Below are 230,686 nucleotides of genomic sequence, written 5' to 3'. Positions count from 1 at the left end.
TGGCCTCCCGGTTCACCCGGACCGTCGAGTTCCCGAACTACTCGGTCGACGAGCTGGTCACGATCACGTCGAACCTGTGCGCCAAGCACTACTACGAGCTGACCGACGACGCCCACGACGCCGTGGCCCGCTACTTCGAGCGGGTGCCGAAGGGGCCGACGTTCGGCAACGGCCGGGTCGCCCGCAAGCTGTTCGAGGCGATGATCAACAACCAGGCGTCCCGGCTGGCGGCCCTGCCGCCGGGCCGGGACGTCGCCCTGAACCGCCTGACCGCTGCCGACCTGGGGCCGGAGCTGGCCCTGCTCGACGAGCTGCCGACACCGGCCGACGCCGCGCCCGACGCGGCGGCCGACCCGGCCGGCGCGGTCGACGCGACCCACGGCTGGCGGCGGATGGGCGAGCTGGTCGGCGGCGAGGCCGTGCGCGAGGCCGCCGCGGCGACCCTGGTGGAGCTCTGCCGGCTACGCGGCCGTCAACGGTCGATCGGCAGAGCCGGCAACGTCGTCATCACCGGCCGGCGGGGCGACGGCCGCACCGAGTACGCCCGGCACTACGCTGCGGCGCTGTCCGAGCTGGGCCTGGTGTCGACCGGCCAGCTGGTCCGGGTGTCGGTGGCCGGCGAGCTCGCGCCGCAGTGGCCCGGCCAGGCCCGCCACCTGGTCCGGGCGGCAGTCCGCGACGCGCGGGGCGGGGTGCTGGTCGTCGAGCACGCCCGCGCCGAGGGCGCCGCCGAGGTGTTGGAGGCGTTGGTCGACGAGATGCGCGACAACCCGGCCGACCCGCTGGTGGTCCTGATCGGCGAGGAACCGGTGACCGACGGGGTGCCGGGGCTGGCGGACGCCTTCGGCCGGCGCTGGCGGGTGCCGCCGCACTCGGCCGCCGAGCTGGGCGAGATCGCCGTACGGCAGCTGCTGCGCCGGGGACACGAGGTGCCCGACGACGTACGCGCGGCGATCGCGGAGCTGGCCGCGCGGCTGGCCGAGCCCACCGTACGCGGTGCGCACCTGCTCGCCGCCGGCCTGGCCCGCACCGCCGCGTCGCGTACCCTCGCCGTGGCCGACCTGGTCGGCGTGAGCTGGAGCCCGCAGCCGACGGGCGGCCTGGCCGCGGTCGGCTGAGGGCGGGCCCGTTGGACGCCGAGGACTTCGCCGGGGACCTGTTCCTCGCCCTGGCCACGCAGGGCCGCCTGGAGCTGGACGCGGCGGTGGCCGACGAGGCCGTCGCCGGGCTGCGGCGCACGCTGGACGTCGTCGTGGACCGGATGCGAATCCTGCGGGTGTGGGAGGGTGGGGCCCGCCCCGCCGTGTGCGACCTGCCGCCGGGGCTCGCCCAGGCCGTGGTGGACGTCGTCTTCGCCGAGCAGCTGACGCCCGGCCGGCTGGAGCACGCCGCCCGGGAGCTACCCAAGTACATCGAGGCCCTCCGGCTCGCCCGCCGGCCGCCGCGGTGAGCCGCCCGCCGGGATCGTGAAGGGTTCGTGAAGACGCCCTGCCGACACTTGGTCGCGTGCCGAGTCACCGGGAGGTTGTTGTGGAACAGGTCAGGGTCGCCGTGCACACGACGGATCCGCTGAGCCGGGCCGGCGTCGGCGACTACCTGCGGCATCGTACCGAGGTGACCCTGCTCGACGACGGGCGGCAGGGCGAGGCCGACGTGCTGCTCGTCGTCGCCGACCGGCTCACCACCGACGTCGTGGCGGTGCTGCGGCGCAACGCGGCCGCAACCGGCGCGCCCACCGTCCTGATCGCCAACGAGATCAGCCAGGCGGAGTTGATCACGGCGGTCGACTGCCGGGTGGTGGCGATCCAGCCCCGGGCGGCGATCACCACGGACCGGCTCGTCGACAGCCTGGTGGCGGCCCGCGACGGCGGCGGGGTGATGCCCCCGAACCTGGTCGGCGAGCTACTCAAGCACATCGAGCGGCTCCAGCGCGACGTGCTCACCCCGCACGGCCTGACCGCCTCGGGCCTGAACGCGCGGGAGATCGACGTGCTCCGGCTGATGGCCGAGGGCCTGGACACCAACGAGATCGCCAGCCGGCTCTGCTATTCCGAACGCACCGTCAAGAACGTCATCTACGGCTTCACGCACCGCCTCAAGCTGCGTAACCGCTCGCACGCCGTCGCGTACGCCCTCCGTGCCGGGATGATCTGACCGCTGCCGTCGGTTGCGGGTCGCCCCCGCGTCGCGGCTCGTGCGCAACGGCGCCGGGTCCCTGCTGCTCCCCGCACGAGCGGCGGGCCACCAGTGCCGGGTCAGAACCGTTCGAACCGGAACGCGGCCAGGGCGTCGTCCTGGTTCTCGCCGAGCGCCTCGGCGGCGACCAGGTCACCGGCGTGCACGCTCAGGGTCGCCCCGCTGTGTGAGACGGCGAAGTGGAAGTTGGGCAGGTCGACCACGCGGCCCAGCACCGGCAGGCCGTCACCGGGGATGGGGCGCTCGCCGACCCGCACGCTCTCCACGACCACGTCCCGCAGCCCCGGGTACAACGCGCGGCCGGCGGCGAGCACCCTGTCGACCGCCGGTTGGTCGACGCTGATCTCGCCACTGTCGTCGAGGTGCGCCGCGCCGTCGATCTCATGGGTGTGCAGCAGGAGCCGTCCGCCGCCGTCGGGGCGCAGGTGCACACCCGGTGCGTGGACGACGCGGGACACCGCGACCGCGGCCGGGGACGTGTAGACGAGCACGCCACGGGTGTTGCGCATCGGCAGCGTCAGCCCCGCCAGGCCGGCGATCCGGTCGGCCCCCGGCCCCGCGCAGTTCACGACCGCGTCCGTGACGATCTTCCGCCCCGAGGCGAGGTGCACGGACCGGACCAGGCCGTCCGCCACCTCGAGGCCGGTGACGGCGTCGTCGCGCACCAACTCCGCGCCGGCGACGACAGCGGTCGAGAGCAGGTGGCCGATCAGCCGGGTCGGCTCGATCCAGCCCTCCTGCGGGAAGTAGGCGATCCCGTCGTCGGGCAGCTCGGCGGGGTTCATGTCCGGTTCCAGGCGCAGCGCCTGCGCCCGGGTGAGCCAGCGCGCCTCGTACCCGTAGTCGAGGACGCCTTCGACCTTCCGGCGCAGTTTCGCGCGCCCGGCCTCGTCGTCGGCCCATTCCAGGTTGCCGCCCTCGTGGTACCAGTCGCTCAGTGGCACCTCGGCCGCCAGCCTGCGGTGTGCCGCCATGCCCGCGACGCTCAGGTCGTGGTACGGCCGGGGCTGCTTGCCGCAGGAGTTGGTCCAGGAGAACGTCGCGCCGGAGGTGCCGCCGGCCGGCGCCGCCGCGTCGACGACGGTGACGTGGGCACCGCGCCGGGTCAGCGCGGCGGTCACCGCCGCGCCATAGACGCCGGCGCCGATGACGACTACGTGCTCAGCCATGATGATCTGGGTTCCGTTTCTCTCCGGGGGCAGGTCGGGTCGCTGACGGGGTCAGCGAGACGGCGTGCACCTGTCGGGTCGTCCCGAACAGTCCGATGTAGAGCTCCGCCACGGACGCGTACGCCCGCCGGACCCGTTCCGTGTCCACCACCCCACCCTAAGGCGATTTGACACCCCCGATAGATAACAGTTATCTATTACCGGTCGACGGAGGGTGGGGCCGGGTGCAGGACGTGGTGCTGGCCATGCTGGCCAAGGAGCCGGCGTACGGCTACGACCTGCGCAGCCGGTTGCGGGCCGCGCTCGGCCCCCTCGGCGAGACGATGAACGCGGGGCAGATCTACGTGACGCTGACCCGGCTGGCCAAGGCGGGGCTGGTGACCTCGCAGCGCGTCGAGGGTCTGCCGGACCGGCCCGACCGCCGGGTCTACGCGTTGACCCCGGCCGGGCAGCAGCGGGTCGCCGCCTGGCTGGCCGAGGTGCACTGGCCGAGGCCCGACCTCACCGAGTTCCACCTCAAGCTGGTGGCCGCCGCTGCCGCCCGGCTCGCCGATCCGGTGGATCTGGTCGACGCGCAGCGGCGTGAGGTGCTGCGCCGCCTGCGCGACGCCCAGCGGGCCGCGTTGGACCGGGCGGTGGATCCCGTCGTCGGGTTGCTGTTGGAGGGGGTCGTGTTGCGGCTGCGGGCCGACCTGGAGTGGCTGGAAGCGTGCGAGCGGACCTGGACCGGGCATGACCAGGCCGGGCAGAAGGGAAAGCGATGACCGAGCGCAGCGGGGGCACGCCGGGTGGCGCCGCATGACCGGGCCGGCGCTGCTGCGGGCACGCGCGGTGAGCAGGTGGTACGGCCGCGACAGCGCCCTGGTGCGCGCGGTCGACGACGTCGACCTGGAGGTGCCGGCGGGGCAGACGCTTGCCATCATGGGTCCCAGCGGCTGCGGCAAGTCGACCCTGCTGCACCTGCTCGGCGGGCTGCAACGCCCCACCCACGGCGAGATCGTGCTGGCCGGGCACCGGATCGACGCCATGAGCGAACGCGCCCTCGCCCGGCTGCGGCGACAGCACATCGGCTTCGTCTTCCAGTCGTTCCACCTCATGGACGAGCTGACCGCCGTGGAGAACGTCGAGCTGGCCGCCTTGCTGGCCGGGCGGTCTCCCCGCCGGGCCCGGCAACGCGCCCTGCACCTGCTGGACCGGGTCGGGCTCGCCGACCGCGCCCGGCACCTGCCGTCGGCGTTGTCCGGCGGGCAGCGGCAGCGGGTCGCGATCGCCCGGGCGTTGAGCAACGAGCCGCTGGTCGTGCTGGCCGACGAGCCCACCGGAAACCTGGACAGCGCCGCCACCCTGGAGGTGCTGCGGCTGTTCGAGGAGCTGCGCGCGGCGGGGCAGACGCTGGTGGTGGTCACCCACGACGCGCGCATCGCCGCGGTCGCCGACCGGGTGATCTCGATGCGGGACGGGGCGTTCGCCGACGACAGCCGGTTCGCCGCCGGCACCGCCGGCCGCGCGGGCACCGGCACCGTCTACGGCGGGGGGCGCTGACATGACGGGGCGTCTGCTGCTCGTGTGTCGGCTGATGGCGCGGGACCTGCGCCGACGCCGCGTCGAGACCGCACTGCTGCTGCTCGCCATCAGCGCCGCGACCGCGACGCTGACCCTCGGCCTCACCCTGAACGACGCGCTCGCGAAGCCGTACGAGCGGACCCGGGCCGCCACCGCCGGCCCCGACGTGGTGGCGACGCCGGCCGCGTCGGGCCCGGCGGCCCTGGCCGCCCTCGCGCCGCTGGCCACCGCGCCCGGCGTCACCGCGCACAGCGGACCGTACCCGATCGGCTATCTGATGCTGACCGCCCGAGGACGGACCGTGCAGGCCGTCGTCCAGGGCCGCGACGACTCCCCGGCGGCCCTGGACCGGCCGGCGGTGACCGGCGGCACCTGGGTGCGCCCCGGCGGCGTGGTCGTCGAGCACGCCTTCGCCGCCGCCCTCGACATGCGCATCGGCGACACGGTCAGCATCGACCGCCACCCCCTGCGGGTGGTCGGGACCGCGGTGACCGCCGCCCGCGCCGTCTACCCGCGCGCCGACTGGCGCGCCGATGCGGGCAGCCCTCTGACGGAGAGCGCCGGCCTGGTCTGGGTCGATCGCGGCGAGATCGCGGCGCTGGCCGGCGCACGGCCGCTGTCGTACGCCCTGAACCTGAGATACGCGGACCCGCACGTCGGCACCTCCTTCACCCACAAGCGCGAAGACGGAATCGAGTACACGAGCTGGACAGGGATCGCCGAGGCGAACGGCAGGCTCGTCACGGGGGCGCGGCTGGCCCTGCTGGTCGGCAGCTGGCTGCTCACCGCCCTCGCGGTGGTCGGCGTCGCCAACATCGTCGCCGGCCGCATCGCCGACCAGCGTCGCCGGGTGGGGCTGCTCAAGGCCGTCGGCGCCGGACCGGCCATGGTCGCCGCCGTCCACCTCGCCGAACACCTCGTCGTCGGGCTCGCCGCCGCCGGCACCGGCATCGCCGCCGGCTGGCTCGCCGCGCCGGCGCTGACCGACCCCGGCGCCGGGCTCCTCGGCGCCACCGGCACCCCGCCACCCGGGCTGCGCGCCGTGGTCGCCGGCACCGCCCTCGCCCTCGCCATCGCCGCCGCGGCGACGCTGGCACCCGTGCTCCGCGCCGCCACCACCGACACCGTCCACGCGCTGGCCGACGCCGCCACGCCACCCCGGCGGCGCGGATGGCGCGTCTGGCTGTCCCGCCGGATGCCCACCGCCCTGCTGATCGGGGTACGCGTCAACGCCCGCCGCCCCCGCCGCGCCCGCCTCGTCATGGTGAACACCCTGATCACCACGACCGGCCTCGCCGCCCTGCTCATGGGCCTGCGGCAGGACCGGCAGGTCGGGCTCGGCGGGGCGGAGCTGGCCAACCCCCGCGACGCCCGGACCATCCAGGCCATGCTGCTCGTCATCGGCGTGCTGTGCGCCCTCGGGCTGGTCAACGCCATCGTGAGCACCTGGACCGCGGTCCTCGACGCCCGCCACCCCCTGGCCGTCGCCCGCACGCTCGGTGCCACGCCGGCGCAGGTGACCATGGGGATGGCGGTGGCGCAGCTCCTCCCCGCGACGCTCGGCGTCGCCGTCGGGGTCCCGGCCGGCATCGGCCTGTACCTGGTCGTCAGCGCGGGCGAGCAGCGGTACGCACCCGTCTCCTGGCTGCTCGCCATGGCCTGCGCGGTGCTGCTCGCCGTCGCCGCGCTCGCCGCCGTCCCCGCCCTGGCCGCCGCCCGGCGGCCCGTCGCCGACGTCCTGCGGTCCACCCCGGCCTGACCGGCCGTCGCGACCGCCCACCGCACCCGGTTGAGCTATAACGACCTGATGGGAACAAGGCCGACGCTCGTCGTCGTCAGCGGACCGTCGGGGGCGGGCAAGACGACACTCGCCCACCTGCTCGCCCGGCGGATCGGGTGCCCGGCGATCTGCCGGGACGAGATCAAGGAGGGCATGGTCCACGCGGCCGGCGACTTCGTCGCCGCACCGACCGACGAGCTGAGCCTCCGGACCCTGCCCACGTTCTTCGAGGTGCTGCGGCTGCTGTTGACCGCAGGCGTCACGACGGTCGCCGAGGCGGCCTTCCAGGACCGCCTCTGGCGCCCCGGCCTGCAGCCGTTGCTCGGGATCGCCGACGTCCGGGTGGTGCACTGCCAGGTCACCGCGCAGGCGGCCTTCGACCGCGTCCGGCGACGGCAGGACGAGAACGCGATCCGGCGGGCCCACGCCGACGCGTACCTCGGTGACCGGCAGACCCACGCCCTCGGCCACCGGGGCTTCCAACCCGTCCGGCTCGCCGTGCCCGAATTCGAGGTGGACACCAGCGACGGCTACCGCCCGGGGCTCGACGAGATCGCCGCCTTCGTGAACGCCGGCCGATGAGGCGCTGCCGCCCGCACGCCGCACGGAGGGGAGGTCACAGGTCGATGAGCCCCTCGGCCAGCAGATCGCCCCACAGGGCGTCGGGCACCGGCGTGGCGGCGAGCTGCACGTTGCGGTCGACCTGTTCGGCGTTGCCCGCGCCGAACAGCACGGAGACGACGGCGGGATGCCGCGCCACGAAGGCCATGGCCGCCTGCGGCAGGCTCACCCCGTGCGTGCGGCACACCTGCGCGATCCGCACCGCCCGGGCGTACGTCGCGTCCGGCACCGGCCCGTAGTCGTAGGTCCGGCCCGGTGGCTCGGTGGCGAGGATGCCGCTGTTGAAGACCCCGGCGACGAGCACACCCACCGCCCTTTCCCGGCACCGGGGAAGCAGCGTACGCGCCGCCGACTGGTCGAGCAGGGTGTAACGGCCGGCGAGCATCACGGCGTCGATGTCGGTGTCGGTGACGAACCGCTCCAGCATCTGCCACTGGTTCATCCCGACGCCGATCGCGCCCACCACGCCCTGGTCGCGCAGCTCGTGCAGGGCCGGGTACGCCTCGTCGACCGCCTGCCGCCAGTGCTCGTCCGGGTCGTGGATCAGCACGACGTCCACCCGGTCGAGGCCCAGCCGGGCGAGGCTGGACTCCAGCGACCGGCGTACCCCGTCGGCGCTGAAGTCCCAGCGACGCGCGTGGTCGGCGGGCACGTCGAACCCGCCGGCGTCGTCGCGCAGGTGCGCGGTCTGCGGCGACGGCACCAGGATCCGGCCGACCTTCGTGGAGACCGTGAACTCCGCGCGGGGCCGGCCCGCCAGCGCCGCGCCGAGCCGGCGCTCCGACAGGCCGAGGCCGTAGTGCGGGGCGGTGTCGTAGTAGCGGATGCCGGCCTGCCACGCGGCCTCGACCGCCCGGCGGGCCGTGTCGTCGTCGACCGCCCGGTACAGGTTGCCGATCCCGGCCGCGCCGAACCCCACTGCGGTGACCGGGGCCGACGAGCGCCCCAGGCGGGTGGTCCTCATGACGTCTCCTCGTTGCCGGGTCGGGGGTGGGTGCCCGGCGGGGGGCCTCCGGCGGCGGCCGGCCGGACGCGCAGACCGTGCACGCCGCCGTCGACGGCGAGCACGGTCCCGGTGGTGGAGGCGGCCAGCGGGCTGGCCAGGTAGGCGATCGCGGCGGCGACCTCGTCGGCGGCGACCAGCCGGCCCATGGGCTGGCGGGCCCGCAGGGCGGCGAGCTCGGCGGCCGGGTCGGCGGCGGAGTCGAGCAGCCGGCGCACCCAGGGGGTGTCGGCGGTGCCCGGGTTGACGCAGTTGACCCTGATCCCCTCCGCCACGTGGTCGGCGGCCATGGCGAGGGTCAACGCCTGCACGGCGCCCTTCGTGGCGCTGTAGAGCGCCCGGTCGGGCAGACCCACGGTCGCCGCGATGGAGCAGGTGTTGACGACGGCCGCGCAGGCGGAGGCCCGCAGGTGGGGCAGGGCCGCCCGGGTGACCCGGACGATGCCCACCACGTTGACGTCGAAGACCCGGTGCCACTCGTCGGACGGATTCGCCTCGACGGACCCCTGCGCGCCGACGCCGGCGTTGTTGACCAGGATGTCGATGCCGCCGAGGTGGTGGGCCGCGGCGGCGACGGCCCCGGTCACCGACGTGTCGCTCGTGACGTCGCAGCGCAGGCCGTGCAGCGGGGCCGGCACCCCGAACGGGTCCAGGTCGAGGCAGGCGACGGCCGCCCCCCGCCCCGCGAGCATGCGGGCGGTGGCCAGGCCGATGCCGGAGGCACCGCCGGTCACCACGGCGGTCAGTCCGGTGAACTCGCCGGTCATGACTCTCCCCACTCGGTCCGGACGCGGCCGTCCCGGCCGGCGTGGTCGCTCATCGTCTCCTGTCGAAGCATCGCACCGAAACCCCGGCGACGCAGTCACCACCGGTCGCCCATTTCCCATGCCCCAGGGGGGTTATCGTGGTGACGCCCTCCTCCCACCAGCGATGGAGACCCCGGTGTCCCTGCACAAGCTCGGCTTCCTCACGATCGGCCTCTTCGACGAGGCGGATCCCCTGGCGGGCCACGAGGCGACGCTGAGCCTCATCGAGCTCGGCGAGCAGCTCGGCTTCGACAGCGCCTGGGTGCGCCACCGCCACCTCCAGTTCGGCATCTCCTCGCCGGTGGCGGTGCTGGCGGCCGCCACGCAGCGCACCCGCCGCATCGAGCTCGGCACCGCGGTCATCCCGCTCGGCTGGGAGAACCCGCTCCGCCTCGCGGAGGACCTGGCCACGGTGGACGTCCTCTCCGGCGGCCGGTTGAACCCGGGGGTCAGCGTGGGCCCGCCGATGCACTACGACCGGGTGCGGCACGCACTGTATCCGGACACCGGCGACGCCGAGGACTTCGGCCACACCCGGGTCCGCCGGCTACTCGACCTCGTACGCGGGGAGCAGGCCAGCGACCTCGACGGCGTCGAGGGGTTCGAGGCGTACTCCCGCCGGGTGCAGCCGTACTCCCCCGGCCTGATCCACCGGATGTGGTACGGCGCCGGCAGCCTCCGGTCGGCGCGCTGGGCCGGCGAGCAGGGCATGAACCTGCTGACCAGCAGCGTGGTCAAGGCCGAGGAGGCCACCGACTTCGACGACATCCAGCTCGCGCACATCCGCGCGTACCGGGCCCACCACCCGGCCGGGCCCGCCGCCCGGGTGTCGCAGGGTCTGGTGGTCGTTCCCACCGACAGCGCCACCGCCGAGCAGCGCGCCCGCTACGAGGAGTACGTCCGCCGGCGCACCCCCCGGACGGCAGCGCCGCAGGGGCCGCAGCGGATGGTGTTCGCCCGCGACCTGATCGGGCCGTCCGACCGGATCGCCGAGGAACTGGCCTCCCTCGCCGCGTTCCGGGAGGTCGACGAGGTGGCCTTCGCCCTGCCCTTCACCTTCGACCACGCCGACTACGTGCAGCTGCTCACCGACATCGCGACCCGGCTGGGCCCCCTGCTCGGCTGGCACCCGGCGCGCTGACCGCCGCCCCCCGGGACAGGGCAGGCCCGTCGGGCGGCCTAGAGCGGGAAGCGGCCCTGGCGCCACTGCCAGTGGCGGCCGGCCGTCAGGTGGTCGACGACCGCGCGCTGGAGCGCGGTGCGGCGCGGCAGCCGGTCCAGCGGCGTGGTCAGGGTGCGGAACACGAACCGCAGCACCTCGACGTCGGCGTCGAGCCCTTCCGGCTCCTCGTAGGGCTCCAGCTCGAACCTCCGCTGGAACCGCACGATGTTGGAGCTCTCGGGCAGGTATTCCCGAAGCTGCGGGTCGAGCAGCCACGAGCCGCAGGCGAACGCCGTGTAGCGCTCGTCGGGGAAGTGGCGCGGGAAGAACGCGCGGGCCTCGTCGAGCGACACCGCGACCGCCTCCGGGGTCAACGGCCCCGAGTCGGGGATGTGCAGGCCGATCGCGCCGTCGCCCCGGTGGTGCTGCAACCGGCCCAGCTCGTAGAGGCCGCCGCGCACGTGCAGCGTCAGCCAGCTCTGCATCACCGGCCAGCCCTCGCCGCGCATCCGCCGGTCGACCGCGAGATTGCGGCCCAGGTCCGCGAGGGTCGTCCACGACACGGCGTCGGCGATGCCGTGGTCGCGGTGGTAGCCCCTGACGACGTCGACCAGCGCCAGGTAGGCGTAGCCGTAGAGGTGCCGCCAGGCGGGGCCCCGGTCGCGGGGCAGCGCCGGGCCGGGCGACAGCCAGCCGTGCCCCCCGAGGTCTGCGCGGACCAGGGCGGTCGAGCGGTCGAGCAGCCAGCGCAGCTCGGGTGTCCACAGCGGAGAGTCGGCGTCCGGCCAGCCGGCCATGATCTCGGCGGCGTCGTCCGGGGGCACCGCGAGCCGGTCGAGGATGGCGGGCGCGTCGGCCCTCGCGGGCAGCGGCGCCGACGGCCCGTCCCCGGCGAGCCGGTGCACGCGCTCGACGTCCTCGACGGGCACCCCGAGCCGGGCGGCGATGGCGGCGAAATCCACGCCGACGACGCTACCGGCCGCCGGACCGCCGCGACAGTCCGGCGACGACCGGCCCGCGCGACAGGTGGGGGCGTGGCCGCTCCGGCCGCCCCGGCGGGCCGCTACGGTGATCGCCGTGGCGGGCTGGGAGAGGACGGGACCGGGGGGCACGAGCCGGTCAGCGCCGGTGCTGCGCCGCCGGGTCGAAGCGGGCGACGAAACGCCGCTGCCACGGCGTCTCCACGGCCTGGGGCAGGTAGTGCGCGCGGACGTAGGCGACGGCCTGGGCCGGGGGCACGCCGTCGAGGATCGCCAGGCACGACAGCCCCGTCCCGGTGCGTCCGAAGCCGCCCCCGCAGGCCAGCTCGACCCGTTGCGTGCCGGCCCGGTCCAGCGCCTCGCGCAGGGCGGCCGCGAAGTCCGCGCGGTCGGCCGGCAGCCAGAAGTCGCGGCAGCGGACCCACCGGCTGTCCCACGGCACCGGCTCCGGCGGGGCACCCACCAGGTAGACCCCGAACTGCGGCTCGGGCCCGTCCGGCAGCGGGTTCCGCAGGCCACGGCCACGCACCAGCCGCCCGGACGGCAGTCGCATGACGCCCGGCGCGCTCGGCTGCCAACCGGCTTCGGTCATCGCCACACCTTCCCCACGGCCGGCGTCAGCGCCGGGCACCGCCCGGTCGACGCCGGTCGCCGCCGGCGGCCCGGTGGCCGACGCGGGGAGCCTGCACCACCGGGGAGTTGCCCCGCCCGGGGCGGGGGCTTCGCGCCGCGTCGGCGACCATCTCGTCGGGGTCGTCACGGAGCGCCTGCCGGATGTGCGGCGGGACCAGCTCCGACGTCGCCACCGCCATCCGCACCTGCACCGACCGGTCGTCGACCAGGTGCCGCAGGTCCGCCTCGGTCAGCTCGACCGCGAGCACCAACGCGACGCGCACGTCCGCCACGGGGTCCCGGGCGAGCGCGCCACGCTGGGCGGTGCTGGTCCGCGGGTTGCGGGCGAGCCCCCGGCGTACGCGCGCGGTGCGGTCGGCCAGCAGGGCGGTGATCACCTCGGGGTCGTGGGTGTGGGTGGCGAGACGTTCCCGCACCTCGGGGGAGACGTCGTCGACCAGCCGCGCGGCCAGGTCGGGCTCCAGTTCGCGCGACTCGGCGAGGAGACCGCGAAGCTCCTTGTCGTGGGCCTGCGCCATCACCCGGCGAACCGACTCGTCGCAGGCCGGATTGCCGGCGACCGCCCAGCGGACCCACCGGTCGGCGTCCTTGACCAGCCGCACCAGGTTGCCGACCGAGGCCGAGGGGTTCCTCGCCACGGCCTCCCTGACCTGACGGTCGTGGTCCCGGGCCAACGGCCGCAGCGCCTGGGCGGGCGCGTCGGTGCGGCCCGCGACCGCCCTGCGGACCAGGGGCGACGGGTCGGCCGCCAGGTCGATGAGGGTCAGCTGGGGCGTCTCGGGGTGCTGGGCGAGGGCGAGCCGCGCCTCGGCGCTGTCACCGTCCGCGCCGTCCGCGAGAGCGCCCGACCCACTGCGGCGGTGGGGCCCGCCGACGTCCCCCTGGTTTGCCATGGGCGCCATCATGTCACGGGCCCGTCCGGGTACGAAGTTCGTCGGCCGGGCGGCGGGCGGGCGCCTCAGAACCGGTCCCGGGTTCCCAGGAGGGCGTGGTGCGCGGCGCGACGCCAGGGCTTGAGTTCGGTGTCGATCGCGGCCCAGCGGGTGTCGTCGACGCGGAGGGTCCCGTCGACGTCGGGCAGGGCCTCGATCAGCCGCATCCGCAGGTCCTCGCTCGGGTGGGTGCTCCACAGGTCGGTGGCCCGCCGGCTGACCTGACGGGCCAGCGGCAGCTGGACGGCCAGGCGTTGCCGGGCCTCGGCCGCCAACTCCTCGAGCTGCTCACCGTCGATGCGGGGCGCCAGGTGCCACAGGTCCCGCCAGATCCGGTCGGCGAGCAGCACCGTCTCCGACGAGCGGAGGAAGGGCGCGGTGCCGGCGACCCGGCGGGCGACCAGATCGGCCCGGTACTCGGCGCGGCGGCTGTCGGGCATCGCGACGCTGTCGACGAGCAGCTGCATGGTCGCGCCGACGACGTTGACCAGGGCGATGGTCGCGTGGACGGCCATCCCGAGGAGGACCACCAGGCCGCTCTGCCGTTCGGCCAGCGAGTCCGCCGTGCCGAGGGCCCGCCGCCATGGGTTCCGCCCACCGGTGGCCGCCACCGCCCGGGCGCCGAACGTCCTCGCCGGCAGCGTCCACCGCACCCGCAACGGGTCGCCGTTGGCGAGGTGACCCAGCTCGTGGGCCAGGACCGAGACGCGGGCGGCCCGCGGCAGCATCACCCAGAGGGGGATGCCGATGACGAGCACCGACCGCTGGCGCCACCCCAGCTGGGCGACCCCGGCGTTGATGCTCAGGTCGGCGCAGATCACGTCAGGCACCGGCGTTCCGGCGGCGTCGGCGACCTCGCGCACCAGCCGGTGCAGCTCGGGGGCCGCGCGCTCGGTGATCAGGCCATGCCTGGGCACCCGCCCGAACGAGGGCTTGACCAGCAGCAGGACGAGCACGGCGGGGATCGCCAGGACCAGCCGGATCCCCGGCGACAGGTCGCTGGCGACCACGAGCCAGCCGAGGTGGCCCAGCGCGGCCACCCCGAGCAGGGCCAGCACCACGGAGACCGCCAACAGCCAGACCTCACCGGTCGACGCACCGGCTTCGCGCCCCTGCGGGTCGGCCAGCAGCTGCTCGTGCGTCGACCGGTCGAGCTTGAGCCCGCGCCGGAATCCCCATCGGCCGATCGCCCTGGTGCCGCGCCAGGGAGCCAGGGCGACGTCGTAGACCTCCAGGTTCCACCGGCAGGCGGGGCACCAGGAGACCGTGCCCACCTCCGGCGGAACCAGGTCGTGGGCACAGGACGGACACCTGCTCGGCGTCCCCGTCGTCGTCGGCACGACGCCGGAGTCTATAGCGCGGCGCCTGCGGATCCAGGCGTGGCGATCAGACGGGTCGCGTCGGGCGCGCCGAGGTAGCCGCCGGCACCGGCCGGCGGCTACCGTCCACTGCGGCGGGCCGGCGTCACGCCGGTTGGCCCCAGACGACGGCGACGCTGTTCGGGTCGGCCGGACTGTAGCGGACCGCCACCGTGCCGCCGGGCCGGAGTTGACCGAGGTACACCGGCGGCACGAGGCCGGTGTGCGTGGCGGGGAACGGCGGCCGGTCGGCGGGGGTGACCATGAGCCGGATCTCGACGAGGGGGGCGTGGTTGACGTACCCCCCGGTCTGGCGGAGCCCGACGATCGTGGCCGTCGCCGGCGTGCCGGTCGTGGCGAGGTGGGCGGTCGCCTGCTGGCCGGCCAGTTGCTGGCGCATCTGCTGCATGGCCGCCAGCCCCTGGCGCAGCTGGGCCCCCGGGTCGTAGGTGCGGTCGATCTCGTCGGCCTGGCGGCGCAGGTCCCGCAGCGAGCTGAGGAATCCCATGGTCAGAGCTGCGCTTCCTGGTAGAGCCGGCCGAAGTGGGTGGCGAGCTGCATGTCGCCCCGCATCCGGGCGTTCCACCCGGCGACGGCCGCCGGCCAGGTGGCCGGGTCGACGCCGAGGGTGGCCGCGTACCGGGCCATGCCGGCCTCGTCGAGGCCGCGGGTGGCGGCGGCCTTGGACGCCCGGGCGTACAGCTCCAGGCCGACCCCCTCGATCGGGGTGAGGCGCGGGTCGCCCGGCGGCACGTCGGCCGGCTGCGGCACCGCCACGTTGCCGTAGCCGGCGACGCCACCGCCGTAGCCGGGGCCGAAGCCGCCGGCGGCCTGGGCCTGGATGGCCTGCTGCTGCAGGGCGCGGGCCTCGGAGATCATCGCGGGAGCCGCCTCGACGACGTTCCGCATGTCCTTGAGCTGCTTGAACAGTCCCATTGCCGGGTTCCTTCCCTGTCGGCGCCGGCGCGGTGCCGGCGGTGCAACCAGTTCACGCCACGGCGCGGCCCGGCACCTGAGTAGCCGCTACTCATCCCCTGTCCAGGCCGTTGCTCAGCCGTCAGGCGGCACACACCCCCCAAAGCGTCCTAGGACAGATCCGGCGGCGGGTGGCCGGCCGATCACTGCGGCCCGCCCGCCTCGGTGAGCCGGCCGCCGGCCAGCCGGAGCCAGCGGTCCACCCCGATCGCGGCCAGGAAACGGTCGTCGTGGCTGACCACGACGAACGCCCCCCGGTACGCCAGGAGCGCGCTCTCCAGCTGGGCCACGCTGGCCAGGTCGAGGTTGTTGGTGGGCTCGTCGAGCAGCAGCAGCTGCGGTGCCGGCTCGGCGTTCAGGACGCACGCCAGCGTGGCGCGCAGCAGTTCGCCGCCGGACAGCACGCCGACCGGCAGGTGGGCGCGGGCGCCCCGGAACAGGAAGCGGGCCAGCAGGTTCATCCGGTCCGCCTCGCTGCGCGAGGGCGCGAAGACGGCGAGGTTGTCGGCGACCGTCCGGTCCGCGTCGAGCAGGTCGAGGCGCTGCGACAGGTACGCCACCCGGCCCTCCGCCCGCGTGACGGCGCCGGAGACCGGCTCCTGGTGGCCGCCGACCAACCGCAGCAGGGTGGACTTGCCCGCGCCGTTCGGCCCGACGAGGGCGACCCGTTCGGGGCCGCGGATGTCCAGGCCGACGCCGTCGCCGGCGAAGACCGGACGCCCGTCGTAGGCGGCCTGCAGGGCCTCGCCGTGGAAGACGGTGCGGCCGGCGGGCACCGTCGTCTCCGGCAGGTCGAGGGCGAGGTGGTCGTCCCGGCGGGCAGCCGCGCTCGCCTGGTCCAGCCGGGCCTGCGCCGCGCCGAGGCGCGCGGCGTGCACGTCGTTGGACCTGGCCGCCGACACCTGCGCGTCGCGCTTGAGGTTGCCGGCGACGATCCGGGCCAGCCCCGCGTCGGCCAGGTTGCGCGAGGCGGTGGACGCGCGGCGGGCGGCCCGCTCGCGGGCCTGCTGGAGCTCGCGCTTCTGCCGCTTGACGTCCTGCTCGGCCTGCCGTACCTGCCGCTCGGCGACCTCCCGTTCGGCCCGCACCGCCTGCTCGTACTCGGTGTGGTTGCCGCCGTACCAGCGGATCTCGCCGTGGTCGAGGGCGGCGATGCGGTCCATCTCGTCCAGCAGCGCCCGGTCGTGGCTGACCACGAGCAGGCAGCCGGTCCAGGAGCGGAGCACGGCGGTCAGCCGCGCCCGCGCCTCGCCGTCGAGGTTGTTGGTCGGCTCGTCCAGCAGGAGCACGTCGGGCCGCTTGAGCAGCTGGGCGGCGAGACCGAGGGACACCACCTCGCCGCCGCTGAGGGTGCCCAGCCGGCGGTCCAACGCGACGTCGGTCAACCCGAGGCGGTCGAGTTCGGCGCGGGCCCGTTCCTCGACGTCCCAGTCGTCGCCGACGGTGGTGAAGTGCTCCTCGGCGGCGTCGCCGGCCTCGATGGCGTGCAGCGCGGCGACGACGTGGTCGACCCCGAGCACCCGGGCGACCGTCTGATGCCGGGTGAAGGGCAGGTGCTGGGGCAGGTAGCCCAGCGTTCCCGCGACGGTGATGCTGCCGCCGGTGGGCCGGAGCTCGCCGGCGACGAGCCGCAACAGGGTCGACTTGCCGGCACCGTTGGGCGCGACCAGGCCGGTGCGGCCGCCGGGCACGGAGAACGACAGGTCCTGGAAGACGGGGGTGCCGTCCGGCCAGGAAAAGGACAGGGCGGAGCTGACGACATGACTGTCGGACATGGGGAACCTCAGCAGACAGGTGATCCGGGCGCGCACGCGCCGCCCGGCGTGAGCAGGGCATGACGACATGGGCGACGCGACGGCACGGGTCGTGCTCCGTCGGTCACCGCTGCGGGCTCTCACCCGGAGATGTCGTCGTCACCTGCCACGCTGCGCTCCTGTCCTGGCTACTCGCGCCAGGATAGCCCACCGGGCCGCCCCCGGGCCGCGCTCGACCCGCCGGGCCGGGTCGGTCAGGTCAGCTCGCCGGGGGCGCGGTGCTCTGCCGGACGGTGAGGGTCGTCGCCAACTCCAGTCGCACCTGGGCGCTGCGTTCCCCCCGCCCGAGGGCGAGCGCCAGCTCGGTGGCGGTGGCGGCCATCTCGACCAGCGGCTGGTGGACGGTGGTCAGCGGGGGGTCGGTCAGCGCCGCCAGCGGCAGGTCGTCGAAGCCCACCACGCTGAGGTCGGCGGGGATCCGCAGGCCGCGCTCCCGCGCGGCCTGGTAGACGCCGAGGGCCTGCTGGTCGTTGCAGGCGAAGATCGCCGTGGGCCGGTCGGGTCGGCCCAGCAAGTCGAGCGCGGCGGACCTGCCGTCGACGGGGTTCAGCCCGGTGTGGACGACCAGGCCGGGCTCCACCGACAGGCCCGACGCGTCGATGGCGGCCCGGTAGCCGTCCAGCCGGGCCCGGCAGCACAGGATGTGCTCCGGGCCCCCGATCATCGCGATGCGCCGGTGGCCCAGCTCGATCAGGTGGCGGGTGGCGGACCTTCCGCCGGCCCAGTTGGTCGCTCCGACGAACGGCACGTCGTCGGGCAGCTCGGTGGTGGGATCGAAGACCACGAAGGGGATCCCGCGGGCGCGTAGCTGGTCGTGCTGCTCCGCGCCGAGCTGGGCGACCACCACCAGGCAGTCCGGGCGGCGGGCGAGGGTGTCGTCGATCCAGTACCGGATCGCGTTGTGCTGCGGGCCGAACTCCGTCAGGACGACGCCGACCCGCTGCTTCCGGGCCGCCCGCTCGACGCCGCGGATGATCTGCAGGCCCCACATGTCCTCGATCTCGTCGAAGACGAGCTCCATCATGTTGCTGCGGGTGACGGGCGCCGACCGACGGTATCCGTGCTGGCTGAGGGCCGCCTCCACCCTGGCGCGGGTGTCGGCGGCGACGCCGGACCTCCCGTTGATCACCTTTGACACGGTCGGGATCGACACCCCGGCCGACCGGGCGATGACGGCGATCGTCACCGGCCTGGTCGAATCGGCGACCGAACCCGCCTCGTCGACCGGCTCGCCCGACTCGCCGTGCGTCAACCCGGCCTCCTCTGCAGCGCTCCCGCGACGGCCGCCTGCCACGCCAGTGCCGCGTGGCGGGCCACCAGCGTCGTTCCGCGCGCAAGGATAGCCGTTCGGCCGTCGCCCGACGGGCATCGATGGCTTTCCAGGCTCGATCTGAAAATTTCCAAAGTGGATCACCACGCGCTGGGGAGGCTTTCTCACCTGGCGAGGACCCGGCAACCCCGCCGCCCGCCGGCACCACACCCCGGGGGGAGCGAGCTTCATTGACGCACATCACCGGTTGACGTACCGTCGGGCCAGAAACTTTCGGCCTTGACGGACCGATCGTTTCCATTCGGGAGCCTCGAAGGCCGCGGCGGACGCCTGGGCAGCGTCCGCACACTCCGCATTCTCCGGTCGCGCGGGCGGGCAGCGCTGTTCGCCCGCGCGGCCCCGCGTACCCCCTCAACCGCCACCATGGCGAGGAGTCCCTGATGAGTTCGCAGTACCTCGGAAAGACGCGACGGCGGATCGGCCTGATCGCCGCCGCGGTCGCCACGCTGATGATGGCGGGCACGATGGTCGCCGGCAACGCCCAGGCGGCGGCCGGCTGCCGGGTGGCGTACGCGGTGCCGTCCCAGTGGCAGGGCGGCTTCACCGCCGACGTGTCGGTCACCAACCTCGGCGACGCGGTCAACGGGTGGACGCTGGGCTGGACGTTCCCGTCCGGCCAGCGGGTCACCCAGGCGTGGAACGCCACGGTCACCTCGTCGGGTGACCAGGTCACCGCGAAGAGCATGAGCTACAACGCGGCGATCGCCACGAACGGCTCGGTCTCCTTCGGCTTCAACGGCTCGTGGTCGGGCAGCAACACCGCACCGACCTCGTTCACCCTCAACGGTGTGGCCTGCACCGGGAGCGTGGGCGGCACGCCGACCCCGACCCCGACCAGCACCCCTCCCCCGTCCCCGACGCCCACCACCTCGCCGTCGCCGTCGCCGGGTGGGGACGCGATGGCCACGGTCGCGGCGATGCAGCCCGGGTGGAACCTGGGCAACACCTACGACGCCATCCCCGACGAGACCGCCTGGGGCAACCCGCCGGTGACCCAGGCGCTGCTGCAGAAGATCCGTTCGCAGGGCTACCGCAGCATCCGGATCCCGGTGACCTGGAGCAACCACCACGGGCCCGCGCCGACGTACACCCTCGACCCGGCCTGGCTGGCCAAGGTCCGGCAGGTCGTCGACTGGTCGCTGGCGGAGGGTCTCTACGTGTTGGTCAACCTGCACCACGACTCCTGGCAGTGGATCAACACCTATCCCGGTGACCGCACGAACGTGATGAACCGGTACACCGCGCTGTGGACCCAGCTCGCCACCACCTTCCGCGACTACTCGGCGAAGCTGACGTTCGAGAGCATCAACGAGCCGCAGTTCGCCGGCACGTCCGGGGACGCCGAGAGCGACGAGGTGCTGCGTGAGCTGAACGTCGCGTTCGTCCGCCTGATGCGCCAGTCCGGGGGCAACAACGCCACCCGGCTGCTCGTGCTGCCCACCCTCTACACCAACTCCAACCAGGAGCGGCTCGACGCGCTGACGGCCACGATCGACCAGCTCGGGGACCGCAACATCGCCGCGACCGTCCACTTCTACGGCTGGTGGCCGTTCAGCGTCAACATCGCCGGCGGCACCCGCTACGACAGCAACGTCGAGCAGGACATCGTCGACGGCTTCGACCGCGTCCAGCAGACGTTCGTCTCCCGGGGCATCCCGGTGATCGTCGGCGAGTGGGCGCTGCTCAGCTACGACTACACCCGGCCCGGGATCATCGAACGCGGCGAGCTGCTCAAGTTCTTCGAGGCCGTCGGCTACCACGCCCGGATCCGCAAGCTCACCACGATGCTCTGGGACGCGGGCTCGTTCCTCAACCGCAACACGCTGCAATGGCGGGACCAGGGCATCTACGACATGATGAAGGCGAGCCTGACCACCCGCTCCGCCACCGCCTCCTCGGACCAGGTCTACGTGCCCCGCACCGGCGCCATCACCAGCAAGTCGCTCACCCTGAACCTCAACGGGGCCACGTTCCAGGGCCTGCGGCAGGGCAGCACCAACCTGGTCTCCGGCACCGACTACACCGTCTCCGGCACCACCCTCACCCTGACCGCCTCGGCGCTGACCCGGCTGGTCGGCAGCCGCGCCTACGGCGTCAACGCCACCATCGAGGCCCGCTTCTCGCAGGGCGTGCCGTGGCAGATCAGCATCATCACCTACGACCCGCCGACCCAGGCGGCGGCCACCGGGACGACCAGCTCGTTCACCATCCCGACCCAGTTCCGCGGCGACCAGCTCGCCACCATGGAGGCCACGTACGCCGACGGCAGCCCGGCCGGCCCGGCGAACTGGACCCCCTACAAGGAGTTCTGGTCCAACTTCCAGCCCGACTACACGGCGAACACGATCATCATGAAGCCCGAGTTCTTCGCCGAGGTCAAGGACGGCCCGGTCACGCTGACGTTCCACTTCTGGAGCGGCACGAAGATCAAATACCAGGTGACCAAGTCCGGGACGTCGGTCACCGGCGCGCCCGCCTGACCCGCGCCCGGCAACAGGCGGGGCCCGCAGCCGGGCGGCTGCGGGCCCCGTCGCGTCGGGGAACAGCGGGGATACGGCCCGCCGGGGCGGGCGCGTCCGCCTCAGCGCAGCCCGGCGAACAGGTCGTCCTCGGGCGTCGGCGCGCCGGTGGTGTCGCGGACCCGGACGAAGGTCTCCACGCCCATCAGCTCGGTGAACCGCTCCTGGCCCAGTTGCAGGAAGAAGATGTTCTCGGCCTGGCTGGCGTGCGTGGCCAGCGACGCGAACTTCTGCGCGCCGTAGGCGCTCGTGTCCACCCAGGTGGTGATCTCCTCGTCGGGCAGGCCGAGCGGCGGCAGCTCCGCGGACCCGTCCGGCTCGGGGAACTCGGCGCCGATCTCCTTCATGACGCGGCCGAACTCCTGGAACGCGCTGCGCGGCACGGTGGTCCAGTAGACCTTCGCGGGGATGCCCGTCCGCTCGACGGCGGCCATGGTGATCCGGTGCGCCTGGATGTGGTCCGGGTGGCCGTAGAAGCCGTTCTCGTCGTAGGTGACGACGACGTCGGGCCGGTAGCGCCGCATCAACTCGGCCAGCCGGTCGGCCGCCTCCGCCACCGGTGTGTTCCAGAACGCGCCCGGCGCGTCGTTGGCCGCCCACCCCATCATGCCCGAGTCGGCGTAGTCGAGCGTCTCCAGGTGGGTGACCTTCAGCGCCTCGCAACTGGCCGCCAACTCGGCCCGGCGCATCGCCACCACGGCCTGCGGGTCGTGCGCCTCGTCGCCCGGCTTGACGCCGCCGGGGCCGTCGCCGCACCCGCCGTCCGTGCAGGTCACGAGCACCGTCGTGATGCCCTCCGCCGCATAGCGGGCGAGGACGCCGCCGGTGCTGGTCGCCTCGTCGTCGGGGTGCGCGTGCACCGCCATCAGGGTCAGATTTCGCTGGGCCACCCCACCACGATACGGGGCAAGCCCGGCCCACTAGCATTGCCGCGGTCCGCGACGTCTGCTGAATCGAGGCGAGATGCGTTGGCTGCGGCAGTTACTGGGTGGCAACCGGGTCCAGCTCGACCCGGAGCGGCAGCAGGCGCTGCTGCGCGACGTCCGGCACCGGTACGGCGCCCGCTCGCAGGCGCGGTTCCCGGAACAGGCCGAGGCCATCGCCCGGCTGCTGGACGACGACGACGGGCTGGTGGTGGCGGCCCGGATCCTCGGCGAGGCCGCCGACGAGGCCCACGCGGAGCTGCAGGCCCAGGTGCACGACGTGCACCGGCGCACGGGCCGGCGGCTGCTGCTGCACCGCCGCAACTACCGGCCGCTGTGGAAGGAGGCCGGCCCCTCGCTGCGCTGGCCGTTGTTCGCGCTGCCGTCCGGCCTGCACCCGTACGCGCAGGTGGCCGCCGCCGTCACGGTGGTCGGCAGCCGGGCGTCCCGGCTCGACCGGGTGACCGACCCGACCCCGCTGGTGACCCACGTGTTCGAGGTGCTCGACCTCACCACCGCCGGCTGGGAGTACGGCCGGGTGCGGGTGGACACCGACGCCGCCGCCCTGGCCGAGCGTCTGATCTCGACCGCCGGGCAGGTCCTCGCCACCATGGACGACCCGCCCCGGCTGCCGCCCGCGGTGCGCGAGCTGATGCGCCGCAACAACACCCTCGACGTGCACGACCCGGCCGGCCCCCGGGTGGTCGGCGGGTTTAACCCGGGCGCGCGGATGCGGGAGGTCCTGCTCGCCTGAGGCCGCGCGGGCCGGGGGCGGCGACGACCTGCGGCGGCGGCCCCGACCGGGCCGCGCGGCGGTCCATCGCGAGCGGGCGGGCCGCCGGGGAGCCTCAGTCGTCGCCGGGCGCCCGGGACAGGACGCGGGAGAGGGCGAGGCTGGCGGTACGCACCGCCGGGGCGAGCCGGGCCGGCGACAACCGGTGGGCGGGCACCGAGATGGACAGCGCGGCGACGATCCGGCCGTGCACCAGGACGGGCGACGCCACGCAGGAGAGCCCCACAGCCGCCTCCTGCCGGTCGTAGCCGACGCCGGCGTGGCGGATCCGGGCCAACTCGTCGGCGAGCCGCCCGGGGTCGGTGACCGAGTGCGGGGTCAGCCGGGGCAGCGGCTGCGCCAGCACCTCGTCGATGAGCTCCTGCCCGGACCAGGCGAGCAGCACCTTCCCGACGCCGGTGCAGGTCAGCGGCAGGCGACCGCCGACCCGCGACGGCGTGTCGACGCCCGCGTGTCCGCGGATCCGGTCGGCGTAGACGACGTCGAGGCCGTCGCGGACGCCGAGGTGGATGGTCTCGTGGGTGGCCTCGTAGAGGTCCTGCAGGAACGGCAGCGCGGCCTCGCGCAGGCGCAGCTTGACCGGCACGAGTTCGCCCAGTTCGAACAGCCCGATGCCGAGCCCGAAGCCCACCGGGGCGCGGCGCAGCAGCCCCAGCCCGACGAGTTGCTCGGCCAGCCGGTGCACGGTGGCCTTCGGCAGGCCCGTGCGCCGGGACAGCTCGGTCAGGCGCAGGGCCTCCTCCGCCGGGCGGAACGCGCGCAGCAGCCGTACCCCCCGGTCGAGCACGTTGCCCCGGGCGGGGCCCGCCGGGCCGGACGACGACGCGCCCGGGCCGCCGGGGTCGGCGAATCCCGCCGTGTTGTTCCGTGGCATGGAACACGAGGTTGCCAGCCGGTGGGCGCGGCGTCTACACCTGGAGGCCGGGATGCCGGGTGCGCCAGCGCCGGCATGGTCGTCCCGCCGGGCGGAACGGCCGGGGTGTCCGTTTCGTCCCAGGCCAAGGAGCAGGAGACATGCCCAAGACGAAGGTCGCCATCATCGGCTCCGGCAACATCGGCACCGACCTGATGATCAAAATCCTGCGGGGGTCGGAGACGATGGAGGTCGCCGCCCTCGTCGGCATCGACCCCCGCTCCGACGGGCTGGCACGGGCGGCCCGGCTCGGCGTGCCGGTCGTCCCGACCGGCGTGCGGGGGCTGCTCGACCATCCCGACTTCGGCGACGTCCGGATCGTGTTCGACGCCACGTCGGCACAGGCCCACATCGCCAACGACGCCGCCCTGCGGGGGGCCGACCTCACGCTCGTCGACCTGACGCCGGCGGCGATCGGCCCATACGTGGTGCCGCCGGTCAACCTCGACGAGCACCTCGGCGCCCGCAACCTGAACATGGTGACCTGCGGCGGGCAGGCGACCATCCCGATGGTCGCCGCGATCTCCTCGGCCGCCACCACGCACTACGCCGAGATCGTCGCCTCGATCTCGTCGCGCTCGGCCGGCCCCGGCACCCGGGCCAACATCGACGAGTTCACCGAGACCACCTCCCGGGCGATCGAGCAGGTGGGCGGGGTCCGGCGCGGCAAGGCGATCATCGTGCTGAACCCCGCCGAGCCGCCGCTGATCATGCGCGACACCGTCTTCTGCGTCGTCGACGACTGCGACCGCGACGCGGTCACGGCGGCGGTGCTGGCCATGGCCGAGAAGGTCCGGGCGTACGTGCCCGGGTACCGGCTCAAGCAGGACGTCCAGTTCCGCCGGATCACGGCGAGCAGCCCGGAAGCCGACCTCGTCCCGCACGCCCCACCCCGCGACCGCTGGGTGGTCAGCGTGTTCCTGGAGGTGGAGGGGGCGGGCCACTACCTGCCGACGTACGCGGGCAACCTGGACATCATGACCTCCGCCGCGCGGCAGGTCGGCGAGCGACTGGCGACGGCGGTGGCGGCCCGATGAGCACCCGGATCTACGTCCAGGACGTCACCCTCCGCGACGGCATGCACGCCATCCGGCACCGCTACACCCTCGACCAGGTCCGGGCCGTCGCCGCGGCCCTGGACGCCGCCGGCGTCGCCGCGATCGAGGTGTCGCACGGCGACGGGCTCGCCGGCAGCAGCATCAACTACGGCCCCGGGGCGCACACCGACTGGGAGTGGATCGAGGCCGCCGCCGAGGTGGTGCGCCGGGCGACCCTCACCGGCCTCCTGCTGCCCGGCATCGGCACCGTGCGCGAGCTGCGGAAGGCCTGGGACCACGGCGTCCGTTCGATCCGCATCGCCACCCACTGCACCGAGGCGGACATCGCCAACCAGCACATCGCCGCCGCGCGGGAGCTGGGCATGGACGTCTCGGGCTTCCTGATGATGTCGCACATGGCGCCGCCGAAGCTGCTCGCCGAGCAGGCGAGGATCATGGAGGCGGCGGGGGCGCACTGCGTCTACGTCACCGACTCCGGGGGCCGGCTGACGATGGACGGCGTCCGGGAGCGCGTGCGCGCGTACCGCGACGTGCTCGCGCCGGAGACCCAGATCGGCATCCACGCCCACCACAACCTCGGCCTCGGCGTGGCCAACTCGGTCGCCGCCGTCGAGGAGGGGGTGTACCGGGTCGACGCGTCCCTGGCGGGCCAGGGCGCCGGTGCCGGGAACTGCCCGATCGAGGCGTTCGTCGCCGTCGCCGACCTCACCGGCTGGGAGCACGGCTGCGACCTGTTCGCGCTCATGGACGCCGCCGACGACATCGTCCGCCCGCTCCAGGACCGTCCGGTGCGCGTCGACCGCGAGACGCTGACCCTCGGGTACGCCGGGGTCTACTCCAGCTTCCTGCGCCACGCCGAGGCCGCCGCCGCCGAGTACGGCCTCGACACCCGCAGCATCCTCGTCGAGGTGGGCCGGCGGCAGTTGGTCGGCGGCCAGGAGGACATGATCGTCGACATCGCGCTCGACCTGCGACGACAGCGGTCGTAGCGGCTGGCGCAGCCCCGCCCCGGCCGGTCAGCCCGGCGCGGAGCCGTTGTCGACCAGCCGGAACCGGGTGGTCACGGCCGCGTCGCCGGCCTCCTCCAGGATCAGCCCCCACGTCGGCGAGAACTGCAGGTACGCCGACTGGCTGCTGATCGCGTACGCCGAGCCGTCGCGGACGACCGTGAACCGCTGCCTCGGTTCGTCCCGCGCGCATCCGGCCGCCTCGACCCGCAGCGGCTCGCTGCCCGACGACCGGACCTCCCAGCAGGTGTCGGCCCCGTCGGGGCCGGGCTCTGCGGCGCGGATCTGGTAGGTGTTCCCCAGCGGCGCGAAGACGAACAGCTGGCGGCCCTCGTCGCCGTCGACCTCGGCCAGCCGGCCGCCGTCGAGCAGCGACACGCCGCCCGCCGAGGCGGCCACCCGGACGACGGTGACCTGACGCTGCCCGGACAGCACCGGGTCGCCGCCCGGGGGTCCGGCGGGCGGGCCGGACGATCCGGTGGGCGGGGCGGACGTGCCGCCGGTCGGCCCGGACGACGTGCGCTCCGGCCCGGACGACGTGCGCTCCGGCGCGGGCGAGGTGCGGTCCGGCCCCGGCGACGTGGGGTCCGGCCAGGGCGACGCGACCGGGGCGGAGGTGGGGCCCGCCGGCCCGATCGGGACGGGGTGCGGCCGGCCACCGGACCCGGCGAGGGCGACACCCGCGCCGAGCGCGGCGACGGCGAGGGCGGCGAGCGACACCGACGCGGCCCGTCGCCGCCGGCGGCGGGCGTCGCCGCGCCGCCGGACGTCGGCGGCGGCGGGGACCGTCCCCTGCCCGCCGTGGCCCGCCAGCGCCCGCAGGGCGTCGGCGAGCTGGTTGTCAGAACTCATGACCGCGCCCTTTCGTCCACGCCGTGGTGCTCCGGTTCGGTCAGGTGTGCGGCGAGGGCCCGACGGCCCCGGGCCAGCCGCGTCTTGACGGTGTTCTCGTTGGTGCCGACCTCCGCCGCGATCTCGGCCACGCTCAGCCCGACCAGGTGGTACAGCACCACGGCCCGGCGTTGCTCGGCGGGAATGTGCCGCAGCGCGGCCACGATCGCGACGTGGTCGACCGAGGCCGCGTCGACGCGTTGCTCGGTGGCCTCCCGGCGGTGGGCACGCATCCGGTTGACGGTCTTGCGCCAGGCGCTGACCGCCACCCGGTACGCCACCCGGCGTACCCACGCCTCCGGGCTGTCGCACCCGCGCACCGCGGCCCAGCGGTCCCAGGCCCGGGCGTACGCCTCGGCCACCGCGTCCTCGGCCTCGGCCCGGTTGCCGACCATCGCGTACAACTGTCCCAGCACCCGGTGGGCGGACGCGGAGTAGAAGGCGTCGAACTCCGCGGCGTCACGCATCGGTCAAAGTCTCCACCAGAGCTGGTCGGTTCCGGAAATGGGGTCCTCCCGGGTGACGTCGGCGGCCCGGCGGGGGAACGGCCGGCCGGGCCGCCGACGGGGGTCACCGGCGCGGGGCGGGCCCCGTGTCGTTGAACCGGAAGCTGCTGACCGGCGGGGCGTCGCCCAGCTCCTCCAGGATCAGCCCGGACCGCGCCGAGTCGCGCAGGTACGCCCACCGGTTGCTGACCAGGTACTCGCGCGCCCCGCCGCCGGGGGCGGGCGCGATGGCGAACCGCTGCGCCGGGTCGTCCGCCCGGCAGGTGGCGCCGGCGACGTACAGCGGCTGGCCGTTGTTCGGGTTGCGCGCCTGCCAGCAGACCGGCTTCCCGATGCCGCCGCCGTAGTACGCCTTGATCAGGTACTCCCCCGCGCCCAGCGGGGTCGGCACGAAGACCTGCCGGCCACGGTCGTCGTCCACCTCGGCCAGCCGCCCGCTGTCGAGCAGGGACAGCCCCGACTCGAACGACCCCACCCGGACGATGGTGACCCGGCGCTTGCCCGACAGGACCGGGTCCGTGCTCGCCCGCGCCGCCGGTGCCGCCGGGGCCGCGGCCCCGGGCGGTGCCACCCCCGCCGCCACCGGCGCCGGCGCCACCCCGGCCGGCGCGGTGTCGCCCGCGGACGCGGACAGCGCGCCGTAGAGCGTCGCGGCGGCACCGGTCAACACCGCCAGGCCCGCCCCGGCGAGCCACCTACGCACCAACACCGTTACCTCCCCACTGCCCCGGCTCCCCGAGGCCCCGGCCGAGACCGGCCAGCCCTGCCGGCTGCCGGTCCTCGCTCGACTCGATCTGATGACGCGCGAGGCGGGCCGCAGGTTTCAGCAGATCCCATCGAGGTGCGTCTGCGGCCGCGCGGTTGGCCGCCGGCCGGGCGCCGCCCCGGTCGGTCGGCGCCGGCCGCCGGGGTCAGGAACCGGACGGCCCGCCCAGCCGCAGGGCCAGGAAGAGGTCCACCCGGTCGGCGAACCGGTCGAGGTCGCGGCCGGTGAGCCGCTCGATCTGACCGATCCGGTACCGCAGGGTGTTGACGTGCACGTGCAGCGACTCGGCGCACCGCCGCCAGGCGCCGTTGGCGGACAGGAACGCGTTCAGGGTGTGCACCAGCTCCGTGCCGTGCTGCCGGTCGTAGCCGGTCAGCGGGTCCAGCAGCCGGGCCCGGAAGGCGCGCTGGGTGTCGGCCGGCACCCCGGCGAGCAGCATCAGGTGGGAGGCCACCTCGTCGGAGCGGACCACGGCCACCGGCCCGGGTCGGGCCGCCGCCGCGCGCAGGGCGTGGGTGGCCTCCTGCACGAGACCCGGCAGCGCCGTGGCGGCCCGGCCGGCGGTGCTGATCCCGACCGAGAGACGCCCGGTGCCCAGCCCGGCCGCCAGGACGTCGAGGGCGTCGCGGAACGCGCCGGCCACGCTCGCGGCGGTCGGCCCGGACGCGGCGTCGCCCACCACCGCCAGCAGGGTCCCGTCCGGCGCGTCACCGGGCAGCGCCGCCGTCACGGCCGCCGGCAGGCCCGTGGTGCGGATCGTCTCGCGCAGCACCGCCAGGGCCAGCGCCGGGGGCGTCCGCAGGCCGGTCAGGGTCGCGGCCAGCGCCACGAAGCCCCGGTCCGGCGCCAGCCCGCAGGCCCGCAGCCGGGCCCGCAGGTCGGCCTCGTCGCCGTCGCCGGCCAGCGCCCGCCCCACCTGGTCGGCCAGGCGCTGCTCGACCCGCTCGGCCTCGTCGGCCTGGGTCCGTTCCAGGGCGACCACGTCGACCAGCTCGGCCAGCACGTCGTCCCCGCCAGGCTCCGGCCCGGCCGGCGGGAGCGCCGCGGCCGGGCGGTGCGCCCCGTCCGGCACGTGCGCGCCGGCCGGGGCGCAGGCGAGCAGCCAGGACGCCATCCGGTGCTCCGGGGATCCGGTGATCGCGGTGACCGACACCCGGGCCCCGTCGACCCGGGTGGTCGTCGGCAGCCGGGTGGCTGTCAGGAAGGCGGTGCACAGCTCCCGGGCGGCCGGGGCCGGCAGCGGGGCGGTGCCGGCGATCAGCCGGCCGGCGGGCGAGAGCAACCAGCAGCGTACGCCCAGGTCGGCGGCGATGGCCGGGAGCAGGTCGGGCAGCCGGGCCCCCGCGGCCATCGCGGCGACCACCCCCCGCTGCCGGCCGAGCATGGTGGCCAGCCCGGTCGCCCGCTGCTTCCACACCGACGGCGCGAACGCCTCGATGACCTCGCGGAAGGACACCTCCACCGGAACCTCGAACAGGGGCACGTCGTGCCGGCGGCACGCCTCGACCAGGTCGGCCGGCACCCGGCCGAGAGCCGCGTGACCGGCGCCGATCGCGGTGACCCGGGCCGTGGCGCAGGACCGGACGAAGGTCTCGGCGTCCGTGGCCCCCCGCCGCCACATCAGGCCGGTGAGCACCACCTCCCCGCCGCGGAGGTAGCGGCGGGGGTCGGGCAGGTCGGTGACGAAGACCTGGGTCACCGGGCGGTCCAGCCCGTCGCCGCCGGTGAGCAGGGTCAGCCTGAGGGCCGGTAGGGCCAGCGCGTCGCGCAGCAGCATCGTCATCCCCGTCGTCGAGGAACCCGATCGGCACACGGTAGGACGGTGAGGTTTCGGTTACGTGTCCGATCCTCGCGGCTCACGGCGGAACGCGGCGGCCGTCCTGACCGGACAGACGGTGCCACACCCGGTCGCGGGTGAACGGCAGCTCGGTGAAGCGGACCCCGGTCGCGTCGCGCAGCGCGTTGGCCATGGCCGCGGCGACCGGGTTGAACGGGCTCTCGCTCATCGACTTCGCCCCGGCCGGCCCCACCGGGTCGGCGGTGCGCGCGAAGTGCACCTCCGTACGCGGCACGTCGGCGAAGGTCGGCAGGTGGTAGTCGCGGAAGCCGGTGGTGGTCACCCGGCCGCCGGCGTCGAGGCGGACGTGCTCGGCGAGGGTGGCGCCGAGGGCCTGCGCCACGCCCCCCTCGACCTGGGCGCGGCACTGCATCGGGTTCAGCACCGTGCCGGCGTCCGCGGCGTGCACGCTGCGCAGCACCCTGATCTCGCCGGTCTCGGGGTCGACGGCGACGCGGAACCAGTGGACGTTGAACGCCACCGACCGCTCGGCACCGTCGGCGTGCCCGGCGGCGGTCGGCGGGGTGCCCCGGGCGGCGGCCAGCCGGTGCAGGTCGGCCAGGGGCAGCGGCGCGCCGCCGCCGTGGACGGCGTCGGGGCCCAGCCGCAGGCCGGCGGGGTCGGCGCCGGGGCGGGCTCCGGCCGCGAGGTCGAGCAGCAGCGCGCGCAGCGCGGTGGCCGCCCGGAGCACGGCGGTGCCGGCCACCGTCGTGGCGGTGGAGGCGAACGCGCCGGTGTCGTGCCCGACCAGCGCCGTGTCCGACTGCCGGACCCGGATCCGGTCCACTGTGGCCCCCAGCACGTCGGCGGCGATCTGCCGGTGGACCGTGGTGGAGCCGTTGCCGAACTCGGCCGTCCCCACGTCGAGCTGGTAGCCGCCGGCCGGGGTGAGGCTCAGCCGGGCCCGGCCGTGGTGTCCCCCCGGTGGCCCGGTCGCGATCATGGCCACAGCGGATCCCTCGCCGACCAGCCATCCGGCCGGCGCGCCGGGCCCGGTGCCCGGCCGCGCCGCCGCCGCGCGGACGACGTCGAGGCACTGGTCCAGGCCGTAGCTGCGGATCGCGAGGTCGGCCGCGTGGCCGGCCGGGGTGACCAGGTCGTCGCCGTCGCGGACGACGTTGCGGGCGCGGAACTCCTCCGGCGCGACGCCCAGCCGGCGGGCAAGCTCGTCGACGGCGGACTCGACGGCGAAGGAGACCTGGCCGAGGCCGTACCCCCGGAAGGCCCCGGCCGGGACGGTGTTGGTGTAGACCGCGAAGGCGTCGATGCGCGTGGCGGGGCACCGGTAGACGGCCACCGACTCCGCGCAGCCGTGGAAGAGCACCCCCGGGCCGTGGTTGCCGTACGCGCCGGTGTCCGAGACCACCCGCAGCCGCAGCGCGGTCAGCGTCCCGTCGCGCCGGCCGCCGACGCGGACCCGGACGGTGAACGGGTGCCGGGTGGTGGCGGCCGTGAACTGCTCGGCCCGGGTGAACTCCAGCTTCACCGGCCGCCCGGTGCGCAGCGCGGCGAGCAGCGCCACGTCCTCGACCAGCATCTCCTGCTTGCCGCCGAAACCGCCGCCGACCCGGCCGGCGACCACCCGGATCCGCTCGGCCGGCAGGTCGAAGATGCGGGCGAGGGCCCGCCGGGTGAGGAACGGCGTCTGGGTGCTGCTGCGCACGACGATCCGCCCGTCCGGGTCGAACGACACGATGGCGCAGTGCGTCTCCAGGTGCGCGTGCTGCACCCGCTGGGTGCGGAACGTCTCCTCGTACACCACGTCGGCGGCGGCGAACCCGGCGGCGACGTCGCCGCACCCGCCGTGCAGCTCGGCGGCCACGTTGCCGGCCGGTCGGGCGATCCGGGACCGCGCGCCCTTGTCGCCGTGGATCGCCGGCGCGCCCGCCCGCATCGCCCGCTCGGGGTCGGTGACGGCGGGCAGCGGCCGGTAGTCGACGCGGACCAGGGCGCAGCCCTGCTCGGCGGCGGCCTCGGTCTCGGCGACCACGGCGGCGACCCGCTGCCCGACGTGCCGGACCACGTCGTCGAGGACCCGGGTGTCGGCCGGGTCGTCGTCGGGGTTCTCGTGCTGGGCGGTGGAGAAGAGCGTCGCCGGGGCGTCCCGGTGGGTGAGGACGGCGAGCACGCCGGGCACGGCCAGGGCCGCGCTCGCGTCGATGTCGACGATCCGGGCGTGCGGCAGCGGGGAGCGGACCAGCCGGACGTGGGCCAGGCCGGGCACCGAGACGTCGGCGGTGAACCGGGCCGCGCCGGTGACGATGTCGGGCCCGGCCGGGGCCGGCAGGTTACGGCCCACCGCCTCGCCCGGTGCCGCGTCCTCGGTGGTGCGGACGCCGTGCAGCGCGTCGGCGATCGACCGGTACCCGGTGCACCGGCACAGGTTGCCCTTCAGCGCGGCGGGCAGGTCGGCGCGCTGCGCCTCGTCGAGGGCGACGGCGGTCATGATGAACCCGGCGGTGCAGAAGCCGCACTGGAAGCCCTGGGCGTCGAGGAACCGCCGTTGCGTCTCGGCCCCGCCGGGCACCGCGGCGACGCCCTCGATGGTGGTCACCTCGCGGCCGACGGCCCGCACGGCGGGATAGAGGCAACTGTGCACCGGCACGCCGTCGACGTGCACCGTGCACGCCCCGCAGTCGCCGGTGTCGCAGCCCTTCTTCACCCCGAACCAGCCCTGTTCCCGCAGGTAGCCGCGCAGGCACTGGCCGCCGGTCGGCGCGACGGCGCACGGCTGGCCGTTCACCCGTACGCTCACCGCGCCGTCACCCGTGCCAGCTCGGCGCGGACCTGCTCGGCCAGTCGCAGGGTCATCCGCCGCCGCCACGCCGGCAGGCCGTGCACGTCGTCGTACCAGTCCGCGGCGGGGATCCGGGCGTCCAGCAACTCGGCCAGCTCACCCGGCCGGGGCGGGCCGGGCAGGGCGACGCCGACCGGCCGCCGGGTGGCGGCGGTCACGGTGAGGGTGAACGCCCCGGTGCCGGAGTCCCGGTGACCGACGACGAGCGCCGCCGAACGGCCGAGCGGGTGCAGCGACGCCCGCCGCAGCGCGAACCGGCCGCCCAGCACCCGCGCGGGCAGGCGGATCGTGTGCAGGTACTCGTCCGGGCGCAGCACCGTGACGCCCACGTCGCGGACCAGCCCGGTCGCCGGCACGCGCCGTTGCCGCCCGGCCAGGTCCCGGATCAGGCAGCTCCCCGCGGCGGCGGTGACCAGCGAGATCATCGGCCCGGCCGGCAGCGCCGCGCAGAGGTTCCCGCCGACCGTCGCGACGTTCCACACCTTGAACGAGGCGAGGAACGCGTCGCAGCAGCCCCGGATCAGCGGGCCCAGCGACGGCCAGCACGGCGGCGGCGCGTACCGGGACAGCTCGGCGACGGTGCAGGTCGCGGCGATGTCGAGGCCCGGCTCGTCCGGGTCGGGGCTGACCCGCAGCGGGGGCCAGCCCAGGGCGGTGAGGTCGCGCAGCCGGCGGACCTGCGGTTGCGGCTGCGCGAAGAGGTGGGTGCCGCCGCCGAGCCAGCGGTCGCCCTCCCGCCATGCGTCGGCGTCCGCGGCGATCACGTCCTGCACGGTGAACAGGTCCACAGGCATCGCGCTTTCGTTGGGGGCGGATGCCGCCGGCCGAGGCGCCCGGGGTACGGGGGCGGGCCGGCGGCGGTGGCCGTTCAGGGGAATCCAAGCAACCCGGCCGCCGGCCCGACAATGCGCGCCGGCGACAACGCGGCCGGGGGGCGGGACCGTCCCGGTTGGACGAAGCTCCAAACCGGGGCGGGCGGGGCCGGGCCGGGGGCGGACACCCTTGACAGCCTCCCGGCCCGCTCCGCATGGTGGGCCGGTCCGACGCCGTTCGGGCCGCGCCGCGCCGGGACCGCCCGTGGCCCGGCGCGGGCCATCGGCGGGCGTGGGCGCTCCACCCGGCGCGAGGGAGACGTCGTGCAGCTGTCCCGTACCCCCGGTTCGCCCCCCGCCGTCGCCGGGCTGGTGCTCGCCGCCGGCGCCGGCCGCCGCTACGGCAGGCCCAAGGCGCTCGTGCACCACCGCGGCTCGCTGCTGGTGGAACGCGCGGTGCGTACCCTCGTCGGGGCCGGCTGCTCACCGGCGCTGGTGGTGCTCGGCGCGGCGGCCGACCGGGTCCGCGCCGACGCCGACCTCTCCGCCGCCCGGGTGGTGGGCAACCCCCGGTGGGCCACCGGGCTGGGCTCCTCGCTGCGGGTGGGGCTGCGGGCGCTGGCCGGCACCGAGGCGGTGGCCGTGGTGGTGCTGCTGGTCGACATGCCGGGCGTCTCCGCCGAGGCGGTGCGGCGGGTCGCGGCCGGCGCCACCCCGGCGTGCCTGGCCACGGCCGGCTACGGGCCGGGCCGCCGGGGTCATCCGGTGCTGCTGGGCCGGGAGCACTGGGCCGGCGTGTGCGCCTGCGCCGTCGGTGACAGCGGCGCGGGCGGCTACCTGCGGCAACGGCTCGACCGGGTGCGGATCGTGCCGTGCGCCGACGTGGCCGACGACGCCGACCTCGACGTCCCGCCCGCCGCCCCCGCCGCCGCCACGCCGACCGCCGCCGACGGGCTCGCCCCCGCCGCCACGCCGACCTCCGCCACCGGGTCCGCCGCCGCCGACGGGCGGCCGGGCCGTGGATGAGGTGCTCGCCGAGCTGGTGCGCCGCTGCGCCGACGGCGACGCCGTCGGCCTGGCCACCGTCGTCGAGACCTGGCGCAGCGCGCCCCACCCGGCCGGCACCGCGATGCTGGTCGGCCCGGACGGCGCGGTCACCGGCAGCGTCTCCGGCGGCTGCGTCGAGGCCGCGCTGCACGAGTCCTGCCGCCAGGCCGTGCGCACCGGGCGGCCCGCGCTGCTGCGCTTCGGGGTGGCCGGCGCCGACGCGTTCGCGGCGGGCCTGACCTGCGGGGGAACCATCGAGGTGTACGTCGAGCGGGTCGACCGCGCCGGCTTCGCGGAGCTGCCGGTGCTGGCCGGTGCCGTCCGCGCGGGCACGGCGGTGGCGGTGCTGACCTGCGTGCAGGGGCCGCCGGGGCGGCTCGGCCGGCGGATCGTCGCCGGGCCGGACGGCCACCACGGCAGCCTCGGCGACCCCCGGCTGGACGAGGCGGCGCTGACCGCCGGCCGCCGGCTGCTGGCCGAGGGCCGCAGCGGGCCGGTGCGGCTGCCGCCCGCCGGTCCCGGCGCGGCGGGGCGGGTGCGGGTGCTGGTGCGCTCCTACCCCCCGCCGCCCCGGTTGATCGTGTGCGGCGCGATCGACGTGGCGGCCGAGCTGGCCCGCATCGGCGTCGTCCTCGGCTACCGGGTCACCGTCTGCGACGCCCGCCCGGTCTTCGCCACCGCGCGCCGCTTCCCGCAGGCGCGGGAGGTGGTGGTCGACTGGCCGCACCGCTACCTCGCGGCCGAGGCCGAGGCGGGTCGGCTGGACGGGCGCACCGCCGTGTGCGTGCTCACCCACGACCCCAGGTTCGACGTCCCGGTGCTGCGGCTGGCCCTCGACCTCCCGCTGGGCTTCGTCGGGGCGCTGGGCTCCCGGCGGACCCACCACGACCGGCTCGGCCGGCTCCGCGCGGCCGGCGTCACCGAGGCGGCGCTGGCCCGGCTCAGTTCCCCCGTGGGCCTGGACGTGGGGGGCCGCGACGCCGCCGAGGTCGCGGTCAGCATCGCCGCGGAACTCGTCGCGGTGCGGCACGGCCGCGCGGGCGGCCGGCTGCGCGACGCCACCGGCCGCATCCACGGCTGACGCGCCCGCTCGCCGCGGCAACAGCTGCGGCTGCGGGGCTGAGCGTGGTCGGGCCCGGTGGGCGCTGGACGAACGTACAACGGCGGGGCCGGCGAGCCCGGCGGTTTTGGTCGTCGCGGCGCTGTCGACCCCGCCGGCCGGCCTGTTTGACTGCTCCTGCGAGAGGCGGGCCAGGGGAGGCGACCGGTGACACGGATCGAGGAGTTCAACGCCCTCGCCCCGCAGCGGGCCGAGGACGATCTGCTGGCCTGCTGCGCCGTGCCCCGTTGGGCCCGCGAGGTCGCGGCCGGGCGGCCGTACCCGGACCTGGCCGCGCTGCTGGCCACGGCGCAGGCCGCCAGCGCGCGGCTGACCTGGCCGGAGGTCGCGCGGGCCCTCACCGCCCACCCGCGCATCGGCCAGCGCCCGGCCGGGCAGCGCCGGGAGGACGGCTGGTCGCGCGCCGAACAGTCCGGCCTCGACGCAGCGTCCGCCCGGACCCGGGCCGCCATCGCCGAGGCCAACGAGGCGTACGAGCGCCGCTTCGGGCACCTGTTCCTGGTCTGCGCCGCCGGCCGCAGCGACACGGAGCTGCTCGCCACCGCCCGGGACCGGCTGGCGCACGACGAGGCCACCGAACGGGAGGTGGTACGCGGGGAACTGGCGAAGATCGCCGCGCTGCGGATCAGGAAGCTGCTCGATGAGCCGGCCTGACGCGGGGGCGACCGCGCCGCTGTCCACGCACGTGCTGGACACGGTCGTCGGCGCGCCCGCGCCGGGCATCGGCGTCCGGCTCGACCGGCTCGACGGCACGCGGTGGCGGCAGGTCGCCGCCGGCCGCACCGACGCCGACGGCCGGCTGCGCGACTGGGTGCCGGCGGCACAGTGGAGGGTCGGCCGGTACCGGCTCGTCTTCGGCCTCGACGGGCACCTCGGGCCGGATCCCTTCTTCCCGGAGGTGGTGCTCACCTTCACCGTCGGCGACCCCACGGCGCACCTGCACCTGCCGCTGCTGCTCAGCCCGTTCGGCTACACCACCTACCGAGGGAGTTGACAGATGGGAATCGTGCTGGGGCCCAACCGGTACGGCAAGGCCCAGGTGCGCGTGGTCCACGTGGTCCGCGACGGCGACCGGCACACGCTGCGGGACCTCGACGTGCGCACCGCCCTCGCCGGCGACCTGGCCGCCACCCATCTCACCGGCGACAACAGCCAGGTGCTGCCGACCGACTCGCAGAAGAACACGGTGTACGCGTTCGCCCGCAAACACGGCGTCGCCTCCCCCGAGGCGTTCGCGCTCCTGCTGGCCCGGCACTTCGTGCACAGCCAACCGGCCGTCCGGCGCGCCGAGGTGGCGGTGCGGGAGTTCGGCTGGCAGCGGCTCGGGCAGCACTCCTTCCAGCGCGGCGGCGCGGAGACCCGCACCGCGACGGCCACCTACGACGGCGAGACCGTCCGGGTCGTGTCGGGGCTGACCGACCTGGTGCTGTTGAACACCACGAACTCCGAGTTCCACGGCTTCGTGCGCGACGAGTACACGACGCTGCCGGAGACCACCGACCGGATCCTGGCCACCGCCGTGGACGCCCGCTGGCGGCACCTCGACGCCGACGCCGACTGGGACGCCGCTTACCGGCAGGTGCGCGAGGCGCTGGTCGCCGCGTTCGTCGAGACGTACAGCAGGTCGTTGCAGCAGACCCTGTACGCGATGGGCCGCCGGGTGCTGGAGGCCAGGCCGGAGGTGGCGGAGATCAAGCTGTCGCTGCCCAACCGGCACCACATCCCGGTCGACCTGTCGCCGTTCGGGCTGGACAACCCCAACGCCGTCTTCGTCGCCACCGACCAGCCGTACGGGGTGATCGAGGGCACCGTCGGCCGCGACGGTGTCGCCCCGGCCGACGGCGACTGGTGACGCCGTGATCGTCATCGACAACTGCGCCGTCGCCACGGTCGACGCCGCCGGCACCGAGCACCGCGCCGGGCACGTGGTGATCGGCGACGACGGGCGGATCGCCGCCGTCGGGGCCGGGCCGGCCGGCCCGGTGGACCCGTCGGCCCGCCGGGTCGACGGCACCGGCTGCCTGGCCACCCCGGGCCTGGTCAACACCCACCACCACCTCTACCAGTGGGTGACCCGGGGGCTGGCCCAGCAGTCGGACCTGTTCGGCTGGCTCACCAGCCTCTACCCCGTCTGGGCGCACCTGGACGCCGACATCGTCCACGCGGCGGCGGCCGCCGGGCTGGGCTGGCTCGCCCTGTCCGGCTGCACCACCAGCACGGACCACCACTACGTGTTCCCCCCGGGCGGCGACGACCCGCTGGCCGCCGAGATCGAGGCCGCCCGGCTGGTCGGGCTGCGCTTCCAGCCGTGCCGGGGGTCGATGGACCTCGGCCGGTCGGCGGGCGGCCTGCCCCCGGACTCGCTCGTGGAGGGCACCGAGGCGGCGCTGCTGGCCACCGAGGCCGCCATCGACCGCCACCACGACCCGTCCCCCGGCTCGATGCTGCGCGTCTCCGTCGCCCCGTGCTCGCCGTTCTCGGTCACCGGCACCCTGATGCGGGAGTCCGCCGCGCTGGCCCGGAGGCGGGGGGTCCGGCTGCACACCCACCTCGCGGAGACCGTCGAGGAGGAGGAATACTGCCGCGCCACCCACGGCTGCACCCCGGTCGAGTACGCCGAACAGCTCGGCTGGCTCGGCGACGACGTGTGGCTGGCCCACGGCGTACACCTGGCCGACCCGGCGGTGGCGATGCTGGCCGCCACCGGCACGGCGGTGGCGCACTGCCCCAGCTCGAACGCCCGCCTCGGCGCCGGCATCGCCCGCGTGCCGGACCTGCTCGCCGCCGGGGTGCCGGTGGGCCTCGGCGTCGACGGCGCGGCCTCCCAGGAGGCCGGCCAGCTCGGCGCGGAGCTGCGCCAGGCGCTGTACGCGGCCCGCCTGCGCGGCGGCCCGGCGGCGCTGACCGCCCGGCAGGCCCTCGCCCTGGGCACCATGGGCGGGGCGCGGTGCCTCGGCCGCGCCGACGAGATCGGCTCGCTGGAGGTGGGCAAGCTCGCCGACGTCGCGCTCTGGCGGGTCGACGGGCTGGGCCACGCCGGCATCGACGACCCGGTGGCGGCGCTGGTGCTCGGCCCACCAGCGCCGCTGGCGCTGCTGCTGGTCGGCGGCCGGACCGTCGTCGAGGACGCGGAGCTGCGCACCGCCGACGCCGACGCCCTCGCCCGGGCGGCCACCGGCGCGCACCGCCGGCTGCTGGAGCGGGCCCGATGAGGTACGACCTGGTGGTTCGCTCCCGCCGGGCGGTGCTGCCGCACGGGCAGCGGCCGGCGGCGGTCGCCGTGGCAGACGGCCGGATCGCCGCGCTCGCCGGCTACGACGCGCCGCTCGACGCCGTCGTCGACGAGGACCTGGGCGACGTCGCCCTGCTGCCCGGCCTGGTGGACACGCACGTGCACGTCAACGAGCCCGGCCGCACCGAGTGGGAGGGTTTCGCCAGCGCCACCCGGGCCGCCGCGGCCGGCGGCGTCACCACCCTGGTCGACATGCCGCTCAACAGCGTCCCGCCGACGGTCACCGTGGCCGCGCTGGAGACGAAGCGCGCCGCCGCGCGGGGCCGCTGCCACGTCGACGTCGGGTTCTGGGGCGGCGTCGTGCCGGGCAACCTCGGCGACCTCGTGGCGCTGCGCCGGGCCGGGGTGTTCGGCTTCAAGGCGTTCCTCGTCGACTCCGGCGTGCCGGAGTTCCCGCCGGTCGACGCCGGCCTGCTGGAGCGGGCCCTGGCGACGGTCGACGCGCTCTTCGTCGTGCACGCCGAGGACCCGGGGTCGGTACGCGAGTCGCCCCCGTCGCCGCGCTACGCCGACTTCGTGGCGTCCCGGCCGCCGGAGGCCGAGCGGTCCGCCGTCGCCACGGTGGTGGCCGCGGCCCGCCGCGCCGGCGCCCGCGTACACGTGCTGCACCTGTCGTCGGTCGCGGCGTTGGCCGAGCTGGCCGCCGCGCGGGCCGACGGCGTGCGGCTGACCGTGGAGACGTGCCCGCACTACCTCGCGTTGACCGCCGAGCAGGTGCCCGACGGCGCGACGGAGTTCAAGTGCTGCCCGCCGATCCGGGACCGGGGCAACCAGGACCGGCTCTGGGCGGCGCTGGCCGACGGCACGGTGGACTGCGTGGTCAGCGACCACTCGCCCTGCCTGCCCGAGCTGAAGCGGGCCGACACCGGCGACTTCGCCGCCGCCTGGGGCGGCATCGCGTCGGTGCAGCTCAGCCTGCCGGTGGTGTGGACCCAGGCCCGTCGCCGGGGGCACGGCCTCGCCGACGTCGTCCGGTGGATGGCCACGGGCCCGGCCGACCTGGTCGGGCTGCGCGGCAAGGGGCGGATCGCGGTGGGCGCCGACGCGGACCTGGTGGCCTTCGACGCGGACGCCGCCTTCCGCGTCGAGCCGGGCCGGCTGCACCACCGGCACCCCGTGACGCCGTACGCCGGTCAGCGGCTGACCGGGGTGGTGCGGGCCACCTGGCTGCGCGGCGAACCGGTCACCGGCGACGCCCCGCGCGGCCGGCTGCTGCGGGCGGGTGCGGCATGAGCGGCCGTCCCGAACCGGCCGCCCGTCCCGACCCGGCTGACCTGGCCGACCTCGCCGCCCTGCCCGATCTGGCGTCGCGCGCCTTCGGCGGCGGCGTGGTCGCCGCCAACGACGAGTTCTTCGCCGCCGCGGACAACCTGGTCGACCCGCTGCCGCCGACGTTCTCCCCCCGCACGTTCGCCGCGAAGGGCCAGGTCTACGACGGCTGGGAGACCCGCCGCCGCCGCGAGCCCGGCTCCGACCACGCCATCGTCCGGCTCGGCCTGCCGGGCGTCGTGCGGCTGCTGGTCGTCGACACCAGCTTCTTCACCGGCAACTATCCGCCGTTCGCCGCCGTCGACGGGTGCGCCGTCGACGGCTACCCGGGGCCGGACGAGCTAGCCGGGGCGCGCTGGGTGCCGCTGCTCGACCGCTCGCCGCTGGCCGGCGACAGCCGCAACGTCTTCCCGGTCGACGTGCCCCACCACGTCACCCACGTGCGGCTCACCATCTTCCCCGACGGCGGCGTCGCCCGGCTGCGGGTGCACGGGGACGTGGTGCCCGACCCCCGGCTGCTGCCCGACGTCCTCGACCTGGCCGCGACGGAACACGGCGGCCGGGTGCAGGCGTGCAGCGACCGGTTCTACGGCGCCCCGCAGAACCTGCTCGCCCCCGGCCCCGCCCGGGTGATGGGCGAGGGCTGGGAGACCGCCCGCCGCCGCGACGACGGCAACGACTGGGTGCTGGTCCGGCTGGGCGTGCCGGGGGTCGCGCAGTTCGTGGACCTCGACACCAGCCACTTCAAGGGCAACGCCCCGGGCCGGGCCACGCTGCGCGCCGCCGACGAGCGCCACGGCGACCTCGACGACCCGGCGGCGTGGTTCCCCCTGCTGCCGGAGACCCGGCTGCGGCCGGACACCCGGCACCGCTTCCCGGTCGATGCGCCCCGGGCCGCCACCCACGTCCGGCTGGACATCTTCCCCGACGGCGGGATGGCCCGGCTGCGGGTGACCGGCCGGATCGACGCCGCCGGCCGGGACGCTCTGGTCGCCCGCTGGCGGCGCACCCGGCCGCCGACGGCCGGCCCCGGCGGCGGCTGAACCCGGCCGGTCGCGTCGGGCCGATCAGCGCCGGCCGGACGCGGCGGGCACACAGCTTCCTGACAGTTGGCGGCGATCCTGGGCACCGGCGCGACCGCGTCACGCCGAACGTCCGACAGGAAGGCGTCACGATGAGGAAGTACCCGATGGCCGCGCTCCTCCTGGCCGTCATGATCGGTGGCACGGGGTGCTCGAACACCGGATCCGACCAGACCGACACCGCCGAGCCGCCGGAGGTGGCCACGCTGCGCACCGAAACGCCCTCCGTCGCCCCGTCGGCGTCGGCGGCCGAGCGTCCCCGCGAGCGCCTCGACGACACCGAGGAGGACGCGAAGGCGCGCGCGCGGCCGTACGAGAAGTGCATGGCCGACCACGGCGTCGACATCCACCGGGAACGGGCCGGCGGCACCACGTCGGGCCGCATCGGGAAGGCGAACAAGGCGTGCGAGAACCTGCTGCCGCTGCCGCCGTGGGAGCTCGACCCGGCCAACCCGGAGGCGAGGGACTTCGCGCGGGACGTCGTGGCGTGCCTCAAGGAGAAGGGCGTGCGCTACGTCGAGGTCAACCCCGACGGCCCGGGCTGGTCGTTCGGCGGCGAACAGAACGACGCGGAGTCGATCTCGAAGGGCATGCGGTTCTCGCCGGAATGCGAGCGTGAGGTCGCCGCGAAGCGCAAGTGACCTCACGGACCGGAGGCGCCACCCGCGATCGGGTGGCGCCTCCGTCGTTCTCCCGTGCGGCGGCCGGAACGTTCTCTCCTCCCCCGCGTGCTCCTTCTTCCCCGCGACGGTCAGGTCGAGGCGAGCGCCTCGGTCGGCGTGAGCCGGGCGGCCCTGATCGACGGGTAGACCCCGGCGACGACGCCGACCACGACGGCGCCGCCGAGCCCCGCGAGCGTCGCCGGCAGCGGGACCACGACCGGCCAGCCCTGGTGGACCGCGTACGCGGCGGTGGCGGCCAGGCCGACCAGGGTCCCGGCGACACCGCCGAGGGCGGCCAGCGCGGCCGACTCGGTGAGGAACTGGGCGCGGATCTGGCCCCGGTGCGCGCCCAGCGCCCGACGCAGGCCGATCTCGGTGCGGCGTTCCCACACGGCGATCACCATCGTGTTCGCCACCCCGATGCCGCCGACGAGCAGCGCGACCGCGGCGAGGCCGAGGAGCAGGGCGGAGAAGGCGCCCTCGGTGGCCCGCTTCGCGGCGAGGGCGTCCGACGGGCGGGTCACCACGACCTGCCCGGGCTGCACCGGCGAGACGGTGGCGGGCAGGACCGCGCGGACGGTCTCGATCGCCGACTCCCGGCACTGGACGTAGATGACGGTGGGATGGCCGTCGAAGCGGAGTTGGCTGCGGGCCGCCTCCCAGCCGACCAGGACCGAGCGGTCGATGTCGGGGGAGAGCGGCGTGGCGGCGAGGATGCCGACGACGGTGAACCACCGGTCGCCGATGATCACCATCGGTGCCGGGCCGCCGGTGGCGGGCAGGTCCGCGAACCCGAGCCGGGTGGCGGCGACCGAGCCGAGCACCACGGTCGGGAACCGCTCGGTGACGGGGTCGAGCCAACGCCCGGAACGCACCGTGGCGTTGATGGCCCGCGGCAGGTCGAGGCGGGCGGCGAGCACGGTCAGGCCGGAGCCGTCGCGAGCGTCGGTGCGGTCGTTGCGGCGCACCAGCGCGTGGGTGTTGGCGACCGCGCTCGCGACCGTGACCGGGCCGATGCGCTGCACCATCGCCACGGACTCCTCGGGCAGCTGCGGTGGCGAGTCCGTGTTGGGCTGCGCCATGACCTGGAGGCTGTTGGTGCCCAGGGCGGACAGTTCGCGCAGCAGCGCCGCCTGACTGGCGGCGGGGACGCCGGTGACCAGGACCGTGGTGGCGATGCCGATCGCGATGCCCAGGGCCGAGAACGCGGCCCGCATCCTGCGGGTACGGATGCCGAGCAACCCGACGTCGAGCAGGTCGAGCGGGGAGAGGCGGACGGGGCGGATCATCGGACGGCCGCCGTGTCCCGCACGAGCCGGCCGTCGCGGATCTCGACGCGGCGGGGCAGGCTGGCGGCGATCTCGTTGTCGTGGGTGATGACGGCGATGGTGGTGCCCTCCTCGTTGAGTCTGCGCAGCAGGCGCAGGACGGCGTGCCCGGTGCCGGTGTCGAGGGCGCCGGTGGGCTCGTCGGCCAGCACCAGGGCGGGTCCGTTGACGATGGCCCGGGCGATGGCAACCCGCTGGCGTTCGCCACCGGAGAGCTGGGCCGGGCGGTGGCCCACCCGGTGGGCGAGGCCGACCCGGTCGAGGGCGTCGAGCGCGAGCGCCCGGCGACGCCTGCGCGGGACACCGGCGTACAGCAGGCCGGTGGCCACGTTCTCGGCGGCGGTGAGGCCCTCGGCGAGGTGGAACTGCTGGAAGACGAAGCCGAGCCAGCGGCCCCGCAGGGCGGAGAGCTGACGGTCGGAGAGCGCGGCGACGTCCTGTCCCGCGATCCGGATGGTGCCGGAGCTGGGCCGGTCGAGGGTGCCCATGAGGTGGAGCAGGGTCGACTTGCCGGAGCCGGAGGGCCCGACGATGGCGAGCAGCTCGCCCTCGGCGATGTCGAGGCAGATCCCGCGCAGCGCGTCGACCCCGCCCGGGTAGCGCCTGCTGACGTCGCGCGCGGACAGGACGGTGCTCACGAGGTGGTCACCACCCGCGTGCCCGGGGCGAGCCCGTCTCCGCTGATCTCGACGAGGCCCTTGGCGAACATGCCGGTCTCGACCGCGACCAGGCCGCCGCCCTCGACCTGGACGGCGTAGCCGCCCTCGGCGAGCGCCAGCAGCGCGCCGACCGGCGCGACGAGGACGTCCTCGTGGGTCTCGGCGACGAAGTCGACCTGCACGTCGGCAAAACTGATCTTGGCGACGGCAGCGGACTTGTCCAGGGTGACCGTCACGGTGACCCTGGCCGGGCCGCCGCCCGTCGGGTCGTCGCCCGCCGCGGCCTGCACGGCCTGGCCGACGGCGGCGACCTTGCCGCCGACCGCGCTCTCGTCGGGCAGCCGCACGTCGACCACGTCGCCCGGCTCGACCGAGGCGGCGTCACCGACGTCCATCTGCACGGTGACCACCTTCGCGGTCTGGGTGACCGACATCAGCGGGGAGTTCGCGCTGTCCCCGGGCTGGGCGGCGACCGAGTCGACCCGGACCGCGCCGACGAGCACCGCCACGTCCCCGGGCTCGACCGCGCCGGTCGCCGGGACCCCCAGGTCGTTCTGCCAGCGCTTGACGGCCGCGCGCAGCCCGGTGGTCAGGACGGCCTCGCCCCGGCCCACCGTCACCGCCGGCCGGGACGCGGCCGGCGACGGAGCCGGCGACGGGACCAGCCGGGTGCCGGGCCTCGGCTGGTCGCCGATCTCGTAGCCGAGGGCGTCGAGGTTGTCGGCGACGATCCGCACGTCCCGGCCGACCGTGCCGAGGTCACGCAGCGGGCGGTACAGCGGCATCCCGCCGTAGAACAACGGCACCGGCCGGTCGTCGACGCGGTAGAGCTGCTTTCCGCGCCGGACCGCCGCCCCCGGCGCGGGCAGCCACGTCACCGTGCCGTCCCTGCCGCCCTTGAGCACCCGGGCGGCGCCGTAGCCGAGGGTGCCCGGCAGCGACTGCGCCATCGACATGTCCTGCCGCGCCAGCGCGACGCTGCGCACCCCGGCGGGTTCGTCGACGGCCGGCGGTCGTCCGCTGTCCCGGCCGAACCAGACGACACCCGCCGTGACGGCCAGCACCGCGAGGACGACGGCGGGCACCACCAGCCTCGGCAGGCGTCGGCGGCGCGGCGTCGGTTCCGCGCCGACGACCGGGATGACCTGGGTTTCGGTGTCCGACGGTGGCACCGTCCGGGGCAGTGACATGGCGCGATCGTGGCCCGGGAATATCAGGATCCTGTCAGGCCCGGGCGTGACCTTTCCCGCACCGCCGACGCGCCGCGCGGCGCACCGCCCCTGGGCTGCCCGGGCGCGGCGCGACCCACATCGCGGCCGAGGTCGCAGCCGGTTCGGAGCCCGACGCCTGACCTATAGTCCCCACCATGTGCGCACAGGTGATGCTCGCGGAGGACGACCGGCGGCAGGCCGAGGCGCTGCGCCGCTACCTGGCCGCGGAGGGACACGAGGCGACGGTCGTGTACGACGGCGAGGCGGCGCTGCGGCAGGCCCGGCAGCAGCCGTTCGACCTGCTCGTGCTCGACGTGATGCTGCCGGGGCTGGACGGCATGCAGGTCTGCCGCATCCTCCGGCAGGAGTCGGACGTGCTGATGCTGATGCTGACCGCCCGGTCGAGCGAGGACGACCTCCTGCGCGGCCTGGACCTGGGCGCCGACGACTACATGACCAAGCCGTTCAGCCCCCGGGAACTGGTGGCCCGGATCCGGACGCTGCTGCGGCGCGTCCGGACGACGGGGCAGGACTCCCCCGTGCACCGGGTCGGGCGGCTCACCGTCGACGAACCACGGCACACCGTGACCGCCGGTGGCGTCCCGGTCGACTGCACCGCCGGCGAGTTCGCGATCCTGGCCGCGATGACCCGCCAGCCGGGGCGGGTGTTCACCCGCGGCCAACTGCTGGAACACACCCGGGGCGTCGAGCGGGAGTCGACCGAGCGCACCATCGACGTACACGTGATGAACCTGCGCCGCAAGATCGAGCTGAACCCCCGCCGCCCCCAGCAACTGCTGACCGTCTACGGCGTCGGCTACAAGCTCAGCCCCGGGGCGCCGTGAGGCGGCAGCGGGTGCCGCCGCACCGCAGTCTGGTGGTGCGGCTGCTGGCCACCTCCCTGCTGGTGGCGGTCTGCGCGATCCTGGCGACCACCTGGCTGGCCGTGCAGTCGACGACCCGGGCGATCCGGCAGGAGCAGGGCCGCTCGCTCGCCGACGACAAGAGCATCTACGACACGATGGTGGGCTACGCCGCCACCCACCGGGACTGGTCGCAGGTGGCCCCCGTGCTCGCCGAGCGGGCCGGCAAGCTCGAACGGCGGATCACCCTGATGACCCCCGACCGGCAGGTCATCGCCGACACCGCGCCGCAGGGCCCGTCGCTGCACGCGGCGCGGCCGTCGGCGACCGTCGACCCGTTGCAGGTGGACCTGGGCCTGACCGGCGGGACCGAGCGGATCGACCCGCGCGCGCTCGGGCCGTACGTGTTGACCGCGCAGGAGAGTGCCTTCAGCCGGGCGCTGGCCTCCCGGTGGCTCGGCTGCATCCGCGGCGAGTCCACGCTGGACGGCAAGGTCGTCGTCGGCCCGGGCGGGCGGGCGTCGGTGCAGGTGATCGGGCCGGACGTGCGCGACGTCGCCGGCTTCTGCCTGCCGACCGAGCTGGCCGAGCCGCTGCCGAGCGAGGCCAAGGGGATCGCGCAGCTGAGGACCGCGACGAAGACCTGCCTGCGCGAGGCGGGGCTGCCCGACCGGGTCGCGATCAGGGCGGACCGCACCGCGACCCCGAGCGGCGACGCCCGCGTCGACCGGCAGACCGACGCCTGCCTGCAGAAGGCGCGGCTCGCCCAGCTCAGGTCGTACGTGGCCCCGCCGGCCCTGCTCTTCGTGACCGACGAGGCCCAGGGCACCGCCGAACCGGTGTTCAACCTGTCCCGGGACAACGCGATCCGCATCGCCCAGGTGACGGGAACGGTGCTGGCCGCCACCGTGCTGATCACCGTCCTGGTCGGGCGGCGGCTGGTCCGGCCGCTGCGGGCGCTGACCGACGCCACCCGACGACCGATGGACGAACAGGCCCGGGTCCCCGTGACCACCCGCGACGAGATCGGCCTGCTCGCCACCGCCCTCAACGACCTCGCCGCCCGGCGGGAACAGACCGAGGCGCTGCGCAAGAGCATGGTCAGCGACGTGGCGCACGAGCTGCGTACGCCGCTGACCAACATCCGCAGCTGGCTGGAGGCCGCCCAGGACGGCCTCGCCCAGCCCGACGCGCAACTGCTCAGCCTGCTGCTCGACGAGGCGCTGCTGTTGCAGCACATCATCGACGACCTGCGGGACCTGGCCGCCGCCGACGCCGGTGACCTGCGCATCCACCGCGAGCCGCACTTCGTGGCGGACCTGCTGGAGCAGGTCGTCGAGGCGCACCGGGGCGCCGCCGAGGCCGCCGGGGTGCGGCTGGGCACCGAGCTGCTCGCCGACCCGGAGCTGCCGGTCGACGGCGCCCGGCTGCGGCAGCTCGTCGGCAACGTCGTCGCCAACGCGGTCCGGCACACCCCCGCCGGCGGCTCGGTCACCGTGCGCTGCGCGGTGCGCGACGACCAGGTCGCCATCGCCGTGTCCGACACCGGGACCGGCATCGCGCCCGCCGACCAGGCCAAGGTCTTCGACCGGTTCTGGCGGGCCGACGACTCGCGGGCCCGCAGCACCGGGGGCAGCGGGCTCGGCCTGTCGATCGCCCGCAAGCTCGCCGAGGCCCACGGCGGCACGATCGGCCTCGAGAGCGTCCTCGGCCGGGGCAGCACCTTCACCATCCGGCTGCCGATCGCCGAGCCGGCGGCCTCCGGTCACCGCCGTCCCGTCGCCGGGCGGTAGCGGAGCGGGGCGGCGCCTGTCGGGTCGCCGGGCCGGCCGCAGGGCGGGCGCGGTGCTCACCGCCCGCCGCGGCGCAGCACCAGCGTCACGAAACCCAGCACGTGGCGGTATCCGCGCAACCACTGGTCGCGGTGCTCCCGGGCGGCGGTGAGCGCCTCGGCCGCGTCCGGGTGGCCGGGGTTGTCCAGCGCCCACTCCGTGAGCGAGCCGATCCACGACCATTCGTAGTCGTCCCACTCGGCGGCGTCGCTGACGTGGGCGTACGTCGGCGTCCAGCCGGCCCGCTCGGCGGTGTCGACCAGGCCGGCGAGGTCGGTGAACTCCTCGGGCTTCACGCCGAGCGCCGCCAGCGCCTGCGGGGTCGGCGGGACCTGCCAGAACCCCTCGCCGACCAGGAGGACGCCGTCGGCGTTCACGTGCCGGCCGGCCAGCTCCAGCGTCCCGTCGAACCCGCCGAACGCGTGGGTCGAGCCGACGCACAGCACCAGGTCGTAGTCGCCGTCGGGCACGTACGTCCGGGCGTCGCGCCGGTGCAGGGTGAGCCGGTCCGCGAGGCCGCGCGCGTCGGCGGCGCCGGCGGCGCGTTCGAGGGCGTACGCGCTGACGTCCACGCCGTCCGCGTGCCCGTCCGGATAGTGGGCGAGGGCCTGCAGCGCCCAGGCCGCCTCGCCACAGCCGAGGTCGAGGACGCGGGCCGTCGGTTGCCGGCCCGCCCGGCGCAGGAGCCGGTTGACGTTGACCCCGAAGATCGGGGCCGCGATCGGGTGGCGCGAGTGCGCGATGCTGCTGAGCCGTTGACGATCCACCGCCCGAGTCAACACGACTCCGGCCGCCCACCGCACCCCGGTTGCCGGGCCGGGCGCGGCCCCGCCACGGGCGGACCGGTCACGGCGGATTCAGCGGCCTGGCCTTCTGCGGGTGGATCGTCTCGTGACGGGCCAGCATCGCGACGAACTCGGCGATCTTCCGCTCGCGGGTCTCTGCTCGCTTGACGGCGTTGAGGCGGTAGACGAGAGCGAACCGGTTGGTCCTGGTGAGCACGTCGAACATGGCCTGGGCGGCGGGGTCGGCGGCGATGGCGGCGAGGAGGTCGGCCGGCACCTCGGCCTCCGACGACGGGGCGTAGGCGGCCGTCCACCGCCCGTCGGCCTTGGCGGCCTCCACCGCCGCGCGGCCCGGGGGCAGCATCCGCCCGTCCGCCTCCAGCCGGGCCACGTGGGCGACGTTGCGCTGCGACCAGACGCTGCGGGGCCGGCGCGGCGTGAACCGGATCCAGGAGGTCTCCTCGTCCCGCTTGCGGGCCTGCCCGTCGATCCAGCCGAAGCACAGGGCCTCGTCGACCGCCTGCTGCCAGGTCAGCGTCGTGACGGTGCCGCCCTTGCGGGTCAGGGCGAGCCAGACGCCGGGCGACGTGGCGTGGTGGACCGACAGCCACGCGCGCAGCGCGTCCGCGTCCGCGACGATCAACTCGTCCAGTTCGGCAGTCGCCATGACCGGCAGGTTAGTCGCTGCCGCGGTGGCCGCGCCCTCCGCCCGTCGCCTCGCCCGGCCGGCCGAGCCGGCGGGTGGCTCGTCGCGCGCGGATCCGGTCACGAGGTGACGGCTCGGGAACCGTCGATCAGCGCGGTCATCGCGCGGCGGATGCGGCTCTCCGCCGCCGGGTCGGTTCCGTCGGTGAGGGCGACGTGGTGGAGGACGCCGACCACCGCCAGGGTCAGCGCCTCGGCGTCGGCACCCGCCGGTATCCGCCCGAGTCGTCGTTCGGCGGCCAGGTATTCGACGACCGCCCGGTGTAGTGGGCGCAGTGCGGCGGTGCCGGCGCCCAGCACCGCTTCGGTCCTCGCGGCCAGCGTCGGCCGACAGGCGATCAGGCGGGTGACGGCGAGGACGGTGAGCAACGGGGTCGCCAGGACCGTCTCGCTGAGGTTCCCGGCGACCGTGCTCGTGCCGGCGCGTCCGGTGAGGCCGGTGGCGGCGCCGGCGATCTGGAAGCTCCGGTCGACCGCGTAGCCGACCAGGAAGTCGTCGAAGTTCGCGAAGTGGGCGAACAGCAGCCCCGTGGCGACGCCGGCCTCGCGGGTGACGGCCCGGCTGGTGAGCTCGCCGGGGCCGCTGGCGGCGATCACGCGTTCCGCGGCGGCGAACAGGTGCTGCCGGGGTTCGACGATGGGGACTCCGCGTGGCATGCCCGAAGTCTACGCGTATTGCATCCGAATGAGCAGACGCTCATACTGTTTGAGCAGTTGCTCATTCCAACCTCGGGAGTGCGGATGAAACGAGCGGTGATCGTGGGCGCCGGCATCGCCGGTCTCGCCACGGCCCGACGGCTGGCACAGGACGGGTGGCACCCGCTCGTCGTGGAACGCGCCCCGGCCCGGCGCAGCGGTGGATACCTGGTGAACCTGCTCGGCGCGGGCTACGACGCCGCCGAGCGGCTCGGCCTGGTCCCGGCGCTGTCCGATCGCGCGCTGGGCCTGTTCACGACAGTGCTGGTCCGAGCGGACGGGCGGCCGAAGCTCACGGTGCCCTCGGCCGTCGCCGCGGCCGCGCTCGGCCCCCGGACCATGACGGTGTTCCGGGGCGACCTCGAGAATGCGCTGTACGAAGCGGTACGCGACCACGCCGAGATCCGCTTCGGCACCACGATCGCCACGATCAACCAGGACGCCGGCCGGGTGAAGATCAGCTTCAGCGACGGCACCACCGAGAACGCCGACCTGCTCGTCGGCGCCGACGGCGTGCACTCCGCGACCCGCACGGCGTTGTTCGGCCCGGATCACCGGGTCGACCTGCCGTACGTGGTGGCCGCGTTCCCGCTCCCCCAGCCGCCGGCGGAGGTGCCCGAGTCGTCCGCCACGACCTTCATCGGCCCCGGACGCACGGCGGCGATCGTCAACCTGGGCCCGCACCGCTCCTCGGCCTTCTTCACCTACCGCTGCGCCGACCCGGGCCGGGAGCTGACACGCGGACCGGTGGACGCGCTCCGCGCGGCATTCGGTGACCTGGCAGGGGGCGTACCCGAGGCGATCCGCCACGTGGAGACCGACCCGAGCAGCGCCTACTTCGACCGGGTCAGCCAGGTAGACGCGCCACGGTGGAGCATCGGCCGCGTCGCGCTCCTCGGCGACGCGGCCTGGTGCGTCACGCTCTTCGCCGGACACGGCGCGGCCCTGGCACTCGCCGGCGCCGACCAGCTCGGCGCCGCCCTGCGACGACACGGCCACGACGTCCCGTCCGCCCTCGCGGAATGGGAGACCGGCCTACGCCCCGAGATCGTCAAGCGGCAGGCGCTCGCCCGCCGCGGCATGTACCAGTACGCGCCACCGAGCCGGTTCCACGTCTGGATGAACGACGTCACGATCCGGGCGATCACCCTCCCCGGCATCCGCGGCCTCGTCCGGCGCGGCATCGAACGACAGAACCGCTGACAGCGCGTCCCGGCCTCGCCAGCGGCGTCACGCCCGGTATGCCCTCCACTGTTCGGCCGGGGTGAGCGGCACGAGCGGGGGCCGCTCCACGGCCGTGGTCAGCTCGATCCGCCGGCCCTCGGCCGCCGACCGCAGCAGGGCGGTCATCGTGTCGAGCACGTGCAGCGCCACGTCGCCGCCGGCCCGCGGCGGACGCCGGCCGCCGGCGGTGACGGCGTCGATCAGGCCGACGCCCCGGGAACCGTCGACGTAGCCGGCCCCCGGTGGCACGACCTGCCATTCGGCGCCGCCGAGCGCGAACAAACGGACCTCGCCGTCGAAGTAGTTCGGGTCGGGCACGGCGAGCGTGCCGGTCTCCCCGTGCACCTCGATCGGCGCGGCCGTCGTCGCGACGCCGTCGAAGCTCGTGGTGAGGGTGGACAGGGCGCCGTCGGCGTGTTCGAGCACGCCGGTGACGTGGGTGTCCACCAGCACCGGAACCCGCTGGCCGAGGCGCGGGCCCGAGCCGATGACGCGCTCGGGGCGCAGCCGGCTGGCGGCTCCGTGCACCGCGCGGACCGGCCCGAGCAGGTGGACGAGCGCCGAGATGTAGTACGGCCCCATGTCCAGCAGCGGCCCCCCGCCCGGGGCGTAGTAGAAGTCGGGGTGGGGATGCCAGCGCTCGTGCCCCGGGGTGACCATGACGGCCGACGCGGACAGGGGGCGGCCGATGAGCCCCCCGTCGATGGTGGCGCGCGCCGTCTGCGTGCCCGTGCCCAGGACGGTGTCCGGCGCGCACCCGACGCGGACGCCGGCCGCCGCGGCCCGCTCGACGGTCGCACGGCCGTCCGGCAGCGTGGCGGCGAGCGGCTTCTCGACGTACACGTGCTTGCCCGCGTCGATCGCGCCGAGCGAGATCTCGGCGTGCGCCGCGGGGATCGTGAGGTTGAGCACCGTCTGCACGTCGGGGCGGTCGAGCAGGCGCTCGACGCTCACCGCCTCGGCTCCGGGAAGCCCGGCAGCGGTCGCGGCGGACCGGGAGGCGTCGAGGTCGGCCACCGCCACGATGTCCACCGCCGGGTGGTTCGCGAGCGTGTCCAGGTAGGCGCGGGAGATGACCCCGAGCCCTACTACGCCGACGCGGTGCGGGTCGCCCACACCATCCCCCTCTCGATGACGGTACGGATGCTCGGGTGCTCCAGCACGTCGAGGCTGTGCCCCGGGGTCGTCACGACGACGCGCCCGGCGCCCCACTGCCGGGTCCAGATCGCCGGCGAGGTGACCGGCCGGTGCCACGGCTGCCACGGCTGCGCCGGGTGGGTGGTGGTGGCCAGCACCTCGATGAGGTCGTCGTGCAGCACCCAGTACTGCTCGGTGACCAGCTCGATGTCCGGAATCCCCGCGGTGATCGGATGCTGCCGCCCCAGGTCGGTGACGCGTACGGTGTGCGGCAGGAAGTTGTCCTCCGCCCCACCGCGGCGCTCGCACGGCTCCTTGCCCGGATGGGTCGCGAACTGGCCGCCGACCAGGTGCAGATAGTCGGACGACATCCGGAACGAGTCCACGATGCCGCCGTGCCAGCCGGTGAACCCGGTCCCGGCGACGACCGCCGCGCACAGGCCCGCCACCTGCTCCGGGGTGATCTGCGACATCGTCACGCACTGCACCACGAGGTCGGTGCCGGCCATCTCGGCGGCGTCGGCGTAGACGTCCGTCGACTCCTCGATCCGCACCGCGTAGCCGCTGCGCTCGAGGAACGGAAGGAACAACTCCGTCGCCCGGACCGGTTCGTGCCCCTCCCATCCGCCCCGAACCACCAGCGCTCTGCGCCGCGTCATCCTCGCTCCCTCCCCGGATCGCCGCCCCGCCGGCCGTTGCCGGCCCGGCGGGGCGCCCCGATGCCTGTGCCCGTCGCGCAACCGTACTCACTCGACGGTGGATGCGGCACCGGCCGGATTCGGGGCGCGGTCGGGATGACCTCGGCCGTCCGGGGCGCGCCCGAGGCCGGTCACCCCGTTCCACCAGCGCGGTTGCCGCGTACCGGCCCTGCGGGCAAACTCCTTCCTGATCTGACTGAACCGTCGACCGGTTCAGCCCGTTGAGGGGTCGAATCCGCAGCCTGCCGAGGAGCGCCACGGTGCCACTGACCTCCAAGCCCTACCGCCAGCGCCTGGGACGGCTCGTCGGTGCGTTGCGGCGACGGATGCCCCGGCTCCCCGGCCCGCCGCTGGTCACCCGGATCGCCGCCGGCGTCCTCGTGCTGGCCCTCGCCGTGCTGGCCGGCTTCGCGGCGAGCGCCGGCTTCGGCACGGCCACCGCCGAGACGGTGCGCGAGGGCAGGCCGGTCCCCGCCGACCAGGCGCAGATGATCGCCCAGGCCGCGCTCTCCTGCCCGACGCTCACCGCCCCGCGCCTGGCCGGTCAGCTCATGGCCGCGTCGGGCTTCGACCCCGACGCGCGCACCGACAACGGCGGCTCCGGGGTCGCCGGCCTGAGCGACGAGGTCTGGCAGCGCTGGCGTCCCTGGCCCGACGCGCCCCGGCTGGACGTCGCGGCGAACATCGTCGCGCTCGCCCACCACATGTGCGACCTCGTCGGGCAGCTCCGGCACGGCGACATCGACGGCGACGCGTGGGAGCTGGCGCTCGCCGCCCACCACTCGGGGTTCTCCGTCGTGCAGGCCGACCGGCGCATCCCCGACGCGGCGGCCCCGTACGTGCGCACCGTCGCCGGATACACGGCGTGGTATTCCCGGCAGCCCGACTTCGACCGCGACGCCGCCGCCGGCCCGCCGACCGCCGCCCAGCCGGCGCCGGCCGCCGGCAGCGCGCCGCGCGCCATCCCCCAGGAGCACCTGGAGCTGATCCTCGCCGCCGGCAAGGTCTGCCCGGCGGTGACGGCGGCGAAGATCGCCGGCCAGCTGATGGCGGCGTCGGGGTTCAACCCGCACCTGCTCGGCGCGAACGGGGCCCAGGGCATCGCCCAGTTCCTCCCCACGCTCTGGAGCCGGTACGCCACCGCCGGGCAGTCGCCGTGGGAGCCGGCGGCGGCGATCCCCACCCTCGCCCGGACGATGTGCGCCCTCACCACCGACCTCGCCGGGCTCGCCGCCGACCCGTACCCGATCGCGCTGGCCACCTTCCAGTGGGGCCCGGGGGTGCAGGCCGGCGGCGCACCCAACCTGTCCGCGGTGGAGCAGCACGCCGGCCGGGTGCTCGCCTACGCCGCCTTCTACGCCCAGGACCCGCGCCTGGGCGGCCGTCCGTCGCCGCGTCCCACCGTCGCGCCGGCCGCCCCCACCGGCCCGGCGCTGGCCCTGCCCACCCGCAGGCCCGCCGCGGGCGGCGACGCGTCCCGCCCGGCCGCCGCGACGACCAGGACCACGCCCGCGGCCCCCCGCCCCACCCCGACGACCCCCCGGGCGACCACCGCGGCGCCTGCGGCGACCAGCTACCAGATCAAGGGGTACGGCGGGAAGTGCGTGCACGCGCCCACGGCCGCCGACGGCCAGCAGCTCGTGCTCTGGGGCTGCGGCAGCTCGACCCGGCAGAAGTGGACGTTCGGCGGCGACGGGACCGTCCGGATGGGCAAGCTCTGCATGGACCTGGCGAACGCCGCCACGGCCGACGGCACCCGGGTCCAGCTCGCGACCTGCAACGGCGGCTGGGCCCAGAAGTTCTGGGTCAACCCCTCCGGTGACCTGGTCAACTCGGTCGTCGGCAGGTGCGTCGAGGTGCGGGACTGGTCCACCGCCAACGGCACCGGCCTGCAGCTGGCCACGTGCAGCGGCGGGGCCAACCAGAAGTGGACGAAGGTGCGCGGCTAGCGGGGGGCGCCGAGGCGCGCCGACACCACGGCCGTGCCGTCGGCGTCGGCGACGGCGAAGAACGCCAGGGTGTCGACGGGGACGGCGATCTCGCCGGTGACCTCCTGCGTCCCGGCCGTCGCCGTCCACCGCGCCACCTGGTGGGTCCGGGTGTCGGCGGCGACCGCGTAGAGGCGGTATTCGACCCCGGCGGTCAGGCCGACCACGGTGGCCCGCACGTCGGCAACCGCGCCGGGCCGGTCGGCGCGGGCCGAGACGGTGACGGAGAGCCGCGCGGTGGCGCCGACCCCCTCCACCGTCACGCCCGCGTTGACCGGGTTGACGGTGGCCGGGCCGGCCTCGGGCGCCCGCCCGGCGTAGCGCTGGCCGAGGGAGACGCCGAGGGACACCGCCGCGACCACGGCGAGCCCACCGGCGACGAACCACAGCCGGCGGCCACGCCGGGCCAGGTCGGGGGCGTGTCCGGCCGGGCCCCGCCCCGCCGGACCGGTGGCGCCCGCCGGGCGGCGGCCCGGCCGGCTCCGACCCGTGCCCCCGGCGGGATCCGGCTCGACGGTCGGCCCGGCGGGCGGGGTGGAGTCGGGGCCGGCGGCGCGGGCGGAAGCGGGGCCGGCGGCGGGCTCGCCGGCACGGGTGGGGTCGGGGCCGGCGGCGGGCTCCTGGTCGGCGCGGGCCACGGCGGGCGGGGCCGGCTCCTCGGCCGGGGCGGGCGCGGAACCGACCGCGAGCAGCTCGGCGGCCTCGTCGCTGGTGAGCCCGGAGAACGCGGTCACCAGCGGGCCCAGCCGGTCGCACTCGTCCAGGCAGAGGGAGCACGTCCCGAGGTGGCGTTCGAAGTCCTGTTCGCCCTGCGGGTCGAGGTCACCCCACAGGTAGGGGGCGCACAACTCCAGTGGGGCGTGGGCCACCGGACCGGGGGCGTCGCTGTCGCTTCGGAGGTCGGTCATGGTCCGTCAGCTCTGCTCGGGGAGGCAGCGCCTCGCGGTTCTGCCGCCGCAATCGTATGCCATCGCGGTGGCGGCGGACGCCTCACGCACCGTCGACCGTACCGATGACGGCGCGCAACGCGCGCAGGGCGTAGTAGGCGCGGGACTTGACCGTGCCCTCGGCGATGCCGAACGCGGCCGCGATCTCGGCGGTGGACAGCCCCCGGAAGTAGACGGCCTCCACGACCCGGCGGTGCTCGACGCTGATCTTCGGCAACGCGTCCCGGATGGTCTGGGTGGTCACCACGCCCTCGGCCACGTCGCCGGTCGCCGGCATCCGGTTGAGGTCCAGCGAGCCGACCTCGGCCGGGCGGGCCTGTCGGGCCCGCGCCACGTCGATGGCGACCCGGCGCGCCACGGTGAACAGCCAGCGCCGCTGCGTCTCCGGGTCGACGGCGAGGTTGTCGATGTTGCGCCAGGCCCGGACCATCGTCTCCTGGAGCAGGTCCTCGGCGAGTTGCCGCTCACCGAGGGCCAGCCGCAGCAGAAAGCGGAACAGCGGATCGGCGTGGGCGTCGTGCAGCGCCCGCAGCCGCGCGTCGGGCGGGAGGTGCGCCGCCGACGACGTGGCCTCGACGTCAGCCGGAGACGAAGCCCGGTCGTCGACCCGGGTGTCGCCTGCGACCACCTCGATGCCGGCCCCGCCCGGCGCTTCCGCGTCCGGCACGCGAGAAAGACCTGCCACCCGGCGCCTCCCCAGCACACTCACCGTCCGCGTGACCGGCTGCGCAGGCGCATTCGGACAATCGGTCACACGGCGACTCAGGAGAGCATACGGGTAGCCCGCCGACGGCCCTTCGCTGCTGTCGCCCGGTGGCGGGCGGCGGGGCCGGGTCCCGTGGGCGCGGCCGGACCGCCGCACCCGTGGCGCGGCGGTCACGGCGTCCGCCACCGGCTAGACATGGGCGGCCGTCGCGGGGGTGACGTCCTCGGCGCGCAGCGTACGCAGGTCCGCCACGGTCGGGCCGGTCAGGCCGCGCAGCCGGCCCGCCTGCCGGGTCACCGCCTCGTCGAGGACCTGGCGGGCGTACCGGCCGTTGCCGAAGGCCCGGCCGTGGGGCACCTGCTCGAAGTGCCGGCGCAGGGCCGTCAGGGTGTCCCCGGGGCAGTCGTAGCCGCCGGCCCGCGCGATGCCCTCGAAGATGGCGACCAGCTCGTCGGCCGTGTACGGGGCGAAGTGGATCCGCCGCGAGAAGCGGGACGCCAGGCCGGCGTTCGCGGCGAGGAACTGCTCGATCTCCGCCTCGTACCCGGCGACGATCACCACCACCTCGTCGCGGTGGTCCTCCATCAGCTTGACCAGCGTGTCGATCGCTTCCCGGCCAAAGTCGTTGCGGGCGTCCGGCGGGGCCAGCGTGTACGCCTCGTCGATGAACAGCACCCCGCCCCGGGCCCGCTCGAACGCCTCCCGGGTGCGCTGCGCGGTGTGCCCGACGTACTCGCCGACCAGGTCGGCGCGGGCCACCTCGACCAGTTGCCCGCCGCGCAGCACGCCCAGCGCGGTCAGCAGCTGCCCGTAGAGGCGGGCCACCGTGGTCTTGCCCGTGCCCGGCGGCCCGGAGAAGACCAGGTGCCGGGAGACCGACGGGGCCGGCAGGCCGGCCCGGACCCGGGTCCGGACGGCGGCCAGCAGGTCGATCAGCTCGGCCACCTCCTGCTTCACCGCGTCCAGGCCGACCATGGCGTGCAGCCTGGCCAGCAGGGCGTCCACGGCGGCGGCGGGCGGCTCGTCGTCCACCGGGCCGGCGCCCACCTCGCCGAGATCCTGCGGCAGCAGCTGCGCCAGCTCCACCCCGGACGCGGCGCCGCTGCCCGACAGCCGGAACGCCTGCCGGCTGACCATCTCCTCGAAGGTCTGCCGGGCCACCCGGGCGTTGCCGAACGAGCCGGTGCGCGGCATCGCCTCGAACAACGTCTCCAGGGCCAGGCGGGTGTCGTACTCCAGGGCGTAGTGGTGGCTGCTGCACAGCCGCTCGACGATCTGCACCAGCTCCGGGGTGCTGTAGCTCTCGAACTCGACGGTCTTGGAGAACCGGGAGGCCAGCCCCGGGTTCGCCGCCAGGAACGTGCGCATCTGCGCCGAGTACCCGGCGACGATCACCACCACCTCGTCGCGGTGGTCCTCCATCAGCTTGACCAGCGTGTCGATCGCCTCCCGGCCGAAGTCGTGCCCCGAGCCGCCGCCGTCGACCGGGGCCAGGGTGTACGCCTCGTCGACGAAGAGCACGCCGCCGATGGCCTCCCGGAACCGCTCGGTGGTCTTCACGGCCGTGCCGCCGATGTGTTCGGCGACCAGGTCGGCGCGGGCCACCTCGACGAGTTGCCCGCCGGGCAGCACGCCGAGGGCGGCCAGGATCTGGCCGTAGAGCCGGGCGACGGTCGTCTTCCCGGTGCCCGGCGCGCCCGCGAAGATCATGTGCCGGGACATCGGCGGCGCGGGCAGCCCGGCCGCCGCCCGGCGCTGGCTGATCCGGTGCAGCCCGACCAGCGTCGCCACCTCCCGTTTCACCCCGGCGAGGCCGACCAGCGCGTCCAGTTGGGCCAGCAGCGGCGCGACCGGGTCGTCGGCGGCGGGCGCCGACGGCGGGGCCGGTGCCGCCGCCGCGCCGGTGGACGCCGGTGCCGGCGGGTCGTCGCGTACCGGCGGCTGCGGCGAGCGTTCCCGGCCCGGCCCGGCCCCGTCGGCGGGCCCGGCCGGGTCGACCGGCGGCGTGCCGCCGTCGCCGCCGACGATTTCCACGGCGGCGTCGGCGACCGTGGTACGCACCGGCCCTCCCTCGTTGCCGCGCAGTTCCGTACGGACCAGCCGCACCGGCTGGCGCGTCTCGACCAGCACCCCGGCCCCGGCGTTGCCGAACACCTCGCACCCGGTCAGCTCGCCCTGCGAGTCCCCGGCGAACCGCACCCCCGGCCCGCCGCTGCCCCGCACCCGGCTGCGCCGCAGGTGCACGGCCGCCCCGCGCTGCGCGGTGAGCCCGGCACCCCGGCTGCCGAGCACGTCCATGCCGGCCGCCCGCAGCCGCCCGGCCGCCACGAGCAGCCCGCTCGCACAGTCGCGCAGCGTCACGCCGTCCAGGACCAGTTCGCCGCCGGTGACCGCCGCGCCGGCCGTGCCGGCCCCCGTCACCTCGCCCCGCCGGACGCTGACCCGGGCCTCCTCGGCGACCCGCAGCCCGTCCTCGGCCGGCCCGGTGACGGTGAGGTCCTCGACCTCGGGCCGGGAGTTGCCCCGGGCCAGGAGCCCGGAACGGGCCCCGGCGACCGTCACCCCGTGGACGCTGCCGGTCGCCGCCCCGGCGAAGACGAGACCCGCCCCGTCGGTGGCGGTCAACGTGCCGCCCTCGATCCGGGGAGCCGCCGTGCCGGTGGCCACCAGGGCCGCGCCGGTCGTCACCTCGACGCGGAGCCCGCGATAGGTGCCGGTGGCGGTGGCCTGGACGCTGATGCCGTGCCCGCTCCCGACGGCCACGACGCAGTCGCGCAGCGTCGGGTCGGCGTGCCCGTCGACCAGCACCGCCGGGCCGGTCGCCGCGTGGATCTCGCAGCCGGTCAGCTCCGGGCCGCCCCCGGTCACCAGCACCGGATGGCCGGCGGTGTCCGCGATCCGGGTGTCGACCAGTCGCACCGCGCCGTCCTCGACGACCAGCCCCGGGCCGTCGACGGCGCTGATCACGCACTGTTCCAGCAGCCCCCGTCCGCCGGCGGTGCACAGCACCCCGCTACCGCGGACGTCGGTGAGGGTGCACTCGCGCAGGACCGGGTCACCGCCGGTGATGGCGACGGCCACCGTGCCGATGCCGGCAATCGCGGTCCGGGTGACCTGTCCCGTGCCGGCACGTTCGAAGAGGAGACCGGCGCCGCCGGGGTTGCCGACCCGACCGTCCCGCATGGCCAGTTCGCCGCCGGGCACGTGCACCGCGACGATGCCGCCGGCCCGCACGGCGCACCGGGTGAGCTCCAGCCGCCCGCCGCGGACCTGGACCGTCGGGAGCTGCCCCGCGCCGCCGACCAGCTCGATGCCGTGCAGCGTCACCGATCCCCCGCCGACGAAGAGCGCGACGCCCTCGCCGCCGTCGATGGTCACCGTGCCCGGCCCCTCCTCGGCGATCAGCGTGACGTCGCCGCCGAGCTGGATCTGCTCGCGGTAGTGCCCCGGCTGCACGACGACGGTGGCGCCGGCCGGTGCGACGGCCAACGCGCCCGCGATCGTCGACTGGCAGCCCGGCTCCGTCTGGGAGACCGCCATCACCGTACCGTTCACCCCTCACCACCCTCTCGTCCTGTCGGTTGGGCCCGCCCCGGCGGTCCGTCGGGGGGCGCGACCACGCCCCGCCGGTCGTCCCGCCCGGCGTCGTCGGGGAGGGCGAACAGCCGCCCGGCCGCGTCGAAGCCGGGTGCCACGGCCAGCGGCGCCGTCGTGGCCGTCGCCCGGGCCCCGGCCCCGGCGGCCGCCCGCAGCCGGACCAGGGTCTGTTCGCCGCCGGAGGCCGCCCGGCCGGGCGGCAGTTCCCGGAGGAAGACCCGCTGGGAGTCCCGGACGCCGGACGGCTCCAGGGCGAGCACCTCGAAGCAGGTCCCGGCGGGGAAGACGGCGGGGCCGGACGCGCCGTCGGCGCGGGGGGCGGCCCGCGTGCCGGGCGGGCCGCCGCGCGGGGCGGGGCCGGCCACGGCGAGGCCGCCGAGCCGGCGGGCCCCGGTGGACCAGATCACCAGCTCGGCTCCGCCGTCGGGGACGACGGGGGGCACCGGGTCGACGTCGAGGAAGGCCGGCTCGACCAGGAGCGTGCCGGGCCGGTACCCGGGCTCGGGCAGTGCGGTCGCCGCGCGGAAGACCGGGCCGAAGACCGCTGGCAGGCGGCGCAGCCCGTAGGCGATCCAGCGGGCCAGCAGCGCCGGGTCGGCGGCCGGGTCGGGTCCGGTGCCGTCGCGCAGGGCCGCGTTCACCGTCTCCCGCTCGCCCGCGCAGTAGGCGCGGACGGCGACCAGGCCGGCCGGCAGGTCCGGGGCGCCCGTCGCCGCCACCCGCAGCCCCGGCTCCTCCGCCAGGGTCCGGGTCACCACCTGGGTGTGCGAGTCGTACCGGCCGGCGAGGATCCGGCGCAGCGCCGCCCGGTCTTCGGCGGCGAGCGTACGCCCGTCGGGCCGCCACGGCAGCGGAACCCGGGCCGGGCCGGTCGGCGGGGCGACCGGCCGCCCCGAGGCGGGCTCGCCGGCGCGGGCCGGCGGCGCGGTGGCGACTGCCGCACCGGACGGGGCCGGTGCCGCCGGTCCCGCCGCCGCGCCCGATCCCGACGCGGCCACCGCGCGGGGGGTACCCGACGCGCCCACCGCGCGGGGCGGCTCCGGCGGTCCCGCCGGCGGGCTCGGCGCCGGCGGTTCCGGCACGACGCCCGCCGGGGGCGGGTCCGCCGGCGGGGCCGACGCCGGCTCGGGCGGGCCGGCCGGTGCCGGGTCGATCCGCAGCAGGTCGAGGCCGGGGGCCCGGAGCCCTCGCCACCGTCGCGCGACGTCCGGCGGCACGAGCGCCGCATCGACGGCCGACGCGGACCGGCCGACCGCGAGCACCGACGCGACAGCGGTCGCCGCGGGTGGCGCGGGTGGCGCGGGGTCGGCCGGGCTCGGCGGCGACGGCGCGGGCTCCGGCGCAGGCGTGTCGGACGGCGCGGGTTCGGGCGGGGCCGGTGAGACGGACCGCGCGGTGCTGGCGCGCGGGGGCAGGACGGGACCGAGGTCGCTCACCAGCCGGGCGGCACCGGCGGGGCCCCGGGGATGCCACCGGCGGAAGGTGCCCGGGGTGGTGAGCAGGCCCGTCGCGGTGACCTCGACCCGGGCGTCGCTGGCGACCACCGGGCGGGCGAGTGCGTCGGCGAGGGCCCCGAACAGCATCCCGGCCACGGCGGGGTAGGGCATGCTGCCGCGAAGCGCCACGGGCCGCCCGTCGCGCCACACCGCGGCCAGGTGGCCGGCGAGCACCCCGGGCGGCACCGGACGCCCGCCGACGCGGAAACCGCCGGCCCCGATCGCCACCTCTAACAGGAACGCGTCGAGGGGCTCCGGGTCGGACCGGCGGGGCTCCTCGGCGTCCAGGAAGGACCAGCCGCCCGGGATCGCCCGGCCCGGCGGCGGCCCGGCGGCGGCCGGCGGGAGCGGTGGTCTGCCGGTCGCGGCGGTGGGCCGGGGCGGGCCGGGGCGGGCGGGTTCCGGGTCGGACGTCGGCAGGACCGGCAGCCAGGTGTACCCGTCGCCGGCCCGGGTCACCCGCCAGCCCTCGGGCATCCCCGGCGAGGCCAGGCCCGGGTCGTCGCCCGGCCGGGGCGGCGTGGGCTCGTCGACCGGCCGGGATGGACCAGGGTCGTCGACCGGCCTCGGCGGGTCCGGCAGCGGGGCGCGCCAGGCCGCGGGCGGGTTCTCCGGCCGGGCCGGCCCGCCGTCGGCGCGGATCCACCGCAGCGCCGCCGGGACGGCCCGGGTGGACACGGCCGGGGCGTCCAGCGGCACCGACCCGTCGATCCCGAGATCCGTGGCGAGCCCCGCCGCCAGGTCGGGCACCGCGCCGGGGTCGGCGTAGCGGCCGAGCGGGACCAGCCGGAAGCCGGAAGCCGAACCGCCGAGATGGCGGGGCAGCAGGTCGGCGAGGAGACCGAACAGGTCCGGCCGCTCCGAGACGGCCGACGAGCAGAGCACCGGGGTCCGGTCCGGGTCGGCCGGCAGGCGGGCGGCGACGCCGGTGAGGGCGGCGAACGGCTCGGCCTCGCCGTGGACGAGGAGCACGTCGCCGACGAGAACCGCGTGGACGGTCTCGGACGGGTCACTCATCGCCGGCCTCCCCGCCGCCCGCCCGCCGGGGGGACGCGGGGTCGCCCGGCCCTCCGACGGCCCCGGCCAGCGCCGCCCGCGCCCGGTGCACCGCCACCGCGTCCACGTCGGGCATGGTGTAGTCGGCCGCCCGGATCGCGGCCAGCAGCCCCGGGTCCGGGGCGACCCGGTACCGGGTCAGGTAGTGCCCGGCGGCGGCCGACCAGATCCACCGGCCGTCGCCGCGCAGGTCCGTCGGCACCTCCCGGGTCGGCTCGATGACGTCGGGCACCCGCACCGGGCTGGCGACCAGGCAGAACCCGGCGGCCAGGTACCCGGCGACCCGGTCGGCCTCGACCGCCGACAGCCGGGGCCGGTCAGCGCCGAACGTCGGGATCCCGGCGGCGTCGAGGGCGTCGAAGGTCGCCGCGATCCGCACCGGCTCGGCCGGTCGGGCGGCCCAGAGCAGGACGGCCCGCCTCAGCGCGTGGCGCTGGTAGGACGACAGGTCGGCGACGTCTGCGAAGACCTCGACCAGCGGGTCGTGCTCGCCGGCCGCCACCAGCGCGGCCTGGATACGCGCGGCGAGCGCGACCGCGCCGGCGCGGGCCTGCGCCAGGTAGACGCGCCTGGCCGGCGGGTACGCCGTCGCCGTGGCCGGGCGCCGCCAGACCCGCCACAGTCCGACGGGTTCGGCGCTGCCATCGACGGCGGCGACCGCAGCCCGGTCGACCGGGTCCGGTCCGGCTTCGCCGGCCGGCTCCGCGCTCCCGCCGGCGGGACGCGCCGGGGTCAGGGCGTAGGGCGGCGGGTCGTCCCGCTCGCACCGGGGCACGTCGGCGAGCAGGTCGTCCGGGAAACCGGTGGCGGTGAGCGCGCCGGTGAGCAGCCGCGCGTCGGCGTCGGTCAGGCGGACCTGCCGGGCCAGGGCGGCGAAGGCCAGCGCCCGGGCCACCTCGGTCACCTCGCCCGCGGCCAGCCACCGGCGGGCGGCGGCCAGCAGCGGCTCGGGGGCGTGCCCGGCGACCCGCAGCAGCACCCGGTGCAACGCCGACGGCACGGTCATGCCCCCACAACGGGGGGTCCACCCGGTTGGTTCAACCCGATCCGGTCCGCGTCGCACATCGCGGCGAACAGGAACGACAGCGAGCGGTGCACCGCCACCGCGTCGACCGGCGGCGCGGTGTAGCCGGCGGCCCGGATCTCCGCGAGCAGGCCCGGATCGGGGGCGAGGCCGTACTGGTCGGTGTAGTAGGTGACCGCCTCCGACCACAGCCACCGCCCGTCGCCCCGGAGCCCCGTCGGCACCCCGGCGTCGTCGGAGTCCGGGGCGAAGACGTCCGCCGACCGTTGCGGGCTGGTCAGCAGCGGCACGCCCGCCCCCAGGTACGCCGCGACCCGTTCCGCCTCGTCGTCGGTGAGCGCCTCGGGCGGGGCGGCGGGGTCGGGCGGCGCGGCCATCCGCAGCGGCTCTGCGGGGCGGGCCGCCCAGAGCAGGGCCGAGTAGGCCAGCGCCCGCCGCTGGTACGGCGGCAGCTCCGCCGGGTCGGCGAAGACCTCGACCAGCGGATGCTGCTCACCGGCGGCTTCCAAAGCGGAGCCGACCCGGGCCGCGAGGGCGACCGGCTCTGCGGCCTGCACGAGGTAGAGCCGCTTCGCAGGCGGATACCGCGCGTCGACGGCGGGGTAGCGCCAGGACCGCCACAGTCCCGCCGACCCCGGTTGCCCGGCCACGGCGGCCACGGCGGCCCGGTCGAGGTCGTCGGGCCCGCCGAACTCCTCCCCGCCTGCGGTCAGGTCCAGGCTGTACGGGACCCGGACCCCGGGCACGGCCAGCACCTGCGGGCCGACCGGGGCCATCCCGTACGCCACCTGCTGCTCCGGCTCACCCGGGAGCAGCCCGGCCTCGACGCCGCTGTCCTCGCCGAGGATCCCGGCGAGCAGTTCCGCCTCGGCCCCGGTGACCCGGACCCGCCCGGTCAGGCAGGTGAACGCCAGCGCCTGGGCCACCTCGGCGAGCTGGCCCGCCGCGAGCCACTGCCGGGCCGCGCTGACCAGGTCGTCCGGTGCCTGTCCGGCGAGACGCAACAGGAGCCGGTGCACGGCGGTGCCCCGGTCGGTGGCCGGATCGGTCGTCGCAGTCATGCCACCACAACGGGCACCGGGGCGGGCCGGTTCACCCCCGGTCCGGCACCGGGCGAGGGGTCCGGTTCCGGCGGCGGGGCGGGCTGCCGGGGCGGTCCGGTGCCGGATCGGGCGACGGGGCGGGTGTCGCCGGCTGCGCACCGGGCGGATAGACCGGCAGACCGGTGCCGCCGGCCGCCAGGACGTCACCGAGGCCCGGCACGACGACGGTGCCCGGCACGACCACACCCACCCATGCCGCACCCGGCGGAGCGGCACCGGTCGAACCGGCGTCCGGCCCGACGACGGGGTCGGGCACGGCATCCGGCGGGACGGCGGCGACGGCGACGGGTCGGTCACCGGCGGCGGACGGGGCCCGCTCGGGGCGCGGTCGGTGCCGGCCGTTCGGCTCGTCCGGCAGCATCCGGCTGGCCTCCTCGACGGCGACGACCGGGGTGCCGGCGACGGCGAGCACGTCCAGGTCACGCGCCCCACCGTCACCCGCCACCGCGTCCGGGTCGGTCGCGTAGCTGGCCAGCGAGCCGGGTTCGGCCCGGTCGACCAGGGCGGCGAAGTCGCGGGCCGGGAAGACGTACACCTGCGCGTCGCCCGGGGCGGTGAACGCGTCGGCGTCGACCACGAACTGACGTACCACCGGGCCGTCGCCGGGTGGCAGGCCGAGCTGCGCGACGTGGTCGGCCATCCCCCGGGCCACGCCGTACGCCGTCTCCGGCCGCGCGAACACGGCGACCGGGGCGTACGGGTCACCGCCCCGCACCCGGAGCTGGCCGGTGTCCGGGTCCTGGTGCAGGTCGGTCGACACGGCCCCCGCCGTGGCGTGGGTCGCTTCGGCGACGAGGTGCAGCCGGACCTGGCCCGGGCGGGGCCGCACCGGCTCGGGTCCGGCCGCCCCCGCAGCCGGTTGGGCCGGACCAGCCGGGACAGTCGGTCCAGCCGGCCGGTCGTCGAGGAGCCGGTTCGAGACGTCGCTCGGATCGCCGCCGGCATCGTCCCGGTTGACCAACCGGACGAGGTCGGCCCGACCGGCGGCGATGCCGTCGCGGACCTGTTGGGCGAGGCGGTGCATCGCGCGCAGGCGGGGCCGGTCCGGCTCTCCGCCGTCCCAGAGCACGGTCATCCGCTGAAGGGTGCGCACCAGCGTCATCCAGTCGGCGAGCGGACCCGGTGCGCCGGGGATCCCGGCGAGGCCGGCGCGACCGGGGTCGCGGCTGATCCGGAACGTGTCCAGGGCGGCGGTCGCCGTGCCGAGCAGGCCGTCGAGCATCGCCTCCCGGGTGTTCAACCGGAGGCGATCCAGCTGCAGGTCGGTGCGCAGACCCACCACGGCCAGCGCGTCGTCGAGCTTGGCGAGGGCGAGGTCGACCTCCGCCTGGTCGAGGGTGGGGAGCATGCCGCGGGCCAGTGCCTCGACGGCCCCGGCGGCCCGGTCGACCGCCGCGAGGTCCGGGTTGCCGTCGCCGAGCCCGCGAACCACCTCGTGGTACGCGTCGAGCGCCGCGGCGGCGGCCCCGAAGAGCCGTCCGCTGGCGATCGGGCCGGGGCCCTCCGGCTCGCCGAACCACAGCGCCCCGAGCGTCTGGGTCAGCAGTTGCCAGCCGTACACCTGAATGATCGGCTCGTCCAGCGCGACCTCGGTGGCGGCCCGCAGCCGGGTCAGCTCGGCGCGGAACCGGGCCAGCGCCGCGACGTGGTCGGTGTCGCCCGGTCGGTGGCCGTCGACCAGCGGCGTCAGGTCGAGGTCCCGCATGGCGGCCGGGGCCAGGTCGATCAGCGGCACCAGGTCGGCGATCGCGTCGAGCGTCCCGGTGGCGCGCGCGACGAGGGCTGCTGCGTCGACGTCCCCGGTACGCCAGTGTCGCGCCCACTGGCCCACCAGCCAGCGGAACTCGCCGAGCACGCCGTTCACCTGCTCGGCACGGGCCGTGAACGGGACGGCCAGGGTCGGCGTGGCGAGCACCGGCAGCAGCCGGACCAGGACGGCGGCGAGCTGGTAGACGACGACCGCCGCGGTCGTCTCGGTCGCACCGGCGGGCAGCGCGGCGACGGCCTGTCTCGCCTCGGCGATCCGCAGCAGCAGGTCGCCCCGCAGCTCCCGGCCGTCGTACACGCCCCCGACCGCACCCTGGGACGTCGGGTCGTCGGCGAACACCGGGCCGGGAAGCACCCGGCGCAGCGACAACCCGACCTGGATCTGGCCCTGCTCGCGGACCCCGTCGACGACCCCGTCGAAGACGGTGACCTCGGCACGTACCCGCGTCGGAAGGACCCCGACGGGAAGTCGGGCGTCGAGCTGGCCCCGGAGGAAGTCGGCGGCGGCGTCGGCGACGATGCGGGCCACGGCGCTGTCCCGGGAGTCGCCAAGCAGCTCCGGAGGCACCCCCAGCACCAGCCCGAACTCCAGCGCCGTGCCGTGCGCCACCGGTTGCGGCAAGCCGGCCAGCCAGGCGGTGACCAGCGCGGCCCGCATGGCGATCATCTCGCGGGTCTGTCCGGTCAGGACCGCCCAGTCGGTGACCGGTTCGGACGGGGTGAGCCGCTGGTGGTCCTCGGCGGTCGCTGGCGGCACGGTGTCGCCGAGCGACCTCAGGTCCCACGGTCGCCGGACCAACTCCACCCGGTCGAGGACCGTCCGGACGGCGTGGGCCGCCCTGACGCGGAACGGGTACTCGAACCCGGAGCGCTCCGGCAGGTCCTGCCACGCTCGGTTCAGCTCCGTCGCCGTGATCGACGGCATCGTCGGCGCTGCGGCCGTGGGCTGCTGCCCCGGCGGGTCCGTCGTGGTCTGCGGCGCGAGCGGCGCGACACCGATCCGTGGGATGACCGGGTCCACCCCACGGTACGCCCCGTCCGTGTCCGGCTCCCCGATCACCGCCGCCAGCAGGTGCAGGTGCCGTGGCCGCAGCCCACCCCACCCCATCCCCCGCAGCTGGGCGGCCTCCTCGTCGGACAGCGCCGCCCGCTCCTCGTCGGTCAGGGCATCACCGGGAACCCTCGTCAGGTCACCGAGCAGGCTGCCCGGCACGTCCGGCCGGTGCGACGCCGTGTCGTCGCGGTACTCGTCACGCAGGCCGAGCTGGTGAGCGAACTCGTGCACCAACTCCTCCTCCTCGGCGTCACGCCGCCAGTGGAACTGATCGGTCGGCCCCTCGTCGACCACCTCCACCCGCAGCTGGGCATCCTCCGGAGAAGCCGCCCGCGCCACCGTCACATGCAGGTGATCACCATGCCCGTTCGGCAAGACGTACGCCGCCTCGTCGGCGTAGCCGTCACCGTTGAACACCCGGCGCACCCCCCGCTGAAGAGCCGCCAACACCGCATCGTCGGGATCACCGTCCAGCCACACCCGCACCGTCAGATCCGTCACCGGCTGACCGTCGTACCAGAATCGCCGCACCTCGAACCGCGCCACCACCTCGTACCGGTCGTCCGACTCGGGGTCGGGCCGGCTCACCGGATCCGACCAGTGGTGCTCACGAACCGCCACCGACGCCATCGCCCGCCGCACCGTCCACTCCACCGGCTCGTCGGCCTCACGCAACACGGCCCCGGTATCGGTGACCAGCCGAACCCAATCGGCGTCGTCGGACCCCTGCTCCGCCGGGCCCGGTGCGCCGCCCGGCTGCTCCACCTCCACCGCTGGAGCGGTGATCGCCGCACGCAGGTCGTCGGGGACGGCGCTCGTGCGGCCCGCCCGCTCCGGCCGGAACACCCGCCAGCCACCCACCTCGTCATCGTCGGTCGTGGACACCGTCCTGACCGCGCCGGTGCGCAGCGAGACCTCGATGTCCGCCCCGTGGGTCAGGACCACCGGCGTGATGAGAAGTCCCGGCTGGTCGGCCACCGTACGGCCGAGCACGTCGACCAGGGCCTGCGCCGCCAGGTACGGCCACGGATGCCCGATCAGGAGGATTCCCTCGACCGGCACCGACTGGGCGGCGACCGCCAGGACGACGTCCGCCGCCCAGCGGGGGACGTCGGCCGGCGCGTCGAGGCCGGCGAAGACCACCTGGTAGCCCGGCGGCGCCTGGACCAGCCGCGCAAGGTCGAGCACGGCCGGATCCTCGGTGCCCATGACAGCGGGAAGGGTGTGCTCCACGTCCGGCGGCATGACGTTCAGGTGAACCGTCACCGGGAGCGCCACGTCGACGCCGTCACTCTGCGGCGTGAGCACACCCTCGGGGCCGGTCGCCCATCGCGGTGCCGTCTCGGTGCCGGCGTCGTACGCCGCCGGCAGGAACTCCAGCCAGGGCCGGAGATCGTCGGGCCAGTCGACCCGTACGTCCCCCAACGCCGGATCCCAGCTCGCCGTAGCCTCCTCCGCCAGCGCGTAGACGGGCCGACCGGTGAGATCCGCGAGGCGTTGCAGGACGACGAAGTACTCGGGCCGGCTCGCCCGCTGGACGACACGGATCGCCGTCACCTCGTCGGCGATCGGCCACAGCGGACGCAGCGACCAGTCCGACTCGTCCAGCGGCAGCTCGACGGTGAGCAGCCCCACCGGGCCCTCGTTACGCCACATCGGCCAGAGCCGCTGGTCGGACGGCAACGCCAACTGGACCCCACCCGGCCGGTGCACCGCCGTGCCGGTGACCCGCAGCGCCTCGTCGAAGGCCGCCCCGGCCGCCCGCCGCAACGCGTCGGCCTCGGCCTCGGCGGCCGCGCCGTCGACGTGCTGCGCACCGAAGTACCGGACCTCCAGCACCATCAGCGGCAGCGCGCCGTTGGAGTGGTCGAGGCCGCTGAGCACGGTCATCCCGCCGTATCCCGCATGCTGGCCCACGAATGCGCCGAGGTAGTCGATGATCGAGCGGCGCTTGGTCTTGCCCTTCCTCTTGTAGACGAGGTGGCGGTTGTCGAAGAAGTCGCCGGTCAGCTTGACGCCGGTCCTCAGCTCGTAGCGCTTCTCGAGGTCCGGAAACCGTGCCGTGAACACCGAGCGGAACAAGTTCTCGATCTCGGCGAAGTTCTCCCTGAAGAACGACGCCGCCGGATCCGACAACTCCCCGAGCAGCGCCCCCATGTCGTGCCGGGACAGCGCCGCCACGTTCTCCTTGACCAGACCCGGGTGCAGCCAGCGCCCGGTCACGCCTGCCGTGTTGGCGTAGAGCACGGTGGCGAAGCCGCGCAACTCCGCGACGTCCGCGGCGCTGCCCCCTTCGGCGGCGAAATGGGCGGCCACCACCTCGCCGAATCGCAGCGCGTCCTCCAGATGGGGACGGGCGTAGGAGGGCGCCACGCTCGTCGGGCTGCGCCAGGTGTGCTGGGCCACGTAGCGCAGGAACGAGTGCGCTCCGGCGAGCGGGACGCCGACGCTGTGGTGCACCCGGGCGCCGGGCTCGCTGTCCGACGGGCGCGGCCCGATCGACACCCGCTCCCCGAGCGGCGTCAGCACCACCTGGGAGAGGTGCCCGGCGGCCTGCACCTCGGCCAGCAGTTGCCCGAACGGGACGGGCCGGGTCAGCCCCGCCAGGGCGTGCCCCAACGCGGCCATCGACGGGAACAGCGACTCGTCGCCGCGATGCGCGTCCACCTCGGCGTCGGTGTCGGGCACGACACCGACGATGACCTCCAGGATGGCGACCTTCTCCGGGGTCCGCGCCGGCACCGGTGCACCGTCGACCTCCTCGTCCGTGCTGTCGATCGGCTCCGGCACCGGCTGGCGGTAGAGCCGACCGTCGCCGCTGTCGCGGTAGTAGGTCTTGGTCTCCACCTCGATGACGATCGTCTGCGCGGGATCTGCCGCGAGCGCGCTCGTGCGGGCCAGATCGGGGAGGGATTCGCCGCCGGTGTCGTCGAACAGGTCGGCGGCGGCGCTGAGGTCGAGGGTCTCGAAGAACTCGAACTCCCCGCCGTGCCCCAGAACGGTCCGGTTCACCGGCGCGTCCACCATGGCCCGCGCCACCGAGGACGAGGCGACCGGCACGGACGCCTCCGCGTCGACCAGCGCCGCGGGATCGACCGCACCGTGCGGATCGATCAGGACGGCGCGGGCGGCGACCTCGGGACCCAACGCGTTCAGCCGCGGCAACCCGTTGCGCGCCGCGGCCTGCGGCAACACCACCGCACCCCGGTCACCACCGAGCTGAACCCACCGCACCGGGTCGGTGTCACCTTCCAGCCGGTAACCCGCGAAGGCATGCCCGGGCGTGCCACCGGGACGCTCCAACAACACGAAAGCAGCGGTGCCCGGCGCGGCGCCCTCAAGCGCCCTCTCGACCTGCGCCCACGAGTCCACCACCGCCCAGTCGGACCGGTCACCGGCGAACCCGCCGGCGAAGCGGACACCGATCGTCGAATCGTCACGCGTCCGGCCGACCCGTAGCCCCGGCCGGGTCAACCCGTCGACACCCGGGTGCAGGACGGCGGCGAACCGCCGGGCCAGGGCCAGACACGACAACGGGTCCTCGGGCGGGTTCCAGTAGTCCGCCGTCGATACGGTCGGATCCGGTCGGACTGCGGCCTGCGCGTCGCGGGTATCCTGCACGGCCGTCTCCAGCCCGGCCAGGGTCAACGGGTGACGCCCCCGTCCGGCCGGCCGGGGCGGGGGCAGGGGGGCCGGATCGCTGGCGACGTCATCGGACCCGGCATCGCTCTCGGCAGCGGCCTCCTCCCGGAACCGGGCCAGGTCGAGCACCTCCGCCCCCGGCAGCCACGCCTGGTAGTGGGCGTCTGCCAGGACGAGCAGCACGGGTGCGTCGCCGAGCCGGGCCTCGGTGCCGTCGAACCTCGGGTGGTAGACCGTCCGGGTCGACCAGCTGAGGGTCGCCGTTCCGTCGGGACCGACCGTCGGGATCCCGGTGGCCACCACCACCGGTCGGTCCAGTGCCGCCCCGAGCAGCAGGACGAGCAGGTCGCCGCGGTCGCTCGCCCAATCCGACCGCCAGTTCTCGACCGTCCAGACGAGTTGCCGGCGCACCAGGGCTTCCGTGCGGACGCCGTCGCCCAGCAGACCGTGGTCGGCGATCACCCGTTCCAACGCGGCGAGGCGGCCGGAAACGAGCAGGGTGTGGATCCGGGCGCGGAGCCCCTCGGCGACCCGCACGACCGAGGCCTGCAGACGGGTGGGCAGGGTCACATCGACGGCCTGGCGGCTGTCGCGCCACGCCTGGATGTCGTCGAGGTCCGCACGGTGCGCGTCGGGCACCAGGTCCCGCACGTCGGACAGGGCGCTGAGGACCGCGGATTCGAGCAGGCAGAGGCCGTTGCGGTCGACGTCCACGATCTCCTGTGCGGCGGGCGGAGGAAGTGCGGTGAACCGGCTGCCGGCGACCACACCGGCCGGGGCCGGTGGCGACGTCGACCCGGCCGGCGTCGACGCGCGGTCCGGCGGGACGGTGGCCGGTTCGTCGGGCCGCGCGTCGGCAGCGACGGCCGCCGGGGTGGGCCGCGCGACCGCCGCCGGGGGCCTCGGGGCGGGGCGTCCGCCGGGTGGTGCCGGGTCGGTGCCGTCGACCGCCGGGAGGTGACGCGGCTCGGCGACCGGATCCGACGCGGAGCCTCGGCCCAGGTGGCCGACGGCCAGCGCCACCAGCCGTTCGACCTCGGCGCGCGCCTCCAGCCACCGTCGGCGGGCCGCGGCTTCCGCCTCGGCGCGTTCCGCCGCGTTCGCGGCGGCGGCCTTGGCGACCGTGTCGGCGGCGGTGCCGGCGTCCCCCGGGAACTCGGCGACCAGGGCGATCCGTTCCAGCTCCTGCCAGGTCTTCAGCGCCTTCCGCGCCTGCTTCGCGGCGTGGACCGCCTGCTCCAGGTACCCGGCCACGACCACCCGGTCGACGGGGGCACTCCCGGGCGCGTTGCCCGCCAGCAGGTGGTCGAGGGCGTCGGCCTGGTCGACCAGCACCGGCTGGGCGTCGGTCAGGCTCAGCTGCACGGCGGCACGGCGGGTGCCGGTGAGGTCGGTGTGCTCGGCGACGACGACAGTCTCGGTGGTCCACCACACCTTCGCCCGCGGGCCCTCGTCGTCCACTCCCATCCGCACCAGGTCGGTGCCGTGGCCGCTGGCCTCCTGCTGGCCGGAGTTGCCGGGCACGGAGACACCGAGGGCCGGCACGTATCCGGCCGACGTGCCCAGGGTGTCCGGCAGGGCGGCGTCGGCGCGGGCCGCCAGCCGGGCGTCGCCGTGCTGGCCGGCCCCGCCGACGCCGGAGGCTTCCTCGGCGGGCACGAGCACGGTGTCCAGCCGCACCGAGGTGACCCGGGTGTGCAGGACGAGGCGGTACCCCTCGGCGAGGGTGATCTCGTAGGGGCCGGCCATCCGGTGCGGGGTGGCGGCCCACAGGTGGGTCCGCGCCAGCAGGGTCATGAGCTGGTGGTTGATGGTCGACCCGGGTGCCCCGACCAGCGGATCGGCGCCGACGATCCGCAGCGCCCGCAGCGCGGCGGTCTGGAGGGCGGCGGCCCCGTTGAAGCCGAGCGCCGCGTAGCGGGCGGGCGGCGGGACGGCGGCGTCCCGCCAGGCAAGCCAGTTGTCGGCCGGGATCGTGACCAGCCGCAGCGGCCCGTCCGCGCCGTCCTCGGTCAGCGGGGCGTCGGTCACCTCGGCCGGGTCGGGCAGCACGGTGGCCGGGCCGGGCGGCTGGTAGGTGAGGTTCAGGTGTTCGGCGGCGGTCTCGGTGCGCAGCGGCACGGTGATCTCGTGCCGGCCGATCTCCTGCCGGCGGCGGTGGGCCGTGAAGACCAGGCGTTGCGGGCCGTAGTCGACCGGCAGCCACGGGCCGGGTGTCTCGACGGCGGTGACCGCGCTGTTGAAGGTGACGTCGCTGGAGCCGCCGGCGTCGGTGCGCCCCAGCGCCCCGAGCGCGTTGAGCGCCGTCCGCTCCCCGAGGTGCGCCACCGCAACCAGCTCGTCGGTGACGGCCTCGCTCGACTGGAGTCCGCCACCGATGCCGCTGACGGTGCTCAGCCCCAGGGTGCTGGTGCCCGCCCGCAGCTCACCCACCTGCGCCGGGCCGGTGGCGGGTACGGCCCGGACGACGATCTGCACCGCCGGGCGGCTGAGCAGCCTCGGATAGCGCAGCACGAAGCTCAGGCCGCCGTCGAAGAGGTCGCCCAGGTGCACGGCGAGGGTGACCGGGTCCGTGTGGTGCAGGACGGTGCCGATGTTCATGCTGGTGTTGCGGTCCTGGCCGACCAGTTCCATCCCCTCGTCTCCGCCGAGGCGCAGCGAACGCAGCCAGCCCAGCAGTGCCTGGCCGATGGCGGGAGTGTCCACCAGCCGGCTGGTCTGGTGCATCACCTGCACCGCCGGCGGGGTGACCTGACGCGGCAGCCGCCAGCCGTCCAGGGGAGTCCCGAGGGCCTGCCGGTACTCCTCGGCCGACATGTGGCCCAGCAGCGACACGTCGCCCACCTGCCGGTACCGGGTGAAGGTCCGGTCGGGCAGCACCCACTTGGGTTCGGTGAGCACCACGGCGAGGTGCACCCGCAGCCGGCCGTGCACGCCCAGCAGGACCGTCTGGGAGCCGGAGTGCTTGACGGTGCGTTCGACCTCGGCGGTGGCGAGGACCGCCTCGCCGGTGGTCCACTCGATCTGCCGCCGGCCGAACGCCCGCAGCGCCAGGGCCGCGGGTGGCTGCGTGGGGGTGCCGGCGGCCGGCTGGGTGGGGTTCGGCGCCGGCGGCTGCCCGCCCGGCGTCGTTTCGCCCGCGACCCCGTCCGGGCGGGTGGGCTCGGCGTGCGCGGCGTGCTCGGCGGCCCGCCACGCCACGCCGCCCCCGCCGACCTCCAGCCGGGCCTGCACGCCCCGTTCCGCGGTCGAACGGCGCACCGCGAAGCCGCCGACGGCGCTCTCGTACCCGTCGCCGGTGAGCGCGCCGGACGGCGTCTGGTCGTGCCCGATCACCTCGGCGAAGACGAACACCGTGACCGGCACGTCGTCGCCGAGGACCACGCTGGGGGCGTGCACCGGCTGGGGTTGCTGGGTCGCCGGTGCCAGCAGCGCCGCCAGGTGGCCCTGGTCGACGAAGGCGTTGAGCCACTGGTGCAGGGGGGTGCCGGGGATGTCGCCGCTGAACACCGTGCCCCGGCGGCGTCCGTCGGCGCCGGAGGGCAGGTGGCCGGCGTCCATGTAGTCGGCGGTGGCGCCCCGCAACGCGTCCAGCAGCTGGTTGCGCAGCTCGGGCATGCCGTGGACGTGGTGGGTGACGGTGTGCTGGGCCAGCGCCGCGCCGAGGCGGCGCAGCTGCTGCCGCTGTGGGGTGACGAGCGGGGGCAGCAACTCGCCGAGGGCCTCGCGTAGCACGATGCCCGCGCTGGGCCCGCCGGCCGGGGTGGGCAGCGCGACCGGCTGCGGCTGCCCGGCCGCGATGGTCTGGGTGAACGGCACCGAGAAGCCGAGTTGCAGGTCGATGGTGGCGGCTCCGGCGAAGCGCAGTGGTTGCGCCTGTGCGGGTTGGTCGGCCAGCCACCGCCAGGCGTCGGCGAGGTAGCCGCGGTGCTCGACGATGACCGACGCCGACAGCTCCAACTGGACGTCGTCGACGAAGACGGCGACCGCGCCGTCGCCGATGCCGACGACACCGGCCTGGTTGCCCTGGGTCACCTCGATGACGTCCCGCCAGATGCGCTGGAGCCGCAGCCCGATCCCGGCGGCCCTGCCGATCGCGTCGCTGCCGACCGTGGCACCCAGCTGGAAGCCGGGCGCGACGCTGCGGATGGCCCGGTTCGTCGCCGCCTGACCCCGGCCCTGGGTGGTGCGCAGCTTCACCGTCGGCTCGTCGTCCTCCGAGTCGCTCGACTCGCTGTCGCTGGGTTCGGGGACGTCGGCGGTGACCGGGTCGGGGTGGGTGCCCCGCCGGCCGAGGTAGCGTGGTGCGGTGTCCGGGTGGCGACGCCGCAACCCGATCCGCACCTGCAGGGCCCGGCCGGAGAAGATGTCGCGCACCCGCAGCTCGATCAGCAGTTCGCCGTCGGCCGTGCCCAACAGTCGGGCCGAGTAGCGGCTGGGGCTGTTCTGCGCCGACAGGCGTTCCTCGTTGCCCAGCCGGTCCAGGGCCTGCCGGATCCGGGCGGTCTGCACCCGCGGGTTGTCCCAGTCGGGCAGGTACCGCCGGTACACCGCGTTGCGGTCGTCGTCGAACAGCTGCCGCAGCCGGGCGGCGACCAGGCGGGCGACCAGTTCCCCGCCGTGCAGGAACCCGCGCCCGATCCGCAGCCGGTCGCCCCGCCACAGGTAGTCGGGCAGGGTGCGCGCGTCGGCCGGGTCGTCCTCGACGGTGGCCGCCAGCAGGGCGACGAGGTCGCGGTCGGGCCGGTTCGACGGCGTGGCCTCGGCGAGCGCGGTCACGTGCCGCTGCGGCACGACCAGCAGCGTCCGCACCGACACCGGTTGCGACCCGTGCCGCAGCCCTCGGTGGGCCAGCGACCGGCTGACCGAGCGGTGCATGCTCCACTGCAGCGTGCCGGTGTACTCGGCCAGGTAGAGCCCCAGGACGTGGTCGCCCGTCTCCGCCCCGGCGGCGGTCTCGAACTGCGGCGCGAGGACCTGCGCGCGCCGGTCGACGACCGAGATGCTCGGCCCGGCCGAGAGCCGGAACAGGCCGAACGCCCGGCCGATCAGCACGGCGAGGAATCCGCCCCGGTCCGACGCGGACTGCATCGACTGCCCCTCGGTGACCGAGGCCACCGAGCGCAGCACCGCCGACTCGGGCAACTCACCGATCGGGGTCAACCGGGTCAGCCGCAGCGCGGGCCGGACCCCCTGGGCGTAGCCGGGTCGCCGCAGCCACGACGAGCTGGTCGCGGTCAGACCGGTCGCGCCGGGCTGCACCGCGTTGAGGGCCCGCTGGCCGCCCCAGAGCCGCCACACCCTGATGTTGCTGCCGCGATGGACCACCTCGGGGATGCCGGCGAGCACAGCGGTGGTCAGGGCGCCGTCGTCGACGACGTGCGCCGGGTAGGCGGCGTCCCGGAGGAAGATCGCCCCGGCGGGACTCACCGCGAGCTGGTTGCCGTCGCTGATCGGCCGCATCGTGGCCAGCACCTCGGGGGTACGGAACCAGAAGTGGTCGCCGGCCTCGGGCACCCACGTCGCCGGGATGTCGTCCCAGGTCGGCGGCACGGGCCGCTCGGTGATCTCCACCTGGACGAACACGGCGCTGCGGGTGAGGAACGAGTCGGGCACCCCGATCAGCATCCCGTTGTCCCCGGTGGTGAGGGACTGCCCGATCGTGCGGACCGCCCGGCTGCTCATCACGCCGCCGACGACGGTCACCCCGACGGCGTCGGTGGGGATCGGCACCACGACCCGGGCGGTGGTGGCCTGCGGCTGCGCCCACGCCGACGCCGACACGGCGGTGGTCCGGCGGTCCTCGATGCTGGCCAGTCCGGGGGCGAGCCGCACGTCGTCGGTGTCGCTCGGGCGGGGCACGAGCCGCACCCAGGCGAACCGCCTGTTCCGGCCCACCCGGACCGGGTGGCCGGAGCCGTGGTGCAGGAACGCGGCGGGGTCGGTGGAAAGCTCGTGCAGCAGGGTGCGGGCGGTGGGCATGGTCACGCCCACCGCGCGCAACCGCCGGGCCACCTGGGTGCCGAGCACGGTGTGCCAGGCCGGGTGGTCGGTGTGCGGCGTCCCGATCAGCAGCGGCTGCGCGGTGATCGCGGTGCGGACCGCGGTGACCTGCTCCGAGGTGGGTTCCCGGCCCGGCACCCGGCGGGCCTCGCCGGTCGGGTCGAGCAGCAGCACCTGGGCCTTGCCGGTGGACAGCGCCTGGGTCAGGTCGGCGTCGCTGAGTTCGGCGGCGTCGACTCCGACGACCGTGAGCTGGGCCGGCACCGTCGCCAGCCCCGGCTCGACGACGAACATGAGCAGCCGCGCGGGTTCCTCGGCACGGGGCAGGTACGCCAGCGCCAGCGAGCCCGGCGACGCGCGGAGGGCGTCGATGGTGGCCGCGACGTCGTGCAGCGGTTCGAACTGCCCGCCCAGGGCGGCGGCCAGGGTGCCGGGGATCGTCTCCGGGGTGACCGTCAACTGCGCGCCGAGCGCGCGGGGGGCCCGCCCGAAGTAGCCGTCGACCAGCCGCACCATGGCCTGGAACAGGTCGGTGGCGTCGGCCACGGCCAGCGCCGGGTCGGCGACGGCCCGGATGAGCCCGGCCGGCGACGGGGCCAGGAAGTCGGCCAGGTCCATCGCGTCGCCGCGGGCGTCCACCGCCAGCACGGTGGTGCCGGCGCGGGTCAGCGCCGTGGCGGTGACCGGGTCGTCGGCGGCGGAGCCGGTGAACACCCCCGGCCGGCCGGGGTCGACCACCCGGGGCACCACGGCACCGCCCCGGTCGTCGGCGACCAGCCAGAACACCCGGGCGGGCGCGCCCAGCGGCCGGTCGTGGACCAGGACCATCGCGCCGGGTCGGCGGGTCAGCGCCTGGAGCAGCGAGCCCGGGTGGCCGGCGTCGAGTTCCACCGGCCGCCCGCCCAGTGCCCGGTGGAACCCGTCCAGGCTCAGCCCGGTCACCGCAGTGCCGGTCACCGGGCGGGCACCGATCCGCCCGTGCAGGACGAGGTACGCGCCGACCGCCCGGACCCGGGAGCTGGCCTCGCCGGCGGTGGCCTCGTCGGCCTGCACCACGTCGACCCAGTCGGCGAGCCGGGGCAGGGACGGCCGGCCCCGACGTACCTGCCCGCCTGCGGCCAGGCGGGCCGCCGGCAGCCGGCGCAGCGCCTCCCCGACGGCGGCCACCGCCGCCGGCGACGGCCCGGCCGGGACGGGGTTCGTCACCGCCGAGGAGTCGGCGGCGTCCGTGGCGTCCGGCGGGGTCGCCTGGTCCTCGGTCGCCGCCGAGCCCGAGCCCGGGTCCGGGTCCCGGCCCGGAGGCGGGTCCTCCCCCAGGTCCGAGCCTCGGTCCGGGGACGGCTCCCAGTACGAGTACGGGTACGGGTCCCGGGCCAGATCCGGGTCCTGATCCGGGTCCTGATCCTGATCCGGGTCCTGATCCTGATCCGGGTCCGGGCTCTGGTCCGGGGCGGACACGACCCGGCCGCCGAGGACGCGTCGTCCGGTGGCGACGCTGACGCCCACTGTCCGTCCCCCGAACAGCAGCATCGACAACGGGCCGGGCAGCTCGTCCGGGTCGAGCGCGGTCAGCCGGGCGCCTGGCTCGGCATCCGGGCGCACCAGCGTCAAGGCGCCGTCGGGGGCGCGGTGGACGAGGGCCACGGCGTCGTCGCGCCAGGCCGGGGCGACCGAGTTGGCCGGCAGCCGGCCCAGGGCCGCGGCCGTCACCCGGGTGACCGTCGCGGCGAGCCGCCGGGCCAGCACCGTCGGGTCCTGCCCGGCCGGGCCGGGCAGACCGAGCCGGGTGAGCACGTGCCCCACCGACTGCCCGCCGGGGTGCCCGTGGACGGCGGCGCGCAGCCGGTCCATCCCGAACAGGGCCGAGGCGAGCCGGTCGGCCCGCTCCGCCGGTTTGCCGATCGGCAGACCCGGCAGGCGGCGCAGCAGGCTGACGCCGTCGAGCCAGATCCGCGAGCCCAGCTCCCGAGTCCGTTCGTTGACCGCGCGGGCCAGCACTTCCAGGTCGGCGGCGACCGCCGCGACCGCGCGGTTGACCAGTCGGAACGCTATGAAGTCCGTCATCACGTCGGCGGCACCGGTGCTCGGCAGGGGACGGTAGGCCCGCCATTGCAGGTCGTCGGTCCGCACCAACACGACGGCCATGTGCGCGGCGAGCGCACGGGCGAAGGCCTCCGCTGCCCGGCTGTGGTCGAGCAGCACGACGACGGGGGGGCCGGCGGCGGTCTCCGGCAGGATCGCCCGGTACGCGCCGGCGGGCAGCGCGCCGCGCCCGTCGGGTCGCCCCGTGGTCACCCCGCCGCCGGTCACCACGCCGGGCTCGATGACGAGCCCCCGCTCGCCGAGCAGCGGGGCCAGCCCCAGGGACCACACCTCGTGGGGCAGGACCCGCAGCAGCGGCCCGTCCTGGTAGGGGATCGCCATCAACTCCGGCTGCAGCGACCCGTTGAACGCCTGCCCGGTGTCGTCAGCCGGTGGGGTGACCTCCCACGCGAGCACCCGCCTGGCGGTGATCCGGCCGGCGGCTGCCGAGGTGATCTCGACGGCCGACACGTGAGCGCCGAGCCACCAGGCCGGTCCGACCGGAGCACCGACCGGAGCCAGCCAGTCGGAAACCAAGGTGCGGTCGACCGGAGCGATCCCGTGCCGGCGCAGCGGATTGTCGGTGACCGGCTGCCCGACGCCGACGAGGCGGGCCAGTTCGAGCAGCGCCTCCCGCTCCGCAGGGGTCAGGTCCCTGGCGAACTCGGTCGGCAGGACCGCGCCGACCGGTCCTTCGTCGCTCACCAGGAGGTCGTGTCCGGCCTCGGCCAGCGCCTCTCCGTCGACGAGCCAGCCGCGCAGGACGGGCTCCCCGTCGGGGCCGGCTGTCGTGACCCGCTGCACCGAACCGGCCGGCAGGACGTACAGGTGGTCGTCGGCGGTGATCTCGTCGACGGCGACGAAGGCGACGTCGGTGACCCTGGACCCAGGGGTGCCGCCGTCCTCCCAGGCGGCCACCGTCTCGACCAGGAACCGCACGGCGGCCTGCGGCAACGGCAGCATCGGCGGCGCCGGCTCGTACACCTGCATGAGCTCCGGGTCCGTGACGGCCACACCGGCGACGACGAACGACAGGTCCGCGCCGGTCAGCACGCCGATCCGTTGGTCATCGTCGGACCGCGTGTACGCCGTCCAGGTCCCGGGGTCGCCGGACTCGGTGCGGGCCACCACCGCGTACACCGAGTCGAAGATCACCGGGATCTCCTCGATCGAGTCGACCTCGCCGGGCACCACGACGATCCGGGTCCCCCCGGGCAGCCGCCCCGTCAGGACCGCCACCGCTTCGGCCTGGTCGGCTCCCGCCTGGACGCTGTCGACGACGTCGTCCAGTTCGGACACCGGTGCCACGGCCACCCGGAACGCCGCACGCAGGGCGGCCGGCAGGCCGGAGCGGCCGGGTGACCAGAGCACCGCGCCGTCGCCGTAGCGGTCGACGGTGGGCACGGCGGACGCCGGCATGCCCACGGCGAGCACGGACCGCCCGTCGCCGGCCGGGAACTCCACGGCGGCCATCTCGGTGCCTAACCACACCAGCGCGCGGGCGTCGTCGTCCCCATCCGGGTCCACGTCCACCGTCCAGCCGAGGCTGCGCCACGACGGGTGCTCGCGGACCGTCCGGGCCAGCTCCTCGACGTGGTCGGGCGCGATCGGCAAACCACCCAGATCCCGGTGGTACGAGGCGGGGTGCCCCACGTCCGTCGCCCGCGCCGCACGGCCCAGGTCCGGCGTCCAGTGGACGATCGGGCCGGTCGCGATCCGGTCCCGGATGAAATCCGTCACCGGGGCGACGGTGGCCGAGTCCGTCACGACCAGGTGGAGCCGCTCGCCCGACCACCGGCGGAGCACCCGGACCTGGTCGACGGGCACCCGCACCGTCAGGCCGTCGTGGTGCCCGTCCTGGTCGCCGAGGAGCAGCAGCCCGTCGTGGCCGGCGTCTGCCAGGGACGGCTCCCGCCCGTCCAGGTGGAGGTGGATCTGGCCGTCGACCACCTCCTGCCCGTACGGCTGGCCGAGCATCTCGAAGACCGCGCGGACCAGCTCGGTCTGGGCCGCTGTCCGGCGGTGGGCCGTGGCCGCGCCGAGCACCACGGCGTCGAACTCCCGCCGGAGCTGGCGCAGCAGGCTGGCGCTGTCCGGGCCGGTCAGCTCCACCGCCCACCCGGGGAGCTGGTAGACGGCGGTCCAACCGGCCAGGTCGGCGTCAGGCGCGAGCACGCCGACGCCCTGCTCCAGCAGCCGCTGGACGAACGGGCTGCCCACCGGCGGCGACCGGTCGAGCAGGACGACCCGCGGATGCGCCCGCAGCGCGTCGTTCCCGAGCACCTCGTCGACGGTCACCTCCCAGCCGTCGCCGGTCAGCCGGTCGCCGTCGAGCTGCCCGACGGCGACGACCAACCCCCGACCGTCCAGGTCGTCGAGGCGGGGGATGGTCACCGCCGCCCGGGGCTGTGGGGGGCGGGGGACGAAGTAGACCACCGGGTAGTCGACGATCCCCCGGGCGGTGTCGTCGACCAGCAACATCGCGTCGGCCGGTGTGTCGACGGCGTGGGTCCAGATTACCCCCTCTTCGGTGGACCGGCCGGCGAGGACCTCCTGCGCCCGCGTCAGCGCGGCGGCCGGCACCGGCGCGAAGCGGTGACTGGCCCCCGGCCAGGGGCCCGGGTGCTCGTCGACGAGCAGCGCCACCTGGTCCTGGTGCGCCAGGGCCAGCAGGAACGGGTCCCACGGATAGGTGCGGTCCGGATCGAGGACCGCCAGCCAGGACCGGATGCTCGACCATGGCTCGCCCACCACCCGCCAGGTGTCGGGGTTGTCGGCGGCGTACCTGCCGTCGAGGAGGAACTGCCGCACCCGTATCCCGCCCCGGTCGACCTGGAAGGACTGCACCAGCTCCGGACGGGGGTCGGTGATCTCGATGACCACGCGGTGCCTCGGCAGCACGTGCGGGTCGATCAGCAGGACCCCGGCCTCCCGCAACCCCGCGTGAAGCTCCTCGGCGTCGATCGTCGCCTCCCGGTTGACCAGGAGTCGCACGGGTTCGGTCGGCGCGGCCAGCAGCCCGCTGTCGAAGATCTCGGTGAGCCAGTCGCCGTTGTCATAGACCTGCAGGTCGGGGTTGGCGAGCAGCGCCTCGGCCAGTTGGCGGCTCTCGGCGGGGCCGGCGGCGTGCATGGTCGCCCGGGCGAACGCCTCCTCGAGGGTGCCGACGAACAGGTCCACCTCGGCGCCGGTGACCGCGCTGGCGCCGAGCACGGTCCACTGGACGTCGACGGGCAGGAGCGCCGGCAGGACGACGATGGCGGAGGGCCGCACCGCCTGGACGAAGCCGGACCCGACCGCCGTGGCGCGGTCGAGGTCGGGGAGGAACAGCACCCGGGTGCCGCCGTCGACGACGGGCAGGCGGGCCAGGTAGTCGGCTGCGGTGTAGCGGACGCCGCCCGGCGTGACCAGGACGTCCGACGCATCGGCGTCCAGCACGCCGGGTTGCAGGACGATGCGGTCCGCGCCCCGCCAGCCGTACCGCTGCACGTAGGACCCGATGTCCCGGGACAGCAGCCGCCACGGGTACGCCATGATCAGCTCGCGGACCTGGTCGTGCAACCAGTAGTCGGCCGGCGGCGTGTCCGGAGGCATCCTGGTCAGCGCGGCCAACGCGGTGGCGTACGCGGGGCTCTCCCCGAAGGTCTCCCACAGGGTGTCGCGGATCGTGCCGACCACGCGCGAGCGCAGCAGCTCGCGTTCGGCCTCGTCGAGCGGTCCGGCGTCGTCCTGGTCGTCCCGCTCGGCCTGGATCCTGGCCGTCTCGGTCCGCTCCGTGTCGTCGATCCGGAACAGCCACGCCCGCCGGATCATCTCGGGCGGGTCCACGATCGGCTGGGCCACCGGCCCGTCGGTGAAGTCGTTGCGCCACGACGACAGCACGGTGACCAGGCCCGGGTCGACGTCGAGCGTCGAACCCGCCGGCAGCTCGACCAGCGCCTCCACCTCCAGCGCCGGCTGGTCCTCGACGGCGGGCAACGACACCCGGACCAGCCGGGCCGCGTCGTTCGGGGCAGCCACGGTCAGTTCCACCGAGCCCACCCCGGTGGCGTCGGAGGCCACCAGCGGCCATCCGCCGTGCAGCAGCCAGCCCCGGTGCCCGCCGAGGCCGTCGACCAGACCGGTGTCGGCGACGATCACCCGCCGCGCCGGGCCGGGCGGGGGGAACTCCGCGCCGAGCCGCTCGACCTGCCGCTGCGCCGCCGCCCGGAACTCCTCCTCCTGCCGCACCCGCTCCTCGTGCCGCCGGTCCTGCTGGAAGCGCGCGTACGTCGGGGGCTGGTCGTCGGGGGCTGGCCCGACCACCGGTTCCGGGGCCACCGACGGGGTGAAGTGGGGCAGCCCGTCGCGCCACGCCGCGTCACCGAGCAGCGTCCCCACGGTGTAGCCGGGCGGCGCGACGTACGCCTGCCGGACCCGGTCGGCGAGGCTGGCCAGGTGAGCCTGCGCAAGCTGCCCGGGAGGCGGCGCGGGGAGCCGGAACCGCAGCCGGGGAGTGCGTACCGGCTCGGTGGGCACCTGGTGCTGGCGCATGGTCACCACGCTCAGGTGGGTCGGCGCTGCCCACCCCCCGTCCAGCCGGCGTCGCAGCTCCCGCTCGACGGAGCGACCGAACGCCACCGCCTGGGCGTCGTCGTCACTGACCACGGTGAGCACCATCGGCGCACGGGGGTCGACGGCCACGGCCGGGGTCCACCGGATGCCGGAGGGACCGCCCGCGAACACGGCGTCCAGCACCGCCCCGGGTGGCACGCGCTCGCCGAACAGCAGGGCGTACTGCCCGTCGGCGAGCACGACGAGCAGGTGTTCGCCGGGCAGGTCGACCGCGTCGACCTGTCGGATGAGCGTGGTCACCGGCACGGGCTGGTCGTCGTCTTCCCCCGGCCACAGCACGCCCCGCTGCTTCGGGGTGCGCAGCACCCCCTGCCACCCGGGCCCCTTCTCGTTGTCGCCCGTCTCGACGGACCGGCCGCCGTCGTCCGGACCGGCCAGGGCGGTGGGAACCCACGCGTCGTAGTGGTCGCGTCCGTTGTAGAGCAGCTGCACCGGCTCCCCCGCGCCGTCCGGCCACAGCACCGTGGCCGACGGCGGGTCGAGCCGCCCCTGCCACACCGGCCGGCCGAGCGCCGCGCCGATCACCAGGGGCAGCACGTCGCCGGCCCGGCCACCGGCCGCCCCACCGTCCTCGACGGGCAGCGGTCGCCGCCAGTCCCAGGTGTCGACCACGTCGAGCAGGGTGGCCTGCACGTCGTGCCCCGCCGGGAAGAGCCAGGTCGTGGCCACGTGGTCGAACAACTCGGTCATCGTCGGTGAGGGGTCGGCCACCCGCCGCCGGACCTCCTCGCGCAACGCCGCGTCGATGTCGCTCAGATCGACGTCGTGGCGGCGCGAGCGGCGTACCCGCAGCAGCCGGTCCACCGCGTCCGCCGGCATGCCCGCGATGCCGGCCATCGCCTCGGGCACCGCGACGGCGACCGCGCTGAGCAGGCAGAGTCCGTCCCCGACGATGGGGACCCGGTCCCACCGGGTCGGCGGCAGCGGCGCGTTGGTCAGCCGTACGCCGGCCGGGTCGGCGGCGTCGGCCCGGCTGGCGTACCCGGCGAAGGGCACCGCGACCGTCGCGTCCGGCTGGTCCGGGTCGACGATCTCGTCGTTGACCACGTCCCACGCCCCGGTGCCGTCGGGCACGAACAGCGCCCACGGCCGGCCGTCGACCGACAGCGGCAGGTGTCCCGCCGGCCCGGCCTCCACGACCAGGTCACCTTCGGGGGCGAACACGTCGGTGTCGCGCAGGTCGGCCAGGCGCTGCACCGACCGTGCGCCGATCCGACCGGCCGCGCAGGAGAGCAGCGCCAGCCGCTGGCCGTCGCGCTCGGGCGAATCCAGCAGGGTGTGCAGGTCGTCGACGGTCAGCTTCGCCTCGCTCGTGCTGCCGTCCGGGTGGCGCAGCGGCACCCGGAACCGCTCGCCGGCCCCGTGCACCAGCACCGTCACGGCGTCGGTCACATCGGGCAGCCGCGGGTCCCCGGCCAGCCGGTTCCACTCCCGGTGCGACAGCAGGGCGATGCTCCCCGGTCGGCCGGGGACGTCGTGCGTCACCACCTGACCGTCGCCGATCCACCACGTCCCGTCCGGCTTGCGCCGCAGCCGGCCCGGGGTGGGCCGGCCGGACCGGCCGGCCGGGGCGGAGGCGCGCAGCCGACGCCGGTCCCGGCCGGTACGGTCGGCCCGCGCGGTGTCCCGGCGGGGGCTGCGGCTGGTGAACTCGGCCCCCGGCTCGGTCCAGAGCACCGCCCGGCGGCGCTGCTGGGCCGTCGTCGGGCGTCGCAGGCCGCCGGGGCTCTTGGACCGGCCGGCGCCCCGGCTGGTCTGTTCGATCCGCACCATCCCCGGAGGAATGCCCTCGGCCTTCAGTTGCGCCGCCACCTTTGTGGCGACCAGCTCCGCCAGCGAGGCGGCCCGCTTCCGGCCGGTCCGGCCGGCCCACAGCCGCAGCCGCCCCGTGCCGTTGCCGCCGCCCTCGATCCGGATCCGCACCACCCGGGGCCGGTCGGACTCCCACGCGCGGCGGACCTGCGCGACCGCCTGGTCGACGAACAGGTCCAGCTCGGCCCGCCGGCCGTTGCCGACCGCCCGCTCGCCCGGGGCGAAGTCCACCGTGACCGGGTCCGGCGGGCCGGCGTCCTCGTCGGGGGTGTGCCGGACCGGGACGACGGCCCGGTCGAACCGGCCGCCGACCGCCGTCGCGACGTTGCCCAACCAGCCCTGGACCTCGTCCGGGGTCGCCGCCGGACGGGCCGCGCCCATGAACTGCGCCGACCGGTCGGTGACCTGCCAGCGCCGCGCCGACTCGTTCCAGGTCAGTTCGCCGCCGACCCGCGCGTGCCGCTCGATGGCCCGGCCCCGCGCGTCGAAGCCGACCGCGAGGCCGGCGTGGCCCTGGCCGCCGAGCTGTTCGCGCAGCCGCTCGGCGGTCAGCTCCGGATCGTGCTGCCGCATGCCCGCCAGCAGGGCCCGGAAGTCCCGTTGCCGCATCGCCGCGGCGGCGTCGGCGGCGCCGAGGTAGACCTCGCCGTCCTCGGCCACCACGTAGAGCCAGGTGCGGGCCCGCGCCGGGTCGAGCAGGTGGGCCGGGAAGTCCGCCAGCCGGTACCAGAGCGGATTCAGCCGTACGTCACCGGCATCGTCGCGTTCGCCGGGCGTGATGCGGGCCGACCGCACCGCGGGCCCGAAGACGCCGTCGAGATCCGCGTCGGGAAGTACGGGGAGGTCGGGGACGTCCGTGACCGCCGGGTTGACCGACGAGGCGTCGTAGTGGCTGCCGTTGTGGTAGACGGTCACCGGGGCCTCGTCCAGTGGCCCGTACACCACGCGCTCACGGCCGTCGCTGCGGCCGCGCACGCTCAGCGGCAGGTCGAGGGCGTGCGCCAGCAGCGGCAGCATGGCCGTGCCGACCGGATCCACCCAGGAGTTCGACCAGTCGGCCACCGCTTCCTGCAACACGCCGAACTCGTCGTCGGTCAACGGCCCGGAATGGCCGGCATACCTGTCGAGGTACGTGGCGAACAGTTCGTCGTCGGCCACCTCGGTCAGGGCCGGGTCGTGCCGGCGAAGCTCGGCGAGCCGGGCCGCCCGGGAGACCGGGTCCGGGTTCTCCCGCTCCCGGTCGGCCAGCGCGAAGCGGACCGCCGGGATCAGGGCCGGCAGGGTGTCCCGGTGGGTGGTCAGATACTGGGCGACGAGCGTGGCCAGGGCGGCGGCCACGAGGTCCGGCGGGGAGCCCTCGGGCACCGGCGTGAGGTCGGTGGAGTACGCCTCGGCGTGCCGGCTCATCGCCGCCCGAACGTCGTCGGTGTCGGCCAGCCAGCTCCGCAGCTCAGGCGACAGCAGCCCGGCCCGGGCCAGCCGGTGCGCCACCAGCCCCGGGGACGAGGTGAGGACGGCGTAGAGCAGGCAGCGCCCGTCCGCCGGCACCCGCACCAGGTCGGCCGGCAGGTCCGATGAGGAGGCGGCGACCTGCTCGACCGGCGCGGCGACCACCGGGTCGACCGGCGCGGCGTTCGTGCGCTCCGCCACCGGCGGCACCGCCGCCTCGCGCGGGTCCGGCCGGGCCGGGTTTGGCGAAGCCGGACCGAGTGGAGGCGGGTCCAGCGGGGCCGGGTTCGCCACGGCGGGTGCCGGGGGCGCCGCCTCCGGGCGGGACCTGCCGTACCGGGCGCTGGTGGCCGGGTCCACCAGCGCCCGTACGGTCGCCGTGTCCTCCGGTGTCGCCGGCACGGGGGTGCCCTGCCCGTCCAGCACGATGACCTGGGCACCCACCGGCAGCTCCGGCGGCTTGCCGACCGGCCGGACCCGCCGCTCCGGCGGCGCCTGGGTCTCCACCCAGAACAGCTCGCCGCCGTCGTTGACCAGGGCGAAGGCGTGGCGGGGGGCGTTCGGCGGCTCCACCAGCACCGCCGCCACCGCGTTCGGTCCGGCCTCGCCGACCCGGCCGACGACCTGCGCCCAGTCGGCGACCGGCTGCCAGTCGACGCCGAGCCGCGCGGCGAGCTCCCGCTCCGGGCGCGCCGGGTCGAGCGTGGCGTCGTCCCGGGTCACCCGGGCCGCCCGGGGCGCCGCCGAGAACTCGTCGACCACGGCCGCCAGCCGGACCACGCAGTCCGCGGCCGTGCCGTCGTAGGGCGGCAGCACCCCGGTCAGGCGTTGTTCCAGGGCCGCCTGGCGGCCGACGACGGGGCCGCCGGTCGCGGTCACCTCGCCCACCGACACCGGCTGCGGCCCGGGTGCCGACGACGCACCGGACGCCGGGGCGGTCACCGGCTGCGGCCCGGGTGCCGACCCGCCGACCGGCTGCGGCCCGCCCGCCCAGGAGCCGGAAGCGGATCGGCCCGGCGCGGTGGGCTCGGCCCCGGACGTCCGCCCACCACCCGCCGGCCCGCCGGCTCCGGCCTCCGCCGCGCCGGCCGGGACCGGCCCGGGCCCGCCGGCTCGGGTGCCGGAGAGCGCGCCGCCGGCCGCGCCCGGCTGACCGGCGGCCGGGCCGGACGAGGCGGGCAGGCCGGGTGGGGACGCGGGCGGGCCCGCCGACGCAGCCATCCCGGGCGCGGTGGACAGGCCGGGCGGGGTCGACAGGCCGGCGGTGCCACCGGCGGCGAGGGCCGTCGGGTCCACCGGCTCCGGGCCGGTCTGCTCCCCGGGCGGCGTCGGCCCCCCGGCCCGCCCGGCCGCGTCGGCGTCGACCTCGACGGGGCCGCTTCCGGTGCCCGTCCGGGCCGCCGGCCCGGCCCCACCGCTCCCGCCGGCACCGGTGCCCGCCCCGCCCCGGCCGGCACCGCCCGGCGTCGTGCCGCCGGCGCCGTTGCCGCCCGCCCCGGTCAGGGCGGCGCCCACGCCGGGCACGGCGGCCACCGCGTCGCCGTACGACGGCGGGCCGTCGTAGGCCGGCAGGCGGACCGGGTCGTACGCCGGCGGCGGCTCCTCGACCGCACCGGGGGGCGTCGACGGCTTCTTCTCCGGAAGAGTCGGCGGCTTCTCCTCGGGGAACGCCGACGACTTCGCCGTCCGGTCCCGGTCGCCTCCGGTCGTCTTGCGCAGCTCGTGCCCGATGGCCGAGCCGGCGACGCTCGCCAGCCCCGACATCGCGCCCGCGACGACGGCCGCCCCGTCGGCGTCCCACTCGCCGGTCGTGATGCCGTTGTAGAGGAACTCGGTCAGCCACTCGCTGACGCCCTCGTTGAGGACCTCCTGGGCCGCCTCGCCGGGCCGGAACCCGTGCGGGTCCGGGGTGTTCGACGATGCCGACAGCCCGACCCGCCGGCCCACGTTCGTCGACCGGGCCAGCCGCTCCAGGCCCTGCATGAGCCCGCCCAGGCCGAGGCCGACCGCGCCGCCCAGCGAGCCGACCTCGGCGGCGGCGCGGGTCAGCTCGTCGTTCCAGCCGTCCCGGGTGTGGTTGCGGATCTGGTAGAGCTGCACCAGCCGGTCCATCACCGTCTGCAGACCGATCCCTACGGCCTGCGCCATGGCCACCTGGAACAGGACCCGGGTGGTGACGTTCTGGAAGATGATCCGCATGATCACCCGGCCGACCGCCAGCCGGGCCAGGGCGGCGGCCGGGTTGATCCAGGCGATCGCCAGGGCCGCCAGCAGCTCCAGCATCAGCGCGAGCAGCGAGGCGATGATCATCAGCTTGGCGTACTGCACCTCGGTCGCGGTGCCCCGGTAGCTGTCGCCCATCCGGTTGGTGTACTTCGACACCAGGCCGAGGTAGCCCGGGCTGTGCAGGACGTAGCGCTCCATCGTGTCGACGAAGGAGTCCTCGGCCTGCCCGTTGACCCCGGCCCGGTACGCCCGCACCCCGTCGCCGAACGTCTCGCTCGACGCGGCCACCTGCTCGGCGGCCCGGCGCAGCTCCTCGGCGGTGGCGAAGAGGTTGGTCTCGTCGGCCCTCGGGAACTTCTCCCCGATCAGGAAGCGCAGGAAGTTGGCCAGCTCGGCCGAAACCTCGATCGCCACCGGAGACCACCCCTCGTCGTCGTGCCGCTGTCAGGTGTCACGGAACCGCTGCCCGCCCGCGGCGGGAACCACTGCCGGCCGCTAGGAGTGCCGGCCGTTGTTGACCCCGCCGGCCATGTCGGCGTTGGTCGCCTCCACGTTGGCCAGGATCTGTCCCAGCTTCCGCAGGTCGTCCTGGTAGCCCTGCGGCACCGCGCCCAGGAGCTGGATGAGATCCGCGCCGAGCGACGCCTTCGGCAGGTTCGCCACGATCTCGTCGATGTCGGCGTACGGCTCGCCGACGAGTCCGGGATGGTCGGTGTCGCTGCGCCGCAACGCCCGCTGGACCCGGTCCAGCTCCTCGGTGAACGGGTCGAAGTTCGGGTTCGTCAGCCGGCCGGTGTCGGCGCCGATCGGCCCGGTCGCCGGGGCCATCAGCGGGCACCCGTCGCGGGCGGCGGCACCGGGGCGTCGTCCGGCTCGGCGACGCGGAACACCTCGGCGAGCAGCCGGTCCATCGGCAGCGGGCCGCGCTCGGGGTCGGCCTCGCCGGTCAACAGGTCGATCATGGGCAGCCCGGCGGGGAGCAGCGACTCGAACGCGGCGACGGTGCGGGCCAGCGCCTCGTCCCGGGCCGACCCGATCGTGTCGACCAGCAGCTCGCCCAGCTCCGGGCCGGCCATCGACCGGTACGCCGAGGTCGGGAACTTGATCGCCGTGACCGTTCCCCGGCTGTCCACGGTGACCGCGACCGCCCGGTTCTTCGCGGTCACCGTGCTGTACGCGCTGTGCAGGTCGCCCTGGATCTCGTCGATCGCGGCCTTCTGCCGTTCCAGTTCGGCGAGCGCCTGCTCGACCTGGTTGGACAACGGACTCGACATGTCCTCACCTCCTGGTTCACGTGGTTCGTCTCTGTCTCGTGGGGTCACCGGGCGGCGGTCGCCCGCCGCCCGGTGCCGCCGGGTGTCAGCCCTGGCCGCGCGCGTGCTCCCGGCCGTGGACCACCGGGCCGGCGGCCGGCGGCTGCGCCACGTCGACCGGTGCCGCCACCGGTTGCCGCCGCGGCGGATCGGTCCGGCCGACCACGGCCGCCGTGCACGCCGGGTCGGCCCCCCAGGCCTCGTCGTCCTCGGTCAACCGGGTGTTGCGCCGCGCGTCGTCGCCGCCCGCCCGGCTCACCGGCGCGCCGATCGCCGGCAGGAGCGGAGGCCCGGCGGGTCGGCCGGGACCCGGCGGTCCGGGTGCCCCGGCGCCGCCGCCCGCCGCGCCGGGCGACCCCGCGCCCCCGCCGCCGCCGGAGAACCCCGTACCACCGGGCGAACCCGCGCCGCCGACGCCGCCGGGCGGACCGGCGAGCAGGGCGGCGAGTTCCCGGCCCACGGCGGATCCGCCGACCGCCGCGCCGGCCGGACGCGTGAGCGGCGCGTCGGCCAGGTCGCCGATGTCGACGCCGCCGTCGGCCCAGTTCCCCAGCGCGCCGCCGGAGCGGCGGTCGGCGTCCGCAACGCCGCCGCCGGCCCGTCCGCCGATCACCGGGCCGACGCCGCCGGCCAGGCCCCCCACCCCGGCCAGCGCCCCGCCACCCCACCCGCCGGTGCCGGTACGCCCGACAGCACCGAACGCGCCGACGCCGTCGCCGGCCACGCCTGAGGTGTCGAGGCCGCCGGAGCCGCCGGCCAGGCTCGCCGCGCCGAGGGCAGACCCGATGCCCGCCCCGCCGAATCCGCCGCCGCCCAGCGCGCCGACCGCGCCGATGGCCGCCGGCCCACCGGCCAGGACGTTCCCCATCCCGCCGGCCCCCGAGGAGGAGAACGTCACGTCCGGCCCGCCGCCCCCGACGCCGCCCGGTCCGTCGAAGCCGGTGCCGCCGAACTGGGTGCTGGTGAACCGCACCTCGTCGCGGGGCGGGCCGTCGGTGGGGCCGTCCGAGGGACCCTCCGCGGGCGGCGGGGACTGCCCGCCGCCGGAGGGCCCGGTGAACCGGTTGACGATCCCGCTGGTCTGGCGCAACGCGGCGACGAGCTGGCCCAGCGCGGTCCGCATCGCCAGGTCGAGCTGGACGAGCTGCCGCAGCCAGGCGGTGCGGAGCAGCACGTCGAGACCGGTCCAGCCGGCTGCGGTGGTCAGGTCGAACGTGCCGCTGACCGGGCCGGTGCCGTAGGTGTCCGGGACGGTGACCAGCACCGCGTTCAGGCTGCCCCGGTCGACCTGTTCGAGGATGCTGCGGACCGTGCTGAACAACGCGGTCGGGTGGTACGTGTTGTACCACTCGTGGGTGTGGTCGCTGAAGACCCGCCAGGCGTCGTTGATCCGCTCGCGGAACATCAGCAGGTCGTTCGACTGCTCGAAGACCCGGTCCGACCAGGCGTTGGTGTCGTTCGTCGCGTTCATGTCCCGGGTGAGCCGGTCGATGTCCGCGTGCAGGGTGGTCAGGGCCGCCACGAAGACCGCCGAGGCCGACCCGGCGAACCCGGAACCGGCCCCGCTGATCCCGTCGCGCAGCACCCGCAGCTCGGCGGCGGTGGTGAGCAGCGTCTGCTCGACCCGCCAGAGCAGGTTGCCGGCGTCGGTGAAGCTGCGCTCGCTGAACCAGCCGTTGGTGCCGGCGTACAGCCGGGTGAGGGCGTTGACGCTGGCCCGGTAGAAGCTGTCGAACGCGGTGCTCGGCGGCGGTCCGCCGGCCCCCTCCCAGAAGGTGATGTGACCCCGCACGATCTCCCAGAGATCCCGCTGCGGGTCGTCCACCCCGGGACCGACCCGACGGTAGCCGATCAGCTCCCGGTCCCCCGGCTCCACGGTGGGGCGAGTGCCGCGGTCTAGCTCCTGGGTACGCCGTTCGACGAACCGGACCCAGGTGACCCCGTGGCCGGCGACGAGGTTGCGGTCGATCAGCGTGCCGCTGAACTGGTCGGCGCCGTCGCGGCCCTCGTTGAGGACGTCCCGCAGCATCCGTTCCCAGGTCCAGCCGGCGAACTCCTGGTTCGGGGCGGTCACCGCGCGGCCCGCCCGGGTCGACGGTCAGCCACGGCGACGTCCCGTCGCCCGGGTGGGACCGAGCGGCCCGCCGGTTCTGCGCGGCGCGGCCGGTGCCGTGGTGGCCGGCTCCTCGGACTGCTCGGCCCGGCCGATGACGGCCATCCCGCAGTCCGGGTCGGTGCCCCAGACGTCCTCGTCCTCCTCCAGCCAGGTCTTGCGCTCACGGTCCTTTTCCCCCTGTTGGCCGCCCGCGCCCATGCCGCCCATGCCGCCCATCGGCGGCATCATCGGGAACCCACCGGCGGCCGAGGTCGCGGAGTCCGCGCCGCGCGCCCCACTGCCGGCGGTCTGAAGGCCGGCCGGTTCGCCGAGCAACGCGGCCAGCTCGCTGCCGAGGGCCATCCCGCTGGTCGAGGACTCGCCCGGCGACCCGCCGCCCAGGTTGCCGACGTCGACGCCGTCCACGTCGGTCGGGAACTGCGCCGACGGGTTGGTCGTGTCGTCGCCGAGGCCGCCCGCCCCGCCGCCCTTGACACCGCCGAGACCGCCCGAGCCGCCCAGTCCCGGGGGCAGGCCGGGGACGACACCGCCGCCCAGGCCCCCACCGATCCCGCCACCGAGGCCGCCGCCGCCCGAGCCCGACCCGGTGCCGCCGCCGAGCAGGTCGTCCCAGTCGATGCCGCCGCCGACGCCGCCCAGCCCGCCGGTGCCGAGATCGCCGCCGCCACCGAGGCCCAGACCGCCCGATCCACTACCCCCGCCCAGCCCCAGACCGGAACCGCCACCCAGGCCCAGATCGCCGCCGCCCAGGCCGAGGCCCGAGCCGCCGCCCAGGCCGAGGTCCCCACCGCCGCCCAGACCGAGATCGCCGCCGCCACCGAGCCCGAGGTCACCGCCACCGCCCAGACCGAGATCGCCACCGCCACCCAGACCGAGGTCACCGCCGCCACCGAGGCCGAGATCGCCGCCGCCGTTCAGGTCGGGGCCACCGCCGCCGTTCAGGTCCGGCCCGCCGATGTCGGGGGTGCCCCCCGGCGGCGGGGTGGTGTCGGTGTTGCCGCGGGTCGGCGGCGGCGAGATGACGCTCACCAGGTGGGTGACGGCGCGCAGGCTGGTCGTCAGCCGCGCCAGCTCGGCACGCATCGTGGCGTCCAGCTCACGCAACTGGCCGAGCCAGGCCCCCTTGACCAGGTTGTCGACCGCCTGCCAGCCGGCCTCCGTCATCAGGTTGAAGGTGCCGGTGTTCACCGTGCCGTTGCCGTACGCGTCCGGGAGGGTGATCGTGACCTGGGTGAAGTTGCCCGTCCTGACCTCGGCGATGATCTTCTTCAGGGAATCGATCAGCGTGGTCGGGTTGTAGCCGTTGAACCACTGGAACGTGTGGTCGCTGAACTCCCGGAACGAGCTGGCGATCTTGTTGCGGAAGGTGGTCATGTCGTCGACCACGTCGTCGACCTGGTCGGACCAGGCGCGGTCCGCGCTGTTCGCGTTCATGTCGACGGCGAGCCGGTGGACGTCCCGGCGCAGGTTCGCCAGCAGCCCGATGAACACCCCGGAGGCGCTGCCCTGGAACCCGGACGCGTCGTCGCCGACCCGGTCCAGGATGGCCTTCAGCTCCCGCTCGGTGCTGACCAGGTTCTTCTCCACGTCGTTCAGCATCAGCGCGGCGTCGGTGAAGCTCTTCCAGCTGAACACGGGGTTGGTCCCGCTGGTCAGCCGCTGCAACGCCCCCTCGCTGGACTTGTAGAAGGTCTCGAAGGCACCACGCGGGGAGGGTGCCCCCTCGGTCTGCGACTCGCTGAAGACGATCTTCACCTGGATGTGCTGGCTCCGGATGGTGTAGTGCGGCTTCCCGTCCCGCAGCGAGCCGACCGTGCTGACCCGGAAGAGGAAGAACTCGTTGCCGTCGAGCGAGTCGGTCCGGTCGGTCCAGTCGCTGACGTCGGGCGGCTCCGAGGACTCGGTCACGGCGTCGGAATGGTCGACGAGGCGCAGCCACCGGACGTCCGGGCCGGCCACCAGCCTGCGGTCCAGCAGGGTGCCGCTGGTGCCGTCCGGGCCGTCCTTGCCCTCGCCCAGGACGTTCTGGAGCATGGATTCCCAGGTCCACTGGGACATGTCCTGGTACGGCGCGGTCACCGGGTCACGCCGTCGGGTTGGGGGTGCCGGTGGTGGGGGTACCGGTGCCGCCGGTGGTCGGGAGGTACTCCAGGAACCGCTCGGCGGTGATCGAGTTGAGCGACTCGACGTAGTCCGAGTTCGCGAGCAGCTCGGTCAGCCCGACCGCGAGGCTGTTCATCGTGGTCCGGTAGCCGGTCATCCGGGTCAGCAGCGTGTCGCCGGTCTTGTTGACCTGGTCGCGGATGGTCTTGCCCGGCTCGAAGTTGCTCGTGCCGGCCGAGACGGTCAGGTCGCGCAGCGTCTGCGACACGTACTGGCCCTGCCCGGAGGTGGCGGTGTCGACCGCGTCCCGCAGGCTGTTCAGCTTCGCGATGATCTGGTTGATGTACGGCTCGTCGATGACGATCGGCATCGGGTGCTCCTTTCCGCGAGGTGGGGGGCGGGCGGCCCCGTGCCGCCCGCCGCACCGAAGGTCAGACGTTGCCCTGGAACAGCGCGGCGCCCCGCGCGTCGCCCAGCCGGTAGTTGTCGTGGATCTGGTCGAGCCGGGACGACGCGGCGGCGAGCGCCTGGCGCATCTCGTTGATCCCGGTGTTCCACTTGGCCTGCGCGGCGGTGAACGCCTCCCGCGTGTCACCGGAGTTGGCGTTGACGTACGTCTGCACGACGGTGTTGAGCTCGTCGATCGCGTTCTGGATGCTGTTGGTGACGCCCTGCAGCTCGGCCGAGCTGTCCAGCAGCCCGTTGGGGTTGAGTCCGTACGACGGCATGGTCGCCCTCCCTGATGGGTCGGTCGGTGGTCAGGTCCAGCTCGCGGAGAGGGCGTTGTCCTGCTCCACCTGCGCGCTGGTCTGGTAGTGGCTGGTCATCGCGACGTTCAGGTCGAGCAGGCCCTGCTTCACCTTGCTCAGCCCCTCCAGCCACTGCTGGATGGAGTTGGTGAAGACGGTCTTCGCCTCCCCGCGCCACTGGGTGTCCAGGAAGCTCGCGGTGTTGTCGACGGCGCGCTGCGCCGCGTCGCACTGCGCGTCGGTCTGGTTCATCGCGGAGATGGTGCTGCGGATGGTCTGCTCGTCGACCTCGTTGCCGAGTGGCATGTGCGCTCCTTTCCGGTTCGGGCGCTCGCGGCGGATCCGCGACGCCGGTTTCCCTGCCCGGCCGGCCTCATCCGACGACCCCGCGCGGGTCGAGGGCGGGGCCGGTCGGCAGCAGGTCGATCAGGTCCGGCGAGACCACGGTCGCGTTCGCGGGTGGATAGCCCAGCCGCTCCGCCACCGCGCCGCCGGCGAGGGGGTACTTCACCCCGGCGTCGGTCACCAGGTAGTAGCCGGTGCCGGGCTCCCCGCCGCGGCCGGCGACCAGCAGCCCGCCGAGCCCGGGGGCGACCGCCACCGCGTCGGCGGTGCGCGCGGTCCGGGTCACCCCGACCCCGCCCCGGACGATCCCGGACGCCGCCACCGCCCGGGCCGCGACGACCCGGGGGCGGCCGTCGGCGCCGAACCGCAGGCACCAGGCGAGACCGGGGCCGCGGGACGCCGCCGCCGGCGCCACCTCCGGCAGCTCGTCGGCCAGCGGCGGCCGCGCCGCGACGGGCAGCCGGGCCAGCGCAGCCGGGCTGAGCGGGGTCGGGACCACCGCCCGGCCGTCGTAACCGGCGACGGTGGCGGGGTCGGCGGCCAGCAGCGCGTACGCCAGCGGGGTGAGCCGGACCAGCCCGTCGCGGCGCAGCAGGTAGTGGCGTTCCGAGCCCTCGGCGGTCCGGGCGGTGAAGAGCTGGCCGACGCGGGTCGGCTGCCCGTCCACCACCGGCCCGGCCTCGCCGCGCCCCGGCACGGCCACCGGCCCCAGGTCCGGCCCGGCCGGCAGCAGGTCCAGCCAGGCCGCCGGCACGGTGACCGCCGGCCCGTCGTGGCCGAGCACGGCCGGCAGCCACGGCGCGGTGAGGCGGAACCGGCGGCCGTTCCAGATCAGGTGGCCGGCGGCCGGGTCGCCAGCCGGCCGGGCCAGCAGCGCCCGGTCGGCCGGCAGCGCGGTCCCGTCCGCCGTCGCCGCGACGGCCAGGGTGAGCGCGGTCGTCTCGGTGCCGGCCAGGTCCGTGGCGGCGGGCGCGCAGGCGGTCCAGTGGGCACCGGCCAGCCCACCGGCCGGCAGCACGTCGGGGGCGCCCACGATGCCGACGGGCTGCCCGTGCGCCACCCCGCGCAGCGACTTCGCCGACACGGTGACGACGGCGAGGTCCTCGCCGAGCAGCAGCCGCGCCGAGGCGTAGTTGAGCACGGGACGCAGCCGGCCGTCCAGGAAGAGGTAACGCGACCCGGTCTCCTTCTCCACCACCAGCGCCCCGGCCCGCCGCCAGGCGGTGGCCCCGCCGGGGGCGAAGAAGCCGTACAGGGTGAAGCCCCCCGCGACCAGCGCGGCGACCAGGATCCCGGCGAGCAGGCCGACGGTGGTGCGCCGGTGCGGCGTCTCCAGACCGTCCGGATCGCCGGCCACCAGCGCGGCGCTGAGCCGGCCGAGCAGGTGGGACTGGGCCTGCACCTGGTCGCGTCGGGACTGCACGGCGTCAGCCCCCGATCGCCCGGAAGAAGCCGTACCCGCCGAGGACGGCGAGCAGGATCGGCAGCAGGGCCACGGCCGCCGCGGTCAACGTGAGGTCGCCGACCCGCCCCCAGTACGGCGTCACCCGCCGCTCGCTCAGGCTCCGCGCGGCCACCAGCAGGGCCGGCACGGCCACCGGCAGCGCACCGAGCGCCGCGATCCGGCCCACCGGCCCGAGGCCGGCCAGCGTGTCGACGGCCGCCGCGGTCAGCCCGAACAGCGCCGGCACGCCCTGCGCCAGCCGGTGCCAGGCGCTGGTCATCGGCCGGGCGTTCAGCGACCAGACGAGCGCGACCAGCACCACCAGGGTCAGCTCGGCCCAGCCCGCCCGGTGCGCCACCACCAGCAGCGCCACTGCGGTCGCGGCGGCCGCACCGGCGTACAGGGCGGTCATCAGCCGGTCGACGGCCCGTGCCCGGTCCATCAGCGGGCCGGCGGGTTCGGGGGCGATGTCCTCCTGGAGGTGCTCGGGCCGGGTCGGCAGCGGGGCCAGGCGCAGCCCGGCGAGGCGGAACGCGAGCAGCGGCACGGTCAGCACCAGGGCGGTCGCGGCCACCGCCACCACCGCGCCGGCCTGCGCCCCGGTGAGCCCGCCGGCGGTGGCGGCGGCCCCGCCCAGCACGCCCAGCAGCAGGGCGGTGGCCAGGGCGACAAAGACCGGGGTGGCCGCCCCGAGCAGCCCGGCGGCGAGCACGGCGACGGCCGCCGCGGTGGCGGTGCCGCCCAGCACCTGCGGCACGGCCAGCGGCCAGGCCGCGCCGGTGTCCCCGGGCAGCACGAGCCCGGCCGCCGCGGCGTAGCCGGTCGCGGCGACCGCGAGCAGCACCCCGAAGCCCCGCTCGCCGGCGGCCCGGACCAGGGCCGCCCCGCCGGCCAGCGCCAGCACCGCCACCGTCAGCGCCGCCACCGCCCGCAGCGGGACCGGGCCGGGCATGAGCAGGGCCAGCAGGCCGACCGCGAGCAGCGGACCGGCCACGGCCAGCGCCATCGGCCGGTTCAGCTCGGGGCGCCACCGGCCGGGCCGGTCCCGCACCCCGGTCGCCATCCCGTCGACGAGGTCGTCGAAGTCGACCTCGGGCAGCTGGTCGGCGCGCGGACGCAGGTAGACCAGGTCGCCGTCGTGCAGGTCGAGCGCGGCGACGCTGCTCTCCTCGTCGAGCGGGGCCGCGCCGGCCCGTTGCAGGACCCAGCCGCCGTGGCCGAGTCCGGTGTCGGCCAGCCCGTCGCCGAGGTGGTGCAGCAGCGCCGGCAGCAGGTCGGCGACGACGACCCCGGCCGGGACGGCGACCTCGATCTGCCGGCTGGGTCCACGCACGACCAGCCGGCACATCTGCTCGGTCACGGTGCCAGTCATGGCCCCTTCAACGGAGCCGTCGGCGGACGGTTCAACGGCGACCCGGTTTTTCTTTCCCGCCGGCTGCCGACCACGGCCCGCGCCGCCTCCGGACCGCTCCCGGGCGGACCGCCCGCGCCGGACCGACGAAAAGGAATCGACCCGAATGCGCCCCGGCTCCGTTGTGGGGTTCGGACCGAGGCCGGGTGTGGAGGGGGACGGGTATGGGGACGGTGCTGTTCCGGCGACCGGCGCGGCGCGGCGGGCCGGAGATGCCCACCGGCGAGTTGACCCTCCAGGAGCCGCCGGAGCTGAGTGAGCCGCAGCAGAACGGCGCCCGGCAGGCCATGATGGTGCTGCCGATGGCGCTCATGACCGGCGTGATGATGCTGATGTTCATGGGCCCGTCGCGCGGCCCGCTGACCTGGGTGATGGCCGGCATGATGGCGGTGGCCATGGGCGGGGTGATGATCGGCTCGGTCATCGCCAGCAGCGGGGAACGCAAGCAGCGGCACGGCGGCGACCGCCGCGACTACCTGCGCTACCTCGCCCAGCACCGGCGGCGGGTGCGCCGGTTCGCGGTCGAGCAGCGCGCGTCCAGCCTCTGGCGGCACCCCGACCCGGCGTCGCTGTGGTCGCTGGCGATGACCACCCGGCGCTGGGAGCGCCGCCCCACCCACCCGGACTTCCTGGAGGTCCGCGTCGGCACCGGCGAGCAGCGGCTGGCGGTGCGGATCGCCCCGATGCAGACCAAGCCCGTCGAGGACCTCGAACCGGTGGCGGCCAAGGCGCTGCGCCGGTTCATCAGGGCGTACAGCACCCTGCCGGACCAGCCGGTGGCGCTGTTCCTGCCGGGCTTCGCCGAGATCCGGGTCACCGGCGAGCGGGCGCTGGCCCGGGCCCTGCTGCGGTCGCTGCTCGCCCAGCTCGGCACGCTGCACGCGCCCGAGGAGGTCCGGGTGGCGTTCTGCGTCGGGCCGGACGGGCTCGCGGCGTGGGAGTGGGCCAAGTGGCTGCCGCACGCCCAGCATCCCGCCGAGCAGGACGCCGCGGGCGGTCTGCGGCTCGCCGCCGACGGGATAGAGCGGCTCGAACGGCTCCTCGGCGCGGAGTTCACCGGCCGCCCCCGGTACGAGCCGGGGGCCACCGCCGACCGGGACGAGCCGTACGTGGTGGTCGTCCGCGACGGCGGCCGGGTGCCGGCCGGGCACCGGCTCACCGCCGGCGGCTACCGCAACGCCGTCTTCGTCGACCTGGACGACCCGCCGGTCGCCACCGGGAAGGGGATCCTCAACCTGGAGGTCACCGCCGACGCGCTGACCATGCTCGGCCGGGACCGGGTCGGCCAGGAGACCCGGCAGGTGCTCGCCGCCCCCGACCTGCTCGGCCCGGCGCGGGCCCGGGCGGTCGCCCGGCTCCTGTCGCCCTACCGGCTGGCGGTCAGCACCGAGCTCGCCCCCGAGCCGATGAAGGCCGACTTCGACCTCGGCACGCTGCTCGGCATCCCCGACCTGGAACGGCTGGACCTGGCCGCGCTGCGCGGGCGGCGCGCCCCCGACGCGCGGCTGCGGGTGCCGATCGGGGTCGACGCCACGGGCGCCCCGGTGGAGCTGGACATCAAGGAGTCCGCGCTGGGCGGGATGGGGCCGCACGGCATGCTGATCGGCGCGACCGGCTCGGGCAAGAGCGAGCTGCTGCGCACCCTGGTCCTGGCGCTGGCCGTCACGCACTCCTCGGAGACGCTCAACCTCGTCCTGGTCGACTTCAAGGGCGGGGCCACGTTCCTCGGCCTGGACCGGTTGCCGCACACCTCCGCGGTGATCACCAACCTGGCCGACGAGGCGTCGCTGGTCGGCCGGATGCGCGACGCCCTGCACGGCGAACTGGTGCGCCGCCAGGAACTGCTGCGGGCGGCCGGCGGCTACAGCTCGGTGCTCGACTACGAGAAGGCCCGCGCCGGCGGCGCGCCGCTCGACCCGCTGCCCACCCTCTTCGTGGTCGTCGACGAGTTCTCCGAGCTGCTCGCCGCGCACCGCGACTTCATCGACCTGTTCGTCATGATCGGACGGCTCGGCCGGTCGCTCGCGGTGCACCTGCTGCTGGCCAGCCAGCGCGTCGACGACGGCCGGATCGGGCAGTTGGAGTCGCACCTGTCGTACCGGATCGGGTTGCGGACCTTCTCGGCGATGGAGTCGCGGTCGGTGATCGGGGTGCCCGACGCGTATGAGCTGCCGGCCGCACCGGGCAACGGGTACCTGCGGATGGACGTCTCCACCCTGATCAGGTTCAAGGCCGCCTACGTCTCGGGGGAGTACCGCCCGCGCCGCAGCCGGGCCCGGCAGGAGGTGGTCCAGCGGCAGGTGGTGCCCTACGGGCTGGAGCTCGTGCCGGTCGAGACGCCGGCACCGCCCCCGGACGAGCCGGAGACGCCGCAGGACGAACCGGCCCCGCCGCAGGACGAGCCGGAGACGCCCGCCGCGCGGGCCGTCTTCTCGATCGTCACCGACCAGCTCGTCGACTCCGGGCCGCCGGCCCACCAGGTCTGGCTGCCGCCGCTGGCCGACTCCCCCACCCTCGACAGTCTCCTGCCGGCCCTCGCGCCCGACCCCGACCTCGGGCTGGTCGCCACGGACTGGCCCGGCAACGGCCGGCTGGTCGTCCCGCTCGGCTTCATCGACAAGCCCTACGAGCAGCTGCGCGACCTGCTCACCGTGGACCTGTCCGGGGTGGGCGGACACATCGGGGTCGCCGGCGGCACCCGCAGCGGCAAGAGCACCCTGATCCGGACGCTGATCTGCGCGCTCGCGCTGACCCACCGCCCCACCGACGTGCAGTTCTACTGCCTGGACTTCGGCGGCGGCACCCTGGGCACCGTCGCCGGGCTGCCCCACGTGGGCAGCGTCGCCGGCCGGCTCGACACCGACCGGGTCGGCCGGACCGTCACCGAGGTCACCGGCCTCATCACCCGGCGGGAGCGGCGCTTCGCCGAGCAGGGCATCGACAGCATCCAGACCTACCGGCGGCTGCGGGCCGAGGGCCGGATCGCCGACGACCCGTACGGCGACGTGTTCCTGGTGGTCGACGGCTGGTTCACGCTGCGGCAGGAGTTCGAGCCGCTGGAGGTCTCGCTGCGCGAGATCGCAGCCCGGGGCCTCAACTTCGGGGTGCACCTGATCGTCAGCGCGGCCCGCTGGTCGGAGGTGCACCACAGCATGCGCGACCAGCTCGGCATCAAACTGGAGCTGCGCCTCGGCGACGCCGTCGACTCCGCCATCGACCTGCGGTTGGCCGCTACCGTGCCGCGCGCCCCGGGCCATGGGCTCACGCCGGAGAAGCTGCACTTCCTGGGGGCGTTGCCGCGCATCGACGGCAACCCGGACCCGGCGAGCTCGGCCGAGGGTGCGCGGGAACTGGCCGCCACGGTCGCCGAGTTCTGGCCCGGGCCGGAGGCACCGCCCGTGCGGACCCTGCCTGCGGTGCTGCCCGCCGCCGACCTCCCGCCCGCCGAGGGGGACCTGTGGGTGCCGCTCGGCCTGGACGAGACCGACCTGCAGCCGTACTGGCACGACTTCGCGGAGCTGCCGCACCTGACGGGGCTCGGCGACAGCCAGAGCGGCAAGACCAACCTGCTGCGGCACCTGGCCCGGATGATCGTCGGCCGGTTCACCCCGGCCGAGGCGCGGATCCTCGTCGTCGACTACCGGCGGCAGCTGTTCGACACGATCCCGGACGACTACCGCCTCGGCTACTCGGTCTCGGCCGATGCCACCCGGGAGACCATCGCCGACGCGGTGGCCGGTCTCAAGGGACGCCTGCCGGGCAAGGACATCAGCCCCGAGCAGCTGCGCCGCCGCGACTGGTGGACCGGGCCCCGGCTGTTCGTGCTGGTCGACGACTTCGAGATGCTCGCCGGGCAGGACAACCCCCTGCAACCGCTGATCCCGTACGTGCCGCACGGCACCGACATCGGCCTGCACATGGTGGTGGTGCGGGGCACCGCGAACCTCATGCGGATGTCGATGGATCCGCTGCTGCGCCGGCTCCAGGAGGCCAACAGCCCGGACCTCGCCCTGTCCTGCCCACCGACGGAGGGGCCGCTGCTCGGCGGGGTGAAGGGTCGACACCTGCCGCCCGGCCGGGCCATGGTGCTGACCCGGCGCGGGCACCGGATGATCCAGACCGCGTACGTCGAGCCCGCGCCCTGACCACTGGGCGCGGCATCCCCGCAGGGCGGAACGGCGCCGGGGCGGCGGCCAGGGACGGCGGCGGTGCGGCAGGGTGCGGCGGCGGTCAGGGGCGGCGGCGCAGGCGCAGGCCGACGGCGAGGGCGGCGAGCGCGAGGATCGCCACCAGCGCGGCGATCGCGCCGGCCGGGCTCCGCCGCTCGACGGTGGCGGTGACGCCGGCCGGCTTGGCGTTCACCGCCGCCGCAGGGTTGATCATGCCCCAGCCGTACTCCCGGTCGCGCTGGCTGCGGGCACCCGCCGCCGCCCCGTCGGCCGTGGCCGTGACCCGGGCCGCCGCCTCGGCCGCGCCGAGCCGTGGCTCGCTGGAGCGCACCAGCGCCACCAGCCCGGCGACGAACGGGACGGCGTAGTCGGTGCCGCTGCCCTCCACCTCGCCCGAGCCGATCCCGAGGCTCACCACGTCCACGCCGGGCGCCACCACGTCGACCTCGCCCGGCCGGTACACCTCGGTCAGCCGGTCGTCGGGGCCCACCGCGCCGACCCGCAGCACCCCCTCGGGCAGGGCCGCGCCCTTCGCCGCCGTCGCCGCCGGGGCGGCCACCACCACGGTGGTTCCCCGGTCGACCGCCGCGCGCAGGGCCGCCACCACCCGCTTGTCGGTCGTGTCCACCGACGCGCCGACCATGGCGACCCCGGCCCGCTGTGCCGTCGCCACCCGCAGCGCGGTCACCAGGTCCGCCGAGTCCGCCACCCCGCCGCTCACCCCGATCTTCACCGGCACGATGGTGGCCTCCGGGGCGACGCCGACGAAGTCGGTGCCCCGCTGCGCGGCGGCGGCGACGATGCCGGCCATCGCGGTGCCGTGTCCCGTGCAGTCCCGGTCCCCCCGCGATCCCTCGCCGGTGCCGGCGGCGGCGTCCACACCGGGGCGCACCCGGCCGCCCAGCGCCGGCAGCGTGCCGTCCACACCGGAGTCGATGACCGCGACCGAGACCCCCGCCCCCTTGCCGCGCGTCCACGCGACCTCCGGGGTCAACCGCAGCTGCGCCCACGGCACCCCGGTGACCCGCCGCTTCGACGCCACCGTGCAGACCACGTCGCTGTTCGGCGCGGCGGTCGGGCGGGACCCCTTCGACGGCGTCGGGCTCGCCGGGGTGAACGCCGGCAGCGGACCGTAACCCACCTCGGCGCCGACGGCGTCCCACGGCAGCACCAGGATCCACCCCGGGCGCAGCACGCCGGGGTCGGTGACGGGGATGCCGTCCGGTTGGACCCGTCCCTTGTTCAGGGCGAAGATCTCCAGGTAGCGCTGGGCGTCGCCGAGGACCCGCAGCGCGATCTCCCAGAGGTGGTCGACCCGCCCCTGCTCGGCGCGGACCACCACGTACTTCACGAACCCGCCGGGTGCGACGTCGCGGCCCGGCGGGGCCGGCGCGCTCGGCGCGGCGCTGCCGGCGCTGGACGCGGGCGCGGGCGTGGCCGCCGCCGGCACCGCCACGACCACGGTCGGTACGACGACGCCGAGACAGCACAGCAGGAGGCCGGGCAGGAGACGGGCCCGCCGGACCCGGCGGCGCCTCGTCACCGGAAGCGGGCGGGACAGCGCTACCTCCCAGGCGATGATCGCGATCCCGCCCAGGCTACGGCGTCCACCCGGGACGCCCGATGTCCCCCCGATTGCGATTCGGCAAACCGGCGGGCGGTTCGCGGCAGGCCGCGCTGAACGGATCGCCGGCCGCCGCCGTTGTAGGCCCGCAGGCCCACGACGGGCTCCGCTCGGCCCGGATGGAGGAAGGTGCGCGTGCTTTTCCCGACCGCTGCCGGCGGCAGCCGGCCACCGGAGGACTCAGCCAACCGGCGCGGTGCCGACGGCCCCCTGCGGCGCGGTGCCCTCGTCGCGGCGGTGGCGCTCCTGGCCGCGCTCGTGCCGCCGCCCGCCCCGGCCGGGGCCGCGCCGTCTCCCGGCGCGGCGGCGAGCGGAAGGTACTACGTGGTGGGCCCACCGGTGGCCGGTCAGCGGGAGTACCTCTACCAGATCGCGGCGCGCACCCTCGGCAGCGGCGACCGGTACCGGGAGATCTTCGATCTGAACCGGGACCGGCCCCAGCCCGACGGCGGACGCCTGACCGACCCCGCCGAGCTGCGTCCCGGCTGGGTGTTGGAGCTGCCGGCCGACGCCCGGGGGCCGGGCGTGCGCACCGGCGCGGTCCCGACCGTCGCCGCCACGGCCACCCCGGCACGACCGGACCCGGCCCCGCCGCGCCGGCCCGGCCACCTCGCCGGTGGCGCCGGACTCGCCGTCGTCGCCCTGCTCCTCGCGGCCCTGCTCCTCGCCGCCCGGGCCCGCCGAGCCACCCGGGTACGCCGACGGGCCCGACGCCGCCGCGCCCTGCCCGCCCGCCCGCCCCGGCTCGCGCTCACCGCGGTCCCGGCGGCGGACGACGCCGACACGGCCGAGCCGCCCACGGCGGACGACGCTGACACGGCCGAGCCGCCGACGGCGGAGGTCACCGCCGTTGCCGAGCCGCCGGCGGTGCCCCGACCCACCACGACAGAACCCCCGCCCGACACGGACGGCGACCTGCGCACCGAGGTGATCTCGGCCGCCGGCACCCTGACGGTCCGGGTCAGCGGCGCGGCACCGGGCGCCGGACAGACCCGCTACGCCTGGTACGCCCCGGAGCGCCCCCGGCCGGCGATGCGACTCCCGGTGCTGCTGGGCGACCGGCAGGGCTGGTCGCTCTGGGTCGACCTGGCCGGCGTCCCGGACGTGTTCACCGTGACCGGCCCGCCCGGCACCGCCAGCCGGCATGCCCGGGAGCTGGCCGAGCAGGTGCACGCCGCCGGGCACAGGGTCACCGTCGTCGGTGACCTGTTCGGCGCCGATCTGCCCGACGGCTGCGTACGCCGGCCGGACTTCCCCACCGACGAGGCGGGCCTGCCCGAGGGCGTCGGGGTGCTGCTCACCGGCGGCCTGTCCGGCCCCGAGCTGGCGTTCGCCCGCCAGGTCGCCGCCCTGACCGGGCACCGCCTGGTGCCGGTCGTCGTCGGCCGGGCGCTGCGGGCCCGTTGGTCGGTGACGCCCCGGGCCGCCGCCGGCGAGGTCGACGGCTCCCCCGGCCTGCCCGGCGGCGGGCCCGTCGGCGAACTTTCCGCCGCCGGCGGTGAACCGTGACCGGCGGCGGACCGTTGTCGGCCCGAGGCGCCCCGCCGGCCGGCGCCCGTCCGCGGTGAGGAGGCGGTGGATGATCCGGGTGCTGGTGTCCTGGGCAGGGTTCTCGTGGGCGCGCGCGCTGGGCTGTCTCGTGGCGGCCGGCGCGCTGGTCGTCGCCCCCGTCACCCCGGTAGCGGCGGCACCGCCCCCGGCGTACGTGAAGTACTACGCGGTGACCGCCGGGCCCCGGGGCACGGCGGAGGACCTGACCGGCCTCGCCACCCGGTTCCTGGCCGATCCCGACCGGGCCGACGAGATCTACCGGCTCAACGAGGGACGTCGGCAGCCGGACGGCCGGACCCTCACCGCCGTCGGGCAGCGGCTGGCCGCGGGCTGGGTCCTGGTGCTGCCCTGGGACGCCGTCGGCGACGGGGTCCGCTACGGCCTGCTGCCGGCGGTTGCCCCGAACGGCTCGCCGGCCCGGTCCACGGCGGGTGCCTCGACCTGCGTCGTCGCCGCCTCCGCCGGCACCGGGTCCGACTGGGCCGACGCGGCGCTCTCCCCCTCGCGGGCCTGGCCGCGCAGCAGGGGGGCCGGGACGCTGGTGGCGGTGGTGGACTCCGGTGTCGACGGCGGCCTGCCCGCCCTGGCCGGCCGGGTCGCCCCCGGTGCCGACCTCACCACCGGCAAGGCCCGCGCCGACACCGACTGCCTGGGCACGGGCACCGCGATGGCGAGCGTGATCGCGGCGGACACCGGCACCGGTCCGGGCCGGCCGGTGGTGGGCGTCGCCCCCGGGGCGCGCATCCTGCCGGTCCGGATCGTCTCCGCCACCGCCGACGCCGACCCGGCGCGGACCGCCCTCGGCATCGAGGTCGCCGTCTCGGCCGGCGCGCGCGTCATCGCCCTGGGCGGGTACGCGAAGCTCACCGATCCCGCCGTGGCGCGGGCCGTGCGCTCCGCCGTGGCGCACGACGTGGTGGTGGTCGCCCCCGCCGCCACCGCCGACGGCACCGCCGCGCAGGCGCAGGACGGGCTGCTCCGGGTCGGCGGGGTCGGCCCCGACCTGCGGCCCGTCGCGGCGTACCCGGCCGGCGGGGTCGACGTCACCGCGCCCGGCCTCGACGTGCCGGCGCTCGGCGTCGGTGCCACCGGGGCGCGCCCGCGCAGCGGCACCGAGTACGCCGTCGCCTACGTCGCCGGCACCGCCGCCCTGGTGCGCGCCGCGCTGCCCGAGTCGGATGCCGCCCAGGTGGCCAGCCGGATCAAGGCCACCGCCGACCCGGGGGGCCGGTCGAGCCCGAGCCCCGAGAACGGCTGGGGCATGATCGACCCGTCGGCGGCGGTCGGCCCGGACCCGGCCGGTCCGGCAGCGCCGGCCGCCGGCGGGGCCGCCGGCCCCCATCCGCTGGCGCTCGCCGGCCTCGGCCTCCTCCTCCTGGCCGCGGTGGGGCTGCTCGCCCGGCGGGCCCGCCGCTTCGCCCGGCAGGCCGCGGACCCCGCCGCGCCCGCCCGACCCGGGGCGACGCCGGAACCGGCGCCGCTGCCGTGAGCGCTCCGGCCCGCCGGGCCCGCGCCGGTGCCGTCGGCACGCTGATCGCCGTCGCCGTCCTCGCCGCCCCACCGGCGCGGGCCACCGGGGTCGACCAGCCGCCGCCGCTGCCCCAGGCGGCGGGCACCTGCGTCGGGCCGTCCCCGGTGACGGCGCGGGAGACCCCGTGGGCGCTGCGCCGCCTCGCCCCGCAGGCCAGTTGGCCGCTGACCCGGGGCGCGGGGGTGGTGGTCGCCGTCGTGGACACCGGCGTGAGCGCCGCCGCGCCCGCCCTGGCCGGCTCGGTGCGCGCGGGTGCCGACGTCACCGGCGGCCGGGCGGACAGCGACTGCGCCGGCCGGGGTACGGCGTTGGCCGGCATCGTCGCGGCCCGTCCGACGGGCGACGCCGGCCCCACCGGCCTCGCCCCGGACGCCGAGATCCTGCCGATCCGGGTCACCGACGCGAACCGTCGGATCAGCCCCGCCCGCCTCGCCGCCGGCATCCGGCTCGCCACCGCCGCCGGGGCGGACGTGATCCTCGTCGCCACCGGGGTCACCACCGACAGCGGCGAGCTGGCCCGCGCCGTGCAGGCCGCCGCCGAGCGGGACGCCCTGGTCGTCGCCGCCGTCAACGACCAGGGGCGGGGCGACGGCGCGGACCCCCCGGCCGGCTATCCCGCCGGGTATCCGACGGTGTTGGCGGTGAACGCGGTCGGCGTCGACGGGGTCCCCGGCCCGGTGGGGGCCGACGCCGGTGTCGACCTCGCCGCCCCGGGCGCCGGCCTCGGGATCGCCCCGCGCGGCTTTGGCCACTACACCGTCGGCGGGGCGGCCGTGGCGGCGGCCTACGTGGCCGGCGTGGCCGCCCTGGTCCGCTCGTACCATCCCGGCCTGTCCCAGGCCGAGGTCCGCGCCCGCCTCGAACGGACCGCGCTGCCCGTGCCCGGCGGTGGTCGCGAGGGCGCAGGCGGGGCCGGCGTCCTCGACGCGTACGCCGCCGTCGCCTCCCTCGCCCCCCGCCAGGCCGGCCCGCCGGTGCCGGTCGCCGCCGGCCCGGTCGCCGTGCCCGTCCACCCCGGCCCGTCCCGGGCGGTACGCGTGGCCGGCCTCACCCTCCTCGGCGCGCTCGTGGTGACCGTGCTCGTCGCCGCCACCGCGCTCAGCCGGCGGGGCGCCCGTGGCCCACGCCCCGCCCAACGTCCACCGGCCGGCCCCGGGTGAGTTCCCGTGGCCGGCCGGTGGCCGGATCATCGTGTCGTCCGTCCCGGGTGGACGCGGTGCGCCCGCCCGGGACGGGTGGTGCTCAGGAGGCGGTGCACACCGGGGTCACGCCGGTGGCGCTCCCGGTGCCCTGGAAGCCGAACTCGGTGTACTGGCCGGCGTTCACCGCGCCGTTGTAGCTGACGTTGCTGAACTGCACGGTGCCGCTGGAGCCGCTGGCGGTGGCGCTCCACGCGTTGGTGACCGTGGTCCCGGCCGGCAGGGTGAGCGCGACGGTCCACCCCCTGATCGGCGAGGTGCCGGCGGTGACCCGCACGGTGGCGACGAAGCCCCCGGTCCAGGAGTTCAGCGAGACCGTGGCCGAGCAGCCGGTGGCCGGCGGCGGGGTGGTCGGCGGCGGCGTGGTCGGCGGCGGGGTGGTCGGCGGGGGCGTCGTCGGCGGAGGCGTCGTGGGGGGCGGCGTGGTCGTCGGCGGGGTGCCGGTGCGGCCCTTGTTCAGCTCGTCGAGGACCGCGTGGTAGGCGGCCTTCTTCTGGTAGCTGCCGTTGCCGCCGGTGAACAGCAGGCCCCGCTCGGAGGAGCGCCACGACTCGCTGTCGGAGATGCCCCAGACGGTGATGCCGGTGCACTTGGAGACGTTCAGGCAGGCCCGCACGACCTTGCGGTAGTTCTCCGCCTGGCCCGCGCCGATGTCGTTGTTGCTCAGGTCGTCGTCGATGTCCACCTCGGAGAGGTGCACCTCGACGCCGAGGTCGGCGAAGCGCTGGATGTTGGCCTGGAGGTCGTTGGTGATGATGCTGTTCGGGTTGTCGTTGAAGTGCGACTGGAACCCGACGCAGTCGATGTACTGCCGGTAGGTGCGGACGATGTCGTACAGGGCGTTGGCCTTGCGGTTCGGGCCACCACCCTGGACCGTCAGGCCCTCGACGTCGTAGTCGTTGATGCAAAGCTTGGTCGAGTACCCGCCGGCCTGCACGACCTGCTTGGCCCGGATGAACGAGTCCCGGATGACGTCGGTGTCGCCGGCGTCGAAGAAGTCACCGTCCCCGTTGGCGTCCCGGTTCATGGTGTGCGGCCACTGGTTGCGGCGCCGGCCGGTGTTGTTGTCCTCCAGGGCCTCGTTGACGACGTCCCAGTAGGCGATCTTGCTGCCCCAGCGGTTGATGGCGTTGCCGATGAAGGTGTTCAGCGTCGCCTGGCTGGCGCCCTGCAGCGCGCCGGCCTGCGAGTGCCACACCAGCGTGTGCCCCCGGACCAGCATGTTGTTGCTCTGGGCGTGGTTGACCAGGGTGTCCGCGCCGCCGGTGTTCTGCAGCCCGCCATTCGACGTGGCGATCCGGTCCGGCTTCATGTCGTTCTCGGGGGTCAGTTGGTTGAATTCCTGACCGACGATCGGGTAGAGCCGGTTGGGTGAGGCGGCGACGCCGAAGAACAGCCCCGCCTTGGCCGCCGCGGCCCGCAGCGTGGTCTCGGCTGCGGCGGCGGGGGCGGTGGACTGGACCGCCACCGCGCCGCTCACCAGCAACAACACCGCCGCCGGCAGGGCGGTTCTCGTCATTCTCTTCCGCCGTCTCAGGCTGCCGTTCACAGGCCCTCCTTGAGGCATGCCACCAATAATCGAAGTTCATGCATCCTTATCGGAGGGTCAGTATCGATACCGGGCAGCGACAGTGTCAACAACTTCCGGAAATGTTTCGGAAACCTCGCCGGACGCCCGGCGGGCCGCCGACAGCACGTCGGCGCAGGCAGGCGAGCGGGACCACCGGTGCCGCAGAGTCCGGCGGGAGGGCGCCGATCGCCCGCCGCCCCTCGGCCACGCGGCCGGTACCGAAACATTCGGAGCCCCGGCCCCCTGGCGCGCCACGGCCCGCCGCCCGGTCGCGCCGAGATAATGCGTTGCTCGCCGCCGCGGCGATCGGAAGGCTACGCCGGATGGGGACAGAGCCCGAGCACGAGCGCCCGGTCCGGCCGGCGACGGTGTCCGACGCCGACCTGGTGGCCGAGATGCTGGACGCCTTCAACCGCGAGTTCGACACCCCCACGCCGGGGCCACGGGTGCTCGCCGCCCGGCTGCGGCGGCTCCTCGCCGGTGAGCACTTCCTGGTCCTGCTCGGCGGCGAGCCGGCCGTCGGGGTGGCCGTGCTCTCCTTCCGGCCCAGCCTCTGGTACGCCGGCCCGGTGGCCACCCTCGACGAGTTGTACGTGCGCCCCGAGACGCGCGGACGGCGGTACGGACACGCCCTGCTGGAGGCCGCCTGCCGGCTGGCCGGCGAACGCGGCGCCGGCTCGCTGGAGATCAACGTCGACGGCGAGGACGTCGACGCCCGCCGCTTCTACGAGGCGCACGGCTTCACCAACGTCGAGCCCGGGGCACCCGAGCCGATGTTCTACTACTATCGCGACCTGGACTGACCCGGGACGATCCCGACGCCGGCACGCCACCGCCGGCCCGGGCGGCCGGCCCCTGCCGCCGCTCGACGTGACCGGCGCGCGGATCGACTGAGGAGTGTCAGATGGTCGACGTCGAGCAGGTCACCCCGCCCCTCGCCGGGCACGGGGAAGGGCCGGTGTGGTGCCCGGCCGACCGGCGGCTGCGGTGGGTCGACATGCTGGTCGGGGACATCCTGGCGCTGGACCCGGCCACCGGGGTCGTCGCCCGCCGGCACGTCGCCCCGGTGGTGGCGGCCCTGCGCCCGCGATCCGCCGGTGGGCTGGTCGTCGCCGTCGAGCGGGGCTTCGCGCTGTTGGGGGACGACTCGGTGGAGCTGCTGCCCGAGGTCTGGTCGGACCCGTCGATCCGGATGAACGACGGGGCCTGCGATCCCCTCGGGCGCTTCTACTGCGGCTCGATGGCGTACGACGCGGCACCGGGGCGGGCCTCGTTGCACCGGCTCGACGCCGACGGCGCGGTCGAGACGGTGCTCACCGGGCTCACCGTCTCCAACGGGCTGGCCTGGACCCGGCAGGGCGACGCCGCCTGGTACGTCGACTCGGCCACCCAACGGTTGGACGTCTTCGCCTTCGACCTGGCGACCGGGGAACTGCGCGACCGGCGGCCGGCGGTGGATGTGCCGCCGGCGGTGGGCACCCCCGACGGGCTCTGCCTCGACAGCGAGGGCGGGGCCTGGGTGGCGCTGTGGGACGGGGGCGCCCTCCACCGGTACGCGCCGGACGGCCGCCTCACCGCCGTCGTGGAGTTGCCGGTCCGGCGTCCCACGGCGTGCGCGTTCGGCGGTCCCGACCACGCGGACCTCTACGTCACGTCGTCCCGCCTGGGCCTGCCGGCCGACGACCGCTCCCCGGCGGGCGCGCTGTTCCGGTTCCGCCCCGAGGTGCCGGGCTTCCCGGCCCATCCCTTCGCCGGCTGAGCACCCGCGATGCCGCCCGCGAAGGCGTTCTCGTCGACGCCCGCCCGCCGGGAAGGGTTGTTCAGCGGCGCGGCAGGGTGGCGACGATCAGGTTCGGGCGCCGTCCCAGGACCATCGCGGGCACCTCGCCCAGCGCCGCCATGAGCTGGCGCACCGCCGCGCTGACCGTCTCCGGCGCCGACCGCCGTCCGGTGGCCCGGCGGCGGACAGCGCCGCTGGCCAGGACGTGCAGATGCCGCCGCTCGGCGTCGTCGAGGCGCAACGCCGTGGCGATCGCGTCCAGGACCTCCGCCGACGCGTTAGACGACTGCCCCTGCTCCAGCCGCGCGTAGTAGGACGGGCTGACCCCGGCGAGCAGGGCCAGTTCCTCCCGGCGCAGACCGCTCACCCGGCGCCGGCCGCCGTAGGTGGCCAGGTCGACGTCCTCCGGCCGCAACTGTGAGCGGCGGGCCTGGAGGAACTCCCCGAGCTGTCGTTTCGCGTCCACGACAGGAAGTATTCGGCAGGCCGCAGGCGTCAGCCACACCTTGCCAGGGTGAGGCACCCGGGCTGGCCGCCCCTCGACACCGGCACCGGCACCGAAGACACCGCCGGTGCCTCCGCTGCCGGTGCGCAGGACGCTCCGTGTCCGCCCGCCGGCGCACCGAGGCGTCAGGGCCCGGGGCGTCGTCCACCGTGGCCGGCGTCGTGGTTGTCTGCCGGGGTGGGCGCCGCCGCGATGCGGTCGAGCCACTCGGCCAGCAGTCGACGCTCGGCGTCGCTGAGCACGCCCAACTGCGGTGCCACGGCCCGTAGGGCGACGGCCGCGGCGAGAGGTCCCTCCGGCGCCTCGGCCGGGGTCGCGTGCAGGATCCGACCCAGGACCGCCTCGATCATCGCCTCACCCAGGGCGGGGTCCCGCTGCTCGGGCGGGACCGCCAGCAGCGTCTGGACGGTCCCGACGCCCGCGGCGTGGATCAGGGCGACCGCACGCGGCTCGGGAACCCGGAGCCGACCGGCCGCCGCCAGGCGATGGACACGCATCTCCAGAACCTGCCTGCCCAGGCGGGCGGCCGGCGAGCCGGCCACGCGATCCGGGTCGTTCAGCAGTCGGAAGACGGCCGGATTGGCGAGGCCGAACTCGACCTGCGTGCGCCAACTCGCGCGCAGGTCGTCGAGCGGGTCGGCGTTCGTCGCGGTGGCGACGGCCACGGCGGCGGCCTTGTCCGAGACGAACCCGGCCAGGACCCACTCGGCCACGGCTTCCAGCAGCCCGTCCTTGTCGCCGAACAGGCGGTAGATGGTCGGGGCCTGGACGCCGGCGCGTTCGGCGACGCCGCGGGTCGTCACGGCGCTGGTCCCACCCGTGTGCAACAGCCCTGCGGCAGCCTCGACGATCGCCGCCCTCGTGTCGGCCCGGCCCTTGACCTCGTCACCCATGAAACAACGATAACAGGATGTTGCTATCGGCGGTAACGGGCGCTACGGTCGAGCCGTTATCGTCGATAACCCGAAAGGTGAACCAGTGATAGTCGTGACCGGAGCGACCGGAGCCCTCAACGGCGCCACCGTCGGCCACCTCCTCGACCGGATGCCCGCGAACGAACTCGCGGTCGTCGCCCGCGACACCGCGAAGGCCGAACGCTTCGCGCAGCGTGGCGTCGAGGTCAGGCGCGGCGACTACGCCGACCCCGAGTCCCTGCCGGCGGCGTTCGCCGGCGCCGACCAACTGTTGCTCGTCTCCTCCAACGACCCGGTCGCGGACGTGACCAGCCTGCACCGCGCAGCGATCGACGCCGCGCTCACCGCCGGCGTGGGGCGCATCGTCTACACCAGCCACCAGGCGGCAGCGCCGGACAACCCGTTTCCCCCCGGCCGGAGCCACTTCGCCACCGAGCAACTCCTCGCCGCCTCCGGGATCCCGTGGACCTCGTTGCGCAACGGGTTCTACGCCCACAGCCTCGGGTGGTTCGCCGGCCCCTGGCAGGAGACGGGCGTGATCGCCGTCCCCGCCGACGGACCGGTGTCCTGGACCGCCCGCGAGGACGCCGCCGAGGCCGCCGCGGTGGTCCTCGCCTCGCACGGCGTGTACGACGGCCCGACGACCCTCACGGCCCCGACGGCCCCGACCTTCGCCGCACTCGCCGAGACCGCATCCGCGCTGTCGGGACGGACCATCCGGTACGAACGCGTGGACGAGGAGGAGTGGAGCGCCGCGCAGGTCGCCGCCGGGCTGCCGGCGGACAGGACGCGCTTCCTGCTGGGCTTCTACCAGGCCGCGCTGGACGGGTTCTTCGCCGGGGTCGACCCACTGCTCGGCAAGCTCCTCGACCGTCAACCGCGCGACGCGCGGGACGTCCTACAGGCGATGGTCCCGTAAGGACCCGCCCGGGAGCGCGGCGGCCTCACCTGCGCGTCCCGGCCGCTGCTGCCGGGGCCGCGGGCAGGGCCCGGCGGAGGCCGGCCAGCCTCCTGCCGGCGGCCAGGACGACGCCGTCGGGGCGGACGACGGCCGCCCGTGCGCGGCCACCGGCCAGCCACCGGTCCAGTTCGCTGCCCGGTGGAGCGTCGACGACGACCGCTCCCCGGCGGGTCAGCTCGGCCCGGTGCTCCGCCGACGGCTCGACGGAGGTGACGACCGCGAACCGGCCCGCCGCCACATCGTCGAAGCGGAGGTCGCCGTCGAGGACGGCGTTCGGGCACAGGCCACCCACGACGCCACGGCCCAGCCGGGGCCGCAGCACCAGGGCGGACCGCCGCAGCGCGGGCGTCGCACTGTCCGTGGCGAGACGCTGGAGGCCGGGCACGAGGTGCAGGCACGGCGCCACCACCCGGCGGACGGCGTCCCCCCACCTGCCGCCGGCCGTCATGGCGGTGCCGATCAGCGTCGCCAGCCTGATCATGGCGACGGCGTGCCGGCGGCGTTCGATCTCGTAGGTGTCGAGGACGCTGTCGGGCAGGCTCGCGTCGAGCACGCCCGCGAGTTTCCAGGCGAGGTTCATGGCGTCACGCAGCCCGGCGCCCAGGCCCTGGCCGACGAACGGCGGGGTGAGGTGGGCGGCGTCGCCGAGCAGGAAGATCCGCCGGTCCCGCCACCGGTCGGCGACCTGGGCGCGGAAGGTGTACTCGGCCGCCCGGACGACCTCCAGCTCCGCGAGGGGAACGTTCCCCGTCCACGGGGCGACCAGCGGACGCAGCCGGGCCGGGTCGCGGAATTCGTCGGCGGTCTCGCCGGGGGCCAGCAGGAACTCCCAACGGTGGCGGGTCCGGCCGACCCGCAGGTACGTCCCGGCGCGGACCGGGTCGCAGAGCTGGTGCACGCCCTCCCAGTGGCCGAGGTCGACCTCGGTGACCACGTCGACGACGAGCCAGCGTTGGGTGAACCCGAGGTCGTGCATGCCCGCGCCGATCGCGGCTCGGGTCGACCCGTTGGCGCCGTCGCAGCCCAGGACGTAGCCCGCGCGGACGACGCCCGGCGCGCCCGTGACCGTGTCGGTGACACTCACCCGTACGCCGTCCGCATCCTGGTTCAGCGCGGTGACCTCGGTGTTGCCGCGCAGCGTGGCGCTGCCGTGCCGGCCGAGGTTGCGGCGGAGGATCGCCTCCAGGTCCGGCTGGTCGAACAGGCTCCCCTGCGGGTAGCCGTGCCGGCCCGGCGTCACGTCGCGGGGAAACTCGGCCAGCACCCGCATGCTCCGGTCCACCAGCCGCAGGCCCCGGTGCGGCCTGGAGATGGCCGCGAACTCCTCCCGCAGCCCCAGCCGGGCGAGGATGCGGTGCACCTCGTCGTCGAGGGCGACCGCGCGGGGCAGCGGATAGACCTCTGCCCGCCGGTCGAGGACCAGGCACTCCACGCCGTACTGGGCGAGCAGCGTCGCGGCGGTGAGCCCGGTGGGACCCGCGCCGACGACGACGACGGGAACCACGGTCACCGCACTCCTGGTAGCGCGGGTAGGGCACCCGCCACGCACACCAGCACCGCCACAGTCGACCGCGTGTCCCTCGTCATGCCTGCGTCCCCGCTCCCGCCCTGCCGTGGCGGCGGCCACCGGCAGCAGATCCCAGTAAAACAGGATCGAATGTATGGGCGCCGACGCGGAGCCGCTGACGAAGAGGCATGGCGACGCCTGCGGCCGCTGGCCCCGCGGGCAGCGGCCGCAGGCGGGAGTCAGACGGCGGTGATGCTCCACTGGTTGTTGGTGCTGCCGTTCGGGGCCCACATGGCGACCGTGGAACCCGAGGTCGTACTACCCAGACCGTCCAGCGCCGTGCCGGTGCCCCGGTTGACGATCTGGTAGCGGCCGTTGCCCACACTGTTCAGCCGCCACTGCTGGTTGTTCCCACCGTTCCACGGCGCCTGCAGCGCGCTGGCCCCGTTCGCGGTGTTGCCCCAGCTGTCCACGACCATGCCGTTGGCCCGGTTCACGATCCGGTAGTAGCCGCCGCCGACGTCGACCAACTGCCACTGCAGGTTGGTGCTGCTGACGTCGCTCCACTGCTTCACCACCGCACCCGAGGCGACGCTTCCACCGCTGTCCAGCACGAGGCCGGTCGCCCCGTTGGCGATCTTCACGTACCCGGTGGGGGTGGGGCCGGAGCCGAGCGTCGGAATCTGGCCCGAGAAGGTCAGCTTCACCACGTACGCCAGGGCGCTGAACGGCGCCGTGGCCGACGGCATGGTCAGGTGCAGCCCGGAGCCGTCCTGGGTGCGGTTGGTCAGGTCGATGTACGTGCCGGCCGTCGTACCGAGCAGCCGCGCCGACGTCAGGGTGCTCAGGTTGATCCGGTTCGAGCCCAGCGTGGTGATGTTCAGGGTGGCGCCCGGCCAGCCGAGCACGGTGGCGTACAGGACGGTGTTGTCCTTGGTGCGGGTGAAGCGGATGTCCTGCCCGTTGCCCTCGCGGGGGGTCTGGAAGGAACCGCCGCCCATCTGGGTGGGACCCTCGCCGTGCACCGACCAGGCGCGGGTGGAGTAGACCGCCTCCCCGAACCGCCGCAGGTGGTCGCCGAAGCCCTGCAGGATCGTGCGCTGGCCGGAGGGGATGGTGCCGTCGGCCATCGGCGCGATGTTGAGCACCATCGTGCCGTTCTTGCTGATCCGGTCGATGAGTGCGTGCAGCAGCGACTTGGTGGAGTAGTAGCCGATGCCCTGGGTGTAGCACCAGCTCGAACTGGAGACGCTGTCGTCGGTCAGCCAGTACGGGGTCTGGATGACCGCCGGGCCGCCGCGCTCGAAGTCGTAGACCTCGCCACGGTTGTTGAACCCGTCCTTGTACGTGGCGACGACGTCCTTGTTCCACGAGACGGCCTTGTTGTAGTAGTACGACAGGAAGTTGAGCCGGTACGACTCCGGGATCTTGGACAGGTCGAAGTCCTGGTAGATGATGTCCGGCTGGTAGCCGTCGATGACCTCGCGCAGCTTGTCGTACCAGAGCTGGTACTCCGGGGTGGAGCCGAGCTGGCCGTAGAGCTTCTTCAGGCTGGCGTCGGACTGGGCCGGAGCCCACTGGAAGTAGCCGGTGAAGTTGAACGCGTGGTGCAGCGACGCCCACAGCTTGAGTCCCTTGCCCCGGATCGCGTCCGCCTGCAACCGCAGCAGGTCGAGGCGGGGTCCTTTGGCGACGGAGTTCCACTCGTTGACCTGGCTGTTCCACATGGAGAAGCCGTCGTGGTGCTCGGCCACCGGCCCGGCGAACTTCGCCCCGGCATCGACGAAGAGTTGCGCCCACTCGTTGGGGTCCCAGTTGCCGCCGGCCGACTTGAGCTTCGGCGCGAACTGCACCCAGTTGCCGGCCTTGTCGTTGGCCCCGTTGATGAAGTTGTGGTACGGCCACACCGACGGGTCGCCGTAGACGCTCTTGTGGTGGTTGTTCTCGCCGGAGCCGTTGTTGTACATGTTGCGCGGGTACCACTCGCTGGCGAACGCCGGGACGCTGTACACGCCCCAGTGGTAGTAGATGCCGAACTTGGCGTCCTGGAACCACTCGGGGGCCGGCGGGTGCTGGTCGACCGACGCCCAGGTGGGGGTGTAGCTCTGCGGCCCCTCGGTAGCCAGGGCGAACCCCATCCGGGACAGGCCGGTGGCCGTGGCGATGCCGGTGAGCCCGACGGCGGTGAGCAGCCGTCGGCGGCTGAGGTGCGGGGAGGTCGGATCCATGGAGGACATCCCTTCTGGTGGTCGGAGCCGAAGCTCTGCGGTGGGGACGGTGGAACCGGCGGCCGGCTGGGGCCGCTGCTGCTCGTTGCCCGCGCACGTCACGCACCCGGCCGGACTGCGGGCCTCCCGCCGACGCGTCCCCGGGCCGGCACCGGGGCCCGCCCGTGGTGCGGGCACGCCGGGTCGCCCCGCGACGCGGCTGGAGTTCGTCCAGCCGGCGGCGCGTACCGGGCAGTCGTTGTCTGCGCTCGCCGGGTGTCGTGGCTGTCCGGGGCCGGTGCACGCGGGACGCCTGTGGAGGCGTCGTGGCACCGGCCGACGGGGCCCGACAGGGTAGTGTTACCGATAACATTCCCCGGCCACCCCATGTAACAGGTCGATGAACGTCGATGTCAATAGACGATTTCCGCCACCACCACGCCATCCGCCGCACCACCGGCCGGCGACGGCGGCAAGGCCCGAGCTCCGCCGGCCGACAGCCCGCGACGGCCACCTCGCTCGACATCCATCTATGCGAGCGTTGACAGAAGCAAAGACGAGCGCCACGCTTGGCAGCGAAGTGAACGTTAACATCACGTCGTCCGGGAGGTGGATCGACGGGCCTCGACGAGGCATGCCTCGACGCCTACGCCCCGGGTACCACTCACACCAAGATCGTCCTGCGGGCCTGCGACGGCGGGGCCGACCAGCGGTTGGGCCGCGCCCCGGCCGGTACGCGTGATCCGCGTACCGGCCGGGGCGCGAGGGCTGGGGTCCTCAGGCGACCGGGACCGGCTCGGGCACATCCTCGGGCTGCGGCACCGGACCGTTCCTGCGGGCCTGGCGGCGTTCCCGGCGGCCCTCGACCATCGTGTAGAGAACCGGGATCAGGACCAGGGTGAGCAGGGTCGAGGTGACGAGACCGCCGATGACGACGACGGCCAGCGGGGTGGAGATGAACGCGCCCGCGCCGGTGATGCCCAGCGCCATCGGCAGGAGGGCGAAGATGGTCGCCAAGGCCGTCATCAGGATCGGGCGCAGCCGGCGCTGACCGCCCTCCACCACCGCCTCGGCGACGCTCATTCCCCGCTCGCGGTACTGGTTGACCAGGTCCATCAGGACGATGGCGTTGGTGACGACGATGCCGATCAGCATCAGGATGCCGATGAGCGCGGCGACGCCCAGCGGCGTGTCGGTGACCAGCAGCAGGGCGAACGCGCCGACGAACGCGAACGGGATGGACACCAGCAGGATCAGGGTCTGGCGGATGCTGCGGAACACGCCCACCAGGATCAGGAACACCAGGGCGATCGCGGCGGCCATGGCCAAGATGAGCTGGGAAAACGCCTCGCTCTGGTCGGCGGTGACGCCGCCGATCTCGTAGCTCGCCCCGGCCGGCAGGGTGAGGGTCTCGAGCTTGTCGGTGACGGCGCTGCTCGCCGCGCCGGTGTCGTCGCCGACCGGGGTCGCGGTCACGGTGTTCGTCCGCTCGCCGTCGACGTGGGTGCGCTGCACGGGCCCGTCGACGCGGCTGACGGTGGCGACCTGGTCCAGGCGTACGGTCGCGGTGCCGGCGGGCAGCACGAGCGCCTTCACCTTGGCGAGGCTGTCCGGCCCGGCGTCGGTCGTCCGCACGAGCACGTCGCGCGGGGCGCCGTCGAGGGTTACCTGGGTGACGGTGGTCCCCTCGACCGACTGCCGCAGCGCCGACACGATCGCGGTGGTGCTCAGCCCGTAGCGGGCGGCGGCCTGGCCGTCGGGCACGACGCTGATCTGCGGAGCGCTCTCGCTGAGGTCGCTCTCCACGTCGGTGACCTGCGAGACGCCGCCCAGGGCCTCCTGCACCTGCCGGGTGGCCTGGCTCAGGGCCTGGTCGTCGTCGGCCCGGATGGACACGGAGATGGTGCTGTCGCCGCCGGGCCCGCCACCGCCGGGTCCGCCGCCGCCGAGCTTCAGCTCACCGGCGTCGGTGATGGCCGCGAGCCGGTCGCGCACCGCGTCGCTGACCGTCGCGCTGTCCGCGTCGTCGGCCAGGTTGAGGGTGTAGGAGACGTTGTTGGCGGTACGCGAGCCGAAGAACCCGCCGGACGAGCCGATCACCACCTGGTACGACTCCACGCCGTCGACCGAGGCCAGGGCCCCTTCGACCTTCTTCGCCGCCGCGTCGGTCGTGGCCAGGTCGGTGCCGGCCGGGAGGGTCTGGGTGACCCCGATGGAGTCCTCGCCGGAGTCGCCGATGAAGGTGGTCTTCAGGCTCCCGGCCAGCACGACCGTGGCGGCCAGCAGGGCCAGCGCCCCGGCCAGCACGGTCTTGCGGTGGCCGACCGCCCAGCGGATGACCGGCAGGTAGACGCGCGGCAGCAGGCCCCGCCGCTCGTGTTCCTCCACCCGGGCGCGGTACTCGTCGGCCGGTACGCCGACGGCGTCCGCGGGTGCCTTCAGGAACCAGTACGCCAGCACCGGGACGACGGTGAGCGACACCAGCAGCGAGGCGAGCATCGCGGCGGAAACGGTGATCGAGAAGGAGCCGAACAGCTCGCCGACGAACCCGCCGACCAGCGCGATCGGCAGGAACACCGCCACGGTGGTGAGCGTGGACGAGGTGACGGCGGTGGCGACCTCGCGGACGGCCGACAGGACCGCCGTGGCCCGCTCCTCGCCGTAGCCGAGATGGCGCTTGATGTTCTCCAGGACCACGATCGAGTCGTCCACGACGCGGCCGACGGCGATGGTGAGGGCGCCGAGGGTGAGGATGTTCAGCGAGTAGTCGCGCTGCCACACCGCGATGAGCGCGACGAGCAGCGACAGCGGGATGGACACGGCGGTGACCACGGTGGCGCGGGCCGACCGCAGGAACAGCACGATGACGAGGATCGCCATGAGCAGGCCCAGCGCGCCCTCCTCGACGAGGCCGTTGACCGCCTCCTTGACCCCCGGCCCCGAGTCGGAGACGACGACGAGGCGGGCGTCGTCGCCGAGCGCGGCCTGCAGCTGCGGCAGCTGGTCGCGGACGTCGTCGGAGATGTTCGGGCTGCTGCCGCCATGGTCCATGGTGAGGGAGATGCCGAGGCTGGGCTTGCCGTCCGTGCGGGTGATCGACGTGACGGGGGCGTCCGTGAGAGCCACGGTCGCGACCTGCTTGAGCTGCACGGGCTTGCCCGCAGCGGTGCCGGACGGGGCCGCCGGTGCGGGCGCGGCGGCGGGGCCGCCCGGTCCCGTCGTGCTACCGCCGCCGGGGGCGGACGCGGCCGGCGACAGCCACAGGTTCTGGATCTGGCTCAGCGAGGTGACCGGCTGGCCGACGGCCAGGCTGAGGTTGCGCCCGTCGGAGGTGATCTGCCCGGCCGACGAGGTGCCGCCGAGGGCGCCCAGCGCGGTGACGATCGACTGCGTGGTCAGCCCGGACCTGGTCAGGGCGGCGGTGTCCGGCGTGACGGTCACGATCCGGTCGCGTACGCCGGAGATGGCGACGTCGTTGACGCCGTCGACCGCCCGCAGCGCCGGCACGACCTTCTCGTCGAGGGCGGCGGCGAGCGCATGCTGGTCGCCGCCGGAGGTGGCGGCCAGGACCATGGTCGGCAGGTCGGCCGTGCTGCCGGTGAGCACCTGCGGGTCGACGCCGGCCGGCAGCGCGGAGGAGATCTTCGAGACGGCCTGCTCGACGTCGCTGGCGGCTTGGTCGATGTCGCTGTCGAACGAGAACGAGACCATCACCTGCACCGAGCCCTGCTGCGAGGTCGAGGTGGTGCTCTCCACCCCGTCGAGGCCCTCGACGGCCTTCTCGATCGGGCCGGTGACCTGCTCCTCGACGACCTCCGGCGCGGCGCCGGGGTAGGCGGCGACCACGGTCACGGCCGGGAAGGACAGGTCGGGCAGCAGCTGCTGCTTGAGCGACGGGATCACGTAGATCCCCAGGGCGACGAGGAGAGCGGTGAGCAGAGCCACCAGCCTCCGGTTCGCAAGACTGACCCGGGACAGGAACAACACCAGCGACCTCGCTCGCGGCTAGACGACTCGGTGACGCGCAGGGCGCCTGCGCAAGTCTCCGGGCGGATGGACGCGGTTGGCATCGTCCAGCTGCGGTCGGTCCGCTACCGCAAATGTGGTATTCCCACCCATCGCCGTACCGCCGGCGAAGGCCGCGCCCCCTACGGGGTGGCGTCCCCGGGCCTGACCAGCCCGCTCTGGTAGGCGACCACGACCAGCTGCGCCCGGTCCCGCGCGCCGAGCTTGGCCATGGCGCGGTTGACGTGCGTCTTGGCGGTGGAGGGCGCGAGGTGCAGCCGGGTGGCGATGTCGTCGTTCGACAGGCCGAGGGCGACCAGGGCGAGGACCTCCCGCTCCCGGTCGGTGAGCACGTTGAGCACGGTGGTGTCCGGCGGCGGGGCGGGGTCGCCGCTGGTGAGGAACCGGGCGATCAGCGCCCGGGTGGCCTTCCCGGACAGCAGCGCGTCGCCGTTGGCGACGGTCCGGATCGCCTCGATCAGCTCGGTGGGGGTGGCGCCCTTGCCGAGGAACCCGCTCGCCCCGGCCCGCAGCGCCCCCAGGACGTACTCGTCGAGCTCGAACGTGGTGAGGATGAGCACCCGCACCCCGGCCAGGTCCTCGTCGGCGGTGATGAGCTGCGTCGCCTGGAGGCCGTCGACCTCCGGCATGCGGATGTCCATGAGCACCACGTCGGCGCGCGCCGACCTGGCCAGTCGGACCGCCTCGCGGCCGCTGGCCGCCTCCGCGACCACCTCCAGGTCGGGCACGGATTCGATGATGCCGCGCAGGCCGGTGCGGATCAGGGCCTGGTCGTCGGCGAGGAGCACGCGAATGGTCACGGGGTGCCTCCGGGGCGTGCCGTGCTGGGCAGCACGGCGCGGACGTGGAAACGGCGCGGGCCCGCAGGCCCGGCGGCGAGGGTGCCGCCGACGGCGACGGCACGTTCACGCATGCCGATCAGGCCGTGGCCGGTGGGGTCCGGCCGCGGGCGGCCGGAGACGGTGGGGTTGCCGACGTCGATGACCAGGTCGTCGGGGCGGTATTCGACCCGCAGGCCGGCCACGTCACCGGTGCCGTGCTTGTGCGCGTTGGTGAGGGCCTCCTGCACGATCCGGTACGCGGCCTGGTCGATCGCGGCGGGCAGCGGCCGCGCCTGGCCGACCTGCTGGTGCTCGACCCGCAGGCCGGCGGCGGCGACGGAGTCCAGCAGCTCCCCGAGCTGTGCCAGGCCGCGCACCGGTTCGGTGGGCGCGTCGGCGTCGCCGTTCTGCCGCAACAGGGCGAGGATGGTGGCGAGTTCGTCGAGCACGGTCCTGGCCGCCTGTCGCACGTGTGCCACCGAGGCCGCCGCCTGGTCCGGCCGGGTGCGCACGCTGTGCTCGGCCAGCCCGGCGTGCACGTTGATGACGGCGATGTGGTGCGCGACGACGTCGTGGAGGTCACGGGCGATCCGCACCCGCTCCTCGGCGACCCGGCGGCGGGCCTCCTCCTCGCGGGTCCGCTCGGCGCGGCGGGCACGCTCCTCGACGGCGGACACGTACGCGCGACGGATGCGGGCGGCGTCGCCGATCGCGGTGGCCATGCCGATCCAGGCGGCCACGCCGAGCGGCGGGCCGAGCCAGCCCTCGCCGGTCCAGGCCACGGCCGCGCCGTACACCACGATCGCCGCGCCCCCGCCGGCGAGCCAGGCCGTGGGTCGGTTGGTGTGCGCCGCGACGGTGTAGGCGGCGACGGCGGTCACCACGAGGAAGGCCGGGGGTTGCCCGCCGGCGGCGACGGCGCCGGCGGCGAGCAGGGCCGAGACGGCGAGGACGGGCAGCGGCCACCGGCGGCGCACCAGCACCAGCGTGAAGGCCGCTCCGGCGACCAACGCGTCGGGCCAGGCCAACGGGCGGCCCTCGGTCTCCCCCGGCCGGCCGACGAGCGTCATGACGAGCATCAGCGCCGCGACGGCCGCGCCGAGCAGCGCGTCGTGTGCGCGCGGGTGCGTCCGCCACCAGGCCGGCGACTGGTGAGCGCCCGGTTCGTCCATGAAGATCACATTACCGGGCGGCCCGGCCCACCAGCGTCTGCCGAGCGTGGTACGCCCACCTACCGCAGCCGTGGTAGCGGACGGCGGGCGCGGGGCGCCCCGGCAGGGCCGGCGCGGAAGATCGGCGCCGACCCCACCGGGGCGGGTCTCAGGCCGTCAGGCGCGGGACCACTGCATGCTGGTCGCGGAGCCGCAGGTCCGCTGCTCCAGGGCAGCGCCCGGGGTGGTCGAGCCGCCGACCACGTTGAGGCACTTGTTGCTGTTGAGATTGACCAGCTGGTAGTAGCCGTCGCCGGTCGACCGCCAGGTGAAGACCTGGTTGGCCCCACCGTGGCAGGTGTACTGGACGATCCGCGCGCCGTCCGCGGTCGAGAAGTCGAGCACGTCGGCGCACTTTCCGCTGTTGACGCTCTGGAGGGTGACGTTGCCGTTGCCGGCGTCGTTGAACCTCCACTGCTGCCAGGCGTTGCCGTTGCTGGTCCACTGGCCGATGACGGCCAGGTCGTTCAGGTTGGGCGACTGCACGTCGATGACCTGCCCGCTGTTGCGGTTGGTGACGCGGTAGGACGTGGTGGTGCCGGTCCCGGCGGTGAACTGCCACCAGTCGAGGTTGAACAGGTCGCCGCTGCCGCCGGTGAACCGCAGGTAGAGGTCGCGGGTGCCGGTCGCGCCGGTCACCGCGCACGACGTGTTGGCCCAGGTCTGCCAGCCCCCGGTGCCCGCGACCCGGCAGGTCCCGACGAGGGGCCCGGTGGTGCTGTCTAGCCGCAGCTCGATCGTGCCGCCGCTGGTCGCCGACGCCGTCCGGGCCGTGAACGAGGCCGCCCCGGTGCCGAACGCGACGCCCTTGACCTTGATGTAGTCGCCGTTGTTGATCGACCACACGTTCTGCGTGCCGCCGCTGGCGGGTTGCGTCTCGACGCCGACGGACCAGGCGATGGTCTCGGCCTCCTGCCGCACGTACGGGTTCAACGTGCCCACCTGCGGCGCCCCCGTCGTGGTCATGTTCATGCTCGGGATCGTGCCGTCACTGTTGTAGGAGAACTTCTCCACCGCCACCGACCGGGTGAAACCACCACCACCGGGCAACGCCCCGTTGTGGTAGAAGAAGTACGACCCACCATTGAAATCGATCACGCCGGGGTGGTTGGTGAAACTACCGCCCTGCCGCGGCATCACCGTCCCCCGATACGTCCACGGCCCCGTCGGACCCGGCGCCGTCGAGTAACCGATGAACTCCGAGCAGCACTCCGCCGCGAACACGTTGTAGTACAGACCGTTGCGCTTGTACACCCACGGCCCCTCCTCGTACAAGGTGGGACGGCTCGCGTTACCGGTACGGGTACCGAACCCGGCCGTGGTCAACGGGATCTTCGTCGGGCTACCCGAGTAGGAGACCATGTCCTGGTTCAGCTTCACGTACCACAGGTTCGGGTTACCCCAGTACAGGTACGCCTGCCCGTCGTCGTCGATCATCACGTTCGGATCGATCTCACCGTTACCGACCAACGGACGACCGATCGCGTCCCGGAACGGACCGGTCGGGCTGTCGGCCACCCCGACGCCGATCACCATGCCGCCGCCACGCTGCTTCACCGGCACATACCAGTAGAACTTGTTGTTCCGAGCCACCACATGACCCGCCCACGCATCCGACTCCGCCCACGAGAACGTCGCCAGACTCATCGGCGAACCATGATCAGTCCAGTTCACCATGTCCGCCGACGAGAACACCCGCCAGTCCTTCATCGTGAAGTACGTCGACCCGTCCTCGTCATGCCCGGTGTACAGATACACCCGACCGTTGTGCACCAACGGCGCAGGATCAGCGGTGTAGATCGTCTGCACGATCGGGTTGTCGGCGTGGGCCGGGCTCCCCGGCAGCAGCGTCGCGATCAGGAACAGGCTCACGAGCCAGGCGCCGGCGCGTCTGATCCGGGCCCTGGTCGCGGGGGGGCTTGCGACTGTCATCGTCATCTCCTGGTGGTGGTGTATGGGGCCGGCGACGCGGTCAGTAGCCGACCCGGAAGGTCGCGTTCTCCCGCTCGGTGGCGGTGGTGATCTCGTGGATGTAGAGCTGGTTGCCCTGCTGCCGCAGGTACCTGGTGGGGAAGTTGTACGAGCGGAACGACGACCAGCCCGAGTTGGCCAGGCCGGCGACCCGGTAGAAGGTCGCGTCGGCGCGGAAGATCGCGGTGTTGTCGTTGGCCGCGAGCACCATGCTGTAGTTCGAGTGCCGCAGGTACCGTCCGGGCTGGTTCACCGACTCGAACGACACCCCGGCCGGGTCCGCGAGCCCCGGCACGATCCGCCACTGCGAATCCTGGTACGGGTCGAACGGCATCGCGTCGACGCGGCCGACGCCGTTGGCGTGGCGGACGTACGACCCGGGGTTGGTCCAGGACTTGATCCGGTTCCACTGGGTGGTGCCGCCGTAACGGTTGAGCAGGTTCGCTCGGTCGGTGGCGCTGATCGGGTGGATCGAGTTGTGCTTGGCGTTGAGCGGGGGCGTGTAGTTGCGCTGGTTGACCGCCGTCCAGGTGCCCGCGACGATGTCGCCCTGCCAGGCGAGGAACACGCTGTTCGGGCAGAACGTGTCGCCCCAGAGCCACCACGTCGACGAGTTCAGCGACTTGACCACCGTGGGCGCCTCGATGCATCCACCGCCGGTGCCGTTGGTGTAGCGGACGAAGCTGCCCGGGTTGAGCGACGTCGACCGCGCACCGTACAAGGTGGAGGGAGAGTTGCTCTTGTAGTAGAGGTAGTTCATGCCGTTGACGCCGGTGACGACGTGCGAGTCGATGACACCGCTCGGGCCGCCGTCGAAGAGGACCACGGGCGAGGTGACGGTGGTGAAGTTGCTCGTGTACACGACCATGATCACCGAGTACGTGTAGCCGGCCGGCACGGTCGAGTAGGTGATCGCGTACTGGTTGCGGGACGCGTCCCAGTAGATCGACGGGGCCCAGGTGAACGAGTTCGGGTTGGGCCAGTTGATGTTGAGCAGGCGGTCCGACGACCAGTTCACCAGGTCGGGCGAGGTCCAGATGTGGATGTTCGGGTTCGGGGCCCAGAAGTTGCCGCCGACCGGGATGTCGGTGGCCGCCAGCACCCAGGTGCCGTCGTTGAGCCGGAACAGGAACGGGTCGCGGATGCCCCGGGTGCCGACCGTCGGCGTCAGGATCGCCTCGTTGTTGTTGAGCGGCGTCCACTCCAACGCGTCGGAACTGACCGCCAGGTGCACGCTGTTGACGTTGCCGGCCCCGCTGACGGACTCCTTGAAGTACGCCATCACGTAGGCGGAGTCGGCGGCCATCGCGGGCGCGGGGGCGACGACCACCGCTGCGAGGGCCGCCAGCAGCGTGGTCACCACCGTCAGCACCGACGCACGCAGCGGCCTCGATCTTCTTCGCGCTCCTCGCGCCACAGCCTTTTCGGACACGGGGCATCTCCTTTCAGGACGGGTTGCGCCGGCTCGACAGGCCACCGGATCCGACGGGGAACGGAGGGCAGGGGTGGACGAGGGCGCTGTCAGCCCGCTGCGCCCCTCCGTGCCGACCCCGACACGTGCTCTGGACGGGCGCGCCGATATGCGGGCGCGTGAGCGCTCTCAGGTGACCTGCCACCTCCGGGTCAGCTTCCTGCGATGACCGGAGGAGGCTGGGCCGGCCGGCGTTCCCACAACTGTGAGCGATAACATAGCCGCCCGTCAAGATTTAACAGCACGGATGCAAGGCGGAAACCTGGACCCCCTCGGTGGCGCACCCGCTGCAGCACGCGACGCGGTCGAGCCGCACCATCCCGCCACCGGACACCGGGATGTTATCGCTCACACCAGGCCACGCGAGTCGGCCCGGCCGCCGGTCGGACCGAGAAGCCGGGCAACTCCCCCGCTTCGTCGCGCGTTGTGAACGCTCACCCACGGGTGGAAGCCGCCATGGCCCGGTGGCCGCTCAGGCGGAAGCCGCCTCGATCCAGTTGGCGAACTCGCACGCGAGGTGCCACCGGTGACCCGCGACCATGGCGGGCAGCGTCGGCAGCGGAAACTCGACGGTGAGGCGGGCGTCGAACCCGTCGCCGGTGTCGCGGAACTGGTGGCGCACGCCCCCGATCGCCCTGCCGTTCGAGGCACGCGCCACCCCCGCGATCTGGTGCGGGAAGGCGGGGTCAGCGGGAATACGCAGGCTGGAGAGGTCGCCGTAGTCGATGACGAAGAACGCGGCCAACGGGCTCGCCCCGTTGGTCTCCAGGACCTCCTGCCCGGCGGAGCCGAGACGGAGCACGAAGTGGTCGGGGCAGGCCCGCATCATCGCGGCCTCGTCCGAGGAGTTCGTGGCGTCCTCGAACCACGCGGTGAACGCGGCGGCGTTGCCGGCGTCGACCCTGAGGTCGGTCACGCTGAACCGTCGGCGGTCGCTCACCCGGGCCTGGGCGCGGGCGACCAGGTCGGCCATCCGGGTATCGCGGGCGAGGCGCCGCGACATCTCCTCGGCACCAAGGTCGAGCTTGGTGCGCAGAAATGCCTCGCGTCGTCCGGCGACGTCCCCGGGCCGGGGTGCTGGGACACCGAGCTTGCTGGCGGCGGCGTCGATGCGGCGGTCCTCCCAGCGGAGGATCGCGGCGCGGTCGACCCGATGCCCGCCGATCTCCGCGACGACCTTCACCATGGCGCCCCCCACTAAAGCAACTAGGGTTGCCATGTTACCGGCGGCTGGAGGGCCGCGCCCTGGCTGTTTCCGCCGCCCGCCTGGCGAACAACTCGATGTCCGCCGGGCCGACGGGCTCGCCGGTGAACATCAGCCGGAAGTAGACCGGGCTGCTGGCCTCCTCCAGCAACAGGCGCGCATCCGTTCCCGGCGGCAGCTCGCCCCGCCGGACGGCCCGCTCGACGATCACCGCGCTGCGGCCGAAGCGCTCGGCCCAGAAGGCGTCGCGGGCGACAGCCACGGCCGGATCCGACTCGCCAGCCACCAGAGCCGCGAGGACGGCCCGCGCGGCCCGGGTGCGCAGGAGCGCCGCGACGTCCGCCAACAGGACGCACAGGTCTCCCACGAGGTCACCGGTGTCGGGAGTCCCGACCTGCTCGGCAGCCTGGGCCAGCAGGATGTCGGACACCAACTGGACCCGGGTCGGCCAGCGCCGGTAGACCGTCGTCTTGTTGACCCCCGCGCGAGACGCGACGTCGGTGAGCACCAGTCCCTCGTACCCCACCTCCTCCAGCAGTTCGACGGCCGCCCGCCGCACGGCGGCCACCACCGCCGCCGCCCGGCCGCCCGGACGCCGCCGAGGCCCCACCTCACCCAGCCCGCTCGCCTCCACCCCTCGGCCCGCCCTTCCCAATCGACGGCGATCCCCACCGTCGGCTCGCACCGGCCCGACAAGCATTACCAGGCCTGCGTACGCAACGACGCGACCCCGCCGCAGACACTTCCGGGCGGTCGAAGATGCGCGGCCGGGCAGTTCGCCGCGTCTGCGGGGTGGGCTGTCGCGAGGCGCACGGCGGAGAGATCCGAGACCCCTCCGATGCCGACGCAGCCCGTGAAACGCAACACCTTCGATGTTAACGTTCATACGATGCCGTACCGCAGAGCGACGCGGCGCTCATGCCGGCCGGCATTGATCTGACGTATCGGCGCCTTGAGGTGCCCAGTACAGCTGCGCGCTCGGGATAAAACGCTACCTTGCCGGACATCCAGACCCATTGACGTTACGCGCCGGAAACCTTTAACGTCTGATGTCTCGGCCGTGAGACAGGCAGCCGCCAGACCACCACCACCGCCACCATCATCCACTCCGCCTTCTGGAGGGAGCTCCATGTCCCGTCCCTCGATCTCCCGACGTTCCCTGCTGGCCGCCCTAGGCGTCACCGGCGCCGCCGCCGCCACCGACGGCCTGATCCGCCCGTTCCCCGCCTCGGCCGCCATCCCCGGCCCCACCAGCTACTCCGAGTCGTGGGCCTCGGTCGGCCAGCACCCGGCCGCAGCCGAGTGGTTCCAGGACGCCAAGTTCGGCATCTACTACCACTGGGGCGTGTACAGCGTCCCCGCGTTCGCCAACGAGTGGTACCCGCGCAACATGTACAACAACGGCTCCGGCGAGAACAACCACCACAAGAGCGTCTACGGCGACCCGTCGGTGTGGCCGTACCACAACTTCATCAACGGGGCCAACGACAAGGCCGGCCGGTTCGTCCAGTTCGCCCCCAAGCTCAGGTCTGCGGGCGGCAACTTCGACCCCAACGAGTGGGCCCAGCTGTTCGTCGACGCCGGGGCGAAGTTCGCCGGGCCCGTCGCCGAGCACCACGACGGCTTCTCCATGTGGAACAGCCAGGTCAACGAGTGGAACTCCGTCGCCAAGGGCCCCCGCCTCGACCTGCTGAAGCTGCACACCGACGCGATCCGGGCCCGCGGCCTCAAGGTCCTGGTCGCCATGCACCACGCGTTCAACTTCACCGGCTTCTACCAGTGGGCGCCGCAGCAGTCCGACGCGAGCCTGCGCAAGCTCTACGGCCAGCTCGGCACCGCCGCCGAGGAGCAGCTCTGGTACGACAAGCTCCGCGAGATCATCGACCAGTCCCAGCCGGACATCATCTGGCAGGACTTCGACCTGCGCCGCATCAGCGAGGCGCAGCGGCTGAAGTTCCTGGCGTACTACTACAACCGGGCCGTCGCGTGGGACAAGGAGGTCGTCGCCACCTACAAGGACGGCCTGGAGTCCGGGGGCGCGGTCTTCGACTACGAGCGCGGCGGACCGGCCGACCTGCGCACCCCCTACTGGCTGACCGACGACAGCATCAGCAGCTCGAGCTGGTGCTACACCACGGGGATCGGCTACTACACGCTCAACCAGATGCTGCACTCGCTGATCGACCGGGTCAGCAAGAACGGCAACATGGTGCTCAACATCGCGCCGATGGCCGACGGCACGATCCCGTCCGGGCAGCAGACGATCCTGCGCGGCATCGGCGACTACCTGCGCCGCTTCGGCGAGTCCGTCTACTCCACCCGGGCCTGGACGACGTACGGCGAGGGCCCGACCCAGATGGGCGGCGGTTCCTTCACCGAGCCGCGCGCGGGCACCCCCCAGGACATCCGGTTCACCCGCAGCAAGGACAACCGCGTGCTGTACGCGACGATCCTCGGCTGGCCGGGCAGCTCCGTCAACATCACCACGCTCTCGTCCAGCCGGATCAACCTCAGCTCGCTGGCCGGCGTGCAGCTGCTCGACACCACCGCCGGCAGCTACGTCAACCTGCCCACCCGCACCCAGGACGCCAACGGGCTGCGGATCATCCTGCCGTCGGCGAGCGCGCCGTTCAGCGCGCCCGCGTACGTGGTGAAGCTGACCTTCAACGGGACGATCCCGACCCCCGGCGGTGGGCCCACCACCTCCGCGCCGGTCAGCGTCTACGTCAACACCGGCTACGACGGCGGCGCCAACCTGTTGGTCGGCAGCTACCCGGCGGCGCAGCTGCAGTCCGCCGGCATCGGGCTGCGGACCATCTCGTCGGTGCGGGTCACCGCCGGCCACCAGCTCGTCGGGTACGCCAACGACAACTTCTCCGGCACCAGCTGGACGTTCACCGGCGACAACGCCGACCTGCGCAACACCGGCAACAACGACGCCATCGCCTCCCTGCGGGTCACCTTCAACCCGGCGACGTACCAGCGGATCGTCAACGTGACCAACGGCCTGGCGCTGGACAGCGGCGGCAACGTCGCCTCCGGCTCGCCGCTGAAGCAGTGGACCTGGGACAGCAACGCCAACCTGCAGTGGCAGCTCGTCGACCTGGGCACCGGCTACCACCGGATCGTCAACCGCACCAACGGCATGGTCGTCGACGGCTTCGGCCTCACCACGAACGGGGCCGCCGCCCAGCAGGCGGCGTGGAACGGCGGCAACAGCCAGCAGTGGCAGGTCACCGACCAGGGCAACCGGCGGTACCGGATCGCCAACCGGGCGACCGGGCTGGTGCTCGACGGCGGCGGCCAGGTCGCCTCCGGCTCGACCGTCAAGCAGTGGAGCTGGGACGGCAGCACCAACCTGCTCTGGACCATCACCACCGCCTGATCCCCGCAGCACACCACCCGGCGCGTGTGTCGCCGCGATCCCCACGGGTCGCGGCGGCGCACGCGCCGACCACTCCCCAGGGACGGAGAGAAACACGATGAACCGAAGGAACCTGCTGGGCACCGGGCTGACGTTGCTGCTCGGCGCGACGGCCGCCCTCACCGCCGGCTGCGGCGACCAGGCGGGCGACGGGGCCGCCTCGGGCGGCGGCAAACCGCTCGTCGGGGTCGACTACCCACGCTCGGACACCGACTTCTGGAACTCGTACATCAAGTACGTGCCGAAGTCCGCCGAGGAGCTGGGCGTCGAGGTGAAGACGACCAACTCGCAGAACGACGTCGCGAACCTCATCTCGAACGCACAGACCTTCATGAGCCAGGGCGTCAAGGGGGTGGTGATGGCCCCGCAGGACACCGCCGCCATCGCGCCGACCCTGGCCCAGCTGGAGAGCCGCAAGATCCCGGTGGTCACCATCGACACCCGGCCGGACACCGGCAAGGTGTTCATGGTGGTGCGCGCCGACAACCGCGCCTACGGCACGAAGGCGTGCCAGTTCCTCGGCACCAAGCTGGGCGGCAAGGGCAAGGTCGTCATGCTCCAGGGCGGCCTGGACTCGATCAACGGCCGGGACCGCACCGAGGCGTTCAACGAGTGCATGGGCAAGGAGTTCCCTGGCATCAAGGTGTTCGGCGAGGCCACCGACTGGAAGGCCGACGTGGCGGCGTCGAAGCTGCAGACCCGCTTCGCGTCGGACCCGGACATCAAGGGCATCTACATGCAGTCCTCGTTCGCGCTGTCGGGCACGCTGCAGATCCTCAAGCAGCGGGGCCTGCAGGTGCCGCCGACCGACCCCAAGCACGTCTTCGTGGTCTCCAACGACGGCATCCCCGAGGAGCTGAAGAACATCGGCGACGGCCTGATCGACGCCACCGTCAGCCAGCCCGCCGACCTGTACGCCCGGTACGGGCTGGAGTACGCCAAGGCGGCGATCGAGGGCAAGACGTTCCAGCCGGGCCCCACCGAGCACGGCAGCACCATCATCCAGGTGCGCGACGGCCTGCTCGAGGACCAGCTCCCCGCGCCGCTGGTGACGCTGGACGGCGCGCCGGTCGCGGGGCAGCCGACCCTGAAGTTCGACGACGCGTCGCTGTGGGGCCGTAAGGCATGAGTGCCGCGCCGCACCGCCCCGGCGACGGGCTGGCCGGCGACGGCCGGCCCGTCGTCGAGGCCGTGAACATCACCAAGCGCTTCGGGTCCACGCTCGCCCTGTCCGAGGCGGGCATCCTGGTCCGCCGGGGTGAGACGCACGCCCTGGTGGGGCGCAACGGCGCCGGCAAGTCGACGCTGGTGAGCATCCTCACCGGGTTGCAGGCCGCCGACGCCGGCGCGGTGGCCTTCGACGGGCGTCCGGCGCCACCGCTGGGCGACCGCGACGCCTGGCGGCAGCGGGTCGCATGCGTCTACCAGAAGTCGACGATCATCCCCACCCTCACCGTGGCGGAGAACCTGTTCCTCAACCGGCACGCGCGGGGGCGCAGCGGACTGATCCGCTGGTCGAGCCTGCGGCGGGAGGCGGAGCAGCTGCTGGCGACGTGGTCGGTCGACGTCGACGTACGCCAGCCGGCCTCGACGCTCACCGTCGAGCAGCGGCAGTTCGTGGAGATCGCCCGCGCCCTGTCCTTCGGGGCCCGGTTCATCATCCTCGACGAGCCGACCGCCCAGCTCGACGCCGCGGGCATCAACCGGCTGTTCGCCCGGATCCGGGACCTGCGGGCGCACGGGGTGACGTTCCTGTTCATCAGCCACCACCTCCAGGAGATCTACGAACTCTGCGACCGGGTGACGGTCTTCCGCGACGCCCGGCACGTCGTCACCGCGGACGTGGCCGAGTTGAGTCGCCAGGCGCTGGTCGCCGCGATGACCGGCGAGGACGTGACGATGCCGGAGGCGGACCATCGTCCCCTGCCGTCCGACGCGCCGGTGCTGCTGTCGGTGCGCGACCTGGTCACCTCGTCCGGCGCCGAGTTCTCGCTGGAGGCCAGGGCGGGCGAGGTCGTCGGCATCGCCGGTGGCGGCGGCAGCGGCAAGGTCGAGGTGGCCGAGGCGATCGTCGGTCTGGCCCGCCCGGCGGGCGGGACCGTCGCCCTCGGTGACCGGGTGCTGCGCCCGGGCAGCGTGCCCGACGCGCTGGACGCCGGCGTGGGGCTGGTGCCGCAGGACCGGCACCGGGAGGGCCTGGTGCCGTCGATGTCCATCGCGGAGAACGTCACGATGACCGTGCCGCACCGCGTCGGGCGCTACGGCCTCATCTCGTCGGCCCGGCGCGATGCCCTGGCCCGGGACACGATCGCCGGCCTGGCGATCAAGGCGTCCGGGCCGCACGTGCCGGCCGCCGACCTGTCCGGCGGCAACCAGCAGAAGGTCGTCATGGGCCGGGCCCTGGCCAGCGATCCGCGGGTGCTGGTCCTCATCACGCCGACCGCCGGGGTCGACGTGCGGTCCAAGCAGACCCTCCTCGGCGTCGTCGAGGACGTGCGCAGCCGGGGCACCACCGTGCTGGTGGTCTCCGACGAACTCGACGATCTGCGGATCTGCGACCGCGTGCTGGTGATGTTCCAGGGCCGGGTCGTCGGCGAGATGGCCCACGGCTGGAGCGACAACGATCTGGTAGCCGCCATGGAAGGGGTGGACCTCCACCATGTCTGACACGCTGTCCACCACCAAGACGCCGTCCCCGGCGCCCCCACCGTCGGCCGCGCCGTCGTCGCGGAGCCTGGCCATCGCCCGGCTGCGTGACCTGGCCCTGGTGCCGGCGATCATCGCGGTCGCGATCGTCGGGTCGATCGTCAATCCGGTCTTCCTCAGCTCCGACAACATCATCAACGTGCTGCAGAGCATGTCGGAGATCGCCATCCTCGTCCTCGCGCAGACCATCGTGCTGATCACCGGCAAGATGGACCTGTCGCTGGAGTCCACGTTCGGCCTGGCGCCCGGCATCGCCGCCTGGCTGATCGTGGACCCCGCGCTCACCCGGGGCCTCGGGCTCGGCGTGCTGCCGGACGGCTGGGCGATTCCGGTGGTCCTGCTCGTCGGCGCCCTCGTCGGCGCGTTCAACGGGCTGCTCATCGTCCGGTTCGGCCTCAACGGCTTCATCGTGACGCTGGGCATGCTGATCATCCTGCGCGGGCTGCTCACCGGCATCTCCGGCGGGCAGACCTTCTTCGCGCTGCCCGAGTCGATGACGTACCTGGGCTCCGCGAGCTGGTTCGGGGTGCCGGCCTCGATCTGGGTGTCGCTGCTGTTGTTCGCGGCCGGGGTCGTCGTCCTGGGTCACACCCGTGCCGGCCGGGCGCTCTACGCGATCGGCGGCAACGAGGACGCGGCCCGCGCGGCGGGCATCCGCACCGACCGGGTGCTGTGGATCGCGCTCATCGTGGCCAGCGTGCTCGCGGCGCTCGCCGGCCTGCTGATCAGCGGGCGGCTCGCGGCGGTGCCGTCGGCCCAGGGCAGCGGCGCGATCTTCCAGGTCTTCGCGGCGGCGGTGATCGGCGGCGTCAGCCTCAACGGCGGCAGGGGCAGCGTGTTCGGCGCCTTCACCGGCGTCCTGCTGCTGTTTATGATCATCAATGTGTTGACCCTCGCCGGAGTGCCCGCGCAGTGGACCAACTTCCTCAACGGCGCCGTCATCCTGGTGGCCCTGGTGGTCTCCCGCATCACCGGGGGGAAGGCGCAGACGTGAGACGACCGGCCCGCCGGGCGGGCCCGTCGCGAGGCAGACCCACGAGCCGGGCACCCCGGCCGACGTTCTATCCCTTCAGGAGTTCAGGTGTCTGAGCGCATCACGTCCGTAGCAACCATCGACGTACGATTCCCCACCTCCCGGCACCGCGACGGGTCGGACGCGATGAACCCGTTCCCGGACTACTCCGCGGCGTACGTGATCCTGCGGACCTCGTCGGGCGCCACGGGCTACGGCCTCGTCTTCACGGTGGGCCGCGGCACCGAGATCCAGGTCGCGGCCGTGCAGTCGCTCGCCCCGATGGTGGTCGGCCAGTCGGTCGACGAGCTGACCGCCGACCCGGGCGCGCTGGCCCGCCGGCTCGTCGGCGACAGCCAGATCCGCTGGCTGGGCCCGGAGAAGGGCGTCGTGCACATGGCCGCCGGCGGCCTGGTCAACGCCGTGTGGGACCTCGCCGCCCGGCGGGCGGGCAAGCCGCTGTGGAAGCTGCTCGCCGACCTCACCCCGGAGCGGCTCGTCGCGCAGGTCGACTTCCGCTACCTGCGCGACGCCCTCACCGAGGACGAGGCGCTCACGCTGCTGCGCGAGGCCGACGACGGCCGGGCCGAACGCGAGCGCCGGCTACTCGCCGAGGGCTACCCGGCGTACACCACGACCCCCGGCTGGCTCGGCTACGACGACGAGAAGCTGGCCCGGCTCTGCGCCGAGGCGGTGCGCGACGGGTACGGGCTGATCAAGCTCAAGGTCGGCGGGAACCTGGCCGACGACGTCCGCCGGATGGGCATCGCCCGGCAGGCCGTCGGGCCGGACGTCCGCATCGCGGTCGACGCCAACCAGATCTGGGGCGTGCCGGACGCGATCCGGTGGATGCGCGAGCTGGCCGCGTTCGACCCGTACTGGATCGAGGAGCCGACGTCGCCGGACGACGTGCTCGGGCACGCCGCCGTGCGCAAGGCCCTCGCCCCGGTGAAGGTGGCCACCGGCGAGCACGTGCACAACGCGGTGATGTTCAAGCAGCTCCTGCAGGCCGACGCCGTCGACGTGGTGCAGATCGACGCGTGCCGGGTCGCCGGGGTCAACGAGAACCTGGCGATCCTGCTGCTCGCCGCGAAGTTCGGGGTGCCGGTCTGCCCGCACGCGGGCGGGGTCGGGCTCTGCGAGCTGGTGCAGCACCTGGCCATGTTCGACTTCGTCGCGCTCAGCGGCAGCACCGACGACCGGTCCATCGAGTACGTCGACCACCTGCACGAGCACTTCGTGGATCCGGTACGCATCAGTGGCGGGCGCTACCTGGCGCCCACCGCGCCCGGGATGAGCGCGGAGATCGTCGCGGCGTCCGTGACCGACTTCCGCTACCCGGACGGGCCGCAGTGGACGCGCCGGCCGGCGGCGGCGGGAGCGCCGACGTCATGATCATCGACGCGCACCACCACCTGTGGCGGCCGGAACGCGGCTACGCGTGGCTCGACGCGCCCGAACTGGCGACCATCCGCCGGCCGTTCACCCCGGCGGACCTGACTGCCGAGCTCGCCGCGGCCGGCGTCGACGGCACCGTGCTGGTGGAGGGGGGCCGCTGCCACCCCGACGAGGCCGCCGAGTTCCTCGGCTACGCCGCCGACACCGCGCCGATCCTCGCGGTGGTGGCCTGGCTCGACGTCGCGGCCGGCGACGTGGCCGCCACCGTCGAGCGCTACCGCGGGCTGCGGGGCGGCGACTACCTGGCCGGGGTGCGCTCGCAGGTGCAGGGCGAGGCCGACCCCGACTACCTCGACCGGCCCGACGTGCGGCGCGGGCTCGCCGAGCTCGCCGCCGCCGGGCTCGTGTTCGACCTGGTGATCCGCGCCGACCAGCTGCCGGCGGCGGCCCGGGCGGCCCGGGCGCTGCCGCAGCTGCGGTTCGTGCTCGACCACCTCGGCAAGCCCCGGATCGACGAGGGCGGGGCGGGGCTGCGCCGCTGGCGCGGGCCGCTGTCCGACCTGGCCGCCTGCCCCAACGTCACCGCCAAGCTGTCCGGCCTGGTCACCGAAGCCGGGCCCGACTGGACGCCGGACGACCTGCGCCCGTTCGTCGAGGTGGCGGTCGAGGAGTTCGGACCGCAGCGGCTGATGTTCGGCTCCGACTGGCCGGTCTGCCTGCTCCGGTCGGACTACGCCGGCGTGGCCCGGGCGTTGGCGGCGGCGCTGCCCCCGCTGTCGGCCGCGGAGCGGCACGAGATCCTCGCCGGCACCGCCGTGCGCGCCTACGACCTGGCGCGGCGGGTCGCGCAGCTCCCCCCGGCGCCGGCCGGGGAGCCACACCCCACCGGAAAGGCATGACGTGCGACGCTACGGCTGGGTGATCCGGCTGCGACCGGACCACCGCGACACCTACCTGCGGCTGCACGCCGCCGTCTGGCCCGGCGTCGAACAGACGCTGCGCGAGGCGAACATCCGCAACTACAGCATCTTCCTGCACCGGGACCTGCTGTTCGGCTACTACGAGTACGTCGGCGAGGACCACGACGCGGACCAGCGCCGCATCGCCGAGGACCCGCAGACGCGGGAGTGGTGGAAACTGACCGATCCGTGCCAGGAGTCGCTCGCCGAGCCCGGCTCGGGGCACTGGTGGGCCCCGATGCACGAGGTCTGGCACCTGACCGAGGAGGCGTCGTGAACCGCAGCGCGCAGTACGTCGGCGACAACACCTTCGTGGTCGCCGAGGCCGACCCCGTGCCGCCCGGCCCCGGCGAGGTGCGCATCGACGTCGCGTACACCGGCATCTGCGGCACGGACCTGCACGTCGCGCACGGCGCGATGGACCGGCGGGTCCGGGTGCCCGCGGTGATCGGCCACGAGATGGCCGGCCGCATCGCCGAGGTCGGCGCGGGCGTCGAGGGCCACCGGGTCGGTGACCCGGTGACCGTCATGCCGCTGGACTGGTGCGGCGAGTGTCCGGCCTGCCGGGCCGGCCACAGCCACATCTGTCACCGGCTCAACTTCGTCGGCATCGACTCGCCCGGTTCGATGCAGCGTTCCTGGACGGTGCCCGCGCGGCTGCTGGTGCCGCTGCCCGCGGACCTGCCCCTGACCCACGCCGCGCTGGTCGAGCCGACCGCGGTCGCCGTGCACGACGTGCGGCGCTCCCGGCTCGCCGCCGGCGAACACGCGGTGGTCATCGGCGCCGGCCCGGTCGGGCTGCTCATCGGCACGGTCGCCAGGGCGGTCGGTGCCGAGGTGACGGTGCTCGAACTCGACCCGCACCGCCGCGAGCTCGCCGCCGAACTCGGGCTGAGCACCCTGGATCCGGCGGCGGTCGACGTCGTGCGGCACGTCCACGAGGCGACCGGCGGGGCCGGCGCCGCCGTGGTGTTCGAGGTGTCCGGCTCCGCCGCCGGGGTCCGCACCGCGACCGACCTGCTCGCCGTACGCGGGCGGTTGGTGGTCGTGGCGATCCACCCCAACCCGCCGGCGGTGGACCTGCACCGCGTCTTCTGGCGCGAGCTGGAGCTGATCGGCGTGCGGGTGTACGAGCGCGACGACTACGCCGAGGCCGTCCGGCTGGTGCACGGCGGGCAGGTGCCCGCCGAGCGGCTCATCACCCGGATCGTGCCGTTGACCGAGGTGGCCGAGGCGTTCCGGGCGCTCGCCGCCGGCGGCGAGGTGAAGGTCCTCGTGGACTGTGGAGGTGCGGCGTGAACCCGTTCGACCTGAGCGGCCGGCTGGCCGTGGTGACCGGCTGCCGGCGCGGGATCGGCCTGGCCATGGCGGAGGCCCTGGCCGCGGCCGGAGCGGACATCGTCGGCGTCAGCGCGGCGTTGGAGGAGTCCGGCAGCGAGGTCGGCCGGCGGGTGGCGGCCCAGGGCCGGTCGTTCGAGGCGTACCGGACGGACCTGTCCGACCGCGTCGCCGTCCGCGCGCTCGCCGAGCGGCTCGGGCAGCTGCCCAGACCGGTCGACATCCTGGTCAACAACGCCGGCACGATCCGCCGCGCCCCCGCCGCCGAGCACTCCGAGCAGGACTGGGACCACGTGCTGGAGGTCAACCTGTCCGCCCCGTTCCTGCTCGCCCGGGAGATCGGCCGGGAGATGGTCCGGCGCGGCAGCGGGAAGATCATCTTCACGGCGTCGATGCTGAGTTTCCAGGGCGGCGTGACGGTGCCGGGCTACGCGGCGGCGAAGTCGGCGATCGCCGGCCTGACCCGGGCGCTGGCCAACGAGTGGGCCCCGCACGGGGTCAACGTCAACGCGATCGCGCCGGGCTACATCGACACCGACAACACCCGGGCGCTGCGCGAGCAGCCGGAGCGCAACCGGGCGATCCTGGAGCGGATCCCGGCCGGTCGGTGGGGTCGGCCCGACGACCTCGCCGGGGCCACCGTCTTCCTCGCCTCCGACGCGGCGGCGTACGTCAACGGGGCCGTCATCCCGGTCGACGGGGGCTGGCTCGCGCGCTGAGCCGCCGAGGGCCGCAAGGCCGTGGTGCCGGGCCGGGGGCGTCGCCCCCGGCCCGGCGTCTGTCACGGGGTGGTCAGGTCGAACCGGCGGACGGTGACCGCGCCGCCGAGCGCCTGGGTGGCGTAGTTGAAGATCGCGAAGCGGTAGCCCATGAAGAACTGCCAGGCGTTGTTCAACGTCAGCGCGTTGCCCAGCGGGACGAAGTTCACCCCGTCGGTGCTGTAGGAGAAGGACGCCTGCCGTCCGCTGCCCGGCCTGATGTCGGCCTTGGCCCGCAACCAGATCCGGCCGCCGCTGACCGCCGCGCTGGCGATCTCGGTGCCGGTGCTGGTGGTCCGCCAACTGCTGTCCATGGTCAGGCCGTTGGTCATCACCACCCGGGTGGCCCCGTTGTCACGGCGTACGCCGATCCAGGCCGAGGAGTCGCGGAGCATGGCCAGCCCGGAGCGGTCGCCGTCGCGCATGGTCGAGTAGTCCAGCTCGATGGTGGCCGTGGAGGTGGGCCCCTGGATGCGCCGGGTCGCGGTGTTACGGGCGCTGTAGAGGTCGTTGGTGACGGTGGCCGTCTGCAACCGCAGGCCGCTGCCGGCCGACCACTTCGTGTTGTCCGGGTTGTGGTTCCACTCCCAGTGCGGGCTCAGCGTCGTGCTGGTGAAGGTGTCCGCGCCGGTCATCGGCGCGACCGGCCGGGCCGGCAGCGGCGACGGGTAGCTGCTGCCCCAGGCGCCGTTGACGGTCTGGATCTGCGGCCAGCCGTCGGCCGTCCAGGTGATCGGCGCGAGCGCCGGCACCCGGCCACCCGGGTACGCGTCGACGAACGCCATGTAGTACCACTGGCCGTTCTGGGTCTGCACCAGGCCGCCCTGGTGCGGCACGCCGCCGCCGGAGATCGGGCCGGGCATGTTCAGCAGCACCTGGCGCGTCTCGTACGGGCCCCAGGGGCTGGTCGAGCGCAGGATGTACTGCCCGTTGGCCGGCTTGGTGACGAAGATGTAGTAGTAGCCGTTGCGCTTGTAGAACCGCGAGCCCTCCAGCGTGCCGATGTTCGACGGCGTGGTGTACACCTGCTGCGTGCGCACCTGGCTCAGGCCGTCCGCCGACAGCTGCGCCACGTGCAGGGTGCTGTTGCCGTACGCGACGTACATCGTGTCGTTGTCGTCGACGAGCAGACCCGCGTCGTAGTAGCAGTTGTTGATCTCGGAGCGCTTCTGCCAGGTGCCGCTGACCGAGGTCGACGTGTACACGTACGACTTGTTGAAGTCGATGCAGCCGATCCAGTAGAACGTGCCGTTGCTGGCGCGGTAGTTGAGCGTCGACGCCCAGATGCCGTTGACGTAGGCCCGGGAGGTGGAGCTGGGCAGGTCGTACTTGGTGCCGAAGTCCAGCCGGGGCACCGAGTGACCGGCGAACTCCCAGTTGACCAGGTCGTACGAGCGCAGCACGGGCGCGCCCGGGGAGTAGTGCATGGTGGACGAGGAGAGGTAGTAGGCGTCACCGACGCGGATGATGTCGACGTCGGCGAAGTCCTGCCACAGGACCGGGTTGGTGTAGCTGGAGCCGCCGGGGGTGCCGGGGTCGCCGACGCGGACGAGCTGCCACTGCTGGTTGTTGCCGCCCCAGTCGGCGTACTGCACCACGTTGCCGCCGTCGGCGGTCGAGGCGTTCTGGATCTCCACGGCCTTGTTGGAGTGCCGGGCGATCAACCGCACGTACCCGTCCGCGGAGTCGGCCAGGCGGAACTGCTGGTTGGTGCCGTTGGTGTCCGACCACTGCACCACCGCCGCGCCGTCGGCCGTCGACGCGCCGGAGACGTCCAGCACCTTGCCCGAGTGCCGCGACTTCAGCCGGTAGTAGCCGCCGCCGGAGTCCACGAACTGCCACTGCTGCCAGGCGCCGTCGTTGCGCGTCCACTGGGTGATCCGCGCCCCGTCGTTGGTCGCCTGGTTGTACAGGTCCAACGCCTTGCCGCTGTTGCGGTTCACCAACACGTACGACGCGGTGGTGTCCACCGTCGCGGCCACGGCCGCCGACGGCACCACCGCGACGATCCCGGCGCCGAGCAGCATCGCCAGCATGGCGGCGGCGACCCGGGGCAACCGGCCACGCCGTCGCGCGCCCGGCACGACCTGTTCGATGAGTGCCATGTCCCTCCTTCGTGGACGGTCGACGGACGGCCAAGGCCGCCGACACCAACTCCTGTTAGCGCTCACATCGAGCACATTGACTGTGGGCGATAACACTCCGGACGTCAAGCCGTAACATTCGCCGGGCCCCCGGTCGACGGGGCGTGGGAACGCGCACACCGCGGGCCCACCGACGACGGCCACGGCCGGGGGCCGCCCGGCGGTCGGCATGACCCGCCGGGCGGCCCGTCACGGCCCGTTCACTGCAACGGCCCGGTCACTGGAACTGCGTGATGAAGCTCCACGCCGTCGCGGGGACCCAGGTCCGGGGTCCGCTATCGCCGGGTGCGCCGTCCTGGGGCGCGGCGATGTGCCCGCCGTCGAAGGCGGCCCAGACCACCGGGTACCCCGAGCGGCAGCCGGAGTAGGTGGTGACGACGTGGGTCAGGCTGCCCGCCGACGGCTCGCGGGGCGACTGCGGGGTGCAGCCGTTGTTGGCGACGAAGCGGTCGCGCAGGGCACGCCCGCTGGCGGGGTTGTCACCGATGCCGTGCACGCCCAGGTACGCGACGGGCTGGGTGCCGCCGCTGCAGCCGCTGAGCGTGCCCGGGGAGGACTGCACCACGACCGCGCGGAAGATGTTCGGGCGGGAGCAGGCCAGGGAGAAGCTCATCGCGCCGCCGTAGCTGAACCCGATGGAGAAGCGCTGGCGCGGGTTGACGCAGAGCGCCCCCTCGATCCGGCTGAGCATGTTGTCGACGAAGGTGACGTCCTCGCCGCCGGCGTTGGCCCAGCCGTTGTCGATGCCCTGCGGGGCGACGAAGATCGTGGAGTTGTTCGCCAGCCGCTGGAGCCCGTAGTAGGACCAGGTGTTGCGGTCCACGGTCTGACCGGTGTCCACGTCGACCGCCGTGCCGCCCCACCAGTGGAACCCGAAGACCAGTCGGTACGGGGTGCTCTGGTGGTAGTTGGCCGGGATCCGCAGGATGAAGGTGCGGTTCTTGCCGCCGCTGGAGATGGTGTGCGTGCCGCTGGCGATGCCCGGCGCCTTGCCGCAGCCTGCGGTGCCGTTGCCCGGCGGTGGCGTGGTCGGCGTGGTGCCGCCGTCGACGCGGACGAGCTGCCACTGCTGGTTCGACCCGTTCCAGTCGGCGTACTGGACGACGTTCGCGCCGTCGGCGGTCGAGGCGTTCTGGATCTCCACGGCCTTGTTGGAGTGCCGGGCGATCAACCGCACGTACCCGGCGTCGGAGTCGGCCAGGCGGAACTGCTGGTTGGTGCCGTTGACGTCCGACCACTGCACCACCGCCGCACCGTCGGCCGCCGACACGCCGGAGACGTCCAGCACCTTGCCCGAGTGCCGCGACTTCAGCCGGTAGTAGCCGCCGCCGGAGTCCACGAACTGCCACTGCTGCCAGGCGCCGTCGTTGCGCGTCCACTGGGTGATCCGCGCCCCGTCGTTGGTCGCCTGGTTGTACAGGTCCAACGCCTTGCCGCTGTTGCGGTTGAGCAGCACGTACCAGGCGCCGGTGTCCACGGTCGCCGCGGCGGCCGGTGTCGAGTTCACCGCGACGACCGCGCCGCCCACCAGCACTGTCGCCGCGGCCGCGGCCGTGACCCGGGCCAGCCACCCGCGTCGTCGGAACGACGCGGGTGACAGGAGCCCTGCGAGAGCAACCATGTTTCCTCCAATGACGACGGTCGGACCGATCGGTCCCGGGCGGGCACGCCACGCCGAGGCGCGACCGCCGAGACCAGCTGATTGAGGGCGCTCACCAGGGCAAATGCGTGCACCGGCCAGAGCGACATCCTGAGTCGAGGCACAACGACCGGCCGCCCTCGGGCCGCCTCCCGGCACCTCGCCTATCGACTGTGAGCGATAACATGATGTTCGTCAAGTCGTCACCGCCGACACCGGGGCGCTCCGGCGTCCAGGGCTGCGAGCAGCGGTGATGCGCGACAGCGCCGCGCAGCCTTGCGGCGACGTTACGGCCACGTTATGTTATCGATAACATCCAGACCGATGCATGGATGTGCGACACGCGTCTGCCCTCAAGCCCGGGTCACGGCACCGATCCGAGGCCCGGTCCGACGACGCCCAGTGCCTGGTGGCGCCGTCGGATCCCCCGCTCGGCCAGGTCCGCACCCGGCAACGGGCCCGGCACGAGCACCGGGGGCCACCCCTTCGTCCCGAGTCCATCCCGCGACGCTGCGACCAGAAAGGCCGACACACCATGGCGTTGACCCGACGGCAGTTCACCCTGGGGGCGCTCGCCTCCACCGCGCTCACCACGACCGGGCTGTCGCTCGGCGCGCGGCCAGCCCTGGCGGCCACCTACACGGCCTACGCCATGACCTACTTCACCGAGTCGCCGAGCTTCACCGGGGCCAACTACGGCCTGCACGTCGCCGTGAGCCGGGACGGCCTCAACTGGACCCCGCTCAACCAGAACAACCCCGTGGTCACCCCGACCGCCGGCGACCTCGGCCTGCGCGACCCGTACATCCACCGCAAGCAGGACGGCACGTTCGTGGTGGTCGCCACCGACCTCTACGGCACCAACTTCGGGCGCAACAGCCAGTACCTGCACGTGTACGACTCGACGGACCTGACGAGCTTCACCGGCTACCGGCGGATCCAGATGCACACCTACAGCAACGTGCACACCTGGGCCCCGACGGTGTTCTGGGACGCCGGGCGCGGCCAGTACGCCATCGTCTACTCCGCCAACACCAGCACGGACCTGTTCCTGGTGAACTACACCTCCGACTTCCGCACCGTGAGCGCGCCGCAGACCTACTTCAGCCCGGGCTTCCCCATCCTCGACGCGGACATCCGGGTCAGCGGCGGGGTCACGTACCTGTTCTACAAGAACCTCTCGAACGGCAACCTGTACGGCGCCCGTTCCAGCACCGGCGCCCCCAACAGCTTCACCACCTACACCAGCGGCCTGCGGCAGGGCAACGCCATCGAGGGGGCGCACCTGGTCCCGCGCAACGACGGCGGCGCCTGGTGGCTGTGGGGGGACTCGTTCTCCCCGGTCAACAACGACATGTACATGTGGTCCACCAGCAACGTCGGTGGCAACTCGTGGTCGGTCATGAACCAGCGCGACTACACGCCGCCGCTGAACTGCAAGCACGGCTCGATCACCGGCATCACCGACGCCGAGTACAACGCCGCCGTCAGCCGCTGGGGCGCCCCGAACTGGGTCCGGCTGAAGTCCTCCAACCTGCCCGACTACTTCGTCCGGCACTCCAACGGCGCGGTCCGCATCGACCCGTATCCCTTCGACCCGTACCAGGACCAGATGTGGCGGATGGTGCCCGGCCTCGCCGACTCCTCCGCGGTGTCGTTCGAGTCGGTGAACCGCCCGGGCAACTACCTGCGGCACAGCGGCTACGTGGCGCGGCTCGCCGCCAACGACAACACCTCGACGTTCCGGGCCGACGCGACCTTCTACCGCACCGCCGGGCTGGCCGACAGCTCCTGGTCGTCGTTCCGCTCCTACAACTTCCCCGACCGCTACCTGCGGCACAGCAACTACGTGCTGCGCATCGACCCCCTCAGCGCGGGCTCGTCGGAGGCGGACCGCCAGAGCGCCACCTTCCGGGTGACGTCCTAGCGACGCCGGGTCCCCCGCCGCCGCGCCGACCCCGTCCCGGCGCGGCGGCCCGACCCGCGACACACCGCGACACCCGCGACACGCACAGGCATTGACATCGATTGCACATCCCGGCAGGCTTTGTGAAACCGTCTGCGGACAGGCGGCGAACCGGGTTGTTCGAGTTGTGCCGAGTAACGTCAATCGATGTTCCCCTCAGCGATGAGGGAAATGCGTAACACCTCGTAGTAGTACCTGGACGTCGACGGTCCCTTTCGCCTGCCGGGCGTCTTCTCGCCTGTCCGGGGGCAGAGTTCTGCCGTTCGTGCGTCGCCGTCCCGACTCGTTGCCGAAGCCAGGGGGTGTCGCGGTCGTGGCTGCGCCGATTCGTCCGGAGCCAGATCCCGGGTCGACCTGGTCGTCATCTCTCGATGGATCGGAGATCTGATGCGCGTCGCCCTGCTCACCACGACTCAGCACGGCCATCTGAACCCGTATGTTCCGGTGGTCAACGCGCTCCACGCTGCTGGCAGTGAGGTCGCGCTGTTGCTGTTGTCCGCCGACGGCGGCGCGCTCGACGAGCAGCGCCGCCAGGCACTGGGCAAGGCACAGGTCCACGGGGTCGGGCAGGTCGAGATGGCGCCGTGGAGCGGCGACCCGGCCAGGATCGGCCCGATGCTCCGGTCGTCGCCGGTGGCGGACCAGACCGCCGAGGCGATCCGGGCCGCCGAACCGGACTTCGTGCTCGTCGACTCGCTGCCGGTCACGGCGTCGGCCATGGTCGGCGCGCACGTGTCCGGCGTGCCGTACGGGATGATCTGGGCCAACCTGGGCGGCGTGTGCCCGGCCGAGCACCGGCGGGGCCGCTGGCCCTACGACGAGCAGGTCGGCGCCTATCTGACCGGGCACGGGGTGAGGTGGTCGACCCGGACCCACTCCGCGCGGTCGCCGATCCTCAACCTGATGCCGACGATTCCCGCCCTCGTCGGGGCGGACGCGGTGACCGACGACGGTGTGCAGCTTGTCGGACTGCCGGGCGCGGCGGGCGCGCGCGGGGACGAGGTCGCCTTCGCGGGCCTGGACCGGCTCGACCCCGAGCGCCCGGTGGTGTACGTCTCCTTCGGCACGATCTTCTACCGGCGGCCGGACCTGCTGCGCACGGTGATCCTCGGGGCGGCCGCGACCGGCGCCCAGGTGATCGCCGCGGTGGGCGACCTCGCCGCGGAGCTGGCGCTGCCCGACGACGTGCTCACCGCCCCCTACCTGCCGCAACGTGAGGTGCTCGAACGCGCCGACGTGTTCGTCACCCACGGCGGCTACAACTCGGTGGCGGAGTCGGTCCGGGCGGCGACGCCGATGCTGGTGATCCCGCTGGCGGTGGACCAGCCCATCCAGGCGCACTTCGTGGGCAGCGCGGGCTTCGGCACGGCGTTGCAGCCGGCCGACGTCACCGGGCAGGCGGTCGCCGCCGCGGTCGCCGACCTGCTCGATCCCGCCCGGGACTACCGGGCCCGGCTGCGCGCCGCGCAGCCGGAGTGCGGCGACTCCGCCGCACGCACGGCCGAGCTGGTCGTCGGCACGGTCGAGACGCTGCAGCGGCAGGGGGCGCAGTGACCATCGAACTGCAGCGGCCGGTCGGCGACCCGATCGTGCTCGACGATCCCGGGCGCCACTCGTTCCGGGTGGACCGCCGCGCCTACACCGACGAGGACCTGGCCGCCCGGGAGCTGACCCGCATCTTCGACCGGTGCTGGCTGTACGTCGGGCACGAGTCGGAGGTGCCCGGGCCGGGCTCGTACGTGGCCCGCGACGTCGGCGGGCGTCCGGTGGTCATGGCGCGCGGGTCCGACGGGGTGATCCGGGTGTTCGCCAACAGTTGCACCCACCGTGGGGCCCTGATCTGCTCGCAGCCGGCCGGGCAGGTCAGATCGTTCCGGTGCCCGTACCACGACTGGACGTTCTCCAATCAGGGCGACCTGGTCGGGGTCCCGATCCCGGACGGATACGGGCCGGGTTTCCGGAAGGCGGACTTCGGCCTCGCGCGGCACCGCAGTGACACCTACCGCGGTTTCGTGTTCGTCACTTACGATCCGCAGCAGCCGCTCACCCTGACCGAATACCTGGCGGGTGCGACGGAATACCTCGACCTCGTCGACGACCAGTCCGAGGTGGGGATGGAGGTGATCCGCGGCGCGCAACTGCACGGGGCCCAGGCCAACTGGAAGCTCATGATGGAGAACAGCGTCGACATCTACCATTTCCGGGCCCTGCACAAGCGGTACGTCAGCTACATGGAGTCGCTCGGGTCGGTGCCACCCCGACGGCGGGGCGGCTTCGGCCGCGCCCTCGGCCTGGGTCACGGCGCCAACGAGCTGCCGCCGGCGGCGGCCCGGCCGCTCGCCTACTGGACGCCGATGTTCGGCACCGAGGTCCGGCCCCGGATCGAGGCGACGGCCGCACGCTTCGTCGACCGGTTCGGCCCCGAACGCGCCCAGCGGATCACCGGCACCAACCGCGCGCTGCTCGTCTTCCCCAACCTGATGATCATCGACGCGATCGCGATCACCATCCGCAAGATCGACCCGGTCGGCGCCGGCCGGATGGCCATCACCTCGGTCGCCCTGGCCCCCAAGGACGAGGATCCGGACATCCGGGAGCTCCGCAAGAGCCACTACCTCACGTTCCTCGGTCCCGCCGGCTTCGCCACCCCCGACGACATCGAGATCATCGAGTCGTGCCAGCGGGGCTACCTCAACCGCACGGTCCGCTACTCCGACCTGTCCCGGGGCATGAACAAGGAGGTCCCGGAGACGACCGACGAGCTTCCCGCCCGCGAGTTCTGGCGGCAGTGGGACCGGCTGATGCACGGCGACGACGGCCACCACGTCGAGGTTGCCCACCCCGGCGGCGCACACGGGACGGGACCACGATGACCATCGAGCTGAGCGTCGACGAGGCGGCCCAGGTCCGGCTGTGGCACCGGGTGAGCCAGTTCCTGTTCCGCGAGGCGCGCCTGCTCGACGAGTGGCGCCTGCGCGAGTGGTACGACGAGATGCTGACCGACGACGTCCGCTACGCGGTGCCGGCCACCGACGTCCGAGACGGGACGACCGACGCGCTCGGGCTCGTCGACGACGACGCCGCCCGGCTGCGCCAGCGCATCGAACAGCTCCTCAACGACGAGGTGTGGTGCGAGAACCCCCGGTCGCGGACGAACCGGATGATCGGCAACGTGGAGATCCTGGCCGACCGGGGCACCCACCTCGACGTGGCGGCGAACGCCGTCGTGCACCGGTTCGGGCACGGGCGCTCCGACGCCTACGTCGGGAAGTACCGGTTCGAGCTGGTCGTGGCGGGCGAGTCGTTCCGGGTCCGGCGACGGGTCGTGGTGCTCGACCACGAGACGTTGTACGAGCACGGCAAGCTCAGCATCATCCTGTGACCGGGCAGTGACGGCGGCCGGCACCGGCAACGCCCCACCCGTTGCCACCGCCCAGCCGGGTCTCCCCCGCGAGGTCTACGTCCTCAGTGTCGTCGGTGGCTGCGTCATGCTCGGCCTGGGGCTGGTGCTGCCGGTGCTCCCGGTGTACGCGGCGACGTTCGGGGCGGGGCCCACCCGGATCGGCGTGCTCGTCGCCCTGTTCGCGTTGCTGCGGCTGGCCGCCAGCCCGTTCTGCGGCCGGCTCGGCGCCCGGTTCGGGGAACGGCGGGTCCTCGTCGCCGGCCTGCTGCTGTGCGCGGTCTCCTCGGCCCTCACCGCGTTCGCCTCGTCCTACGGGCAGCTGCTCGTGTTCCGGGGTCTCGGCGGCGTCGGTTCGGTGCTGTTCTCGGTGTCCGCCCTGGCGACGCTCCTGGCGGTCGCGCCGGCCGACCGGCGGGGCCGGGCCAGCGCCGTGTTCGAGGCGGGCTTCCTGCTCGGCGGGGTCTGCGGACCGGCGCTGGGCGGGCTCCTCGCCCTCGTCGACCTGTCCACGCCGTTCCTGGCGTACGCCGTGCTGTTGCTGGCCGCCGCGGCGCTGACCCTGGCGGTGCTCCGCACCGGCCGCACCGCCGGCGCGGAGCCCGGCCGGGAGGCGGTCGGGCTGCCGGTCCTGTTGCGGGACCGCCGCTACGTGGCGGCGTGCCTCGCGGCGCTGGCGCAGGGCTGGGTCCTGTTCGGGCTGCGCGGCGCGCTGGTGCCCACGGTGGTGGTGGCCTGGCGGCACGACGTGACGTGGGTCGGGTGGGCGTTCACGACGTCCGCCGTCGTCCAGGCGCTGCTGATCGTGCCGGCGGGCCGGGTCGTGGACCGCGCCGGCCGCCGGCCCGCCATGGTCGCCGGCACCGGGGTGGCCGCGTCGGCGGTCGCCGCCCTGGCGTTCGTGGACAGCTACGCCTGGCTCGTCGTGCTGCTCTGTGTGTACGCGGCGGGTTCGGCGCTGCTCAACGCCGCGCCGGCCGCGCTGATCGGGGACGTCGTCGCGGGCCGCGCCGGCAGTGGCGTCGCTGTCTTCTCGATGTGCACCGACGTCGGCGCCGTGGTCGGGCCGGTCGTGGTCGGCCTCGTCGCCGAGCGGGTGGGCGTGCCGGCCGCCTTCGGCAGCGGCGCGGCGCTCCTGGCCGCCGCCTTCGTGGCGGCGTGGACGTTGCCAACTGTTCGGCCAATGCGAAGGAGTTGATCGATGAGCCAGCCGGATGTCCGCCACGAGCAGGGCGTGGCGATGTTCCAGCAGGTCTTCGGCCGCGAACCGCGCCCGGGGTCCTACCCGGAGTTCCTGCGGATCACCGTCGACCACCTGTTCGGCGAGATCTGGACCCGCCCGCACCTCAGCGTCGAGGAGCGCGAACTGGTGGCGCTGACCGCGGTGGCGCTGGCCCGGACCGACTGGGAGCTGCGCGGCCACATCGGCGCCGCCCTGCACCTCGGGATGTCGCGGGAGAAGATCGTCGAGGTCATCATCCAGCTCGCCTACTACGGTGGCTGGCCGGTGGCCAACAACGGGCTGCGCGTCGCCCAGGAGGTCTTTGCCGAGCTGGACGCCGCCGCGGGCAAGGACGCGGACCGTGACCGGTGAACCGTCCCCCCTCGACCCGGCCGAGAAGGTAGACCTGTGGCGTCAGCGGTTCTTCGAGGCCCAGGCCGCCGCGGAGGAGTTCATCCTGAGCGAGCACGGCGAGGAGGGCCTCGCCGCGTGGATCCAGGCGAACTCCCGGATCACCGCGGAGCTGCTGCGGGCCCAACGGCCCGCCGGGGTGTCCGCCACCGACCACTTCATGACCCGGCTGCGCAACCAGCTGATGCTGTACGACTCGGCGGTCAGCAGCGAGCCCCAGCCCTCGGGCACCGTCCTGCGCAACGCCGACTGCGGGATCCTGCGGTACCGCAAGCGGGCCGCCCGCGCCGGCGTCGTGCTGACGTTCTCGTCGCCGTGCGCGTACTGCCAGGAACTCAACACCGCCATCGCCGCCCGCTACGTGGAGCCGGACGTCACGGTGACCTGTGACCAGGCGGGCGACGGGTGCACCTGGCGCGCGGAGTCCTCTCCTCACGCACCGGCGGGGGACGCGGCCGGATCGCCGCAGCGGGGACGGGCCGGCGCGTGAACCACCGGCAGGGCCGTGCGGTCGGAGGCCGGCGACCGGCTGTTGTCGAGCGTCATGCCGAGTTGCCGGCCCACGGCCACGCACAGGTCGATCGCCGCGGTGCGGGTCAGGTCCTGGTGCTCGTTCTGGGTGACGCACGCCGACGCCACGTTCCTGTTCCGTAGGCGCAGATACCACGGGAACAGCGCGCCCAGCGCGGGCTCGGTCAGCATCGTGCGCGAGTGGACGATCGTGCCCACCAGCAGGTTGCCGAACGGGCGGTGCCGGGCGTTCATGAAGCTCTTCAGGCGTTCCTGGAAGATCTTCAGCACGGCCGGCACGTTCCCCGCGTACACCGGCATGGCGAGCAGCATCGCCTGCGCGCCCTCGGCCAGGTCGACGACGTGCGCGAAGTCGTCGTCGAGGGTGCACCGGCCCACCTCGGGATCGAGGCAGGTGTCCTCGCCCTCGCACATCGCGATGCGGTGGTCGATCAGCCGGATCCGTTGGATCTGCGCGTCGCCGACCTCCCGGACGACACCGGTGATCGCCGCTTCGAGCAGCGCGTCGGTCACCGACGGCAGACGTTTCTGCGTGCAGGACAACGCGACGATCTTCATTCGAGGGGCCTCCCCTGTCCGCTCGGCGCCAACCCGGGGCCGGCCACCTGACGAAGCCCCGTGGCCGTCACGCGGAGGCAGCCTCAACCTACCGACAGTGGGGCACCGCCGGAAGCGGTCGCACCGCTTGCGCTCCCGGCCCGGGACACCACGGCGGGACCGGTCGCGGGTCAGAGGCTGCTGCGGTAGGGCGGCATGAACCGCAGCCGGGGCATCTGGTCGGCGAGCACTCCGCCGTCGACGACCAGGTGGGTGCCGTTGATGTAGCGGCCGGCGGCGGAGGCCAGCAGCAGCAGCGCGCCGACGCAGTCGGCCGGCGTGCCGTAGCCGCCGCGCAGCGGGATCCGCTCCGCCCAGGCGGCCTCGAACGCCTGGCGGTCCAGGGGGAACTCGCCGTCGATCGGGGTGGCGATCATGCCGGGGGCGATCGTGTTGGCGGTGATGCCGTGCGGCCCCAGCTCGGCGGCGAGCGACCGGGTGAGCAGCTCGACGGCGGCCTTGGAGGCGTTGTAGTGGGCCAGCCCGGCCTCGGCCATCAGCCCGTTCTTGGAGGAGACGTTGACGATCCGGCCCGCCACGCCGTCGGCGATCATGTGTTCGGCGGCGCGCTGGGCGAGGAAGAAGACGGCGTCCACGTTCACCCGCATCACCTCGCGCCAGGCGGCGACGGTGATCTCGTTGAAGTGCTCCAGCCGGGCCACGCCCGCGTTGTTGACCAGGACGTGCACCGGGCCGCGGTCGCGGCGTACCCCGTCGAACCAGGCCGCGATCGCCTCGGTGTCGGCGAGGTCGAAGGGGTACGGGTGGCAGGCGCGGCCCTGCTCGGTCACCGCGGCCACGACCGGGTCGAGGTCGACACCGGGCCGGTCGACCACCACCACGTCGGCACCGGCCGAGGCGAGGCCGGCGGCGAACGCGGCGCCGAGCCCGCGCGCGGCGCCGGTCACCACGGCCAGCCGGCCGGACAGGTCGAAGGAGGGCGGTACGCAGGAGGTCATGCCAACCCCAGCAGGTCGAGGGACGGGCGGTGGATCAGCCGCTCGATCTGCTCGGTGTCGAGCGGGTCGAGGCCGGGGATGCCGGGCACCCGTCCCACCGCCCGCAGCCCCTCGATCGAGGCGTCGACGGTGGTGAAGGGGTAGTCGCTGCCGAACATGAGCTTGTGCCACACGCCGTAGTCCTGCACGAGCCGCAGGCTGTGCCAGAGCTGAAAGGGGCGGTAGTGCAGCGCGGACACGTCGGCGTAGACGTGCCGGTGCTTGCGGACGACCGCGATGCACTCCCCCTCGTACGGGTGGCCGAGGTGGGCGAGCACCATGCGCAGCTCGGGGTGGCGGATGGCCACCTCGTCGAGGTGCACCGGAAGCGCGTACCGCAGCGGCGCCGTGGAGACGAACGTGGTGCCGGTGTGCACCAGCAGCGGCAGCCCGTGCCGTTCGGCGTAGGCGTACAGGTCGTCGTAGGCGGGGTCGGCGGGGTCGAACCCGGCGTACATCGGCATCAGCTTGATGCCGCGCAGGCCCAGGTCGCGGTGCCCGTGCTCCAGCTCGTCGCGCCAGCCGGGCTGGGTGGGGTCCAGGGCGAGGTAGCCGACGAGCCGGTCCGGCCGGGCGGCCACGTACGCGGCCACCGCCGCGTCGTCGACCCACAGCCCGGACCGGCGGGCCTTGCCGCCGACGACGACGGTGCGGGTGTCCGCCGGTGCGGTGGCCGCGTACTGCGACCACCGCACCGTCAGGTCGACCTCGCCGCCGTGGGCCCGCGCCGCCTCGGCGGCGAACGGGTCGCCGACGTGGTCGGGGCAGTCGAACAGGTGCGAGTGCACGTCGACGATCATCGGCGGTCCCGCTTCTCCCACCCCTCGGCGAACATGTTCCAGAAGCCGTGGCTCGGCGGGTGCTCGGCGAACACCTCGTCCACCAGCTCGATGCCGAGGCCGGGCGCGGTGGGCAGGTCGATGTGCCCGTCGACCACCGGCAGGGCGCCCCGTACGGCGTCGAAGACGTAGTCCTCCAGCAGCCCGTCGAAGGTCTCCAGGATCTTGAAGTTCGGCATCCCGAGGACGGCGTGCACCGAGGCGGTGGTGCACAGCGGCGAGTTGGAGTTGTGCGGGGCGACCACCATGGCGTGCTGGTCGGCGATGGCGGCGAGCTTGCGCACCTCGGTGAAGCCGCCGGCCATGGAGAGGTCGGGCTGGATGATGTCGACGGCGTCGGTGGCGAACAGCCGGGCGTACTCGTAGCGGTTGTGGAAGTGCTCGCCGCCGGAGATCGGCATGGTGGCCCGGGCGCGCAGCTCGGCGTACCGCTCGATGTGGGTCCACGGCAGCGGCTCCTCGAACCAGCCGAGGTCGAACGGCTCCAGCTCCCGCACCAGCCGGGCGGCGGTGTGCATGGCGAAGCGGGCGTGGCCCTCGACGTACAGCTCGATCTCTGGCCCGACGGCGGCGCGGACGGCGGCGACGATGTCGATCGAGCGGCGCAGCTCGGCCCGGGACAGCTCGCCGAGGCCGGCGCCGAACGGGTCGAACTTCAGCGCCGTGTACCCCTTGGCGACGGTGGCCCGCGCCCGCTCGGCGAACGCGGCGGGCTCCCGGTCGCCGGTGTACCAGCCGTTGGCGTAGACCCGGACGCGGTCGCGGCAGGCGCCGCCGGTGAGCCGGTACGCGGGCACCCCGAGGGCCTTGCCCATCAGGTCGTAGAGGGCCTGGTCGACGCCGGAGACGACGATCCCGCCGACGTCGCCGCCGCGCAGGAAGTCGCCCTGGTACATGCGCAGCCAGATCTCCTCGACGTCGAACGGGTCGGCGCCGATCAGGTGCCGCCCGGCCATCGCCTCGGCGAGCTGGCAGGTCTCCCGGGCCCGGTACGGGTGGGTGATCTCGCCGACGCCGGTCAGCCCGGCGTCGGTGTGCACCCGCACGTAGGAGAAGTCGCGCCAGGCGGTGCCGAGGGTGAGGGTCTCCACCCGGCTGATCCGCCCGGCCGGCCCGACCGGCCGGGTCTTGTCGACGGTGAGCATCAGCGGCCCTCCCCGCCGGCGACCGCGCCGCCCATGGTGGCGGTGCCGGCCAGCTCGGTCGTCCCCCCGGAGGCGAGGGTGTCGCGCACGGCCGCCCGGGTGGCCTCGACCAGGTGGTCGATGTCGGCGTCGGTGTGCGCGTAGGAGATGTGGTTGCGCTTGAGGTTCAGCGGCAGCTCGAAGATGCCGTGCTCGGGCATCCGCCGACGGTAGCCGATGAACATGCCGGCATCGTTGCGCAGCAGGTCGTCGTAGCTGCGGGGTGCCGGGCCCGGCATGAAGTAGGTCACGAACACGGAGCCGTGCCCGGTGACCACGGCGGGGACGCCGAGGTCGGCGAGGGCCTCGGCGATGCCGGCGCGGGCCCGCTCGCCGAGGCGGTAGACGTGCTCGTGCACGGGCTCGGCGCGCAGCTTGCCGAGGGTGGCGAGGGCGGCGGCGACCACCGCCGGGTGGCCGTTGTAGGTGCCGGCGAAGAAGGCGGGCGCGCCCGGACGGGTGCTGAACAGGTCCATCAGGTCGGCGCGGCCGCCCAGGGCGCCGATCGGGTAGCCGTTGGCGATGGCCTTGCCGAGGGTGGTCAGGTCGGGGGTGACGCCGCTGATCCGCTGCCAGCCGCCCAGGTCGTGCCGGAAACCGGTGATCACCTCGTCGAAGACCAGGACGCTGCCGGCGCGGGTGCACTCGTCGCGCAGCGCCTGCAGGAACTCCTGGTCGGGCAGGAGGCAGCCGACGTTGTGCGGCACCGGCTCGACGATGACGGCGGCGATGTCGTCGCCGTGCGCGGCGAAGGCGGCCCGGACGGCGGCCACGTCGTTGAAGCGCAGCACGAGGGTGGCGTCGAGGACCTCCGGCAGGATGCCCGTGGAGATCGGGTCGGGCACGCCGACCCGGTCGGGGGCGGAGATCACGTTGAGGCTGACCGAGTCGTGCCAGCCGTGGTAGCAGCCCTGGAACTTGACCACCAGGCGTCGGCCGGTGGCGGCGCGGGCGACCCGCAGGGCGTGGAAGGTGGCCTCGCTGCCGGTGCTGGTGAGCAGCACCTTCTCGATGCTCGGGACCAGCTCGGCGAGGGTCTCGGCGAGTTGGATCTCGCCGTGGGTGACGGCCACCCCGCACAGGTCGACCCGCGTGCCGGCCTCGGCGACGGCGGCGTTGACGTCCGGGTCGTTGTGGCCGAGCAGGGGCGGCCCGAAGGCCGCGTGGTAGTCGGTGTACTGGCGTCCGTCGGCGTCCCAGAAGCGCGCGCCGGAGGCGCGGGCGATCACCATCTCGGTGAGGCCCGGGATGCTGCGCTGCCCGCTGTTGACGCCGCCGGGGATGACCCGGCGCGCCCGCTCGGCGAGGGTGACGCCGGACGGGGCCGATCGTGAATTCACACCTTCTCCTCATCGGTGCGGCGCGGCGACCCAGCCCGGTCGCGGCGCCGCGGTTTGTCCGCCGCGGGAGGAACCTAGCAAAACTTCGAACAGTGTTCGGCTATACCAAACGATGTTCGGCATACTAGGCAGGCTAAATCGCGAAGGTCAACAGCGAGGGGCCCGATTTCCGAACGGGTTTGTTACGCTGTTCGGCCTTGGCGAACAGCTTCGGCTTCCCTGCCCGAAAGAAGGACCATGACCACCACCGAAGACGGCGACAGCTCCCGCTACCTGGTCCGCAGCGTCAGCCGCGCGGCCGAGGTGCTGGAGGCGCTCTCCGCCACCGCGCCGGGCGAGGGGCTTAGCGTCACCGACGTCGCCCGCGCCTGCGGCCTGTCCAAGAGCGCCGCGTTCGCCACCCTGCACACGCTGTGCCACCACGGCCTGGCCGCCGACGACGGCGAGGGGATGAACCGCCGCTACCGGCTCGGCATGGCCCTGGCCCGCCTCGGCGTCCGCGCCCAGGAGCAGCTGTCGCTGCGCGACATCGCCCGCCCGGTGCTGACCGCGCTGACCCGCGACACCGGGCTCAGCTCCCGGCTGGCCGTCCCCGAGGGCGCCCACGCGGTCGTCATCGACCAGGTCAGCAACGGCGAGCGCATCCAGATCGAGCTGCGGATGGGCACCCGCGAGCTGCCGCACTGCACCGGGCTGGGCAAGGCGTTGCTGGCCGAGATGACCCCGGCGCAGGTGGCCGAGCTGATCGGCCGGGTCGGGCTGCCCCGGCGCACCGACCACACCATCACCGACCTGGACTCGCTCGTGGCCCACCTGCACGACGTCCGCAAGGCCGGGTACGCCCTCGACGACGAGGAGGACGCCGAGGGGGTGTTCTGCATCGGCAGCGCCCTGCGCGACCACAGCGGCGGGTGCTGCGGCGCGATCAGCGTGACCGGGCTGAAGCTCGGCCTGCCCAGCTGGCGCTACCAGGAGCTGGGCCGGCAGGTGCGCCAGGCCGCCGAGGCCATCTCCGTCCGCCTCGGCCACGTCCCGGCGGAGCAGACCCCTTGACAGCCGGTTCACCTGCTGTTTAACGTTCCCGCCAACGTCACGGCCCCGGTCGTGGCAGGTCGCGGCCCCCGGCCGCGGCCGTCTCGGGCGAACAGCTGACTCCCGTCGCGCCGCAGCCCCGGCGCCGGGCGTTCCGGTCAGCAGCTCCGCCGCCTGCGCGCCTCGCGCGTTTGCCCGACCTTCCCCCGCCCTGCGTACGCCCCGTGGCGCCCGCAGGCCCCCAGCACCGCCGCCCGGCGCCCCGCCGGACGGCTGGACCGCGAAGGTTGAGGCTCTCCATGGGTCTACTTGGCACGTCCACGCCCACCCCCCACGACCAGATGCTGCGCGTCGACACCGTCGCCGACCTGGCCCGGCTCGCCCCCGCCACGCTGGCCGCCCGCGCCCTGGTGCGGGTCGCCGGCTACCACCGCCCCGGCGACGGCGGCGGCGGCCTGCTGCGCTGGGACCCCACCAGCACCGCCGCCGGCAACGGCGGCACCGTGCACGACCCGTACCCGGGCCGCGGCGACCGGCGCGGCCGGTGGCTGGCCGTGCACGACGGGGTCGGCGACTTCCGGCGGTTCGGCATCTTCGGCCGGGAGACCCCCGCCGACGCCGCGCTGGACGCCATGGTCGGCGACCCGGCGATCCGCCGGGTCGAGGCCCACACCGACCTGCGCTTCGTCAAGCGGCACACCTTCGGCCGCAGCGACATCGAACTGGACTTCGGCGGGCACACCGTGCACACCGACGGCATCGAGCGCAACACCCACGACAACCCGTTCGGCGCGGTGCTGTACTTCCGTGGCAGGGTGACCGACACGGTGATCACCCACACCCTCACCGAGACCGTCCCCGAGCTGACCGACGTCTTCCAGGTGCCCGACTCGGGACGGTTCGCCGTCGGCCAGTGGTGGACCGCCACCAGCAACGCCCTCACCGGCGCCGACGAGCGCGAACTGCAGAAGATGGTCCAGGTCACCCAGATCGTCGACGGCACCCACATCCGGGTGGGCTACCTCAACGGCTGGACCCTGGAGCCGGGTCGCCGGATCACCTGGCAGCGGGTGGAGCCGGTCCAGCGGGCCCACGTGCGCGACATGGTCTTCCTCGGCCACGTCGCCTTCACCGGCGAGTACCCCGGGTCGGGGCCCGACGACCGCGAGTACAGCGGCTCCCACCCCGTCGCCTACGAGTACGCCGTGCGCTGCGACGTCTCCGGCATCGACGCCACCGGCACCTGGTGGCCGGTGATCATGCGCCGCTGGTGCACCCACTTCACCACCGCGAACTGCACCCTGAAGAACCCGCCGGCCGTGATGTACGGCGGCGCCGGCTACCTCACCCAGCAGATCTACTGCCTGTACGGGCACGTGGTGGACTGCCGCAGCAGCAACGCCCGGCACCTCAACGACCTCACCGCCTCGGCGTACTGCACGGTGGAGAACTGCCACGGCGACGGCGACGACGCCGGCGGCAACCCGTTCACCACCCACGGGCAGTACGAGCACGACCTGGTCTTCACCGGCAACTCCGGCCTGATGGACATCGCCAACAGCGGTGGCCAGTGGGGCATCAGCGCCAAGCGGATCACCGTCCGGCGGCACGTCTGCTCCTGGTTCGTCGCCGGCACCAAGATCACCGACCTGACCCTGGAGGACGTGCGGGTCATCCCCCGCTCGACGTTCGACCCGGCCGGCACGCTCCAGGTCAACGCCGACGGCGCGCAGCTGCGCGGCTGCTCGGCGCGGACGCTCAGCATCGCCCAGCGCTCGGCCCGGTCGGGCCGGCCCACGATCATCGCCGACTGCGACTTCGACCAGCCCGCCGGCACCGTGATCGTGCAGACCCCGGTGAGCAACCCGGTGCACTTCGTCCGCACCACCTTCCGCGGCCTCGACGGCGCGATCCTGCGCGGCTCGGGCCCGGTGCGCTTCACCGACTGCACGCTGACCGGGGCGCCCGGCGCGGCGCCGCTGCTGATCGGCGCGGCCGAGGTGGTGGTGCGCGGCGGCACCCTGACCGACACCGGCATCGAGCTGTCGGCCGTGCGCGACCAGCGCCTCGTCGTCGACGGCGGCGCGGCGGTCACCGGCACCAACGCCCGGCGGGCCCTGCTGACCCGGGCCGCCGGCACCGGGGCCGTCCGGATCGAGCTGGGCGACTACCGCAGCGCCGCGGCCGACGCGCAGACCGCGCACGTGCGCATCGACACCGGGGTCAACCGGTACCGCGCCGTCGGCGCCCGCTTCTCCGGCGGCCGGCTGACGCTCGCCGAGGCCGCCTTCGGCGCCGGCTCCACCCTGCTGCACACCGGGTGCGTCGAGGAGGGGGTCGCCCGCGAGCTGCCCGCCGAGTCCGCCCGCGTCGTCACCCGCGACAACCTCGCCCTCTGAACGCCCCCGCAGGAGGAGACACCCCCATGCACGCCGACAACGCCAACCCCGACGGCACACCCACCCACCGCCTCGCGCCGGCCTCCCGCCGCGCCGTGCTGCGCGCCTCCGGGCTCGGCGGGCTCGCCCTCGCCGGCACCGCCCTCGCCCTCTCCCCCGCCACCGCCGCCCCCGCCGCCGCCAAGCCGGACGGCCCGCCCGCCCCGCCGACCCCGCTGGCCCCCGGCCTCAACGGGGTGCTGCACGTGGGCACCGTCGCCGCGCTGCTCGCCATCAAGCCCCAGACCCTGCGCGCCGGGCAGGTCGTGCACATCGACGGCTACCACGCCGCCGGCGACGGCGCCGCCCGCCTGCTCCGCTGGGACGCGGCCAGCACCGCCCCCGCCAACGGCGGCACCGTCCTCGCCCCCGACGGCAACCGGCCCGGCCGCTGGCTCCAGCTCCACGACGGCGTCGTCGAGTTTCGGCACTTCGGCATCTTCGACGCCGGCACCCCCGCCGACGCGGCCCTCGACGCGATGGTCACCGACCCCACCGTGCACCGCATCGAGGCCCACTCCGACCTGCACTTCGTCCAGCGGCACCGGTTCACCCGCAGCGACCTGGTGCTCGACTTCGGCGGGCACACCATGTCCACCGACGGCATCGCCGACGCCGGCCGCGACGACCCGTTCGCCGCCGTGCTGTTCTTCCGGGGCAAGGTCACCGACGAGGTACGCACCCACACCCTGACCGAGGCCGTCCGCGAGGGCTGGGACTCGTTCCAGGTCGCCGACTCCGCGGCGTTCGCCGTCGGCCAGTGGTACGCCGTCGAGGTCAACCGGCTCGCCGGCACCTGGGAGCGGGAGCTGCAGAAACTCGTCCAGGTCACCCAGATCGTCGACGGCACCCACATCCGGGTCAACTACAAGAACGGCTGGGAGTTGGCCGCCGGCCGCACCCTCACCTGGACCCGGGTCGAACCGGTCAGCCGGGTGCACGTGCGCAACCTCGTCTTCACCGGCAACGGCGCGGACCAGTACACCGGCTCCCACCCGGTCGCCTACGAGTACGCGGTGCACTGCGACGTCGCCGACATCGACGCCACCGGCACCTTCTGGCCGGTGATCATGCGGCGCTGGTGCACCTACTTCCACACCGCCCGGTGCACCCTGAAGAACCCGACCTCCGTGACCTGGGGCGGCGCCGGCTACCTCACCCAGCAGATCTACTGCCTGTACGGGCACGTCGAGGACTGCCGCACCTCCAACGCCCGGCACCTCAACGACTGGACCGCCTCCGCGTACGGGTACGTCACCAACTGCCACGGCGACGGCGACGACCAGGGCCCCTTCGTCACCCACGGCCAGTACGAGCACGACCTCGTCTACACCGGCAACTCCGGGCTGATGACGTTCGCCAACTCCGGGGCGGCCTGGGGCTCGGCGGCGAAGCGGATCACCGTCCGCAAGCACGTGTGCTCCTGGTTCGTGGCCCGGGTCAAGGTCACCGACCTGACCCTGGAGGACGTCCAGGTCATCCGCAAGGCCGGGCTGGCCGGCTCCGGGATGCTGTGGGTCAACGCCGACGGGGTGCAGCTGCGCGGCTGCTCCGCCGACGACACGCTGATCATCTCCCAGCAGTCCACCCGCTCGCAGCGGCCCAACGTCATCGAGGGCTGCTCCTTCACCCTCGCCACCGCCGGCACCGACGTGGTGCAGGCCAACGTCACCACGCCGGTGCACCTGGTCCGCACCACCATCCGCGGGGTCGACGGGCACACGTTCAGCGGCACCGGGCGGCTGCACCTGACCGACGTGACCCTCGTCGGCGCGCCCGACGCCGCGCCGGCCACCGTCAAGTCCGCCGACCTGCGCGTGCACGGCGGCACCCTCACCGACACCGGCATCCGCCTCGCGGGCACCGCCGACCAACGGATCACCGTCGGCGGCGGCGCGGTGCTCAGCGGCACCAACTCCGCCGGGGCACTGCTGTCGCGCGCCGCGGCCACCGGCGTCGTGCGGTGGGAGCTGGGCGGCTACCTCAGCACCACCGCCGACGCCGGCACCGCGCACGTCGCCGTCGACGCCGGCACCAACCGGTACTCCGCCGTCGGCGTCCAGTTCACCGGCGGGAAGCTGCGGCTGGCCGACGCCGGCTTCGGCGAGGGCTCGTACCTGCACCACACCGGGTGCGTCGAGGAGGGCGTGTCCCGGGAGCTGCCCGCCGCCGGCCCGCGCGTCCGCGACGCCGGGAACCTCACGGTCTGACCACCCCACGACGAGAGAAGGCGAGGAGCCAGGTGCGACAGCAGGACCGGCCGGTGCGGGTGGCGCTGGCGGGCGCGGGCAACCGGGGCCAGACGTACGCCCGCTGGGTGGCCGCCAACCCCACGCGGGCGCGACTCGTCGCGGTCGCCGACCCGCGTCCCCACCAGCGGGGTCTGATCACCGCCGCCCACCCGGGCGCGGCGGAGTTCGCCGACTGGCGGGACCTGCTGGCGGCGGACCTGGCGGCCGACGCGGTCGTCGTCGCCACCCAGGACCGGATGCACGTCGAGCCGGCCGTCGCGTTCGCCAGGGCCGGCCGGCACCTGCTGGTGGAAAAGCCGCTCGCGCCGACGGCCGACCAGTGCCGCGAGATCGTCGACGCGGTACGCGCCACCGGCGTGCTCTTCGCCGTCTGCCACGTGCTGCGGTACACCCCCTACACCGACCTGGTGAAGCGGGTGGTGGACAGCGGGGTGCTGGGCGAGATCGTCAGCGTCCAGCACCTCGAACCGGTCGGCTGGTGGCACTACGCACACTCCTACGTGCGCGGCCCCTGGCGGCGGGAGGAGCTGGCCACCCCGATGCTGCTGGCCAAGTCCAGCCACGACCTGGACTGGCTCGGCTACGTCACCGGCCGGCGCATCGAGCGCGTCGCCAGCTTCGGCGGGCTTCGCCACTTCCGGCCCGACCAGGCGCCGGCCGGCGCGGCCACCCGGTGCCTGGACTGCCCGGTCGAGCCGGGCTGCCCGTACTCCGCGCCGAAGCTGTACCTGCCGGTGCTGCGGGAGCACGGGCCGGTCTGGCCGGTCAGCGTGGTCACCGACGGCACCGACGAGGCCGCGCTGGTCGAGGCGCTGCGCACCGGCCCGTACGGGCGGTGCGTGTACTCCGGCGACAACGACGTCGTCGACCACCAGGTCGTGGCGATGGAACTGACCGGCGGCGTCACCGCCACCTTCACCATGGCCGCCTTCACCGAACAGACCCACCGGCAGACCCAGCTGTTCGGCACCCACGGCTCCCTGTCCGGCGACGGCGAGCGGGTCCGGGTGCACGACTTCCGCACCGACCGGATCGAGGTCCTCGACGCCGGCACGGTCGGCGGGTCCACCGCCGCCGACGACCACGGCGGCGGCGACACCGGGCTGATGGACGCCTTCGTCCGCGCCGTGGCCACCGGCGACCGCCACCACATCCGGTCCGGGCTGGACGAGACCCTCGCCAGCCACCTCGCGGTCTTCGCCGCCGAGACGGCCCGGCACACCGGCACGGTCGTGACCGTGCCCGCGCAGTGAACCACTTCGAGAGGAACGCACAGATGAGACTTCGCAGGTTCGCACCGGTCGCGGCCGTCGCGCTGGCGGCCGGGCTGCTCACCGCCTGCGGCGGCGGCTCCGAGGCCGGCGGCGACAGGCAGAGCGTCACCATGTGGATCTACCCGGTGGTCCCCGACGAGGCCACCCACAAGGGCTTCTGGGACAAGCAGGTCGCCGCGTTCAAGGCCGACCACCCGGACGTCGACGTCAAGGTCGAGATCTTCCCGTGGGCCAAGCGGGAGGAGTCGCTGACGGCGGCGATCGCCGGCGGCAAGGGCCCGGACGTCGTCTACCTGATCCCCGACCAGCTCGGCAAGTTCCAGAAGATGATCGAGCCGGTAGACGACTACCTGCCCGCCGACGCGAAGGCCGACTACCGGGAGAACGTCCGGACCGCCGTCACCCTCGACGGCAAGATGCTCGGCGCGCCGCTGCTGACCAGCAGCAACCCGCTGATGTGCAACGCGAAGGTGTTCGCCGCCGCCGGGCTCACCGAGTACCCGAAGACCTGGGCCGACCTGCTGGCCCTCGCGCCGAAGCTGAAGGCGAAGGGCTTCGACGCCACCAACTACTACGCCGACCCGAGCGCCACGCTCAACCAGTCCTTCTACCCGCTGCTCTGGCAGGCCGGGGGTGACGTGTTCACCGCCGACGGCACGTCCGTGGCCTTCGCCGGGCCCGAGGGCGTCAAGGCGCTGACCTTCCTCAAGCAGCTCGTCGACGGCGGCTACGTGCAGAAGGACCTGATCACCAGCATCCCGGCGTTCGAGCAGACCAACGTGGCGAAGAACAAGGTCGCCTGCACCTGGCAGCACGTCCCCGCCGACGTGGAGCAGTTCTGGGGCAAGGAGAACATCAAGATCTTCCCGCCGCTGAGCGACGTCAAGAGCGTCGGCTACGGCACCGTGGGCAGCCTGTCGATCCTCAAGGGCAGCAAGGCCAAGAAGGCCGCGGGCGAGTGGATCACCTTCGTCACCGCGCCGGCGGTCGCCTCCGCGTACGACGTCGCCGGCGGCTACTTCTCCGCCAAGACCTCCGCCGGGTCGCTGTACCCGCAGGACCCGGTGAGCACCGAGATGGAGAAGACCCTGGGCAGCACCACGGTCGGCCCGCTCCACGAGAAGAGCCGCGAGGTGATGGGCGTGCTCGCCCCCGAGATCCAGGCCGCCCTGATCGGCAAGAAGACCCCGGAGCAGGCGCTCGCCGACGCGGCGAAGGCCGCCGACGCGCTGCTCTGAGCCCCGCCGGCCCGCCGCGGTGCGGCGGCGGGCCGGGCACCACCACACCGGCCCGACCGGCCGGTGTCGAACCTGCGAAGAGGATGGCGAGATGGCCGTACCTGCTCAGCTGCCGGCCCGCAGAGCCCGGCGGGTGATCGCCCGGCGCGAGGCACGATGGGGTCTGCTCTTCGTCCTCCCCGCGTTCCTGCTGTTCCTGGCGTTCCGCTTCGGCCCGGCGATCGCCGGCCTGGTGCTCGGCTTCATGGACTACACGATCGGCGGCGACGCCGAGTGGACCGGGCTGGAGAACGCCCGGCGGCTGGCCGACGACCCCGTCTTCTGGCAGGCGCTGCGGGTCACCGCCGGCTACACCGTGCTGTACGTGCCGCTGACCGTCGCCGCGTCGGTCGGGCTGGCGCTGCTGGTCCGGCGCGGCTTCCGTGGCGTCGGCCTGTTCCGGTCGGTGTTCTTCCTGCCGGTGGTCACCAGCCTGGTGCTGGTCGCCACCATCTTCTCCTGGGTGTTCTCCTCCGACGGCCCGTGGTCGCGGATCCTCGGCTGGGTCGGCCTGCCCGACGACTCCTGGCTGGCCTCCAGCACGCTGGTGCTACCGGCGCTCGCCCTGGTCGGCGTCTGGTCGCACTTCGGGTACGGCATGCTGATCGTGCTGGCCCGCCTCCAGGACCTGCCCCGCGAGCAGGAGGAGGCGGCGCTCACCGACGGCGCCGGCCCGTGGCAGCGGTTCCGCTGGATCGTGCTGCCCCAGCTCAAGCCGGTGCTGTTCTTCCTGCTGGTGATCGAGACGACCGCCTCGTTCCAGGTCTTCGACCTGGTGTACGCGATGACCGGCGGGGGCCCCGCCCGCGCCAGCTACACCCTCGTCATGGCCCTGTACGACCAGGGCTTCAAGTATTTCGACCTCGGCTACGCCAGCGCGATCGGGGTGGCCCTGTTCGTGATGACGCTGGTCGTCGCGCTGATCCAGCGGCTGACCCTCGGGAGGGACAAGTGACCGCCACGACCACCGCCCCCGCGCCGACCCCGGTGCCCCCGCCGCGCCGCCGGCGGCGCTCGTACCGGGCGCTGCAACCCGGCCCCGGCGGCGTCGTGCTGCGCTACGTGCTGCTGGCCGTGGCCAGCGTGGTCACGTTGTTCCCGTTCTACGCGATGGTGGTGCTGAGCCTCAAGCCCGCCGCCGCCGTCGAGTTCCCCGGCAGCCTGCTGCCCTGGCCGATCGAGTTCGACGCGTACGCGACGGTGCTCGACTCGCGGGACATCCTGCGCTGGCTGCTGAACACCACCATCTACTCGGTGGTCAGCGTCGTCGCGGTGCTGCTGCTGGCCGCCATGGCCGGGTACGCGTTCGCGAAGAAGCGCTTCCCCGGCCGGGAGACCATGTTCTGGTCGTTCCTGGCGATGGTCATGGTGCCGTACCACGTCACCCTCATCCCCACCTTCATCCTCATCGCCAAGGTCGGCGGGGTCGACACGTACTGGGGGCTGATCCTGCCCACCCTGGCGAACGCGCAGGCGGTGTTCCTGATGCGGCAGTTCATCCAGGGCCTGCCCGACGAGCTCTTCGAGGCGGCGAAGATCGACGGCGCGTCCGAGTGGCGGATGTTCGTGCGGATCGTGCTGCCGCTGTGCAAGCCGATCCTGGCCACCCTCGGCGTGTTCGTCTTCCTGTGGCACTGGAACGACCTGCTCTGGCCGCTGATCATCGGGCAGAGCGGGGACATGCGCACCCTCACCGTCGGCATCGCCTCCCTGCAGAAGGAGCAGGTGCCGCTCAACGTCATGCTCGCCGGCTCGGTCGTCGCGTTCGTGCCGATCTTCGCCGCCTACCTCGTGGGCCAGCGGTACTTCACCGAGGGCGTCACGATGTCCGGAATCAAGGGATGAGTGCAGTGTTCAACAGTCAGTCCGAGTTGGAGGAGCGGCTCGCCCGGCCCTCGGCGGCGCTCGTCGCCGACCTGGCCGGCGGCACCGGCGACCTGGTGGTCCTCGGCGCCGGGGGCAAGATGGGTCCGTCGCTGTGCCGGCTGGCCCGCCGGGGGCTCGACGCCGCCGGCCGCACCGGCGACCGGGTGTACGCCGTGTCGCGCTGGTCGGACCGGGAGAGCGCCGCCGCGCTGGCCGCCGACGGGGTGGAGCCGGTCGCGTTCGACCTGCTCGGCGACGGCGACCTGGCCGGGCTGCCCGACGCCGCCGACGTGGTGTTCATGGTGGGCGCGAAGTTCGGCACCGCCAGCGCCCCCTACCTGGCCTGGGTGGTCAACGCGGTGCTGCCCGCGGCGGTGGCCCGGCGTTACCCGGCGGCCCGGATCGCCGCCTTCTCCACCGGCAACGTCTACCCGATGGTGCCGGTGGGCACCGGCGGCTGCGTGGAAACCGACCCGACCGGGCCGCTCGGCGACTACGCGATGAGCTGCCTCGGCCGCGAGCAGGTGTTCGCGCACGCCGCCGCCACCCGGGGCACCCCGGTCGCGGTGCTGCGGCTCAACTACGCGGTCGACCTGCGCTACGGCGTGCTCGCCGACATCGGCCACGCGGTGCTCGCCGGGGAGCCGGTCGACGTCACCACCGGCCACGTCAACGTGGTCTGGCAGGGCTATGCCAACGAGGTGGCGCTGCGCTCGCTCGGGCACGCCAGCACCGACGTGTTCACCCTGAACCTGACCGGCCCGGAGACCGCCCCGGTGCGCCGGATCGCCGCCCGGATGGGCGAGCGCCTCGGCCGGCCGGTCGGCTACACCGGCGAGGAGGCGTCGACCGCGCTGCTCAACGACGCCACCCGCTGCCACGCGCTGTTCGGCTACCCGGACGTCGCGCTGGGCACCCTGATCGACTGGCAGGCCGACTGGCTGGCCGCCGGCCTGCCCACCTCGGGCAAGCCCACCAAGTTCGCCGTCCGCGACGGGAGGTTCTGACCGTGTCCCTGGACCTGCTGCGCGCGGGGACCGTCATCCCCGCGCACCCGCTCGCGCTGACCGCCGGCCGCCGCCTCGACGAGCGGCGGCAGCGCGCGCTGACCCGCTACTACCTGGCCGCCGGGGCCGGTGGCCTCGCCGTCGGCGTGCACACCACCCAGTTCACGATCCGGCAGGCCGGCCTGCTGCGGCCGGTGCTCGCCCTGGCCGCCGAGACCGTCGACGCCGAGGCCGGGCGGCCCGTGGTGAAGGTCGCCGGGGCGTGCGGTGACACCGCCCAGGCCGTCGCCGAGGCCGAACTCGCCGCCGGTCTCGGCTACCACGCCGTGCTGCTGTCCCCCGTCGTGCCGGGCGCCGACGAGGCGTACCTGCTCCGGCGGGCCCGGGCGGTCGGCGAGGTGCTGCCGGTCGTCGGCTTCTACCTCCAACCGGCCATCGGCGGGCCGCGCCTGTCCCCGGCGTTCTGGCGGGCGTTCGCCGACCTGCCGTCGGTGGTCGCGGTGAAGCTGGCCCCGTTCGACCGGTACCGGACCCTGGAGGCGGTGCGCGGGATCGCCGCCGCCGACCGGGGCGCGGAGGTGGCCCTGTACACCGGCAACGACGACCACATCGTCGGCGACCTGCTCGGCGAGTTCGCCGGCCGCCGGTTCGTCGGCGGGCTGCTCGGCCAGTGGGCGGTGTGGACCCGCGCCGCCGTCGGGCTGTTCGCGCGGACCCGGGCGGCCCGGGACGGCGACGCGGCGGCGCTGGCGGAGCTGACCGCCCGGAGCGCGGCGGTCACCGACGCGAACGCGGCGGTGTTCGACGCCGCGAACGGCTTCCACGGCTGCATCGCCGGGGTGCACGAGGTGCTGCGCCGGCAGGGGCTGCTCGACGGGGTGTGGTGCCTCGACCCGGCCGAGGGGCTGTCGCCCGGCCAGGCGGAGGAGCTGACCCGGGTGAGCGCCGCCTACCCGTGGCTGACCGACGACGACTTCGTCGCGGAGCACCGCGATGGCTGGCTCCGGTGAGCCGCCGACGGGAGCCGGGCCGGCGGGCGGCCCACCGGTGACCCCGCCCACCGGCGCGCGCCGCCCGGTCACCGTGGTCAGCGTGTCCGCCGCGCTGCGGGCCCAGTTCTTCCCCGACCGGGTCGGCGACCGGCTGGCCGCGACCACCGACGCCACCCTCGTCGACGACCACGCGGCGCTCACCGGCGTCGACCTGGCGTCGGTGCTGGCCCGGGCCGAGGTGCTGGTCACCTCCTGGGGTGTGCCACGGCTCGACGCGGCCCTGCTCGACCGGGCCCCGGCGCTGCGGCTGGTCGCGCACACCGGCGCGTCGGTCAAGCCGTTCGTGACCGCCGAGCTGTTCGCCCGTGGCGTCACGGTCACCCAGGCCGGGCAGGGCATGGCCCGGTCGGTGGCCGAGGTCGCCCTCACGTTCACCCTGGCCCTGCTGCACCAGACGCCCCGCTTCGACCACGCCCTGCACGCGGGCACCGAGTGGCACCGGGCGGAGCAGGCGCCGCCCCGGCACGAGATCCTCGGCTGCCCGATCGGCGTCGTCGGCGCGTCCCGCACCGGGCGGGCGTACCTGGAACTGGTCCGTGCCCTCGGCGCGGAGGTCAGCGTCTGCGACCCGACCCTGACCCCGGCGGACGCCGCCCGGCTCGGCGCCCGGCTGGTCGGCCTGGACGAGTTGCTCGCCGGCAGCCGCATCGTCGCGCTGCACGCGCCGACCCTGCCGGAGACCCGGCACCTGCTCGGCGCCCGCGAACTGGCGCTGCTGCCCGACGGCGCCGGGCTGGTCAACACCGCCCGGTCCTGGCTGGTCGACGAGGCGGCGCTCGTCGCGGAGCTGACCCGCGGCCGGATCGACGCCGCGCTGGACGTCTTCGACGAGGAGCCACTGCCCACCGGCCATCCCCTCCGGGCGCTGCCCAACGTGCTGCTCACCCCGCACCAGGCCGCCGGCACCATGCAGGGCCGCCGGCGGCAGGGCGAGATCGTCGTCGACGAGATCGTCCGGTACGCCAGCGGGCGGCCCCTCGCCCACGCGGTCACGCCCGAGCTGCTCGCCCGGACGGGCTGACCGGCGCGGCCACCCCCACCGGGGCCCGTCGAGGGGCCCACCGCACCATCTGGAGAGGACACCATGAAGTTCATGCGGATCGGCCCGGTCGGCGCCGAACGGCCGGTGCTGTTCGACGGCACCGACCACTTCGACCTGAGCGGGGTCACCGCCGACATCGACGCGGCGTTCCTCGCCGGGGACCCCGTGGCGCGCGTGCGGGCGGCCGGCCCCCTGCCGCGTCTCGACGTGACCGGGGAGCGGGTCGGCGCGCCGATCGCCCGGCCCGGGGCGGTGCTCTGCATCGGGCAGAACTACGCCGCGCACGCCGCCGAGTCCGGCGTCGCCCCACCCGAGCGGCCGATCCTGTTCCACAAGTCGCCGAACACCGTCGTCGGCCCGTACGACCGGGTGCTGATCCCGCGCGGCTCGACCAGGACCGACTGGGAGGTCGAACTGGCCGTGGTGATCGGCAGGCCGGCCCGCTACCTCGACTCCCCCGCCGACGCGCTGGCCCACGTGGCCGGGTACGCCGTCGCCAACGACGTCTCGGAGCGGGACTACCAGTTCGCCGACCCCGGGGGCCAGTGGGCCAAGGGCAAGTCGTGCGAGACCTTCAACCCGCTCGGCCCCTGGCTGGTCACCCCGGACGAGGTGGCCGACCCGCAGGCGCTGCGGCTGCGCTCGTGGGTCAACGGCGCACCACGGCAGGACTCCCGCACCGCCGACATGATCTTCGACGTGGCGTACCTGATCTGGCACCTGTCCCAGTTCACCGTGCTCGAACCCGGCGACCTGGTCAACACCGGCACCCCGCAGGGGGTGGCGCTCTCCGGCCGGTTCCCCTACCTGGCGGCCGGTGACGTGATGGAGATGGAGATCGACGGGCTGGGCCGGCAGCGCACCGCGCTCGCGCCGGCGTGACCGCCCCGGTCGCGTACCGTCCGGCCACCGCGGCGGACGTGCCGTCGCTGCACGCCACCTGGGCGGAGGCGTTCGACGACGCGCACGTCGTCCGGCTGTGGTCCGGCGACCCCGGCCGCCTTCCGCGTACCTTCGTGGCGGTGCAGGCCGGGACGGTCGTCGCCGCCGTCTACTACCTGCCCCGCCGGATCCGGGACGCCACCGGCGGCGTCGACCTGGTCGGCGGCGTCGCCAACGTGGCCACCCGGGTCCGGGCGCGGGGGCGCGGGCACGTCCGCCGCCTGCTCGACCTGGCCGTCACGGCGATGGCCGCGGACGGCTGCGCCTGGTCGCTGCTGTTCACCGGCACACCCGGCGTGTACGCGTCCAGCGGCTACCGGCCGTTCACCCTGCGCTACCCGACCGGGCGGCCGGCGGCAGCCACGGCCACGGCCCCACCGGCGGGCTGGACGGTGCGGGCGGAACCCGGGGTGGACTGGGCGGAGCTGGCCCCGGTGCACGCGGCGTTCAACGCCGACCGGCCGCTGAGCACCGTGCGCGCCGCCGACGACTGGCGGCTCCGGGTGCCGGTCTGGTATTCCCCGCCCACCGAACTGCTGGTGGCCCGCCACCGGGGCCGGGTGGCGGGCTACCTGGCCGCGCACTGGGCTCCCGGGCGCGTCCGGGTGGTCGAGACCGCCGCCCTGCCCGACCGGCCGGACGCCCTGCCCGCCCTGTTCCGCGCCGTCGCCCGCGCCGCCGCCGCGCGCGACGTACGGCACTGCGTGGCCCGGCTGCCCGCCGACCCGGCGATCGACGCCGCGCTGCCGTGCCTGCTGGCCGCCCCGGTGGTCGAGGCCGACACCACCGGGATGGTCCGGCCGATCCACGCGACACCCGATCACCTCGCCGCGATCACGGCGGCGCCCGGGGCGTTCCACTGGCCGGCCGACTACCTGTGACGGCACACCGCACCCGGCCCCCGCCGCCGCCCGACGGTCTCTGCCGGGTGAGCCGGCCGGTGGACGTACGACGCGGTGCGCCGGTGGCCCGAGGATGGGGTTGACGTTCGAGCCACTATTCGGAGGTACCCGGCGATGTCCATCACCACCGCACAGCCCGGCAGGCCGACGGTCGTCCTCGTCCACGGCGCCTTCGCCGAATCGGCGAGCTGGGACGGCGTGATCGCCGAACTGCTCGACGGCGGCTACCCGGCGGTGGCCGTGGCCAATCCGCTGCGCGGCGTCCGGCACGACGCCGACCACCTGCGCGCCGTGCTCACCGGCATCGACGGGCCCGTCGTCCTCGTCGGGCACTCGTACGGCGGGATGGTGATCTCCAACGTGCCGGCGGGGGCCGCGGACGTCACCGCCCTGGTCTACGTCGGGGCGTTCGCCCCCGCGTCCGGTGAGAGCGCCGCCGACCTGGCGGGGCGGTTCCCCGGCAGTTCCCTGGGCGAGACGCTGGCCGCCGTCCCGCTTCCCGACGGCGGCACGGACCTCTACATCCGGCAGGACCGCTATCACCACCAGTTCGCCGCCGACTCGCCGGCGCAGCGGGCCGCCGTGATGGCGGTGACCCAGCGGCCGATCACCGAGGCCGCCCTCAACGAGCCCTCCGGCGAGCCCGCCTGGCAGTCGCTGCCGTCCTGGTTCCTGTTCGGCAGCGAGGACCTCAACATCCCGGTCGCGGCCCACCGGTTCATGGCCGAGCGGGCGGGCTCCCGGCAGACGGTGGAGTTGCCCGGCGGCTCACACACCGTGGCCATCCCGGAGGCAGCCGCCCTCGTCGACCTCATCCGTGCCGCCGCCGCATCGACGTGATCGTCGGCGGCGGGGTCAGTGCAGGTGGCGCTGCCAGTCCTGCGGCACCCGGCCGGCGGGGCCGGGGGCGGGCTGGTCGAGCGGACGCGACTGCGGCCCGGCCAACTCCGGCCCCTCGGCATGGAACTGGTCCTCGGAGTAGTCCCAGAACCACGACTCACCCGGCTCGAAGCTCCGCACGACCGGGTGCCCCGTCGCGGCCGCATGCGCGGTCGCGTGCTGACTCGGCGAGGAGTCACAGCAGCCGACGTGACCGCAGGCCGCGCAGCGGCGCAGGTGGAACCACCACCCGCCGGAGGACGCGCACTCGACGCAACCCGGGCCGCTCGGCGGCACCGCCGGATCGATCGCCGCGACCATGGCTGGCGGCTCGGGCTGCTCGTCCACGACACGCTCCCTCTCGACTCGCGGCCGGCCGGCCGGACCGGCCCGCCGGCGCCCTGCCACGTGATCCCGGCCCGCAGTCTGACACCCACGACCGTCACCCGCACCCACCGGGCCCACGCCCCGCCCGCGCCGCCGCGCGGGGCGGTTCCGGGTCAGGGGGTAAAGCTGGCGTAGTAGGACGCCCCCATGTCCTTCCCGCCGTGTCCCTGCGCGGCCGCGCGCCGGAACCGTTCCGCGCCGGCGGCCACGACGTCGAGGCGTACGCCGTGGTCCTCGCCCGCCGCGACGATCAGCCGGGCGTCCTTCTCGGCGGTCTCCACCGCGAAGCTCGCCGGCGACAGCCGGCCCTGCCGCACGAGGTCGGCCTTGGCGTGCAGGTAGCCCATGTCGAGCGGGCCGCCCCCGATCACCTCGAAGAAGCGGTCCGGGTCGACGCCGAGCGCCCCGGCCAACGCGAGCATCTCCGCCGCGCCGTGCGTCACCGTGAGCACCCAACTGTTCGCCACCAGCTTCAACCGGGTGCCGTCGCCCCGCGCGCCGTCGTCGCCCAGCCACACCACCCGGGCCGCGATCGCGTCGAGCACCGGGGCGAGCCGCTCCCGGCCGGCGTGCGGCCCGGCGGCGAGCACGGTCAACTGGCCGGCCTCGGCCGGCTGCCGGGTGCCGAGCACCGGCGCGTCGTAGAAGGCCACCGAGTGCTCGGCGGCTGTCGCGGCGAGCGCGGCCACGTCGCCCAGGCTCGCGGTGGTCGTCTGCAGCCAGAGCGCGCCCGCCTTCAGCCCCGGCGCGGCCTGCCCGATCACGTCGCGCACCGTGCCGCCGTCGTACAGCATCGTGATGATCACGTCGGCGTCGCGGACGGCGTCGGCCGGCGACTCCGCCACGGTCGCGCCGGTCCCCGCCGCCTTCTGCGGGGACCGGTTCCACACGCGCACGGCATGTCCCGCCCCGACGAGATTGCGGGCCATGGCGGCGCCCATGATGCCTGTGCCCAGCACGCTGACGGTCAACTCCTCGGTCATGGACCCATCCTTGCGTACGGCCGGTCCCCGTCGGTCGCGCCGGCGCGACCCGCAGGGTGGGTCCGGGCCCTCCTGGTACGGCTAGCCGGGCGAGGGGACCGGGGAGAGAACGGCGAGCAGCTTCTCGATCCGATCGGCGCCCGGCTGGTGTCCGGTCGCGGCGTGGGACTGCGCGGCGAGCCGCGCGCTGTGCCAGGCGGTGGCCCGGTCGCCGGCCCGGTACGCGGCTGCGGCGCGGGCGGCGAGCGCCCGGCCTTCGAGGAGCCGGTAGCCGCACTGCCGCGCGACGGAGAGCGCCGCACGGCACCAGGACAGCGCCGCGGACTCGTCGAGCTCGGCGAGGCTGACGATGATGTCGGCCTCGATGTAGCGGTCCGCGGACGCGCGCGCGTGCGTCAGCGCGTCCACCAGGAGGCCGACCTTCCCGTCGACGAGGCCCAGGACGTGGAGTGCGACCGCTTCGAGCCGGGGTTCGGCCGGCTCGCGCGCCATGTCGAGCGCCTGACGGGCGAGCGCCGAGGCATGCGCGTCGTCGCCGCGGTCGTGGTGCACCCGCGCCAGCGCGCACAGTGCGGTGGCCCGGCCCCGGCTGCCCGTCTGCTCGTGCAACTCCAACGCGGTGGTCAACGTCCGCGCCGCCTCGTCGAGGCGACCGAGAAGGTGGTAGACCGCACCCAGGTTGTTCAGGATGAGCGCGCGGCTGCACACCGACCTGTTCTGGTCTGCCAGGGTGAGCGCCGCGTGGTGGTGGTTCGCGGCTTCGCTGAGCCGCCCGAGGTCGGCGCAGACCAGTCCGAGGTTGTTGTGGTTGACGGCGACGCCAGCCGTGCGGCGGGTGCGGCGGTTCAGCTCCAGCGCCTGTTCCATGACCCGCAGGGCTTCGCGCGGCTGGCCGGTCATCCGGAAGACCGGGCCCAGGTTGCCCAGCGCCGCCGCCTGCCCGTCGTGCCATCCCGACCGGTTCGCCGAGCGCAGCGCCAGCCGGTAGTCGTCGGTCGCCTCCGGGAACCGTTCGAGACGCCAGTTCAGGGCCGCCAGGCTCAGTCGGGCCGCCGCCTCGGCCTGCTCGTGGCGCGCAGCCTGGGCCGCGGTGAGGCCGAGCCGGGCGACCTCGGACCATTCCGCGGTGTGCATGCCCAGCCACAGGTATCCCCGCAGCGCGTCCGCCAGCGCCCAGGCGTACGCGTGCAGTCCCCGGCGGGTCGCGTGCCGGGTCGCGGCGACGAGGTTGTGGCGTTCCGAGTCGAGCCAGGCGAGAGCGTCGACGTGGCTGGTGAACCGCAGGGGACGGGCGGGGACGGGCAGTTGCAGGGGCACGCGGAGCACCTGCGGGCACAACCGGTCGGCCGCGGAGTGCACGCTGAACAGGTACCAGGAGAGCAGGTCGGCCAACGTCCGCCGGTCGTCGTCGAGTGCCGCGAGCTCGACGACGTAACGGCCGAGCAGGTCGTGGGTGCCGAAGCGACCCGGCGTCCGCTCGTGCACCAGGTGCGCGTCGGCGAGGCTGGCGAGCATCCCGGCCGCCTCCGCGGTCGGACAGCCCATCCTCGCGGCGGCCGACTCGGCTGTCACGTCGGCGCCGGGCACGAGGCCGAACAGCCGGAAGAGCCGCTGCAGTCGCGGCGGCAGGGTCCGGTAGGAGGCGGCGAACGCCGACCGCACCGCGATCTGCTCGTCCTCGCGTACGGCCAGCATGGTCAGCGGGTCGCCGGCGCGGAGCCGGGTCAGGTAGTCGCTGATCGTCTCGTGCGGACGGGTCTGCAGGTCCGCCGCGGCGATGCGCAGCGCCAGCGGAAGGCGGGCGCAGTCCCGGGCCAGCTCCGCGAGCGCGGCCTCCTGCCCGGTGATCCGGTCCGCGCCGATGACGCGGGCCAGCAGCTCCGTGGCCTCCGGGGGCGCGAGCACGTCCAGCGACAACCGCTGCGCGTCGTGCCGGGTGGCCAGCCCGCCGAGGCGGCCCCGGCTGGTCACGATCACCAGGCAGCCGGCGCCGCCGGGTAGCAGCGGCCGGACGTGCGCGGTGTCCCGGGCGTTGTCGAGCACGAACAGCATCCGCCGGTCCGCGACCACGCTCCGGTAGAGGTTCGCGGCCTCGTCGATGTCGTCGGGGACCTGCGCGGGCGGCACGCCGAGCGCGCGGAGGCAGCGCGACACCGCGTCCAGCGGCGTGAGCGGCTCCCCGGGCGAGTAGCCGCGCAGGTCGAGAAAGAGCTGCCCGCCGTCGAACAGGGGCCGCACGCGGTGCGCCCACCGGACTGCCAGCGCCGTCTTGCCGACCCCGGCGGTGCCGATGATCGCGACGACCGCCAGGGCGGCGCTCCGCCGGGCCCGGTCCAGCATCGCGTCCAGTTCGGCGAGCGCGTCGACGCGGCCGGTGAAGGTCGACAGGCCGGCGGGCAGTTGCGCCGGGCGCAGGCCCGGTCCGGCGTCCCGGGCGGCGGGCGCAGGTCCGGTCGGGGCGGGCGCGGGCCCGGTCGGCGGGACCTGCTGCCGCAGCAGCCGCAGGTGGGTCTCCGCGAGCCGCCCGCCCGGCTCGACGCCCAGCTCGTCGGCGAGCCGGCGGCGGGCCCGCTCGAACACCCGCAGCGCCTCGGCCTGGTGCCCCGCCCCCGCCAGGGCCGTCATCAGCCGTACGACGAGGCCCTCGTGCCACGGGTCGGCGGCCACCATTCTGCGCAGCGGCGCCACCGCCTCGGCGTGCCGGCCGAGTGCGAACTCGGCGTCGAACAGGTCCTCGGACGCGGCGAGCCGCCTGTCGTGCAGGCTGGCGGCGGCCCCCGGCACGAAGACCGCGGACGCGCCCGCGAGCGCCGGGCCGCGCCACAACGCCAGCGCCTGGCGCAACAGGCCGGCGGCCGGCTCGTGCTCGCCGGCATCGGCGTGCCGGCGCGCATCCGCGACGAGGCCGGAGAAGACCCGCGTGTCTAGGTCGTCACCGTCGAGATCGAGACGGTACCCGCCGGATTCCGAGAAGATCATTTCCGGCAGGTCGGCCGCGCGGGTCAGTTGCCGCAGGCGGGAGACGCACACCTGGACCTGCGCGCGCGCCCGCGCGGGCAACGCCCCGCCCCACAGCGCCTCGGCCACCTGTTCCGCCGACACCAGCACATTCGCATTCAGCAGCAGATAGGCCAGCACGGCGCGCTGTTGGGGCCGACCCAACGGCAGCCGCTCGCCCCGCACCACGGCCTCGACCGGACCGAGCAGGCGCCATCTCATGCAGCCCCCCTCAACAGATCGATCACATCTTATTCGTCGAAGCCGGGGTGGCTATCGGACGGCTAGCCGATGGCAAGGCGGCCCGCGCAATCTCGATGGAAAGGCCGGGCGGATGACCCGGATCAATCGGTAAAGGAGTTTCAATGGGAGGAAGAATCCGCGCCGTCGTGGTCGCCGCGGCGGCACTCGGCCTGGTCATCGCCGCAGCCGGCGTCGCACAGGCCGACTCGTCGTCGCAGCCGTCGATGCGGGACGCACGGGCCGCCGCGACGGCCTCGGGCGAGCTCGGCGCCGCCGCGAAGGGCGGGTTCGGCACCGCCGCGACGTGGTTCACCGGGACGGTCGCGGCGGGCGGCACGCAGGGCTGGACCTGGACCAACGCCCCGGCCGACGCCGCCTACGTGGTCGGTTACAACCCGGTCGGCGCCACCACCTCGTCCATGTGCCAGTTCGAGACGATCAGCAGCCAGTACGTCCAGCTCTGGGGCGGCCAGCGGCAGTTCCAGTTCACCCTGAAGAACGTCGGCTCGATCGCCTGCGGCGCGACGGTCCAGCTCGCGGCGGTGAGCAGCTCGGTCGCGACCTCCACCGGCGGGGTCAGCCCGGGTGGCACCCAGACGCACCTGTGGAACATCCCCTGGCACACCAACTGGGTGGTGGGGCTCAACCCGAGTGGCGCCACCAGCTCGGCGGCCTGCCAGTTCCAGGTGACCCGCACCTGGTTCGTGCAGCCGGCCGCAGCGGGCGCGGTCCGCCAGTTGTACGTGGAAGTCAAGAACGTGGGGACCATCGCCTGCCAGACCGACATCCGGCTCGGCTCCACCGCCGTCTCCTACAACTTCACCATCGCCACCATCGCCTCCGGCACCACCTGGTCCACGGTCTGGTTCAACGCGAACCCCGTCACCTCGGTCTACCTGGTCGGCGCGTCACCGCAGGGCAGCGCGCCCATCACCTGCCAGTTCGAGGTCACCCGCATGATCTACCGCCAGAGCATCAACAGCGACGGATCGTCCCAGCGCCAGATCCTGATCTCGTTCAAGAACCTCGGCGGCACCACCTGCGGCGGGCTCGCCGAGCTACAGACCATCGCGGCCTGATCCCGCACCCGCCCCCTCGCGGCCATCGCGCGGCGACCACCGTCGTCGCGCGATGGCCGTTGTGGGCCCGGCTATCCGTGGGACGGGGTCGCGTGGACGCCCGTGCCGTACTCGTGTCGCAGGCCGCCGTCTGCGATCAACCGCCCGGCGTGCGGCAGCACGGGGTGCGAGCCGATCCGGCTCACGGCCATCCGGCGGATCACCCGGTTCAGTCTGCCGGAGGCGCTGGTGACCGCCGCCCAGTCCCACGCGGCGGGATCGCCCAGGCGCGGCACGGCCGCCGCCCACGTCGCGGCGCGCTTGGCCGAATTGTGGTTGGTGTGGCTCCAGCGCAGCTCCCGCGTCCCGAATGGTCCGCCGTAGTAGAGCTGGACGAGCCCCCAGCCTTCGCAGCAGTGTCGAAACGTCGGATCTCCCGGCGAATCTGCGGACAGGTCGATCCGACTGACCGTCGGCTCCGGCCCGGAGCCGACGACGAACAACTCCAGGTGTCGTCCCTGCGGCGCCGTCGCAATGTCGGCGGCAACCCGGAACTCACGCAGCTCGCGGCCCGGCTCCGAGTCGGACTCGAAGACCCGGAACAGGCCCAGCTCGAAGACGGACTCGACGACCGCGGCCCAGTCATCGTCGGCCGCGTAGAAGTCCAGATTCGGCACCAGCCGATTATCCCGATCGGCCAGCATCACCGACCACCACGTCCCCGCGCGTCGGTCCAGCCCGATGACGGGTCGGGTCAGGACCGCGGCGGCGACCGCCGGCGATCCGTGGACGGGGCCGGGGTCGCCCGACCGCGTGTGCCGGAGCGGCCCGAGGTTCAGTCCCCGTTTAGCGCGGCCACCTTCGATGAGGTACACCATCCCGAGGGGAGAGCCTTGTGCGCGTCCTGTTCATCCCTTTTCCCAGCCCGCCGCACCTGTTCTTCATGACGCCGCTGGCGTGGGCCTGCCGCGCGGCGGGGCACGAGGTGCGCGTCGCCGGCCACCCGCACCTGACCGAGACGACGCTGCGGACCGGCCTGAGCCCGGTCGAGGTCGGCGGGGACGGCACGGGCAGGCGGAGGCACGGCCCCGCCGTCACCCAGGCCGGTCTCGCCCGGACGTCCGGCGACGAGCGGCACCGGCTGCTGGACCGACGGTTCGCGCCCATGGTGGACCTGGCCGGCGAGATGGCCCCGGGCCTGGTGCGGTTCGCCGATCGCTGGCAGCCCCAGATCGTCGTCGCCGACTCGCTGGCCTTCGCGGCTCCCCTCGTCTCGGCGGCCCTGGGCATCCCCCTGCTGCGCCACCTCACGGGCCCGGACGTCATGCACCGCACCATCTACCCGATGCACGGGCCGACCACCGGCGACGAGTACAGCCCGAACTGGCCCGAAGGGCTGCGTGAACTGTTCGAGGAGTTCGGGGTGGCCACCCACAACGACCACTCGCTCGGCAGCATCGATCCGTGGCCGGGCAGCATTCAGGTGCCGGACGCGCACGCCCGCATCCCGGTGCGGCACATCCCGTACCACGGGGCGGCCCCCTCGCCGGAGTGGGCCTGGGGCCGGGCCGGACGCCCCCGGGTCTGCCTGAGCTGGGGCGAGCCGGGTGACGCGGCCCGCGCGGCGCAGTCCCCCGCGTTGCCCGGGATCCTCGACGCGCTGGCCCGCCGGGACGTGGAGGTCGTCGTCACGGGCAGCGGGATCGACCGGGACAGGCTCGGCGCGCTTCCCGAGACGGTCCGCGTCGCCGGGGACGTGCCGGCCGACGTGGTGCTGCCCACCTGCGACGCCGTGGTCAGCGAGGGTGGTACCCACACCATCCTCACCGCCGCCGCTCTCGGTGTTCCCCAGGTGCTCGTACCGCTGGTCGAGCGCCCACCGAACGCGGCCACCTTCTGCGAGAGCGGCGCGGGGATCACCCTGGACGCGGGCGGCGCCGACCCGGCGGCCGTCGGCCGGGCGGTCGACGCCGTGCTCGGCGACGAGCGGATCCGCGCCGCGGCACGGCGGATCCAGGACGAGATCGCCGAAGCGCCATCGCCCGTGGAACTGGTGCACACGCTGGAGAAGCTGGCCTGACCACCTCGGCGAAAGGGGCCACCGGCGGGTCCGGCGAATGCGGTTCTCACCGCACGCACCGGACCCGTCCGCTCTCTTTGCTCAGGCCCTCCGGACGGACACCGTCATCTCCTTGACCCCGTAGAACTCCGACGGGTGGAAGACGGGATCCGCACTGATCCGCAGATCGGTGAATTCGGTCATCAGCCGGTTCAGCGCGATCTCGGTCTCCAGTCTGGCCAGCGGGGCGCCGAGGCAGAAATGAATGCCGTGACCGAACCCGAAATGCCGGTTGGGATCGCGCTGGATGTCGAACTGCTCGGGCTTCTCGAATTGCCGCTCGTCATGGTTGGCCGAGAGGATCGACGGCATGACGAACGCGTCGGCCGGGATGACCTCGCCGGCGATCTCCACGTCGGTGGTGGCGATCCGGCAGGCCCGGGGAAACGGCGGCCGACGGCGTACGACCTCTTCCAGCGCGGCGGGGACCAGCGAGCGGTCCGCCCTGATCCGGGCCTCGGCGTCCGGGTTGTCGTCCAGGCACAGCAGGGTGTTGCCCAGCAGCAGCGTGGTGGTGATGTGCCCGGTGTTCAGCAGCAGCGCGGCGAACGTGGCCACCTGCAGATCGGTCAGTCGCTCGCCGTTGAGCTCGGCGGCGGCCAGGGCGCCGAGGACGTCGTCGGTGGATCCCTTCGCGCGCCGCTGCCGGACCTCGGCGAGCAGGTACTCGTCGAGCTCCTTGGTGGCTTCCGCGATGGCCTCGACCACCTTCTGCTCCGACTCCCCCTTCTCCGCGCCGATGCCGAGCAGGCGATCGGCACACCGGCGGAAGAACGCCCGGTCGCCCGGGGAGATGCCGAGCAGTTCGGCGATGACGATGACCGGCAGCGGGTAGGCGAGCTGCTCCACGAAGTCGAACTCGTCGCCGGGCGCGTCGGCGAGCAGCTGGCCCACCACCTCGCCGATGCGCGGCCGCATCCCGGCGACCGTCTTCGGCGTGAATGCCTGACTGACCAGTTGGCGCAGCCGGCGGTGGTCGGGCGGATCCTGCCAGGGCAGATTGGCGCTGAGCTTCTCCGCGCCGAAGACCGGCATGAGCCGGCCGATGTTCGAGGAGAAACGGGCCGGGTCGGAGAACACCGCTTGGACGTCGGCGTACCGGAAGACGAAGTAACGGTTGTGCTCGTCGCGCCAGACCGGCCGGTCGTCACGCATTCCCTTCATCCACTCGAGGATTTCGGCGCCGCCGTCGGTGAACGGCGGCATCCGGACAGGCTCATCGGCACTCATCGCGCCTCCCACGTCGGACCGCGCACGGTCTCGCCGAACCTTACGAAGGAACAACAGCAACGGCAAAGCTAGCAAACAATCCGGTCTTTTGTCCCGACCGTTCAGCCCGACGCAAAAATTAGCAGCATTTTAGCTGCCATCTATAGGATTACCATCGCCGCAAGCAGAGGTGATTCGATGCAATTATCGTGCGCCCGCCGGAGATCCGCAGCGTCCCGAAACAGGAGTTGATCATGACCGAGGCCACGACGGCAGCGCACGTCGGCGACCTTCCCGACGTGCCCGACTTCCCGATGCCACGCGGCTACGCCCTCGATCCCGCGCCGACCTACGCGCGGCTGCGCCGGGAGCGCCCGGTCACCCAGGTCGCCCTGCCCAGCGGGCAGAAGGCGTGGCTGGTCACCAGCTACGCGCACGTACGCGCCCTGGTCACCGATCCGCGGATCAGCTCCGACCACACCCACCCGAACCTGCCGATGCTGGCGCCGCTGCGCCCGGAGGACATCGACACCCCGCACGAGCCCGTCAACACGCTGGTCGGGCTCGATCCGCCGGAGCACTCCGCGCCGCGCCGCTCCGTCATAGCCGAGTTCACGGTCCGCCGCATCCAGGAGATGCGCCCCCGCATCCAGGAGATCGTGGACGGTTGCGTGGACGAGCTGATCGCGGCCGGCCCCGGCAGCGACCTGGTCAGCACGGTGGCGGTGAGCGTGCCGTCCCAGGTGCTGTCGGAACTGCTCGGGGTGAACCCGCCCGACCGCGAGTTCTTCCACGTGCGTGCCTCCAAGATGCTCGGCAGGACGACCAGTCCGCAGGAGCGCCGGACGGCCATGATGGAACTGGCCATCTTCATCAACGGCCTGCTCATCGAGAAGGACCGCGAGCCGACGGACGACCTGCTGGGCCGCCTCATCGTCAACAACCGCGAGACGAAGGTCTTCACCCACCAGGGCCTGCTGCACATGGCCTACCTCCTGCTGGTCGCCGGCAACGAGACGACCGCGAACATGATCTCGCTCGGCACCACGGGCCTGCTGGAGAACCCGCACGTCCTGGCCGAGCTGAAGGCCGATCCGAGCCTCATCGGGCGCACCGTCGAGGAGCTGCTCAGATACTTCACCATCTCGGACGTCCTGGTCCGCGTGGCCAAGGAGGACATCGAGATCGAGGGGGCGACGATCCGGGCGAACGACGGCGTGCTGCTCTGCCTCGGTTCGGCCAACCGCGACGAGACGATCTTCGAAGATCCCGACAAGCTGGACATCCACCGGGGCACGCGGCATCACATGGCCTTCGGTTACGGCATTCACCAGTGCCTCGGGCAGAACCTGGCCCGCGCCGAGCTGGAGATCGTCTTCACCACGCTGTTCGCCCGGCTGCCCAACCTGCGGCTGGCGAAGCCCCTGGCGGAGCTGCCGTTCAAGTTCGACTCCAACACGTACGGCCTCCACGAGCTGCCCGTCCAGTGGTGAGTCGTCGGGTGGACCGTGAGGCGGAGGCGAGGGACATGCGCATCGTTGTCGAGCGGGACGCCTGCATCGGGGCCGGTCAGTGCGTACTGACCGAGCCGCGCGTCTTCCGGCAGAGCGAGGAGGACGGCATGGTGCAGCTGAACACGGATCGGCCGGCTCCGGACGCGGTGGAGGCGGTGGAGACCGCGGTCTCCCTCTGCCCGGCCCGGGCGCTCTCCCTTGAGCCCTGACGTGCGGCGCGGGAGGCGCCGGCCGTCCGGCGCCCTCGCGGTCGCGCGCGGGTCGGTGCGGTGACGGGAGGACCGATGGGTACGGAGAAGGCGTGGCCCCGGGCCGGCACCGGGTTGCGCGGGATGGTCGGCGACCGGGCCGTGGAACTGGGCGAGCCGCACGGCTGGCGGGCGCTGGACTGCGACGTGACCGACGCCGCCGCGGTGCGCAGGGCGGTCGCGCAGACGCCGGCCGAGGTCGTCGTCCACTTCGCCGCGTTCACCGACCTCGCCGCCGCCCACGCGCAGACCGGTGAGCGCGGCGGATCCTGCTACCGGGTGAACGTCGACGGGACGCGCAACCTCGCGCAAGCCTGCCGGGAGAACGACAAGTACCTCATCCACGTGTCCACCGACTACGTCTTCAGTGGCGCCGAAGAGGAGCCCTACCGGGAGTCGGACATGCCGGCCCCGCAGGACTGGTACAGCCGGACGAAGTACTGGGCCGAGGGCGAGGTGCGCGGGTCGGGGTGCCGGTTCTCCATCCTCCGGCCCTCGTTCCCCTTCCGGGCACGGTACGCCCGCAGGGGGGACATCGTCCGGAAGATGATCAGCGGGCTCACCGCCGGGCGGACGCCGCCGATGTTCTGCGACACGCTGGTGAGTCCGGTCTTCGTCGACGAGTTCGTCGCGGCCATCGACCGGGTCGCCGAGCTGCGGCCCCCGGAGGGGCTCTTCCACTGCGCGGGCGGCACCAGCCTGTCGCCCTACGACCTCGCGGTGCTGGTGGCCCGCGTCTTCGACCTGGACAGCTCGCAGGTCTCCCCCGGCCACTACGCCGACTACGCGCGCACGGCCGGCCGGCCCTATCCCCGCTACCTCAACATCTCGAACGAGCGCGCCGCACAGGTGCTCGGCATCCGGTTCTCCCCGATCGAGGCGGCCCTCGAGACGATGCGGGATCAGCTGAGCAGCGCCGGCGCGGGGACGGCGGCGGCACCGCCGCCGGGCTGATCGTCAGCTCGGCCCGGTGCGCGGCGGGTCGGTGCGACCTACGGCCCGCGCGGCCCGCGCCGACGTGCTGCCGGCGGGACGCCGGAGGCCGGCCGGAGGGCGGCGACGACGATGCCGCCGCCGCTTCCTGCCCGCTCTCACCGATGCTTGGCCACGAACTCGTGGATCGAGTCGACCACGTACTGGATCATCTCGCCGGTGATGCCGGGATACACCCCGATCCAGAACGTGTGCTGGGTGATGATGTCGCTGACCGACAGGTCGCCGGCGATCCGGTACTCGACGTCCGCGTACGCGGGATGGCGGGTCAGGTTGCCGCCGAAGAACCGGCGGGTGGCGATGCGCCGGCCCTCCAGGAAGGCGACGAGCTCCTGACGGGTGTACGGCGCGTCCGGCTGCACCGTCAGCACGAAGCCGAACCAGCTCGGGTCCGAGCCCGGCGTGGGTTCCGGCAGCAGCAGGCCGTCCAGTCCGTCGAGCCCGTCCCGCAGCAGACGCCAGTTGCGGCGCCGCGCCTCGCCGAACTCGTCGATGCGCTGCAGCTGGGACAGGCCGATCGAGGCGTGCAGGTCCGTGCTCTTCAGGTTGTATCCGACGTGCGAGAAGATGTACTTGTGGTCGTAGCCACGCGGCAGGGAGCCCAGTTGCTGGTCGAAGCGCTTGAGGCACCTGTCGTCCTCGCCGGGTTCACACCAGCAGTCGCGTCCCCAGTCGCGGATCGACTCCACCAGGCGGGCCAGCGCCAGGTCGTTGGTCAGGACGCAGCCGCCCTCACCGAACGTGATGTGGTGCGCCGGGTAGAAGCTCACCGTGGCGAAGTGCCCGAAGGTGCCGGTCAGCCGCCCCTGGTACAGCGATCCGACCGCGTCGCAGTTGTCCTCGATCAGATACAGGTCGTGCTCCCGGGCCAGCGCGGCGACCTCGGCCACGGCGAAGGGGTTGCCGAGGGCGTGCGCGGTCATGATGGCCCGGGTACGCGGCCCGATCGCCTCGGCGATGCGTTCCGGAGTCGGGTTGTAGGTCCCCAGCTCGACGTCGACGAACACCGGCTTCAAGCCGTTCTGCAGCACGGGATTGACGGTCGTGGGGAACCCGGCGGCAGCGGTGATGACCTCGTCGCCGGGGCGCAGCCGCGCGTCTCCGAGCTGCGGTGACGTCAGCGCGCTCAGCGCCAGCAGATTCGCCGACGACCCGGAGTTCGTCAGGTGCGCCTTGCGGAGTCCGAAGTAGCGCGAGAACTCCCGCTCGAAGCGGCGCGCGCTCGGGCCCGCCGCGATCCGCATCTCCAGCGCCGCCTCGACCAGGGCGACACGATCGCTCTCCTCCAGCACAGCCCCGGAGGTGAGGACCGGGGTGGTCCCCGGCACGAACCCGTCGACGCGCTGGTCCCGGTGGTATTTCCGGACCAGCTCAAGAATGGCGTCCTTGTCCTCGCCCATGAATGGGTACCTCCATAGCCGTCCTCCGACGCTGTCGCCGGGAAGTCGAGGGTGTTGATCAGGTCTACCGGGCATCGGAACCGGGTCCTCGTCCGCCGCCGCCGACCACCCGGTCTGCCAGTACGAAGCTTGAGCGCCCGCACTAACGGCGGACTAGTCGAGCGCTAAAAGCACCGCACCCGTCCCGTCCCGGGCACGGGCCTCACCCGAGCTGCTCCAGGACCTGCACCACGTCCGCCGGGGACGGGGTGGCCGCGATCTCCTCCCGCAGCCGCTCGGCGGCATCCCGGATCTTGCCGTCCGTGAGCGCCGCGTCGACCGCCGACGCGATGGTGGCGGTGTCGGCCGTCGTGGCATCCAGCATGGTGCCGGCCCCCGAGGCACTGAAGTTGAACGCCACGGCGGGCGTGTCCGAGGCCTGCGGCAGCATCACCTGCGGCACGCCGTGGCACGCCGCGGTGAGCACCGAGCCGGCGCCGCCCGCGTTGACGACGGCGCCACACGATTCCAGGTACAGGTTGATCGGCACGTTGTCGGCCACGCGTACGTTGTCCGGCAGCGCGCCGAGGCGCTCCCGGTCCGCACGCACCACCGCGAGGACGACCTCCACGTCGCCAGCCGCCAGCGCGCCGACCACGCGGGCCAGGACGGTGTCGTCCGCGCCGAGCATCGTGGTCGTCGTGCCCCAGGTGACACACACCCGCGGACGGGAGGGCGGCTCCAGGAGCCAGTCGGGGGCGGCGGCCGCGCCGTTGTGGGGGACGAAACGGGTGGGGATCCGGCCGACGACGTCGGGCAGTTGCAGGCTGCCCGGCCACGGATCGACCGTCCGCACCGGATGGTCGTCGCGGACCTCGACGCCGTACCGGTCGTACAGCTCGACCAGCCCGGGAGGCCACTGCTCCCGTTCGGCTCCGGTGGTCGGCTGCCCCTGCACGGGGCACAGGCGGCGCAGCAGGTCGGGCCCCGTGAGGTGACGCACCAGCGGAACGCCCAGGGTCTGCGACAGCAGCGGGGCGGCCAGCATCAGCGGATCGGTGATCACGAGGTCCGGCTCCCAGCGCCGCGCGAAGCGCAGGAGGTCCGGTGCCATCACGGTGACCGTCTCGACGAGTGGCCGCAGCGACTCCTGCTGTATCCGGCGACGCTCGTCGACCGGCACGGCGGAGTCGAGGCTCTCCTTGTAACGCTGGGCCTGCTGTCTGTTGCTCAGGTGCTTCAGCATGTCGTAGCCGTGGCCGACCTCGACGGCGGGCAGCCCCAGGCCGACCGTCGCTTCGGTGAGCTCGGGCTGCCCGGCCACCCGTACCTCGTGACCGGCCGTGCGGCAGGCCCAGATCAGGGGGGCGAGTTGGTACAGGTGGGAGCGAACCGCCATCGAGGTGAACAGAATACGCACGGATTAACCTCGCATGGTTGTCGAGAGGACAACAGACGACGCGGTCGAGCACGTAGCGCCGGCCTGATCGGTCCCGGTCTCCGGCCGCCTCTTCGCGGATCGACCGCTGCCGTGGGCCAACCCAGTACAGGGAGGTTCCCTAAAACCCCGCTGAAAGGACGGCCCGTGCGCCTCGGCCACCGTTGTTGTCACGTGCGGGCCGGCGACGACGTGGGACCCGTCACAAGCCACAAAAGATACAGATGGTGCGAATGCTTCAGAACCTGATATCGAAGGATCAGTAGGTATCTATAGTAGCCTCCTCGCTACGATCCGTGACGGAGGGGGCCGTGATGAGCGAGGCGCTGGAGGTGCCGCTGTACATGCGACGCTACGGGTTGGACCCGGGGAAGGAGCTGGACGAGATCCTCGAAACCGAGGGCGTCGTCCAGGTGGCCCTGCCCGACGGTACGCCCGCCTACCTTGTCTGCCGCTACGAGGACGCCCGGCAGGTGCTGTCCGATCCCCAGCGGTTCACCAGCGTCCTGCCGCGCTCGATCGGAGCGCATCTGGACGACGAGGAACGCCGGCGACTGCAGGCCGGGACGATGCTGCTGTTCGATCCTCCCGAGCACACCCGCCTGCGGCGCACGATGACACCGCAGTTCACGGCGCGCCGGCTCGAACGCCTGGAGCCGACGATCGCCGCCATCGTGGAGTCCGCGCTGGACGACCTGGAGGGCGCCGGCAAGCCGGCCGACCTCGTGCGCCACTTCGCCCTGCCGGTCCCGCTGCTGGTGATCTGCGAGCTGGTGGGAGTCGAGGGAGACGACCACGCCGAGATGACCGACCGGTTCACGCGCCTGATGGACCTGTCGCTGACGCCGCAACAGCACACGGCGGTGCACGCCGAGAACCGGCGCTTCCTGGCGGAGCTGGTCATCCGGGCCCGGGCGGCGCCCGGCGAGAACCTGCTGGGAATGCTCGTGCGCGAGCACGGTGCCCAGCTCAGCACGGAAGAGGTGGTCGGCATCGTGGCCTCGTTGCTGATCGGCGGCCACGAGACGACCTCGGGCATGCTCAGCCTCGGCACGCTGGCACTCCTGCAACACCCGGACCAGCTCGCCATGGTGCGTGACGACCCCACGAAGGCCCAGCAGGCCGTGGAGGAGCTGTTGCGCTTCCTGTCGGTCGTGTCGGTCACCGGGCGCACGACGACCACCGACGTGCACCTCGCCGGCCGCACCATCCCCGCCGGCTCGTCGGTGCTGATCTCGCTGCCCCGGGCCAACCGGGACCGGGCCTTCCTCCGGGACGCCGACCGGCTCGACATCGACCGGGCCGCCCCGGGCCACGTGGCCTTCGGCCATGGCGTGCATCGCTGCCTGGGCGCGCCACTGGCACGCCTGCAGATGCGCATCGCCTTCCCGGCGCTGCTGCGACGCTTTCCCGGGCTCGCCCTGGCCCAACCGGACGCGGAGCCGGCCTTCCGGCCCTTCGGCGCGGTCTACGGAGTGGAGACCCTCCCGGTCACCTGGTGACCGTCGCTCCCGGCCATCGATCGCCGATGTCGGCGCGCCCAGGGTGACGTCAGTGAACCGCTGAGCCGGAAGGCGGGTGGGGCCCGGCTGTCGCCGGGCCCCACCCGCGCCGACTCAGCGGCGGCTGCCGATCATCACGCCCCGGTCATCCGACGCGAGCGACGGACGGCCAGTACGGCACCCGTGCCGAGGGTGACCATGCCGGTGCCCAGACCCAGCGTCCACCACAGGCTTGATCCGCTGTCACCGGTCACCGGCAGGTGCGGGTGGCGCGTCGGGTACGGCGACGCGGTCGGCGACTGCGTCGGCTGGGTGGGCGACGGGGACGCCGTGGGCGTCACGGTGGGCGAGGCCGACGGCTGGGTCGGTGAGGCAGTCGGCGTCTCGGTGGGCGAGGCCGACGGCTGCGTCGGGGTGGCCGTCGGCGATGTGGGGGCCAACGGCCGCTCACAGTTGGCCTCGGCGAGGATGACGGTGCCGACCGGGATGTCGATGACCTGACCGCCGACGACCGAGCCCGTCAACCGGACGGTGGCCAGCACGGCGACCGCGGCGGCGGTGTCGGCTGTGGTCTCCTCCACCGCGGTGAGGGTGACGGTGAGGCTGGCCTCGGTCAGGCCGGGCACCACGACGGCGGCGCTGGCGGTGACCCCGGGGGTGTTCGGCACCAGCACGGCGGGCGCGCCGAACAGCGTCAACCCGACGACGTTGGTGTCGGCGGTGGGCGCGCCGCTCTGCGGGCAGTTCACCTCGGCGGTGATCAGGTCGGCGGCGACGACCGGGATGCCCAGGATCCCGAGCGCGAGTTCGGCGATGTCGGAGTTCGCCGACGACGCGGTCGGCCCGCGGGTGGCGCTGACCTCCAGCACGGTGCCGCTGGCGGTGACCCCCACCGCACCGGGGATCGTCACGGCGAGTCCGGTGGTGGTGTCGGTGCCGCCGCCGGGCGGCGCGGTCGCGCTGCCGATGGTGGCGTTGGCGGTGATGACCGGCACCCCGAGGACGCTGGCGGAGAGATCCACCACCACACCACGGGCACTGGCGTCACCAGGTGCCGCGACGGCGGGACCACCGGTCGTCAGGGCGACGAGCCCCGCGATCCCCGCTCCGGCGACGGCAACGGTCGCCACTGATGCCATTCGTCTTACCAGTTTCACGCTCTGCCTCTTGTCCATCTGCCCTTCCGCCCTCGGAAGGAATACGCCACATGAGGTTAGACAGCCATATACCCCAATAGTGCATCAAACGGACAAAATGCCGGCAGTGACCCTACCGGCTAGCAATATTGTGTGCCACACACTATCGTGTGACTCGTGGTAAGCGACGACATCCTGCGGACCCATCTCCAGGAGCTGCGCCGGGGCACGGTGGTGGTGGCGAGCCTGGTCGCGCTGCGGCGGCCCGACTACGGCTACGCCCTGCTCCAGCGGCTCACCGACCACGGCTTCCCCGTGGACGCCAACACGCTCTACCCCCTGCTGCGCCGACTGGAGGAGCAGGGCCTGCTGACCAGCGAGTGGAACACCGAGGAGAGCCGGCCCCGGAAGTTCTACCGGACCAGCGACGAGGGGGAATCGGTGCTGCGCCTGCTGCTCGCCGACTTCTCCGCCGTGCAGAGTTCCCTCACCGGCCTGATCGAAGGAGTGGCCCGATGAGTTCCCTGACCGACCGCTACCTCGCCGCCACGCTGCGGGCAGTGCCGGCCCCGCGCCGGGCGGAGATCGCCGACGAGCTGCGGGCCTCCATCGCCGACATGATCGACGGCCGCACCGACGCCGGTCAGGACCGCGAGACCGCTGAGCGCGAGGTGCTCACCGAGCTGGGCAACCCCGAGCGGCTGGCCGCCCGGTACGCCGACCACCGCCTCCAGCTCATCGGCCCCGCCTACTACCTGGCCTGGCGACGGCTGCTGCGGCTGCTGCTCGCCACCGTGCCGATCGCCATCGGCGCCCTGGTGGCCGTGCTCGACGCCGTCGACGGCGACAGCGTGGGCTCGGCCATCGGCGTCGGCGTCACCACCGGCATCGAGGTGGTGGTCCAGGTCGCCTTCTGGGTCACGCTCACCTTCGCGGTCGTCGAGCGGTTGAGCCTGCCGCTGCACCTGCCCCGGTGGACCGTCGACCAGCTGCCCGAGGACCGACCGGCCGGGCGCGGCGTCCCGCTCGCCGACACGGCCGTGTCGATCGCGGCCCTGGTGCTGCTGATCGCGTTCCTGCCCTGGCAGCACTTCCGGTCCTGGGTGCGCGACGACGGGGGCGACCACATCCCGGTGCTCGACCCCGTGCTGTGGCGGTTCTGGTTGCCGGCGCTCATCGCCCTGCTGGTCGCCGAGATCGTCCTGCAGGTGGCCCGGCACCGGGCCGGCCGCTGGACCTGGCCGCTGGTCGGCGCGAAGGTCACCCTCGACCTGGCGTTCGCCGTGCCGGTGGCGTGGCTCGTCCTCACCGACCGGCTGCTCAACCCCGAGTTCGTGCAGCGCGTCGACTGGCTGCGCGACGGCGCCAACCTCGACGTCGTCTACACGATCGCCCTGGTGGCGGTGGTGGCGTCGCTGGTGCGCAACACCGTGGCCATCGCCGCGCAGGCCCGCCGCCGGGCGGCCTGAGCGCCCCGCGACGCCCGTCCCCGGGCCGGCCCGCCCACGGGCGGCCGGCCCGGGCGCGTCGGCGGGTGCCCGGCCGGGGTCACCAGGGCACGGCCTCCCAGCCGGCCGGCAGCGCCGGCACCGGCCAGGCGGGGTCGGGCCGCCAGCGCGCCCAGGCCGGGTCCCACCAGCGCTTCCCCGCGTCGAGCAGCGCGGCGATCCGGTCGCCCTCCACGCGGATGGCCTCCGCCATCCCCGGGTATCTTCCCTCGGCCAGGCGCTGGGCGAACACCTCCACGTCCTTGAAGACGTACCGGTCGGCGTCCGCCGCCCACCACAGGTCCAGCTCGTGGTCGAGGGTGTCCACCCCGATCGGGGTACGCCGCACCGGGTCCTGGAGGTTGAAGTACCAGCCCGCGAACTCCCGCCCCGGCCCGGCCCAGAACACGTCGACGGAGTGCGCCTCGCCGGGACGGTGCAGCATGAGCTTGCCGTGCCCGCGCCAGGCCCGCTGCCCGGCCACCTGCCACGGGTGCCGCCCGCACGGGAAGCTCCCCTGCTCGGGGAAGCCGAACTCCGCACCGCCGGGCAGGTAGAGGGCGAGCAGCTCCGCGGAGTCCACGACGCAGATCGTCGGGACCCCGAACCAGACCTCACCGCGCAGGATCTCCCGCCGGACGACCACGTCGCCCGGCGCGAACCGCCGCCCGCCCCCGGTCGCCACGGCTCAGCCGACCGCCGCCATGACCTCGTCGGAGACGTCGAAGTTCGCGTAGACGTTCTGCACGTCGTCGCAGTCCTCGAGGACGTCGATCAGCTTGAAGACCTTGCGGGCACCTTCCTCGTCCAGCTGCACGTTGACGCTGGGGATGAGGGACGACTCGGCCGACTCGTACTCGATGCCGGCGTCCTGCAGGGCGGTGCGGACCGCGATCAGGTCGCTCGGCTCGGAGACCACCTCGTACGCCTCGCCGAGGTCGTTGACCTCCTCCGCGCCGGCGTCGAGGACGGCCATCATCACGTCGTCCTCGCTGGTGCCCGCCTTGGGGACGATCACCACGCCCTTGCGGGAGAACATGTACGACACCGAGCCGGCGTCGGCGAGCGAGCCGCCGTTGCGGGTCAGCGCGGTGCGCACCTCGGTCGCCGCCCGGTTGCGGTTGTCGGTGAGGCACTCGATCAGCATCGCGACGCCGTTCGGGCCGTACCCCTCGTACATGATCGTCTGCCAGTCGGCGCCGCCGGCCTCCAGGCCGGAGCCGCGCTTGACCGCCCGGTCGATGTTGTCGTTCGGTACGGAGTTCTTCTTCGCCTTCTGGATGGCGTCGTAGAGCGTGGGGTTGCCGGCCGGGTCGCCGCCGCCGGTGCGGGCCGCGACCTCGACGTTCTTGATCAGCTTGGCGAACATCTTGCCGCGCTTGGCGTCGATCACGGCCTTCTTGTGCTTGGTGGTCGCCCACTTTGAGTGGCCGGACATCTGCTACCTCCGTCTGTTGATCACGCCTGCGTCGACTGCCCGCGCCAACTCCACTTCTCCACCGGCGTACGACGGGCCGGTCGGCTCTGCGTGGATGGCCGCGGCGGGCGCGGAGCCCTGCCGAACCGCGGCAATCCTACCGAGGTGGGGTGCGCCGGTGTCACACCCGGCACCGGCACGCCCGGCGGCGGACGCGCCGAGGGCCCGCCCGGTCGTCCGGGCGGGCCCTCGGCCACGGCTCAGGCGGCGCGCACCAGGTCCACGAAGTAGCGGTGCAGCCGCAGGTCGCCGGTCAGCTCGGGGTGGAACGAGGTGGCCAGCAGGTTGCCCTGCCGGACCGCGACGATCCGCCCGGCGGCCGGCCCCTCGGTCACCTCGCCGAGCACGTCGACGCCGGCGCCGACCCGCTCGACCCAGGGCGCCCGGATGAACACCGCGTGGAACGGCTCCCCCTCGACCCCGGCGATCGTCACCGGGGCCTCGAACGAGTCGACCTGCCGGCCGAACGCGTTGCGCCGGACGGTCATCTCGATGCCGGCGAAGCCCCGCTGGTCGGGGCGGCCGTCGAGCACCTCGGTGGCCAGCATGATCATGCCGGCGCAGGAGCCGTAGACCGGCATGCCGGCGGCGATCCGTTTGTCGATGGGCTCACGCATGTCGAAGATGTCGGCGAGTTTGCTGATCGTGGTGGACTCGCCGCCCGGGATGACCAGGCCGTCGACCGCGTCCAGCTCCTGCGGCCGGCGTACGGGCCGGGCATGCGCGCCCGCCCCGGTCAGGGCCGCCACGTGTTCCCGGACGTCGCCCTGGAGCGCGAGCACACCGATGGCGGGTGCTGCCGTCACGTTCGCTCCTCTCCTCGGCTGGTGGTCAGGAAGGGGCCCTTCCTCTGCGGGATGCGTTACCAGGGGGCCCCTCCTTGCGCGTCACCAGCCGCGTTCGGCCAGGCGGTGCGGCTGCGGGATCTCGTCGACGTTGATGCCGACCATCGCCTCGCCGAGGCCCCGGGAGACCTTGGCCAGCACGTCCGGGTCGTCGTGGAAGGTGGTGGCCTTCACGATCGCGGCGGCGCGCTGCGCCGGGTTGCCGGACTTGAAGATGCCGGAGCCGACGAAGACGCCCTCCGCGCCGAGCTGCATCATCATCGCCGCGTCGGCCGGGGTGGCGATGCCGCCGGCGGTGAACAGCACCACCGGGAGCTTGCCGGTCTCGGCGACCTCCCGGACCAGCTCGTACGGCGCCTGGAGCTCCTTGGCCGCGACGAACAGCTCGTCGGCCGGCAGGGAGCTGAGCCGGGCGATCTCCTGGCGGATCCTGCGCATGTGCATGGTGGCGTTGGAGACGTCGCCGGTGCCGGCCTCGCCCTTGGAGCGGATCATGGCCGCGCCCTCGGTGATCCGGCGCAGCGCCTCGCCCAGGTTGGTCGCCCCGCACACGAAGGGGACGGTGAACGCCCACTTGTCGATGTGGTTGGCGTAGTCGGCGGGGGTCAGCACCTCGGACTCGTCGACGTAGTCCACGCCGAGGGCCTGCAGGACCTGGGCCTCGACGAAGTGGCCGATGCGGGCCTTGGCCATGACCGGGATCGACACGGCGTCGATGATGCCGTCGATCATGTCGGGGTCGCTCATCCGGGACACCCCGCCCTGGGCGCGGATGTCGGCGGGGACCCGCTCCAGGGCCATCACCGCGACGGCGCCGGCGTCCTCAGCGATCTTGGCCTGCTCGGGGGTGACCACATCCATGATCACGCCGCCCTTGAGCATCTCGGCCATGCCGCGCTTGACGCGGGCGGTCCCGACGACGGGGGTGGCGCTGGCGTTCGGGGAGGTGGTTTCGGGCACGGGTCATCGCTCCTCGGCGTGCTCGGGGGGTGACGGCTAGCTGAATGCTACGACGGGTGCAACGCCGCTCCGACAGCCAATCAGACCCACGGTGGCCTGCCCTGTGGCCGTCGTCACCCGACCGGCGCGGCTCAGGCGGGCACGTCCGCCGGAAGCTCCAGGGTCGGATCGTCGATGTCGAAGTAGCGCGGCCAGGGGTGCCGCCGCCCCATCCGCAACAGCCGCACCAGAGGTCGGCCCCGGGCGGACCGGGCGTCGCGGACCAGGTCGGTGTGCACCTGGCGGGCCAGCGCGAGCCGCCGGCTCGCGGCGATCACCGCCTCGCAGTCCGGTTCGGTCGGGTCCAGCCGCACCGCCCGCAGCTGCCGGGTGAGGTCGTTCTCGGCGGCCTCCCGCTCCTGCGGCTCGGCGTCGAGGGCGATCCGGGCCGCCGCGTACAGCTCGACGCCGTAGCGGCGCTCGGCCAGCACGGCCGCCGCCGCGGCCCGGCGCAGCAGGTGCGCGTCGAGGGCCCGGGCGGCGGACTCCGCGCGGACGCGCAGCCGCTCGACCCGGCCGGCGGTCCAGATCAGGTACGCCGCGACGAGCCCGACGACCAGGCTCGCGCCCACCACCCACCACATGCCCGGCATCGTAGTGCTGCTCCGTTCGCCTCGTCCGGGGTGCGGCCGACGCGGCCGGCGGTCACTCCCGTCACGGAAGCCACCCCGGTCACACCACTCAGCCGAGCCCCGCCCACTCCTGGTCGATGACCCGCCCGTCGGTCGCCTCGATCGCCGCCGCGTAGACCTCCAGGACCCGGCGGGCGACCACGGGCCAGTCGAAGTGCGCCACCACCTGGTCGCCGCAGGCGGTCAGCTCGGCCCGCCGCGCCGGATCGTCGAGCAGCGCCGCGAGGGCCGCCCGCAGCGCCGCGGCGTCACCGGTGGGGAAGAGCTGCCCGGCCCGGCCGCCGTCGAGCACCCGGCGGAACGCGTCGAGGTCACTGGCCACCACGGTCGTGCCGGCGGCCAGGGCCTCGGTGAGGATCATGCCGAACGACTCGCCGCCGGTGTTCGGGGCCACGTAGAGGTGGACGCTGCGCAGCATCCGCGCCTTGTCGGCCTCGGAGACCAGGCCGAGGAACGTGACCCGGTCCCGCAGCGGCGCGGGAAACCGGTCGAACAGGTCGTCCGGGTCGCCCGGCCCGGCGACCAGCAGCCGCAGCCCGGGCCGGGTGCCGGCCAGCTCGACGAACGCGTCGCGCAGGATCGGGAAGCCCTTGCGGGCCTCGGTGAACCTGCCGAGGAAGCCCAGCGTGCCGCCCTCGCCGGGCCCGCACTGGCCGGGCCAGCCGGGCAGCGGTGCCGCGTGGCTGAACTTGGCGACGGTGACGCCGTTGGGGATCTCCACCGCGCCGCCGTCCATGTGCTCGACCTGGACCTTGCGGGCCAGCGCGCTGACCGCGATGCGGGCGGTGATCCGCTCCAGCACGATCTGGAGCACGCCCTGTGCGGCGGCGAGCACCCGGGACCGGGTCATCGCGGTGTGGAAGGTGGCCACCACCGGACCCTTGGCCGACAGCACGGCCAGCATCGACAGGCTCAGGGTCAACGGCTCGTGCACGTGCAGCACGTCGAACTCGCCCCGGGCGATCCAGCGCCGGACGCGGGCGGAGGAGACCGGGCCGAACGCGATCCGGGCCACCGACCCGTTGTACGGCAGCGGCACGGCCCGGCCCGCCGGCACCACGTACGGCGGCAGCGGGGAGTCCTCGTCGGCGGGGGCGAGGACGCTCACCTCGTGCCCGAGCCCGAGCAGCGCCTCCGCCAGGTCCATCACGTGGTTCTGCACCCCGCCGGGCACGTCGAAGGAGTATGGGCACACGATGCCGATCCGCATTCCCGCGCCCCTTCGCCTCAGGCCGTCCCGGTGGCGGCCGGCGGGCCGGCGGCGGGCCGGGACCCGTCGTCGCCGGTGCCGCGCTGGTCCAGCCACATCCGCTGCAACATGTGCCAGTCTTCCGGATGCCGGGCGATGCCCGCCGACAGACCGTCGGCAATGTGCTGGGTCAGCACCCGGACCCGCTGGTCCAGCGGCCCGCTGTCGGCGTCGGGCAGGGGCAGCGGGCCGGCGATCGAGGCGCACGCGGCGTCCGGTTCGTACCACATCGAGGCGACGTAGAGCGGCGCGCCGGTGCGGATGGCCAGCAGCGCCGGGCCGGCGGGCATCCGGGTCCGCGCGCCGAAGAAGTCGACCTCGATCCCCCGGGCCGAGAGGTCCCGGTCGGCCAGCAGCGGCACCACCGCGCCGCTGCGCAGCCGGTCGACCAGCACGTCGAAGGCGGGGCGGTCCCCGCCGTGGGTGGGCAGGATCTCCATGCCCAGGCCCCGGCGGAAGGCGAGGAAGCGCTGGTAGACGGCCTCGGGCTTGAGCCGCTCGGCGACCGTGGTGATCGGCCAGCCGGTGGCGGCCACCCAGGCGCCGGCGGCGTCCCAGTTGCCGGCGTGCGGCAGCGCCACCACCGCGCCCCGGCCGGCGGCCACGTCGGCGGCGAGCCGGTCGACGCCGTCGGGGGCGAGCCGGAACCCGGTGAGGATCTGCTCGCGGCTCAGCGACGGCAGCCGGAACGCCTCCATCCAGTAGCGGGCGTAGGAGCGCAGGCCCCGGCGGACCAGGTCGTCCAGCTCCGCCTCGGGCAGCTCGGGGCCGACGACCCGGCGCAGGTTGGCGCGCAGTCGGGCCGTACCCCCGCCGCCGGCGCGGTGGGCGCGGTCGGCGCCCGCCCGGAAGGCCGCGGCCACGACGGACCGGGGCAGCGCGCGGGCCAGGCGCCAGCCGGCGACGTAGCCCAGCTCGGTGAGGTTCACCCCCGGGACCCGCTCGGCGTGTTCGCCTGGGCCTGCCGGTAGACGTGGGCCATCCGCTGGCCCACGGTGAAGATCGAGACGGCGGCCAGCAGCCAGAGCGCGACCTGGAGGGCGTACGGGACGCCGACGCCGGTGAGCAGGCCGCCGACGCCGACGATGAGCAGCCGCTCGGTGCGCTCGGCGATGCCGACGTTGCAGGTCATGCCGAGGCCCTCGGCGCGGGCCTTGACGTAGGAGACGAGGCCCCCGGCGGCCAGGCAGAGCAGCGCGGCGGCGACGCCGGCGTGGTCGCCCTCGGTGGCCAGCCAGTAGGCGACCGCGCCGAAGACGGCGCTGTCGGCGACCCGGTCCATGCTCGAGTCGAGGAACGCGCCGAACCGCGTCGAGCCGCCGCTCATCCGGGCCATCGTGCCGTCGAGCAGGTCGGTGAGCGCGAAGAACGTCACGACCAACGCGCCGGCGACGAGGTGGCCGCGGGCGCCGAGGCCGAGCGCGCCGACGAGCACCCCGAGGGTGCCGGTCACGGTGACGGCGTTCGGGGTCACGCCCGCGCGGAGCAGGCGGCGCGCGATCGGCTCGACGACGCGGGTCATCCCCGCGCGGGCCGACACTTGGAAGATCTTCGCCATGGCGGTCCCACGATAACGGCCGGCACCCCGCGGCGGTACGCCCCGGTCGCCGACCCGCCCGAGGAAGTCTTGTGCCGGCTCCGCAAGAGGTGTGAGATCGGGTGTGTGGGTGAGTTAGCTCACCCGCCGGACCGTCCCGTATCAGTCGTGCAGCCGATCACCGGAGGATGTCGCCGCGGCAGCAGCATCGGGCCGCTTCCCGTCGCGCGCGGCGGTCGCCACCCACCACCGGCCAAGGGAGGTGCGCCCCATGGCGCAGAAGAGTCAGGACAAGGGGGCCGCCGGCGGCGTGCCGACGGTCACCGAGCCCGGCGGGGTACGCAACGTGGTGCTCGTCGGGCACTCCGGGGCGGGCAAGACGACCCTGGTCGAGGCGCTGCTCGCCGCCACCGGCACGATCGGCCGGGCCGGCTCGGTCGCCGACGGCACCACGGTCTGCGACCACGACCCGGCGGCGGTGCGCCAGCAGCGCTCGGTGAGCCTGGCCTGCGCCCCGCTGGTGCACCAGGGCGTCAAGATCAACCTGCTGGACACCCCCGGCTACGCCGACTTCGTCGGCGAGCTGCGCGCCGGCCTGCGGGCCGCCGACGCCGCCCTGTTCGTGGTCTCCGCCGTCGACGGGATGGACGCCACCACCGCCGCGCTGTGGGAGGAGTGCGCCGCCGTCGGCATGCCCCGGGCGGTCGCGGTGACCCGGCTGGACCACCCGCGCGCCGACTTCGACGAGGCCGTGGCGCTGTGCCAGCGGGTCTTCGGCGACAACGTGCTCCCGCTGCACCTGACGATGCTCGGCGACGACGGCGAGTCGGTGGCGGGGCTGCTCGGCCTCGTCACCCGCCGGGTCTTCGACTACACCGCCGGCCTGCCGGCGCAGGTGCGCGAGCCGGACCCGGAGCACCTGCCGGCGATCGCCGAGTCCCGCAACGAGCTGATCGAGGGGATCATCGCCGAGAGCGAGGACGAGTCCCTCATGGACCGCTACCTCGCCGGCGAGGAGATCGACACCGCCGTGCTGGTCGCCGACCTGGAGAAGGCCGTCGCCCGGGGGCACTTCCACCCGGTGCTGCCGGTCTGCGCGGCGACCGGGGTCGGGCTGGACGTGCTGCTCGACGGCCTGGTGTCGGCGTTCCCCTCACCGCTGGAGCACGAGCTGCCCGCCGTCACCGGGGTCGACGGCTCGCCCCGGCCGCCGCTGACCTGCGACCCGTCCGGGCCGCTCGTGGCCGAGGTGGTCCGCACGACCGTGGACCGGCACGTCGGCCGGGTGTCGCTGGTCCGGGTCTTCTCCGGCACCCTGCGCCCCGAGCTGACCGTGCACGTCGCCGGCCACGGCATGGCCGAGCGGGGGCACCCCGACCACGACGCCGACGAGCGGGTGGGGCACATCTACACCCCGCTGGGCGCGAGCCTGCGCGAGGTGGGCGCGTGCGTGGCCGGCGACATCTGCGCGGTCACCAAGTCGGGCAGCGCGGAGACCGGCGACACCATCTCCGCCAAGGACGACCCGCTGCTGGTCGCCCCGTGGGAGATGCCCGAGCCGCTGCTGCCGGTGGCCGTCGTCGCGCGCAGCCGCGCCGACGAGGACGCGCTGGCCCGCAACCTGGCCCGGCTCGTCGCCGGCGATCCGACCCTGCGGCTGGAACGCAACCCGGAGACCCACCAGCTCGTGCTGTGGTGCATGGGCGAGGCGCATGCCGACGTGGTGCTCGACCGGCTGCGCGGCGGCGGCGTCGAGCTGGACACCGAGCCGGTGCGGGTGCCGCTGCGGGAGACCCTCGCCGCGCCCGCGAAGGGGCACGGCCGGCACGTCAAGCAGTCCGGCGGCCACGGCCAGTACGCCGTCTGCGACATCGAGGTCGAGCCGCTGCCCCGGGGCGCGGGGTTCGAGTTCGTCGACCGGGTCGTCGGCGGCGCGGTGCCGCACCAGTACGTCCCGTCGGTGGAGAAGGGCGTCCGGGCGCAGCTGGAGCGGGGCCTGGTCGCCGGGCACCCGGTGGTGGACCTGCGGGTGACCCTGGTCGACGGCAAGGCGCACAGCGTCGACTCCTCCGACGCGGCGTTCCAGACCGCCGGGGCGCTCGCGCTGCGCGACGCCGCCGAGAAGGGCCAGCCCGTCCTGCTGGAGCCGATCGACGAGGTGGTCGTGCGGGTGCCGGGGCACGCCGTCGGCGCGGTGCTGGGCGACCTGGCCGGCCGGCGCGGCCGGGTGCTCGGCACCGAGCCCGACCCGGACGCCGAGGGGCAGACGCTGGTGCGCGCCGAGGTGCCGGCCGTCGAGCTGCTGCGCTACGCCGTCGAGCTGCGCTCGCTCACCTCCGGGACGGGCACCTTCCGCCGCCGGTTCGCCCGCTACGACCCCGCCCCCCCTCACTGACCCGCGTTCAGGGGCGGGTGGGCGGGGTCGGAGGCATGGGCCAGTAGGGGCGGTCGGCGGAACGCAGGGCCGCCGACCGCAACGCCGCCAGTTGGCGTTCCACCTCGGCGAAGTGGTCCGGGGCCAGCGGGCCGAGGGCCATGGCGGCGGCGTTCTCCTCCACCTGGGCGACCGTGCGGCAACCGGGGATCGGGATCGCGCGGTCGCTGCGGGCCCAGAGCCAGCCCAGCGCCCCCTGGGCGAGGGTGCGGCCGTCGGCGGTCAGCGCCGCCCGGACCGCGCCGACCCGGCGCAGCCACTCCGGGGCGGGCCGGCCGCTGCGGAACCACTCCAGCCAGGTCGCCGTCGCCCCCCGCACGTCGTCGCGGGGCAGGGTGGAACCGGCGGCGTACTTGCCGGTGAGCAGGCCCATGCCCAGCGGGCCGCGGTTGATGCTGGCCAGGTCGTACTTGTCGCAGACGGCGAGCATGTCGGGGGTGTCGCGCAGCACGGACAGGTCGTGCTGCACGGCGGTGCCGAGGCGGGCGCCCTGGCCGAGGGCGTCGGCCCGGTCCACCCGGTCGGTGCTCCACCCGTACGCCCGGATCAGCCCCTCGGCGACGAGGTCGTCGCAGGCCGCGAAGAGAGCCTGCGCGCGCGGCACCGGCAGGTCGCCCAGGTGCAGCTGGTAGAGGTCGATGCGGTCGGTGCCGAGGCGACGCAGCGAGTCGACCACGGCCCGGCGCAGGTGCGCCGGCGAGGCGTCCTGCCCGGTGGCCTGGCGGGTCGGGGGGTCGAACGTGTAGCCCCACTTGGTGGCGATCACGGCCTCGTCGCGGCGGCCGGCGAGGGCCCGGCCGAGGACCTGCTCGCCGTGCCCGGCGCCGTACGTGTCGGCGGTGTCGAAGAGGGTCACGCCGAGATCGAGCGCCCGGCGGACCGCGCGGATCGACTCGGCGTCGTCGACCGCGCCCCAGCCCAGCGGCTGGGTGCCCTCGGCCCAGGGGCCGCCGATGGCCCAGCAGCCCATGCCGAGGGCGCTGACCTCGATGCCGCTGCGACCCAATGTCCGTGTCGTCACTGCCACCGCCAGATCGTGCCACTCGGAGCGCCGCCGCGGGCGGCCGTTTCACCGGAACGGGACGACCCGGCCACGCAGGGTCAGCTCGGCCAGGCGCGGCGGAACAGGTCGCGGGTGTCGGTGAGCAGTTGGGGCAGCACCTTCGTCCGCCCGATCACCGGCATGAAGTTGGCGTCGCCGCCCCACCGGGGCACCACGTGCTGGTGCAGGTGCTCGGCGATGCCGGCCCCGGCGACGCCGCCCTGGTTCATCCCCAGGTTGAACCCGTGGGCGTTGCTGACCCGCCGCACCACCCGCATCGCGGTCTGGGTGAAGGCCGCCAGCTCGGCGGTCTCGGCGAGGTCGAGGTCGGTGTAGTCGGGCACGTGCCGGTAGGGGCAGATCAGCAGGTGCCCCGGGTTGTAGGGGTAGAGGTTGAGCACCGCGAAGACCCGCTCGCCCCGGGCCACCACCAGGCTCTCCTCGGCCGGCAGGCCGGGGGCCAGGCAGAACGGGCAGCCGCCTGGCTTGTCGTAGCCACCCTCCGGGCGGTCGGAACCGGAGACGTACGTCATCCGGTGCGGAGTCCAGAGCCGTTCCAGCCCGTCGGTCATGCCGTTGCCCGTGTGCCGTTCCGCCCCTGTCACGCCGTCGATCCTACGTTCCCGGCGGCGGATAGGGGGTGAAGAATCTTGACGAAGAGACGTTGATCAATGAAGCTTCCAGTCAGGAGAAAGCTCGACAACCGTCGATGGGAGATCACGTGAAGACCGCACTCCGACGGCTCGGCAGGGCCCTGGCCGCCTGCGCTCTCGCCGCCGCCACCACCCTGGTGGGGCTGACCGTGACGACCGGCGCCGCGCACGCCGACGGGTGCTACACGTGGGGCCGGTCGCTGGCCTCCGGCGCCACCGGCGAGGACGTCCGGCAGCTCCAGATCCGCCTCGCCGGCTACCCCGGCTACGGCGCGGTCCTCGGCCTCGACGGCTCGTTCGGCCCGGCCACCCGCTCGGCGCTGATCCGCTTCCAGCAGGCGTACGGCCTCTCCGCCGACGGCGTCGCCGGCCCGCAGACCTTCAACCTGCTGTACGCGCTCCAGGACGACGACTGCACGCCGGTCAACTTCAGCTACGCCGAGCTGAACAACTGCAACGGCGACTGGTCCGGCGGCGCGGTGTCGGCGAGCACCGCGCGGTTCAACGCGCTCGTGTCGATGTGGAAGCTCCAGGCCCTGCGGCACGCCCTCGGCGACCAGTCGATCCGGATCACCAGCGGCTTCCGCAGCTACGCCTGCAACAGCGCGGTCGGCGGCGCGTCCAACAGCCGGCACCTCTACGGCGACGGCGTCGACATGGGCTCGGGCCCGCACTCGCTGTGCCGGCTGGCCCAGCAGGCCCGCAACCACGGCTTCGCGCAGATCCTCGGCCCCGGCTACCCCGACCACAACGACCACGTCCACGTCGGAGCGGCGGGCGGCTGGTCGGCCCCGAGCTGCGGCATCTGACGGTCACCGGGCGGGAAGGGTTCCCCTCTCACGGCTGCCGTGAGAGGGGAACCCTTCCCTAGCGAATGCGTGAAGAGGGGCCCCTCCTTACCCCTGGACCGACGGGCCGGCGTTGGTGCGGGAGTTGACCACGTCGAGCACGTGGGCCACCGCCTCGTCGACCGGCACGCCGTTGCGCTGCGAGCCGTCCCGGTAGCGGAACGACACCGTGCCGGCGGCCACGTCGTCGTCCCCGGCGATCACCATGAACGGGATCTTCTGCTGCTGGGCGTTACGGATCTTCTTCTGCATCCGGTCGTCGCCCGCGTCGACCTCGGCGCGGACGCCCTGCCGACGCAGGGTGGTGACGAAGTCCTGCAGGTAGTCGGTGTGGTCCTCGCGGATCGGGATGCCCACCACCTGCACCGGGGCCAGCCAGGCCGGGAACGCCCCCGCGTAGTGCTCGGTGAGCACGCCGATGAACCGCTCGATCGACCCGAACTTGGCGCAGTGGATCATGACCGGCTGCTGCCGGGTGCCGTCGCTCGCCTGGTACTCCAGCCCGAAGCCCTTCGGCTGGTTGAAGTCGTACTGGATGGTCGAGAGCTGCCAGGTGCGGCCGATGGCGTCCTTGGCCTGCACGGAGATCTTCGGGCCGTAGAAGGCCGCGCCGCCCGGATCCGGCACCAGGTCCAGCCCGGTCTCCCGCGCGCACCGCTCCAGCACCGCGGTCGCCGTCGCCCAGTCCTCGTCGGACCCCACGAACTTGTCGAGCTTGGCCTCGTCGCGGGTCGACAGCTCCAGGTAGAAGTCGTCGATGCCGAAGTCCTTCAGCAGGCTCAGCACGAAGTTGAGCAGGTGCTTGATCTCGCCCGGTGCCTGCTCCCGGGTGCAGTACGAGTGGGAGTCGTCCTGGGTCAGGCCACGCACCCGGGTCAGCCCGTGGACCACGCCCGACTTCTCGTAGCGGTAGACCGACCCGAACTCGAACAGCCGCATCGGCAGCTCACGGTAGGACCGCCCGCGCGAGCGGTAGATCAGGTTGTGCATCGGGCAGTTCATCGCCTTGAGGTAGTAGTCCGCGCCCTCGAGCTCCATGGGCGGGTACATGCCGTCGGCGTAGTAGGGCAGGTGGCCCGAGGTGTGGAAGAGACCTTCCTTCGAGATGTGCGGGGTCCCGACGTACTGGAAGCCCTCCTCGATGTGGCGGGCACGGACGTAGTCCTCCATCACCCGCTTGATCACGCCGCCCTTGGGGTGGAACACCACCAGGCCGGAGCCGATCTCGTCCGGGAAGCTGAACAGGTCCAGGTCCGCCCCGAGCTTGCGGTGGTCGCGGCGGGCGGCCTCCTCCAGGAGCTTCAGGTACGCCTTCAGCTCGTCGCGGGTCGGCCAGGCGGTGCCGTACACCCGCTGCAGCTGCGGGTTCTTCTCGCTGCCCCGCCAGTATGCGGCGGCCGACCGCATCAGCTTGAACGCGCCGATCAGCCGGGTGCTCGGCAGGTGCGGGCCCCGGCACAGGTCCGACCAGCAGACCTTGTCCTCCTTGGCGGCGAGGTTGTCGTAGATGGTCAGCTCGCCGCCGCCCACCTCCATCACCTCGGAGGAGTCCAGCCCCTCGCCCTTGACGTCGATCAACTCCAGCTTGAACGGCTCGGCGGCCAGCTCGGCCTTCGCCTCGTCGAGGCTGGCGAACCGCCGCCGCCGGAACCGCTGCCCGGACTTGACGATCTCCTGCATCCGCTTCTCGAGCTTCGCCAGGTCGTCGGGCTGGAACGGCTTGTCGACGGCGAAGTCGTAGTAGAAGCCGTTCTCGATCGGCGGGCCGATGCCGAGCTTCGCGTCGGGGAAGACGTCCTGCACCGCCTGGGCGAGCACGTGCGCGGTCGAGTGGCGCAGCACGTTGAGCCCGTCCGGGGTGTCGAGGGCGACCGGCTCGACGACGGTCTCCTCGGCGGGCGCCCAGTCCAGGTCGCGCAGGTTGCCCTGCGGGTCGCGGACCACGACGACCGCCTTCGGGCCGGTGGACGGCAGCCCGGCCGCGGCCACCGCGTCGGCCGCCGTCGTCCCGGCGGCGACGACGACGGGGTCGGCCACGACGGGGGTACGGGGTGCGGACACGGTGACTCCTCCAGAGGACGACAAACAGCGGCCGGCTGGCCGCCCCCGCTGATGCTAGCGGGCAAGGAAGGGTCCCTTCTTATCGCATTCGGTAGTGGAAGGGCCCCTTATTAACGCTGAGGGCCGGGCAACGCGGCGGGCGGCGGCGAGCGGGCGGGCCGGCGGGCGAGAGCGGGTGTCGGATTGAACCTTTCGGCCGCGCCAGCCGAACTACCGGGTGGGGCCGGTGTCGGAAGCGGCCGGAGGAAGACGAAGGGCAGGGGCGAGGGTGGCGATGATCCGCAGGCACAAGCGAGGGCTCCGGATGTCGGCGTCGGCCGTCCTGGCCGTCGTCGCGGCGATGCTGGGCTGGGCCGGCACGGCGCTGGCGGCGGACGTGACGAGCACCCCCGAGCAGGCCCGCCAGGGCGACCCGGTACGGCTGGAGATCGTCGTGCCCGAGGAGCGCCCGGGCACCCGGACCGAGCGGGTCGAGCTGCGGCTGCCGGCGGCGGCGCCCGTGGGCGAGGCGTACCCGATGTCGGTGCCCGGTTGGGCGCCCCGGATCACCACGCGGAAGCTGGCCGAGCCGATCCCCGGCATCCACGGCACGACGATGGACACGGTCACCGCCTCGGTGGTCTGGACCAGGGCCAAGGGGGCGCCCGCCGGCCCCGCCCGGCTCGCCGTCTCGATGGGGCCGCTGCCCCAGGCCGAGAGGATGGTGTTCGAGGTGGTGCAGACGTACTCCGACGGCGCGGTCGTGCGCTGGGCGGACCCGGCCGGCGGTGCGCGGCCCGCACCGGTGTTGACCCTGCTGCCGGCGGCGAGCGGCCACGGCGGGGACGGGGCCACGGGCGCGCACGGCGGGGGCCCGTCCGACACGACGGCGGCCGGCGAGGCTCCCACGCCGGCCGTCGCCCTGTCGGACGGCGACGCCGCGGGTGACCGTGGGTTCACCGATGCCCTGCTGGCGGCGGGGCTGGTCGCGGGGCTCGGCGGGGGCGCCGCGCTCGGTTGGCTGGCGACCCGGTGGCGGCGACGGACCGACCCGGCGGGGGTGACCGCGCCCGAGGGCGACGAGCTGCGCCGGATCCTCGACGGCGACCTCCCGCCGCCGGACGCGGACGACACCGCCGGGACCACGGGCCACACCGCCGGGGCCACGGGCGAGACGACCGGGACCGCGGGCGAGACCACCACGACCGCGGGCCACACCGGCGAGACCACGGACGGGACCGCCGACGAGGCCGGGGCGGTCGCGGCGCCGGAGCCGCAGCCGGCGGGCCGGTAGAGCGGCGAGCCGAGCGGCGACGCGGCCGGTCAGGCTACCCAGTCGGGCAGGGGCTCGCGGGCGGCGAGCCAGTCGGCGGGCACGCCGCCCGGCGTGCCGACGCCGGTGTGGGCGGCCACGACCGCCCCGACGATGGCGGCCGTGGTGTCGACGTCCCCGCCCGCCTCGACGCAGGCCCGGATCGCGGCCGGGTAGTCGTCGAGGTGGGTCGCCGCCGCCCAGAGCGTGAACGGCACCGTGTCCTGCGCGGTCACCCGGGAGCCGTTGCCGAGCGCGTCCACGGCGACGGCGAGGGGGCGGCCGAGCAGGCCGGCCGCGCGGCGTACCCCCTGGTGCACCTCGCCGGGGTCGAGGGCCGCGGCCACCGCGGCGAGCAACCGCGACGGCGGCGGGCGGTCCCCGTCGAGGCGGCCCCGGGTGGCCAGGGCGGCGGCCACCGCGACCGCGACGGCGCCGGCGATGCCCTCCGGGTGGGCGTGGGTGACCTCGGCGGAGGCCCGGGCCTGGGCCGCCGCCTGCCGGGTCGAGTCGGCGAACCACGCACCGAGCGGGCCGACCCGCATCGCCGCGCCGTTGCCGCACGAGCCCTGCCCGTCGAACGCGGAGGCCGCGGCGACGGGCCACGGCGTGCCGGTGCGGATCAGGCGCAGGATGGTCACCGCGCCGGGCCCGTAGCCGCGGTACGGCTCGCAGCGGTGCGCGAAGGCCAGCGCCAGCCGGTCCCGGTCGATCTCCCCGACCTCGGTCAGCTCGGCCACCACGGAGCAGGCCATCTCGGTGTCGTCGGTCCACTGCCACGGCGACGGCGGGAACCGGCCGGCGGCGAGGTCGGCGGGCCGCCGGCCCGGCACGAAGAACTGCGAGCCGAGGGCGTCGCCGACGGAGAGGCCGTGCAGGCTGTCCCGGGCGAGCGCCGCGCGGGTGTCCGCGAAGAGCGTGAATGCCATGGCCGTACCAGCTTGCCCGGTCGCCGGGTGCGCCGCAACGCGCCCCGCTTGCCATCGCGAGTACGGTGCTGACGTGGCCACGGTGCTCCTGGTCGAAGACGACCACGTCGTACGCGGCGCGATGCTGCGGTCCCTCGCCGACCGTGGGCACGCCGTGCACGCCGTGGGCACCGCGCTGGACGCGCTGCGCCGGGTCGCGGCCCAGACCCCCGACCTGGTGGTGCTGGACCTGGGCCTGCCCGACCTCGACGGCTCGGACGCCCTGCGGATGCTGCGCGGGATCACCGACGTGCCGATCATCATCGCCACCGCCCGCGACGACGAGCAGTCGGTGGTGCGGCTGCTGCGGGCGGGCGCGGACGACTACATGGTCAAGCCGTTCACCGGCGCGCACCTGGACGCCCGCATCACCACCGTGCTGCGCCGGGCGGGCCGGGCCAGCCGGACGGTGCAGCCGGCCGTGCACACCGTCGGCGGCCTGCGGGTGGACGTCGGGGAGCGCAGCGCCCTGCTCGACGGGGTGCCCCTCGCGCTGACCCGCAAGGAATTCGACCTGTTGGCGTATCTCGCCGCCCGACCCGGGCGGGTAGTGTCCCGCCGGGAGCTCTTGGAGGAGGTATGGCGGCAGCCGTCGGTCGGCGAGGACCAGACCATCGACGTTCATCTTTATTGGCTACGTCGCAAAATGGGCGAGTCCGCGGCGAAGCCGCGCTACCTGCGCACCGTGCGGGGGGTGGGCTTCCGGTTGGTGGCCCCGGACTGAGGGTCGCGCTGGCCTGGCTCACGGCCGGCATGTGCGCCCTCGTCGCGCTCGCGTTCCTCATCCCCCTCGGCATCAGCCTGGGCGAGCGGACCCGCGAGGAGGCCATCGCGGACGCCGCCCGGCGCAGCGCGCTTGTCACCGGGGCCCTCGCGGTCAGCACCGAACCGGCCGTCGTCCAACGCGCGGTCGAGGCCAGCGGCGAGGACCCGGCGACCCGGCCGGTGGTGCACGGGCTGGGCGGTGACGACGCGGCCGGCCGGGCCGACGGGGCCGCGCTGGCCCGGGCCGCCGCCGACCGGCGTTCCGTGGTCACCGACGTGCCGGGCGGGGTGCTGCGGCTCGACCCGGTGGTGCTGGGCGACTCGGTGGCCGTGGTCGAGGTGTTCGTCCCGGACGCCGCCCTCGACGAGGGCGCCACGGGCCGGTGGCTGCTGCTCGCGGCCGTGGCGCTGGCGCTGGTGGGCGCCGCCGTGCTGGTGGTCGACCGGGTCGCGGCCCGCACCGTCGACTCGACCCGGGGGCTCGTGCAGGCCGCCCTCGCCGTCGGCGACGGCGACCTGGGGGTACGCGTCGAGCCGACCGGCCCGCGCGAGCTGGCCGAGGCCGGGTACGCGTTCAACCGGATGGCCGACCGGCTGGTGGCGGCGCGCACCGACGAGCGGGAACTGGTGGCCGACCTGTCGCACCGGCTGCGTACCCCGCTGACCGTGCTGCGGCTCGACGCCGACGGGCTGGACTCCGACGACACCAGCGTCGGCTCGTTCACCGAGGCGGAGCTGGACCGCCGGCGCGCGATCCGGCGGATCCGGCAGGCGATCGTCACCCTGGAGGGCGAGATCGACGTGCTGATCAACACGACCCGCAAGGCGGTCGCGCACGAGGCCGGGCCGGCGATGTGCGACGTCAGCGAGGTCGTCCGGGACCGGATGGTGTTCTGGTCGGCCCTCGCCGGTGACCAGAACCGGCCGCACCGGGTCAGCGGCGCGCAGCTGCGCATCCCGGCGCCGGTGCCGCGCGCCGAGCTGGCCGCCGCGCTCGACGCGGTGATCGGCAACGTGTTCCGCTACACCCCGCAGGGCACCGCGTTCGAGGTGGCGGTCTCCCGCCGGGACGGGTATGTCGCGATCCGCATCGACGACGCGGGCCCCGGCATCGCCAACCCGGACCGGGCGCTCGCCCGGGGCGCCAGCGACCAGGGCTCCACCGGCCTGGGCCTGGACATCGCCAAGCGGGTGGCGTTGCAGGCCAACGGGTCGGTGAGCATCGACCGGGCCCGGCTCGGCGGGGCCAGCGTGGTGATGCTGCTGGCCGACCCGGAGGCCGTCCCGCGGCAGGTCAACCGGTTCGGCCTGGTCGGACGGATGGCCCGCGACGCGCGGGAGCCGAAGGCCGAGGGCCGCCGCTGGACCCGCCGCCGCCCGTCGGACGGCTGACCGCCCCGGCTGCTCTGCGGCTGGCCAGCCGCCGGCCCGGGGCGCGGCCGGTTGTGCGCAGACGCAAGTCTTCCTTAGATCCGGATTAACCACGGCGGCACGCCGGGCGCGCGGTGGCAGGATCTGGGGCGAACCCATCAGTTCCACCGGCCATTCCGGGATCTCCTCCGGTCGGTGGAGCCGTGCGCGCGGCGGGAGTGCGGTCCCCCCACAACCTCCTCCCGCCGCGCGCCAGCCCGGATCCGGGCGCCCGTCGACCCGCGCTCCGGCGGGCCGACAAGCCCCCGGTCAGCCGGCCGACGCGGCCAGGTAGCCGTCGATCTCGCCGGCCAGCCGCGCCTTCTCCCCCGGCGACAGGAACGACGCGGTCACCGCGTCGGTGGCCAGCGCCGCCAGCCCCTGCGGGCCGAGGCCGAGCAGCCGGGCCGCCACCGCGTACTCGTCGTTGAGGGTGGTGCCGAACATCGGCGGGTCGTCGGAGTTGATGGTGACCAGCACACCGGCCTCGACCAGCCGGGGCAGCGGGTGCGCGTCGAGCGAGGCGACGGCCCGGGTGCGCACGTTGGAGGTGGGGCAGACCTCCAGGGCGATGCGGTGCTGCGCCAGGTGGGCCAGCAGCTCGGGATCGTCGGCGGCGGAGATGCCGTGGCCGATGCGTTCCGCGCCGAGGTCGCGCAGCGCGTCCCAGACCGTCTGCGGGCCGGTGGTCTCGCCCGCGTGCGGGACCGAGCGCAGCCCGGCCGCCCGCGCCTGGTCGAAGTACGGCGCGAACTGGGGCCGGGGCACGCCGATCTCGGGGCCGCCCAGGCCGAAGCTGATCAGGCCGGCGGGCTGCTCGTCGAGGCAGATCCGCAGGGTCTCCTCGGCGGCCGGCAGCCCCGCCTCGCCGGGGATGTCGAAGCACCAGCGCAGGGCGATGCCGAAGTCGGCCTCGGCCCGCTTGCGGGCGTCCTCGATCGCCTCGCAGAACGCCGGGGCGGGGATGCCCCGGCGCACGTGCGAGTAGGGCGTGACGGTCAGCTCGGCGTACCGGACCTGCTGGCGGGCCAGCTCGCGGGCCACCTCGTGGGTGAGGATCCAGACGTCCTCGGGGTCGCGGACCAGGTCCACCACGCTGAGGTAGACCTCGATGAAGTGGGCGAAGTCGCGGAAGGCGAAGTAGTCGGCGAGGGCGTCCGGGTCCGCCGGCACCGGGCTGGCCCCCTCGTGGCGGGCGGCCAGCTCGGCCACGATGCGCGGCGACGCGGAGCCGACGTGGTGCACGTGCAGCTCCACCTTGGGCAGGCCGGCGATGAAGGCGGACAGGTCGGTCACGGGCTCTCCTCGGGAGGGTGCGGCGGGCGGGCACCGGTGCGGGCGACGACGAACACGCGGCGGAACGGGAAGCACACCCGCCCCTGCCGGACCGGGTACGCCGCCGCGAGGCGGGCGGCGAGCTGGGCGCGGAAGTCGGCCCACCGGGCGTCGTCCAGGGCCGCCCGGACGGGGCGCAGGGCGGTGCCCTCCATCCAGGTCAGCACCGGGTGGTCGGCGTCGGCGGGGGCCGGCAGCAGGTGCACGTACGTAGTCTCCCAGGCGTCGACCGCGCAGCCGGCCCGGGTCAGCAGCGTGGCGTAGCCGACCGCGTCGTCGACCGGGTCGTCGCGCAGCGCCGGGGCGAGCGCGGCGGCCCACGGCCCGCCCCGGGCCACCGCGTGCAGCGCCCGGTGCGAGGGGGCGGCGAAGTTGCCCGGCACGGCGAAGGCGAGCCAGGCCCCGGCGGGCAGCTCGGCGGCCCACCGGGTCAGCAGCTCCCGGTGGCCGGGCACCCACTGCAGCAGCGCGTTGCTGACCACCACGTCGACGTCGGGGGCCGGCCGCCAGTCGCGCACGTCGCCGACCGCGAAGTCCACCGGCGCGGCCAGCGCGACGGCCCGGTCGATCATCTCCGCCGAGGCGTCGAGGCCGGCGACGCGGGCGTGCGGCCAGCGGGCCGCCAGGCCGGCGGTCAGCGTCCCGGGCCCGCAGCCGAGGTCCACCACGGCCCTCGGCCGCTCGGCCGCGACCCGCGCGAGCAGGTCGTGGAAGGGCCGGCCCCGCTCGTCGCGGTAGCGCAGGTACGTCGCCGGATCCCACATCCCGCCTCCAAACCGTACGTCCGTCTTGTTTTAAGGTACGGCCCGCCGCACGGCCGGACAAGCCGATCACTAGGCTCGGGGCATGGAGCAGCGCACCTTCACCCGGCTCGGACGGCACGTCGGCGTGGTCGGGCTCGGCGCCTGGCAGCTCGGCGCGGACTGGGGGCGGGTCGACGAGGCCGACGCGATGGCCGTCCTGGCCGCCGCCGTGGACTCGGGCGTCACGTTCGTCGACACCGCCGACGTCTACGGCGACGGGCGCAGCGAGCAGTTCATCGGGCGGTTCCTGCGGTCCCGCCCCGACGCGGGGCTGACCGTGGCGACGAAGATGGGCCGCCGGGTCGAACAGCGGCCGGAGGCGTACACGGCGGAGAACTTCCGGGCCTGGACCGACCGGTCCCGGGCCAACCTCGGCGTGGACACCCTCGACCTGGTCCAGCTGCACTGCCCGCCCACCGCCGTGTTCGCCGACGACCGGGTCTTCGACGCCCTCGACGCCCTCGTCGCCGACGGGCGCATCGCCGCGTACGGGGTCAGCGTCGAGACCTGCGACCAGGCGCTCACCGCGATCGCCCGGCCCGGCGTGGCGAGCGTCCAGATCATCCTGAACGCGCTGCGACTCAAGCCCCTCGACCGGGTGCTGCCGGCCGCCTCGGCCGCCGGGGTCGGCATCATCGCGCGGGTGCCGCTGGCCAGCGGCCTGCTCTCCGGCCGGTACGACGAGCACACCACCTTCGCCCCCGACGACCACCGCACCTACAACCGGCACGGCGAGTCGTTCGACGTCGGGGAGACGTTCTCCGGGGTGGACTTCGGCACGGGGCTGGCCGCCGTGCGCCGGCTCGCCCCGCTGGTCGGCACGGGCCGCACCATGGCCCAGTTCGCGCTGCGCTGGGTGCTCGACCAGCCCGGCGTCACGGTGGTCATCCCCGGTGCCCGCGACGCCGAGCAGGCCCGGCGCAACGCCGCCACGGCCGGCCTCGCGCCGCTCACGCCCGACGAGCTGGCCGCCGTGCGGGACACCTACGACGAGTTGATCCGGCCGCAGGTGCACGACCGGTGGTGACCCGCCCGGCAGCGGTGCTCGCGCACCGCGGTGACGACGCGGATGCTGGAACGACGCGCATGCTGGACCGGGCCGGCGGGCCCGCCCGGTGAGCGGAGGGGGGACGCGATGAAGGGGTGGCTCCGGCTCACCCTCGGCCTGCTCGCGGTGGTCGTCGGCGCCGTCTGGACGGTGCAGGGCCTCGGCTACGTCGGCGGGAGCATGATGACCGACCAGCGGATCTGGGCACTGCTCGGCCCGGTGCTGGTCCTGATCGGACTCGCGACCCTCTGGTACGGCCTGCGCGCCCGACGCCGCCGTCCCTGACCGCCGGCCCGCGGTGGTGGGGAGGCGGTCGCGACCCGGGTGCCGGCGGGATCGCCCCGGGGTGGGGCGGACACGTGAAAAGCCCCGCATCCCGAACGGGACACGGGGCTTGACTTGATCCGGGTCGGATCATCCCCTCGGCCGGCGGGCCGGCCACGGCTGCTCAGATCGGGCGGACCTGCTCAGCCTGCGGGCCCTTCTGACCCTGGGCGATCTCGAACTCCACCCGCTGGTTCTCCTCCAGCGTGCGGTAGCCGCTGGTCTGGATGGCCGAGAAGTGGACGAACACGTCAGCACCCCCGCCGTCGACGGTGATGAAGCCGAAGCCCTTGTCTGCGTTGAACCACTTCACGGTTCCCTGCGCCATGTGTATCTCCTTCTAAAACTGGCGGCCGAGCACGCCGTGCGGCCGATTGGCCGTTTTCGAGCAGCGGCGCCTGAGGCGGCCCCCTGTGCAGGAGACTTCTCTCAACCCACGCTGTCTCGCAACAGCGTGGAACAGCAAACCACGTAGCGAAAACTCTGCACAGCCTACCGGACGAAATTCTTCGACATGTGACCTGAAGGACGCCCGAATTCCGACCTCCCGGGCCCTTCCCGCACGCACGAAGGCCCCCTTCCCGGTCACCCGGGAAGGGGGCCCACGCTGTCTTGGCTGGTCAGTCGGGCCAGCGGCCGGTCAGCCGGCGCACGCCCACCGCGCCACCCCGGTCGACGGCCGCGCGTACCACGGAGAAGATCGCGCCCTGGAGGGCGGCGGCGGCGAGGATCTCGCCCCAGCCGCGGTCCTCGTCGGTCGCGCTCGGGGCCTCGCCGTCGCCGGCCGTCACCTTCCAGACCTGCCGGAAGATCACGCCCGCGACCGCACCGGCGGCCAACCCCATCAACACCCCGACAGGCTTGTACGCGGCCCTGCCGATGCCCTTGCTCACCTGCGCCTCCCCCGGACGATCAACAGCACGATCATGGTAGCCACCGCGCCGGCGGCGACCGCCGCCCACGGCACCGGGCTGCGGCCCAGCTCCGCACCGGAGGCGGCCCGCTCCCGGGCGGCCTCGGCGCCCTGGGCAGCCTGCCCGCGCACCCGGGCCACGGTCTGCGCGGCCTGCTCCCGCATCCGCCCCCTGGCCTGCTCGGCGGAGGAGCGCAGCCGGGCCTTCACGTCGGCCTTCGCGGCCAGCGCCTCCATCGTCTCGCCGAGCTCCACCCGGGTACGCCGGATCTCCTCGCGCAGCGCCTCCGTGTCTCCCGTGCCGTTCGTGCCGTTGCTCGCGCCGCCCATCATGCCCGTCCCCTGTCCTTCACCGCGGCGGTGACGGTGTCCACGTCCGCCCGGACGCTGCGCACCGCCGCCGCCGGAACCGGCGGGACCGCCTGGCCGACCTGCTTCTTGCCGACCAGGGCGAGGATCCCGGCCGCCAGGAAGAGCACCACCGCGACGATCAACGCGGCCGCCCAGGCCGGCACGACCAGCGCCAGCAGCAGGATCGCGGCGGCGATCAGCGCGCCCAGGCCGTAGAGAGCCAGTGCGCCGCCGCCGCCGAAGAGGCCGATCCCGATGCCGGCGTGCTTGCCCTTCTGGGTCAGCTCCGCCCGGGCCAGGGCCAGCTCGTCGCGGACGAGTCGGGAGACCTGCTCCGTGGCCCGCTGCACGAGTTCGGCGGTGGACGGCTCGCTCCCGGTCCGCGACGTGCGGTGATTCGCGACGTCAGCCATGCTGTCCTCCTTTCGTCATCACCGCGCTGTATGCCCGGAGTCGCCGCCCGTCAATCCTGCGCGGGGCGGCCAGTCGCACTGACCGCGCCGCGCAGCAGTCCCCGGGAGACGGCCGTTCAAACCCCGCCCGGACCCCGCGACGGGCGGCCGGCCTCCCGCCGGTTCAACGCCCCGCCGCCGGGACAGGACACGTCGCGCCGTGCACGCCGTCAGCGCGGGGCGGCGGCGTGGTTGTCGGACGGGGCTGCGCCGTGGTTGTCGGCCGGGGCCGGGGCGTCCGGGCGGGCGGCGGGCTCGTCCGGGCCCACGAACGCCTCGCTGCGGGCCGCGCCGTCGTCGCTGCCGCCGAAGACCCGGGCGTCGTCGGGCACGTCCGCCTCGGCGCGGCGGCGTGCCGGGCGGCGGGGCTGCACCGCCTGCCAGGGCAGCGCGCCGGACGCGTCGCCGACCTCGGCGCGCATCCGGGGCAGCGCGGTCGGGCGGTGGTCCCGCACCCAGCCGACCAGGTGCTCCCGCACCAGGCAGCGCAGGTCCCACAGGCTGCCGGCGTTCGCCGCGCTGACCAGCGCCCGCACCTTGATCAGGCCGCCCGTGGCGTCGGTGACCTGCAGGACGCAGACCCGGCCGTCCCACAGCTCGCTGCCCTCCACCAGCCGGCGCAGCTCCTCCCGCATCGCCTGCACGTTGATCGACCAGTCGACGTCGAACTCGGCGGTGCCCAGCACCGCCGCCTCCGTACGGGTCCAGTTCTGGAAGGGCTTGCTGGTGAAGTACGAGGTGGGCAGGATCAGCCGGCGGTCGTCCCAGATCTGCACGACGACGTAGCTGAGGGTCAGCTCCTCGATGCGGCCCCACTCCCCCTCGACGACCACCACGTCGTCGAGGCGTACCGCGTCGCTGAAGGCGAGCTGGAGGCCGGCGAAGACGTTGCCGAGCAGGCTCTGCGCGGCGAGCGCGGCCACCACACCGACCACGCCGGCCGAGGTCAGCACGCCGGCCCCGACGCCCCGGACGCTCGGGAAGGTCATCAGCATCACGCCGACGGCGAGGATCACGATCACCGCGATGGTCAGCCGGCGCAGCATCACCACCTGGGTACGCACGCGGCGGGCGTGCCGGTTGTCCGGCACGTCGACCCGGAACCGGGCCAGGGCGACGTCCTCGACCACCACCAGCAGCGAGGCGACCAGCCACGACAGGGTGGCGATGATGCCGAGCACCAGCGCGTGCAGCACCACCTGCCGCCACGGTGTGCCGACGGCGTAGCCGGTGGAGAACCGGACGGCGAACTGCACGGCGAGCACGGTCGCGGCGACCTGGAACGGGCGGTGCGCGTGGTCGGTCAGCTCGGTCATCAGCAACGAACGTCGGCCGAGCCGACGGGTCGTCCGGTGCACCACCTCGGCCAGGAAAAGGGCGATCGCCGCCGCAGCGAGCGCGGCGACGATCGTCATGAGGTAGCTCTGCACGGGTGTCTCTCCCCCTTCAGCGGGTCCCTCGATCCGGGCAAAGGCCCAATGGTGCCCGCTGTCCGCCGTGTCGGCCAAGCCGGGCCGAGACCGGCCGGGCCAGGACGATCACACCTTGCGGTACCGGGACTGGAGGAAGCAGTACACGCCGAAGCAGGCGATGCCGAGGGCGACCAGGGCGAGCAGGAACGGGCCGTACGACTGGTCGCGCAGGGTGCGCAGCGCGGCGTCGAGGCCGCGGGCCTTCTCCGGGTCGTAGTTGACCGCGGCGACGACCACCAGCAGGCCGGCGATGCCGTACGCGACGCCCTTGGCGATGTAGCCGGCCGTGCCGAGGCGCAGGGCCAGGGTCTGGGTGTGCGCGTCCATCTCGCCGGTCTTGAGGTGCTTGCGGAACTTCTTCTTCCAGCCGTAGATCACCAGGCCGACGCCGATCGCGGCGAGCACCAGCCCGGCCAGGCCGACCAGCAGCCGACCGCCGCCGGACTCCATCAGCTTGCCGGTGAGGGCCTCCTGCTGGTCGGCACCGCTCGACCCGGCGTTGGAGAAGACCTTCCAGGCGGTCCAGGCGAAGTAGAGGTAGACGAGGGTACGGGCGGCGGAGGCGATCCGCTCGAAGAGCCGCTCCCGGCCACGCTCGGCGCGGTGCCCGACGGCGGCCTCCAGCGCCTGCCAGATCGCCATGGCGAGCATGCCGACGGCGATCGCGACGCAGAGGAACTTGCCCATCGGCTGCTCGGCCAGGGTGCTCAGCGCACCGGTCTGGTCGCCGTCCTTGCCGCCCGAGTCGCCGAAGGCGATCTGCAGGGCGAGCCAGGCGAACAGCAGGTGCACGACGCCGTAGCCGATGAAACCGGCCCGGGCGAGTAGTTCGAGCCACCGGCTGTTCGCGGCCTGCGAGGCGGTGGCTTCGGCGTTTCGGGTGAGTGACATGGCGCCTCAATCTCCGATTGCGGAGATCCCCAAACGTCGGCCACCGCCCGCGCGGTGCCCCGGCTAGCCGTTGGGGTTGCGCGACACGCGGATCTTGACCTGCTCGTCGGTGACGCTGTCCAGGGTGACCGCGAAGCCGCCGACCTCGGTGGCCTGCTGGCCCACGGTCAGCGACAACTGCTCGCCGGCGACCTCGACGGTCACCTGGTCGCCCTGGGCGCCGACCAGCTTGGCCTCGACGCCGAGGATGGTGGCGCTGGCCTCGACGCCCCGGTCGAAGGTCACCGTGCAGGCGTCCAGGCCGCAGTCGGTGGAGGCGCCCTCGGAGCTGCATCCGGCGAGCAGGGCGACGCCGAGTGCCAGGCCGGCCAGCAGGCCGGCGGCGCGGCGGGTGGGGGTGGACGGGGAGGTACCGCGTCGGTTCGTCACGCGATCAAGGGTACGAGACCCCCGCGACCCGCCCGGCGTGCAAGGAAGGGCCCTTGTCAACGCTTCCGGTGGAGAAGGGCGCCCTTCTCCACCCCGCACCGGCGGCAGGCCGCCCGCCGCCGGGAGCGGAGTGGGGGTGAACTGGACCGGCCGGCGGGTGGCGGGGGCAGAATGGCCGGGTGAGCTTCCTGGTCGAGGACAATCCCGCCCGCCACCGCTTCGAGATCCTGGTCGACGACGCGCTGGCCGGGTTCACCGCGTACCTGCCCCGGGGCGAGGTGCTGATCTTCACCCACACCGAGGTCGACGCGAAGTTCCAGAACATGGGTGTCGGGGCGGCGCTGATGCGGGCCACCCTGGACCAGGTCCGCGAGCGCGGCGGCCGGGTGGTGCCGAGGTGCCCGTTCATGGCGGCCTTCATCGAGCGCCACCCCGAGTACGCGGACCTGGTCACCCCCGCCCCCTGACGGCCGCAACGGCACCTGATCCCGCCGGGCTCAGCCGACCACGGGCTCGGCCACGCCGGCCAGCGGCATCGCGGCGACGCGTCCCGTGCCGGCCAGCAGTTCGGCGGCGGCCAGGGCACCGGCCCGGGTCGCGCCGTGGGTGGCGACGTGCACGGCGCCCGTGACGAGGGCCGGCACGCCCAGCTCGACCACCACCGCGTCCGGGCGGGCGACGAGGGCCCGGGCCACGGCGGCGCGCATCCAGTCGTGCCGGTGCAGGTCGCGGACGACCAGCACCAGCGGCCGGCCGGCGGCCCCGCCGACAGCACCGGCAGGAGCACCGTCGACCGCCCCTGCGGGGACGTCGCCGAGATCGTCCGCGCCGAGGCGGACCGCGGTGGTGCCCGGGAGCAGGGCGGCCAGCGGGGCGGCGATCCCCCACGGGGTCTCCGCGCCGATGGCGATGTTGCGGGGCGGCTCGAACTCGACCACGTGCGGGGCCCCGGCCAGCGGCAGGGCCCCGGCGGCGCTCGCCGTGACCCGCACGGCGCGGCGGGCGGCGGCCAGCCCGATCGGGGAGCCGCCGGGCGTGACGGTGGGGCGGGACGGGGCGTCGGCCCGGGCGGCCACCGTCCAGGCCGCGAGCTGGCCGACCCGCTTGGCCGCCTCGGCCAGCCGTTGTTCGGGCAGCTCGCCGGAGACGACGGCGGCGACGATCGCGTCGCGCAGCTCGCGGGCGGCGTCCTCGTCGGCGCGTTCACCGCCGACGCAGATCGCGTCCGCTCCGGCGGCGAGGGCGCGGACCGCCGCGCCGGCGAAGCCGTACCGGTCGGCGACCGCCCGCATCTCCACCGCGTCGGTGACGATCACGCCCGAGAAGCCCAGTTCCTCGCGGAGCAGGCCGCCGAGGATGCGGGGGCTGAGGGTGGCCGGCAGCCGCGGGTCGAGCGCCGGCACGAGGAGGTGGCCGGTCATCACCGCCTGCACCCCGGCCGCCACGGCGGCCCGGAACGGCACCAGTTCGGCGGCGTCGAGCTGTGCGCGGCTGCCGCCGATGCGGGGCAGGTCGTGGTGGGAGTCGACGCGGGTGTCGCCGTGGCCGGGGAAGTGCTTGGCGCAGGCGGCGACGCCGCCGGACTGGAGGCCGCGTACCCAGGCGGCGGTGTGCCGGGCGACGAGGTCCGGGTCGGCGCCGAAGGCGCGTACCCCGATCACGGGGTTGGCGGGGTTGGAGTTGACGTCGGCGTCCGGGGCGTAGTCGAGGGTGACCCCGACGGACGCCAGCTCGCGGCCCAGGTCGCGGGCGACCTCGGCGGTCAACTGCGGGTCGTCGACGGCGCCGAGGGCGAAGTTGCCGGGCCGGGAGCTGCCCCGGCCGGACTCGATGCGGGTGACGTCGCCGGCCTCCTCGTCGATGGCGACGATCACGTCGGGGCGCTCGGCGCGCAGCGCGGCGGTGAGCGCGGCGACCTGGTCGAGGTCGACGATGTTGCGGGCGAAGAGCACCACCGAGCCGAGCCCGTCGCCGAGCCACCGCAGGACCCACGGCGGCGGGGTGGTGCCGACGAATCCGGGTTGCAGGACGGCGGCCGCCAGGCTCGCCAGGTTCCCCGTCGGTGCGCTGCTCATGCGGCTGCCGTACCCCCGTCTTGTGCCGTGTCGGACCGGCCGCGGGCCGCGGCGGTGCTGCCATGGTCACACCACCGCCAGCAAATAGTCAATAAACCTTACTGTTACCGTCTGGCGCGGTCCGGCCCTTCGTGGGAGAGTTCCCACATGCCTGTCCCGCCGCTCGCCGACGCCAGCAGCGCGGCCGACGTGCCCGGCGTCCGCCTGCTCGGCCTGATCGTCGGCGGCCTCCTGCTGCTCGCCGCGATCCGGGCCATGTTCGGCCGGCGCTGACCCCACGGCCGCCGCCCGGCCGCCGGGCGGCACCGGCCCGCCACCACGGCCGCCGCCCCGCCGCGCCGGGTTCACCCCGCGACCCGTGGGGTACGGCGGTGTCGTGCCGCCGGTGCGCCGCGCACCGGGCACGGCGAGGGGGAACGATGCGGATCGGCTACTTCCTGTCCAGCGAGGAGCTCACCCCGGCGCAACTGCTGGAGCAGGCCCGGGGTGCCGAGCGGGCCGGCTTCGAGGCGCTGTGGATCTCCGACCACTACCATCCGTGGACGGACGCCCAGGGCCAGAGCCCGTTCGTCTGGTCGATGATCGGGGCGCTCAGCCAGGTCTGCTCGCTGCCCGTCACCACGGCCGTGACCTGCCCGACGGTGCGCATCCACCCGGCGGTGCTCGCCCAGGCCGCAGCGACCAGCGCCGTGCTGCACCAGGGGCGGTTCGTCCTCGGGGTGGGCTCCGGCGAGGCCCTCAACGAGCACATCTTCGGCGACGCCTGGCCGCAGGCCGACGTACGGCTGGAGATGCTGGAGGAGGCCGTCGAGGTGATGCGCGAGCTGTGGCGGGGCGGGTTCGTCAACCACCACGGCCGGCACTACACCGTCGAGCACGCCCGCCTCTACACCCTGCCCGACGTTCCCCCGCCGGTCTACGTCTCCGGTTTCGGCCCGAAGGCCGTCGACCTGGCCGCCCGCATCGGCGACGGGTACGTCAGCACGTCGCCCGACGCCGACCTGGTCCGCCGGTTCCGCTCCGGCGGCGGCGACAAGCCGTGCCAGGCCGGCTTCAAGGCGGCGTACGCCGACAGCGAGGACGCCGGCGCGGCGATCGCGTACGAGCGGTGGCCCAACGCCGGCGTGCCGGGCGAACTGTCCCAGGTGCTGCCCTCGCCCCGGCACTTCGAGCAGGCCGGGCAGCTCGTGCGGCCGGAGATGATGAAGGAGTCGTTCGTGTGCGGCGACAGCGCCGACGCGCACCTGGAGATGATCGACCGGTACGCGCAGGCCGGCTTCGACGAGGTCTACGTGGCCAACACCGGCCCGCACCACGAGGGGCTGTTCGAGCTCTACCGCACCTCCGTGCTCCCCCGGCTGCGCTGAGCCGCCGGGTTTCGGGGGTGATCGGGTCGGGTACCTCCGGCCCTCGATGAAGCTGTCCACGCACTCCATGACGTTGCGCCGCGCGGCGCGGAGCCTCTTCGGCTGGAAAGCGCTGCGGCCCAACCAGCTCGCCGCCATGCGCGCGGTGATGAAGCGACGCGACGCCCTGGTGGTGCTGCCCACCGGCGCCGGCAAGTCGGCGATCTACCAGATCCCGGCCAGCCTGATCCCCGGCCCGACCGTGGTGATCTCCCCACTGCTCGCCCTCCAGCAGGACCAGATCGCGGCCCTCAACGAGCGCCGCCGCCCCGAGCTGCGGGCGGTGCGGATCAGCTCGGACGAGACGCCCGCCCAGCAGGCGGAGGCGATCGAGGAGGTCCGCGCGGGCCGGGCCGAGTTCCTGTTCATCACGCCGGAGCAGTTGGCCAACCCCGACCGGATGGCCGAGGTCAGGTCGCTCAAGCCGGCGCTCGTGGCGATCGACGAGGCGCACTGCATCTCGGCCTGGGGGCACGACTTCCGCCCCGACTACCTGGCGCTGGGGCACCTCATCGAGGGCATCGGCCGGCCCCCGGTGGTCGCCCTGACCGCCACGGCCTCCCCGCCGGTACGCGACGACATCGTCGCCCGGCTGCGGCTGCGCGACGCCGAGGTGGTCGTGTCCGGGCTGGACCGGCCGAACCTGTTCCTGGAGGTCGCGCACTGCCCCACCGAGGACTACCGGTGGCGGCGGCTGCTCGCCCTGCTGCGCGAGGACAGGCGCCCCGGGATCATCTACGTGCCGACCCGGCGGGCGGCCGAGGAGCTGGCCGCCCGGCTCACCGACGCCGGCTTCCCGGCCGAGTTCTACCATGGCGGGATGCCCGCCGGGGCACGCGGCGAGCTGCACGAGGCGTTCCTCGCCGACCGGGTGCCCATCATGGTGGCCACCTCGGCGTTCGGCATGGGCATCGACAAGCCGAACATCGCCTGGGTGGTGCACATGGCGCTGCCGGACTCGCCGGACAGCTACTTCCAGGAGATCGGCCGGGCCGGGCGCGACGGGGAGCCGGCCCGGGTGCTGCTGCTGTGGCAGGCCGAGGACGTCGGCCTGCAACGCTTCTTCAGCGGCGGCCTGCCGGACGCCACCGAGCTGCGCGACCTGGCGGCCCTGCTGCGGCGCAAGCCGGCCACCAAGAAGGAGCTGCGGGAGGCGACGGGCCTGGGGCCACGCAAGCTGGGCCAGTATCTCGCCCTGCTGGAGCAGGTCGGCGCCGCCGAGCCCCGGTCGCGGCAGCGCATCGGCGCGCCCCGGTACTCGCCGACGCCGGTCGAGGCCGGCGACGCGGCGCGGGCCGAGGCGGAACGCCAGCAGACCGTCACCCGGTCGCGGACGGACATGATGCGGGCCTTCGCCGAGACGACCGGCTGCCGGGGGCAGGCGCTGCTGGCGTACTTCGGTGAGCAGATGACGAAGGTCTGCGGGCACTGCGACAACTGCCTCGCCGGCACCAGCGTCGCCGACGACGGCGCGAGCGGGCCGTTCCCGGTGCACAGCCAGGTGCGCCACCCCGAGTGGGGACCCGGCATGGTGCTCAGCTACGAGGAGGACCGGATGACGGTGCTCTTCGAGGAGGTCGGGTACAAGACGCTGTCGGTGCGCGTGGTGTCCGAACAGGGCCTGTTGACCCTCGACTAGCCTGAGCCGGGCCGACAGGCCACGGCACCGGGACGGACCACCGTGCCCACGGCACAGAGATGGAACGACGAGAGGAGCGCGGTCGTGATCGAGCAGCCGGCGTACACCGGGTTCGGTTTCTCCGACGAGGAGTGGGGGCTGCTGGTCGGCCTGCCGCAGTCGGTGCTGACCGCGGCGAGCGCCGCCGAGCACGACAGCGCCCGCCGCACCATGGCCGAGAACGCGGCCGGGCTGGAGAGCATCGCCACGGGCCGCGAGTCGGGCAGCCCGCTCGTGGCCGCCGTGGCGGGCGAGATCGTGTCCCGGGTGGGCGACCCGGAGGCCGGCGAGGAGCTGCCGGTGATCGCGCCGGCCGACCCGCGTGCGGTGATCGAGGACGTGCTGAACCGGGCGGCCTCGGCGGCCCGGCTGCTGGCCGAGAAGGTCGACGAGGGCGAGGCCGGCGCCTACAAGCACTGGCTCGTGGAGATCGCCGAGCACGTGGTGAGCGCGGCGTCCAGCGGCGGGATCCTGGGCCTCGGCGGCGACGTGGTGAGCGACTCCGAGCGGCGCTTCCGCGACCGGCTCTCCCAGGTCCTCAACGACTGAGCTGCCACGGGTGCTCGATCGTCTGCTGTTTCTTGAGCCGACACGCCGGTGGAGGTCTCCGGCAACAGCAGACGATCGAGCGTCCTTCCGGGTCCTAGCCGCCGACCTTGTCCAGCTCGGCCAGGTCGTCGGTGGAGAGGGCGAGGCCTGCGCCCGCGACGTTCTCCCGCAGGTGCGCCACGGACGAGGTGCCGGGGATCAGCAGGATGTTCGGTGACCGCCGCAGCAGCCAGGCCAGGGCCACCGACATGGGTGCCGCCCCCAGCCGGGCGGCCACGGCCGCGAGCGCCGAGGACTGCAGCGGGGTGAAGCCCCCGAGCGGGAAGAACGGCACGTAGGCGACGCCCTGCTCGGCGAGCGCGTCGATCAGGGCGTCGTCCTGGCGGTGCGCGAGGTTGTACATGTTCTGCACGCACACGATCGGCGCGATCGCCTGGGCTTCGGCGACCTGCTCCGGCGTCGCGTTGCTCAGCCCGAGGTGCCGGATCAGGCCCTGCTGTTGGAGCTCGACGAGCGTCTCGAACGCCTCGGCGACCGGGCCGGGCCGGGGCCCCTCGGCGTCGCCGAGCCGCAGGTTGACCAGGTCGAGCACGTCGAGCCCGAGGTTGTCGAGGTTCTCGTGCACGGACCGGCGCAGGCTCTCCGGGTCCCGGGCCGGCGGCCAGCCGCCCCGCTGGTCGCGGTTCGCGCCGACCTTGGTCACGATGTGCAGCGAGTCGGGGTACGGGTGCAGCGCCTCGCGGATCAGCCGGTTGGTGACGTGCGGCCCGTACGCGTCGGAGGTGTCGATGTGGGTGATGCCGAGGGCGACGGCCTCCCGGAGGACGGCGAGCGCGCCGTGGTGGTCGGCCGGCGGACCCATGACCCAGGGCCCGGCGAGTTGCATGGCGCCGTAGCCGAACCGGGTGACGGTCAGGTCCCCCAGCGTCCAGGTGCCGCCGGGAAGGGAAGGGGAGGTCACTGCTGCACCTCTGCTTTCGTGTGCTGGGTGTCGGTGCCGGGCACCGCGGATGCCGGCTCCACTCTGATCGGGTAGCTTCCTGTCCGGAAGTAGGCACCTGGAAGTGCGTAACGCACCAGTGGTGGAAGGGGCGGCCCGATGGCGACGACGACCGCGGAGCAGAAGAGGGCCCGGGCGAAGGCCGAGTATGACGCGTTCCTGGCACAGTGTCCGAGTCGCCAGCTGCTCGACCGCATCGCGGACAAGTGGGTCACCCTGGTGCTGGCCGCGCTGGGCAGCGACGGCTCGCACCGGTTCGGCGCCGACTGCGGCGGCGACCCCCGGCCGCTGCGCTATTCGGAGCTGTCGCGCCTGCTGGCCGGCGTCAGCCAGAAGATGCTGACCCAGACGCTGCGGTCCCTCGAACGCGACGGCCTGGTCACCCGGGCCGTGACGCCGACCGTGCCCGTCACGGTCACCTACGAGCTGACCGCGCTCGGCCACTCCCTGCACCAGACGATGCGCGGCGTGAAGGGGTGGGCCGAGGCGCACATGGACGACGTGCTGGCCAACCGCGCGACGTACGACACCCGTCCCGCCTGAGGCCGCTCACGTGCGGAAAGCCCGCGCAGCTCAGGCCTGCGTACCGGCGGTCGATCACCCGGCTGACCGCCCCGACCGGTCCCCGGCGGTGCCGCGCCACCCGGCGGCACCGCTCACCGGCGCTAGCGTCGACAATGGAGGAAGGCGACGACGGGGAGGCCGGTGATGGGTGGGCTGCGCACCGAGAGACTGGACACGACCGTGCTGCCGGCGGCGGAGCGCTGGCCCTTCTTCACGGAGCTCGCCTCCCGCGCCTCCGCCCCGATGGCCATGGACAGCGAGCACACGGCGGACTTCCGGGCCGACGTCGACATCCTGACGCTGGGCGAGGTCGAGCTGTGCCGGTTCCACTACCAGTCCCTGATCGGCCTGCGCACCCCGCGCCTGATCCGGCAGGCCGACCCGGAGGTCTTCCAGGTCGCCCTCACCCTCGCCGGCAGCAGCGCCATCGACTCCGGCCGGGCCACGAACGCGATCCCGATCGGCGACCTCACCCTGGTCGACTGGGCGCGCCCCCACCGGATCGTGCACTCCGGCCACGACGCCGAGCGGGCCCAGGCCAGCGCCGTCACCGCGCTGGTGCCCCGCGCCCGCCTGCCGCTGCACCCCGACAAGGTGGGCGGGCTGACCGCCGCGCGGATGTCGGGCACGGAGGGCCCCGGGGCGCTGCTGGCCCAGCACCTGCTCCAGATCACCCGGCACCCGGAGCAGTTCCGGGCCGCCGACGCGCCCCACCTCGCCGACGTCACCCTCACCCTGATCACCATGCTGCTCGCCCGGCACCTCGACGCCGAGTCCCGGCTCCCGGCCGAGATGCGCCAGCAGGCGCTGCTCACCCAGGTCCACGACTTCATCGAGCGCCACCTCGGCGACCCCGACCTGTCGCCCCGGGCCGTCGCCGACGCCCACCACGTCGCCCTGCGCACCCTGCACCGCCTCTTCGCCGACGAGGAGGAGTCCGTCGGCGGGGCCATCCGCCGCCGCCGGCTGGAACGCTGCCGGCGGGACCTGGCCGACCCGCTGCTGCGGGACCGGCCCGTCCAGGCCATCGCCGCCCGCTGGGGCTTCCGCGACAAGGCGCACTTCAGCCGCGCCTTCCGCGCCGCGTACGGCCTCAGCCCCCGGGCCTGGCGGGAGAGCACCCGGCCGGGGCCCGGCTGACGCCGGGCGCGGCGATCGGGACCGCAGGACCACTCCCCGCGACGGCACGGATCGTCAACCACCTGACACCCAAGGTCAACTCCCCGGCCGGTCCCTCCCAGATACTGGTTACGGGCCGGGCTCGGGGCAACCCCGTGGCGGCCCGCACGTAACGGGGGCCGTGGCGAGGCGCCCGCGACACGACGGTCGCGGGCGGCCGCCCGGTGCCGCCGAGACCGGCGGCGGGGCCCTCAGGCGTCCGCCAGCAGCTCCAGCACCCGCAGCTCCGCCTCCGCGCGGGGCGTCTCCGGCCCCACCGGGGCGACCACGCCGTCGTGGAACAGGTCCACCACCCGGGGGTCCACGTACGAGGTGCGGGCGACGGTCGCCGTGTTGCCCAGCAGTTCCGCGACCTGCCGCATCACCGCCGCCACCGCCCGGCGGCGGGCCGTCACGGAGCGGGCCGGCGCGTGGCCGGCCAGTTCGGTGGCCGCCAGGACGGTGGCGTGCCAGGTGCGGAAGTCCTTCGCGGTCATCTCGCCGCCGCTGGCGTCGCGCAGGTACTCGTTGACCTCGTCGCTGCGCACGTCCCGCCAGCCCCGGCCGTCCCAGTAGCCGAACAGTCGGTCGGCGGCACGCCGGCGGCGACGCAGGTTGCTCAGCACCCGGCACAGCTGCGGGTCCTCGATGCGGCGCACCTGTTCGACGCCGCCCTTGGCGGGGAACGCGAAGACCACGCAGCCGCCCCGGCTGCGCGCGTGCTCGGGGCGCAGCGTGGCCACGCCGAAGGTGGCGTCGTCGCCGACGGCGTACTGGTCGCTGCCGACGCGGAACATGCCCATGTCGAGCAGCCGGGTGACCGTGGCCAGCACCCGGTCCCGGTTCAGCCCCCGGCCGGTCAGGTCGTGGCCCACCCGCTCGCGCAGCACGGGGAGGCGCTGGGCGACCTCCAGCACGTGGTCGAACTTCGCCTCGTCGCGCTGCTGCCGCCAGCGGGGGTGGTAGAGGTACTGCTTGCGCCCGGCCGCATCGACGCCGGTGGCCTGGATGTGGCCGTTGGGGTACGGCGAGATCCACACGTCCCGCCAGGCGGGCGGGATCACCAGGTCCCGTAGCCGGGCCAGCTCGTCGGGGTCGCGGACCGGGTCGCCGGCCGGGTCGAGGAAGAGCCAGCCCCGGCCGCGCCGCCGGCGACCGTAGCCGGGCCTGCCCGGGTCGCTACGCCGTAACCGCACCGGCAACTCGCACCGCCTGTTCCGCCTCCGCCACGGCGGCCAGCACCTCGCCGACGCCGATCGCCGCCAACACCGGATCGGTACCTACCCCGGCAGATGCGGACCAATCCCCCTCCGGCCCGCCGGGCCCCTGCTCCCCCGCCCACAGCGCCCGGTGCCACGGCCGCTCCGGCGGCGGCCCCCACTCGGTCGGCGGGACCGGGCCGAAGAGGACCACCGACGGGGTGCCGTAGCCGGTGGCGAGGTGGGCGACGCCGGTGTCGCCGCTGACCACGAGGCGGGCGTGCGCCACCAGGGCGGCCAGCCCGCCGAGGTCCGTGCGGCCGGCGAGCACCGCGTCCGGCGCGAGCCCCGCCCGACGGGCCACCCGCCCGGCCAGCGCCCGCTCGTCGGCCGACCCGGTGACCACGACCCGGTGGCCGCGCCCGGCCAACGCGCGGGCCACCGCCGCGAAGCGCCCGGCGGGCCAGCGCTTCGCCGGGATCTTGCTGCCCGGATGCACGACGCTCACCCCGGCCGGGGTCGGGCCGGCGGGCGGGTGGCGCAGGGCGAGGTCGGCGCGGTCGGCGGGGATGCCGTACCAGTGCAGCAGGCGGCACCAGCGGTCGACCTCGTGTTCGCCGGGTCGCCAGTCGGGGCCGTCGGCGTGCCCGGCGTCGGGGTTGGCGAAGGCGAGCAACCGCCGCGGCCGGGTGGCGGCGAGCAACCGGTGCGACTGCGGGCCGCGCCCGTGCAGGTTGACGGCCAGGTCCGGGGGCGGGTCGGGCCGGTCGAGGGGGGCCAGCCCGGTCGCCGGCACGAGCCGGTCGACGCCGCCGACAAGGTTGACGAGGGGGGCCAGCCAGGCAGGGGCGGCCAGGGCGAGTTCCCGGTCGGGGTGGGCGGCGCGCAGCGCGCGCAGCGCGGGCACGGCGGTGGCGAGGTCGCCGACGCCGAGGGCGCGCAGGGCGAGGATCACGGGTACGACGACTCCCGCTCGGCGCAGACGACCAGTTCGCGCACGGCGCTGCCGGGCGGCTGGGAGAGGGCGAACATGACGGCGGCGGCGGTGTCGGCGGGGTCGTTGAGGCTGGCGTCGGGGCCGGGCCGGTACTGGGCGTCGCGTTCGTCGAAGAACGCGGTGCGCATGCCGCCGGGGACGAGCAGGGTGACGCCGACCGAGCCGGCGAGTTCGGCGGCGAGGGCGCGGGTGAAGCCGACGACGCCGAACTTCGCGGCGCAGTACGCGGTGGCGTCGCTGACGGCCTTGACGCCGAGGGTGGAGGCGACGGTGACGACGTTGCCCCGGGCCGCCTCCAGCCAGGGCAGGGCGGCCCGGATGACGGCGGCGGTGGCGAGCAGGTCGACGGTCACGATGCGGTCCCAGGTGTCGCCGGGGACGTCGGCGAGCCGGCCGGGAACGTCGATGCCGGCGGCGGTGACGACGGCGTCGAGGCCGCCGGAGCGTTCGGCGAGGTGCCGGGTGGCGGCCTCGGCGGCGCGGGTGTCGGCGAGGTCGCACTCGACCCAGGGCACCCCGTCGGCCGGCGCCTGCCGGTCCAGCACCACCGGCCGGCCGCCGGCCTTCGCCACGGCGGCCACCACGGCCGCCCCCAACCCGCTGGACCCGCCCGTGACCAGTACGGTCGGCCCGGCTCCCGGTGCGCTCGCGCTCATCGTGCCCCCTTGATCGTCGTGCCGTCCACGTCGACGCCCACCCGCAGGCCCGGCGCCCGGGGCCCGCTCGTCCCGCCGGTGGCGCGGGCGGCGGCGATCATGTCGGTGGTCGAGCGCCCGTCGAGGTACGGCACGACCACCGTGTGCCCGCCCCAGCGGCGCAGCACCTCCGCCTCGGGCAGCGCCGGCTCGCCGCCGCCGGCGTAGTCGCCGCCCTTGACCCACACGTCCGGGCGCAGCCAGGTCAGCGCCGCCTCCGGGGTGGGCTCGTCGAAGACCAGCACCGCGTCGACGCAGCCCAGCGCCGCCAGCAGCCGGCTGCGGTCGCCCTGCGGCACCACCGGCCGGTCCGGGCCCTTCAGCCCGGCCACGCTCGCGTCGGAGTTGACGCAGACGACGAGGCAGTCGCCGAGCTGCCGGGCGGCCTCCAGGGTGGCCACGTGCCCGGCGTGCAGCAGGTCGAAGCAGCCGCCGGTGGCCACCACGGTCCCGCCGGCCGCGCGTACCCCGGCGACGACCTCGGCGGCGGCGGCGACCCCGATCCGGGGCCCGCCGGGGCGCGACGGCGGCGCGGCGGCGGCCCGGACCGGTGCCGGCAGGGCGGCGGCCACTCCCCCCGCGGCGACGTACCCCGACGCCTCGGTGACGGCCGCCTGCACCGCCTCGGAGACCAGCGCGCCCCGGGACAGGGCGATGGCGGCGGTCGCGGCGAACCGGTCGCCCGCGCCGCAGGTGTCCCCCTCGGCGCTGGCCGGCGCGGGCACCACCAGCGGCGTGGAGCCGGCGTGGCAGAGCAGCGCCCCGTCGCCGCCCAGGGTCACGGTGACCGCCCCGGCCCGCCAGCGCCGGCGCAGCTCCTGCGCGCCCCGCGACGCGGTGGCCAGCCGGGACCCGCCCGGCGCGGCCTTCACCAGCTCGCGCACCTCGGACTCGTTCGGGGTGGCCAGGTGCACGCCCGGCACGGCGGCCGGGCCGCGCGGGTGCGGGTCCCACACCACCGGCGCCCGGGTGCCCGCGAGCGCCGCCCGCAGGGCCGGCTGGCGGGCCACCCCCCGGCCGTAGTCGCTGACCAGCACGGCGGACGCGGCGGCCAGCAGCCGCAGCACGGCCTCGCTCGGCTCCCCGGGCTCCCCCGCCGCCCCGCCCCGGTCGTGGCGCAGCAGCACCCGGCCCCGGGCGTGCAGCCGGATCTTCTCGCAGGTGGTGCCGCGCAGCGGCAGCGCGTACACCTGCACCCCGGCGGCGGCGAGCAGCTCGGCCAGGCGCGCCGCGCCCGCGTCGTCGGCGAGGGCGGTCACCAGCGCGACCTCGGCGCCCTGCGCCGCCGCGAACACCGCCGCGAGGCCGGCCCCGCCGGGCCGGTCGACGGCCGTGGACTCGTCGAGGACCGGCACCGGCGAGTCCGGGCACAGCCGGTTCACCACCCCCTCGACGTCCCGGTCGAGCAGGAGGTCACCGACCACCACCACGGGTCCCGTCATCAGCTCGCCTCCTCATCCCGCCTCGGCCTGCCGGCCCGTACCGTCGTCGAGCACCACCTCGACCCCGGCGCGCACCGGACCGTCCGGCGCGCCGGCGGCCGGTGGCACGGTGCGGCCCGCCGCCCCGCTGGCGGCCGGCACGACGCGGC

The 230,686-nt window shown here is 74.4% G+C and carries 180 protein-coding genes and 1 pseudogene (1 of these 181 running past the window's edge); 83 read left to right on the top strand and 98 right to left on the bottom strand.

Annotation, left to right across the window (positions count from 1 at the left end):
* The 3 genes from LPU61_RS07460 to LPU61_RS07450 form a co-directional block, all read left to right on the top strand.
* Nucleotides 1-1,118, top strand: partial view of a right-handed parallel beta-helix repeat-containing protein gene (locus LPU61_RS07460; RefSeq protein ID WP_043963035.1) — the end only. It extends 2,152 nt beyond the left edge of the window; 1,118 of the gene's 3,270 nt are visible here — the last part of the coding sequence; the start codon falls outside the window, past its left edge; it ends in the stop codon at nucleotides 1,116-1,118.
* Nucleotides 1,119-1,129: 11 nt separating this feature from the next.
* Entirely contained in the window at nucleotides 1,130-1,450 is a 321-nt protein-coding gene (locus LPU61_RS07455) for a hypothetical protein (RefSeq protein ID WP_229404522.1), read from the top strand.
* A gap of 80 nt (nucleotides 1,451-1,530) precedes the next feature.
* Entirely contained in the window at nucleotides 1,531-2,154 is a 624-nt protein-coding gene (locus LPU61_RS07450; RefSeq protein WP_229404521.1) for a LuxR C-terminal-related transcriptional regulator, read from the top strand.
* A 101-nt stretch (nucleotides 2,155-2,255) separates the two neighbouring features.
* Here LPU61_RS07450 and LPU61_RS07445 read toward each other — a convergent pair whose 3' ends face one another.
* Nucleotides 2,256-3,365 (bottom strand): FAD-binding oxidoreductase, encoded by a 1,110-nt coding sequence (locus LPU61_RS07445; protein ID WP_229404520.1) that lies wholly within the window; start codon nucleotides 3,363-3,365, stop codon nucleotides 2,256-2,258.
* Nucleotides 3,366-3,589: 224 nt separating this feature from the next.
* Here LPU61_RS07445 and LPU61_RS07440 point away from each other — a divergent pair, with 224 nt between their 5' ends.
* The 4 genes from LPU61_RS07440 to LPU61_RS07425 are packed head-to-tail and all read left to right on the top strand — an operon-like array spanning nucleotide 3,590 to nucleotide 7,290.
* Complete coding sequence (locus LPU61_RS07440) at nucleotides 3,590-4,129, top strand: PadR family transcriptional regulator (RefSeq protein ID WP_043963030.1); 540 nt, start codon at nucleotides 3,590-3,592, stop codon at nucleotides 4,127-4,129.
* Nucleotides 4,130-4,163: 34 nt separating this feature from the next.
* A complete protein-coding gene (locus tag LPU61_RS07435) occupies nucleotides 4,164-4,907 on the top strand; it encodes an ABC transporter ATP-binding protein (RefSeq protein WP_052503729.1) in 744 nt (247 codons plus the stop codon).
* Between the two features lies 1 nt (nucleotide 4,908).
* A complete protein-coding gene (locus tag LPU61_RS07430; RefSeq protein WP_229404519.1) occupies nucleotides 4,909-6,687 on the top strand; it encodes an FtsX-like permease family protein in 1,779 nt (592 codons plus the stop codon).
* A 48-nt stretch (nucleotides 6,688-6,735) separates the two neighbouring features.
* Complete coding sequence (locus LPU61_RS07425) at nucleotides 6,736-7,290, top strand: AAA family ATPase (protein WP_082106284.1); 555 nt, start codon at nucleotides 6,736-6,738, stop codon at nucleotides 7,288-7,290.
* A gap of 34 nt (nucleotides 7,291-7,324) precedes the next feature.
* Here LPU61_RS07425 and LPU61_RS07420 read toward each other — a convergent pair whose 3' ends face one another.
* Nucleotides 7,325-8,293 carry an aldo/keto reductase gene (locus LPU61_RS07420; RefSeq protein WP_229404518.1) on the bottom strand — a complete coding sequence of 323 codons (969 nt, stop codon included), beginning with the start codon at nucleotides 8,291-8,293 and terminating at the stop codon, nucleotides 7,325-7,327.
* Nucleotides 8,290-9,099: an SDR family NAD(P)-dependent oxidoreductase gene (locus tag LPU61_RS07415; protein WP_229404517.1), complete on the bottom strand. Its 810-nt coding sequence runs from the start codon at nucleotides 9,097-9,099 to the stop codon at nucleotides 8,290-8,292. The genes LPU61_RS07420 and LPU61_RS07415 overlap by 4 nt, the downstream gene beginning before the upstream one ends.
* Nucleotides 9,100-9,274: 175 nt before the next feature.
* On the opposite strand from LPU61_RS07415, the gene LPU61_RS07410 reads away from it, so the two are divergent.
* Nucleotides 9,275-10,279 (top strand): LLM class flavin-dependent oxidoreductase, encoded by a 1,005-nt coding sequence (locus LPU61_RS07410; RefSeq protein WP_229404516.1) that lies wholly within the window; start codon nucleotides 9,275-9,277, stop codon nucleotides 10,277-10,279.
* A gap of 38 nt (nucleotides 10,280-10,317) precedes the next feature.
* On the opposite strand, the gene LPU61_RS07405 is transcribed toward LPU61_RS07410, so the two are convergent.
* The 8 genes from LPU61_RS07405 to LPU61_RS07370 form a co-directional block, all read right to left on the bottom strand.
* Nucleotides 10,318-11,262: an acyltransferase domain-containing protein gene (locus tag LPU61_RS07405; RefSeq protein ID WP_229404515.1), complete on the bottom strand. Its 945-nt coding sequence runs from the start codon at nucleotides 11,260-11,262 to the stop codon at nucleotides 10,318-10,320.
* Nucleotides 11,263-11,419: 157 nt separating this feature from the next.
* Nucleotides 11,420-11,872 carry a hypothetical protein gene (locus LPU61_RS07400; protein WP_043963024.1) on the bottom strand — a complete coding sequence of 151 codons (453 nt, stop codon included), beginning with the start codon at nucleotides 11,870-11,872 and terminating at the stop codon, nucleotides 11,420-11,422.
* A gap of 25 nt (nucleotides 11,873-11,897) precedes the next feature.
* Nucleotides 11,898-12,806 carry a hypothetical protein gene (locus LPU61_RS07395; RefSeq protein WP_077937354.1) on the bottom strand — a complete coding sequence of 303 codons (909 nt, stop codon included), beginning with the start codon at nucleotides 12,804-12,806 and terminating at the stop codon, nucleotides 11,898-11,900.
* Between the two features lie 65 nt (nucleotides 12,807-12,871).
* Nucleotides 12,872-14,185, bottom strand: coding sequence for a M48 family metalloprotease (locus tag LPU61_RS07390; protein ID WP_229404514.1), 1,314 nt, complete (start codon nucleotides 14,183-14,185; stop codon nucleotides 12,872-12,874).
* Nucleotides 14,186-14,309: 124 nt separating this feature from the next.
* Nucleotides 14,310-14,711, bottom strand: a complete 402-nt coding sequence (locus LPU61_RS07385) for a hypothetical protein (RefSeq protein ID WP_229404513.1) — start codon at nucleotides 14,709-14,711, stop codon at nucleotides 14,310-14,312.
* Nucleotides 14,712-14,713: 2 nt separating this feature from the next.
* Nucleotides 14,714-15,139: a hypothetical protein gene (locus LPU61_RS07380; protein WP_229404512.1), complete on the bottom strand. Its 426-nt coding sequence runs from the start codon at nucleotides 15,137-15,139 to the stop codon at nucleotides 14,714-14,716.
* A gap of 182 nt (nucleotides 15,140-15,321) precedes the next feature.
* Entirely contained in the window at nucleotides 15,322-16,953 is a 1,632-nt protein-coding gene (locus tag LPU61_RS07375; RefSeq protein WP_229404511.1) for an ABC-F family ATP-binding cassette domain-containing protein, read from the bottom strand.
* 238 nt (nucleotides 16,954-17,191) lie between these two features.
* A complete protein-coding gene (locus LPU61_RS07370) occupies nucleotides 17,192-18,244 on the bottom strand; it encodes a LacI family DNA-binding transcriptional regulator (RefSeq protein WP_229404510.1) in 1,053 nt (350 codons plus the stop codon).
* 458 nt (nucleotides 18,245-18,702) lie between these two features.
* Between LPU61_RS07370 and LPU61_RS07365 the strand changes: the two genes are divergently transcribed.
* Complete coding sequence (locus LPU61_RS07365) at nucleotides 18,703-20,802, top strand: cellulase family glycosylhydrolase (RefSeq protein ID WP_229404509.1); 2,100 nt, start codon at nucleotides 18,703-18,705, stop codon at nucleotides 20,800-20,802.
* 101 nt (nucleotides 20,803-20,903) lie between these two features.
* Here the strand turns inward: LPU61_RS07365 and LPU61_RS07360 are convergent, their stop codons facing one another.
* The gene (locus tag LPU61_RS07360) at nucleotides 20,904-21,731 is read right to left on the bottom strand and encodes a PIG-L family deacetylase (protein ID WP_229404508.1); all 828 of its coding nucleotides are present in this window, start codon (nucleotides 21,729-21,731) and stop codon (nucleotides 20,904-20,906) included.
* A gap of 73 nt (nucleotides 21,732-21,804) precedes the next feature.
* Between LPU61_RS07360 and LPU61_RS07355 the strand changes: the two genes are divergently transcribed.
* On the top strand, nucleotides 21,805-22,518 hold the full coding sequence (locus LPU61_RS07355) for a hypothetical protein (RefSeq protein ID WP_229404507.1): 714 nt from the start codon (nucleotides 21,805-21,807) through the stop codon (nucleotides 22,516-22,518).
* A 94-nt stretch (nucleotides 22,519-22,612) separates the two neighbouring features.
* On the opposite strand, the gene LPU61_RS07350 is transcribed toward LPU61_RS07355, so the two are convergent.
* On the bottom strand, nucleotides 22,613-23,431 hold the full coding sequence (locus LPU61_RS07350; RefSeq protein WP_305071886.1) for an IclR family transcriptional regulator: 819 nt from the start codon (nucleotides 23,429-23,431) through the stop codon (nucleotides 22,613-22,615).
* 140 nt (nucleotides 23,432-23,571) lie between these two features.
* On the opposite strand from LPU61_RS07350, the gene LPU61_RS07345 reads away from it, so the two are divergent.
* Nucleotides 23,572-24,507 (top strand): acetaldehyde dehydrogenase (acetylating), encoded by a 936-nt coding sequence (locus LPU61_RS07345; protein WP_043963016.1) that lies wholly within the window; start codon nucleotides 23,572-23,574, stop codon nucleotides 24,505-24,507.
* Entirely contained in the window at nucleotides 24,504-25,517 is a 1,014-nt protein-coding gene (dmpG, locus tag LPU61_RS07340) for a 4-hydroxy-2-oxovalerate aldolase (RefSeq protein ID WP_229404506.1), read from the top strand. The genes LPU61_RS07345 and dmpG overlap by 4 nt, the downstream gene beginning before the upstream one ends.
* A gap of 27 nt (nucleotides 25,518-25,544) precedes the next feature.
* Here the strand turns inward: dmpG and LPU61_RS07335 are convergent, their stop codons facing one another.
* The 6 genes from LPU61_RS07335 to LPU61_RS07310 all read right to left on the bottom strand — a co-directional run bounded on the left by LPU61_RS07335 (nucleotide 25,545) and on the right by LPU61_RS07310 (nucleotide 33,126).
* Complete coding sequence (locus tag LPU61_RS07335; protein WP_229404505.1) at nucleotides 25,545-26,387, bottom strand: hypothetical protein; 843 nt, start codon at nucleotides 26,385-26,387, stop codon at nucleotides 25,545-25,547.
* Complete coding sequence (locus LPU61_RS07330) at nucleotides 26,384-26,893, bottom strand: RNA polymerase sigma factor (protein WP_043963013.1); 510 nt, start codon at nucleotides 26,891-26,893, stop codon at nucleotides 26,384-26,386. Before LPU61_RS07330 ends, LPU61_RS07335 begins: the two co-directional genes overlap by 4 nt.
* A gap of 103 nt (nucleotides 26,894-26,996) precedes the next feature.
* On the bottom strand, nucleotides 26,997-27,641 hold the full coding sequence (locus LPU61_RS07325; protein ID WP_229404504.1) for a hypothetical protein: 645 nt from the start codon (nucleotides 27,639-27,641) through the stop codon (nucleotides 26,997-26,999).
* 202 nt (nucleotides 27,642-27,843) lie between these two features.
* Entirely contained in the window at nucleotides 27,844-29,511 is a 1,668-nt protein-coding gene (locus LPU61_RS07320; protein WP_199486017.1) for a PucR family transcriptional regulator ligand-binding domain-containing protein, read from the bottom strand.
* A gap of 43 nt (nucleotides 29,512-29,554) precedes the next feature.
* The gene (locus tag LPU61_RS07315) at nucleotides 29,555-32,290 is read right to left on the bottom strand and encodes a molybdopterin cofactor-binding domain-containing protein (RefSeq protein ID WP_229404503.1); all 2,736 of its coding nucleotides are present in this window, start codon (nucleotides 32,288-32,290) and stop codon (nucleotides 29,555-29,557) included.
* Nucleotides 32,287-33,126 (bottom strand): FAD binding domain-containing protein, encoded by an 840-nt coding sequence (locus LPU61_RS07310; RefSeq protein WP_229404502.1) that lies wholly within the window; start codon nucleotides 33,124-33,126, stop codon nucleotides 32,287-32,289. Before LPU61_RS07310 ends, LPU61_RS07315 begins: the two co-directional genes overlap by 4 nt.
* A 342-nt stretch (nucleotides 33,127-33,468) precedes the next feature.
* On the opposite strand from LPU61_RS07310, the gene LPU61_RS07305 reads away from it, so the two are divergent.
* From LPU61_RS07305 to LPU61_RS07265, 9 genes are all read left to right on the top strand, one after another.
* Complete coding sequence (locus LPU61_RS07305) at nucleotides 33,469-34,170, top strand: NTP transferase domain-containing protein (protein ID WP_229404501.1); 702 nt, start codon at nucleotides 33,469-33,471, stop codon at nucleotides 34,168-34,170.
* Nucleotides 34,163-35,272 (top strand): XdhC/CoxI family protein, encoded by a 1,110-nt coding sequence (locus LPU61_RS07300; RefSeq protein ID WP_229404500.1) that lies wholly within the window; start codon nucleotides 34,163-34,165, stop codon nucleotides 35,270-35,272. Before LPU61_RS07305 ends, LPU61_RS07300 begins: the two co-directional genes overlap by 8 nt.
* A gap of 186 nt (nucleotides 35,273-35,458) precedes the next feature.
* Entirely contained in the window at nucleotides 35,459-35,965 is a 507-nt protein-coding gene (gene uraD, locus LPU61_RS07295; protein ID WP_229404499.1) for a 2-oxo-4-hydroxy-4-carboxy-5-ureidoimidazoline decarboxylase, read from the top strand.
* Nucleotides 35,952-36,305 (top strand): hydroxyisourate hydrolase, encoded by a 354-nt coding sequence (gene uraH, locus LPU61_RS07290; RefSeq protein WP_229404498.1) that lies wholly within the window; start codon nucleotides 35,952-35,954, stop codon nucleotides 36,303-36,305. The genes uraD and uraH overlap by 14 nt, the downstream gene beginning before the upstream one ends.
* Nucleotides 36,306-36,308: 3 nt before the next feature.
* Nucleotides 36,309-37,163 (top strand): factor-independent urate hydroxylase, encoded by an 855-nt coding sequence (pucL, locus tag LPU61_RS07285; RefSeq protein WP_043963005.1) that lies wholly within the window; start codon nucleotides 36,309-36,311, stop codon nucleotides 37,161-37,163.
* Nucleotides 37,164-37,167: 4 nt separating this feature from the next.
* Nucleotides 37,168-38,523: an 8-oxoguanine deaminase gene (locus LPU61_RS07280; RefSeq protein ID WP_043964429.1), complete on the top strand. Its 1,356-nt coding sequence runs from the start codon at nucleotides 37,168-37,170 to the stop codon at nucleotides 38,521-38,523.
* The gene (allB, locus tag LPU61_RS07275) at nucleotides 38,520-39,836 is read left to right on the top strand and encodes an allantoinase AllB (RefSeq protein WP_229404497.1); all 1,317 of its coding nucleotides are present in this window, start codon (nucleotides 38,520-38,522) and stop codon (nucleotides 39,834-39,836) included. Before LPU61_RS07280 ends, allB begins: the two co-directional genes overlap by 4 nt.
* Nucleotides 39,833-40,915, top strand: a complete 1,083-nt coding sequence (alc, locus tag LPU61_RS07270) for an allantoicase (protein ID WP_229404496.1) — start codon at nucleotides 39,833-39,835, stop codon at nucleotides 40,913-40,915. Before allB ends, alc begins: the two co-directional genes overlap by 4 nt.
* A 146-nt stretch (nucleotides 40,916-41,061) precedes the next feature.
* The gene (locus LPU61_RS07265) at nucleotides 41,062-41,595 is read left to right on the top strand and encodes a hypothetical protein (RefSeq protein WP_229404495.1); all 534 of its coding nucleotides are present in this window, start codon (nucleotides 41,062-41,064) and stop codon (nucleotides 41,593-41,595) included.
* Nucleotides 41,596-41,705: 110 nt separating this feature from the next.
* Here the strand turns inward: LPU61_RS07265 and LPU61_RS07260 are convergent, their stop codons facing one another.
* The 3 genes from LPU61_RS07260 to LPU61_RS07250 are packed head-to-tail and all read right to left on the bottom strand — an operon-like array spanning nucleotide 41,706 to nucleotide 44,793.
* A complete protein-coding gene (locus LPU61_RS07260) occupies nucleotides 41,706-42,905 on the bottom strand; it encodes an ABC transporter permease (protein ID WP_043963003.1) in 1,200 nt (399 codons plus the stop codon).
* Nucleotides 42,902-43,582: an ABC transporter ATP-binding protein gene (locus tag LPU61_RS07255; protein WP_077937327.1), complete on the bottom strand. Its 681-nt coding sequence runs from the start codon at nucleotides 43,580-43,582 to the stop codon at nucleotides 42,902-42,904. The genes LPU61_RS07260 and LPU61_RS07255 overlap by 4 nt, the downstream gene beginning before the upstream one ends.
* On the bottom strand, nucleotides 43,579-44,793 hold the full coding sequence (locus LPU61_RS07250; protein WP_229404494.1) for an efflux RND transporter periplasmic adaptor subunit: 1,215 nt from the start codon (nucleotides 44,791-44,793) through the stop codon (nucleotides 43,579-43,581). The genes LPU61_RS07255 and LPU61_RS07250 overlap by 4 nt, the downstream gene beginning before the upstream one ends.
* Nucleotides 44,794-44,969: 176 nt before the next feature.
* On the opposite strand from LPU61_RS07250, the gene LPU61_RS07245 reads away from it, so the two are divergent.
* Nucleotides 44,970-45,659, top strand: coding sequence for a response regulator transcription factor (locus LPU61_RS07245; protein WP_082106279.1), 690 nt, complete (start codon nucleotides 44,970-44,972; stop codon nucleotides 45,657-45,659).
* An 11-nt stretch (nucleotides 45,660-45,670) separates the two neighbouring features.
* On the top strand, nucleotides 45,671-47,470 hold the full coding sequence (locus tag LPU61_RS07240) for a cell wall metabolism sensor histidine kinase WalK (protein ID WP_052503724.1): 1,800 nt from the start codon (nucleotides 45,671-45,673) through the stop codon (nucleotides 47,468-47,470).
* 56 nt (nucleotides 47,471-47,526) lie between these two features.
* Here the strand turns inward: LPU61_RS07240 and LPU61_RS07235 are convergent, their stop codons facing one another.
* The 3 genes from LPU61_RS07235 to LPU61_RS07225 all read right to left on the bottom strand — a co-directional run bounded on the left by LPU61_RS07235 (nucleotide 47,527) and on the right by LPU61_RS07225 (nucleotide 49,656).
* Nucleotides 47,527-48,276 carry a cyclopropane-fatty-acyl-phospholipid synthase family protein gene (locus LPU61_RS07235; protein WP_229404493.1) on the bottom strand — a complete coding sequence of 250 codons (750 nt, stop codon included), beginning with the start codon at nucleotides 48,274-48,276 and terminating at the stop codon, nucleotides 47,527-47,529.
* A 79-nt stretch (nucleotides 48,277-48,355) separates the two neighbouring features.
* Nucleotides 48,356-48,961, bottom strand: coding sequence for a YdeI family protein (locus tag LPU61_RS07230; RefSeq protein ID WP_229404492.1), 606 nt, complete (start codon nucleotides 48,959-48,961; stop codon nucleotides 48,356-48,358).
* A 98-nt stretch (nucleotides 48,962-49,059) separates the two neighbouring features.
* Nucleotides 49,060-49,656: a TetR/AcrR family transcriptional regulator gene (locus LPU61_RS07225; protein ID WP_043962996.1), complete on the bottom strand. Its 597-nt coding sequence runs from the start codon at nucleotides 49,654-49,656 to the stop codon at nucleotides 49,060-49,062.
* 84 nt (nucleotides 49,657-49,740) lie between these two features.
* On the opposite strand from LPU61_RS07225, the gene LPU61_RS07220 reads away from it, so the two are divergent.
* Nucleotides 49,741-50,898, top strand: a complete 1,158-nt coding sequence (locus LPU61_RS07220; protein ID WP_229404491.1) for an FAD-dependent oxidoreductase — start codon at nucleotides 49,741-49,743, stop codon at nucleotides 50,896-50,898.
* A 27-nt stretch (nucleotides 50,899-50,925) separates the two neighbouring features.
* Here the strand turns inward: LPU61_RS07220 and LPU61_RS07215 are convergent, their stop codons facing one another.
* Both LPU61_RS07215 and LPU61_RS07210 read right to left on the bottom strand, forming a co-directional pair.
* Nucleotides 50,926-52,035 carry a Gfo/Idh/MocA family protein gene (locus tag LPU61_RS07215; RefSeq protein WP_229404490.1) on the bottom strand — a complete coding sequence of 370 codons (1,110 nt, stop codon included), beginning with the start codon at nucleotides 52,033-52,035 and terminating at the stop codon, nucleotides 50,926-50,928.
* The gene (locus LPU61_RS07210; RefSeq protein WP_043962993.1) at nucleotides 52,008-52,715 is read right to left on the bottom strand and encodes a ThuA domain-containing protein; all 708 of its coding nucleotides are present in this window, start codon (nucleotides 52,713-52,715) and stop codon (nucleotides 52,008-52,010) included. Before LPU61_RS07210 ends, LPU61_RS07215 begins: the two co-directional genes overlap by 28 nt.
* A 299-nt stretch (nucleotides 52,716-53,014) precedes the next feature.
* On the opposite strand from LPU61_RS07210, the gene LPU61_RS07205 reads away from it, so the two are divergent.
* Entirely contained in the window at nucleotides 53,015-54,703 is a 1,689-nt protein-coding gene (locus LPU61_RS07205) for a ricin-type beta-trefoil lectin domain protein (protein ID WP_229404489.1), read from the top strand.
* Here the strand turns inward: LPU61_RS07205 and LPU61_RS07200 are convergent.
* The 16 genes from LPU61_RS07200 to eccD all read right to left on the bottom strand — a co-directional run bounded on the left by LPU61_RS07200 (nucleotide 54,700) and on the right by eccD (nucleotide 98,762).
* Nucleotides 54,700-55,650, bottom strand: a complete 951-nt coding sequence (locus LPU61_RS07200; RefSeq protein ID WP_043962992.1) for a hypothetical protein — start codon at nucleotides 55,648-55,650, stop codon at nucleotides 54,700-54,702. The genes LPU61_RS07205 and LPU61_RS07200 overlap by 4 nt on opposite strands.
* Nucleotides 55,651-55,732: 82 nt before the next feature.
* Nucleotides 55,733-56,356 carry a sigma-70 family RNA polymerase sigma factor gene (locus LPU61_RS07195; RefSeq protein ID WP_229404488.1) on the bottom strand — a complete coding sequence of 208 codons (624 nt, stop codon included), beginning with the start codon at nucleotides 56,354-56,356 and terminating at the stop codon, nucleotides 55,733-55,735.
* Nucleotides 56,357-56,584: 228 nt separating this feature from the next.
* Nucleotides 56,585-59,950 carry an AAA family ATPase gene (locus LPU61_RS07190; RefSeq protein WP_229404487.1) on the bottom strand — a complete coding sequence of 1,122 codons (3,366 nt, stop codon included), beginning with the start codon at nucleotides 59,948-59,950 and terminating at the stop codon, nucleotides 56,585-56,587.
* Nucleotides 59,947-62,505: a hypothetical protein gene (locus LPU61_RS07185; protein ID WP_229404486.1), complete on the bottom strand. Its 2,559-nt coding sequence runs from the start codon at nucleotides 62,503-62,505 to the stop codon at nucleotides 59,947-59,949. Before LPU61_RS07185 ends, LPU61_RS07190 begins: the two co-directional genes overlap by 4 nt.
* Entirely contained in the window at nucleotides 62,498-63,550 is a 1,053-nt protein-coding gene (locus tag LPU61_RS07180) for a hypothetical protein (RefSeq protein WP_229404485.1), read from the bottom strand. Before LPU61_RS07180 ends, LPU61_RS07185 begins: the two co-directional genes overlap by 8 nt.
* Nucleotides 63,547-64,629: a hypothetical protein gene (locus LPU61_RS07175; protein WP_229404484.1), complete on the bottom strand. Its 1,083-nt coding sequence runs from the start codon at nucleotides 64,627-64,629 to the stop codon at nucleotides 63,547-63,549. Before LPU61_RS07175 ends, LPU61_RS07180 begins: the two co-directional genes overlap by 4 nt.
* 31 nt (nucleotides 64,630-64,660) lie before the next feature.
* Nucleotides 64,661-89,734: a toxin glutamine deamidase domain-containing protein gene (locus tag LPU61_RS07170; RefSeq protein WP_229404483.1), complete on the bottom strand. Its 25,074-nt coding sequence runs from the start codon at nucleotides 89,732-89,734 to the stop codon at nucleotides 64,661-64,663.
* 81 nt (nucleotides 89,735-89,815) lie between these two features.
* A complete protein-coding gene (locus LPU61_RS07165; protein ID WP_077937314.1) occupies nucleotides 89,816-90,148 on the bottom strand; it encodes a hypothetical protein in 333 nt (110 codons plus the stop codon).
* Nucleotides 90,148-90,594: a YbaB/EbfC family nucleoid-associated protein gene (locus tag LPU61_RS07160; protein WP_229404482.1), complete on the bottom strand. Its 447-nt coding sequence runs from the start codon at nucleotides 90,592-90,594 to the stop codon at nucleotides 90,148-90,150. The genes LPU61_RS07165 and LPU61_RS07160 overlap by 1 nt, the downstream gene beginning before the upstream one ends.
* An 85-nt stretch (nucleotides 90,595-90,679) precedes the next feature.
* A complete protein-coding gene (locus LPU61_RS07155; RefSeq protein WP_229404586.1) occupies nucleotides 90,680-92,707 on the bottom strand; it encodes a hypothetical protein in 2,028 nt (675 codons plus the stop codon).
* Nucleotides 92,708-92,731: 24 nt separating this feature from the next.
* Entirely contained in the window at nucleotides 92,732-94,828 is a 2,097-nt protein-coding gene (locus tag LPU61_RS07150) for a hypothetical protein (RefSeq protein WP_229404481.1), read from the bottom strand.
* 4 nt (nucleotides 94,829-94,832) lie between these two features.
* A complete protein-coding gene (locus LPU61_RS07145) occupies nucleotides 94,833-95,222 on the bottom strand; it encodes a hypothetical protein (RefSeq protein ID WP_043962986.1) in 390 nt (129 codons plus the stop codon).
* Nucleotides 95,223-95,283: 61 nt separating this feature from the next.
* Complete coding sequence (locus LPU61_RS07140; RefSeq protein ID WP_043962985.1) at nucleotides 95,284-95,580, bottom strand: WXG100 family type VII secretion target; 297 nt, start codon at nucleotides 95,578-95,580, stop codon at nucleotides 95,284-95,286.
* 30 nt (nucleotides 95,581-95,610) lie between these two features.
* Nucleotides 95,611-95,907: a WXG100 family type VII secretion target gene (locus LPU61_RS07135; RefSeq protein WP_043962984.1), complete on the bottom strand. Its 297-nt coding sequence runs from the start codon at nucleotides 95,905-95,907 to the stop codon at nucleotides 95,611-95,613.
* Nucleotides 95,908-95,974: 67 nt separating this feature from the next.
* A complete protein-coding gene (gene eccB / locus LPU61_RS07130) occupies nucleotides 95,975-97,369 on the bottom strand; it encodes a type VII secretion protein EccB (RefSeq protein ID WP_229404480.1) in 1,395 nt (464 codons plus the stop codon).
* Nucleotides 97,370-97,373: 4 nt separating this feature from the next.
* Entirely contained in the window at nucleotides 97,374-98,762 is a 1,389-nt protein-coding gene (gene eccD, locus LPU61_RS07125) for a type VII secretion integral membrane protein EccD (RefSeq protein WP_229404479.1), read from the bottom strand.
* 203 nt (nucleotides 98,763-98,965) lie between these two features.
* Between eccD and eccCa the strand changes: the two genes are divergently transcribed.
* Complete coding sequence (gene eccCa, locus LPU61_RS07120) at nucleotides 98,966-102,946, top strand: type VII secretion protein EccCa (RefSeq protein ID WP_229404478.1); 3,981 nt, start codon at nucleotides 98,966-98,968, stop codon at nucleotides 102,944-102,946.
* An 85-nt stretch (nucleotides 102,947-103,031) separates the two neighbouring features.
* On the opposite strand, the gene LPU61_RS07115 is transcribed toward eccCa, so the two are convergent.
* Nucleotides 103,032-104,513, bottom strand: a complete 1,482-nt coding sequence (locus tag LPU61_RS07115; RefSeq protein WP_229404477.1) for a S8 family serine peptidase — start codon at nucleotides 104,511-104,513, stop codon at nucleotides 103,032-103,034.
* A gap of 216 nt (nucleotides 104,514-104,729) precedes the next feature.
* Here LPU61_RS07115 and LPU61_RS31580 point away from each other — a divergent pair, with 216 nt between their 5' ends.
* From LPU61_RS31580 to LPU61_RS07100, 3 genes are all read left to right on the top strand, one after another.
* On the top strand, nucleotides 104,730-106,103 hold the full coding sequence (locus tag LPU61_RS31580; protein ID WP_305071885.1) for a hypothetical protein: 1,374 nt from the start codon (nucleotides 104,730-104,732) through the stop codon (nucleotides 106,101-106,103).
* A gap of 70 nt (nucleotides 106,104-106,173) precedes the next feature.
* Nucleotides 106,174-107,634, top strand: coding sequence for a S8 family serine peptidase (locus tag LPU61_RS07105; RefSeq protein WP_229404476.1), 1,461 nt, complete (start codon nucleotides 106,174-106,176; stop codon nucleotides 107,632-107,634).
* Nucleotides 107,631-108,836 (top strand): S8 family serine peptidase, encoded by a 1,206-nt coding sequence (locus LPU61_RS07100; RefSeq protein WP_229404475.1) that lies wholly within the window; start codon nucleotides 107,631-107,633, stop codon nucleotides 108,834-108,836. The genes LPU61_RS07105 and LPU61_RS07100 overlap by 4 nt, the downstream gene beginning before the upstream one ends.
* Before the next feature lie 82 nt (nucleotides 108,837-108,918).
* On the opposite strand, the gene LPU61_RS07095 is transcribed toward LPU61_RS07100, so the two are convergent.
* Nucleotides 108,919-110,394 carry an endo-1,4-beta-xylanase gene (locus LPU61_RS07095; protein WP_229404474.1) on the bottom strand — a complete coding sequence of 492 codons (1,476 nt, stop codon included), beginning with the start codon at nucleotides 110,392-110,394 and terminating at the stop codon, nucleotides 108,919-108,921.
* Between the two features lie 374 nt (nucleotides 110,395-110,768).
* Between LPU61_RS07095 and LPU61_RS07090 the strand changes: the two genes are divergently transcribed.
* Both LPU61_RS07090 and LPU61_RS07085 read left to right on the top strand, forming a co-directional pair.
* Nucleotides 110,769-111,248 carry a GNAT family N-acetyltransferase gene (locus tag LPU61_RS07090; protein ID WP_229404473.1) on the top strand — a complete coding sequence of 160 codons (480 nt, stop codon included), beginning with the start codon at nucleotides 110,769-110,771 and terminating at the stop codon, nucleotides 111,246-111,248.
* Between the two features lie 101 nt (nucleotides 111,249-111,349).
* Nucleotides 111,350-112,204 (top strand): SMP-30/gluconolactonase/LRE family protein, encoded by an 855-nt coding sequence (locus tag LPU61_RS07085; RefSeq protein ID WP_043962977.1) that lies wholly within the window; start codon nucleotides 111,350-111,352, stop codon nucleotides 112,202-112,204.
* Between the two features lie 61 nt (nucleotides 112,205-112,265).
* Here LPU61_RS07085 and LPU61_RS07080 read toward each other — a convergent pair whose 3' ends face one another.
* A complete protein-coding gene (locus LPU61_RS07080) occupies nucleotides 112,266-112,691 on the bottom strand; it encodes a helix-turn-helix domain-containing protein (protein WP_229404472.1) in 426 nt (141 codons plus the stop codon).
* 164 nt (nucleotides 112,692-112,855) lie between these two features.
* Nucleotides 112,856-113,623, bottom strand: a complete 768-nt coding sequence (locus LPU61_RS07075; RefSeq protein WP_229404471.1) for a TetR/AcrR family transcriptional regulator — start codon at nucleotides 113,621-113,623, stop codon at nucleotides 112,856-112,858.
* Nucleotides 113,624-113,717: 94 nt separating this feature from the next.
* On the opposite strand from LPU61_RS07075, the gene LPU61_RS07070 reads away from it, so the two are divergent.
* Nucleotides 113,718-114,563 (top strand): NAD(P)H-binding protein, encoded by an 846-nt coding sequence (locus LPU61_RS07070; RefSeq protein WP_229404470.1) that lies wholly within the window; start codon nucleotides 113,718-113,720, stop codon nucleotides 114,561-114,563.
* Nucleotides 114,564-114,588: 25 nt separating this feature from the next.
* Here the strand turns inward: LPU61_RS07070 and LPU61_RS07065 are convergent, their stop codons facing one another.
* The 9 genes from LPU61_RS07065 to LPU61_RS07025 form a co-directional block, all read right to left on the bottom strand.
* Nucleotides 114,589-116,115, bottom strand: coding sequence for a bifunctional 3-(3-hydroxy-phenyl)propionate/3-hydroxycinnamic acid hydroxylase (locus LPU61_RS07065; protein ID WP_229404469.1), 1,527 nt, complete (start codon nucleotides 116,113-116,115; stop codon nucleotides 114,589-114,591).
* Nucleotides 116,116-116,351: 236 nt separating this feature from the next.
* Complete coding sequence (locus tag LPU61_RS07060) at nucleotides 116,352-118,340, bottom strand: alpha-L-fucosidase (protein WP_229404468.1); 1,989 nt, start codon at nucleotides 118,338-118,340, stop codon at nucleotides 116,352-116,354.
* Between the two features lie 756 nt (nucleotides 118,341-119,096).
* Entirely contained in the window at nucleotides 119,097-122,306 is a 3,210-nt protein-coding gene (locus LPU61_RS07055) for an efflux RND transporter permease subunit (protein ID WP_255699949.1), read from the bottom strand.
* 161 nt (nucleotides 122,307-122,467) lie between these two features.
* Nucleotides 122,468-123,145: a response regulator transcription factor gene (locus tag LPU61_RS07050; RefSeq protein WP_229404466.1), complete on the bottom strand. Its 678-nt coding sequence runs from the start codon at nucleotides 123,143-123,145 to the stop codon at nucleotides 122,468-122,470.
* Nucleotides 123,142-124,338: a sensor histidine kinase gene (locus LPU61_RS07045; RefSeq protein ID WP_043962970.1), complete on the bottom strand. Its 1,197-nt coding sequence runs from the start codon at nucleotides 124,336-124,338 to the stop codon at nucleotides 123,142-123,144. Before LPU61_RS07045 ends, LPU61_RS07050 begins: the two co-directional genes overlap by 4 nt.
* 156 nt (nucleotides 124,339-124,494) lie before the next feature.
* A complete protein-coding gene (locus tag LPU61_RS07040; protein ID WP_229404465.1) occupies nucleotides 124,495-126,309 on the bottom strand; it encodes a family 43 glycosylhydrolase in 1,815 nt (604 codons plus the stop codon).
* Nucleotides 126,310-126,349: 40 nt separating this feature from the next.
* Nucleotides 126,350-127,720 (bottom strand): glycoside hydrolase family 43 protein, encoded by a 1,371-nt coding sequence (locus LPU61_RS07035; RefSeq protein WP_229404464.1) that lies wholly within the window; start codon nucleotides 127,718-127,720, stop codon nucleotides 126,350-126,352.
* A 571-nt stretch (nucleotides 127,721-128,291) separates the two neighbouring features.
* Entirely contained in the window at nucleotides 128,292-129,005 is a 714-nt protein-coding gene (locus tag LPU61_RS07030; protein ID WP_229404463.1) for a hypothetical protein, read from the bottom strand.
* 34 nt (nucleotides 129,006-129,039) lie between these two features.
* The gene (locus LPU61_RS07025) at nucleotides 129,040-129,633 is read right to left on the bottom strand and encodes a TetR/AcrR family transcriptional regulator (RefSeq protein WP_063838598.1); all 594 of its coding nucleotides are present in this window, start codon (nucleotides 129,631-129,633) and stop codon (nucleotides 129,040-129,042) included.
* Between the two features lie 519 nt (nucleotides 129,634-130,152).
* On the opposite strand from LPU61_RS07025, the gene LPU61_RS07020 reads away from it, so the two are divergent.
* From LPU61_RS07020 to kduD, 9 genes are all read left to right on the top strand, one after another.
* A complete protein-coding gene (locus LPU61_RS07020) occupies nucleotides 130,153-132,408 on the top strand; it encodes an alpha-L-fucosidase (protein ID WP_229404462.1) in 2,256 nt (751 codons plus the stop codon).
* Between the two features lie 97 nt (nucleotides 132,409-132,505).
* Nucleotides 132,506-133,576 (top strand): sugar ABC transporter substrate-binding protein, encoded by a 1,071-nt coding sequence (locus LPU61_RS07015; protein ID WP_229404461.1) that lies wholly within the window; start codon nucleotides 132,506-132,508, stop codon nucleotides 133,574-133,576.
* On the top strand, nucleotides 133,573-135,114 hold the full coding sequence (locus tag LPU61_RS07010) for a sugar ABC transporter ATP-binding protein (protein ID WP_043962966.1): 1,542 nt from the start codon (nucleotides 133,573-133,575) through the stop codon (nucleotides 135,112-135,114). The genes LPU61_RS07015 and LPU61_RS07010 overlap by 4 nt, the downstream gene beginning before the upstream one ends.
* Complete coding sequence (locus LPU61_RS07005) at nucleotides 135,107-136,147, top strand: ABC transporter permease (RefSeq protein ID WP_043962964.1); 1,041 nt, start codon at nucleotides 135,107-135,109, stop codon at nucleotides 136,145-136,147. The genes LPU61_RS07010 and LPU61_RS07005 overlap by 8 nt, the downstream gene beginning before the upstream one ends.
* Nucleotides 136,148-136,234: 87 nt before the next feature.
* The gene (locus LPU61_RS07000; protein WP_229404460.1) at nucleotides 136,235-137,560 is read left to right on the top strand and encodes an enolase C-terminal domain-like protein; all 1,326 of its coding nucleotides are present in this window, start codon (nucleotides 136,235-136,237) and stop codon (nucleotides 137,558-137,560) included.
* Complete coding sequence (locus tag LPU61_RS06995) at nucleotides 137,557-138,462, top strand: amidohydrolase (protein WP_229404459.1); 906 nt, start codon at nucleotides 137,557-137,559, stop codon at nucleotides 138,460-138,462. Before LPU61_RS07000 ends, LPU61_RS06995 begins: the two co-directional genes overlap by 4 nt.
* Nucleotide 138,463: 1 nt before the next feature.
* Complete coding sequence (locus tag LPU61_RS06990; protein ID WP_043962960.1) at nucleotides 138,464-138,799, top strand: L-rhamnose mutarotase; 336 nt, start codon at nucleotides 138,464-138,466, stop codon at nucleotides 138,797-138,799.
* Complete coding sequence (locus tag LPU61_RS06985; protein WP_229404458.1) at nucleotides 138,796-139,821, top strand: zinc-binding dehydrogenase; 1,026 nt, start codon at nucleotides 138,796-138,798, stop codon at nucleotides 139,819-139,821. Before LPU61_RS06990 ends, LPU61_RS06985 begins: the two co-directional genes overlap by 4 nt.
* A complete protein-coding gene (gene kduD, locus LPU61_RS06980; protein WP_229404457.1) occupies nucleotides 139,818-140,579 on the top strand; it encodes a 2-dehydro-3-deoxy-D-gluconate 5-dehydrogenase KduD in 762 nt (253 codons plus the stop codon). Before LPU61_RS06985 ends, kduD begins: the two co-directional genes overlap by 4 nt.
* A 62-nt stretch (nucleotides 140,580-140,641) precedes the next feature.
* Here kduD and LPU61_RS06975 read toward each other — a convergent pair whose 3' ends face one another.
* Together LPU61_RS06975 and LPU61_RS06970 are read right to left on the bottom strand one after the other, a co-directional pair.
* Nucleotides 140,642-142,723 (bottom strand): family 43 glycosylhydrolase, encoded by a 2,082-nt coding sequence (locus LPU61_RS06975; RefSeq protein ID WP_229404456.1) that lies wholly within the window; start codon nucleotides 142,721-142,723, stop codon nucleotides 140,642-140,644.
* 256 nt (nucleotides 142,724-142,979) lie between these two features.
* Nucleotides 142,980-144,383, bottom strand: a complete 1,404-nt coding sequence (locus tag LPU61_RS06970; RefSeq protein WP_229404455.1) for an RICIN domain-containing protein — start codon at nucleotides 144,381-144,383, stop codon at nucleotides 142,980-142,982.
* A 553-nt stretch (nucleotides 144,384-144,936) separates the two neighbouring features.
* Between LPU61_RS06970 and LPU61_RS06965 the strand changes: the two genes are divergently transcribed.
* The 7 genes from LPU61_RS06965 (at nucleotide 144,937) to LPU61_RS06935 (ending at nucleotide 151,890) form a co-directional block, all read left to right on the top strand.
* Nucleotides 144,937-146,328, top strand: coding sequence for a glycoside hydrolase family 43 protein (locus LPU61_RS06965; RefSeq protein ID WP_043962953.1), 1,392 nt, complete (start codon nucleotides 144,937-144,939; stop codon nucleotides 146,326-146,328).
* Nucleotides 146,329-146,754: 426 nt separating this feature from the next.
* A complete protein-coding gene (locus tag LPU61_RS06960) occupies nucleotides 146,755-147,921 on the top strand; it encodes a glycosyltransferase (protein WP_229404454.1) in 1,167 nt (388 codons plus the stop codon).
* Nucleotides 147,918-149,240, top strand: coding sequence for an aromatic ring-hydroxylating dioxygenase subunit alpha (locus LPU61_RS06955; RefSeq protein ID WP_043962951.1), 1,323 nt, complete (start codon nucleotides 147,918-147,920; stop codon nucleotides 149,238-149,240). The genes LPU61_RS06960 and LPU61_RS06955 overlap by 4 nt, the downstream gene beginning before the upstream one ends.
* Complete coding sequence (locus LPU61_RS06950) at nucleotides 149,237-149,749, top strand: aromatic-ring-hydroxylating dioxygenase subunit beta (RefSeq protein ID WP_043962950.1); 513 nt, start codon at nucleotides 149,237-149,239, stop codon at nucleotides 149,747-149,749. Before LPU61_RS06955 ends, LPU61_RS06950 begins: the two co-directional genes overlap by 4 nt.
* Before the next feature lie 7 nt (nucleotides 149,750-149,756).
* On the top strand, nucleotides 149,757-150,965 hold the full coding sequence (locus LPU61_RS06945) for an MFS transporter (protein ID WP_229404453.1): 1,209 nt from the start codon (nucleotides 149,757-149,759) through the stop codon (nucleotides 150,963-150,965).
* A gap of 3 nt (nucleotides 150,966-150,968) precedes the next feature.
* Nucleotides 150,969-151,361 carry a carboxymuconolactone decarboxylase family protein gene (locus LPU61_RS06940; RefSeq protein WP_052503712.1) on the top strand — a complete coding sequence of 131 codons (393 nt, stop codon included), beginning with the start codon at nucleotides 150,969-150,971 and terminating at the stop codon, nucleotides 151,359-151,361.
* On the top strand, nucleotides 151,351-151,890 hold the full coding sequence (locus LPU61_RS06935) for a hypothetical protein (protein WP_229404452.1): 540 nt from the start codon (nucleotides 151,351-151,353) through the stop codon (nucleotides 151,888-151,890). Before LPU61_RS06940 ends, LPU61_RS06935 begins: the two co-directional genes overlap by 11 nt.
* Here the strand turns inward: LPU61_RS06935 and LPU61_RS06930 are convergent.
* The 5 genes from LPU61_RS06930 to LPU61_RS06910 all read right to left on the bottom strand — a co-directional run bounded on the left by LPU61_RS06930 (nucleotide 151,833) and on the right by LPU61_RS06910 (nucleotide 156,889).
* A complete protein-coding gene (locus LPU61_RS06930; RefSeq protein WP_229404451.1) occupies nucleotides 151,833-152,489 on the bottom strand; it encodes a flavodoxin family protein in 657 nt (218 codons plus the stop codon). The two genes, LPU61_RS06935 and LPU61_RS06930, sit on opposite strands and share 58 nt — an antisense overlap.
* Before the next feature lie 170 nt (nucleotides 152,490-152,659).
* The gene (locus LPU61_RS06925) at nucleotides 152,660-153,487 is read right to left on the bottom strand and encodes an SDR family NAD(P)-dependent oxidoreductase (RefSeq protein ID WP_043962944.1); all 828 of its coding nucleotides are present in this window, start codon (nucleotides 153,485-153,487) and stop codon (nucleotides 152,660-152,662) included.
* The gene (locus LPU61_RS06920; RefSeq protein WP_077937275.1) at nucleotides 153,484-154,326 is read right to left on the bottom strand and encodes an amidohydrolase family protein; all 843 of its coding nucleotides are present in this window, start codon (nucleotides 154,324-154,326) and stop codon (nucleotides 153,484-153,486) included. The genes LPU61_RS06925 and LPU61_RS06920 overlap by 4 nt, the downstream gene beginning before the upstream one ends.
* Nucleotides 154,323-155,510, bottom strand: a complete 1,188-nt coding sequence (locus LPU61_RS06915; RefSeq protein WP_229404450.1) for a mandelate racemase/muconate lactonizing enzyme family protein — start codon at nucleotides 155,508-155,510, stop codon at nucleotides 154,323-154,325. The genes LPU61_RS06920 and LPU61_RS06915 overlap by 4 nt, the downstream gene beginning before the upstream one ends.
* Nucleotides 155,510-156,889, bottom strand: a complete 1,380-nt coding sequence (locus tag LPU61_RS06910) for an aspartate aminotransferase family protein (protein WP_043962941.1) — start codon at nucleotides 156,887-156,889, stop codon at nucleotides 155,510-155,512. The genes LPU61_RS06915 and LPU61_RS06910 overlap by 1 nt, the downstream gene beginning before the upstream one ends.
* Before the next feature lie 237 nt (nucleotides 156,890-157,126).
* Here LPU61_RS06910 and LPU61_RS06905 point away from each other — a divergent pair, with 237 nt between their 5' ends.
* From LPU61_RS06905 to LPU61_RS06845, 13 genes are all read left to right on the top strand, one after another.
* The gene (locus LPU61_RS06905; protein WP_043962940.1) at nucleotides 157,127-157,942 is read left to right on the top strand and encodes an IclR family transcriptional regulator; all 816 of its coding nucleotides are present in this window, start codon (nucleotides 157,127-157,129) and stop codon (nucleotides 157,940-157,942) included.
* A gap of 278 nt (nucleotides 157,943-158,220) precedes the next feature.
* Nucleotides 158,221-160,320 carry a hypothetical protein gene (locus LPU61_RS06900; RefSeq protein ID WP_229404449.1) on the top strand — a complete coding sequence of 700 codons (2,100 nt, stop codon included), beginning with the start codon at nucleotides 158,221-158,223 and terminating at the stop codon, nucleotides 160,318-160,320.
* A gap of 26 nt (nucleotides 160,321-160,346) precedes the next feature.
* Entirely contained in the window at nucleotides 160,347-162,569 is a 2,223-nt protein-coding gene (locus LPU61_RS06895; protein ID WP_229404448.1) for a hypothetical protein, read from the top strand.
* A 32-nt stretch (nucleotides 162,570-162,601) separates the two neighbouring features.
* Nucleotides 162,602-163,864: a Gfo/Idh/MocA family protein gene (locus tag LPU61_RS06890; protein ID WP_043962938.1), complete on the top strand. Its 1,263-nt coding sequence runs from the start codon at nucleotides 162,602-162,604 to the stop codon at nucleotides 163,862-163,864.
* A 23-nt stretch (nucleotides 163,865-163,887) separates the two neighbouring features.
* Nucleotides 163,888-165,123 (top strand): ABC transporter substrate-binding protein, encoded by a 1,236-nt coding sequence (locus tag LPU61_RS06885; protein ID WP_043962937.1) that lies wholly within the window; start codon nucleotides 163,888-163,890, stop codon nucleotides 165,121-165,123.
* 91 nt (nucleotides 165,124-165,214) lie between these two features.
* The gene (locus LPU61_RS06880; protein ID WP_229404447.1) at nucleotides 165,215-166,117 is read left to right on the top strand and encodes a carbohydrate ABC transporter permease; all 903 of its coding nucleotides are present in this window, start codon (nucleotides 165,215-165,217) and stop codon (nucleotides 166,115-166,117) included.
* Complete coding sequence (locus LPU61_RS06875) at nucleotides 166,114-167,007, top strand: carbohydrate ABC transporter permease (protein WP_043962935.1); 894 nt, start codon at nucleotides 166,114-166,116, stop codon at nucleotides 167,005-167,007. The genes LPU61_RS06880 and LPU61_RS06875 overlap by 4 nt, the downstream gene beginning before the upstream one ends.
* A gap of 5 nt (nucleotides 167,008-167,012) precedes the next feature.
* Complete coding sequence (locus tag LPU61_RS06870; RefSeq protein WP_229404446.1) at nucleotides 167,013-168,035, top strand: NAD(P)-dependent oxidoreductase; 1,023 nt, start codon at nucleotides 167,013-167,015, stop codon at nucleotides 168,033-168,035.
* Nucleotides 168,036-168,037: 2 nt separating this feature from the next.
* Complete coding sequence (locus LPU61_RS06865; protein WP_229404445.1) at nucleotides 168,038-169,045, top strand: dihydrodipicolinate synthase family protein; 1,008 nt, start codon at nucleotides 168,038-168,040, stop codon at nucleotides 169,043-169,045.
* The gene (locus tag LPU61_RS06860) at nucleotides 169,029-170,108 is read left to right on the top strand and encodes a hydroxyacid dehydrogenase (RefSeq protein WP_229404444.1); all 1,080 of its coding nucleotides are present in this window, start codon (nucleotides 169,029-169,031) and stop codon (nucleotides 170,106-170,108) included. The genes LPU61_RS06865 and LPU61_RS06860 overlap by 17 nt, the downstream gene beginning before the upstream one ends.
* Nucleotides 170,109-170,171: 63 nt before the next feature.
* A complete protein-coding gene (locus LPU61_RS06855) occupies nucleotides 170,172-171,011 on the top strand; it encodes a fumarylacetoacetate hydrolase family protein (protein ID WP_043962932.1) in 840 nt (279 codons plus the stop codon).
* A complete protein-coding gene (locus LPU61_RS31575; RefSeq protein WP_305071883.1) occupies nucleotides 171,008-171,952 on the top strand; it encodes a GNAT family N-acetyltransferase in 945 nt (314 codons plus the stop codon). The genes LPU61_RS06855 and LPU61_RS31575 overlap by 4 nt, the downstream gene beginning before the upstream one ends.
* A 135-nt stretch (nucleotides 171,953-172,087) precedes the next feature.
* Entirely contained in the window at nucleotides 172,088-172,813 is a 726-nt protein-coding gene (locus LPU61_RS06845; protein ID WP_229404443.1) for an alpha/beta fold hydrolase, read from the top strand.
* Nucleotides 172,814-172,828: 15 nt separating this feature from the next.
* On the opposite strand, the gene LPU61_RS06840 is transcribed toward LPU61_RS06845, so the two are convergent.
* The 3 genes from LPU61_RS06840 to LPU61_RS06830 form a co-directional block, all read right to left on the bottom strand.
* Nucleotides 172,829-173,200 (bottom strand): UBP-type zinc finger domain-containing protein, encoded by a 372-nt coding sequence (locus tag LPU61_RS06840; RefSeq protein ID WP_229404442.1) that lies wholly within the window; start codon nucleotides 173,198-173,200, stop codon nucleotides 172,829-172,831.
* 152 nt (nucleotides 173,201-173,352) lie between these two features.
* Nucleotides 173,353-174,222 (bottom strand): NAD(P)-dependent oxidoreductase, encoded by an 870-nt coding sequence (locus LPU61_RS06835; RefSeq protein WP_229404441.1) that lies wholly within the window; start codon nucleotides 174,220-174,222, stop codon nucleotides 173,353-173,355.
* Between the two features lie 81 nt (nucleotides 174,223-174,303).
* The gene (locus LPU61_RS06830) at nucleotides 174,304-177,441 is read right to left on the bottom strand and encodes a BTAD domain-containing putative transcriptional regulator (protein ID WP_229404440.1); all 3,138 of its coding nucleotides are present in this window, start codon (nucleotides 177,439-177,441) and stop codon (nucleotides 174,304-174,306) included.
* Nucleotides 177,442-177,584: 143 nt separating this feature from the next.
* Here LPU61_RS06830 and LPU61_RS06825 point away from each other — a divergent pair, with 143 nt between their 5' ends.
* Nucleotides 177,585-178,541, top strand: a complete 957-nt coding sequence (locus LPU61_RS06825) for a hypothetical protein (RefSeq protein ID WP_229404439.1) — start codon at nucleotides 177,585-177,587, stop codon at nucleotides 178,539-178,541.
* A 71-nt stretch (nucleotides 178,542-178,612) separates the two neighbouring features.
* Here LPU61_RS06825 and LPU61_RS06820 read toward each other — a convergent pair whose 3' ends face one another.
* The gene (locus LPU61_RS06820; RefSeq protein WP_229404438.1) at nucleotides 178,613-179,398 is read right to left on the bottom strand and encodes a hypothetical protein; all 786 of its coding nucleotides are present in this window, start codon (nucleotides 179,396-179,398) and stop codon (nucleotides 178,613-178,615) included.
* 17 nt (nucleotides 179,399-179,415) lie between these two features.
* On the opposite strand from LPU61_RS06820, the gene LPU61_RS06815 reads away from it, so the two are divergent.
* Nucleotides 179,416-180,600: a nucleotide disphospho-sugar-binding domain-containing protein gene (locus LPU61_RS06815; protein ID WP_229404437.1), complete on the top strand. Its 1,185-nt coding sequence runs from the start codon at nucleotides 179,416-179,418 to the stop codon at nucleotides 180,598-180,600.
* Nucleotides 180,601-180,681: 81 nt separating this feature from the next.
* Here LPU61_RS06815 and LPU61_RS06810 read toward each other — a convergent pair whose 3' ends face one another.
* Nucleotides 180,682-181,929, bottom strand: a complete 1,248-nt coding sequence (locus tag LPU61_RS06810) for a cytochrome P450 (RefSeq protein ID WP_229404436.1) — start codon at nucleotides 181,927-181,929, stop codon at nucleotides 180,682-180,684.
* Nucleotides 181,930-182,102: 173 nt separating this feature from the next.
* Between LPU61_RS06810 and LPU61_RS06805 the strand changes: the two genes are divergently transcribed.
* The 3 genes from LPU61_RS06805 to LPU61_RS06795 all read left to right on the top strand — a co-directional run bounded on the left by LPU61_RS06805 (nucleotide 182,103) and on the right by LPU61_RS06795 (nucleotide 184,564).
* Nucleotides 182,103-183,341 (top strand): cytochrome P450, encoded by a 1,239-nt coding sequence (locus LPU61_RS06805; protein WP_063838566.1) that lies wholly within the window; start codon nucleotides 182,103-182,105, stop codon nucleotides 183,339-183,341.
* A 35-nt stretch (nucleotides 183,342-183,376) separates the two neighbouring features.
* Nucleotides 183,377-183,571, top strand: a complete 195-nt coding sequence (locus LPU61_RS06800; protein WP_043964383.1) for a ferredoxin — start codon at nucleotides 183,377-183,379, stop codon at nucleotides 183,569-183,571.
* Nucleotides 183,572-183,646: 75 nt separating this feature from the next.
* Nucleotides 183,647-184,564 carry a sugar nucleotide-binding protein gene (locus LPU61_RS06795; protein ID WP_229404435.1) on the top strand — a complete coding sequence of 306 codons (918 nt, stop codon included), beginning with the start codon at nucleotides 183,647-183,649 and terminating at the stop codon, nucleotides 184,562-184,564.
* A gap of 137 nt (nucleotides 184,565-184,701) precedes the next feature.
* Here the strand turns inward: LPU61_RS06795 and rfbH are convergent, their stop codons facing one another.
* Entirely contained in the window at nucleotides 184,702-186,003 is a 1,302-nt protein-coding gene (gene rfbH, locus LPU61_RS06790) for a lipopolysaccharide biosynthesis protein RfbH (protein WP_043962924.1), read from the bottom strand.
* A 202-nt stretch (nucleotides 186,004-186,205) separates the two neighbouring features.
* Nucleotides 186,206-187,402, bottom strand: coding sequence for a nucleotide disphospho-sugar-binding domain-containing protein (locus LPU61_RS06785; RefSeq protein ID WP_043962923.1), 1,197 nt, complete (start codon nucleotides 187,400-187,402; stop codon nucleotides 186,206-186,208).
* A 332-nt stretch (nucleotides 187,403-187,734) separates the two neighbouring features.
* Here LPU61_RS06785 and LPU61_RS06780 point away from each other — a divergent pair, with 332 nt between their 5' ends.
* Complete coding sequence (locus tag LPU61_RS06780) at nucleotides 187,735-188,922, top strand: cytochrome P450 (protein WP_229404434.1); 1,188 nt, start codon at nucleotides 187,735-187,737, stop codon at nucleotides 188,920-188,922.
* 134 nt (nucleotides 188,923-189,056) lie between these two features.
* Here the strand turns inward: LPU61_RS06780 and LPU61_RS06775 are convergent, their stop codons facing one another.
* Nucleotides 189,057-189,944, bottom strand: coding sequence for a hypothetical protein (locus LPU61_RS06775; RefSeq protein ID WP_229404585.1), 888 nt, complete (start codon nucleotides 189,942-189,944; stop codon nucleotides 189,057-189,059).
* 291 nt (nucleotides 189,945-190,235) lie between these two features.
* Between LPU61_RS06775 and LPU61_RS06770 the strand changes: the two genes are divergently transcribed.
* Together LPU61_RS06770 and LPU61_RS06765 are read left to right on the top strand one after the other, a co-directional pair.
* Entirely contained in the window at nucleotides 190,236-190,577 is a 342-nt protein-coding gene (locus LPU61_RS06770; protein WP_043962921.1) for a PadR family transcriptional regulator, read from the top strand.
* Complete coding sequence (locus LPU61_RS06765) at nucleotides 190,574-191,527, top strand: permease prefix domain 1-containing protein (RefSeq protein ID WP_229404433.1); 954 nt, start codon at nucleotides 190,574-190,576, stop codon at nucleotides 191,525-191,527. The genes LPU61_RS06770 and LPU61_RS06765 overlap by 4 nt, the downstream gene beginning before the upstream one ends.
* A 79-nt stretch (nucleotides 191,528-191,606) precedes the next feature.
* On the opposite strand, the gene LPU61_RS06760 is transcribed toward LPU61_RS06765, so the two are convergent.
* The 8 genes from LPU61_RS06760 to pgsA all read right to left on the bottom strand — a co-directional run bounded on the left by LPU61_RS06760 (nucleotide 191,607) and on the right by pgsA (nucleotide 198,305).
* The gene (locus tag LPU61_RS06760; protein WP_229404432.1) at nucleotides 191,607-192,230 is read right to left on the bottom strand and encodes a DUF402 domain-containing protein; all 624 of its coding nucleotides are present in this window, start codon (nucleotides 192,228-192,230) and stop codon (nucleotides 191,607-191,609) included.
* A gap of 3 nt (nucleotides 192,231-192,233) precedes the next feature.
* Nucleotides 192,234-192,983, bottom strand: a complete 750-nt coding sequence (locus LPU61_RS06755) for a YebC/PmpR family DNA-binding transcriptional regulator (protein WP_229404431.1) — start codon at nucleotides 192,981-192,983, stop codon at nucleotides 192,234-192,236.
* Nucleotides 192,984-193,222: 239 nt separating this feature from the next.
* Nucleotides 193,223-193,828, bottom strand: a complete 606-nt coding sequence (pdxT, locus tag LPU61_RS06750; protein ID WP_043962918.1) for a pyridoxal 5'-phosphate synthase glutaminase subunit PdxT — start codon at nucleotides 193,826-193,828, stop codon at nucleotides 193,223-193,225.
* An 81-nt stretch (nucleotides 193,829-193,909) separates the two neighbouring features.
* Nucleotides 193,910-194,827: a pyridoxal 5'-phosphate synthase lyase subunit PdxS gene (gene pdxS, locus LPU61_RS06745; protein WP_043962916.1), complete on the bottom strand. Its 918-nt coding sequence runs from the start codon at nucleotides 194,825-194,827 to the stop codon at nucleotides 193,910-193,912.
* 131 nt (nucleotides 194,828-194,958) lie between these two features.
* Entirely contained in the window at nucleotides 194,959-195,450 is a 492-nt protein-coding gene (locus LPU61_RS06740) for a hypothetical protein (RefSeq protein WP_043962915.1), read from the bottom strand.
* Between the two features lie 97 nt (nucleotides 195,451-195,547).
* The gene (locus LPU61_RS06735; RefSeq protein WP_229404430.1) at nucleotides 195,548-196,708 is read right to left on the bottom strand and encodes a glycosyltransferase family 4 protein; all 1,161 of its coding nucleotides are present in this window, start codon (nucleotides 196,706-196,708) and stop codon (nucleotides 195,548-195,550) included.
* A gap of 17 nt (nucleotides 196,709-196,725) precedes the next feature.
* A complete protein-coding gene (locus LPU61_RS06730; RefSeq protein ID WP_229404429.1) occupies nucleotides 196,726-197,676 on the bottom strand; it encodes a phosphatidylinositol mannoside acyltransferase in 951 nt (316 codons plus the stop codon).
* Nucleotides 197,673-198,305: a phosphatidylinositol phosphate synthase gene (gene pgsA / locus LPU61_RS06725; RefSeq protein WP_043962912.1), complete on the bottom strand. Its 633-nt coding sequence runs from the start codon at nucleotides 198,303-198,305 to the stop codon at nucleotides 197,673-197,675. The genes LPU61_RS06730 and pgsA overlap by 4 nt, the downstream gene beginning before the upstream one ends.
* A 250-nt stretch (nucleotides 198,306-198,555) precedes the next feature.
* Between pgsA and LPU61_RS06720 the strand changes: the two genes are divergently transcribed.
* The gene (locus LPU61_RS06720; protein WP_229404428.1) at nucleotides 198,556-200,679 is read left to right on the top strand and encodes an elongation factor G-like protein EF-G2; all 2,124 of its coding nucleotides are present in this window, start codon (nucleotides 198,556-198,558) and stop codon (nucleotides 200,677-200,679) included.
* Nucleotides 200,680-200,686: 7 nt separating this feature from the next.
* Here LPU61_RS06720 and LPU61_RS06715 read toward each other — a convergent pair whose 3' ends face one another.
* Together LPU61_RS06715 and LPU61_RS06710 are read right to left on the bottom strand one after the other, a co-directional pair.
* Nucleotides 200,687-201,745 (bottom strand): aldo/keto reductase, encoded by a 1,059-nt coding sequence (locus tag LPU61_RS06715; RefSeq protein WP_043962910.1) that lies wholly within the window; start codon nucleotides 201,743-201,745, stop codon nucleotides 200,687-200,689.
* Nucleotides 201,746-201,819: 74 nt separating this feature from the next.
* The gene (locus tag LPU61_RS06710) at nucleotides 201,820-202,332 is read right to left on the bottom strand and encodes an HIT domain-containing protein (protein WP_199486067.1); all 513 of its coding nucleotides are present in this window, start codon (nucleotides 202,330-202,332) and stop codon (nucleotides 201,820-201,822) included.
* 149 nt (nucleotides 202,333-202,481) lie between these two features.
* Here LPU61_RS06710 and LPU61_RS06705 point away from each other — a divergent pair, with 149 nt between their 5' ends.
* Nucleotides 202,482-203,222, top strand: coding sequence for a D-Ala-D-Ala carboxypeptidase family metallohydrolase (locus tag LPU61_RS06705; protein WP_229404427.1), 741 nt, complete (start codon nucleotides 202,482-202,484; stop codon nucleotides 203,220-203,222).
* 87 nt (nucleotides 203,223-203,309) lie between these two features.
* Here the strand turns inward: LPU61_RS06705 and thrS are convergent, their stop codons facing one another.
* Nucleotides 203,310-205,322 (bottom strand): threonine--tRNA ligase, encoded by a 2,013-nt coding sequence (thrS, locus tag LPU61_RS06700; RefSeq protein ID WP_229404426.1) that lies wholly within the window; start codon nucleotides 205,320-205,322, stop codon nucleotides 203,310-203,312.
* Nucleotides 205,323-205,596: 274 nt separating this feature from the next.
* Between thrS and LPU61_RS06695 the strand changes: the two genes are divergently transcribed.
* Nucleotides 205,597-206,595, top strand: a complete 999-nt coding sequence (locus LPU61_RS06695; protein WP_229404425.1) for a YcnI family protein — start codon at nucleotides 205,597-205,599, stop codon at nucleotides 206,593-206,595.
* Between the two features lie 29 nt (nucleotides 206,596-206,624).
* On the opposite strand, the gene LPU61_RS06690 is transcribed toward LPU61_RS06695, so the two are convergent.
* Nucleotides 206,625-207,542 carry an ADP-ribosylglycohydrolase family protein gene (locus LPU61_RS06690; RefSeq protein ID WP_229404424.1) on the bottom strand — a complete coding sequence of 306 codons (918 nt, stop codon included), beginning with the start codon at nucleotides 207,540-207,542 and terminating at the stop codon, nucleotides 206,625-206,627.
* A 73-nt stretch (nucleotides 207,543-207,615) separates the two neighbouring features.
* Between LPU61_RS06690 and LPU61_RS06685 the strand changes: the two genes are divergently transcribed.
* Both LPU61_RS06685 and LPU61_RS06680 read left to right on the top strand, forming a co-directional pair.
* Nucleotides 207,616-208,305 carry a response regulator transcription factor gene (locus tag LPU61_RS06685; protein WP_043962905.1) on the top strand — a complete coding sequence of 230 codons (690 nt, stop codon included), beginning with the start codon at nucleotides 207,616-207,618 and terminating at the stop codon, nucleotides 208,303-208,305.
* A gap of 29 nt (nucleotides 208,306-208,334) precedes the next feature.
* Nucleotides 208,335-209,738, top strand: coding sequence for a HAMP domain-containing sensor histidine kinase (locus LPU61_RS06680; protein WP_229404423.1), 1,404 nt, complete (start codon nucleotides 208,335-208,337; stop codon nucleotides 209,736-209,738).
* A 288-nt stretch (nucleotides 209,739-210,026) separates the two neighbouring features.
* On the opposite strand, the gene LPU61_RS06675 is transcribed toward LPU61_RS06680, so the two are convergent.
* A complete protein-coding gene (locus tag LPU61_RS06675) occupies nucleotides 210,027-211,052 on the bottom strand; it encodes an adenosine deaminase (protein ID WP_043962904.1) in 1,026 nt (341 codons plus the stop codon).
* The gene (locus tag LPU61_RS06670) at nucleotides 211,049-211,855 is read right to left on the bottom strand and encodes a trans-aconitate 2-methyltransferase (RefSeq protein WP_229404422.1); all 807 of its coding nucleotides are present in this window, start codon (nucleotides 211,853-211,855) and stop codon (nucleotides 211,049-211,051) included. Before LPU61_RS06670 ends, LPU61_RS06675 begins: the two co-directional genes overlap by 4 nt.
* Before the next feature lie 82 nt (nucleotides 211,856-211,937).
* Here LPU61_RS06670 and LPU61_RS06665 point away from each other — a divergent pair, with 82 nt between their 5' ends.
* Both LPU61_RS06665 and LPU61_RS06660 read left to right on the top strand, forming a co-directional pair.
* On the top strand, nucleotides 211,938-212,921 hold the full coding sequence (locus tag LPU61_RS06665; protein ID WP_043962902.1) for an aldo/keto reductase: 984 nt from the start codon (nucleotides 211,938-211,940) through the stop codon (nucleotides 212,919-212,921).
* Nucleotides 212,922-213,029: 108 nt separating this feature from the next.
* Complete coding sequence (locus tag LPU61_RS06660) at nucleotides 213,030-213,227, top strand: hypothetical protein (RefSeq protein WP_043962901.1); 198 nt, start codon at nucleotides 213,030-213,032, stop codon at nucleotides 213,225-213,227.
* A gap of 163 nt (nucleotides 213,228-213,390) precedes the next feature.
* On the opposite strand, the gene LPU61_RS06655 is transcribed toward LPU61_RS06660, so the two are convergent.
* The 7 genes and pseudogenes from LPU61_RS06655 to LPU61_RS06625 form a co-directional block, all read right to left on the bottom strand.
* Nucleotides 213,391-213,594: a cold-shock protein gene (locus tag LPU61_RS06655; protein WP_007075740.1), complete on the bottom strand. Its 204-nt coding sequence runs from the start codon at nucleotides 213,592-213,594 to the stop codon at nucleotides 213,391-213,393.
* A gap of 292 nt (nucleotides 213,595-213,886) precedes the next feature.
* On the bottom strand, nucleotides 213,887-214,159 hold the full coding sequence (locus tag LPU61_RS06650; protein WP_043962900.1) for a DUF4235 domain-containing protein: 273 nt from the start codon (nucleotides 214,157-214,159) through the stop codon (nucleotides 213,887-213,889).
* Nucleotides 214,156-214,509, bottom strand: coding sequence for a DUF3618 domain-containing protein (locus LPU61_RS06645; RefSeq protein WP_229404579.1), 354 nt, complete (start codon nucleotides 214,507-214,509; stop codon nucleotides 214,156-214,158). The genes LPU61_RS06650 and LPU61_RS06645 overlap by 4 nt, the downstream gene beginning before the upstream one ends.
* Nucleotides 214,509-214,943, bottom strand: a complete 435-nt coding sequence (locus LPU61_RS06640) for a phage holin family protein (protein ID WP_043962898.1) — start codon at nucleotides 214,941-214,943, stop codon at nucleotides 214,509-214,511. The genes LPU61_RS06645 and LPU61_RS06640 overlap by 1 nt, the downstream gene beginning before the upstream one ends.
* Before the next feature lie 287 nt (nucleotides 214,944-215,230).
* A pseudogene (locus LPU61_RS06635) lies at nucleotides 215,231-216,412 on the bottom strand (mechanosensitive ion channel family protein); the annotation flags it as partial.
* Nucleotides 216,413-216,520: 108 nt separating this feature from the next.
* Entirely contained in the window at nucleotides 216,521-217,345 is an 825-nt protein-coding gene (locus tag LPU61_RS06630; RefSeq protein ID WP_043962896.1) for a DUF1206 domain-containing protein, read from the bottom strand.
* A gap of 63 nt (nucleotides 217,346-217,408) precedes the next feature.
* Entirely contained in the window at nucleotides 217,409-217,774 is a 366-nt protein-coding gene (locus LPU61_RS06625; RefSeq protein ID WP_229404421.1) for a hypothetical protein, read from the bottom strand.
* A gap of 179 nt (nucleotides 217,775-217,953) precedes the next feature.
* Between LPU61_RS06625 and LPU61_RS06620 the strand changes: the two genes are divergently transcribed.
* Complete coding sequence (locus tag LPU61_RS06620; protein ID WP_043962894.1) at nucleotides 217,954-218,241, top strand: GNAT family N-acetyltransferase; 288 nt, start codon at nucleotides 217,954-217,956, stop codon at nucleotides 218,239-218,241.
* 30 nt (nucleotides 218,242-218,271) lie between these two features.
* Here the strand turns inward: LPU61_RS06620 and LPU61_RS06615 are convergent, their stop codons facing one another.
* A complete protein-coding gene (locus LPU61_RS06615; protein ID WP_043962893.1) occupies nucleotides 218,272-219,849 on the bottom strand; it encodes a glycoside hydrolase family 3 protein in 1,578 nt (525 codons plus the stop codon).
* A 147-nt stretch (nucleotides 219,850-219,996) separates the two neighbouring features.
* Here LPU61_RS06615 and LPU61_RS31490 point away from each other — a divergent pair, with 147 nt between their 5' ends.
* From LPU61_RS31490 to LPU61_RS06600, 4 genes are all read left to right on the top strand, one after another.
* Entirely contained in the window at nucleotides 219,997-220,122 is a 126-nt protein-coding gene (locus LPU61_RS31490; protein WP_255699930.1) for a hypothetical protein, read from the top strand.
* A 146-nt stretch (nucleotides 220,123-220,268) separates the two neighbouring features.
* The gene (locus LPU61_RS06610) at nucleotides 220,269-221,216 is read left to right on the top strand and encodes a TIGR03557 family F420-dependent LLM class oxidoreductase (protein ID WP_229404420.1); all 948 of its coding nucleotides are present in this window, start codon (nucleotides 220,269-220,271) and stop codon (nucleotides 221,214-221,216) included.
* A 46-nt stretch (nucleotides 221,217-221,262) separates the two neighbouring features.
* Nucleotides 221,263-222,894: a RecQ family ATP-dependent DNA helicase gene (locus LPU61_RS06605; protein ID WP_043962891.1), complete on the top strand. Its 1,632-nt coding sequence runs from the start codon at nucleotides 221,263-221,265 to the stop codon at nucleotides 222,892-222,894.
* Between the two features lie 84 nt (nucleotides 222,895-222,978).
* Nucleotides 222,979-223,482 (top strand): hypothetical protein, encoded by a 504-nt coding sequence (locus LPU61_RS06600; protein ID WP_043962890.1) that lies wholly within the window; start codon nucleotides 222,979-222,981, stop codon nucleotides 223,480-223,482.
* A gap of 94 nt (nucleotides 223,483-223,576) precedes the next feature.
* Here LPU61_RS06600 and LPU61_RS06595 read toward each other — a convergent pair whose 3' ends face one another.
* Nucleotides 223,577-224,443 (bottom strand): aldo/keto reductase family oxidoreductase, encoded by an 867-nt coding sequence (locus LPU61_RS06595; protein WP_305071878.1) that lies wholly within the window; start codon nucleotides 224,441-224,443, stop codon nucleotides 223,577-223,579.
* A gap of 138 nt (nucleotides 224,444-224,581) precedes the next feature.
* Between LPU61_RS06595 and LPU61_RS06590 the strand changes: the two genes are divergently transcribed.
* Nucleotides 224,582-225,025 (top strand): helix-turn-helix domain-containing protein, encoded by a 444-nt coding sequence (locus LPU61_RS06590; protein ID WP_229404419.1) that lies wholly within the window; start codon nucleotides 224,582-224,584, stop codon nucleotides 225,023-225,025.
* Between the two features lie 165 nt (nucleotides 225,026-225,190).
* Nucleotides 225,191-226,186: a helix-turn-helix domain-containing protein gene (locus tag LPU61_RS06585; RefSeq protein WP_229404418.1), complete on the top strand. Its 996-nt coding sequence runs from the start codon at nucleotides 225,191-225,193 to the stop codon at nucleotides 226,184-226,186.
* A gap of 230 nt (nucleotides 226,187-226,416) precedes the next feature.
* On the opposite strand, the gene LPU61_RS06580 is transcribed toward LPU61_RS06585, so the two are convergent.
* From LPU61_RS06580 to LPU61_RS06565, 4 genes are read right to left on the bottom strand one after another with little or no spacing between them, the layout of a single operon-like run.
* Nucleotides 226,417-227,400 carry a DNA topoisomerase IB gene (locus LPU61_RS06580; protein ID WP_043962887.1) on the bottom strand — a complete coding sequence of 328 codons (984 nt, stop codon included), beginning with the start codon at nucleotides 227,398-227,400 and terminating at the stop codon, nucleotides 226,417-226,419.
* Nucleotides 227,384-228,358 (bottom strand): glycosyltransferase family 9 protein, encoded by a 975-nt coding sequence (locus LPU61_RS06575; protein WP_229404417.1) that lies wholly within the window; start codon nucleotides 228,356-228,358, stop codon nucleotides 227,384-227,386. Before LPU61_RS06575 ends, LPU61_RS06580 begins: the two co-directional genes overlap by 17 nt.
* A complete protein-coding gene (locus LPU61_RS06570; RefSeq protein WP_229404416.1) occupies nucleotides 228,355-229,056 on the bottom strand; it encodes an SDR family oxidoreductase in 702 nt (233 codons plus the stop codon). Before LPU61_RS06570 ends, LPU61_RS06575 begins: the two co-directional genes overlap by 4 nt.
* On the bottom strand, nucleotides 229,053-230,537 hold the full coding sequence (locus LPU61_RS06565; protein ID WP_229404415.1) for a PfkB family carbohydrate kinase: 1,485 nt from the start codon (nucleotides 230,535-230,537) through the stop codon (nucleotides 229,053-229,055). Before LPU61_RS06565 ends, LPU61_RS06570 begins: the two co-directional genes overlap by 4 nt.
* Between the last annotated feature and the right edge of the window lie 149 nt (nucleotides 230,538-230,686).

This window comes from Micromonospora sp. NBRC 110038 (assembly GCF_020884815.1).
Classification (GTDB): domain Bacteria; phylum Actinomycetota; class Actinomycetes; order Mycobacteriales; family Micromonosporaceae; genus Micromonospora; species Micromonospora haikouensis.
Note: the sequence above shows the minus strand (reverse complement) of the source record. Positions and strands in the feature narration are given on the sequence as shown.

What these genes read in the sequence shown, in the direction of transcription:
- alc (WP_229404496.1), top strand. Translation starts at nt 39,833, where the DNA reads ATGAGCGGCCGTCCCGAACCGGCCGCCCGTCCCGACCCGGCTGACCTG.
- LPU61_RS07435 (WP_052503729.1), top strand. Translation starts at nt 4,164, where the DNA reads ATGACCGGGCCGGCGCTGCTGCGGGCACGCGCGGTGAGCAGGTGGTAC.
- uraH (WP_229404498.1), top strand. Translation starts at nt 35,952, where the DNA reads ATGAGCCGGCCTGACGCGGGGGCGACCGCGCCGCTGTCCACGCACGTG.
- LPU61_RS07090 (WP_229404473.1), top strand. Translation starts at nt 110,769, where the DNA reads ATGGGGACAGAGCCCGAGCACGAGCGCCCGGTCCGGCCGGCGACGGTG.
- LPU61_RS06660 (WP_043962901.1), top strand. Translation starts at nt 213,030, where the DNA reads ATGAAGGGGTGGCTCCGGCTCACCCTCGGCCTGCTCGCGGTGGTCGTC.
- LPU61_RS07250 (WP_229404494.1), bottom strand. Translation starts at nt 44,793, where the DNA reads ATGTCACTGCCCCGGACGGTGCCACCGTCGGACACCGAAACCCAGGTC.
- LPU61_RS07345 (WP_043963016.1), top strand. Translation starts at nt 23,572, where the DNA reads ATGCCCAAGACGAAGGTCGCCATCATCGGCTCCGGCAACATCGGCACC.
- LPU61_RS07105 (WP_229404476.1), top strand. Translation starts at nt 106,174, where the DNA reads ATGATCCGGGTGCTGGTGTCCTGGGCAGGGTTCTCGTGGGCGCGCGCG.
- LPU61_RS06610 (WP_229404420.1), top strand. Translation starts at nt 220,269, where the DNA reads ATGCGGATCGGCTACTTCCTGTCCAGCGAGGAGCTCACCCCGGCGCAA.
- LPU61_RS06970 (WP_229404455.1), bottom strand. Translation starts at nt 144,383, where the DNA reads ATGGTTGCTCTCGCAGGGCTCCTGTCACCCGCGTCGTTCCGACGACGC.
- LPU61_RS06615 (WP_043962893.1), bottom strand. Translation starts at nt 219,849, where the DNA reads ATGAGCAGCGCACCGACGGGGAACCTGGCGAGCCTGGCGGCCGCCGTC.
- LPU61_RS06565 (WP_229404415.1), bottom strand. Translation starts at nt 230,537, where the DNA reads ATGACGGGACCCGTGGTGGTGGTCGGTGACCTCCTGCTCGACCGGGAC.
- LPU61_RS06680 (WP_229404423.1), top strand. Translation starts at nt 208,335, where the DNA reads ATGTGCGCCCTCGTCGCGCTCGCGTTCCTCATCCCCCTCGGCATCAGC.
- eccCa (WP_229404478.1), top strand. Translation starts at nt 98,966, where the DNA reads ATGGGGACGGTGCTGTTCCGGCGACCGGCGCGGCGCGGCGGGCCGGAG.
- LPU61_RS06885 (WP_043962937.1), top strand. Translation starts at nt 163,888, where the DNA reads ATGAGACTTCGCAGGTTCGCACCGGTCGCGGCCGTCGCGCTGGCGGCC.
- LPU61_RS07210 (WP_043962993.1), bottom strand. Translation starts at nt 52,715, where the DNA reads ATGACGCGGCGCAGAGCGCTGGTGGTTCGGGGCGGATGGGAGGGGCAC.
- pucL (WP_043963005.1), top strand. Translation starts at nt 36,309, where the DNA reads ATGGGAATCGTGCTGGGGCCCAACCGGTACGGCAAGGCCCAGGTGCGC.
- LPU61_RS07355 (WP_229404507.1), top strand. Translation starts at nt 21,805, where the DNA reads ATGCGTTGGCTGCGGCAGTTACTGGGTGGCAACCGGGTCCAGCTCGAC.
- LPU61_RS07145 (WP_043962986.1), bottom strand. Translation starts at nt 95,222, where the DNA reads ATGCCGATCGTCATCGACGAGCCGTACATCAACCAGATCATCGCGAAG.
- LPU61_RS06995 (WP_229404459.1), top strand. Translation starts at nt 137,557, where the DNA reads ATGATCATCGACGCGCACCACCACCTGTGGCGGCCGGAACGCGGCTAC.
- LPU61_RS07260 (WP_043963003.1), bottom strand. Translation starts at nt 42,905, where the DNA reads ATGATCCGCCCCGTCCGCCTCTCCCCGCTCGACCTGCTCGACGTCGGG.
- LPU61_RS06605 (WP_043962891.1), top strand. Translation starts at nt 221,263, where the DNA reads ATGAAGCTGTCCACGCACTCCATGACGTTGCGCCGCGCGGCGCGGAGC.
- LPU61_RS07075 (WP_229404471.1), bottom strand. Translation starts at nt 113,623, where the DNA reads ATGGGTGACGAGGTCAAGGGCCGGGCCGACACGAGGGCGGCGATCGTC.
- LPU61_RS06585 (WP_229404418.1), top strand. Translation starts at nt 225,191, where the DNA reads ATGGGTGGGCTGCGCACCGAGAGACTGGACACGACCGTGCTGCCGGCG.
- LPU61_RS06570 (WP_229404416.1), bottom strand. Translation starts at nt 229,056, where the DNA reads ATGAGCGCGAGCGCACCGGGAGCCGGGCCGACCGTACTGGTCACGGGC.
- LPU61_RS07365 (WP_229404509.1), top strand. Translation starts at nt 18,703, where the DNA reads ATGAGTTCGCAGTACCTCGGAAAGACGCGACGGCGGATCGGCCTGATC.
- LPU61_RS07060 (WP_229404468.1), bottom strand. Translation starts at nt 118,340, where the DNA reads ATGGATCCGACCTCCCCGCACCTCAGCCGCCGACGGCTGCTCACCGCC.
- LPU61_RS06695 (WP_229404425.1), top strand. Translation starts at nt 205,597, where the DNA reads ATGATCCGCAGGCACAAGCGAGGGCTCCGGATGTCGGCGTCGGCCGTC.
- LPU61_RS06645 (WP_229404579.1), bottom strand. Translation starts at nt 214,509, where the DNA reads ATGGGCGGCGCGAGCAACGGCACGAACGGCACGGGAGACACGGAGGCG.
- LPU61_RS07175 (WP_229404484.1), bottom strand. Translation starts at nt 64,629, where the DNA reads ATGACTGCGACGACCGATCCGGCCACCGACCGGGGCACCGCCGTGCAC.
- LPU61_RS07335 (WP_229404505.1), bottom strand. Translation starts at nt 26,387, where the DNA reads ATGAGTTCTGACAACCAGCTCGCCGACGCCCTGCGGGCGCTGGCGGGC.
- LPU61_RS07375 (WP_229404511.1), bottom strand. Translation starts at nt 16,953, where the DNA reads ATGTCCGACAGTCATGTCGTCAGCTCCGCCCTGTCCTTTTCCTGGCCG.
- LPU61_RS06720 (WP_229404428.1), top strand. Translation starts at nt 198,556, where the DNA reads ATGGCGCAGAAGAGTCAGGACAAGGGGGCCGCCGGCGGCGTGCCGACG.
- LPU61_RS06930 (WP_229404451.1), bottom strand. Translation starts at nt 152,489, where the DNA reads ATGAAGATCGTCGCGTTGTCCTGCACGCAGAAACGTCTGCCGTCGGTG.
- LPU61_RS06915 (WP_229404450.1), bottom strand. Translation starts at nt 155,510, where the DNA reads ATGCTCACCGTCGACAAGACCCGGCCGGTCGGGCCGGCCGGGCGGATC.
- LPU61_RS06820 (WP_229404438.1), bottom strand. Translation starts at nt 179,398, where the DNA reads ATGGTGTACCTCATCGAAGGTGGCCGCGCTAAACGGGGACTGAACCTC.
- LPU61_RS06825 (WP_229404439.1), top strand. Translation starts at nt 177,585, where the DNA reads ATGGGAGGAAGAATCCGCGCCGTCGTGGTCGCCGCGGCGGCACTCGGC.
- LPU61_RS07350 (WP_305071886.1), bottom strand. Translation starts at nt 23,431, where the DNA reads ATGCCACGGAACAACACGGCGGGATTCGCCGACCCCGGCGGCCCGGGC.
- LPU61_RS06800 (WP_043964383.1), top strand. Translation starts at nt 183,377, where the DNA reads ATGCGCATCGTTGTCGAGCGGGACGCCTGCATCGGGGCCGGTCAGTGC.
- LPU61_RS07140 (WP_043962985.1), bottom strand. Translation starts at nt 95,580, where the DNA reads ATGCCGTCGTACGGACTCAACCCCAACGGGCTGCTGGACAGCTCGGCC.
- LPU61_RS06895 (WP_229404448.1), top strand. Translation starts at nt 160,347, where the DNA reads ATGCACGCCGACAACGCCAACCCCGACGGCACACCCACCCACCGCCTC.
- LPU61_RS06900 (WP_229404449.1), top strand. Translation starts at nt 158,221, where the DNA reads ATGGGTCTACTTGGCACGTCCACGCCCACCCCCCACGACCAGATGCTG.
- LPU61_RS07310 (WP_229404502.1), bottom strand. Translation starts at nt 33,126, where the DNA reads ATGCCTGTGGACCTGTTCACCGTGCAGGACGTGATCGCCGCGGACGCC.
- allB (WP_229404497.1), top strand. Translation starts at nt 38,520, where the DNA reads ATGAGGTACGACCTGGTGGTTCGCTCCCGCCGGGCGGTGCTGCCGCAC.
- LPU61_RS06960 (WP_229404454.1), top strand. Translation starts at nt 146,755, where the DNA reads ATGCGCGTCGCCCTGCTCACCACGACTCAGCACGGCCATCTGAACCCG.
- LPU61_RS06920 (WP_077937275.1), bottom strand. Translation starts at nt 154,326, where the DNA reads ATGATCGTCGACGTGCACTCGCACCTGTTCGACTGCCCCGACCACGTC.
- LPU61_RS07015 (WP_229404461.1), top strand. Translation starts at nt 132,506, where the DNA reads ATGAACCGAAGGAACCTGCTGGGCACCGGGCTGACGTTGCTGCTCGGC.
- LPU61_RS06765 (WP_229404433.1), top strand. Translation starts at nt 190,574, where the DNA reads ATGAGTTCCCTGACCGACCGCTACCTCGCCGCCACGCTGCGGGCAGTG.
- LPU61_RS07030 (WP_229404463.1), bottom strand. Translation starts at nt 129,005, where the DNA reads ATGGTGAAGGTCGTCGCGGAGATCGGCGGGCATCGGGTCGACCGCGCC.
- LPU61_RS06735 (WP_229404430.1), bottom strand. Translation starts at nt 196,708, where the DNA reads ATGCGGATCGGCATCGTGTGCCCATACTCCTTCGACGTGCCCGGCGGG.
- LPU61_RS07220 (WP_229404491.1), top strand. Translation starts at nt 49,741, where the DNA reads ATGAAACGAGCGGTGATCGTGGGCGCCGGCATCGCCGGTCTCGCCACG.
- eccD (WP_229404479.1), bottom strand. Translation starts at nt 98,762, where the DNA reads ATGACTGGCACCGTGACCGAGCAGATGTGCCGGCTGGTCGTGCGTGGA.
- LPU61_RS06975 (WP_229404456.1), bottom strand. Translation starts at nt 142,723, where the DNA reads ATGGCACTCATCGAACAGGTCGTGCCGGGCGCGCGACGGCGTGGCCGG.
- LPU61_RS07415 (WP_229404517.1), bottom strand. Translation starts at nt 9,099, where the DNA reads ATGACCGGCGAGTTCACCGGACTGACCGCCGTGGTGACCGGCGGTGCC.
- LPU61_RS06805 (WP_063838566.1), top strand. Translation starts at nt 182,103, where the DNA reads ATGACCGAGGCCACGACGGCAGCGCACGTCGGCGACCTTCCCGACGTG.
- LPU61_RS31490 (WP_255699930.1), top strand. Translation starts at nt 219,997, where the DNA reads ATGCCTGTCCCGCCGCTCGCCGACGCCAGCAGCGCGGCCGACGTGCCC.
- LPU61_RS07200 (WP_043962992.1), bottom strand. Translation starts at nt 55,650, where the DNA reads ATGACCGACCTCCGAAGCGACAGCGACGCCCCCGGTCCGGTGGCCCAC.
- LPU61_RS06755 (WP_229404431.1), bottom strand. Translation starts at nt 192,983, where the DNA reads ATGTCCGGCCACTCAAAGTGGGCGACCACCAAGCACAAGAAGGCCGTG.
- LPU61_RS07400 (WP_043963024.1), bottom strand. Translation starts at nt 11,872, where the DNA reads ATGACCGAAGCCGGTTGGCAGCCGAGCGCGCCGGGCGTCATGCGACTG.
- LPU61_RS06640 (WP_043962898.1), bottom strand. Translation starts at nt 214,943, where the DNA reads ATGGCTGACGTCGCGAATCACCGCACGTCGCGGACCGGGAGCGAGCCG.
- LPU61_RS07010 (WP_043962966.1), top strand. Translation starts at nt 133,573, where the DNA reads ATGAGTGCCGCGCCGCACCGCCCCGGCGACGGGCTGGCCGGCGACGGC.
- LPU61_RS06740 (WP_043962915.1), bottom strand. Translation starts at nt 195,450, where the DNA reads ATGTGGTGGGTGGTGGGCGCGAGCCTGGTCGTCGGGCTCGTCGCGGCG.
- dmpG (WP_229404506.1), top strand. Translation starts at nt 24,504, where the DNA reads ATGAGCACCCGGATCTACGTCCAGGACGTCACCCTCCGCGACGGCATG.
- LPU61_RS07185 (WP_229404486.1), bottom strand. Translation starts at nt 62,505, where the DNA reads ATGAGTGACCCGTCCGAGACCGTCCACGCGGTTCTCGTCGGCGACGTG.
- LPU61_RS07420 (WP_229404518.1), bottom strand. Translation starts at nt 8,293, where the DNA reads ATGAGGACCACCCGCCTGGGGCGCTCGTCGGCCCCGGTCACCGCAGTG.
- LPU61_RS07020 (WP_229404462.1), top strand. Translation starts at nt 130,153, where the DNA reads ATGTCCCGTCCCTCGATCTCCCGACGTTCCCTGCTGGCCGCCCTAGGC.
- LPU61_RS07330 (WP_043963013.1), bottom strand. Translation starts at nt 26,893, where the DNA reads ATGCGTGACGCCGCGGAGTTCGACGCCTTCTACTCCGCGTCCGCCCAC.
- LPU61_RS07135 (WP_043962984.1), bottom strand. Translation starts at nt 95,907, where the DNA reads ATGCCACTCGGCAACGAGGTCGACGAGCAGACCATCCGCAGCACCATC.
- LPU61_RS07230 (WP_229404492.1), bottom strand. Translation starts at nt 48,961, where the DNA reads ATGGCGACTGCCGAACTGGACGAGTTGATCGTCGCGGACGCGGACGCG.
- LPU61_RS07245 (WP_082106279.1), top strand. Translation starts at nt 44,970, where the DNA reads ATGTGCGCACAGGTGATGCTCGCGGAGGACGACCGGCGGCAGGCCGAG.
- LPU61_RS06940 (WP_052503712.1), top strand. Translation starts at nt 150,969, where the DNA reads ATGAGCCAGCCGGATGTCCGCCACGAGCAGGGCGTGGCGATGTTCCAG.
- LPU61_RS06905 (WP_043962940.1), top strand. Translation starts at nt 157,127, where the DNA reads ATGACCACCACCGAAGACGGCGACAGCTCCCGCTACCTGGTCCGCAGC.
- LPU61_RS06830 (WP_229404440.1), bottom strand. Translation starts at nt 177,441, where the DNA reads ATGAGATGGCGCCTGCTCGGTCCGGTCGAGGCCGTGGTGCGGGGCGAG.
- LPU61_RS06950 (WP_043962950.1), top strand. Translation starts at nt 149,237, where the DNA reads ATGACCATCGAGCTGAGCGTCGACGAGGCGGCCCAGGTCCGGCTGTGG.
- LPU61_RS07040 (WP_229404465.1), bottom strand. Translation starts at nt 126,309, where the DNA reads ATGACAGTCGCAAGCCCCCCCGCGACCAGGGCCCGGATCAGACGCGCC.
- LPU61_RS07095 (WP_229404474.1), bottom strand. Translation starts at nt 110,394, where the DNA reads ATGACGAGAACCGCCCTGCCGGCGGCGGTGTTGTTGCTGGTGAGCGGC.
- LPU61_RS07380 (WP_229404512.1), bottom strand. Translation starts at nt 15,139, where the DNA reads ATGGGACTGTTCAAGCAGCTCAAGGACATGCGGAACGTCGTCGAGGCG.
- LPU61_RS06925 (WP_043962944.1), bottom strand. Translation starts at nt 153,487, where the DNA reads ATGACCTCCTGCGTACCGCCCTCCTTCGACCTGTCCGGCCGGCTGGCC.
- LPU61_RS06860 (WP_229404444.1), top strand. Translation starts at nt 169,029, where the DNA reads ATGGCTGGCTCCGGTGAGCCGCCGACGGGAGCCGGGCCGGCGGGCGGC.
- LPU61_RS07430 (WP_229404519.1), top strand. Translation starts at nt 4,909, where the DNA reads ATGACGGGGCGTCTGCTGCTCGTGTGTCGGCTGATGGCGCGGGACCTG.
- LPU61_RS07425 (WP_082106284.1), top strand. Translation starts at nt 6,736, where the DNA reads ATGGGAACAAGGCCGACGCTCGTCGTCGTCAGCGGACCGTCGGGGGCG.
- LPU61_RS06965 (WP_043962953.1), top strand. Translation starts at nt 144,937, where the DNA reads ATGGCGTTGACCCGACGGCAGTTCACCCTGGGGGCGCTCGCCTCCACC.
- LPU61_RS07180 (WP_229404485.1), bottom strand. Translation starts at nt 63,550, where the DNA reads ATGACCGTGCCGTCGGCGTTGCACCGGGTGCTGCTGCGGGTCGCCGGG.
- LPU61_RS07445 (WP_229404520.1), bottom strand. Translation starts at nt 3,365, where the DNA reads ATGGCTGAGCACGTAGTCGTCATCGGCGCCGGCGTCTATGGCGCGGCG.
- LPU61_RS07085 (WP_043962977.1), top strand. Translation starts at nt 111,350, where the DNA reads ATGGTCGACGTCGAGCAGGTCACCCCGCCCCTCGCCGGGCACGGGGAA.
- rfbH (WP_043962924.1), bottom strand. Translation starts at nt 186,003, where the DNA reads ATGGGCGAGGACAAGGACGCCATTCTTGAGCTGGTCCGGAAATACCAC.
- LPU61_RS07385 (WP_229404513.1), bottom strand. Translation starts at nt 14,711, where the DNA reads ATGGGATTCCTCAGCTCGCTGCGGGACCTGCGCCGCCAGGCCGACGAG.
- LPU61_RS06690 (WP_229404424.1), bottom strand. Translation starts at nt 207,542, where the DNA reads ATGGCATTCACGCTCTTCGCGGACACCCGCGCGGCGCTCGCCCGGGAC.
- LPU61_RS07265 (WP_229404495.1), top strand. Translation starts at nt 41,062, where the DNA reads ATGGCCGCGCTCCTCCTGGCCGTCATGATCGGTGGCACGGGGTGCTCG.
- LPU61_RS06795 (WP_229404435.1), top strand. Translation starts at nt 183,647, where the DNA reads ATGGGTACGGAGAAGGCGTGGCCCCGGGCCGGCACCGGGTTGCGCGGG.
- LPU61_RS07160 (WP_229404482.1), bottom strand. Translation starts at nt 90,594, where the DNA reads ATGTCGAGTCCGTTGTCCAACCAGGTCGAGCAGGCGCTCGCCGAACTG.
- LPU61_RS06780 (WP_229404434.1), top strand. Translation starts at nt 187,735, where the DNA reads ATGAGCGAGGCGCTGGAGGTGCCGCTGTACATGCGACGCTACGGGTTG.
- LPU61_RS06655 (WP_007075740.1), bottom strand. Translation starts at nt 213,594, where the DNA reads ATGGCGCAGGGAACCGTGAAGTGGTTCAACGCAGACAAGGGCTTCGGC.
- LPU61_RS06665 (WP_043962902.1), top strand. Translation starts at nt 211,938, where the DNA reads ATGGAGCAGCGCACCTTCACCCGGCTCGGACGGCACGTCGGCGTGGTC.
- LPU61_RS07395 (WP_077937354.1), bottom strand. Translation starts at nt 12,806, where the DNA reads ATGGCAAACCAGGGGGACGTCGGCGGGCCCCACCGCCGCAGTGGGTCG.
- LPU61_RS06855 (WP_043962932.1), top strand. Translation starts at nt 170,172, where the DNA reads ATGAAGTTCATGCGGATCGGCCCGGTCGGCGCCGAACGGCCGGTGCTG.
- LPU61_RS06835 (WP_229404441.1), bottom strand. Translation starts at nt 174,222, where the DNA reads ATGACCGAGGAGTTGACCGTCAGCGTGCTGGGCACAGGCATCATGGGC.
- LPU61_RS07165 (WP_077937314.1), bottom strand. Translation starts at nt 90,148, where the DNA reads ATGGCCCCGGCGACCGGGCCGATCGGCGCCGACACCGGCCGGCTGACG.
- pgsA (WP_043962912.1), bottom strand. Translation starts at nt 198,305, where the DNA reads ATGGCGAAGATCTTCCAAGTGTCGGCCCGCGCGGGGATGACCCGCGTC.
- LPU61_RS06845 (WP_229404443.1), top strand. Translation starts at nt 172,088, where the DNA reads ATGTCCATCACCACCGCACAGCCCGGCAGGCCGACGGTCGTCCTCGTC.
- LPU61_RS07045 (WP_043962970.1), bottom strand. Translation starts at nt 124,338, where the DNA reads ATGGACGAACCGGGCGCTCACCAGTCGCCGGCCTGGTGGCGGACGCAC.
- LPU61_RS06710 (WP_199486067.1), bottom strand. Translation starts at nt 202,332, where the DNA reads ATGACCGACGGGCTGGAACGGCTCTGGACTCCGCACCGGATGACGTAC.
- LPU61_RS07225 (WP_043962996.1), bottom strand. Translation starts at nt 49,656, where the DNA reads ATGCCACGCGGAGTCCCCATCGTCGAACCCCGGCAGCACCTGTTCGCC.
- LPU61_RS06880 (WP_229404447.1), top strand. Translation starts at nt 165,215, where the DNA reads ATGGCCGTACCTGCTCAGCTGCCGGCCCGCAGAGCCCGGCGGGTGATC.
- LPU61_RS07005 (WP_043962964.1), top strand. Translation starts at nt 135,107, where the DNA reads ATGTCTGACACGCTGTCCACCACCAAGACGCCGTCCCCGGCGCCCCCA.
- LPU61_RS06670 (WP_229404422.1), bottom strand. Translation starts at nt 211,855, where the DNA reads ATGTGGGATCCGGCGACGTACCTGCGCTACCGCGACGAGCGGGGCCGG.
- LPU61_RS06630 (WP_043962896.1), bottom strand. Translation starts at nt 217,345, where the DNA reads ATGTCACTCACCCGAAACGCCGAAGCCACCGCCTCGCAGGCCGCGAAC.
- LPU61_RS06590 (WP_229404419.1), top strand. Translation starts at nt 224,582, where the DNA reads ATGGCGACGACGACCGCGGAGCAGAAGAGGGCCCGGGCGAAGGCCGAG.